Raw genomic sequence first — 209496 nt, forward strand, 5'->3', positions numbered from 1 at the left:
AGGTGTCGATGTGTCTGCCCACCTGGCCCAGCAACACCACCCAGTGGGGCGATGTCTGGGGCAGGGGGGGCATCGGTTCCAGGCCGGCAATGCGGGCTCCCACAGACGACACCGATTCTGTGCGTGGCCCTACGAAGTGGATGTCGAACCGGGGCGGCAAGCCCTTGCGTTCAAGCGCCTGGTTGGCAATTCGCAAGGCTTCTGCCGGGCCGGCCCAGTCCAGGATCAGGCTGCCGGGCAGCAGCACAAAGTCCACCCGGATCGGCGCGTCGGTGTTTGTCGTCTTGCGCTCAGTCATGTGCTCAGTCATGTGCTCAGTTTTCTTGCCAGGCGAAGTCCATCTGGCGCGCTGTGCCTTCCGCCAGGCGCCGCCCGGCCAGGCGCTCCACCAGATGCAGGCTCATGTCGATGCCTGCGCTGATGCCGGCCGACGTCACCACCCGGCCTTCATCGACCCAGCGTGGGCCGTCGACCACCTGCAAGGCCGGCCATTGGTGGCGCAAATCTGCCAGATCTTCCCAGTGGGTGGTGACCCGCTCCGTGCGGACCACTCCCGCAGCTGCCAGCACGAAGGCGCCGGTGCATACGGATGCAGTGATGCGGGTGTGGGCGTGTTGATGGCTGACCCAGCGGAGCACGTCCGGTCGAGCCAATACGGGCTCCATCACGCCGCCGGGCACCACCAGCAGGTCGCAATGCGTCACCTCGGCCAGCGTGACATCGGGAAGCAGCCTCAGCCCGGCCCGCGCAGCAACGGGAGACGACGACTCCGCCACACAGCGCACCCGCCAATGAGCAGCCATCGCGAGGGCCGCCACTTCATCAGAGGGCGTGTCAGCTGCTGCGCCGAGCAGCTTCCTGGCCACGCGGGACGCCGTGGTGAAGACCTCATAGGGCCCGCCCAGGTCAAGCGCTTCCACCTGGTCGAATGCCAGGATGGCGATGTCGAATGGTTCGGCAAGCCGTTCAGCGGTGGCGGTCATGCGGGTTCCTTGAGGGCGGTCAGCAGATCCTGCGTCGAGCATACCGTACAGAAACGGCCATGCAGCACGGTGGCGGTGCGTTGCGCAATGGCTTCAGCAGACAGGGGCTGGCCGTCCGGTTGCGTCATGTCAAACGTGAGGGTGGCATCCAAGGGGTAGTGCACCGTCCAGCCCAGGTCGGAGGCGTGGCGCGTGGTGGTCTCGCAGCATTGTTCGGTACGGATGCCCGAGACGATGATGTTCTGGATGCCGTGTCGGGTCAGCCACACGTCCAGGCCAGTGCCTACCAAAGCGCTGTGGCGGTGCTTGATGAAAGTTTCTGCCGCGTCGAAGTCCCTCAGCCCTTCGAGTGGGCGTACCTGTCCAGATACGGCAGAGAAGGGATTGGCCGGTACTTCCGGTCCATCCTGGTGCAGGATGCGGACGATGGGCAGGCCCCCGGCCTGCGCCGCCTCGATCAGACTGTTCTGGGCCGCCAGATAGGCGGGCAGCTGGCGCTCGGTAAAGAAAGGGCGATGGCGGAACGACTCCTGCACGTCGATGACGAGCAAGGCGGTGTGCTGGAGGGGTACAGGCAAAGTGGTGGATGGCATGGCGGGCTCCTGAAACGTTGATTGGAGCCTCTATCGTGCCGATGGTGGTTTGCCCTGTCGCGCCACCATCAGACCAGAATCGAACAAATTCGGACATGGATGCGCCGGAGTTCGGGCAACAAAAAAGGCCCCGAAGGGCCTTTTCTTGTCAATGCGGGGGAGCGTGCTCAGCCCACCACCACCGCAGCGCCGTCGCCTTTGTCGGCAATCACGCCGATGTCGTACACCGTTTCACCCAGTTCACGCAGGGTAGCGGCGGTGGCCGCGGCTTCAGCGGCATCAATCACCACCACCATGCCAATGCCGTTGTTGAAGGTGCGGTTCATTTCGATGTCGTCAATGCCGGCTGTGGCCTGCAGCCAGCCGAACAGCTCGCTCTGGGGCCAGCTGCCCTTCTTGAGGTGAGCCGCCGTTCCCTCGGGCAGCACACGCGGAATGTTCTCCAGCAGGCCGCCGCCGGTGATGTGGGCCATGGCCTTGATCGGATGCTTGGCCAGTGCGGCCAGCGTGCTCTTGACGTACAGGCGCGTAGGAGCCATCACGGCTTCCTTGAACGGCTGGCCGTCCAGCGTGGCAGGCAGGTTGCCGGCCTGTTCGGCGCGCTCGATGCACTTGCGCACCAGGGAAAAACCGTTGGAATGCACGCCGTGCGAGGCCAGGCCCAGCACCACGTCGCCCGGCTTGACGCCCAGGCCAGTGAGGATCTTGCTCTTTTCCACCGCGCCCACACAGAACCCGGCCAGATCGTATTCGCCGTCGGGGTACATGCCGGGCATCTCGGCCGTTTCGCCGCCAATCAGGGCGCAGCCGGAGAGCTCGCAGCCCTTGGCGATGCCGCCCACCACGGCAGCCGCCGTGTCCACGTCCAGCTTGCCGCAGGCGAAATAGTCCAGGAAGAACAGAGGCTCGGCGCCCTGCACCAGCACGTCGTTGACACTCATGGCCACCAGGTCGATGCCCACTGTGTCGTGCATGTTCCACTCGAAGGCCAGGCGCAGCTTGGTGCCCACGCCATCGGTGCCAGAGACCAGCACCGGCTCCTGATAGCGCTTGGGCACCTCGAACAGCGCACCGAAGCCGCCAATGCCGGCCATCACGCCCTCGCGCATGGTCTTCTTGGCCAGGGGCTTGATCCGGTCAACCAGCGCGTCGCCGGCTTCAATGTCGACGCCAGCGTCTTTGTAGGAAAGAGGGGTGTTGGAGGAGTTGCTCATGATGGAAACAGCTGGCCAGGGCAGGCAGAAGAGGGCTTTTGTTGCGGAGATAGCGAAATCCCGGCAGTTGCAGACGCAAGCCAAGGGCCGGGACCGATAGAATTTGGCCTTGATTCTAAAGGCTGGCGCCCCTGAGGAAAGGGGCCAGGCCTCGTATTGGGACACCTAGCGCCCGCCAAACGACTGCCCATGACCTTCACACCGACCCAAATTCGCGCTGCAAGCTGGTTGGCCATTGCCGTGGCCATCTGGATTGTCCTGTCCATGCTGGCACCGGTGCTCATGCCCTTTATCCTGGCCGCCGTCATGGCATACGCCCTGCATCCGGCCGTGGAGCGGCTGGCGGCCCGCAAAGTGCCGCGCTGGCTGGGCGCCGGGCTGGCCATCTCCGTGCTGATGCTGCTCCTGCTGGCGGTGGTGCTGCTGATTGTGCCGGTGGTGACCAAGCAGGTGCCGCTGCTGCGCGAGCAAATTCCACTGCTGCTGGGGCGACTGAACACTGTGCTGGTGCCGCTGGCTGAGCGATTTGGCGTGGAACTCAGGGTTGACGTGAACCAGGTGCGCGCCTGGATGCAAGACCTGATCGCCGGCCATGAAGGCGATCTGTTCAAGGGCTTGCTCTCGTCGCTGCGCATTGGTGGCAGTGCCATCAGCGCCGTTTTCGGCAACCTCATCCTCACCCCCATCGTGGCGTACTACCTGCTGCTGGACTGGGCCCACATCGTGGACCGCACCAAGGTGCTGATCCCGCCCAGGATTCGTGGCAACGTCCAGAGCTTCCTGGACGAGACCGACGAAGTGCTCGGCCAGTACCTGCGAGGGCAGCTGCTGGTGATGGGCGTGTTGGCAGTGCTCTACACCATCGGTCTGGCCCTGGTGGGCCTCAAGCTGGCCTTGCCCATTGGCGTGTTCACCGGCCTGGCGGTGTTCATTCCCTACCTGGGCTTCGGTCTGGGACTGATTCTGGGGTTGCTGGCTGCGGTGCTGCAGTTCCAGTCGGTCATGGGCATTGCGATGGTCGCTGGTGTGTATGTGGTGGGGCAAGTCATTGAGAGCATGTACCTCACGCCGCGCTTGCTGGGCGACCGCATCGGTCTGCACCCCATTGCCGTCATTTTTGCCTTGATGGCCTTTGGCCATCTCTTTGGCTTTGTGGGCATTCTGGTGGCCTTGCCAGCCAGTGCCGTGCTGCTGGTGGCGATCCGCCGGATCAAGCGGGGCTACATGGAAAGCGAGCTGTACACCGACGGTGCCAAAGCCGTTGCCGGGCAGCCCGACTCGCCTCCGCCCGCTGACGAAGGGCAGCCTTCATGAGCGACGGCGGAGCGCCCATGAAACAGATGGCGCTGGACATCGGACTGGCGCCTGTCCCCTCGCTGGACAACTTTGTCGAGGCAGGCAATCTTGACGCCGTGGAGCATCTGCGGCTGTGGGCAGCCAACCCCAACCGATCGCCAGTGCCCACATACCTGTGGGGCGAGAGTGGCAGCGGCAAGACCCATCTGCTTTCTGCCGTGCGTGAAGCGCTGGCTGAATCGGGCGGCAAGGTGGGCTGGCTGGATGCGGGCAAGCTGCATCCACCCGAATTCGACGAAAACTGGGAGGCTGTCGTGCTCGACGATTGCCACCTGTACACCGCCGAGCAGCAGGCGGCGGCGTTCAACTGGTTTGTCAACGCGCAGAGCCCGGCCTCGGGCCAGGCCCGCTGGGTGCTGGCCGCCGCCGACCGGCCACCGGCCGATCTGCAGCTGCGCGAAGACCTTCGCACCCGCCTGGGCTGGGGACATGTGTTCCAATTGCACCTGCTGGCCGAAAGCGAGCGCCGCGCCGTCTTGCGCCGTGTGGCTGACGACCGCGGCGTGTTTCTCAGCGACGAAGTCATGGACTACATGCTCAAGCGCTTCTCGCGCGATCTGAGCAGCCTGACCAGCCTTCTCGAGCAGCTGGATGCCTACGCCTTGCGCACGCAGCGCGCCATCACCATCCCGCTGATCAAATCCATGCTGGAAGAAGAGTGAACCTTCGGGCCGGGTGCTGGCGTTCCCTGCCAGGTTGAGGTGGCTCAGCTTTCGTCCGCTCCGAACCCTCCTGTTCCAACCAATACCGACTGCCTTGTATGCGACTGGCCCTGTTCGATCTGGACCACACACTGATTCCCCTTGATTCCGACTATGCCTGGGGCCAGTTCACCGTGACACTGGGATGGCGCGATGCCGACAGCCATACCCGCGCCAATGACGCTTTCTACGAGCAGTACAAGCAGGGCGTGCTCGATATCCACGAGTACGTGCGGTTTGCTACCGAAGCCCTGCGCGAGAAGGGTCAGGCCGCTGCCGATGCAGCCCACCAGCGATTCATGGATGAGGTCATCCGCCCGGTCATGAAGCCTCAGGCGCTTGACCTGGTCAAGGCGCACCAGGCTGCAGGTGATCAGGTGGTCATCGTCACCGCCACCAACGAATTCGTCACCCGCCCGATTGCCACGGCGTTTGGCGTGGACGAGCTCATTGCCATCGAGCTCGAGCGCGATGCCGGAGGCGAACCCACCGGCGACATCAAGGGCACGCCATCTTTCCGTGAAGGAAAGATCGCCCGTGTGGAACAATGGCTGTCTGCGCGCGGTCAAAGCTGGGCCAGCGTGAGCCACAGCGTGTTCTACAGTGACTCCATCAACGACCTGCCTTTGCTGGAGCGGGTCAACGAACCCGTGGCGACCAATCCGGACGACACGCTCCAGGGTATTGCGCAGCAGCGTGGCTGGCGCATACTGCAACTCTTCGCATGATCAAGAAATTCATCAACAAGCTGCTCGGCAGCGCCACCGGGCAACGCAGCCGCAAGGACAACACCTTCGGCAAGCGCGAGGACGTGCCTGCGTCCGTCCATGGCATTGACCCCACCCTGGTCGACAAGCGCGCCCTGGATGTGGTGCACACCCTCAAGCAGGCCGGGTTTGAGGCCTACATCGTCGGCGGCGCCGTGCGCGACCTGCTGCTGGGCCTGCGCCCCAAGGACTTCGACGTGGCCACCAACGCCACGCCCGAGCAGGTCAAAGGCCTGTTTCGCCGTGCCTTCATCATTGGCCGGCGCTTCCGGATTGTTCACGTGGTCTATGGCCGGGGCCGTGACAGCGAGGTCATCGAGGTTTCCACCTTCCGCGCCTACCTGAACAATGCTGACGCCAAGCAGGTCAAGGGCAATGAAAAGTCCGCCAAGGGCGCACTGGCCAGCATGACCCATGCGGTGGACGCTAGTGGCCGTGTGTTGCGTGACAACGTCTGGGGCCCCATCGAGCAAGACGCTGCCCGCCGCGACTTCAGCATCAACGCCATGTACTACGACCCGGAAACCCAGACCGTGGTCGACTTCCACCATGGCATCCGCGACGCCAAGAAGCACCTGCTGCGCATGATTGGCGATGCGGCCACCCGCTACCGCGAAGACCCGGTCCGCATCATCCGTGCGGTTCGCTTTTCCGCCAAGCTCAAAGCCCTGGGCTTCAAGCTGGAGAAAAAGACCCTGGAGCCCATGGCGCCATCGCTGGGGCTGCTCTCGGACGTGCCGCAAAGCCGCCTGTTCGACGAAATGCTCAAGCTGCTGCAAACCGGCCATGCGCTGGCCAGCATCGAGCAGCTCAAGGCCACTGGCCTGGGCAAAGGCATTTACCCGCTGCTGGACGTGGTGGTGGACCGCGCAGACGGCGAGTTCGTGCGCGCTGCCCTGACCGACACCGACCGCCGTGTGGACGAAGGCAAGCCCGTGGCCCCCAGCTTTTTGCTGGCCTGCGTGTTGTGGTCCGACGTGCGCGACGGCTGGCACAAACGCATGAGTACGCCGCCCCGCCGCCAGGGCCAGCGTCCCATGCCGCCCGTGGCCGCACTGCAGGAATCGGTGGACGAAGTGTTCGACGCCCGCATTGGCGACGTGTCTGGCCGTGGCAAGCTCGGTGCCGACATGCGCGAGATCTGGCTCATGCAGCCCCGCTTTGAAAAGCGCACCGGCAATGGCTGCTTCAGCCTGGCCGACCAGCCCCGGTTCCGTGCCGGGTTCGATTTCCTGCGCCTGCGCGCCCAGGTGGGCGAGATCGACGAAGAACTGGCCCACTGGTGGGAAACCTTCAGCACCGCTGATGACGACCACCGCCGCGACATGGTCGACGCCCAGCGCAGGGCCAAGAGCCAGCAAGGGCCATCGTCTGGTTCCGCCAGGAAGACCTCTCGCAAAGCAGCAGGGGGTGACGCAGCACCCGGCGCAGCCGCAGCAGGCGAAGCCGACTTGTCAGACGATCCGCGCTTCCGGCCCATTGACGGTGATGACGATGACTCTGGCGAGGATACGCCGTCTTCCTCCGCGCCTCGCAAACGTCGCCGCCGCCGTCGCAAGCCGCGCACGGGCGGCACCGGTGGCGGTGGGTCGTCCACGCCACCAGCACCACCGTCCGGTGACTGAACCGCTTTCAGCAAGTAGAAGCCCAGTCAAAGCCTATGTTGGCCTGGGCGCCAACCTCGGTGACGCGGCAACAGCGCTGAAGGACGCGTTGGCCAAACTGGCTGCCACGCCCGGCGTGGACGGCGCCAGCGTCAAGGCGTCCAGCATCTACCGCACAGCACCCATTGATTCTTCCGGCCCGGACTACCTCAACGCCGTGGCTGAGCTGAGCACCACGCTCACCGCGCCTGCCTTGCTCAAAGCCTTGCAGTCCATCGAAAACGCGGCTGGCCGCGAACGCCCGTACCGCAACGCACCGCGCACGCTCGACCTGGATTTGTTGCTCTATGGTGATGGCCGCATCCAGGCACCACCCACCCTGGTCGTGCCGCACCCGCGCATGTGGGAGCGGGCGTTTGTGCTGGTGCCGCTGCACGAGCTGGCGCCAGGCAAGGTAAGCCAGGCCACCCTGGACGCCGTGGCGGAGCAGGCGAGAGGCGTGCATCGTATCGGCCCATAGCCAACAAGGTAGAGTCGTCGTTGCGGACTTGTTTGAGGTACCAAATATTGGTGCTATCTAAAAATGAAGCGGAAACACCAATGCACGCTCGAACTCATTTTCTCCAGGCCATCAAGCGCGAATATTCTGTGGCGCGACATTGAGAGCCTTTTTGATGGGTTGGGTGCCGAGGTGAGCGAGCGCGAAGGCAGCTGAGTTGCGGTGGTTCTGTTTGGTGAAGTGCGTGTATTTCACCGGCCGCATCCATCGCCTCATACCGACAAAGGCGCTGTCGCCAGTGTGCGCAAGTGGCAAGGGCCTGTTCACACTATTTTTCAAAGATGCGTTGCAGATCAAAAATGCCATGCGCAAGGCGCAAAACGCAGCCGGGGTCTTGCCCCGACAAGGCTTTGCAACGCCGCGCATGGCGTTTTTTGGTGGCAACCCGGAGGGAAAGGGGTGGAAGCAGCGCCACTTGTCGTTGCACTCCTAGGCCAGACACCCGGTCTGCCCGTCCTCGCACGCCTAAATTGGCGCTGCTTCCACCCCTTTCGCACTTGGAAAAATAGTGTGAACAGGCCCTAAAACAGCACGGAGTAGAACCATGAACGTGATGACAGTTGACGGCTACCACGCCAAGATTGAGTACGACGAGGAGCTTGACCTCTTTCGCGGCGAAATTCTTGGACTGAATGGTGGCGCAGACTTCTACGGAAAGAACCCCAAAGAGTTGCGCGCTGAGTTCAAGAAGTCCCTGCGAGTATTTCTTGAGGTGTGCGCGGAGAAAGGCATAGAGCCCAGAAAGCACTTCTCCGGAAAATTCAATCTCCGCATTTCGCCGGAGCTGCACGAGCAGCTTGCGATTGCTGCTCAGGCAGAAGGAAAGAGCATCAACTTGCTGGCCCAGGAGGCTTTGCGCCTCCGGGTCGCTTCTTGAGCAAACGTCCGTTTTCACGTCTCAAGGCCTTGGCCTTGGCCTTTGGCGCTGGTTGCCTCAACCTGAAAAGCCTGGCTCAGCCGGACAGGGCGCTTGGTGCGTTCAAAGCATCCAAAGGGCTAGAGGTTCCACCCGCCGCCACCTTGAGCACATGGGTGTAGATCATGGTGGTGGACACATCCGAATGGCCGAGCAACTCTTGCACCGTGCGAATGTCGGTGCCCGCTTGCAGCAAATGGGTGGCGAAGGAATGGCGCAGGGTGTGGACGGTCACGGGTTTGGCAATGCCGGCTTGCAGGACGGCCATTTTCAGCTTGCGTGACAACCGTTCTTCGAACTGGTGATGGCGACGTATGACACCAGTAACCGGGTCTGTCGAATGTTTGCTTGATGGAAATACCCAAAACCAAGCCCAACTCTCCCCGGCCCGGGGGTACTTCTTTTCCAGAGCGTGTGGCATGAAGACGCCCCCTCGACTGCTCGCTCTGTCCTGTGCCCAGAGCGCTCGGGCCGTCGCCAATTGTTCCTTCAGGCTGGCCACAATCGAAGCAGGCAACATCACCACTCTGTCTTTGCCGCCTTTCCCACTTCGAACAACGATAGCGTTACGGTCAAAGTCCACGTCCTTGACCCTCAAGCCCAAGCCTTCCTTCAGGCGCATTCCCGTCCCGTAGAGCAGGGAGGCCAGAAGCTTTTCAGTGCCACCCATCAGGTTGAGTACCGCCTGGATCTCGTTGGTGGTCATCACAGTCGGAATGCGTTTGCGTTCCGGAGGCCTGCCAATGTTCTGCAACCACGGTAAATCACAACCCAAGACCTGGCGATAAAGAAACAGGAGTGCGTTCAACGCCTGCCGATGAGTGGCCGGAGACACCCGCCGTTCATCCGCGAGCATCGTCAAAAAGGATTCAACTTCGGTTTGCCCCATTTGCTTGGGGTGCCTGAAGCCCTTTGCTCCGGTACCGTCCGGATTTCGCGCTGCCCACAACACGAACGACTTGGTCCAGTAGACGTAGGCTTTCTCCGTCTGTAAGCTGTAGTGCAAATATCTGACTCGCTCGCGCACCTGATCGAGCAGTCGGTTGGACCTGGGAGGGGTCCAGTCGGGTTTGTCGGATTTGTTATACCTGTACATTTATACAGCATAATGCGCTACAGGATTGATTTCAAACAAGTTTTAGGTATATCCCGGTCCGTGTTATCCGACTTCGATTGTGGGTATCCGACTTTTTGCCGGGTATATCAAAGTTGGGCCTCATGAAATCAGTAAACAAGCACGCCGACGGAACACTCTGCCCGGAAGGGACGAGAAGCGTTCCCCGCGGCTACGTTGCTTGTTGCGAAGACTTCGATCGGCACACCGCCAACTGTTATTACGATGTGCGATTTGAATGGTGGCCTCAAGACAAGTGCTGGGTCATCGTCATTGCGGAGTCCGCGGGTGGTGGCGGTATCGAAATTTCCTTTTGCCCCCACTGCGGGGCGAGGCTGAGCGGAACACAGATCGTCCCGGCGCGAAAGGCGAGGAGAACGAAAAGTGAATGAACCAGTCTTCACCGAGTCAGTTGTGCAAGTGCCACCGCTCTTCTTGCGCACTGCCGGGCTTATCTCGGTGGTCGGCGGCCGAGGTTGGTTGTCTGGCCACGGCTATTCCGTCAAGAGGCCCAACATTTCCATCAAGCGGACCTGCCTACGGCAGGCCGCTTATGTCAGGCGTTAGCTATTAGGGGTAAGTATGTTTAAATTTTCCGATGGGAAATACTTTGTCTTTTGTAGTTCAGATAAGAAAAATGGAAATCTCGCTGAAGGTGCAGCTGTTGTTGAGTATTTAGTGCGTGATGACGATTACTCCGAGTATATAATTTTCGGTGTTGGCGATCACTTTCTGTGCCCAGATTTAGTAATTCACGGCAATTATTCACCTGCTAGTGCCTCTGGCTTTAATCCGGGGATTTTGATTGTGCCTGATACGAATATTCTATTTTTTGGTGCGGGCGATTTGGTTCAGGTTTGGGATTTATCCAATCGTGAAAAGCAATTTGACTACACTGTAGATTGTGGGTTCTGGCATTGGAATCATCATAAAGATTTAGTTCTTATGTCCGGTGAGCTAGAGTTTGCGGTTTGGGGAGTTGATGGCAAAAGGCTTTGGTCCTGTTTCGTTGAGCCACCTTGGAGCTACACAGTTGACGGTGACATTGTTTTGCTTGATGTTATGGGTGGTGTCACTAAAAAGAAATTGTATAGTGGCACAAATAGCTAACAAAAACATGCAACAGGACGTTTTGTTCCGTGGTTCAATTTTGCGCTCGCTCCGCTCACTTTAGCAAAATTGCTCCACTCCACAAAACGCCTCTGATGTTGGCGTTAAAGCTCATGGAATTCAGTGCTCTTTCGGGCCAACGTCTACTTTCGCTGCGCTTGATGAGCGTGGGGACCCACCCAGCCTGGGTAGACAGTTCCACTCCGCAGATCGCAACCTACGCTGCTAATCTGGAATTCCCGGAGGAAGTTGGCTGTGTTCAGGTGTGTCCATGCGAGGTCGCGATTCCCGGAAGATACCCGGCGCTAGGGATTGAGTTACGCAGCTGGCCTGAGCCGCCTGGCATTCAGCGCTGGGACGGCGGCGAGTATGGTGTTACGACACCGGAAGAGCTTCAGCAGTATTTGCCTGCCACAGTCCAGGATGTGCGGCCTTGGGACTCGATGGGTGAAGGTCCCGTCTCGGCGCTTGATCTCGTTCTCAGTACCGGCGCGACCTTAACGCTTCGGCATGTCTTTCCGCCCATGATGCTCGGGGTTGATGTGCACATCGGGGGCCGCAATGAGCTTTAACAAATCGGCCCAGCACGGACGGCCTACGGCCTCCGCTGGCCTAAATCGTTGGGCGTCATGCCGTTGATCGAGCTTTTTCGCCACTCTCTACAACGGCTTGAAGCACGGCCACGCTGGCTGCGCTGGCTCGAGACCGCACCCCCAGCGGTCCGCTCGGCCGACGACCGCTTTCGCCGAACTTTTGTGCGCATCCAACTGCCGTGTGCCGCCTTGGTAGTGTGTGTCTTTGCGGCGGCAAAGAACTATGGTCTTCTTGCCCCGCCGTCTATCGCTAGCTTGTGGCTTCTGCTCGCGGGCATAGCGGCGCTCAGCTGGCCGGTCCCAATCCTTCGTCTTGCCGTCGCCGCACATCGGGGCGCGAATGCAGCGGACGGGCTGGCCGCCCGACTGCGGGCCCTTTCGGCAGGCGCGTCCATTCTTGGCGCTCTCATCGTTGTATGCCTTGTAGCTCTTGTCGCACTCACTGCACGTGTCACGCTCAACGCGGGGCTGCCATGGTTTTGATGACGCCCAACCCGTCGGTCGAGCGGTCGGCCTCCGGCGGGCTTCGCCCGCCTGCAGCTGCCGCTCACCGTCAAAGTTGGGTGTCATGAGCCAGCGCATATCTACTTCAAGAGCCACTTGGCTGGGCCTTCTGGTTGTAAACGCCCCCGTGCTGTTTCTACTGTGCGGACCACTCTTTATCTTTAGCCAATTTGTTGATGACGGCGCTATTTCTCGCTCCTACAATTGGCTGGGTTTACTGGTCTTCGGCGCCGGGTTTTTGCTGGCATGGATCTGGTGGTCTGTCTCGGCTCCCAAGTGGCGCCTGTGGGCCTACCAGCGCGTCGAAGATATTGCCGAACTCAAAGCTCGATCCGTTAGCGTGGGCCTTACATGGCCTGACGGTCATTTCTTCGAGCGTACCGAGGTAAAGTCCCGCTCACATGCGCGTCGTGAAAAGGAATTGGACACAACTGCAAGGAAGTAACCTGACGAGGTTGAACGACAACCTGCCAATGTCCCACTACATGACGCCTAACCCATCATGTCAGACGTCAGAGACCTTCATGCACCTCAATGCCACCGTGTCAGCATCGGCCTTTGACGAGCATTACCAAATGGCGCTGGTCTATTGCTTTGACAGGGAAAGGAACTACTGCTTCTCACTATCCAGATTCCCCGAGGAAGACGAGATTGAAGTGATGGTTCTTGACCAAATCAACCATAAGGTTGGAGACCTGTCGGTAGAACTGCGAGGCTCCACACTGAATGTCACCCTAGACAAGTCGCTTGCGGCCCACCTTGACGGCCACACGACTTACGCCATAGGTCTCCTCGGCATTGAAGGGCCAGAACGAGATGATCTTTGTGATGCACTTCGTAAAATCTTCGAGGGAAAGCAGGGGCTCAAACTTGAAGACTAGTGGCGGTCGGATTGTCAACCTTCGTGGTTGCCGACCAATTGACTCTAACCCGCCGCTCCAGGGGACGCCCGACAAGCTGCGCTTCACGGTCCCCTCCGGCCTTCGGCCTTCGGTCGCCCCTGCGCTAGCACCTTAGACCCCATGCAGAGCAACCAGGAACCCACATCGATTCCCGCTTTCGTTTCAGTCTTCGCATTTGGTGCTCTGTCACTTCTCGGGGGCTGGATCGTTGTTCATGGCGACGGCTTCTATGCGGCAAACAGCAAGTACTCCTCAAGCGCCACGTTCGTGGCGGGGATGCCGGCCGTCTTCATGGCACTTCTTCAGTTCTTGGCCGCCGCACTCGCGTTCACATGGGTGTTGCGCCGCTACCTTTCTCCTGTTCCCTCTTTTCTCGCGGGGTTCGGGCTTACCTTCATGCCGCCGCTACTCTTCTTGCTTCGATAATTGCGCGTCGGCCCCTTACCTACAACTACAACTTCAACTTCAACGACAAGGGCTTCCCCCCGTCAGGCCACTCACATGGCAGCAATCCACCGATCAGTTGCAGCGCTCCGCATCATTGGCGATGAACTGGACCCAAGCGAAATCACGAAGCTGCTTGGTGCGGCCCCCACCTATTCACATTCAAAAGGTGAAGTGCTGAAACGCCCAAAAGGTCGAATCGCCAACTTCGGAATGTGGCGGTTAGATGCGCCTCCGTTCGAGCCGTCGGAGTTCAATGACCAGGTTGTGTTGCTGCTCGCTCAACTCACGCAGGATCTGGCCGTCTGGGAAGCGTTGAGTGCGAAGTACACCGTGGACTTCTTCTGTGGCTGGTTCATGGACGAAAGCAACGAAGGCGAAGACATATCGCCAGCAACGCTGGTAGCGCTTGGAACTCGCGGCATTACACTTGGTTTGGACATTTATGCCCCGGATGACGAGTAGCGCGAAAAGCGCCTACCGCACAAAGGCCACTTATGCAGAAACTTCCACACTACGAACAACAAGCCACCGTACCGACGGCCGCGGAGTTCCAAGAGCTGCGTGCTCTGTGTGGCATGTCCCCGAGATCTGTTGAAGCTGCACAGCGGGGCCTGCCGAACAGTTTGTTCGCTACCACTGTCCGTGACGGTGACAAACTGATAGCGATGGGAAGAGTTGTCGGCGATGGTGGGTGCAACTATGAAGTCGTGGACGTCGCCGTGCATCCTGCTTATCAGAAACAGGGTCTGGGCACCGCAGTCATGGACGCCATCATGTCTTTCATAGAGAAAAACGCACCAGACACGGCCTACGTCTCATTGATCGCTGACCACCATTCGCCAGCCTTGTATTCGAAGTACGGGTTTGAGCCAACAGCACCCGTCTCGATTGGCATGGCTTACAGGGTAAAGCCAAAGCCAAGGCGATGATGCGCCGGTTGCCTGTGCGCCAGATGCCATGAATAAGAAGCGCTCCCAGTGTGACAACTGTGCTCCGCGAACGCTTGCTGTCCCCGCGGTGGTGTTGACAGGTGCAGTGGCTGCTGTGGCGGCCGGGTTTCGCGCTGACTCCTATCTGGAGCATGTCCACAACGTCCCGCCGCCGCACCCTTACCCTTTCGGTGCAGTGCTGTGGGTGCTTGCGTTCATGGCAGTTGAAGGAATGGCCGTTTTCGCCATTCTTCGGCCTTGCTCCTACAGCTACTCTTGGGGCAGATCTCTGACGGCACTTCTGCTTTCGGCTGGCTGTTTTGTGATCGGCCTTTTGGGGTCGATGCATGCGCCGCCACCATGGAGCATCTTTGTGCTTTGGCAAATCGCCACGCTGGTGGCCATGCTGCTGCTGTTTCTGTCTTCAGCCGCCGGAGCGGTGGCCAGGTCCTGGCGTCAGGGAGCATGATGCATTCACTTCGTCAAATTCTTCTGGGTGTACTGTGGCTGTGGGCCGGTCAATTCAGTGCGAAGACCCTGAGCCCTGACACCAGACGCGCAACCGTGAGCACCAAGAATCGGGGGTATCGCCCCGCATGATTGAAGGCGAGTGCTTCTGCGGAGCCGTGCGTGTCGAAAACTGGTGAAGCGAATCGTCGGCAATGACAATGAAGACACCTGGGTTTTGCGTGCGGACTGCGAAGAGGCGGCGGCGCTCAGGGTAGGCCGACACCAACGTGGTGGATCCTGGCGGCTGCAAGTCGTAGCCATGCGCCGGGTGAGGCCAGTCGTGGCATAGTGGCAAAGCAGCAGTGTTTTGACGGTATCACCATGGAGTTGAAGTCCTCATGAAGCGAGTCACAGGCATTGGAGGCGTTTTCATCCAGGCGAAAGATCCGCAGGCTTTGCAGGCTTGGTACAAGCGGCATCTTGGCATCGATGTACAGGCCTGGGGAGGGACGGCCTTTTCCTGGGCCGACGAAGTCGGGCAACCCATCGGCGGATCGACCATCTGGTCAGTGGGCGCCGTGGAGGACGCCGCCTCGTCCGGCAGTAGTGCGCCGTTCATGGTGAACTACCGGGTGGACGACCTGCACGCAGTGGTCAGGGCGCTCAGGAAAGAAGGCTGCAACGTGCTCGACAAGGTGGAAGAGTCCGAGTTCGGGAAATTTGCCTGGGTCATCGACCCCGAGGGAAACAAGGCTGAACTTTGGCAACCCCCAGCGGGGCAATGAAAGGTGCGCCACGCCGTTGTTTTCTTCTTCAACATCTTCTTCATCATCATGTTCTTCTTCGGCTGCGCTGCCCGGAGCATTGCGCGGTATCGTTGAACAAGAAAAAAGGGAGAGACGCTCATGGCACACGAGTCACAAGAGGCTTACTTCGAGACTTTGCCCGCTGAGGCAAAGACACGACTTCAGCGCCTTCAGGCCAGCGTTCTGAGGCTCGTGCCGGGTGCGACGAAGTGCATCAGCTACAACATGCCGGCCTTCAGGGACAAGCGCGTTTTCTTCTACTTTGCGGCTTTCAAAAAGCACATCGGCATCTATCCGCCGGTTACCCGTGACGCAGCGTTGATACAAGAGCTTGCGCCGTTTCGTGGGCCGAAGGGAAACCTGTCGTTTCCTCTCGATCAGCCCCTGCCGGTGGAGTTGATCGAACGTGTCATCCTTGCACTTCACAGGGAGTACGAGAACCAATGACAACGTCTCTTCCTGCGCCACACTGCGCCTGGATGGAAAATACCAGACCATGAATCAACATTGTGATTTGAGTGGACTCGGCTGGGACGACTGGTTTGCTCAGCGGGCAGACTGCAAGCTGCCGGACACTGTCGCCCGCGTTGTGGCGGTCGACCGGGATCAATGGTTGCTCTCGGATGAGAAAGGGAGTTTCCGGGCTGGGCTGGCTGGACGCTATTGGCACCATCACCACCTGAATCAGGAGCTGCCGTGCGTGGGCGACTGGGTTTGTGTGGAGAAGCAGCCCGGCGATGACTTCGGCGTGATCCATGCACTTCTGGAACGCAAGACTTCTCTGCGCCGGAAGGCGGCGGGCGGCACGGTGGCCTATCAGATGATCGCGGCGAATGTGGATGTCGTGCTCATCGTGCAGTCTTGCCATTTCGATTTCAACCCGAAACGCCTGGAGCGCTACCTCGTCATGGTGACGGAAGGTGGGGCCGAGCCCTGCGTTCTGCTGACCAAGACAGACCTGGTGAGCACTGAAGTACTGGCCGCTCAGATATCGGAGATCCAGTCCATCGGTATCGACGCGCCCATCTTGCCCTTGAGCAACGTCACCGGGGACGGCGTGGGAGACATCAGACGCATGCTGCAGCCAGGAAAGACCTATTGCTTTGTCGGTTCGTCAGGTGTCGGGAAGAGTACCCTGATCAATCAGTTGCTGGGTCATGAGCGGGCAGAAACGAGGGCAGTCAGCGGGACGGGCGAAGGGCGTCATACGACTGTTCGCCGTGAGCTGATATGCCTCGACGGCGGCGCGTTGGTGATCGACAACCCAGGCATGCGCGAGTTCGGCATTGTCGGCGCGGAAAGCGGCATGGAGAGCAGCTACTCAGGCATCTCTGCTCTCGCATCCCGTTGCCGTTATCAGGATTGCAGCCACACTGCAGAGCCTGGTTGCGCCGTCAGGGCAGCGATAGAAGCCGGAGAGATCAGCCAGGAATCTCTTGAGAGCTTTCTCAAGCTCAGAGACGAGATGGCATTCAACGACCTGTCCTATGCCGAGAAGCGGAGAAAGGATCGGGATTTTGGTCGTTACATCAAGTCTGCAAAGAAGGATTTGCGCAAGCAGTAGACAGGCAGCTGTGAATCGGACGGCAGCTGTGATTCGAAGAGGCGCTCAACCCTGTCTTGCACGCCCGCCGGCACAGCCGCTTGCCGGCGCTGTTTGATGTACAAAGACTCTTCTGGCGACGCACTGGCATTCGGAGGCCATCACGTCAATGCGTGAGATATGCAAACAAACTGATAGGAGGTTTTCTCTATGGCGATGAAGTACGGTCGAGCGCTGTCTGCGCTGGTTCTGGTCCAGTTTGCGTTGACGGTGATTCACCATCTGTATGGAGAGTTCTTTCTCTATCAAGATGGAACGAGGTTGCACATCGCGATCTTTGCCCCGCTGGCGCTGCTTCTGACGTTCGCGCCGTTGTGGCTGCACAAGAGCAAAACTGGGACGGTGATGTTCACGGTCTGGTCAGTTCTTCTTTGGGTGCTGCTGGTTGGTGTCTACGAAGGGTTCTGGAATCATGCTGCTTTGAATGTGGTGAGCCTCCTTGGCCTGGACAATGGCATGAGCTGGGCTTTTGTTCGGCTGACCCCTGGGGACGCGATATTTGAATCGACTGGTGCTGCCCAGTTTGTCGTGGCCTGTGCGCTGCTGGGTGTGCTTTTCGCAGGGCATTCCAGACGTTCGGCGAGGCATGCCGCAGCGCCGGCGAAGCAGTGAATCCTGCCGACGCCGGTGCGGTTCCGGGCTCTTGCCCGTGGTCTTGCCTTTGCTGGCTTTGAGGAGCGGTTCGACGGCGTGAAGAAGGACGGACAACCCATTCAACATCCGGGTGTTCAGGCCCGGTTTGACGCGTATCCACCAGCCGCTCGTGAGCGCATGATGGCCTTGCGTGAGCTGGTTCTTCGCACGGCGGCGTCGACGCCTGGTGTGGGAGAGATGGAAGAAACGCTGAAGTGGGGCGAGCCAGCCTATGTCACGGTGTGTGGTAGCGGCAGCACGGTGAGGATGGACTGGAAGGCCAGCCAGCCGAACGAGTACGCGCTGTATTTCCACTGCCAGACGACGCTGGTGGATACATTCAGGTCGCTGTTTCCCGGTACGTTTCGCTTTGATGGCCATCGGGCTGTGGTGCTGGCGCTGGACACGGACTTGCCGGTGGATGAGTTGACCGTGTGCATCGAGGCGGCGCTGACCTATCACCTCAAGAAGAAGAGCAGGACGTAGTGGGCAGTGGGTTCAGCGCGAGCCCCATCCCTGATTCTGGGGACGCTGTCTGTGCATGCGGTTCCCCTGCCGCTCTGTCTGACTCAGAATGGAGACATGCGCGGCGCGGCCGGCAACCGGGAGCTGGCTGACAGGGCCGAGGTTCATTCCTCCGGGAGAGCAAGAGAGGCGTTTCCCCGTGGCGACATCGACACAATGGCAACTCGACCAGGGAGCGGCGCAGCGCTACGAGCGCATTCTGGTCGCTTCCATTCTCGGGCCGGCTGCACGTGCCCTGGTGGATTGTGCAGCCCTGGGTGATGGCGAATCTGTGCTGGACGTCGGCTGTGGCACAGGAGCTGCCACACGCATGGCGGCAGGCCTCGTGGGTGCACAAGCCAGAGTGGTGGGGGTGGACATCAATGCCGGCATGCTGGCGGTGGCGCAGTCGCTGCAGCCGGACGGCGCATCCGCGGCCAGCATTGGCTGGGTGGAGCGCAATGCGGTGGATCTTGCCTCGCTCGGTGAGACGTTCGACGTGGTGCTGTGCGCGCAGACATTGCAGTTTCTGCCTGAGCGCGAGGAAGCCCTGACTGCCATGTATGGCGCACTCAAGCCCGGTGGGCGTGCCGTCCTGAGCTTCTGGGGTGGGCTGGAGAGCAACCCCTACTTTGACGCGCTGGTTCGCGCCATGGACCGGCATGTCGGCGCTGAAGCGGCAGACGGTTTGCGGGCAGCGTTTCGGCTGCCGGATGCGTCGGCGGTGACGGCGCCGATGAAGGCCATCGGGTTCCGCCATGTGCTGACGGTCTCGCGAAGGCTCGATCTGGCCCTGCCCCCGCCAGACAGCTTTGTTCCCCTGCATGTGAGTGCCACACCCATGGCCGCTGCTTTTTCCCGAGCGGACGAGAGTGCGCGGCAAGCTGTGGTGCGCGATGTGCAGGAGCAGCTCGCCTCATGCAAGTCGCGGGATGGCCTGAAGGTGCCGTTTCGTACGCACGTGGTCACCGGATTTCGGTAGGCCGGCTGTCAGTGCGCGGGCGGGTGCGGGTGAAGGCGCACGCAAAGGTTGAAGGTGGGGGTGTGGGTGTCTTTATCTCCCCCCCTATGCGTGGCATTTTCTCCCGCAAACCGGACCCAAGGCACGCAGGGCTTTGTACCCAGCTGTGCTTAAGTTATTCATAGCATGCTGGCCAGGCTGGCGGTGTACCGCTTGGGGGTACAAAGGTATTGCTGCAAGCCCCGGAAGTGGTCTGAAAAGAGGGCAAAGGATCACGGAAAGCATCTGAAAGGCCTCGTTTTTGGCCTGTTATTCAAGTCATTGCCTTGTCGTGACGAATGAATACTTTGGAGGTGCGGAACTGGATCGTACCGCTACAAATTCATTCCAACGAGGCAAGCATGAGAACGAATCTGCCGGTGACTCAACGGGAGCATTTGCTCCACCCTGATACCACGCTGGTGTCTGTGACCGACCCCAAAGGACGCATCGTCTACTGCAACCCGGCATTTGCCGAGGCCAGCGGGTTTGACGAGACGGAGCTGCTGGGGCAACCGCACAACCTGGTGCGCCACCCGGACATGCCTGAAGAGGCCTTCAGGGACCTGTGGCACACCATTGGCTCCGGAAAGCCCTGGTCTGGTCTGGTGAAAAACCGGCGCAAGAACGGCGATTACTATTGGGTACTGGCCAACGCCACACCCATGCGTTCCGACGGCGAAGTGGTGGGCTACCTCTCGGTGCGAACCACGCCGGCGCGCGAGCAGGTGGAGGCGTCGGAAGCCCTGTATGCCACGATGCGCGAGCAGGAAGCGGAGGGCAAACTGTCCATTGGACTGCTGGCCGGAGAAGTGGTGGGCAAAGGGCCAGTGGCCCGCGTGTTGCGCTTTCTGAAAAGAGCCCCCGCGAGGCTGGGTTGGGGTGGTGCCTTGTGGATGCTCACCGTTGCAAGTCTGATTGCCCTGGCGCGGGTGGCAGAAGAGCCACTGGTGCTGTGGGCGGCGGCGGCCATGGCCGGCGTGGCGTTGGCGGTGTTCCGGCATCTGGAGGCGCGTCCCTATCGGCGCGTGCTCGAAGACACATTGCAGCTGGCTGCCGGTGATCTGGTGCACAACGTTCGCAAGGATGGCACGGGCCTGTCTGCGGACATTGGTGTGGCGCTGTCGCAGCTGGCAGTGAACCTGCGCTCGGTCACAGGCGATATCCGTACCGAGGCCATGAGTGTGCAAGGCGGAGCGGAAGAAATTGCGGCTGGCAATGAAGACCTGTCAGCCCGCACGGAGGCGCAGGCGGCCAACCTGCAGCAGACGGCTGCCTCCATGGAAGAGATCAACGGCACGATCAAGCACAGCGCCGCGTCTGCCAGCGAAGGCGCACGTCTTGCCACGCAGGCGGTGGATGCGGCAAAACGATGCAGTGAAGGCGTGGAAGGCGTGGTGGACGCGATGTCCGGCATCAATGAATCATCGCGTCGCATCGGCGAGATCATTGGTGTGATCGAGGGCATTGCGTTTCAGACCAACATCCTGGCGCTCAATGCTGCGGTGGAGGCTGCCCGCGCAGGCGAGCAGGGCCGGGGCTTTGCGGTGGTGGCCGGAGAGGTTCGCACGCTGGCGCAGCGCACGACAGCGGCTGCGCGTGAAGTCAAGTCGCTGGTGGAGGACTCGGTCGGGCGTGCAGCGGCGGGGCAGGACCAGACCCAGCTGGCCAAGGAGCGTATGTCCGAGGCGGTGGGGGTGGTCTCGCAGGTGAGCCAGTTGCTCAGTCAGATTGATGTGGCGGCCAACGAGCAACGCATGGGGGTCTCGCAAGTCAACACAGCGGTGGCTGAGCTTGACTCCATCACGCAGCAGAATGCAGCCATGGTCGAGCAGCTGGCAGCCGCAGCACGAACGCTGCGTCAGCAGGTGGAGGTGGTGGACAAGAGCACCAGTGTGTTCCGCCTGAAGCAGGGGGGCAGGACGGTGGCTGAAGTGGATGCGGTGAAGCTGCGACGCGACGCCAGGGATGCGGGCGCGCGCGCAGAGAAACCCTTTGAGCTGAGCGACGCCATCGAGTCCCATGTTCAGTGGAAAGCCAGGCTGCGCAACGCGGCTGCGCATGGTTCGGAGCTGGACCCGAAGACGATCTCGCGCGACGACTGCTGTGCACTGGGCAAGTGGCTCCATGGCGATGGCCGTGCGCGCTGGGGAGGCTTGCCCCAGTTCACGGCACTGGTGGAGCAACACGCCAGCTTTCACAAGGAGGCGGGCCGGGTGGCTGGCCTGGTGATGAGCGGCGACAAAGATGGCGCCATGCAGGCACTGGCCAATGGCTCGGTGTACGCCAAGGCGACGCAGAGCACACTGCTGGCCATCACGGCTTTGCAGAATGCGCAAGGCGCAGTCAGCAGCAGCGCCACGGCGCGGCCGGCGGCGGAGACCAAAGCGACGCGCGAGTCGGCAGAGGACGACTGGGTCGCTATCTGAGCACGTCGTTTGCCTGCAACAGCCAGTCCGTAAAATGACTGGCTGTTCGCGCTCGTCCTGAGCGCACACGCGCCCACCCAAAACACAAACGGAGGAATGCCGATGTCGGCAGAGATGGAGGAGCTGTACCGCGCTGCGGTCGGCGAGAAAAAGGCCGAGTACTACGTGCCGAGGTTCCTGGCCTTTGACGATGCCGGCAAGGGCTCGATCGGCTGGCACTGGCCAGCGTTTTTTGTGACGTTCGGGTGGCTGCTGTGGCGGCGCATGTGGGCTGTTGCCGGTCTGTATTTCGTTGTGCCCAGCATCATCATGTTCGGCATGCAGATGGCTGCACCGTTTTTCATCGTCGACAACCCCGAGTCGGCCTTGATATCGCTTGGCATTTTCTTCCTGCTTTTCATGCTGGTGATGTGGCTGGTGCCGCCGCTGTTCGCGGTGAGGGTGTACCACGGGCACACCAAAGAGCGCATCAAGGAGCTCAAGGCCAAGCGTCACCGCAAGGGGCTGGACACCAGCCATTCGGCACTGGTGGCAGCCCTGGAAGAACAGCCACACGTATCCAAGCTGGCTCTGTGGCTTTATCTGATCTTGTTCGTCGGCGTGGCTGGTCTGGGCGTGCTGGCTGCCGTCGCTGTTCCTGCCTATCAGCAATACGCCTTGCGGGCAAAAGTCACCACGGGCTACATGGAGGCGCAAATGAGGCTTATCCCGCATTCGGGCCAGCACATGGACGAGGTGCCCTGGGATACGCTGGACGATACGCCTTCGTCGAATGCCACCGCAAAGCCCGCAGGTCGCCTGAGGGTGGACCACAAGGTACACAGCGTTTACCTCACGTTTGACAAGAGTGAGGCGAGCCAGGTGAGCGAAGCGCAGCTCAAGTTCGAGCCGGTGGTGGGTGACGACGGCATCATCCTGGGCTGGACTTGCAGCAGTCCTGACATCGAGGACCGATATCTGCCCAAGCAGTGCCGGTCCGATGAGTACGAAGACTGATCACCACAGTGCCTGAAAGGAAGGAGGCGAGCGTGAGCATCGAGCTGAGCAAGGAGGCACGCAAGGAAGCCATTGCGTCCATTGAGCGCTACTTCCGCGAGAACATGGATGAGCCGATCGGCAACATTGCCGCTGGCGGGTTGCTGGGCTTTTTTCTGGAGGAGGTGGGCCCAGCTGTCTACAACCAGGCCGTCGCCGACGTTCAGGAGCGCATGCAGGCGCGCGTAGCCGATCTGGATATCGAACTCCACGAGGATGAGTTCCGGTACTGGCGCAAGTTCGACGCAGGACGCAGGTGATGTGATCCATCACCTGTTGTATGCGCAGCAGCAGTCCTTGTCGTTGTCCCTGCTGAGCGATTGAGTCAGGCTCAGGGCGCCAGCCGCTCCCGCACCCAGATCATGGCTTCGCCGGAATCAGCCGTGGTCTCCTGCCGGTAACGCAGCCGGTCGTGCAGGCGGCTCTTGCGGCCTTGCCAGAACTCCCAGGCTTGCGGCTTGAGCCGGTAGCCGCCCCAGTGCGGGGGGCGTGGCGGCTTGAGCATGAACTGGGCGCCGTATTTGGCGGCGTTGGTCACGAGAACGGTCCGGCTTTCGATGACCTGGCTTTGCGGACTGGCCCAGGCGCCGATGCGGCTGTCGAGCGGGCGGCTGTGAAAGTACTCGTCGCTCTCGGCATCGCTGACTTTCTCCACCACACCTTCGATGCGAACCACGCGCTCGAGCTCCACCCAGTGAAACTGCAGCGCTGCATACGGGTTGCCAGCGAGCTCACGGCCTTTGCGACTGTCGTAATTGGTGAACCAGACAATGCCGCGAGGGTCGTAGCCCTTGATCAGGACAACGCGGGTGCTGGGGCGCAGGTCGCTGCCAACCGTGGCCACGGTCATGGCGTTGGGTTCAGGTACTTCGGCCTTGAGCGCTTCCTTGATCCATTGGTCGAACTGCGTGAGCGGGTCGGCGTGGGAGGCGGTTTCGTTGAGCTCGGCTTTTTCGTAGCTCTTGCGGAGTTGGGCAATGTCCATGATGCGATCAGTATAGGCAGCGGTGTGGTCAGTCGGGTTTGAGCTGGGTCACAGGTGGTGCACCAGCCTGAGCAGCCGGGCCAGTGCACGGTCTTCAATGCCGTGACGGCGCAAGCCGTGCAGGGTCTGGCGTGCATAGTCGAGCGTGGTGCCGTAGCGGCCCTGCGCTTTGGCGAATATCTCGCGGTATTGCTCTTCGCTGAGCTCACCTGTGTAGCTCGGGCTTTTGCGCGAGAGGGTGAAGGCCAGTGCCACCACCGGCCCTTTGGCGGTTTCGGCCACCACCCACTTGGGGTCGTAGACAGGGTTGGGCATTTCGCGTTCCCACAGGGCCGGCATATGGGCTTCAACCTGATGATGGGGCAATCGCATCACCACGCCGGTGCAGCTGCCCCCAGGCATGAGGGCAAAGACCAGGCCAGGCCGTTCGTGGGTGCCGCGGTTGATTCGGCTCCACATGCTGAGTTTGCGGTGATAGCCGCGCACTTTGGCAGGGCGGTGTTCTGCTGCTTCGAACTCGGGGCGCCAGACGAGTGATGCATACCCAAACACCCAGAGATCGGGTTTGCGGCCCAGCGAGCGCCACTGGTCGAGGACGTCCTGCATCATCTGGCGACCATTGCGCCGGGCCGGATCCCAGGTGAGCGGGCGCTTGCCGGCTGGCGGAATGGGCATGTTGGGCGGAAACGGGGCTGTCATCGATCTACAATGCGGGTTGTTGCCGCCAAATTAAGCCAAATGATTGCCATTGAGGCGCCATGACTTGAAAGGACCTCGAGTCAGGGGTGGCGGACATATTGCCAAAGAACACCATTCAAACACAGGAGAGTTAGCGAATGTCTTCTTCATCAGATGACAATCAGGATACGCGCGTCGTCGCGGTTGTGCTCATCGCCGTCATTTTGCTGGCGGTCGGCTTGGCCGTGGGCATGGGTATCCACAAGTCCCGTTCGGGCGGCGCAGCGATGGCTGGCGAAGGTTCCGGCGATGCCGTGGCTGCGGTGGGCGCAGAGGGCTCCTCTGATGAGGCTGCCGATGCTTCAGAAGATTCCGCAGACGCTTCTTCCGAAGGTACCGCCGGCGGGGAAGAGTCGGGCCATGATGACGCCGGCCAGGCGACGCCCGAAGGCGATGGGGCTTCTGCCGGTGGCGACACGGCTGCAACCGCTGCAACCGCTGCCGCAGATGACGCGTCGGTGGTAGTGGAAGATGGTGTGGTGAAGTTCTACTTTGCCTCCGGCAAGGCGGATCTCGCCGCAGGCGCTTCCACTGTACTGGCCGACGCGGTGGCTGCAGCCAAGGCTGGCAAGAAGCTGGTGATCTCCGGCTTCCACGATCCGACTGGCAACAAGGCGTTCAACGAGCAGCTGGCCAAGAAGCGGGCCATGGCGGTTCGCGACGCGCTGGTGGCAGACGGTGTGGCCGAGTCCAGCATCGAGCTGAAGAAACCGGAAGAGACCGCGGGCAGCGGCAACAATGCCGAGGCGCGTCGCGTCGAGGTGATGATTGCCCAGTGACCGTTCGGTTCACTCAGCGACTCTGACAACAAAAAAGCCCGGCGATGCCGGGCTTTTTTGTGTCGCATGCCCTGGTGCATGGTGCACGGGGGCGCGGAACCAGTTGGTTCAGGCGTTGCGCTGGATCAGTTCGATCTTGTAGCCGTCGGGGTCGGTGACGAACGCGATGACGGTCTTGCCGCCCTTGACCGGCCCGGCTTCGCGGGTGACGTTGCCGCCAGCGGCCTTGATGCGATCACAGGCGGCGTATACGTCAGGGACGCCAATGGCGATGTGTCCGTAGGCGGTGCCGATGTCATAGCTGTCCTGCCCCCAGTTGTAGGTCAACTCCAGCTCGGCCTGGCCCGGGTTGCCGCCGTCGAAGCCAAGAAAGGCCAGTGAGTATTTGTAGTCCGGATTCTCGGAGGTGCGCAGCAGTTGCATGCCGAGCACCTGGGTGTAGAAATCGATGGAGCGCTGGAGGTCGCCAACGCGCAGCATGGTGTGTAGGAAACGCACGGATGGTCCTTTGGGCTTTGGATTATGGGGCTGGCGTGGGAAAGCGCATGCCCCAGGGTTGTCCAATGGTGCCGCCCATTGGACGGTGGCGTCAAACGCCGGCGAGGTGACCGTAGCCGTCGCGGGTTTTTTGGGAGACCCTGCCCAGCACGTCTTCGTATGGCGTCTGATGGCGCTGCAGCAGTCGTGCGGAGGCCATGCGGCGGTTGCGGCAGAACCAGTGGCAGGTGTGCTGCATGAGCAGTACCTCTGCCAGCATCTGGCGGGCGCGGGGCTTGGCGGCAATGCCTGTCGGGTTGTCTGCCAGCGCGGAGACGCCGTTGGCGTGAATGGTCATGACGCTGGCCAGGTCAAAACACGCGGCGGGGAGCCAGTGCCGGGCAAACGGCAGAGGGACTTTGCTGATCCGCACGTCGGCAGGCGGCTGCTGGCGCAAATCCTGGGAGAGCTTCTGCAGCTGCTCTGCCAGTTGCTGCTCGGTAGCGTGTTGCTGTTCAAACGCCAGCGCCTGGCGCTCTTCGTCTTCCAGCGTCAGCGCCCTCATGTAGCCGTTGTTCAGGCGCTCCATCAAGGCTTCGATCTGGTAGTGGGACAGCAGGCGGGACAACAGGACGATGCGTTTGGCCTGGTCATACCAGCCCAGGAAGGCATAGCCAAGGACGACGAGAACAACGAGGGCCAGAGGGTGCATGCGGAGGTAGTGAAGCTTGCAGGGGGGCGGGACGGGGGTATGGGACGGTGTGTGGGGCGGATGCGCAGGAGATGCGCGGGAGAGGGGCTTCAGTCCAGACCGAGGGTCTTGGCCAGCTCGGCCGGAGGCATGGCACCAGCGTGCATGACGGCTGCCTGTGTCTTGGCGTTGCGGGCAACAATGAAAGGAACGGATTCGGCTCCCAGCTGGTTCAGCAATGCGGTGTTGGCCTTGATCTGGCTGCTGATCTCGTCGGGAACACTGGCTGAGGCGTCCATGCCACCCTGGCGCGCCAGGATGGATGCTTCGTGGGCCTTCATCGCCTCGACCGGATTGTCGGACTGCAGCAGCGCCGCACCTTGCGGAAGGCTGGAACCGTTGATGAAGGCCACAGGCATCCAGACAAAGTGCACCTTGTCCATCAGGGTCTGGGCCGACTCCCACAGATGTGCGCAATGGGGGCACTGTGGATCGAAGAACACATAGACCTTGTGGGCGCTCATGACAGCGCCCGCATTGAATCCGTGACCCTTTGCAGCGACCAGATCAAAAGCCTTGTCCTGGGACACGGCTTCGGCGGGGGCAGCACCCTCGCTGGCTTCCTGGGAGCAGGCACTCAGGGCCGAGGCAAGAACGATGCTCAGGGCCAGGCCGGTGGCTCTTGCGCTGTGGCTCAAGAGGGCGAAACGGGACAGAGTGAGGGGCTTGATCATTCGGGAAATTGCCAGCGGTGAATCTGCAGGCGTAGCTGCTCATTGGAGCGCAACGCGCAGACCTTCGCGTGCTTTCTTTCGGGTGTGCGTGAAAACCCCAATCATCGCAGATGTGCGAGGGTGAGGTGCCGGAAGGCTTCTGAGGAAGGTTTCTTGTCTTGAGGACGCGGCGGAGGGTTATTCCCTCCGGCCGTGCGCCATTGCTCGGGACCAGCGCTCCGGTGCCGATCCCTGGTGCGCTTGCATCAGGCGCCGAACTGGATATGTGTGATCAGTCGACTGGCGATGTGGGTGAGGACGTAGTCTGGTCCGATCTGGACCCAGTGGTGGCTGCGGGGAGGGCGTGGCAGGCCGTGTGCTGCGTATTGCTTCACGATGTACTGGCGCTGGCGAAAGTGCTCGGGCAGCGGGCCACCCAGCTGAAACTGCGGGCCCCGGGCACTGTAGTAACGGCGCCATTGAGGTGGCGTATCGTCGTCGGCCTTGAGGTCGAGGGCATGCTGCGGCTCGTTGCGCGCATGGCGCACCTGCTCGGGTGGCTGAGCGTGCACGCCAGGGGCCCAGCCCATGCTGACGGCGGCGAGAGTGGATGCCAAAGCGCGAACTTTCATGCTTGCCTCCGCGGGGTAAAGCGTTGTGGGGGCGGGCTGGAACAAGGATGACCCGGAGCGGTCACCGCCATATCGGCGCCATTTGATGATCTCTTGAGTTTGTTTCCAGTTGATGACCAAGATTCAATGTAATTGCAAGTGATCGTTGCAAAACGTGGATGTATCCCCCATTGGCGGGACTGTTTGGCGTCTACGTGGCGTGAGCGCAAAATCGACAGGACATGTGCACCAACTACACCCCCGCCTCCGCGTCCGATCTCATGGCGTTCGACGCCTTGGGGGCGATCGATCTGCCTGACCAGGAATGGCCCGAAGAGACGTTTCCCGGTTACCTCGCTCCCATCCTGTCCCTGGACAGTGCCGGCTCGGTGCGTTGTGAACTGGCGCGGTTCGGGCTGCTTCCCCGGTGGTGCAGGTCACGCGAGGAAGCCAATCGGGTGGGGCGAGGCACGTACAACGCCAGAAGCGAGACAGTGGCGGAGAAGCCCAGCTTTCGGTCGGCTTGGCGGGAACGGCAGTTTGCCCTGGTGCCCATGCGCCACTATTACGAACCCTGCTGGGAGTCGGGGCGAGCCTTGCGCTGGCGCATTGCGCGGCCGGATGGCAGGCCGTTTGCCGTGGCGGGACTGTATGAGCACTGGCTGGATCGGACGACTGGCGAGACAGTGCGCAGCTTCACCATGCTGACTGTCAATGCCGACCAGCACCCGCTGATGCGCCGCATGCATCGGCCGGGTGACGAAAAGAGGATGCTGTCCATGGTGGGGGCCACCGACCATGAGAGGTGGCTGACAGCCTCGCCCGAGGAGGCAGCCCAGTTTCTGCAGCCGGCACCGGACGAACCACTGGTGGGGGCGCCTGCCGCTGTGGCGCCATCTGCTGCACCCGAAGCGCCGCAGCGTTCACTGGATTTCTGAACGCAGGCAGATGCCCGCATGGCCAGCGTGGCGGTCATGGCGTTCGGAGAGCAGAGTGCAGCTGCTTGCCGGGGATAATCCGGGGTGAGATGAACAACACTTTGGAACAACTTGAGCGCGGTGCCATGGCTGGCGCGCAGCGACTGGACTTGCAGGCGGCCGGTCTCTCAGTGTTGCCAGAGGCTGTCAAAGGGCTGGCGGGGTCGCTGGAGGTGCTCAACCTCACCGGCAACCAGCTGTCGGACCTGCCGGACTGGCTGGCGGACTTTGAAAAACTCAAGGTGGTGTTCGCCTCGCACAATGCCTTTACCCATTTGCCTGAAGTGCTGGGGACGCTGCCTCGGGTTGAGGTCGTGGGCTTGAGGGCTTGCTGCATAGAGCACGTGCCGGCGCAAGCCCTTGCGCCATCTTTGCGCTCGCTCATCCTGACCGAGAACCGCCTGACAACCCTGCCAGGGGCCATGGGCGACCTGCAAGTCCTGCAGAAGCTCATGCTCACCGGCAATGCTCTTCGCGACCTGCCCGAATCATTGGTCCGGGCCCCGCGCCTGGAGTTGCTGCGCATTGCCGCCAACCGAGTCGACCGGGTGCCGGGTTGGCTGCCCGAGATGCATGGGCTGGCCTGGCTGGCTGCATCAGGCAATCCGTTCAGTGACCTCGGGCCTGGCCGGCAAGCACCTGCCGGGCAGGGCGACGCACTGACTCTGACGGTGGACTGGACGGATCTTGAGGCCGGGGCACTGCTGGGGCAAGGAGCGTCTGGCAGGATTTTGAAGGTGTCACTGCGGAGAGACTTGCCTGGCATTGGCTCTAAAGGGAAGTCATTTGCGCTCAAGCAGTTCAAGGGAGAGGTGACCAGCGATGGCCTGCCCGGCGACGAAATGGCAGCGAGCCTGGCAGTGGGTGATCAGGACCTGCTGGTGGCAGGGTTGGCGAAGGTCTCAGGTGTGCCGGAGGGTGGGCAGGCCATGCTGATGCCGCTGGTGGCGGCCGATGCGCGCGCGCTGGCAGGCCCGCCGGATCTGGATGCCTGCACGCGCGACTTGTATGCCAGCGATTGGTGCCTGACGGATGTGACAGTGGCGCAGCGGCTGATGGCCGATGCTGCAGCCGCACTCGCATCGGTTCACAGCAAAGGCCTGTTGCACGGTGACTTCTATGCGCACAACCTCTTGTGGCACCCACCTACCGGGGCGGTTCGACTGAGCGATTTTGGAGCGGCCGTGGTGTTGCCAGACAGTGTGCCGGGCGGAATACCGCTTTGGCAGGCGATGGATACCTGTGCCTTTGGAATCTGGCTTGGCGAGGTGGCTGAGCGGCTGCAAGGCGCGGCGGCTGGGCACCTGCGCCAGGCGACACTGGCGGTGTCTGCTGCATGCCGGTTCGAACCTCCGGCGCGGCGCCCCTCCATGTCAGAAGTGGCGGGTCAGCTTCGCAGCTTGTCGCCGGTGAGGTGAAGGTGAAGCTGACGTCGAGGCACCGGATCAGCGCGAATCGCTGAGGAACAGCGCCGGATCGACCATGGCCTGATTGAGCATGACGCCAAAGTGCAGGTGAGGGCCGGTGACGCGCCCGGTCGCCCCGACCTCACCGATGCGCTGTCCGGCGACCACGGCTTCTCCGATCCGGACGCTTGTTGTGCTCAGGTGGCAGTACATGGTGAGCAAACCCTGCCCATGGTCGAGCCACACCGTGTTGCCATTGAAGAAATAGTCGCCCACGTCCAGCACCTGCCCATCCAGAGGCGCGATCACGGCTGTGCCGGTGGGTGCTGCGATGTCCATGCCGCTGTGGGGCTTGCGCGCTTCGCCATTGAAATACCGGCGCAGGCCAAAAGAGCTGGACCGCCTTCCTTCGACTGGGGGCACCATGAGGCCCAAGGGGCTGGACAGCGGCGCGTCGGGCCTGCTGTAAGTGCCGATGAACGCGTCCTGATGGGCTTTTTCCCTTTTGAACCGGTTCAGGTCTTCGGGGGAGAGCGATACCTTCGACCCGGCAACCTTGAGGTGTTGCTCGGCGTAGCGCTTGTCGATCACCCGCAAGCGCTTGCTGTCCAGAACGAATCCGTCCGGGGCGACCCTTTGCAATACCAGTTCACTTCCGGGCTTGGCGTCAAGCGACAGCCCGACCAGCGCCTGCCAGGCGCCATCTTCCTCGATGCGGGCGACCAGGGCGCGTCCCGGACTGGCAGTGCCGCCTTCCTCCAGCACGTGCCAGGTGACGGCAGGTCTTGAATCCAGGTCAGGAAGCGTCCACCGTGCCACTTCGCCGGGCGCGACAGTGTCGTCGGTGTCGGCTGCATGCGCGTGGTGCATGTTCAGCACCCACCCTGCGGGCATGCCCAGCCTGAGCAGTGGGCTCGTCAAGGTGTGAAGCAGCAGCTTGCGTCGGGTCAATGGTGTTTCCTCATGGCCAGCGCTATCATCTCATGCATGCTGCATGACGGCCAAGGAAAACAATGAACCCGCGGAGAGGGAGATGGCAGGTTTCAATCAAAAGAACAAGGCGCCGGACCGGCGCCTGCATTTGGCGCATCCGCTCTGGTGCGTATGCATGGCTGCGCTGCTGGCTTCAGGTTCTGCAGCTGCAGGTGACCTGGACACAAGCACGGGCCCCGATGGTCCGGTGGAAGAGTTCTCGGCGGACTATTTCGCTTGCCAGGATGAAGCGCGCGGCATGGCCCCTGCGATGCAGAAATGTGTCGACGCCGAGCTGGTCTTGCAGCAGCGGCACATGAACGACGCGTTGGGCAGGCTGCAGCAGCAGCTCGACCAGCGGTCCGTGTCCCTGCTCCAGGCATCCCAGGCCCACTGGGCGGACTACAAGAACAGCACCTGCAGCTTTCATCACCGGGTGAACAAGAGCGCCATGGCGCCGCTGGAGGTGGCGGCCTGCCACCTGGATGCGACCATGGAGCGCGCTGCCCTGCTGCGGCACTGGCAGCGTTGATCGCTGTCAGGGCCTGAGGCGGCCACTTGACCTTTCCGGCATCTGGTGGCTCCCCGGCGCATCCGGGTGGATGCGTATTCCCTGTGCGTCTGTCGCCGCTGACAATGAGGTTGGCGGTTCGCCTCTCCTTTGGAGTCAGGCGGTGCCCAAGCAAAGGAAGAGATACAAGATGAAGTGGTTGAACAGGGCACTGCTGAGCGTGGTGATGGTGTTGTTGCTGACAGGTGCCGTCCTGGCGGTGTATGGCCGCAAGACCTTGCCATTGATGAACGGGCAGCTGAGCCTGCCAGGGCTGAAACACCCGGTGCTGGTGACGCGAGACGCCAGCGATGTGACGCATGTGGAGGCGCAAGACCCGCGGGATGCCTGGATGGCACTGGGCTATGTGCATGCCCAGGAACGGCCATGGCAAATGGCCTTCAACCGGCGGCTGATGCGCGGGCGTTTGTCCGAGATTCTGGGGCCGGCCACGTTGCCGACAGACCAGACGCTGTTGACGCTCGGTGTTCGTCGCGCTGCGCTGGCCCAGCTCGAAGGTGCTTCGCCGGAAGTGGTCAGCGCTCTTGAGGCCTACAGCGCTGGCGTGAATGCTTTCTTTGCCGACAGCCGCCAGGCATTGCCGCCTGAGTTCCTGCTGACAGGTGATGACCCTCGGCCCCTGGCGCGAGAAGGCCTGTTCTGGGATGTGGGCGACTCTGCTGCATGGGTGCTGCTGATGTCACTGGATCTGGGCAAGAACTGGTCGGATGAGTTGATTCGATGGCGTGTGGCCCGCGACCTGGACACCAGTGCCGTGCACGAACTGCTGCCGCCCTATGACGATGAACAACCGGCGTCGAGTGCGGATCTGTCTGCCCTGTACCGGGAACTGGGGGTGTATCGGGCAGAGCGCGCCACGGCTGGCGCGGCTGTGCCCTCAACCCTGGCCGGCCTTTCCATGGAAGAGCTGATTGCCTCCGGTGGCAAGGGATCGAACAACTGGGTGGTGGACGGATCACGAAGTACGACCGGCAAGCCACTGCTGGCCAATGACCCGCACCTGAGCATCGGAGCTCCTGCCATCTGGTATTTCGCCCATTTGCGTGCGCCGGCCGTGGATGGATTCGATGCGCTCGACGTGGTAGGGGCCAGTCTGCCCGGCACTCCGTACGTCGTACTGGGCCACACGCAAGGAGCGGCCTGGGGTTATACGAACACGGGGCCGGATACGCAGGATTTGTATCTGGAGCAGCTGCACCCGGACGACCCGGACCGGTATCGGTTGCCTGATGCACCGGACGGCACACCCCGTTGGGCTTCCTTTGAGGTAGAGGAGGTGGGCATCCCGGTCAAAGGGCAGGGCGAGGTGCACTACCGTGTGCGGCGCTCGCGGCATGGCCCGGTGGTCAGCGATGTGGAAGGCAAGACGCGGGACCTGCTCGATACCGGACGCTATGCGCTTGCACTGCGATGGTCGGCTCTGGACGCCGACAACGGCACCATGCAGGCGTTCTCAGCCATCAACCGGGCGCAAAGCGTTCCGGCGCTGCAAGCTGCCTTCAGGGACTTTCATTCACCCATGCAAAACGTGGTGATGGCCGACATCCATGGGCGCATCGCGTACAAGGCGGCGGGTCGCGTGCCGGTGCGGGCAGACAACAACGACATCATGGGCAAGGCACCAGCGCCAGGGTGGCTGCCGCAGTACGACTGGGTTTCCTGGATACCTTACGAGGAAACGCCTCAGGACGACGGAGCCAACGGCTGGATCGCCACTGCCAACCAGCGAATCCACGAACTGGACTATCCCTATTTCATTGCACAGGACTGGCGACCCGACTATCGAAAAAAGCGGATCGACGCGCTGCTGGGAGAGACGGAGAAGCACAGTGTGGAGAGCTTTGCACGCATTCAGTCGGATCTGCTCTCGGCTGGCGCGCTCAAGCTGATGCCATTCCTCAGGAAGGCGGCCGGGCAGTCGACCCATCCCATGGCGCCTTCTGCGAGGGAAGTCATCGAGCGCTTCGATGGCGTGATGAATGCCGATGCGGCGGGTCCGCTGGTGTTTCATGCCTGGTATGACGCTTTTTTGAGGCAGACAGTCGGGCAGCGGCTGGGCCAGGACACGTTTGACGCGCTGTATGGAAAGCGTCTGTTCAGCGAGGCGGTAGAAGGCATCTTGCTGCGCGCTGATGACCGCTGGTGTGGTGCGGGCGGCTGCGATGCCGTCAGTGTGGCGGCATTTGATGAAGCCATGGAGCGGGTGGCGGCCTGGCAAGGTCGCGATGTGTCTCGCTGGCAGTGGGGGCGTGCACATCCCGCCATCTCGTCTCATCGACCCTTTAGCGTGGTGCCGGCGGTGGCCGGGCTGTTCGAAGTGGCTGTGCCTACCGGCGGCGATTCACATACTGTCAATGTCGGTGAGTACCGGGCTCACCATGACGCCATGCCGTTTGCTTCGCGTCTGGCGCCCAGTCTGCGCGCCATCTACGACCTGTCAGACCTGAACAATTCACGTTTCATCTACCAGACGGGCCAGAACGGCAGCGTGTTTTCGCCACGTTACGCTGACATGAAGCATGAATGGGCCGATGTGCGCTATCGCAAATTGAGCACGGACACAGCAGCACCCCGGTCGAAACTGATACTGACGCCATGAGACTGCTGGCAAGAGTGACACATGGATGACGCTGCGACTTTCGCGGCGTGGTTATAAGGGCTGAGTGCACCGGAAACGGCCCGGAAAAAGAACGGGGCCAATGGCAGAGGGAGCGCAGCGGACGCAAAGCCGTTCGCGCGCGGGAGTGTCTGACAACGATTGAGGAGACACATCATGAGCCCGAAGTATCTGCGCTGTATGGCAGCGCTGTCCGTGCTGGCCCTTTGCTGGCCTGCGACATCTGCCGCCGCCGGCGTGTCAGTGCAGGACGATGCGCTGGCACGGCCTTTCCCGAACGATCGGTACACGGTGCCAGACTTTGGCAACCTGACCTTCAAGCGGGTAAACCTGCCACTGCCGGATTGCAGTGTGCAGATCAGCGATTGCGCGGATCTCGCGCACATCAACCAGCTGGACGGTTTCTCGACCCAGCCCCGGATCACGCTGCCGTTCACCGGTGAAATTGACGTGTCCACAGTGGACAGCTCCAGTGTGTACTTGCTCAACCTCGGTGATACCCAGACGTTGCAGGGGCTGGGGCAGAAAGTCGGCATCAACCAGGTCGTGTGGGACCCGGAGACATTGACGCTGGCATTCGAGCCCGATGAGCTTCTGGCCGATCACACGCGATATCTCGTGGTGGTCACCGGCGGTGTGCGGGACATGGATGGGCGGCCCATTCGCAAGAAGCGTACTGCGCCATGGTTGGCCCGCGCCAAACGCCAGGGATGGAAAGCCCCGGTGCCCAGGGCATCCGAACACGACATGGACCTCAAGGCTGCGATGCGGGCGCTGCCGGCCAGGGGAAAGCGGGTGGTCTCTGCCACCTTGTTCACCACCCAAAGCAGCACAGTCGACCTGGTGAAAATCATGCGTCAGATCAAGCGCAGCACACCAACGCCGGCGAGCTTCGACCTGGGACGCGTGGGCGGAGCTGCAGCACCATCGGTGTTTCCGGTGGCCGATCTGGTACAGGCGAGCTTTCAGCGCCAGACGCAGGTGGCAGGCCCGCTGACCACGACATCCTTGCCGCTGGGCGCTTTGCAGGTGGTGCCAGGTGCCGTGGGCAAGCTCGCCTATGGCCGATTCCAGTCAACCCAGTACCTGAATGCGCAACGGTTCATGCCTTCGGTGCCGTCCTGGACGGGCACACCTGAGCCAACGGGAGGCGAAGAGCTGGTGTTTCAGGTGTTCCTCCCCGCCGGTCAAGCACCCCAGGGCGGTTGGCCGGTGGCCTTGTTCGGCCATGGATTCACCGACAGCATGTATGGCGCGCCATGGGTGGTGGCATCCGTTCTCGCTTCGCGCGGCATCGCCACGGCGTCTCTCAACGTGGTGGGGCACGCGGGGGGCAGCGATGGCTACCTGGAGCTGACGCGGCTGGATGGTCAGACGGTGAAGGTTCCAGCCGGCGGGCGTGGCATGGATCAGAACGGTGATGGCGTCATCGACAGCACAGAAGGCGTGGCCGCCGTGTTTCCGAACGACGTGCTGGGCAACCGTGACGGGCTGCGGCAGACCACGGTCGACCTGATGCAGCTGGTTCGACAGATCGAGCAAGGGCTGGATGTCGACGGCGATGGTGCGACTGATCTCAGCCAGCAACGCATCTACTACGCAGGCCAGTCTTTCGGGGGGATTTACGGGACCATGCTGCTTGGACTCGAGCCCTCCCTGCGTGCGGGCGTGGCCAACGTGCCTGGCGGCTCGCTATCGAACGTGGCACGATTGGGTGTATTCCGCGCACTAGTGGCGGGTGGTCTGGCAGTCAGACAACCCTCACTCATCAACTTGCCGCCGACGCCCGGGCTTCCGGTTCCGTACAACCTCAACTTCGACGAAAACGTACCACTGCGTGACCAGCCGCCAGTGACCAACGATGTGCCGGGCGCGATGGCCATCGCCAAGGTGCTGGACCGGCAGGAGTGGGCACAGCAGCCGGGGAACCCGGTCTCGTATGCGTCGCTGATTCGGCGCCATCCGCTCAGGGGCAGTGTGGCCAAGCCGGTGATCTACCAGTTTGCCAAAGGGGACCAGACCGTTCCCAACCCGACCACCACGGCCATCCTGCGAGCTGGTGACCTGGCTCCTCAGGCGACGTATTTCCGCAATGATCTGGCTTTCGCTGCCGATTCGGGGGTGCCAAAGAATCCACACACCTTCCTGACCAACATCTCATCTGCCTCAGGAGCGCCTTACGCGGTGATGGCACAGCAGCAAATGGCCGTGTTCTTCCAGTCGGACGGACAGCTTGTTGTGGATCCCGATGGACCGGCCCCCATGTTTGAAGTGCCGGCAGTGCTGCCTTTGCCAGAAGAGCTGAACTTCTTGCCGTGACCCAGAGGCAGGAACCACTTCGCCTCGTGCTCACGCCCGCCCAAAGCGGCGTCAGGGCACGGGTAGTGGTGGTTGATTCCATCACCGCAGTCACGACAGAAGATGCCGGCTCGGTGGTGGTGTCCGGCTCACACGGCGGTGTCAGCTCTGCGCATTTCGCGCTGCGCTACCCCATGCGTCTGGTGGTGTTCAATGATGCTGGTGGCGGCAAGGACGGTGCTGGCATGGCCGCACTGAACCTGCTGCAAGACGCTGGCGTGGCGGCGGCGACCGTCAGCCACACCAGTGCACGCATCGGGGACGGCATGGACGCCTGGGAGCACGGTGCAGTGAGTCATGGCAACGTCTTGGCAGCTGCCCTGGGGCTGGTGCAAGGGCGCCGTCTGCGAGAGCATCTTCAGCTCATCGATTTCGCACAGTTGCCGCTGCCAGAGTGAGCAGCCCACGCCAGTGCGCGTTGTCATCCTGCCGGAATGTCCGGCTCGACCAGATTGGCCAGTTGGAGCAGCGTGTCCTGCCAGCCGAGGTAGCAGGGGTCTTGCGGAATGTAAGAGGGAATGCCTGTTTGCGTGGCTGATACGGACGTGCCGCAAATCACCGGTTTCAGGTCGATGGTGGTGCGCATTTCGTCGGATATGTCGGCGCCATCAAAGACGCAGTTGTAGACAATTCGCTCGCCCGGCACCAGCTCCAGGTACTCGCCGCCGAAGGCCACGGGCTGCTGCTGGCTGAAGTTGGTGAACTGCATGCGGTAGCGCCCACCCACTTTGGCGTCCAGCTCCAGCACGCGGCAGGTGAAGCCGTGAGGTGGCAAGAACTTGGCAACGGCATCCGCGGTGAGGAAGGCGCGATAAATGCGTTCGGCGGGGGCGCGAAGCACCCGATGGAGATTGACGGTTCCGGTTGAACTCATGAAGGACTCCTGTGCATGTTGTCAGTTGTGGGGGCTGGGGAAGCAGCCATCAGAGCGACGACGAAGAGCCATGCCTCAGATCGACATGCCGTGGGAGCCTCGCAGAGCTCAGGTTCCGCAGAAGGTACGGAACCCTTGGGTCTGCTCAGGCGTGCCCGCCAAAGCCGCCAGGGCATCTGCCTCACGTTCGTCGAAGGGCCGCGTCACGATGGCCAGTAGCCGTTCAAACAACGCCATGTCGCCAGGGTCTGATGCTGCATCCAAAGCGTTTTCCACCAAATGGTTGCGCGGGATGTAGAGAGGATTGACGGCGTCCATGGCATCTGCGTGTTCAGACCGCGCAACCGTGCCATCACTCGGCAGGCGCGAGAGCCACCGCTGGGACCATGCCTGCAAATCCGGTTCGGCTTGGGCTGCGAACTGGCTGCTCCACTCGCTGCTTTGTCCGCGCAGCACACGGGAAAGCCGGCGAAAGCCGAGCGTGAAGTCCACGCCATGGCGGTGCAGCAGTTGCAGGTAGTCGTTGACGAGGTTTCGGTCTTGCTCGGCCTCGGTGTCTTGGCCCGGCGGGCCGTCCTCTTGCGTGGCTGGGATGCCCAACTTGCGTCGGTGGACGTTCAACCAATGCCCATCGAATTCGGCAGGAAACGCCTCAATCACTTCAGTGGCCAGCGCAACGGCTTTGTCACTGTCTTCTGCGTCAATCAGTGGCAACAGCGTTTCGGCCAGACGGGTCAGGTTCCATTGGGCGATGCCGGGCTGGTTGCCATAGGCATAGCGGCCGCCATGATCGATGGAGCTGAAGACGGTCTGCGGGTCGTAGGCTTCCATGAAGGCGCATGGGCCGTAGTCGATGGTCTCGCCAGACAGCGTCATGTTGTCGGTGTTCATCACGCCATGGATGAAGGCCACGCCCATCCATTGGGCGATGAGCTTCGCTTGGCGCGTTTGCACAGCACGCAGCAGCCCCAGTGCGCGCTCCGGCCCTTCTGCATCAGCCAACGCCGGGTAGTGGCGATTGACGACGAAGTTGACCAGCTTGCGCAAGCTGTCGATGTCACCCCGCGCAGCAAAGAACTGGAATGTGCCCACACGCACATGGCTGGACGCCACACGGGTGAGGATGGCGCCGGGCAGTGGGCGATCTCGTGCAATCGTCTCGCCCGTGGCCACGGCAGCCAGGGTGCGCGTGGTGGGAATGCCCAGTGCATACATGGCTTCGCTGATGAGGTATTCGCGCAGCACCGGCCCCACCGCCGCCTTGCCATCGCCACCGCGCGAGAAGGGTGTGCGCCCGGAGCCTTTGAAAGCGATGTCCAGGCGCTTGCCTTCCGGCGTGACCACTTCGCCCAGCAGCAACGCACGCCCGTCGCCCAGCTGGGGCGAGAAGCCACCAAACTGGTGGCCGGCATAGGCCTGGGCCAATGGCGTAGCGCCCTCAGGCACCACATTGCCTGCCAACACCTGCAAGCCTTCATCGCTGCCGAGCCGGTCGGCTTCCAGGCCCATGCTTTCGGCCAACGCATGGTTGAAGCGCAGCCAGCGCGGCGCGGGCACCTTGGCCGGCTCCCATGGCGCGAACATGCCTTGCATGTCGCGGGCGAACTGGTTGTCGAACGGGAAGAGGGGCGTGGTGTTGGCAGTGCTCATGCCGTGATTGTGGCGAGAAATGGTCAGAGGCGAGCGTGCTCCTCGCATGGCCTTGAGCGAGTCAGGGCCATGTCTTTTGCCATCCCTAAGAAGCAGGCTGAGGAGTGAGCCTTTCCGCTGGCGTGGGCCCAAGGCCAAACGGATCCATCAACGCCGAACACCTTGCCAAGAGCAAACAGCACGGAACAGGTACCAATGTCAGAAGGTCGGTAGCAAGGTGCTGCCTGACTCGTTGATCCTGAAGGCAGGACAACATGCAGAAGTACGGACACGGCCGGCGGAAAAATTGCAGGGAGATTTCGGGTAGATTTGAACCCGGGACAGGGAGGCGAACTTCTTGACTACCCACATTTCGCCGATTCGAAGAAATCCAAAAGCCCGTGGGAGACACAGCATGACCAAACCGAAAGCCAATCGACCCGGCAAGACCGTATCCCGCCTGCGGCGAGTGGGATCGGTTCTGCGCAAACTGACGCCCAAAGCTGCGCCGCCAGGCGTGGTGTTGACCAATGTGAAGGAGCGTCGAAAGGCGCGCCGCCAAAGCACGGGCTTGCAGTTGACGATGGCCGACCACATTGACGGGCTCAATCCGGTCCTGTGGGACGCGTTGGCGGAAAAGGAAACGGTGTTTCTCAGCCGTGCCTACCTTCGTACGCTGGAAGAGCATACGCCAGTGAACATGTCCTTGCGCTACGTGTTGGCCACAGATGCCGGCAGGCCGGTCGCCATCATGCTGTTCCAGCGGTTGGCGGTGGATGGTGGCCGGCTCCGCAAGCCGGGTGGCAAGAGCCTGTTGGCCAAGCCTATGTCTGGCTACAAGGAACACATGCTTGTCTGTGGCAACCTGTTGGTGTGGGGGCCGCGCGCTGTGGCCTTTGCATCAGACTGCGAAGACGAAGCCCAGCTCTGGCGTGCAGTTGGCGAGGCCTTGTACCGGGTGAGGCGGGCGGACCGATTGTTGGGGCAGTCGGACTTCGCCATGATCAAGGATTTTCCGGGTGACAACACCACCGCACCACAGGCGTTGCGCTTGTTGGGCTATCGAAGTGTCGAGACGGAGCCGGACATGGTGCTCGCCATTTCGCCGCAGTGGAAGAGCTTTGACGATTACCTGGCCAGCTTGACGAGCGGCTATCGCAGCAACTGCAAGAAGTTGACCAAGTCTTGTGCGGAGGCTGGCGTCGTCTTCAGAACCATGGGTGCCGACGAAATGACCACCCGCCAGGACGAGTTGCATGCGCTGTACAACCAGGTCCATCAGGCTCAGGGTTTGCGTCTGGCCAGCCTGGTGCCAGGCTATTTGCCCGCCATGGCGAAAGCCTTGGGGCCTGAGCACTTCGTTTGCCGGGTGGCCGAACGCAATGGCCAGCTGCTGGGCTTTGTGACCACGGTCAAGGATGGCGACACGGCTGTGGGCTACTACATCGGCTATGACCGTACCAGCAATGCCGACGCACCGCTGTACCTCTCACTGCTGCAAAGCACGATTGAGGATGCCATTGGCTTTGGCGCCGCGCAGTTGTCTCTGGGTAGAACAGCGTTGGAGCCCAAGGCAAAAATGGGGTGCAAACCTGTGCCATTGGCCTGCGGCATTCGACACCGTGTATCGGCCTTGAACTGGGTGATCAGTGCCTTGACCAAAACGGCTGTTCACGATGAGCCACCAGAGCGCAGCCCGTTCAAGGGCGACAAGCAGCTCAAGGATGGCGGGAAAGCGGCGCAGCCCACGCCAGCAAAGGACAAGGGCTGATGCACGCTGTCGCGCAGTTGAAGGCGGCGATGCTGGAAGCCAGCACCAAACCCTTCGTGGCCAGGGGAGGGCATTCCCGGCGTTGCCAGGCCTGCCGGTTGCCCGAAGCCTACTGCCTGTGCGCGCACAAGCCAACGATGGACGTGCGAGCGGGCTTTTGCTTGCTCATGGGGGACGGCGAAGCCTACAAGCCCAGCAACACGGGCTGGCTGGTGGCCGACGTGGTGCGCGATACCTTCGCGTTTCCGTGGGCCAGAACCACGGTGGAGCCGGCGCTGCTGGCTTTGCTGGCTGACCCGCAGTGGCAACCCTACGTGGTGTTCCCGGGCGAGTTCGCAAAAGGCCGGGCGGTGGTCGAGGCTGTGGCGGAAGAATGCCGGGCTGACTCAGGCAACAGTGCGCGAAGGCCATTGTTCATCTTGCTGGATGGCACCTGGACGCAGGGGCGCAAGATGTTCAACAAGAGCCCTTACCTGAACGCCTTCCCCGTGCTCAGTCTGGAGCCGGGAGATGCGTCGCGGTACGCACTGAGGCGCTCCAACCGCACGGATCATTTCTGTACGTCAGAGGTGGCCGCGATGTGCCTGGCGCTGGCCGGTGAGGTCCACGCTGCGCAGGTGCTGGACGCTTACCTGGATGTGTTCAGCGAGCACTACTTGCATGCCAAGCGCAACATGCGCATGCCAGAGGGCTTGGCCGTGCATGAGCACCTGAAGAAGACGCTCCTCGCCTTGCCGGCGACACCTTGACGACGAACAAAGACCAACGGCCGGCGCACGGCCGGACCGTTGGCCTTTCTTTCACTTTCAGGAAGTGAGGAGGGTTCAGTCTGCCTTCTTGGTCAGCACGCCACCGATCATTTCAGACACCCAGCCAAACGCCGCACCGACGATGATGGACAGGATGGTGGGAACGATGGCTGCCGTTGGCGTCATGTCCTTGCCCAGCAGAATCAAACCGGCCACGCAGGCGAAGCCGTAAACCGAAGACGGAATGGTGGACAGCAGCGGAATGTGTGCGGCCAGCACGATGACCGCAGCACCAATGCCCACGGCCACCGGCGCAGCCAGAGCGCCCAGGCCACCCAGATAGCCGATGAGCATGACAGAAGCCATGCCCACTGCTGCGCCAAAGCTCATGCACACGGCGGTTTTGACGAATCCGTCCTGCTTGCCGCCGTTGTGAAAGAAGCTGGCCCAGGCCACAAAGGCTTGCCAGATCTGCATCTGGAACGCTGCCAAGGGGCCCAGGAAAAGCCAGGTGGCCACGACCGCCAGCAAGCCGATCGAAATGGTCAGGGCAATCAACAAACTCATGAATGTCTCCTCATCGTTGGATGAATGTGTTTTGAACTTCTTTTGTGTTGCAACACCGGGTGGACTTCTCGAGGGACCACCGTGGTGCGGCGTTCATGAGTCGACAAGTTCCATGCCACGCAGGGGGTGGCCATGTCGCAAAGTGAGAGGCGCGAACCCCTGCCTATGTGTCTTGCTATGTGTTTGCGCTGCGAATCAGAACTTGCTGATGGAGCATGTGATGTGCCATGGCAAAGCAGTTGTCTGCGGATGGAGCAACTGTGCTTCCTGGCCGGTACATGCTGCGCTGCAAAGCAAGAGAGGCCGGTCGCGATGATGCAACCGGCCTCTCCAGGGTGCCGGCAGCCATGGCTGCCAGGCAAAGATCAGGCTGCCGTGGAGTGCAGCTTGACGCTGTAGGTGGCGTCTCCTGCGGCCCATTCGATCAGGCGATCGATATTGGGGTGCTTGCCGGGGTTGGCCCTGGCATCTTCGGTGTGCTCGGCAAACCACTCGATGCCTTCGGCTGCTGCAGCAGGCGTGATGAGCCCCCCGTGTTTGGCGGCCAGTCCGTTGTACAAGCGCAAGGAGCCGGCTTTGCCCGGCTTGTTCTCGATGGTGGCCACAACGTTCTTGTTGGGGTCGATCAGGTCGAGGGACACCAGGTGGTCGATGGAGGGCAGCGAGTTGAGTCGGTCAGCAAAGTTCATGGTCTGGTTGCGTGCAGTTTTGGAGTATTGGAGCGGGTCATGCTCGCCAGGGAGCAAATCGCCCTATTGTCCGGCATGGCGCAGAAGATGACTGGTGGCTGGTGGCTGGAGGGGAGTCACCTGTGCCTTCATCGGCTGGCGATCACAGGTCGTAGTGGGTTTGCGTGTGTGGCTCGTCGTTGAGGACGCCAAGGTCGAGCGGACGCACGGCACCCATCCAGAACGCACGGTCGCGATGGTCGCTCAAGTCGTGTCCGGTGATGGGGTGCACAAGGATGACCAGGCCATTGCGGTTGAGCATGAGCCATGGGATGACGTCGGCAAACAGCGCTGCCTTGAAGGCCAGCTGGCAGCTCCAGTCGGGGTGAGGGCCAACCGGCTTCTCGTGCACGCGCCCCATCTTCAGCGGAAAGTTCAGTGCGGCAGTCTCGCAAAGCGTTCGCGCCTGCTCCAGGGTGTTGGCATCAAAGTACACGTGAGCGTGGTAGCCGAAAATGGATGAGGTATCGGTTGGCATGGGTGGCATCTGGTGGCGAGAGGGTGTGTTTCCAATGGCAACATTTTGCTTGAGCTGGCCAGACCTTGTGCAGCAGTAGGGGACCTCCAGACAAGGTGGCGCGAAGTCCGCGGGCCAGTGTAGGATGGGGCACATCCTTGATCCAAATGAGCGTGCGTGCCATGAGAGAAGAATCTTCAGGTCTGTCAACCGTGGTGATTGCTGTGGCCGTGCTGGCTGGTGTTGGCCTGCTGGCGTGGGCGTATTTCGCCAAGACGGACCCGGGCCTGCTCGCCAGCCCGGAGTCGCAAGTCACCATCCCCGCTCCGCCCGAACCCGCGCCAGCGGATCCGGCCCCGGCTGGCTTGGCGCCAGAGACCGAAGACCCTGCCATCGCCAATCCGATCGAGCCCCTGGAGCCTGAGGAGGGCGAAGAGGAGGTGATCGAAGAACCCTTGCCCGCGTTGCAGGATTCGGATGCCCGCGTCAAGCAAGTCATTGGCACGATGCTGAGCAAGCGCGACATGCTGACGTTTCTTCAGCTCGACGGTTTTGTTCGCAAAGTGGTGGCCACCGTGGACAACATGGGGCGCAAACACGCTCCGCCCACTGTCTGGCCAGTGATTCCGACACCCAAGAAGTTCATGACGGCCAAGGGCGATGACGGAACCGAAGTCATCGCGCCAGCCAACAGCGACCGCTACACACCGTTTGTGGGCGTCGTGGAGTCGGTCGACACGGCGCAAGCGGCCGCCGCCTACCGAAGCCTGTATCCGCTGTTTCAGCAGGCATACGAAGATCTGGGCTATCCAGGCAAGTATTTCAATGACCGCCTGGTGACTGTGCTGGATCAGATGATCGCCACGCCCATACCTTCCGAGCCGCTGCAAGTGTCGCTGGTGGAGGTCAAAGGGTCTGTTCCTTCCTTGCGTCCGTGGGTCCGCTACGAATTTGTAGACCCGGCCTACGCCGACCTGTCTGCAGGCCAGAAAATGCTGCTTCGATCGGGGGCAGACAACCAGAAACGGCTTCAGGCCAAACTCAAGGCCTTCCGGCAACTGGTGGCCCGGCCGCGTTGAATATGTTCGCCATTGTCGGTTTGTGTGCAAGCGGTTGACAAAGCCAAGCGGTGACGTGAGTTCAGGTCAAAGCGCAGAAAAGAGGCCGGCGAGGCCTCTTTTTTCTGGCGAAAGTGGCAAAACGTCGTCCTAAGTCGGGAGATGCAGGACGATTCCCCCGCAAATGCGTAGCGTGAATTACGCACGTCAGCGCTGTGCCTACATTGCCTTGGAGATGTGCCGACACAAGAGATGGACGTTTGGCCAATGACACATGGGTCGAACAGGCGTAACTTCAGACTGTCGCGGTCGTCGCGTCGAACGGCATGGAGGAGAACCACCATGATGTTCCAGGATTCGGGAAATCAGGACGAGTTGTCACACTACGAGTTGTGGTATTCGTCGAAGTGTCGGCAGGAGCCAGATCTGCACTTTCCGTGCGACGATCATGGCGTTGTGGACCTTGACAGCTTGAGCGAGAAGGACAAGGCCGACTATCTTTTTGCACGTGCATTGGTGGGACGCGACTACGCGCCCCCAACCGTGGTTGATCTGGACAAGTTGCACTGAAACCGGTGCGTGTTTACAGGGCCACCAGGGATGCAGCGGGAGTTGTCGAGCCAGCGTGTCGACATCAGCTCGCCACAGTGTCAGGTGCCGCACCGAGCAGCCACGGCTCGCTTTGCGTTCGCAGCACCACTTCCAGCCGGTTGCGGCATGCGAGCTTGTCCAGAATCGACGAGACGTGGTTCTCCACCGTTCTTCTTGACCTGGAGAGCTGCTCGGCGATGGCCGGATTGCTCAACCCGTTGGCGATGAGTTGCAGGACAACCTGTTCTTGCCGGGTCAGACCATAGGGGTGTGCTTTGCTTCCCTTTGATTTTCCTCTGCTGCCCGACGTGGAGCGGGTGGCTTCAGGGGCTGAAAACGGTGCCACGCCAGCAGCGCCGACGGCTTCGATGAGCTGGTTGGCCTGGACGTTTTGCTGAATGTGATGCCAGGCCCATGCAGCCAGATAGCGGTGCCCGGTTTGCTCCAGATGTCTCGCCGCCTCGGTGGTTTTTCCTTGGGCGAAGAGCGCGAAGCCTGTCGGCATGTCGCCCTCCAGCGAAGCGGGCACGGGCTGTCCAGCCAGCATGGCCCAGAACACCAGTTCGCCTCGCTTGCGCGGACCGATCTGGGCGGCATCCAGGCCGGACGCCCAATGCATGACTTCGCCAGCCATGGACAGGTCTCCCCACAGCACGGACGCTTCGAGTCGAGCAGTCTGCGCAGGGATGATGTACTGGGGCTCGTCAATCTGAAGACTGCCCTCGACTGTTTCTTTGAGCCATTCACGGGCCTCCGGGATACCGAGCCGAAGCGCACTGCGTGCTCGGATGAGCATGGCGGGCATGCGCATGAGCAAAGTCTGGTCACCCGTTCGCAGCACATCTTGAGCAATCCACAAGGCCTCTTCAAATCGATCCTGCTCGAACCGAAGCTGAGCCTTGCGCCCGACCAGGTAATAGGTCCAGGCATCGAGGTCGTGTGCCGTGTCAAAGCGAATGCCTTCCTCGACCACGGCCTCGGCCTTGTCGAGTTCGTCCAGTTCGATCAGGCATTCAGAGAGGTTGGTGTAGACGCGCGCCGCCTGCTCATGGAAGCCGTGCTCCAGTGAGATGGCCAGGCTGCGCCTGAGCATGTCCTCTCCTTCGCGGTGGGCCCTGAACAGCAATGCGGTACCGGCAGAGTTGAGACTGTGTGCCTGGACTTCGGTTTCACCCGATTGCTCTGCAAGGTGCAGTGCTTTGCGGCCCCAGGCCACTGCTTCATCCATCCGGTCCTGAAGCATGAAGAACTGGGCGCGCAGGGAGTAGGCCTTGGCCAGCGCCGCACTGTTGCCCGGGATCTTTTCTTCCAGTGTGGCGATGGCCTCACGCACATAGCGTTGCGTCAGTGACGCTTCGCCCCGGTACCAGTGCAGCCGCGAAAGCCAGCGAAGATTCTCTGCCACCCGCTCGGGCTGCTCGAGGCCGGCCCACAGTTTCACGGCGCGCTCGCGGGCACGGATCACCGTGTCGTCGATGGCCCAGGCCAGACCCGCTTCGTATGCCCAGCGTTCATTGATGTCTGCCTGCAGTGCATCTGCCACATCACCTCGCCTGTCGATCGCCTCCAGTGCGTGCTGCAGGTAGCTCGCCGCTTCCTTGTGCGCGCCCATGGCGGCAGCTTCTGCGGCAGCCTCCGGTGCAAACCGGATGATGGCATCGTCGTCACCCGCCCCAAGTGCATGGTGAACGACATGGTCCAGGTGCACATGTCCCGGCGGGTGCGTGAGAGCCCGCAGAAAACGCTTGTGGTTGTCGCGACGGGCCTGCGGGTTGAGGGCGTTGAGTGTTGCCAGGCGGGCGAGCTCGTGGCGAAAGTGGTAGTCGTGTTCGCCGCCGACCAGCATGCCTGCCGAGACGCCATCGTCCAGCAAAGTGCTGGCGTCTTCCTGCTCGGACAGTTTGTCCATGGCATCGGGCGTGAGTGCGTACGGGCAGCAGGCAATGAGTGTCAGAAACGATTGCAGCTGCCCGGGAAGGCGGCTCAGTCGCAGCTGGACAGAGTCGGCTATGGTGCGCGGCACCTTGCCCTGAACAATGCCCTCTCCGTGCAGCATCAGCTCTGTCACAAAGAACGGATTGCCATGCGTGATGTCGTGCAAGGCGGCGGCAGCGTCGTGCCGGCCAATGCCCATCGACTCGATCGCCTGCACGCTCAGCGGGCGCAGGGGCAGGTGCAGGACGCGGCGTGTGGGCAGGCTGCCCGACGCAGCCTTGAGTGGGTGGGATGGACCAATCTCATCGTCCCGATAAGTGCCGATCAGCAAAAGTGGAAGCTGTGAGATGCGGCGGCCGATGAACACCAGCCAGTCCAGTGTGCGCTGATCCGCCCAGTGCAGGTCTTCCAGAATCCAGACCAGCGCCTGCTTGCTTCGCAGGGCGTGCTCGGTGAGTGCATCAAAACACTGCTTCTCTGGCGACTCGGTGGTGTCTGAGCCCAGCAGCATGCGGCTCATGTCCCGAACCGGACCCAGCGCCCTTGGCGTGCTCAACGGGTCGCAATAGCCGGTCACCACGCTGGCCGAGTGGCTGACCGATTGGGTGAAGGCATCCATCAGGCTGGACTTGCCGATGCCGGCCTCCCCGTGAACAAACGCAATCTGCCCCCCATGCGTGCGCACTTGCCCCAGGGCATTGCGCAACGCGTCCAGTTCCAGTTCTCGCTCCAGCAACAGCATGCAGAGGGCCTCCGCGCCCGGGTCAGGTGATCGAGGGTGGTTGATGTGATGTTAACGGGGTTCTGAGCTGGTCTCTGAGGGCTCATGCCTGCCAGACGCCAAAGCCCGCCGAACGGAGGTCAAGGCCGATCTCCACCTCCCGCTCCACAGCCTCGTCTCGTGTCATGGGGTTGAAGCCCTCATAAAGGTCAGGCAGGAGCCGGATGCCATAGCGAAAGACATAGGCGTTGGACTGGATGCCTGCCTTGTGCTTGTCAAACCGCACATCCGGATCGAGCCCCGTCATGCCCACATACACGCAGGGCCTGCCCTCGATGTAGTCAGGGTTGCAGCGTCGAAACCGGACCTCTTGCAATACGTCGGGCGCCAGCTCCACCACATACACGTGGTAGCGGGGGCGCCGGCGCTTTCGGGGCGTTTGAGGTTCCGTGGTGCGTGACATGGCGCAATCCAGGTGCGAGGTGACTGTCGGGGTTCCAGATGCGGTGAAGATGGATGATAGTGGGCTTGATACAGGCTTTCCTGGTCCACCTTGTCTCGCTGTGGCAACAAAACAGGTCGCCCAGGCTGCCGGGCACGTGCGAGTACTTTGGTTCTGTGTCCGGCAAGCGGTGGCCGGGTGACTTTCCCCTGAGACCATCAGTCGCCATCCGGACCTGGTCACCGCAACGACTGCCAAAGTAATCAGATTGGCCATTGGCCGGCGCCGACTGGCGAGCGCCGTTCATGTGCTTGCAGCTGCCATTGGTCGCTGTGATGCCGTACGCGAAATTGCGAATAGGCGCCCGCGAATCGTTCGCCTTAGACTGTTTTTGGGGGTCCCCGAGGCTCCCGGAGACACAAGAACATCATTCTGACGGAGACAACCCATGTGGAAGCAAGTGTTTGCAGGCGCATTGATTTGCGCGACCGTGTCCAGTGCGTGTGCTCAGCTGCTGATCGGTCAGACGGCGGGATTCACGGGGCCTGTGGCTGCAGGGGTTGAGGAGACGCATCAGGGTGCCAAGCTCTACATCGATGCCGTCAATGCCAAAGGTGGAGTCAATGGTCAGAAGGTTGAGCTGATCTCCCTGGATGACGAGTTTGATCCGAAGAAGTCGGGCGAGAACGCGCGCATACTCATTGAAGAGCGCAAAGTGCTGTCGATGTTTCTGACCCGTGGCACACCACACACACAAGCGATTCTTCCCCACCTGGAAAAGAACCGGACGCCACTGGTGGGGCCTTCGACCGGCGCCATGGTCCTGCACGAGCCGGTCAATCGCTGGGTATTCAACGTTCGCGCGCCCTATCAGCGTGAGTCCAAGAAGGCAGTGATCTTCCTGTCCACCATTGGCCTGACGCGCATTGGTGTCGTGCACGCCGCAGATTCGTTTGGTGCCGATGCCGCAGAGGGCGCCCGCAAGGGGTTCGCTGAGGTCAAGCTCGAGCCCGTAGTTGTCATCGCGGCGGACCGGTCGAACCCGGACTTCAGCGTCATTCTTCCGCAACTGCTCGAGGCCAAGGTCCAGGCTGTGGTGTGGGCGGGGTCCGGAACGGCTGTTTCAAACGGAGTCAAGGCGCTCAGGAAAGCGGGCTCTTCAGCCCAGATCGTGACGCTCTCGAACAACGCTTCGGCTGGTTTCATCGACAGCCTGGGCGATACACGGCATGGCGTGATCGTCAGCCAGGTGTATCCAAGTGAACGAGCCGTGGCGTTCAAGATGGTGGGCGAGGCGCAAGCGCTGGCCCAAAGTGCTGGCGTGGGCAACATCAGTCCGGCCATGCTCGAGGGCTTTGCAGCGGCCAAGGTTCTGGTCGAAGGCTTGCGTCGCGCCGGCCCCAAGCCCACCAGGGAGAGCCTGGCCAAGGCGCTGGAGACCATGAGTCCGTTCGACCTTGGTGGGCTCAGTGTCGACTACTCGGCTGAAGATCACACCGGCCTGGACTTTGCCGAGCTCTCCATCATTGGTTCAGGTGGGAAGTTCCGTCGCTGAGACGTGACCGTGTCGTTGCCTTCGCGCTGATCATTGCCGGGCAACCAGAGCGATCGACACGCGGCGCTGTCCTACACACTTTGGCGGCCAATCCGGGCATGCCAGACAAGGCCAGGGCGGCTACCATCGCAGCATGTCGATGCTTGCTGATTTTTCCAAATTCGCCCGCCGCGGAAACTTTGTGGACCTTGCGGTGGGTTTCACCGTTGGGGCGGCGTTCTCCACCATTGCCAAGAGCCTGGTCAACGATGTGCTGATGCCGCCGATCGGCCTCTTGATCGGGAGAACCGATTTCACCGATCTGTTCTGGGTACTGCGGTCCGGACCCAAGGCCGATGGCCCCTACGTGACGCTGGCCGATGCGCAGGCGGCCGGGGCTGTCACGCTCAACTATGGCGTGTTCGTCAACAGTCTGGTGGCGTTTTTCGTGGTTGCGCTGGCCATGTTTTTCATCATCCGCATGATTCAGCGCGCAGAGGAGCGACTGGACGGGATGCTCGATGATGGGGCGCCGCCGCCAGAGGAGCCCCTGGAGAAGAAGTGCCCCTATTGTCGAAGCACCATTGCGTTTCGCGCGACACGTTGCCCGCATTGCACGTCACAACTCGACACAGCGTGCGCGCCCAAATCGGATGAATGCGCACACAATGACCCTCAGGACCTGAAGAAAGGAGCACACACATGAGTTCGAGCCACCTTTTCCGGGGTGTCGCAGCGCAGTGCGTGAGGGCTGCTGGCTTGTCGCTGGCGCTTCTGGGTGCCTCGAGCCTGTTGTGGGCTGCCGAGCGTGAAGGAGCGCAGGAAGCTGGGCCTGACCGGGTTGCCATTGATGCACAGTATCACGCAGACCGGCTTCGTTGCAGCAAGATTGACGATGCAGCGTCACGGCAGGCCTGCCTGAAAGAGGCTGGTGCTGCGCGCCAGGAATCGATTCGGGGCAACTTCCCCGAGGCAACGGGAGACGCGCAATTGCACCGGCGCAATGCGCTGCAGCGATGTGCCGTGCACAAGGACCCGTTGCTGCGCCAGGCCTGCGAGCGCATGGTGCTGGGCGACGGCACTGCCAAAGGCAGCGTGGAATCGGGCGGTGTCTACAAGGAAATGACCATCACGCTCGACCCCGTGCCAATACCTGCAGGCTCGCCACCATCGCAGCGCTGAGCCATGCTGCTGCGACGTCGGCAGCAAGTTGCTGACCTGGCAGTGCTGTTAGTGCTGTTGCAGCCGCCTGTCTTGCCGCATTCAAGCTGTGGCAGGTTTCAACCGATGAAGCGAGAAAGTGCTGAACTTTGTATTCGCTTCCATGTCCACACTCCCGCATCCAGAACCATCGGAGACGCCGGCTGACTTGCAGGCCATTGTTCAGCGCGCGCTTGAGCAGACGGTCAACGGCGTGGTGGTGACCGATGCAACGCGGGCAAAGAACCCGATCGTCCATGTGAATGCCGGCTTCTCGCGCCTCACCGGCTACAGCGCCGACGAGGTGCTGGGACGCAACTGCGCGTTTCTGCAAGGGCCGGATCGTGATCAGCCTGGCGTGCAGCGCCTGCGCGACGCCATCAGCAAAGGGGAGAGCGCCAATGTGGTGGTGCGAAACTACCGGCGCGATGGCTCACGCTTCTGGAACCGGGTCGAGATGAGTCCGGTGCGGGACGCCGCAGGGGCGGTGACCCATTTTTTTGCCGTGCAGACCGACGTCACCCTGGAGCGCGAGCGCGAGGAGGCGAGTCTGGTGAAGTCGCTCGAGCTGGAGCGCACCATCAGCGCGCATCCGCTGGGCATGATCACACTGGACAACCAGGGCTGCGTACAACTCTTCAGCCCGGCCTGCGAAGCGCTGCTGGGTGTGACGTCACAGGACGTGCTTCAGTCAACCAGGAATGTCTGGTTGCACAAGGTGGCGGTCGCCACGGACACAGATCCGGCCAACCTCTCCTGGCCTGACGGGCCAGGAACAGTGCTGTGGCATCTGGGTCAGCATGCCTCACGCGTGCTGGAGGTCAGTGTGTCGGCCATTGGTGAGCTGACGGGAGAGCAGATGGTCTTGCTGCGGGATGTGACCCAGCAACAGGTCCGTCAGGCATCCCGGGATCATTTCCTGGCCACCGCTGCACATGAGCTTCGCACCCCGTTGGGCAGCATCCGGGGCTTCTCCGAACTCATGCTCATGCGCGACTATGGCGTGGAGCAGTCCAAGCCCCTGCTGCAGACCATTCTCAAGCAGTCATTGCGCCTGGGCGCCTTGCTGGACGATCTTCTCGATCTGGCACAACTCGACGAAAAAGGGCAGGAAGCGTTTGCGCTGGAGCCGGTGGAGCTCGCGAATGCAATGCGCCACGCCTGCGATGTCATTGAGCTGCCGGGTGGATTGCACAGCTTGAAGATGGGGGTCGAGCCGGCTGATACACCGGTTCGCGTGTTGGCCCATGGGGCCAGGCTCGAGCAGGTTCTGATCAACCTGTTGTCCAACGCAGTGAAATACTCGCCATCAGGCGGCGAGGTGACGTGCAGCGCTTCGCCAGCGGACGAGCCCGGCTGGTGGCAGGTGTCTGTGAAGGACGAAGGCCTGGGCCTGTCCGAGGAGCATCAGGCCCGATTGTTCACGCGCTTCTTTCGAGCCGATCCGACGGGGCCCATACCGGGCACAGGCCTCGGTCTGGCCATCGTCAAGGAGATGGTCGAGCGCATGGGTGGGCGCATCAGTGTCACCAGCACCTTGGGCAAGGGCTCGTGCTTCACAGTGAAGCTGCGTCAGGCTGACTGAGCGAGAAGGTGCTCTCGGCAACGCATATACAGGGCCAGTGCTTCCTCGATCTGCTCGCCGTCGAACAGGCCCAGCGGCAGAAGCCCGTCCCGGTAAGGGTCCGTCAGGCTTTGCAGCGGGCGGTGATGTTGTGAGCTTTGGTATTGCAAGCCCAGGAGTGGCGATGCGTGGGCGTCCATGTCGAGCTGAAAGCCATAGCACCGCATGTCGTTCGGCTCGTGTTCCAGGGTGTCGTGTCGTGGCAGGCAGATCCTGAGCAACACATCGGCGTCGGCCTCAGCGCCGGCAAGAGATGAGTCTGTGGACGTGATCAGGCTGTAGCGGCTCGCTCCATCCCAGAGGCCGGTCTTGTCTTTCTCCAGTACCTGCTTCATGGCCTGCACGTCTTCAGGGCGCACGGCTTCTTCCATCCGGGGCCACCAGTGCGTCCATTGGTCAGTGCGCGCCAGTGCTTCCGCCCAGATGTCTTGCAGCAGGCTCATGGCCGTGGCGTTTGGCCAAATGGGGCGGAATGCAGCAATGGCCGACTTCCTGTCACGAAAGCCGGCTTCAAGCTGCGGTCTCCCGCCAGTCCAGCGGCCCCACCAGCCCGGGGATTGCCGGCGCACGCCGACTTCCAGGCCATCATCGGTCAGGGCGCGAATGGATGCGGCTGTGGCTTGCCCACTGCCGGTGGCCAACAGGTGGCGAGAGACCACCACGTCGGCGTTTCGGATTCGGCTTCGGAATGTCTGAACGGGACGATCGGCTGGAACCAGTTCAGTGACGGCATCAAACGCTGTTTCCAGCGCTGCAAGATCCGACCTGCTCTGGAGCCGAATGCCCGCGCTGCCTGGCGGCGTGTCTATCGGCAAAACGTCTCCCTGTGCTTGTTCTGCCCAGGTGCGTGACGCAGGCGTGACAGCGACTGCCGCGCATTGTCTTAACCCGTCGGTGGTCCGGCTTGAACAAACACGCCAAATCGGGCTGGGCCCACGAGAGCCTCAGCCGCTTCAGTCCTGGGTACTGCCGTGAACCAGTGCGCCCATTGCAATCCCTGCCACCGCCCACATCAGGTCCAGGTTGCCTGCGCCCAGGCCAGCAATGGCCGGACCGGGGCAAACGCCGCAGATACCCCAGCCAATGCCGAATGTGGCTGCGCCGGTCAGGGTATCCCGGTTCCAGCTGGATGGGTGGTGATGAAAATGGTCGTCGAGCAACGGTCTTTGCACCAGCCGGGGCAAGACCTTGTAAGCCAGCATGGCGACGCAGACGGCGCCACCCATGACCAGCATCAGGCCCCAGTCTTCAAAGCGCAGAAAGCTCAACACCACCTCGGGGCGGATCATGGTGGCATAGGACAGCCCAAAGCCGAACAGCATGCCGGCGAAGAGGGTGAAGAGCTCGCGGGAGGCGAGCTGGGCGCCCGTGAATCTGAGTGCAGGGGTAGCGGTTGTCATGCAGTGATCCAGGCCATCAGATTGGCGGTGATAAAGGCAGTGGCCATGAAGGTCAGGACTGCCAGGGCAGAAGGCCACTGCAGTGCGCCCATTCCACAGATGCCATGCCCGGAGGTGCAGCCATTGCCGCGCCGTGCACCATAGCCAACCAGGAATCCGCCCACCAGGAGTTGCCACACAGGCACCTGGGTAGAGGACGCAGTGCCGTCAGAAAAGAACAGCCACCACACCAGCGCACCGAGCATCAGGCCGGCCGCGTAGACCAGGCGCCATTGGCGCGAGCCGGTGAATCGGGCTTGTTGAAAGAACGGACGCCTGATCACGAATGACCAGGTGCTGCTGTACACGGAGCTCATGCCGCCAATGCGGCCCGTTGCCCAGAACAGGAGTGCTACGCCCAGGCCGATGCAGAGGCCACCCACCAGGTAGTGCGTCCAGCCCAGAGGAAACAGCATTTCCAGCCAGCCTGGCGAAGAAGAAACAGTCGATGCATTCATGGGCGGCCATTATCGGCCCTGCCCATGGCTTGCGTTGTTGTGCAAAGGATGGGCGTGGCGCCATGCGGGTCTATTGCGCATGGTGCGCTCGGGGAGCATGGGGCTAGCTGCCTTCTCGCATACGGCTGATCGCTACAGAGAAAGACCGAGTGTCCTGTCCACAGCCTTCCCGATTTCCCCTGGAGGACATGGACCTAGAATGGTCTGTGCAAGTTAGGGAGGGAGGTTTGCATGTTCAAAGGCATCAAAGGGGTCGTGATCGGCCTTGTGCTCGCAGGTCTGGTCGTCTGGTGGTGGTCAGGCATGGCGCCATCTCAACCGTCAGGTCTTGAGACACCACATGAAGCGATGAAGACGGTCAATGAGGCAGCCATGAAGAAGGACTTGCCAACGGTAGTCTCAGGCATAGATCACGAGAAACTTGCCCAGAGCATCAGGCTGTTTCTGATAGACGACCTGAAGGCAGAGTTTCTGAATCGTCGGCACGGTAAGTCCCGTGAGCAGAAGCGGCGGCTGGATGAGTTGCGCGATCAGATTCTCGAGGACGAGCTCGAGGGCACCTGGCGAACCGCCATGGATGCGGGTTCGCTTCGGCTGATGGTCCGGACAGGCTACGTGCCAGTCAAACTGTCGCCTGATTCTGCCCACTTTGAGAAGCTGCTGGCTGAATCTGCTGATCGTGACTGGAGCTCCAACTTTCGCTGGATTGTTCGGCGCAGCGGGGAGGACCAGTTTTTCGCAACGCCTGACCCGATGGGCCCCTTGTTTCCATATGCGAGTTGGGCAATGGTGGGCTTTCAGCTGAATGAGTCAGAAGCGGGCGACTGGAAAATCTCCGGTGTTGTTCGGCTGCGCTAAGTGCGCCGCGTTGGCGGAGCGCCAATTTCCCCCAACTGGGCAGCCGCTCAAGGGGGTATGCACACTGCTCTAGAAATACAAGGCCACTACCTCTTCCAGCACATCGTCTACCAGCACCGGCATGGCCAGCACAGACGCTATGCCTGGCGCCGGGGCTTTGTCTTCGGTCAGGAACTGAGCCTGCGCCACTGCGGTGCGCCATGCCTCTGCAATGGGGCTGGGTGCCTCAATGCTGTGCGTGGTGCCGTCGGCCAGATGTCCTTGCTGTTCGCAGAAGCCGCCAGAAAGCGTCAGCTTGTTCTTGCTGGACGTGTGCTTGCGCCAGACCTCTGTTCGCAAGGCGACGGGCGTTTCCTCCGCCGACAGCAAGGAAAACACCCAGGTATCAGTGCCCTTGGGACTGCACGGCATGGCCATGGCGCGGCCGATGCCGATGGCTTGTGCCAGCTCCTTGCGAAGAAAATGCCTGGACTCCGCCACATCGCTGACGCAGATCGCCTGGCCCTTCTGCCATGCCAGCCCGGGTATGCCGGTCCCCCGAGGCAGCCATCCGTCGCGCGTCAGGGCTTCGAGTTCTGCGGCCTTGGGCGAAGAGCCGAAATAGCCTTCCGCCAGGGATAGATCGGGCCCAATGCGGGCGTCGTTGTGCCAGAGCTCCACGGTGCCAATGGAGGACAAGGCCCCGCCCATGAGCAGCACGACCACGCAGCGCAATTGACGGTCCTGGAAGACTGGCAAGGCCACCGCGCAGGTCAGGTCGATCGCCCGGGCGGCTGCCGCACGTTTGAAATAGGTGCCGCTGAGCTCCCGCATCATGATCGGGTGGCCCTGATCCCAGGATCGCCCTGGAAGTCCTTCACCACGGGCGAAGATCATCTGCCGGGTCATGACTTCAAACGCACGCGCATCGGGGAACAGCCCGCTGGAGAGTTCAAGCGAAGCACCGTCGGCCGTGGGGACCCAGACTTCGGCAATGCGGATAAAGGTCTTCATGGGGTAGCCATAGCAACTATCGAGCCAGTGCACAGGCTGGTCGTCTGCGCCATGCACTATGCTGCCCGGTGAACTGTTAGGCTTTGCGGGCTTGCTTCTGCACAGCGTCCGCCGCCCTGCATTGCCGTCTTGCATCAATACTCAGAAATCCCGATGTCCACAATTGCTCTTGTTCTCTCGTTGCTCGTTGGCGCCATCCATGTCTACATCCTGGTGCTGGAGATGTTTCTCTGGGACACGCCCACGGGCCACAAGGCCTTCGGGCTTGAACCCTCATTCGCGACGGCAACCAAGGTGCTGGCGGCGAACCAGGGTCTTTACAACGGGTTTCTCGCGGCGGGCATTGGCTGGGCACTCTGGTTCGGCGACAGGGGAGGTTTGCTGTTTGTGCTGGGTTGCGTGGCTGTAGCAGGTGTCTACGGTGCGGCCACGGCCAGCCGGCGCATTCTGTTCATCCAGACATTGCCAGCGCTGGCGGCCATCGCTGCTGTCCTGGCTGCGTAACCGGTGTGACACGTCATGCGGGCGGTCGGCTGAAGAATGGTCGGAGCGCTGAACCAGGCACTTCGATCCTTCCTTCCTTCACATTCACCACAACCGCTGCTGCATGACCGACACCATCTCCCAGCCCCGCAACCGATTCCTCGCACACTCCGGCGCACGCTACCCCATCATCCAGGCGCCCATGGGCTGGATCGCCCGTGCACCCCTGGCCTCAGCGGTGTCGCGCGCGGGCGGGCTGGGCATCATCGAAACGTCTTCGGGTGAAACGGCCAATTGTCAGGCTGAAATCACCAAAATGGCCGAAACCGGCCTGCCTTTTGGCGTGAACCTGCCCATCAGGTTCCTCAAGGACGACGCCATGCTGCGTTTTGTCTGTGAGTCGGGTGTGCGCTTCGTCACCACATCCGCTGGAAGCCCCGCCAAGTTCATTGCTCCACTCAAGTCGGCTGGCATCACGGTGTATCACGCAGTACCTACGCTGGACGCCGCGCTCAAGTGCGCGGACGCCGGCATTGATGGCCTGGTGGTCGAAGGTGCGGAGGGTGGCGGCTTCAAGAACCCGGAAGAAGTGTCCACCCTTGTGTTGCTCCAGGCCATCCGGGCGCGCGTGGATGTGCCGCTGGTGGCAGCGGGCGGCATTGTGGATGGCCGCGGCATGGCTGCTGCTTTTGCGCTGGGCGCAGAGGCGGTGCAAATGGGGACGCGCTTTGTGGCCTGCGCCGAGAGCCCTGTGCACCACAACTTCAAACAGGCCATTGTCGAGGCAGGGGACACGGGCACCTGGGTGCTCAATCGTCAGTCCAGCCCGTGCATTCGTGCACTCAAGTCTGAGCGGACTGCCGCCATCCATGCAGCCGGCACCATGCCGCCCGACACCTTTGCGGGCATCCAGCGGGTGTACTTTGAAGGTGACATGGAAGCCGCGCCTGCACTGGCCGGACAAAGCGCGGCGCTGATTCACGAAGTGAAGACGGCAGCACAAATCATCGACGGCATGGTCCGCGAATTTCACGAGGCCGGAAAGCGCATGGGTCAGATGGCGCAGCAGCAGAGCTTCGGCTGATTGGCGGGCCAGCAACACCTGTCTCCAGGTCCATGAATCGCCCGGTGCGTTTCTGCCGGCTTTGAATTACCATGGCGCCAATTGCCGCACATTGCGGTGTTCAAAGGAGCCATCATGGGCAAAGAGCAGCGTAGCCAGAAAATGGTGAAGAAACCGAAAAAGGACCTTGGTGCACCCAAAGGGCCGGTGGTCTCGGACCGTCCGGTCGCACCCGTCACCTCCGTCATGCCCAAGGGCAAGGAGCGATACAAGTAAGCCTTCGGGTCGGCTGGCCCGAAGCCAAGGAGTTCAGGCCATGAAAGCCACCTGGAACGGCGCCGTGATCGCCGAAAGCGACGACACCGTCTTGCTCGAAGGTAACCACTATTTCCCCGAAGATTCCCTCAACCGGGACGTGGTGACCTTCAGCAACCACCGGACCACCTGCCCCTGGAAGGGGCAGGCCCAGTACTATTCCCTGCTGGTCAACGGGGAGCTCAATCCGGACGCCGCCTGGTATTACCCGGACCCCAAGCCTGAGGCCGAAGAGATCCGTGGCCGCGTGGCTTTCTGGAAGGGCGTCAGGGTCGAGGCCTGACGTCGGGCCTCTCCTGACGGATCAGCTCAGGACATGAGGTTGGTCCATTTGCCGATGTTGAACACGTTGGCATAGCCGTTCTTCTTGAGCATCAAGCGCGCCATGCCGCTTCGCGTGCCACTGGCGCAGCACAGCACCACCGGCACGTTGGTCGGTATTTCACCGAGGCGCTGACCCAGCTCCTGCAGCGGAATGTTCATCGCATCCGGTGCACTGCCTGCGGCGAATTCTGCGGGCGAACGCACGTCCACCAGCACGGCGCCCTGAGCCTTCAGTGCGGGCAGTTGCCCTTTGACACGCTGTGCGCTCCACCACTTGTAGCCGAACCAGGTTGCCAGCGCCATGAGTGGCCAGTACTGGCGGAAAAAGCTCTCGATATCCATGTTTTCCTTCGGTGATGCAGACACGCTGGTCGAACGGGGGCGAAAGGCCCACTATACACCTAGGAGTATGTATGCGAACGAGCCGGCAGGCAGGCGGGCGTGCAGTGCCAGTCCGAGGGGTCACAGGTATGAAGCGTCAGAGCCTGAGGGCATCCGCTGCTGCCATGCTTCCAGCCTGCGCTCCAGTTCCGCACGGTAGTTGAAGCCAGGGTCGGCCTGTTCCTTCAACTGCTCAAGCACTTCGAATGCGAACCGGCTTTCACCCATTGCTTTCCAGTCGCTCATCAAGGCTGGATTGCGGTGGCTCCCAAAGCGAAGTTCGGTTCGGTGCCGGTTCAAGGAACCCGGGAGGTTGGTGCTCATGCCAATCAGCTGCCGCCCCGATTGCAGGTTCCGAACGGCGTATATGCCCATCTCCGGGAACGCCAGTTTGTAGGCCTGCACCCTGGCTTTGCGGTCAACCTTGTCCATGGAGGGGGTTCCACGCTTGCGCTGCCAAATCGGTGATCGGCTGCGCCACTTCTGGTGGCCAGCCATCTGCCAGCGAGCCCAGTCGGAAGAGGTCGCCGCCAAACAGCGCGCGACAGGCTTCTTCGAAGTGGGGCCGGTCGCCGGCAAGGTCGCGCATCAGGTAATAGCAGTCTTCCTTCAGGCGTTCGGCTCGGTGCCTTCCATGCACGTCACGTCGGGCGTTGTTCACCAATTGGCGCAAGCTGGCACCAGCGCTTCGCGGCTGCGCATCGAGCCATGCCCATTGTCGGGGCAGCAAGGCCACGCTGCGCGTTTCCAGCTGGGTCGCTGGTGGCCCTGCAGCAGTGGGAAGAGAGGGGTTTTTGATTTCAGACATGTGTATCTCCTTTGTTGAGAAAAGTTGGGTCTTAGGTGGCTGACGGCGAGGCGGGTGGCCTCGTCAAGCGGCAGGAATCTTCCTGGCGCCCGTCAGACAGCTAATTATTACCCGGGTAATAATGTTGCGTCAATATTACCCGGGTAAAAAACAACGGTTGCGGTCGACCAATGAGTGGCCTGGGTGGTGTGATGGGTGCGATGGGTGTGATGGGTGTGAGCCGTCCTCACCCTGACTTTTCAGCTGCCAATCGGGTTACACACGTTTGCTGAAGGGATTTGCTCCTGTGCCCTAGGATCGCAGCCATGAGCACCAAAACCACCCCCTACACCCCTCCTGCCGTCTGGACCTGGGATCAGGCCAGTGGCGGCAAATTCGCCAACATCAACCGCCCCATTGCCGGACCGACGCACGAGAAAGAACTGCCGGTGGGCAAGCACCCGCTGCAGCTCTATTCCATGGGCACGCCCAACGGCGTGAAGGTGACGGTGATGCTTGAAGAGTTGCTGGCCCAGGGCCACACTGGCGCCGAGTACGACGCATGGCTCATCAAGATCAGCGAGGGCGATCAGTTCTCCAGCGGCTTTGTCGAAGTCAACCCCAACTCCAAGATCCCGGCCCTGCTCGACCGCAGTACCGAAACACCCACCCGAGTGTTCGAGTCCGGCGCGATCCTGCTGTACCTGGCCGAAAAGTTCAGAGCCTTTTTGCCCAAGGACTTTGCCAAGCGCACCGAAACGCTGAACTGGCTGTTCTGGCAAATGGGCTCAGCCCCTTATGTGGGTGGTGGATTTGGCCACTTCTATGCCTATGCACCCGAGAAGTTCGAGTACCCAATCAACCGCTTTGCCATGGAAACCAAGCGCCAGCTCGACGTGCTCAACCGGCACCTGGCTGACAAGTCCTATATGGCGGGCGACGAATACTCCATCGCCGACATCGCCATCTACCCCTGGTACGGCAACATGGTCGAGGGCAAAGCCTACGAGGCAGGCGAGTTCCTCTCGGTGCACGAGTACAAGCACGTGCAGCGCTGGGCAGCGTCCATTGCCGAGCGTCCGGCTGTGCAGCGGGGTCGCCGCATCAATCGCACGTGGGGTGATGCGTCAGAGCAAGTGCCTGAGCGCCATTGATTCAGAGCGCTGACCAGCCCTCTACAGGCGTGTGTCATCATTCCCGCATGTCATACATGAAGAGCGGGAGTGAGTATGGAACGAATTTGCGGGGCGGCCGGCGAAAGGCCATGCACTGGAGCCACCAGCACCCCGTGGATGGCGGTTTTGGTAGGCACGGCGCTGAGTCTGGCACTTTGCGTGACGCCGGCTCTCTCGCAAGGCAGTTCGGGCGCGCCTGAAGTGGTGAAGCCTGGTGGGGCACTGGCGGCCCTCAAGCACCGCTCTGAGCTGCGTGACTATGCCCGGAAGATGGTGCAAGGCGAACTGTCCGCGCCTGAAGTGGCCGACTACATCACCAAAGGTGGTAGCTACCAAGCAGCCAGGTCGTACGACAGCACCCGGGACTTCCTGGTGGGTGCAGCAGGCGGGTCTGTTTTGCGCTTCTTCATCGACGGACCCCACGTGTCCGGCACGCGGCTCCCACCGGACCGGCTCGAGAGTCTTGCGCTGCTTCTCGAAGCAGGGGCTGATCCCAACCTGCTCTCGGAAGACAGTGGCCTGCTTGGTGCAGCCCAGTTGTCCCCCACACTGTTCGCAGCGGCGGGAAATGATCTGCCGGCGCTCAGGCTTCTGGTCGCCAAGGGCGGCAAGCTCGATCAGCGCGAGCAGAAGTACGCCGCGACCTATGGGCCGGCACTGGCACTTGCCACCCGCTCAGACGTGCTCGATTTTTTGTTGGCCAGTGGCGCAAACCTGGGCTTCAAGGACGACAGTGGCGCCAACCTCATGCTGATGACCGTTGAGCAGGCCTACGGCTCGTCAGTACTGGACCGCGTACGCTGGCTGCTTGCCCAAGGCGTTTCGCCGCTGGCACAGGATCAGCATGGCACCCATGCTGTGAAGCGTGCGGGCGAACTGCTCAAGCTGGCACAGTCACAGTCTGCCCTGGCGCATCAGGAGCATGAGCAGCACCTGAAAGAAGCGCGGGAGGCGATCTGGCCGGGCATGGGTCTGGATGAAAAGCGTCTGGCAGAGCGCCGCCAGGCACTGGAAGCGGATCGCGTAGCCGAGTGGGAGCCCATCTCCCGCATGCACACTGAGAGGCTTTCACGCCTCGATGCCGTCCGCCAGGCGCTGTTGAATGCTGCCCAGGAACGAAAACCTATGAATTAAGGGGATTTCCCCTCATTCATGGGCCATTTCGTGCCGATATAGAAGGCTTAATCTGCGTGGATTGTCCACCGGAACCCACTGGAGCCTACCGGAGCCATCTATGTCAGCCAGCATGATCAACACCCTGCACGACGTCAACGAGCGTACCAATCTCACGTCCAACAATCAGTTCGAACTGATGCTGTTTCGCCTGGGCGAGGCGCCGGGAAGTGACCGCCGCGAGCTCTTTGGTATCAACGTGTTCAAGGTGCGGGAGCTGCTGGTCATGCCCAAGATCACCAAGGTGGCCAACTCGTCACCTCAAGTGCTGGGGGTGGCCGACATCCGGGGGCAGGTGATTCCCGTCATTGACCTCCCAGCCATGGTGGGCTGCAACCCCAAGCGCGGCCACAACATCCTGCTGGTGACAGAGTACGCCCGCTCCACCCAGGCCTTTGCGGTGGAAGAGGTCGCTGAGATCGTGCGGCTCGAATGGAGCAACGTGCTGGCCGCCGAAGGCAATGGTGGCGATCTGGTCACCAGCATCGCCAAGATCAAGGGCGAAGACGAACAGGTCAGCCTGGTTCAGGTGCTCGACGTCGAGCAGATTCTCCGCAACGTCTTCCCGGGCAATGTGCAAGAGACCATCGATGAGGACATGAAGGACAGCGTCAAGCTGCCCGACGGAACCTTTGTGCTGGCCGCAGATGACTCCCCCGTGGCCCGCATGATGATCGAGCAAGGCCTGACCGCGATGGGCGTTCCGTTTGTCATGACCAAGACAGGGCAGGAAGCCTGGGAACGCATCCAGGCCATTGAAGCCGAGGCACATGCGGCCGGCGGCACCGCCAGGGACAAGGTTGCACTGGTGCTGACCGATCTGGAAATGCCTGTGATGGATGGATTCACGCTCACGCGCAACATCAAGCAGGATGCACGCTTCAAGAACATTCCGGTGGTGATCCACTCTTCGCTCACCGGCACCACCAACGAAGGGCATGTGGCCTCGGTGGGAGCAGACGCCTATGTGGCCAAATTCATGGCGTCCGAACTGGCGGCGGCGCTCAAGCAGGTGATGCACCACTGACCTGCAAGGCGCGAAAGGCGTCTGATGGAACGGTCGCACCCCAAACCAAAGGCCCCGCTTGCGGGGCCTTTGTCTTGCGTCTGTGCCTCGCGCTGTATCCTGTGTGTGAAATGGGCTCGGTCGGACGCACAGTCGTGCGCACAGGGGAACCAACCAGGCCTCACGCGAATCCGTCAAAGGCCATTGGAGACCGTTTCACACGATCGTCTCGTATCGCCCATACGGTCTCCGCCCCACACCGATTGATAGACCCCGACCTGAACAGAAGCCCAAGAACACCGCCATGCTCCGAACCCTGAAAGAACTGCTCGACAATGCGCTCTCGCCACAAGTGGCACCCACGGCAGAGGAGCAGGCCAGGGCCTTGCACCTCGCTACGGCAGTGCTGCTGGTTGAAGTGATGCGGGCAGACCACGACATCGGCCGTGAAGAGAAGCAGGCTGTGCTCGGTGCGCTCAGGTCGCGCTTCGACCTGCCTGCGCAAGCGCTGGAAGAACTCATGGCCCATGCCCAGGAGACGGCCCGGACCGCCAACGACTTTCATGCTTTCACCAGCCAGATCAACGAGCGTTTCACGCACCCCAAGAAGGTCGAGCTCGTGGAGAGCCTGTGGCACGTGGCCTATGCCGATGCGCACCTCGATGCGCACGAGAACCACGTCATCAGCAAGGTGGCAGGCCTGCTGCACGTGACGCACGGCGAGTACATCGCAGCCAAGATGCGGGCGAAGACGGCGGCAGACAGCGGCACCGGCCGCCAGCAGTAGCCCTCGCCCTGGTACCGGCTCCAGTACCAGCAACCCCATCCCCATCCCCAGGAACATCATCCGGATGGATTCCCACGCCTTGAGGAGGCGCTCCGAACCCATGGGGCGCTGAGGCCGCGTTACGCGGGGGCTGTGGCGTGCGTGCCCGTGTGTCTCTCCTTCTTTGGCTCATCTTGCAAGGGGATGCCACCCACAGGCATCCGGCATAGATTTGCCCTCGTCAGCCGGAGCAGGGCCGGCCTGGCACGACGTGCGAAGCACGTGCGCAACCCACCAAAGAAGAAGACATCGCGAACGAAGACGGCTGCGTGCTGAAGGCTGACTGCCTGTTTGAAGTTGCCCGGTTCGGCCACTGTGCAGCGCGCACGCTCCTCACCCACACCATCTTTTCCTGGCAGCTTCGATTCATGGAGACCCTGATATGCCTTTGGATACCGATGCCCGGCGCCCGGCGCTGGCCAATGCCTCTTTCTTATCCTCCTCCGCTCTTTCGGGCGCGAGCCTGGCCACGCGCGAACTCATCGAGGCCAACCGCCTGAGGCGGCTCGAGTTCAAGCGAAACCCTGAAACGTTCTACCCCTGGTGGCGCCGCTGTACCGTCAAGGTTCTGCTCGTCACGGACGGTGGCCTCGACTTCGGTGAAGGCGATTTCGGCCTGTCCACCTTTGTGCGCAGCCTCAAGGACCATGCGCCGAGCCGCATTCGTTTTGAGCTCACGCTCGCGCACATCAAGCCGGTCACAGATGCGCAGATGCTCGACGGCGAGGCCGGTATCGCCCGGCGCATCAAGCAGTTCCGCTTCGACAACGCCAGCCACTTCACCGCGGACATGTATGACGAGGTCTGGCTTTTTGGTGTCGATCCAAGCTACTCCAACAGCAATGGTCGGGGGCCGCACCTCGCGCCGGCCGAGCTGGCCGCCATTCACGAACACATGCAGCGTGGCGGCGGTGTCTTCGCCACGGGCGACCACGGCAAGCTGGGCAACGCCTTGTGCGGTGCGATCCCCCGTGTGCGCAACATGCGCTACTGGAACGACTTTCCCAGCTCCGAAGACGATCAAAACCAGGTCAGCATGAAAGGGCCGAAGCGCAACGACTCCAACCAGGAAGGTCACGATACCGGACTGTCATTCAGCGACCAAAGCGACGATGTGCCGCAGCCGCTTGACCTGAAGCTTTATTCCTCCTGGGTGGGTGTCTTCCGCAAGGCGCGCTACCCGCACCCTGTGATGTGCGGCCGCACGGGGCGCATCAATGTATTTCCCGATCACCCTCACGAAGGTGAGGTGCGCGTGCCACCCGATCTGAACCTGTCTTTCGGGGGCGCACCGGAATATCCGGACGACGGCAACGGTGTGCAAGTGGTGCCCGAGGTGGTGGCCACGGGCCACGTCAATGCGGGCAATACGACCCGGTCTACAGGCCCCAACCCCAACAAGACACCCACCTACCCCCACAATTTCGATGTGGTCAGTACCTATGACGGCCACCGGGCTGGTGGGGTCGGTCGCGTGGCGTGCGACTCCACCTGGCACCACTTCGTCAACGTCAACCTCATTGGCGTGGTCGAGGGTGGCCTGTTCGACGAGTTTGAAGACGCCCCCGACCACCCCAGCAAGCACGATGGCTTCCTTAGCTCACCCGCAGGGCAGGCTGTGCTCGCCAAAATTCGCAACTACTACACCAACGTCGGTGTCTGGATCGCACCGCCAGAACGCCACCAGTGCTTCAATCAAAACGTATGGTGGGAAGTCCTGTTTACCGAGCATCTGGTGGAATCCACGCTCACCACGCTGGAGGTTGAACTGGAGCGAATTTCTCCCTCGACGCTCATGCACATCGGCACGCATGCCCGCGACGTTTTCGGCCGCCGCGCCAGCCAGTGCCAGTCGCTCCAGTGGGTACTCTCCTGGGCGCGCGAGTTCATCGAAATCGATTTGCTAGACCCGTGGGACCCGGTGGTGCGAAAGCTGCTGGAGAAGGGTGATCCACCACTGCCAGTATTCGACGCCATGCCCATTGTGGACGTCGCGCTCGGCGCCGCCCTGGTGTCCATGCGCCAGGCCTTCATGGACCCGCCCGAGAAAATTACCGCGCGCCACGACAAAGCGGCCATCAAGGCCATCAGGAAAGGTTCGCAGTACGGATTCGAGCTGGCCAGCAAGCTGGGCGTGAAGCAGTGCAAGAGCATGTCGGCCATGTTGAAGGCATAGGTGGCGTAGCTGGCCGTCAAGGGCCCAGTCCCTGACGGCCAGCCCGGCAAACGGGGCGAGCAGATCCGCGTGCCCCGTGTCTGCCGCTCATCGGTTCATGTGAGGGAAAACGCGGTCAAAACTAGGGGAAACCCGGCAGAAATCCCCCGTGCCCGTTTGATCAATTCCGCCCCCGGGTCTAGGCTGGTGTTGTCTGGCGGCCGGATGACTGGCGTGTCTTCGCCGGGCCGTTGACCTGCTGCCTGCCAGACTCTGTTGGCTTCACCTGAAAGGAGAACGACATGGGACTGCTGAACAAGATCTTTGGACACAAGGACGACTTTCCGCCACTGCCCGCTGGCAGCGAAGCGGGAGACACCATCACCGAGCTTCGAGAGCCGCTGGAAGAGCTGGTGCACAAAGTGAGCGGCCATCTGGAAGTGGTGCCCGCCGAACACGAAGCCTTCGTGTTTCTCGGCCACCCACCGAAACGCTTTGGCATCGCCTGGATTCACGACGGGCAGGTTACCGGGCTCCGGGAGTTTGCGCAGGAGCACGGCCTCTCTGACATCGAGATGGGCAAAGTGCTGGTCAAGCTCGGCGAAGCCTATCAGCATGCCAGCGAAATGCCGCGCTACACCGCCGAGGTGGCCGGCAAACAAATGGTGGTGATTCCTTCCAAGGGCCTGGAGCAGGAGATGCACCAGATTCTGGAAGAGACCTACCACTGACGCAAAAGAGCAAGGCCTGAAAGAACACCAAGATCGCCAAGAAGAACAAGAAACAGAAGAAGAACAACAACAACGAAACAAGGACAACAACAGCTCCCACTTCGGGGGAGACTTCTTCGCGCCCGGGGCCAGCAGCGCCCCGGGAGCAGCCACCTCTGGGCCCTGGCTCACGCACTCACTTGCTCACTTGCTCTCTCCGCCGCCTACCGGTTCTCGCCAAGCAGCCTCAGCCTCACTTCAAAGCGCCCTGCGCAGGAACTGTTCGCCTGAGACCTGATGGCGCGGTCGTAGGGCTCGATGGTCAGACGAAGTCTGAACGTGTCACCCGTGATGCTCGCCAGCATCTCGGAGGTCACGTTGATTGGTCTGACGCCTGACAGTGGTATCTGAAACTGGCTGCTGTTGCCGGCAATGGCCAAATCGGTGGAGTTCTGCCAGGGTAGCTCGGCACCTGACTCGGCCGGGCGCCAGCCCCGTGCGTTGAAGGTGCGAACCACGAAGCCGCAATGCGCGCGGGTCTCTCCGCTCCAGCCTCCGGAAACGGCAGGCCCCCATTGCTTGGCCTCGGTGACCGATATCGGAAACACGGGGTCGAACGACACCACTTCCAGAAATGCGGTGGCGATGTTGCCGCGAAGCGCCGGGTCAATCGTTCCGGAGAACTCGAACTGACCCTGCGCACGCACGATGGCCAGGCGGTTACAGGGGATGGGTTGCCTGCCAGGGTTGAAAAATGTCAGGAACCCCGCCATGACCCTGCCGGGTACATCGGGTCTCCGCTCGATGGATGGATACACAGGCTCCCATAGACGGCCACAGAACGCCGTGGACTCATATGTCTCTAGCGTCTCTGCGACGCCAACAGCTGGGTCTGTGAAAACCTGCTCGACACACCCTGCAAGCAGCACACACCCGATCAGCAGCCAGTGCTTGCACCCAGCAAAAGTGAATGACGTTTTCATGGCTGGCATCTCCTTTGGAGAAAGAACGCGTTGCAGTGCGAACGCTCAGCGATTCTGATCCTGAGCCAGCCACTTGCCATCCCAAGCTTTGTTGATGTGGGCATGGCCTTGGCGAATCAGGGGAGTCTTCCTCCCCTGATTGCCGGAAACAGCCATCTCGGGAGCAGCCCAAACTCCCGATCAAACAGTGTCAAGGCTGCTTACTGCGGGGCACAGGCTGCAAAAGGGCTGCTGCCTTGAAAGTCTCGCGCCATTCCTGTCTGCCATGAGCCAAGACAGGCTTCATCGATTCTGACCGCAGCGAAATCCTTGTTTGCACTTCCGCTGGGAATGCGTGACGCTTGCGCGGTGACATCCAGCCACGACTGGATGCGTGCGGCCGCCCTGGCGTCGATGTCCTGAACGCACGGAATCACCTGCGATGCAACGGTTTTGAGCAAGGCGTTGCACGCCGGGCCATCCGACAGTTCGCCCGACAACTCACCCGACGATGGGCTGGTCTCACTGGATTGGCTGGTTTGGCTGTTGTTGTCGGCCATGGCGTGTGGTGCATCCGTTGGAGCAGCAGCCCCCTTCACAGGCTGGTTGAGCCTCAGCTCCCAAAACGGCTGGGAGTCGCCGGTATTGGTTCTGACCGCCGCCCCAAACTGTGCCTCATACGTGACCCGCCGAGGTTCCAGGGCGCCTGCGGGTGTGCAGGCTGCGTCGTAAACCACCTTGGCGTCGTCATAGCTGGCCGGCGTTCGATAGCTATCGTCTGGCCAGTTCGTGCTTTGAATGCCCATCAGCTCACAGCCATTGGCCTGGGCAGCACTGCGCACCTCTGCCTCCCCGGGTGGCTGGTCCAACAGTCTTTGCTGGCCCATGCTTGCGTTGGCCACGCTGCCTGGATTCAGTGGCGCCTGATCCGGCGATGCCGGAGAACGCGAATCACAAGCGCTGAGTAGGGCGGCCAAACCGACGACGAACATAACTTTCGAGGTCGAGGTCAAAGTCAACGTGGCAATGCGGTGTTTCATCTGAGCTTCCAAAAGTCCCGAGTTTGAGTCGGCGGGATTGTGGCACGAGCCCGCCAGTGTGGCGAAGGGTTCTGAAGAGTCCATAAATCGAAACCCACCAGTACCTTCATCTGTTTTGTGTAGGTGCTGACAGGGCGCTCTGATGAATCATCCCCTAAGCGGGGTAGGCTTGTTTCCAATTGTGGTGAGGAAGCAAAAGAGGAGGTCGCCGTTGGTGCGAGTTGGCTGGGTTTCTTGAAGCCAGCTCAGCCAGAGGCGAATCAGAAGATCACGATGGCATTGTTGAAACAGAAGTCAGCGTCTCATCAACAGCGGCGACCAAATTCAGAATTTGGGCAACATCATTGGAACTTGCCACTGCGCTTGAACGCTCGGTGTTTGCTTGCCAGTGTTGTGTTGATCTTAGCCGGTCTGTTCTTCGGTCAAGCATGGGCGCAGTCAGCAGATCAAGCGCCTCGCGTCACTGCCATTGGCACTCAGCCTTCCAGAGCCGAGGAGGACGATCGCGTTTGGTTGTATTCGCGTGCCGTCAGTGTGCCGTTTCCGCCAGAGTGGACCTACGAGCTCGACGATGGAAGTGCACAGCTGAAGAATGGCAAAGGTGGGCAGATCATTCTTCGCCTGGCCGACTTTGTGGCTGAGAAAGGCGGTGCCAGCGAGGATGCCGTCATCCATCCGATGAGAAATGAGATGGGAAGAGAGTACGTGCTCAACAACCTGCGCATGTACCTCCACATGCGCCCCATCATCTATCCAGACACGGCCGTGTATCTGGTGCCCTACCGGCACAAAACGCTATCGAAGGGCGTGTCCGTCGAATCTGCCGTCACCCTGATGGTTGACGAGAGCACGAAACCTGGCGGCAAGGCGTTCGCTGTGCCCACTGTCATGGGTCACAAGGGCAACCACTTCTTCCTGATGTCTTCCATTGTCGAAGTGACGCTCTCCAAGAGCGCTGTGTGGCTGGGCAAGAAAAGAACGCAGGGGCCAGTCGACAGCAAAGAAGCAAGCCCCATGGGCAAGAACGAAGTGGATGCAGCCTTTGCCAAGGCCATCAGCACCGAATGGAAGCCGATGTTTGAGCTGCTGATGACAGCGGCGGAAACGGCGGAATGGGAGCAATGAACGTCACGCAGGGCTGCTGGGGGCAAAAGGCAAGACCCGACCCCAGAACCACGCATGGACCCGCCCGAGAAAATCACCGCGCGCCACGACAAAGCAGCCATCAAGGCCATCAAGAAAGGCTCCAAGTACGGCTTCGAGCTGGCCAGCAAACTGGGCGTGAAGCAGTGCAAGAGCATGTCGGCTTTGCTCAAGGGCTGAAGCAGGCTTTGGTTTGCCATTGAAGGAAAGGGACAGGCCAACACCTGTCCTTTTTTTGCGTCATGCTTCGCTCCTCTTCGAACCGGTCGTGCCATAAGTCACGAGTGCGATGGCAGATGCGCCCGCCCGATGCGGGGCCACTCGGTACCAGCCTTACTCTGGCCAAGTGTGTGTGCTGAACGCAAAGGGAGCCGGGAAAATGAAGACCAAGTGGAGGCGTCGGAGTATCCGCGCGACGGGTGTGCTGGCGGTGTCGATCGCGATGGCCTTGAGTGGCTGTGCCGTCAGCCGCGCACAGTTCAATCGAGAAAAGCACAGCTTGCGCGATGACGAAGTGTGCAGAGCGTCCTTGGCGGCCCGGAAAGCGACGGATTTCGACTACCAGGATGAGATCGGCGAGGAGCTCATGCGCAGGGGCATCCCGTTCGAATCCTGTTCGTCGATCGTGGCCACGGCCGATCGGCGCGCTGCCGCTGCTTTTGTTGGGGTACTCGCTGCCGCCACCGTCGTCGCTGCTGCCCGGCATCAAGGCAGTGGCGGAGGCGCCTACTATGGTGGCGCGCCGCATGACTACGACTGGGCCTGGGATCAGTTTTACGACCAGCACGGCAACCTGGTCTGGGCGTGCCGCGGTCGGCAAAGCGGTCAGTTCTCCCATCTGGACCAGTGCCGGTTCAAGCTCAAGGCCGACAACACCTGGCCTTCCAAGCGCGCCTGGGGCCGTTGAGCATTTCTCGCCTCAGCTCCGTGCGTAAGCAGGGTGTGGTTCCCGCTCTTGTCTACAATGCGCAGATACACAAAAACACATTTGGGAGGATCTGAATGAACAGCAAGCACAAGCTTGGCGCTGCGCGCGGGCGCGCCAAATCTGTCGCCACCACCACCACAACAACAAGAACAAAAGCCATCGCTCTGGCCGCTGCGTGTCTTTTCGCCCTTGGCCTGTCGGCTGCCCATGCCGATCAAGAGGTGTCGGTGGGCCGTGTCGATGTGCAGTTGCCTGGTGAAGGGTGGCGCGTCGTCTCCATCGATGACCGCGGAAACCGACTCGTTGGGCCGGGCCTTGATTACCGCCAGACAGCTGAATCCAAAGTCATGGTGCACCTAGGCGAGGACAAGGTTTTGAACGCCTTGGTGGTGGTTCGGGCCAACGTCTCAGGCCGGGGGCGGTCTTCCGGGGTGCGCTACCCCGGCGCCAAGTGCGTTGGCCCATCCGAGATGTTCTCTGAAGGCGACCCCACCACGCCGGCGCCCACCTCTTTCCGTTGCCTCCAAGTCACTGCCGAGCACGACCTTGCTTCCTCGCCGGCCCTGGATGACGCCACCAAGGCTGCGATCGCAAAAGAAGGGTGGGTGCTTCCACCATCCGTCTTCTTCGCGACGGCCAGCCAGTATGCCAACACGGCAGCCTTTGCACATGTCGTGGCCGTGGTTCGCCCCCTGGCACCCATGGGCGCTCCCGGCACGGGCGATTCAGAGACGGCACTGCCTCCAGGTGTTTCAGCATCCAGCGTTCAGTGGGCGCGGCAACTGCAGGAAGCGGTGACCGACAGCGTGTACAGCTTCGGTGGCGACCTGGAAGTGCCGCCGCTGAAATATGCAGAAGCCGTTGCGCAGGCAACCGAGACGCCAGCGCCGGCATCAGAACCAGCGCCCGAAGCAGCCGAAAAGCCGGCTGAGTGAGCTTGGCTGGCGTGGCGAAGGCTGCACATGCTGCAACCATCGCCACAGCCCGTGACCGTCGAGACTATGGGAGGGAAGCAATGACCACAAACAATGCCAAGGGCGAGAAGGTCGTCGCTGATAAGACCAGCGACGATAACGCCGGCGCTGATTCTGCTTCCGGTTTCGGCACCGAACGAATGTTGGGCTCGTTTTACCGTGCCGGGCAAACCGCGTTGCGCAGCCTGAAAGAGCTGCCACTGGCACCGATTGGCGTGGGCGCCACCAGCCTTGGCCTGCTGCTGCTCTACTGGTACTTCTGGAGCATTGGGTATGTCCCGGCGGAGTTTGGCGCGGTGGCTACGCTGGCAGGCATTGCCTTTGCCATGGTGGTTGTCTATGTAGCCTGGGTCGGCTTGGCCCTGGTCGGGCCGTATGTCTTGTACCAACGGAGTCTGTCGCCGTTTGCATCGGTGGAAACGGCTGAAGATTGCCCTCAATCTGTGCGGGCTTTCGACTGGCACCTGCTAGGGCTTCAAGTCGGTGGCGTTGGGTTCTCTATCTGTGCGATGGCTGCGGTGCAAACAGCCCGATGCAGTCCTCATGCGAGCTTTTGGTGGAAGGTTGGATTGCCGTTGTTCGCGGCATTGCTTCTTGCCTGCGTGAGTCTGATGAAGCAACCGCACAACCGCCGTTCGCGTTGGAGCACTTTAAGCAACTGCTTGATAACGGCTGGCTTCTCGACGATAGCAGTGAGCGTTTTCTTCGACCTGTTCTTGTCTCCGCCAGGAGCAGGGTCGTGGTTGCAGGTCACTGCAATGGCGGTGGTTCCACTGGTACTGTTTGTGGCGAATGCTTGGGCAGTCTCCCGAATCCCTGCGCTTGTCTGGGGCGTTGCGCTTTCCTTCATGTTGCCCGCACTGCTGTACTTCTTGCCCGACCTTGCGGGACATAAGAATTACCTCCCGCGAAAGATCGCAAACCTCGCCGGTATCAGCGATGCCAAACCATCCTTGCTTCTCGTCGATGCCTCCACCTGCCAGCTGGTCGCTTCTGCAGTCAATCTGAATCCTGATGCCTCAGGCACCTACGCGTGCGAGGAAGGCAAGCCATGGCAACCTATCCATGTCCATGTGCTCTCTACCGTCGGTTCCAAATGGTTGCTCGACGTGTTGCCTCCCGTTGGCAACTCAGCCATGGCTTCGACACCGAGCAACGCGAACAGTCAACAGCCTTTGGCGCGTGTGTCCGTGAGTGCATCGTCCGTGCAGCGCATCGAGGTGCATGAAGCGCCTGTGAGCCATTGCCCGATTTCGCAGTGAGACGCTTCGCGGAATGCCTGCCGCTGGAACCCTTGAGTACCTTCCTCCCTTTTGTGTAGGTCCTGACAGGCCCGCACTTCGCACCATCCCCAAAGCGGGGTAGGCTTGTTTCCAATTGTTATTGGGCGAGTTCGATTCGCCCTTCGCCCGGCCGAGGAGACCAGGAGCTATGAACAAAACCATTCGCGTTTCGCTGATGTTGGGGGCGATGCTTGCACTGGCGGGGTGCGCGAGCAAGAACACGTCATATGTGAACAAGGCGACGGGAGAGACGCGCTACTGCACCGCCTCCGGAATCGGCTTCGTGGGTGCACCAATGGCACTGCACATGCATGACGTCTGCGCGCAAAACATGCAGGCAGCTGGCTTCGAAGCGGTGGGGCCATCGAAGCTCACCATTTCAACCGACGAGCCTGAAGCTGAGATATATGCCGGTCCAAATGAGTATTCACTGAATACGCGCATTGGCACATCACCGTTCGAGCTGGTCCACCCGCAGAACGGTCGGTTATGGACTTACGAGTGCTATCAAGCGCGCAAAGCTGGCAAAAACACCAAACCTGTCTGCGTGCCACCCACCGAGGGCGACAGGTCGGTTTCGCTGACATTCGCAGACTGAGCCAGCATGGGAGCCAAACAAGACAACACACGGCTGGCTGTGATGATCGATGCGGACAATGCGCAGGCATCACTCGTGAGCGAGCTTATGTCGGAGGTTTCGCGCTATGGGTCAGCCACCATCAAGCGTGCCTACGGTGACTGGACGACGCCCAACCTCGCCAAATGGAAAAGTGTGCTGCACGCGCATGCCATCCAGCCGGTGCAGCAGTTTCGGTACACCACCGGAAAGAACGCCACGGACTCCGCGCTCATCATCGACGCCATGGACGTGCTGCACGCAGGGGCAGTGGATGGGTTTTGTCTCGTGTCGTCCGACAGTGACTTCACACGTCTGGCCACTCGCATCCGGGAAGATGGCTTGGTGGTGTATGGGTTTGGAGAACGCAAGACCCCCGACCAGTTTGTGGCAGCGTGCGACAAGTTCATCTACACGGAAATTCTGAAGCCACAAGCCGTGGCTGAGGAGGAAGAGTTGCCGCAACCGAAACCCAAGGCCAAGAAGGTCGGGGCGACAGCGGCAGCTGCGATCCCCGCAAAGGAAAACGACCAAGCCGACGTGGCCGCCGCTCCAGCGGCTGAAAAAGAAAAGCCAGCTCAGCCTGAGGACGCCAAGCCCGCAGCAGCCGTGGCTGACATCCCCAAGCTCAAACCCATGGTCGTGCAGGCGCTGGAAGTGGTGGCCCGAGACGACGGCTGGGCCACCCTGTCATCTCTGGGCAGTCAGCTCAACAGAACCCATCCGTCTTTTGACCCGCGCAACTATGCAGTCAGCAAGCTGGGCGATCTGATGCGCAAGCAGAACTACCTGGAAATGAAAGAAGTGCCTGTGGGAGACAACGGCCAGCACGTGCAGTTGTATGTGAGGCGAAAGGCGTGAGTGAGGCACGAAACGCAAAAAGACAGACCCGGCGCCATTGGCGCTATCCAGTCTGGGTGGGGCAAAAGGCAAGACCCGACCCCTAAGTCCACAGTCTGGGTGGGGCAAAAGGGAAGACCTTGCTCCGAATTTTCCTATTTGTGCACTAGTTTGAAGTGAAGTAAACCGTTCTATGGCAGAAACTGTAAATATCGGAGAAATATCGAATAGGCTTTCCGAGGATATATTTAAACACTTCGGATGGGTCGTGCACCCAAAAAGGGATGATAACTTTCCATGCGTTAATCCCAACCATACCGTTAAGTCCAAGAAGGCTGATGCCTCAGGGAAAAAAATACAGCAGAAGAAAACTCATCCAGGGGATGTTGTTTTCCATTATCAGGATCCGTATATTGGTAGGAGGGTCTATTTGCATACAGACTTGAAGAGCTATGCAAAAGACTCTGTCTCGTCGGTGAAGTTGCGATCGGCAATCGAGTCGTTGGCAATGACTGTCGAGTGTGGTCGCTCGTCGGAAGTCTGGCGAACCAAGTATTCCGTTCCAGAAGGCGAAGCCTTTGATTTACGAGGGCTACTCTTTGTCCATAATCACGATGGCCTGTACATGGACGATTTCGATGAGACCGTTAGAAAGACTAAGCTAGGCACAATACCTATTGCACCAGGCGTGTATATCCATCTGATTGGACCTCATGATATTTCTCGATTGTATACAATTGCAAACGACATAATTCGGCTGAAGTACGAGAAATTGTTGCCTGAGAAGTATTCATTTTACTATCCTGATTTGGTGATGTGGCATAGAAAAGGTGATGTGTATTCACAGTCAGCTACGATAGAGGCGTTGACTGCACCTTACTTTATAATTAATTACGAAGGAAATAATAAGCTTTCTTCGGGATATGTTATTTACTATAATAGAAGTGGATCATCAGTCGCTGAATTTCAGTACTTCTTGGATAGTTTGTCTCGGTATCAAATGTTAGAGCCCGATAAATTTATCCGAATCAGAATGGTTTCTAAAGCTCCAAGCGAAGAGTATCTTAGCCATTTTGACGCGGCGAAGGAGCAGTACGCACGTGCATGGGGGTTTGACGAGTCTAGGATGGAAGTGATGAATGCAATACAGTTGTCGCCTGTGACCGCTGTAGCGTCAACATATTCAGCGCCAATAATTGGCTGGAGAGCTGGGAATGATTAAAGGATCATCGATCTATTACGCTACGGATAAGAATATCTATGATGCCTTAAATCAGTCTAAGGTCGATGCGGAAACCATTCAAACTATGTTTCGACGAAGAAATATCGTTTGCTCAAAGCTCACAAAGCGTGAAGAGCTCGCCAGGTTCTTTAGTAGGTTGCCGCATGATTACCTGGATCATCAAGATTTATCCAATCGACTCGGGATAAATCCTCGTCGTGAACGCGTCACAGCTGTGGATCTGCTGGGAAAACTGGTTCCAATGGATGCGACGCAGCGAGCAATTGACACCGTCAAGTCTAAGCTCGAGTCGGAGGGTGACACTGTTAGGGTGAACCAAGATGGCTGTAAGTTCTATGTCTCAGTTTCATATTCGATCGTGGATTACAAGAGGTCAGAATTCAGTCAGCTACAACATCGGACCGGTGTCGTAGAACTTATTCCAGAGAGCGATCGCTATGTGATTAGAAGCCCAAAATCAGATTATCTTGAAATTGTGCGGGATAAGTTAGTTCAAGAAATTCTGGTCGAGGTTGGGGGTGGGCTGATTCGAAAGGAAATATCTCTATATGAGTATCCTTTGGCCTCAGTACGGAGTAAGTTTTTTTATGATCTGATGTCAGATCTTCCTGGCTTCTATAGAAGAGATGTGACCGATGTGTATGTTTATAAGCCTCTTCCGGACGAAGATGAGGATGGGACCACTCAGGAGGAGATAGACCCTCATGTTGAGCGAGTCATGCTGAAGGGCGTCGGTGTTTCTCAGTCCGATCTGCTGAATAACCTTACCAGGGACAAGGAGTATTACATTGTCAAGGTGGGGTGGATTGCCCAATCTGTGTTGGCGAAGGGGGCCGGCTTTGATATCGAAGCAGCGTTTTCCAACCCAAGAGATTGCACAGGTTTTTCCTATATTTTGCGGGGAGTTTACGATCTTGGGGAAGGTAATCGCCTGTCGAAGACTCGGCGATCTCCTAGTGCAAGTGAGGCAGATGTTATTGCGAAAGTTATTGAGCAGAAGGCACGAGAACTACTGATTTTATTGGCGAACGAAGATGCTGTAGAGGCCTCGAATGAAACGGTATAAATGGTTTCGTATTAGCCTTCCAATCGATCTCCAGTTGCTGTTGGATAGATTGAATTCAAATCCCTTTTTGGGCGATGTGGATTTTGGATTCGGTTTTGTGGCGGGTAGTGGAGGTCGTATTAGATTTCGGTATTATAGAAGGGTGAAGCTCGTAGTTGGTTTTGTTGATGAGCGTGGTGATCCTGCTAATAGACTGATTGACTCGATTGAGTCTTTTGAGTTTGAGTTCATTTCCTCAAATGGGCTTTTGATTATTAGGATAGATGATCCGCCGCGTTCGATAAAATCGCTTCTCGATAGATTGGAGCGTGCTTGTGGCGAAGGATTTTCAGTGGAGTTGATGACGTTCCCATTTGATTGTCATCAGATAATTCTCTCTGGACCTAAGTCTACTCGACTGATTGCACTTAAAGGGGCTGGCGCGGATCGTCGGCGGAACTATGTCGCAAGGGTTGAAGTCGCGTCGAGAGAAGGCATTGTCCTTGAGCATTTGACAGTGCTTCGCGGCTTAGATTTTTCCATCGAAAACTCTACGTATGAGGTGATCACAAATGAAGGAAAAGGGCAAGTGGCCTTTTTGGCTTCAGGGGTAGTGCGTTTTAGCGATCAAATTGCCGATAGCCTATTGGTGGCTTTCGAGGGCTACTTGCTAGATGGCAATGAACATGGACGTCTCTAGGTGGACCTCGCGGAGGCCTAGGGGCCAGCTCTTGCGATTTGCGTCAAGCCCTTTTCAACCAGCCCGCAAGCTCACCTTAAAGACGACCCAGACAACCAAGTCGCAGCAAGGAACATGGGTAGCACTGCGGCTTCGATGACCATGTGAATCATGAGCCAGTCGGCGTTGCTCTCTGGCGTTGTTTGGCCGCTGTAGAAGAGGAAGGCAGACTCCCCTCGTGCCAGCGCCTTGTAGGCATTCGAGACGATCGCTTGCACGACGAGTGGGAAGGCAGACCAAAAGATGGATATCCCATCGCCAAGCAGGATGGCGAGCAAGGTGTTGGTAACCACGATCGCCCAGACGACCTTGTCGTAGCGCACCCTGAAGTTGAGCCAGCTGCAGTCTTTGACTTTCTCAAAGTCTTCCTCTCTTTCCGCTGGCGGCTGGTTCTCGCCTGGCCCATCTGGCTTGGGCGGCAGGGGATGGGGTGAGTCGGAGTCGTCGGTTGACATGGCGCTTTCGCGTTCCGCAGGTGGCAAGTCAGAGGTTGTTCGACTTGTCGATGAAGGACGTTAGCGACTCGATGTTGCCGCTGCTGTCGAGCTTGATTTCAACGCGGATATCGCGGCGGTTGGCTTTGTAGCCTTCGCCCTTGTGCGTTGCGTAGGTGATGGTGTTGCCCGATTCGTTGGCCTCACCTTCACCCAAACCACCGAGAAACGCCAGGGCTGTTTCTTTACTGGTCCCGATGGGCAGGTACTTCAAGACAATGCCATTGATCTCGTTGCGCTGTGTACGGTCGTAGATGATCTTGGCGTCGTAGATCTCATCGAGCATGGCGTGCCGCTCGCTGGCTGTGTGGGTTGTCTGGGCACAGGCAGCCATGGCCGCCGTCATGAAAACGGGAAGAATGATTCTTCGCATTTGTGGGTTTCCTCGCCTGGGTAGTTGGCGGCACAGGTAAAGCCCGCGAGATGCGAGTCCCGAGGCACCTGTGGCCAGTTTGGTCATGCTCGCTTGAGTTTATTGCTAGATGGCTCAATGTGCGAAGACGGCCCCTGCAGTGATCCCCCATATATGTTCCGTGAGGGCTCGCACATCCAGAGGCTTATGCCGGGCAACTGCTTGAGGAGGGAAGCCCGGGACGAGCGGGCAGAGACAGCGAAGCCGCAAGAGCCAGAGACGCTTGCGGCTTCATCCTGTCATTGGCCTCTGCTTTGTGGGTCAGCGGCCGGTCGGAACCATTGTCGTTACTTCCCCCAACTGTCCTTCAACCCCGATGATCGGGCTCAGAGCTTGAGGCTCGCGTCAACCACATCCTTTTTCGCCGCCTGCGCCATGCGAACGAACTGCGAGCATTGTTCTACCCACTGAAGCCTTTGCAAATAGCTCAGCTGGCCGAAGGCTGCCAGCCGCTCATCGCTGACGTAATACGTCCGCTGGTCGCGGGTGGATAGTCGGTGGCCTGCTTCAGCCTCGTTCACTTTTCGCTTCCTCATTGTCGTTGTGGTTCTGTCGGGCCATGCAGGGTGGCGTTGCGCTCGACCCCATGCAACGCAACGGCCAAACCGCCGATCAAGGCGTATTGCACTTGATGGCGGTCCAGTGCGGCGAAAAGGTCAAGGTAAAACACGGCGACTCATTTCCCCCAAGAATCCTTCAACCCCGTCACCCGGTTGAACACCACTTTCCCTTTTTCAGGATCATGGTCCACCCGGTCCGCCACAAAGTAACCAAAGCGCTCAAACTGGAACCTGTCGTCCGGCTGGGCGTTGGCGAGTGATGGCTCTACAAACCCTTGCACCACTTGCAGGCTATCAGCGTTCAGCGCTTCCAGAAAATTCTTGCCGCCGGCATCGGGCTGCGGGTCGGCAAACAGGCGGTCGTACAAGCGGATTTCGGCTGGCACGCCGTCGGCTGCGCCCACCCAGGTGATGGCAGCTTTGGCTTTGACGCTGTCGGCGCCGGGGGTGCCGCTCTTGGTGTCGGGAATGACCTTGGCGTGGACTTCCGTCACCTTGCCTGTGGCAGCGTCTTTGGCGCCCACGCCAGTGCACTCGATGACGTAGCCGCCTTTGAGGCGCACCACGTTGCCTGGGAACAGGCGCTTGTAGCCTTTGGGTGGCACTTCTTCAAAGTCTTCGCGCTCGATCCAGACTTCTTTGCCGATTTTGAACACGCGCTTGGCCGGGGCGGGTGTGCCTTCGGGCAGGTTCTTCAGCACGGCCGGGGGCAGGGCGGGGGCTTCGCAGTCTTCGGTGTAGTCGTCTGAGCCAAACACTTCGCCCCAGTTGGTCAGCACGAGCTTCACCGGGTCCAGCACGGCCATGCCACGGTGGGCTTTGTTTTCCAGGTCTTCGCGCAGGCAGCCTTCAAGCGTGCTGTAGTCGATCCAGGAGTCGCTCTTGGTCACGCCAATGCGGTCGGCAAAGAGCTGGATGGCTTCGGGCGTGTAGCCGCGGCGGCGCAGGCCGACGATGGTGGGCATGCGCGGGTCGTCCCAGCCGGACACGCGCTTTTCGTTCACCAGTTGCATGAGTTTGCGCTTGCTGGTGATCACATACGTGAGGTTCAGGCGTGCGAATTCGTGCTGGCGTGGCGGCGGGGCTTTGAGCAGGCCGGCTTCAATCAGGCGCTCCATCAGCCAGTCGTAAAACGGGCGCTGGTCTTCAAACTCCAGCGTGCAGATGGAGTGGGTGATCTGCTCCAGCGCGTCTTCAATCGGGTGCGCAAAGGTGTACATCGGGTAGATGCACCAGGCGTCGCCGGTGTTGTGGTGGGTGGCACGGCGGATGCGGTAGATGGCCGGGTCCCGCATGTTGATGTTGGGGCTGGCCATGTCGATCTTGGCGCGCAGCACTGCAGCGCCGTCGGCCAGTTCGCCTGCCCGCATGGCCCGAAAACGCGCCAGGTTTTCTTCGGGGCTGCGGGAGCGGAAAGGGCTGTCCACGCCGGGCTTGCCAAAGTCGCCGCGGTTGGCGCGGATTTCTTCGGCGGTTTGCTCGTCCACATACGCATGGCCATGCTCGATGAGCGCCTCGGCCGCGCGGTACATGAAATCAAAATAGTTCGACGCGTAGTACAGGTGCTCTTCGGTCACGGGGCCGTTGGGGCCGTTGAAGTTCGATTCCCACGAAAAGCCCAGCCACTTCACCGAGTCGAGGATGGAATCGACGTATTCCTTCTCTTCTTTCTCGGGGTTGGTGTCGTCAAAGCGCATGTGGCACACGCCACCGTAGTCGCGCGCCAGGCCGAAGTTCAGGCAAATGCTTTTGGCGTGGCCCACGTGCAGGTAGCCGTTGGGCTCGGGCGGGAAGCGCATGCGCACCTTGGCGGGGTCGGGCTGGCCGGCCTCGTGGTGGGCGCCGTCGCCCGGGCTGCCGCCCCATTTGCGGGTGGCATAGGTGCCCTGGGCCAGGTCTTTTTCTATGATCTGGCGCAGGAAGTTGCTGGCCTTGGCATCAGCGGCTTCGGCGGCATGGACCCCGGCAGGCGAAGCGTTGCCGGATGTTGTTTTTTTGGCGTTGGGCGAGTTCATCCCAGCATTCTAGATTTGTTGCAGCGCATTTGCCTGCAGGCCCGCATCCGGCCAAGCTTGCCGAGGTGTTGTGTGGTGTTGCTGCGTCGCAGCACACCTGCCGCCTGGGGGGCGTGCAGCGCCAGTTGGCGGGCGCCCGTGTAACTGAGGGTTTCACGGGGAGCGGCTTTCGGGTAAGGTCTCACCATTGCATTTTTGTGCGACAAAAGACTACAGTTCGGATAGCGGCCAGGGGCACAGGCGACGTCTGGCCGATCAGCTGTCCCGACCGGGCCTGAGAAGGCTTTCTTGTTGTCGCAGGACACAAAGCACAGAACAACTGACAGATTGACAACCATGACCAACGGCGAAGAGCTCAACGCTGACACGGTGGCGATGGAAGGCGACTCGGAATGGCAGCCAACGCTGGCCGAGGACGTGTTCCAGCCCGACATCAAGGTGCAGGTCACCTGGCGCGACATCGAGAACGCAGTGGTGCGTGGTGCCATCGTGCCCGCCGAGGCGTATTCGCTCTGGGCGCAGTGGGCCGCTCCGGGCAGCCCCAACCGGATCGAAGAAGGCACCGGCAGAGGCGCCGCCGAGCCAGCCGCGCCACAGGCACCCATGATGCAGGCGCCACAACAGCAGTCGGCAACGTCTGGCCGCACCCCCATGCCGCCGGTGCGGCGCCTGCAAGGCGAGATGCCCGAAGTGGCCTGGGCGCGCCATGGCAGCCAGGGTGCCGATGATCTGGATGCGCCTCTGGCCTCCAGCGGTGGCACCGGCTCCATGCTGGCGCTGATTCTGGGTGTGATTCTGCTGGTGGGCGCACTGGCCCTGTTCATGCTGGCGGGCTGGGAAGGCTTTGGGCACTATGGCCTGGGTGGCCTGGCCGGTGCTTATGCGGTGGGCGCATTCCTGCTGGCCTTCAGCCTGTTCAGGCGCGGGCATCGCGCCACGGGTGGCTTCGTGACCGGCCTGGCGGTGCTGCTGGTGCCTGTGGCCCTGTGGGCGCTGCGCACGGGTGTGGTGACGCTTTAAGCCTGAGTGGGCCAGCGCAGCTGAAATGTCACTGCCCGAAGCGCGGGCCGTCCTTGATGAACACCGCCTCCTCGGCGGTGTTTTCACGTCCGAGGGCCGCATTGCGATACGGGAAACGGCCAAAGCGGCGAATGATGTCCTCATGCAGGCGCGCAAAGTGCACATTTTTGCTCAGCGTGGTCGCCAGCGGCTCGGGCGCACCGGCCACCAGCGCCTCAAACAGCGCCACGCACTGCGCCTGCAGTGCGGCGTCTTCTGCGTGCATGAGCGGCAGGTAGAGAAACACCCGCCCCACACGGGGCAGCTGCTCGTGCTCGCCGCTGTCGATGGTGCGCAGTGACAGGCGCCGTGCGCGCTCGTCACCGGCAAATGCCTGCCCTTCTCCGCGGTACACATTGCGGGTGAACTGGTCGAGCAAGATGATGAGTGCCATGCGGTGGCGCAAGTCGTTTTCCCAGTGTTGCAGGCCGCCGTCCACGGCCTGCGCCACCAGATCGCCGAATCGCTCGCGAATATGGGCGTCCACGGCATCGCCACCTTCAAACCAGTGGTGGGTCTGATCATCGGGCGGGTAGTCGGCCTCGAGCGTGTCGCCGAACCAGTACAGCAGCACTTGCCTGGCTTGCGGTTCAAGTGGGGTGTGGTTTTCTGCGGAGGTCATGTCAGCAGGATGTGTGATCTGTGAGCGTTTGGGCTGAACTTGCGGCCCATGTTACATGGTGATACGAGTTTGACCGTGCATACGAAACTCATTTCAGGGCTTCTGGGTGTAATTCAATCACCGGGCCGCCAAACCACCCACGAGGAGTGGCCTCACAACCAGGAGCCAATCTGATGAACAAGATGACCCAAACTTCCCAAGCCGGCCGCAAGGCCTCGATCTGGACCCGCGTGCTGGCCGCGACGGTGGTCGTGGTGGGTGCATGGGGCGCTTCGGCCGCCGGCACCGAAGCCCATGCCCGCGGTGGCGAGCACCACGGCAAGGACCTTTACTTCTCCATCGGCGTCACCGGCCCCGGCGTGGCCATCGGTGCCAGCAACATGCCACCTGCCGTGGTGTATCCGGCGCCGCCTGTGGTCTACCCCGCACCGGCCGTGGTGTATCCCGCGCCTCAGGTGGTGTACCAGCCGCCACGCGTGGTCTACGAGCCAGCGCCGTACTATCGCGTTCACCGGCCTCAGCGTGCGCACCGCCACCATGGCCACCGTCATCATGGACACCGCCACCATCGCGGCCATCGTGACTGGTCGGACGGGCGTGGACATGACCACGATCGCTGGGACGACGACCGTGGCCACCGAGGCCACCGCCGCTGAGACAGGCAGGGTTGACGATTGAGTCCGCTTTGAGGCGAACCCCGCTCACATCGCTTTGAAGCGTGAGGCGTGCAACCGGGAAACCGGCCACGCCTCTTTTCTTTGGCGCAGGCGCAGCCTGAGCTTTCCGGCTTCGTCGCGCTCCACTGTCTCGATGGCGGTGCAGCGCACGACAGTGCCGCGGTGGATCTGCCAGAAGGTGTCGGGGTCGAGCTGGGGCAGGAGTTCCTTGAGTGGTGTGCGGATCAGCCACTCTTTCTCTTCGGTGAGCACGCGCACATATTTGTCTGCCGCTTCGAAGACCAGCACCTCGTCCACAGGCACCATGTGAATCTGCTGCCCATGGCTGGCCTGGATGACTTGCAGCCGGGCAGGGGGCGCGGCGGCAGGCGAGGCGCTCTGGCCGATGCCTTGCCCCAGCAAGGCGCGCAACTGGCCGAGCGCGGCCTCGTCCAGTGCCGGGGACTGGGCCGCTTGCTGCCGGGCAGACAGCCGCTCCTGCAGGCGTTTGACGGTCTGGGCCAGGCGGTCGGCCTGCACGGGCTTGAGCAAATAGTCGGTGGCCTGGGCTTCAAACGCTGCCATGGCGTATTCGTCGTAGGCGGTGACGAACACGATGGCGGGCAGTGGCGGCGCATCCTCCTCTTGTGGCCATTCATCGGCCATCTCGGCTGCGGCGTCCAGCCCGGTCTGGCCTGGCATGCGGATGTCGAAAAACACCACATCGGGCTGCAGCTCCAGCGCTGCACTCACGGCGGAGAGGCCATCGCCCACTTGCCGGGCGATCTGCAGCTCGGGCCATGCTTTGGCCAGTTCGGCCTGCAAGGCGGCGGCGAGCAGGGGCTCGTCTTCGGCGATGAGGGCGGTGGGGGCGTTGACGGTGGGTGATGCAGACGTCATGCGGATGTGTAGGTGTGGCAGGGCAGGGAAATGCGGATGCTCGTGCCCTGGTCGGGGGCACTGTCCCATTCGATGCTGGCCTCGCCGGGGTAGGCCGTCTCCAGCCTTTCACGCACTTGTGCCAGACCGAAGTGGCTGCCTCCGTCTTCGGGCGGTGGGGCATCGAACGGGTTGAGCGAACAGCCGGTACCGGTGTCGCTCACGGTCAGCACCATGCGGCCCTTCGCCTCCGGCTCGGCGGACACGCGAAGCTCGCCTCCCTGCACGGCCGGCTCCAGGCCATGGCGGATGGCGTTTTCCACCAGCGGCTGCAGCAGCAGGGGCGGCACCGGGCAGTCGCGCAGGGCGTCGGGCAGCGTCAGCGTGTGGCGCAGGCGCGGGCCCATGCGCACCGCCATGATGGCAAGGTAGTCGTCCAGGCGCTGAAACTCCAGGCTCAGGGTGTGTTGCGTCTGCCCCTGGCTGGTATCCACGCGCGATGCGGCCAGTGTGGCTCGCAGATAGGCATTGAGCCGGTCCACCATGTCGATCGCCCGGGGCGGGTCCACCGCAATGAGTGCACGCAGGTTCGACAAGGTGTTGAACAACATGTGCGGCTCCAGCTGTGTCTCCAGCAGCTTGAGTCGGGCTTCGGAGGCCTGGCGCTGCAGGGAGAGACTGCGCTCGCGCACATAGAACGAACTGAGGATGGCCACGCTGATGGCGATGGAGCCTCCCAGAAAACCCATGAAGCGCCAGGGCGAATCGGTGAGCAGGGCGAAGGTGTCGTGGCCGCTGTACTGGTCGCCGACCAGTGTGCCCAGGGCATAGCCCACGAGGATGGCACCACCCATGTAGATCCAGGTCGCCGTCATGTTGGACCAGTAGCTGGGCGCTGGCAGGTTCAGCGGCCCGCGCAGGGCAATGCGCAATGGGTCTGACAGCGTCCAGATGCACATCGAGATCGCATAGCTGTAAACCATGGACACGCCCAGGGCCGCCCCCTTGTTGCCGGTGCCCCACTGAAAGGTGCCGATCAGCGGCGCCAGCAAGAGGATCACGGCCAGTCGCCTCAGCAGGCCGGGCCGGCTCTCGGGGGGCAGCCAGAAGAACAGGGTGTTGGCCACCCGGAGTCGCAGGGGCTTGTCGCTCATGAAACCTTGTTTGCATTGGCAGCGAGATGCTGCACATGGAATGCCACGATTCTGGCATGAGCGGCGGACCGGTCTGTCGGGTCGAACTTGGGGTTGGGCTCGCCGCCGCGCACCTGGCTGGCCGCCACTTCCCTGGCCACAGACGCGGGCCATGGAGAGAGGATGTCGAAATGGCCGGCATTGGGCAGCGGTGCCATCATCTCTGCGGTGCGGCAGTGGGCCACCACATGCTGGGCGTGAAAGCGGGGCACCAGCACTGTGTCGTCTTGTGCGGTGACCACGAACACAGGAATGCGGATGCGCGCCAGGCTCTCAGGGGTGAAGATCGCGGCCACGGGCACGGCCAGCGAGATGGCGGCCACGCGCGGATCGGGCCGTGGGTCCTGCTGGGCTTGCACACTGCGTCCACCGTGCAGGGCCTTGACATGGCCAGGCAACATGAAGCCAGGCACCCAGCGCGCCTGGTTGAAGCGTGCTTCGCGTTCTTTGCGCGCGGGCCCGCTGGGCGCGCCCTGGAAGCAAAAGCCTTCGTCCGCTTCGCGATGGCGGTTGCAATGGCGCACCATGGTCTGCAGGCTCCACTGGCCTCCTGCCAGCGAGAGGGCGGTGACGCCGCCGGCCGACATGCCATGCACACCCACCGAGCGGAGGTCCAGCCTCTGCGACCAGTCCGGGTGTTCGGCCAGCGCATCGATCAGTTCCCTGACTTCCAGGGGGCGGCGCTTGAAGGATTCGGGGCCTGTGAGGCGGCGATCCCGGTAGTTGTCTCCCTCGTGAAGCGGCTGCGCCACCACAAAACCTGCCCGGACAAACGCGGCAGCGAGGTCATGGTCGGCGACGGCACTTCCACCGCTGCCATGGGAGATGACGATGAGCGGATGGCGGCCGGGCAGTGGCGCGGCATCCACGGCTACCTGGATGCGGAAGTCTCCGCGCTGCAGGGGCTGCTCCGCTGCCTGGGTGGGGTAGACGAGCGTGACCGGGGTGGTGCCGGCCATCCACTCGGTCAGGCCGATGCGCACGGGTGATGCGTCTGCGGATGTGTCCTGCCCGGCAAGCGAAGGTGTGGCGAATGGCATGGTCATGGCGGTGGCTGCAACGGTGGCGGTGGTCTGGAGAATGAACTGGCGGCGGTTGGTCATGGCGTTGGCTTTCCCGGCATCAGCCACGGCGACGGCGAATGGCTTCGCGCTCTCGCTCGATCAGGCTTTCGCGGAGCACCAGGCCAGTGGGCTGCATCCACACCACCAGGGTGTGTACCGCCAGGCCGATGATCCAGCCACCGGTGGGCAGGCCGAGCCAGCCACTGTCACTGCCCTTGAACCACAGCACGGCATTGACGACGGCAAACACGGCCAGATGGATGGCCCAGGACAGCTTCATGCTGGCAGCGCGACGGGCGGCCTTCTCTTCGGTTTCGGTGAGGGCGCGGGTGTCGGGGGTGGCGTTGGTGTTGGATTGGTTGAATGCGGCGTTCATGATGTTGTCCTTTCGGGGGTGAATTGAGTCTGGATCTGGATTTGTGTCGGAGCGGGCAACTCAGCCGAAGACCAGGTTGCCGAAGTAGCGGCCGGGCAGGAGGGTGAGTGCCCCGGTGATGAGGCAGGCGCTCACATAGAGGCTGATCATGGTGATGCGGTGGGTGCGGATGCGCTTTCTGGCCAGGGCCCAGAAAGCCAGGATGAGGCTGCCGAACACCACCGGGACGAGGAGATGGATAGGCGTGTATCCGGCGATGTTGGGCAGACGGAAATCGCGAATGAACAGGGCCGTGATGGCGGCGACCACCATGAGGCTCACCCAAAGGTAGCCGGCCATGCGGTGAAGACGGGGCCTGGGGCCGGTGGTGCCTTGACGGCGGGCCATCAAGGCGACGGGACCCACAAGAATGGCTGCAATGGCGGCGCCAGCGTGGACGGCGATCAAAGGGGTCATTTGCATGGTGGGCTCCGTGTGTTGGTTTGTTTGTTTGCTGTTTGTCTGTCGATGGGTGAACTTTGCCGGGCCATGCCGCCCGGCGCAGCAGGCTTGCGACGGAACGCCCACTGGTGTCGTGAAATGCCGCTGACAGGGAGTGAATGGCGGCGCCTTTCGGCCTGAAATGCCAAAATCGGGCGTGAAATGCAGGCCATCCAAGGCCATACACAGGCTGTTGACGCCTGGAAACACCTGCGTCTGTGCCGGGGCGGCCGCAGGGCCGGGGAGTCCCTACAATGGCTTCATGAACCCCATTTCTCGAACGACACGCCGGCAATGGCTGGCCTTGCCACTGGCGGCTGCCGCATGGTCCGGCCTCGGCGTTTTGGGCCGAACAGCCGCTGCGCAGTCGATGCCCACCTCGTTCGATGTGCCGACATCGCTGGTGGCGCAACTGCTGGCCAAGCAGTTCCCCAAGCGGCTGGAGTTCATGGAGTTTTTCACTGTGCTGCTCTCCAACCCCAAGGTGCGGATGCTGCCGGCCCAGAACCGGCTGTCCACACTGCTCGATGGGCGGCTGTCATCACCCCTGTACGGCAATCAGGTGCTCAACCTCAAGGCGCTGGAGATCAGCTACGGCCTGCGGTTTGACCCGCCCACCCGGGCCGTGCGCCTTGTCCTGCCGCGACTGGAGCAGTTCGAGCTGCCCGGTGTGCTCGACCCGGTGCACAAGGAGTCCATGCGCAACCTTGGCTCCCTGATCGCCACCAACGCCTTGCACGACGCAGCGGTGCACCGTTTCAGCGAGCACGAAATGCTCATGGCCCAGGGTCTGGGGCTGATGCCGGGTGAGGTGCAGGTGCTCGACAAAGGGCTTCGCCTCAATTTGCAGTCTTCGTCCCGTTAGCCCGCCAGCCTGGCTGCCTACCCGATAGCGCAATGGCCGGGCAGCCGGGCCTGCAAAGACGACCCCGGCCAGCCGTTACGATACGGCCGTGCACCGGACTTCACCGCGTCACATTCACACCACCCAATTGCTTCCTGTATGGACATACTTTTGCTGATCAAGGCCGCCGTCATGGGCGTGGTCGAGGGACTGACCGAGTTCCTGCCGATATCGTCGACCGGGCACCTGATCCTCGCGGCTTCGCTGATGGACATGCCGGGCGAGCGCACCAAGCTGTTCGAAGTGGTGATCCAGACAGGCGCCATCATGGCCATCGTCTCGCTCTACGTTGAGCGTCTGTGGAAGACGGTGCTGGGCCTGCCCAGGGACCGCACAGCTCAGCGATTTGCGGTGAATGTGGTGGTGGGCTTCCTGCCGGCCGCGGTGGCAGGCGTGCTGTTCATCGACATCATCAAGAATGTGTTGTTCAATCCGCTGGTGGTGGCCCTGGGGTTCATCGTGGGTGGGCTGGTCATACTGTGGGCCGAGCGTCTGCAGGCGCGCGGCGCATCGTCGCGTGTGACCGATGTGGACGCCGTCAGCTGGATCGATGCGCTGAAGGTGGGGCTGATCCAGTGCGTGGCGCTGGTGCCGGGCGTGAGCCGTTCGGGCGCCACCATCGTGGGCGCCATGCTGGTGGGGTTCGAGCGCAAGACAGCGACCGAATTCAGCTTCTTTCTGGCCATCCCGATGCTGTTCGGTGCCGCCACCTACGATATCTACAAGCACCATGAGCTGCTGAGCAGCGCGGATGTACCGATGTATGCAATCGGTCTGCTGGTGTCCTGGGCCTCGGCCTGGGTGTGTGTGCGCTGGCTGTTGCGGTTCGTGGAAAGCCATAACCTGGTGCCGTTCGCTTGGTACCGCATTGGCTTTGGGCTGCTGATTCTTCTCACGGCACAAATGGGCTGGGTAGACTGGTCGAGTTCCTGACAGGCAGGGGTCCTGTTTTTTTTTGCGGTAGTTTCAGGTCGGTTATGCGTTTTCTTTTGTGGCGGCTTTCCAGTTTGCTCGGCGGTGTGGCCATGCTCATCGTCGGCGTGGGCCTGCTGTTTTCGGTACTGGGCCTGCGGGCGGGTGAGGCGGATTTCTCCGGTGTGGCCCTGGGCCTGATCACGTCGGCCTACTTTGTCGGGTTTGTGGCCGGCACATACCTGTGCCCCAAAATCATCCGCAAGGTCGGACACATCCGGGCCTTTGCGGCCATGGCGTCGCTGGCGTCCACCATGCCCATCCTGCACGCCTTGTGGATGGACCCATGGTTCTGGGGTGCTTTGCGCTTCATCACGGGAACCTGCCTGGTGGGCCTGTACATCGTGGTGGAGAGCTGGCTGAACACACTGGCGCCCAACGAGCACCGCGGCCGCCTGTTTTCCGTTTACATGGCGGTGAACTTCGTGGCGCTGGCGCTGGGCCAGTGGCTGATTCTGGTGGACAGCAGTGGCGGCTTTGTGCCGTTTGCACTGGTTTCTGTGATGTTCTCCTTCGCCCTGTTGCCCATCACCATGACGCCAGTGGATCAGCCCCAGCCGGTGGATGCGCCACGCCTGAGCATGCGAACCCTGTACAAGGCATCGCCCGTGGGTGTGGCAGCTGCCATGGCCTCCGGTCTGATCTCGGGTGCGTTCTACGGAATGGGAGCACTGTTTGCACAAGGCGTGGGCTTGCAGGACCAGTCGGTTGCGGCCTTTCTGGCCGCAGCCATTCTCGGTGGTGCCTTGTTCCAGTGGCCGGTGGGCCACTATTCCGACCGGCACGATCGGCGCTGGGTGCTGTTTTTCGTGTGTGCGATGGGCGTGGTGGTGTGCCTGGCCGTGCAGGCGTTGGCCCGCGTGTCGGTGGCTTCGCTGTTTCCGCTGGCGGTGGTGTTTGGCGGCATGATCTTCGCCGTGTACGGGCTGGGTGTGGCCCACACGAACGACGTGGTCGACTCCACCCGGCTGGTGGAATTCACGGGCGGCCTGTTGCTGGTGCACGGCACAGGGGCCGCGCTCGGTCCGACGGTGGCAGGTGTGGTCATGGACTACTTTGGTCCGTCGACGCTGATGTTCTATTTTGCAGTGGTGCTGGCCGGGATGGCCGCCTACGCCCTCAAGCGCATCACCACGGTGGCGCCGGTGCCCGAAGAGGCAAAGGGCGATTTCGTGGTGATGGGTGCCGGCTCACAGGCGGTGCTGCACATGGACCCCAGGAGTCTGGCCGAAGAGCTGCCGTCCGAAGGACCGGAGCCCGAGCTGGCCGCCATGGGCGGCGAAGAGGCTGAGCGGCCTGCGCCTCAGCACGAGTAGCCGCTGCATGGGCAGCCGGCACTACTGTCCCGAGTCTGCGAAGGCGTGCCCCATGGTGAAGGCAAAGTTCGCGCCTTCGCCTCTCTGGCCTCTGGCGCGGATGTGCCCGTCGTGCCGCTCGACGATTCGGCGCACTGTGGCCAGCCCGATGCCAAGCCCCGGAAACTCTTTTGCAGTGTGCAGACGCTGGAACGGTCTGAACAGATTGCTGGCCTTGTCCATGTCGAAGCCTGCGCCGTTGTCGGCCACGTGAAACCATGTGTCCGGCCCTTCCTGGGTGGAGCTCACGGTGATTCTGGGCGACGGAGTTTGCGCGGTGTACTTCCAGGCGTTGCCCAGCAGGTTGCTCAACACCGCATGCATCAGCGCTTCGTCGGCCTGGGCAGACATGCCCGGCTCGACCTGCCACTGCACCAGGCGCTCTGGTGAAGCGCTGCTGTAGTCCTGCAGCAGTTTGGTGGCCATGGAAGACACATCCACCGGCGTGCGCCGGATGCCGCCTCTGGCGTACTGGGCCAGGCGCAGCAACCCATCGATGAGCTGCCCCATGTTTCGGCTCGCATCCTTGATGCGCTGCAAGTGGTAGTGGCCGGCTTCTGACAGCGTTTTCTCGTCTTCTTCGATCGACTGTGCAAAGCCGTTGATGATGCGCAGTGGTGAACGCAGATCGTGGGCGACCGCGTAGGAGTAGCGCTCCAGTTCATCGTAGGCTGTGGACAGTTCGCGGGTGCGTGTCTTGATGCGTCGCTCGAGCGAGCTGTGCAGGCGGCGCAGCTCGGTCTCGACCAGCTTGCGCGGGGTGATGTCCTGAAAGACGGCAATGAAATAGCTGGCGCCGGCATGCACAGCGGTGCGGCTGCGCGTGTGTGGGTGACGCACGATCGCAAACGTGAGCAAGACCCATTCGGTGCGGCCTCCTTTGGGCCGCAGCTTGCATTCGATCTGTGCCTGCTGATGCTCGCCGGCGGCGAGCGCATGCAGCCTTGGCAGCAGTGCGGGAGATAGCTTGTCCTCCAGGTGCTCTTCCACGGAGGTAGAGATGATCTCGGCCCGGATCAGCCCCAGCATGTCGCACAGCATCTTGTTGGCCAGCAGGATGTTGCCTGCGGGCGAGACGTGGGCAATGCCGATGGCCGCATGCTCGAAGGTGTCGATGAAGTGCTGGTGCTCGAACTCTGCCTGGCTGATGGATTCGCGCAGGCGGTGGTTCCGGCTTTGCAGCAATGCCGTGCTCACGACGGCAAGCCCCATGGCAATGAAATGGCTGGCGTTGAGCAGCAAGGCTTGCTGCCAGGAAAAGAAGGCCAGGCCGGGCTGCCAGTTGGTCAGGGCCAGGTCGATGAAGACCAGGCTGAGAAACATGCTGAAGACGCCCGCCTGCCAGCCACCGAGCAGTGCGGAGATGATGGTGGCCACGCTGTAAGTGGCAAAGCGGCCGCCTTCCCATTGGTCGGGGAACAGGGCAGTCGCCAATGCCGCTGCTGCAGTCGTCACCAGGCCCAGCACTAGCCTGGGGGCGAGAGGGGATTGCTGTGGGGATGTATTGAACAGGGCAGCAAACACCCTGCGATACAGGTGCAGCTGCACCTGCAGAAAATTGTCCAAGATACGCACCCGACAGTTGTGTCAGGGCCGAAGTTGCGATGAGTTGGTTATATTCCTATTTGTAACGGCCAGCTAGAGCGCCGGATCACCGCCTGTCATGCAGTTTGATTTGCGTCAGCCATTTGACGGATTCGGCAGGGTTTCGCAAGGTTTCGCAAGGTTTTGCAGGGCTTGTGTTGCCGGGAACATGAAGGAACCTTGAGGTACCGCTTCATTGCCGCTTTCAGTGCGCGGGCGCCTGGCTCCTGGCATCGTGCTGGGTGTTTTGGCTGACATGGCTGCCATCCTGCGCTGCCAGCGTGAAGCAGAAGGTCGCGCCTTCCCCCGGTGCCGACTCAGCCCACAGGTCTCCGCCATGGCGATCGACAATGCGCCGCACCGTGGCCAGCCCGATGCCCAGCCCTTCAAACTCGCGTTCCATGTGCAGGCGCTGAAACGGCTGAAACAGCTTTTCGGCTTTGCCCATGTCAAAGCCGGGCCCATTGTCCTGCACGCAGATGTAGGTTTTGCCATCCACGTCGCGCTCGTAGATCCGGATGTGGGCATCTTCGGTGTTGGACGTGTACTTCCAGGCGTTCCCGATCAGGTTTTGCAGCAGCGCATCGAGCAGGCCCGGATCGGCCTGGGTGGCCATGTGCGGGGCAACCGTCCAGCGAACGCGCCTGCCCTGAGCGCCGGCAGACATCTCTTCCAGCACGCGGGTGGCGGCGCCGCTGACATCGATGTCGGAACGGTGCACTTCCCCTCTGGAGTACTGCGAGAGCTTGAGCAGGCCGTCGATGAGCACGCCCATCTTGGCGCTGGCATTCATGATGCGTTTGAGGTGTGTTTGCCCCAGCGGGCCGAGGTCCTGCACGTCTTCCACAATGGCTTGCGCGAAACCGTTGATCACGCGCAGTGGCGAGCGCAGATCGTGCGCCACCGCGTAGGAGTAGCTCTCCAACTGGTCGTAAGCCAGCCGTAGCTCATGGGTGCGTTCGCGGATGCGGCGCTCCAGTGTGTCATTGAGGTCCCGGATTTCCTTCTCGGCCAGGATCTGTTTGGTCACGTCGCGCGTCACGCCATAGGCACGTGTGGCTTTCCCGTCGTCGTCGCGTTCGAACTCGGCACGCACCGCGAGCCAGTGGTCTTCGCCATTGATCACGGCGCGGTAGGTGGCGTCGTATTGCACGTCGCCATCGATGGCGCGACGCCAGTCGGTGACCAGGCGCTCGCGGTCATCCGGGTGGGCGATGGCGAGCAAATCGTCGTTGCTGAAATCGTTGGTTTGCATGCCGATCCACACATGCGAGTTGTTGTGGGCCTTGTAGCGCCCGGTGGCGATGTCGCCCTCCCAGGTCGTCATCTGGATCAGGGCGTGGGCCTGGCGAATGAGCCGGCGGCTGGCCTGCAGCGCTTCCTCGGTGCGCTTGTAAGGCGTGATGTCCTGCACCACGGAGATCAGGTAGTCTGGCCTCCCCTGGTCGTCCCGGATGAGCGCTGTGGTCAGCTGTGCCCAAATGATCTCGCCTGACCGATGCAGGTAACGCTTTTGTCTTGCAAACTTGTCGCGGGTACCGGCTCGCAGTTCCTTGAGCAGCTTTTCGTCCAGCTCGATGTCGTCGGGGTGGGTCAAGTCCTGAAAACGCAGGTGGGAGAGTTCGGCCTCGGTGTAGCCCAGCAGATCACAGTATTGCTGGTTGACCCTGATGAGGTGGCCGTCCAGGGCAATGTGTGCAATGCCGGCGGCCGCGTGCTGGAACGTCTGCTGCAGCCTTTTGCGGCTGGTGCGCAAGGCGCTGCCCGTGTCTTCGAGCTTGCGCTGCTTCTGCTGCAGCAGCCAGATGCTGCCGACCACGATGACCTGTGTGGTCAGGTGCCAGAAATTGAGAATGAGCGCGTTCTGAACGTCATCGAAGGCGAGCTCGCCGTACGGCTTGACGAGGAAAAAGTTCACCAGCAGGGTACCCAGAGCGGTACTGACCAGCCCGGGGCCCAGGCCGCCAATGTAGGCTGCCACGGCACCGGCCAGGGTGAAGGTGAGAAAGCGTCCGCCTTCTTCGGCTGGCGCAAGCAGGATGCGCAGCCAGGCTGCCAGCACGGTCAGTGCGATGGCCGCGCCGTAACGCAACCAGGCATTGTGCGCCGATGGCTGCCAGTTCTGCAGTGTGTTCCACGCCCACTCCCATACGGGTCTGGAGCGCTGAGGGGTGGAGGACATTCAGGCGATGTGTGGGTGAAGGTTCCGGGCGGGGGCATTTCCCGCTTCCTCTCTTCTTATAGCCGACACACAGGCCAAAGGGTAGAGACTTTTGTCAAGACCGCTGAACGGGTTCGTGACTTAGGTCCTTGTTCATGGATTTGATGGCTGCATCGACAAGCGCGGCCGTCTCCAGCGGCTTCTCCATCGGAAACAGATGGCTGCCGGGCGTGATGGTCAGGCGAGGTGGCGCATCGGTACCGATGACCTTGCGGGTCATGCGCAGACCCACATGCCGCAGCTCGGTAGATTCCTGTCCGCCGATGAATGCCAGTGGGCATTGCAATGGGTGGCGGCGCAGAAGACTGTCCACGTTGTGCGGCAGGGTGTTGTAGATCAGGGTTTCGACATCGCGGTCGAAAGAGAGGACGCGCTGTGTGGAGCCGTCCGGTAGCACGTGGTCGTGCGTGCCATGGTCGACATAGTCTTGCAGCACTTGGGGGTCCCAGCGGGCAAAGGCGCGCTTGTGCTGAAAATGACTGAGCACATCGTCCCGGCTGGGCCAGCTGTTGCGGCGCTTGCGGCTGACGCGCCCGGGGGACAGCGAGCCGGCCAGCTGCGTGTGCTTGGCCAGGCCCAGCACATTGGCTTTCCAGCCACTGATGAGGGGCGAGTCCAGCATGACCACGCCGGCGATTGGCTTGCCCGCCAGCACAGGGTGCACGGCCGCGCACATGCAGCTGAGAAAGCCGCCCAGAGAGTGGCCGACCAGCCAGAGCTCGCCTTCGTGACCGGCGGCTTCGGCGTTGATGTAGTCAGCCAGCTGCTGGATCAGGTGGGGCCAGTTGTTGGTGACCGGGTAGCCGGGATCATGACCGATCTTCTCCAACCCCCTGACCGTGTAGCCCCTGGCCCGCAAGGACTTGAACATCACCGAGTAGGTGCTCAGCGGAAAACTGTTGGCGTGGGAAAAAACGATCAGGGACATTCGTCGTGATGGCAGCGCGCAGGTAGCGCTACCGGGCGGGAAAAAGGTGCAACCCGCTCAGTCGGTGAAGCGCTGGCGCGGGTCGGAAATCTTGCGCAGTTCCGAGAGGTGCTCGCCCCGGTGGAGGATGGGCGTGTCGGTGGGGAAGCGCCCCCAGCTGGGATCGTCAATGCTGACAAACGCGTCGTGCAGTTTCTGGCCCCAGGTCGAGCGAAGCATCTGGAAATACGGATTCTGCTCATCAATGCAGGCAAGGCGGTCACATTCGAGACGGTTGGCCTCGTAGACCGCCATGTCCAGCGGAAGACCGACCGACAGGTTGGATTTGAGTGTGGAGTCCATGGAAACCAGCAGGCATTTGGCGGCTTCGTCCAGTGGCGTGTCCATGTTGATGACGCGGTCGAGCACGGGTTTGCCGTACTTGGATTCGCCAATCTGGAAAAACGCGGTTTCGGCCGTGGCCTCGATGAAGTTGCCCGCCGAGTAGATCTGGAACAGGCGCATGCCTTCGCCGGCAATCTGGCCGCCAAAAATCATGGATACGTTGAATTCCACACCAGAGTTTTTCAGGGCTTCTCCGTCGCGCCGGTAGACGTGGCGCACGGCCGAGCCGAGGACGCGAGCTGCGTCGAACATGCTGGCGGCGTTCCAGATGGTGATGGGTTCTTCGCTGTCAGGGTCGTGCAGGTGCTCGGTCTGCAGGATCTCGCGAATGGATTGTGAAATGCTCAGGTTGCCAGCTGAGAGCAGGCACATGAAGCGGTCGCCCGGCTTCTCGTACACCATCATTTTTCGGAAGGTGCTGATCTGGTCGAGGCCGGCGTTGGTGCGGGAGTCGGAGAGGAAGACCATGCCGGCCTTGAGGCGGGCAGCGACGCAGTAGGTCATGATGGGTGTTTCAAAGAGAGTTTCTTCAGCAAATATAGCTGTTCCAGCGCTTCCCGGGGGGACAGCGCGTCGGGGTCAATGTGCGCCATGGCCGCGTCCAGGGGAGAGGGCTCCGGGTCGTCGGCCACAGGTGGTGGCGCAAACAGGTCCACCTGCTCGCGGCTGTTCTCGCTTTGCGCTTCCAGCGAGGTCAGCGTGTGTCGGGCCTGCTGCACCACGGCCGTGGGAACGCCGGCCAGGCGGGCGACCTGAATGCCGTAGCTGCGGCTGGCCGGGCCGGGTTCGATCTGGTGCAGGAAGACAATGCCGGACTTGCCGTTGCCTTCAACCGCACTCACGTGCACGTTGACCGCCTGGTGCTGGCGGGCGGGCAGCTCGGTGAGCTCGAAATAGTGGGTGGCAAACAGGGTGAAGCACTTGACCTTGTCATGCAGGTAGGTGGCGATGCCACTGGCCAGTGCCAGACCGTCAAAGGTAGAGGTGCCGCGCCCGATCTCATCCATGAGGACGAGGCTGTTGGGCGTGGCCGCGTGAAGAATTTGTGCAGCCTCGGTCATCTCGACCATGAAGGTCGATTGCGCATTGGCCAGGTCGTCGGCGGCCCCGATGCGGGTGTGAATGGCATCGATCGGGCCGAGGCGGCAGGTGTCTGCCGGCACGCGGCTGCCCATGCTGGCCAGCAACACAATCACGGCCACCTGGCGCATGTAGGTGCTTTTGCCGCCCATGTTCGGGCCGGTGATGACCTGCATGCGCTGCTTGGGGCCAAGTGCTGTGTCGTTGGCGATGAAGCTGCCGCCCGAGGTTTCGTTCAGGCGCGCTTCCACCACCGGGTGGCGCCCGCCCCGGATCTCGATGCAAGGCTCGTTGGCAAACGTGGGCGTGGTCCAGCCGAGTGTCAGGGCACGCTCGGTCAGGGCACACAAGGCGTCCACCGAAGCCATGGCGCGGGCCAGGCGAGTCAGCGGTGTGATGAAGGCCTGCAGCTGGTCGAGCAGTTGTTCGTAGAGAAACTTCTCCCGGGCCAGCGCACGCTCTTGTGCAGAGAGGGCCTTGTCTTCAAAGGCCTTGAGTTCGGGCGTGATGAAACGCTCGGCGTTCTTGAGCGTTTGGCGACGGCGATAGTCTTCTGGCACGCGGCTGGCCTGACCGGCCGTGACTTCGATGTAGAAGCCGTGCACCTTGTTGTATTGCACCTTCAGGTTGGCAATGCCAGTGCGCTCGCGCTCCTTGGTTTCCAGTTCGATGAGGAAGCTGTCGCAGTTGTTCTGGATGCCGCGCAGTTCGTCGAGCTCGGCGTCGTGACCGTCGGCGATGACGCCGCCATCGCGCACCAGCACCGAGGGCTCTGGCGCAATGGCGCGTGCGAGCATCTGGGCGGCATCTGTCGGGGGCGAGAGGTCGTGGCCCAGTTTGGCCAGCAGTTCGTCTTCGTTTTCGCAGGTGGCAGCCAGGCGTTGGGAAAGGGCGTCAGCCCGTTCCAGCGATTGCAGCAAACCCACCAGTTCACGCGGTTTGACTTGCCTCAGTGCAATGCGGGCGGTGACCCGCTCCACGTCGTTGGCACCCTTGAGCGTGTCGCGCAGGCCGGACCACAGCTGTGAGTCGGCGAGCTGGCCGATGGCATCGAGCCGGGCGGAGGCCACGCTGCGATCGCGCGGGGGCTCCAGCAACCATTGCTTGAGGCAACGGCTGCCCATGCCGGTGCGGCAGGTATCGAGCAGGGAGAACAGGGTAGGGCTGGTTTCACCGCGCAGGGTGTGGGTCAGCTCGAGGTTGCGCCGTGTGTTGATGGGAAGGTCTATCAGCTCATCGTCGCGTGCGACCTTGAGGCTGCGCACGTGGGGCAGCTGGCCGCCCTGCGTATGCTCGGCATAGTTGAGCAGGGCAGCGGCTGCGGCATGGGCATCGTGCAGGCTTTGGGCATCCCATGCCGCCAGGCTGGCGGCCTGCAGTTGCTCCAGCAGCTTGCGCTCGCCCAGGCCGCTGTCAAATGCCCAGGCCGGCCGTAGCACGGCCACCGTGCGCTGGCCATTGGGCAGAGGCTGGGCTGTCAAAGTGAGCAGGCGTTGCTCGAACGTGTTGCTGGCGTCCGCGCTGTACACCACCTCGCTTGGCCCAATGCGGGCGATCCAGTCACCCAGCGCGTCAGATTCGCATTGGGCCAGATACACGGTGCCCTGCGTCACGGCCATCCAGGCCAGGCCACAGCCTGTGCGCGCACCCGGGTGGACGCTGAGCAACATGGCTTCTGACTTGTCGGACAGCAACTCGCTGTCGGTCAGCGTGCCCGGGGTCACGACGCGAACCACTTTGCGTTCCACCGGGCCTTTGGACGTGGCCACGTCTCCCACCTGTTCACAAATGGCCACGGATTCGCCCATCTTGATCAGACGCCCCAGATAGCCATCCACCGAATGAAAAGGTACCCCTGCCATGACCACCGGTTTGCCACCCGACTGTCCACGCTGTGTGAGCGTGATGTCCAGCAATCGCGCGGCTTTCTCGGCGTCTTCAAAGAAGAGCTCGTAAAAATCGCCCATTCGGTAGAAAACGAGGGTGCGCGGGTACTCTGCCTTGATGGTCAGGTACTGCTGCATCATGGGGGTGTGCTTGACCGTGTCGGAACTCACGATATGCCTGGGTACGCTAGGGTATTTGAAGGATCGGATACTTTATCAGTTCGAACCCTGATAGTTTCAGGGCTTGATGTACTGGAAAATGCGCCGAAGGGAGGCGTGGGTTTTGATCCGTCGGGAGTTTTTTCGCGCTGACGTCATCCATGGATGCTGTTGGTGCCTGGCCGCCACGGCCAGCCCTGTGACAGGGAATAGATACGCGTCCAATGGAACATAAGGACTTCACCGATCTGCCTTTTCTCGAGCTGTTCATGGCCAGTCCGATTGCGACGGCGGTCAGCGAGTTGGAGAACGGGCGCATACTGGCCGTCAACAGTGCTTTTGCGAACATGCTGGGCCTGTCGGCGGATGCCATTGTTGGCAAAACCGGTGTGGACGTGGGCGTGTGGAAGTCACCAGAGAGTCGGCAGGCGTTTCTGGAGGGCGGCAAGGATCACACGGATTTGCTCCAGATCCGGCATGCCGACGGCAAATGGCACTGGGTTCGCCTGCACCTGGCCCGTCTTGCGGACCGGGAGGTGCCACTGCTGCTGACGCAGATGATGCAGGAGGACCAGGAGCACCGGGCGCGCATCGAGCACCACCAGACCGCACATGAGCTGATCCAGCAGCTGGAGCTCTACCAGGAAACCGAATCCATGGCCCGTGTGGGCTACTGGATCACCAGCATCGAGTCAAAGGAGGTGCACTGGTCGCCCGGCTTGTACCAGATTGCCGGCTTGCCGCTCACAGAAGACACGCTCGACCTGGCGTCGGCGCGGGCCGGCATTCACCCGGACGATTTTGCCGTCTGGATGGAGGCCAGGGAGGCCATGGATGGCCGTGAAGTCGAGTACCGGTGGAACCGCTCCGATGGCGACATGCGCTGGCTGCGCACCCGCATGCGCCGCCTGACGGCCGGGGTCGATGGCGGGGATGCTGTCATTGGTGTGGTCCAGGACATTTCGTCAGAGCGCGCAGCCATGAACGCGCTGAGCGACCAGCTTCGCTTCATGCACAACCTGGCGGCCCGGGTGCCCGGCATGATGTTCCAGTCGCAGGTGGAGCGCAGCGGAGCCGCCCGGTTCACCTACCTGAGCAGCTCGGCGCGCGAAATGATCGAGGTCGCACCCGAAGAGCTGTACCGCGACGCCTACGCACTGTTCAAGCATGTGCACCCTGATGACCAGACCGTGATCTCGAACGGCCTGGTCAACGCCGTCAAGACCAAGGTGAATTTCCGCCAGACCGTCCGGATGGTGCTGCCGCGCCAGGGTCTGCGCTGGTTCAGCATCGAAGCGTCTCACCAGCGCCTGGGAGATGACGTGGTCGAGTGGCACGGCTTTGCACTGGACGTGACCGAATCCCGCCTCTCTGCGCAGGCGCTCGATCGGCAGCACCGCATGCTCGAGGCGGTGAGGCAGGCGCAATCGACCTTCATCGCATCGGACGACCGCGGTCTGGCCTTCAACCGCCTGCTGGATGCGCTGCAATTGCTCACCCGAAGCTCCTTCGGTTTCATTGGCGAGGTCTTGCATGAGTCCGATGGGCGCCCGTACCTCAAGACCCACGCGCTGACGCAAGTCAAACCGCGCGCCGAAGGGGCAACAGCGCCGAGCATGGTGTTGCACGACCCGGAAACCCTGATCGGGCGGGTATGGGTCACTGGCGCACCCGTGATCTCCAATGATCCGGCCAACGACTGGCGAGCGGGCAGTGCGCAATTGCCTGCCGACCACCCACAGCTGAGCGCCTTTATTGGCGTCCCGGTGTTCGCGGGCAAGCAGCTGGTGGCCATGGTGGGTCTGGCCAATGCCCCCAGTGGGTATTCGATGAGCGATGTGCGCATGCTCGAGCCGGTGCTGGGCACGGTCACGCAGCTGATTCTGGCCTGGCGCAATGACGCCGAACGCCAACGCGCCAACGAGGTCTTGCAGGCCACTTCGGCCGAGCTGGCCGAGCGCACCAGCGTGCTGCAGGCCACACTGGACAGCGTGATCCAGGGGATCATGTTCGTGGACGGGCAGTACCGTATCCGCTTTTACAACCAGCGCCTGCTGGAGCTGCTGGACTTTGACGACGCTGTGCTGGCATCCCAGCCGCTGCTGCACGATGTGGTGCAGTTCCAGAAAGACCGGGGAGACTTCGGCCCCGACTGCGAGCTGGTGGACCAGACCACGCGGCCGTACGTGCAGGGCAACCGTTACCAGCATTCACCCGAGCGCTACATGCGGCGCACCAAGGACAACCGGATTCTGGAGATCTACACCCACAGCCTGCCGCACGGCGGCATGGTGCGTACCTTCACCGATGTGACGTCACACGTGGAAGCCCGTGACGCAGTGCAGGCGCTCAATGCCTCGCTGGAGTTGCGGGTGGCCGAGCGCACGGCAGAGCTGGAACAGTCGCTCAAAGACCTGGAGGTCATCTCGTATTCAATGGCGCACGACTTGCGCGCGCCCCTGCGGGCCGTCAATGGTTTTGCGTCCTTGATCGAGGAGGACGAGAAGGAAAACCTCAGCCCGGGCGCGCTGGACATGTTCGAGCGCATCCAGAAGTCGTCGTCCAACATGGGGCAGATGATCACGGACATGCTCGAACTCATGCGCGTGGTACAGGCTGAGATGATGCCGGTGCCGGTCGACATGGAAGCGCTGGCACGGCTCGCGCAGGACACTTTGCAGTCGTCCAGCCCCAAGGCCTCGATCAGCATTGACTCGCTTCCGGAGGCCATGGGCGACCCGACCTTCCTGCGCACCGTGGTCTACAACCTGGTCGACAACTCGCTGAAGTATTCGCGGGATGTGGAAAAGCCCATTGTGGAGGTGGGCTTCGACAAGAAGCGCAAGGCCTATTTCGTCAAGGACAATGGGATCGGCTTTGACATGGCCAGGGCGCAAAAGCTCTTCGGCCTGTTCCAGCGCCTGCACGCTGGCAGCAAGGTGCCGGGCACCGGCGTGGGCCTGGCCATCGTGGCCAGGATCATTGAGCGCCACGGTGGCCGCATCTGGGCCGAGAGCCGCCCGAACCAGGGGGCCACCTTCTGGTGGACGCTGCCGATGGCCTGAGCCGCTGCGGGGCTCAGCTCAGGCGGGGGTGTCGTCAGTTGTTGGAGCCGTCTTCTTCAGCGGTGTCGTCTTGGGCGGACGGGTCGTTATCTGGCTCAGAGACATTGCCCTCGCGCAGCGACTCGCGCACGGCCGCCTTGTCGCCAGCGGTGGCAAATTTGCTGTACTTGCCCAGAACGCCGACGAGCTGGCCGTAGATCTTGGGGTTGGCGGCCAGACACTCTTTTTGCTCCAGGAAGTTGGCCTCACCTGTGAGGTTGCCGATGAGGCCACCTGCCTCGGTCACCAGCAGTGAGCCGGCAGCCACATCCCAGGGCGAGAGGCCCAGTTCGAAGAAACCGTCGGAGAAACCAGCGGCCAGATAAGCCAGATCCAGTGCGGCCGAGCCGGGGCGACGCACGCCAGCGCAGCGGGGCATGATCTCGGCGAACATCTTCAGGTAAGGCGCGAAGGCATCGCCCGGGCGGAACGGAAAGCCGGTGGAAATCAGGCAGTCGCGCAGCGCGTTGCGCTTGGCCACTCGGATACGACGGTCATTGAGGTATGCGCCACGGCCACGGGTGGCGTAGAACAGGTCGTTGCGGGTGGGGTCGTAAATCACGGCCTGCTCGATCCGGCCCTTGACCATGAGCGCAATGCTCACGCAATAGACCGGGAAGCCGTGAATGAAGTTGGTGGTGCCGTCCAGTGGGTCGATGATCCACACATGATCCTTGTCGCGCCCCTTGCCTTCCTGCCTGCCCGATTCTTCGGCCCAGATGCCGTGGTCGGGGTAGGCCATGAGCAGTGTTTCGATGATGGCCTGCTCGGCGGCGTGATCCACCTCGGTGACGAAATCGTTGGTCTGCTTGGCCGAGACGCGGATCGCGTCGACGTCAAAGGACGCGCGGTTGATGATGTTGCCAGCAGCACGGGCGGCCTTGATGGCCACATTGAGCATGGGGTGGGAAGAGGACGACATGAATTGTGATTCCTGGCCCCGCCAGCCTGGGCTGCGAGGCAGAAAGGATGAGCAAATGGGAAGCTCCGACCCTGGCGATGCAGGGCGGCGACAATAGGGTGATTTTACGGGCAGACTGGCTTTTGCGGTGGATTTCAGCGGATCTCCGGGCAATTGGGCTTTTTTCAGGCTGCCCGGGTGTGACTTTTGAACCGCCGCCCGACGATGGTTCGACCTATTTCGAGATTTTTTCATGCTGACCCGATTCATCCTCATCGAAACCAGCCATGCCGGCAATGTGGGTGGGGCTGCCCGCGCCCTGAAAGTGATGGGCTTCGATGATCTGGTCCTGGTGAAGCCACGCTGGGCCAACGTGTTGCGGCGGGAAGAGACCATTCAGCGGGCCAGTGGCGCCAACGATGTGCTGGACAAGGCACGCATCGTGGAGACGCTGGATGAGGCGCTGGACGGCATCTCGCACCTGTGCGCCACGGCCATGACGCCACGAGACTTCGGTCCGCCCACGCTGGCGCCCCGTGCACACTTCTCTCAGTTGCTCGGTGGCGGAGCTGCCAGCGAAGAGCAGGGTGCCCGGCCACAAGGCGTGGGATTTCTGTTCGGATCGGAACGCTTTGGCATGAAAAACGAGGACGTGTACCGCTGTCATGCATGCTTGAGCATCCCGACCAACCCCGGTTTTGGCTCGCTGAATCTGGCGGCGGCGGTGCAGCTCATTGCCTACGACTGGCGCGAGGCGCTGGGCAGCTTCCCGCTGGCGCCGGCCACTGATGAGCAGGCACCCGCCGACGCCAGGTCGGTCTCCGGCATGCTCGATCACCTGGAACAGGCACTGGTGGCGGTGGATTTTCTGGACCCGGCGGCTCCCAAGAAGCTGATGCCGCGTCTGAACCAGTTGTTCAACCGTGCCGACCCCACCGATGAGGAAATCCACATTCTTCGTGGTGTTGCCAAAGCCATGCTTCGCACCGCAGACAAGGCAAAGCGCTAGACTGTGCTGACGCGCCATGGCAGTTGCCGGTGGTGCGAGGCAGGGTTGACAGCCCCCTGCATTCGCCAGTTCACTTTAGGGAAGCCCATCTTTCGTCATGTTTGACCGACTCCGTTCCGACATCCAGTGTGTTCTTGAGCGCGACCCGGCTGCTCGCAGTACATGGGAAGTCGTCACCTGTTACCCGGGCCTGCACGCTGTCTGGCTGCACCGGCCTGCGCACTGGTGCTGGAACAACGGCCTGAAGTGGCTGGGGCGGTTCATTTCGCACATGACGCGCTGGCTCACAGGCATCGAGATCCATCCGGGCGCCACCATCGGCGAACGCGTGTTCTTCGACCACGCCATGGGCACCGTGGTGGGCGAAACGGCCGAGATCGGTGACGGCTGCACGATCTACCAAGGCGTGACCCTGGGCGGTACCTCGCTCTACAAAGGCACCAAGCGCCACCCCACGCTCGGCAAGGACGTGGTGGTCTCGGCCGGTGCCAAGGTGCTGGGCGGGTTTGAAGTGGGCGACGGCGCCAAGATCGGCAGCAATGCCGTGGTGATCAAACCTGTGCCAGCCGGTGCCACAGCGGTAGGCATTCCTGCCCGCATCATCCCTTCCAAGCAGGGTGAGAGCGCCGACGTCACCAGCGACGAAAAACCCAAGTTCCAGGCCTACGGCATCACGCAGGAAGACGACCCGCTTTCGCAGGCCATGCGCGGCCTGATCGACAGCACCGCCAGCCAGGAGCACCAGATTGCGCTGCTGTGGAGCGCGATCGAGAAGCTCGCTTGCGCGCAAAAAGGTGACTGTGTGCCGGACGACGCCGCGAAGGAAGAGCATTTCGAGGCTGAGAAGCTCAATCAGCTGGTAGGGAAGTAGGACGCCCCCTGCGCCGAAGGATCTGACGCCCCCTGCGCCGCTGCGCGGCTTCCCCCACTGGGGGACGTTACCTACCGGCCGGGAAACCCGGACTGGTGGCAACCTGGCGCGGTTTGGTTGCTTAAGGCTCGTAGTTTCTTCCTGCCGTTCTGCTTTCTCTTCTTCTCTTCTTTCCCCCCTATCCCCCCAGCCCCCTTTCCACCCCGCCGGGCGGAAAGGGGGAGCTCTCATTTGGCTTCTGGTCTCCGACTCGGCTTCTACGGCTCGAACCGTCGCCACTGTGGCTTGGGGTACAGAGGTTTCTCCAAAGCTGTCGTAGAGGCATCGACCTTGGCCTTCGCTCCCACGGCGCCCAGCTGACGTTGCCGCTGCGCGGCTTGTCAGTTGGGCGCTTGCTTCGCGCGTGCCAGACTCGTTGGCCAGAAGTGTCTCGCCAGCAGCGTGCCAACGAGCCGCGAAGCTGAAAGGTTGGCAGGCTGCCTTGGGCACACCTAGGGCAGGCGAAGTCTCTACGACTGCACCTCGTACCCAAAGCCGCCTCGAGTGGGGCGGCGCGGTCAAGCCAAGGGCGCGGCGGATCCGGGTTTCCCGGTCCGCATCGCGCCGCCCCCTTGAGGGGGACGCGCGCAGCGCGGCGGGGGTGAGCTGATTTCAGTGATGATGCCCGTGCTCACCATGCGCATGCCCATGCGCCACTTCCTCGTCACTGGCCGCCCGCACTTCCAGCACCTTGAGCTGAAACATCAGCGACTGGCCGGCCAGGGGGTGGTTGCCATCGAGGTGCACGGTGTCGCCCTTGATCTTCATCACGGTGAAGACTTGCTCGTTGCCGTCGTTGTCGCGGCCCTGGAGCTGGCCGCCTTTTTTGACGCCGGGCGGGAACTGGCTTTTGGGGATGGTGGTCACCAGCTCTTCGTCACGCTCGCCGAAGGCGTCGGCCGGGGCCAGCGTCACCGTGGTCTGGTAGCCCGCTTCCTGGCCTTCGAGGGCGTTCTCGATGCCCACCAGCGTGTTGCCATAGCCGCCATGCAAATAGCTGCGCGGGGTCTTGCCGTCTTCCAGCAATTTGCCTTGGGCATCGCTGGCGCGGAAGGTGAGGGTGACAACGGTGTTCTTTTCGATTTTCATGATTGGTCTTGTCAGTGAATGGCTGCCATGTTGTGGGCTTGTTGAGTGCCCATCACTTCTTCTTCGGACGGAATGCCTTGCAGACTTCGTCGCGGGTGGCGATGTACGGGCCGCCGATCAAGTCCACGCAATAGGGCACGGCGGCGAAGATGCCTTTGACTTTCTGGTTGCCTTCGGCGTCCTTCAGCCCTTCGAGCGTCTCGGCGATGGCCTTGGGCTGGCCGGGCAGGTTGATGATCAGGCTTTCGTCACGGATCACGGCCACCTGGCGCGAGAGGATGGCGGTGGGCACAAAGGCCAGGCTGATCTGGCGCATCTGTTCGCCGAAGCCCGGCATCTCCTTGTGGGCAACCGCCAGCGTGGCTTCCGGGGTGACGTCTCGCTTGGCCGGGCCGGTGCCGCCGGTGGTGAGCACCAGAGAGCAGCCAGCGTTCACCAGCTCGATCAGGGTTTGGCTGATGCCGTCCTGCTCGTCCGGAATCAGGCGCTCCTCAAAGGTGATGGGGTTGTGCAGGGCCTTGCCCAGCCATTCCTTCAACGCAGGCAGGCCCTTGTCTTCATAGACGCCGGTGCTGGCGCGGTCAGAGACGGAGACGATGCCAATGCGGATGTTGTCGTAGGTGGTGGACGTGTTGTTGTTGCTGCTGTTGTTGCTCTCGGTCTTGGATGCTTCGCTCATGTCAGGCTTTCGTTCGCTTCAGTCTCGGTTGTCCATGTCGGCAGCGTCGTCGCCGCTCTCTGCTTCGTTATCGTCACCATCCACATCTGCCGCTTGTTGTTTGAACGCTGCTTTGACCAGCTGGAAAATCTCGCGGTAGGCCTTGGCGTGACGGACGGCTTCGCCCGGGCGTTCCTGACTGGCCGTGGCTTTGGCGTCCTTGCGGGCCTGGCGAACCAGTGCGCGCAGGTGCTGCACCTCGGTCTCGGGGAAGCGCTCCAGCCAGGCGGTCATGGCGTCGTCGCTGTCAATCAGCTTGTCGCGCCACTGCTCGGCCTGGTGCAGTGCCATGGTTTCCTTGGCGGAGGGCTTGCGCTGCTCTTCGAGAGCTGCTTCGGCCGCTTCGATGATGGCAGGGTCGAGCCGGCGCATGAGCTTGCCGATGTACTGCATCTGGCGGCGCTTGCCCTCGAAGTTGGTGATGCGCTTGGCTTCGGTCAGCGCATCGATCAGCTTTTCGGGAATGTCGTGCTGCTCGCGCAGCCGCTTCATCAGGTCACTGCGCAGGGTGAGCAAGTCCTCACCCAGGGCCTGCAGGCGGTCGCTGAGCTTCTTCAGATCCGTTTTGCTCAGGCCATCTGTGCCTTTGAGTTCCTGTTTGAGCTCCTGGTCGAGCTCACTTCCCGCGGCCACGAAATGACCCCGAACGAAATAACCTTTTGTGGATTTACGCGCCATGAATAACCTTTTGAAGGGCGGCCATTATCATAGCCCTCACCATGAATAAACCTGCCAAATCCTCCCGCAAACCCCTCGAAGGGTTCCAGTACTCGCGCCACCAGTTCGAAGAAGTGGTCGATCGAGCGCTCAAACACGCCAAAAAACTGGGTGCTGCCGACGCTGGGGCGGAGGTCTCGGAAGGGGCCGGTCTGAGCGTTTCGGTACGCAAGGGCGAGCTGGAGAACGTGGAGCGCAACCGCGACAAATCTCTGGGTGTGACGGTTTACCTGGGCTCGCGCCGGGGCAATGCCTCCACGTCTGACTTCTCGCGGCAGGCGATCGAGCGCACGGTGCAGGCTGCATACGACATCGCCCGCTTCACCGCAGAAGATCCGGTCGCCGGTCTGCCCGACCCGGCAGACGTGGCCAACACCTACAAGGATCTGGACCTGTTTCATCCCTGGAGCATTTCGTCTGACGAGGCGCTGCAGCTGGCCCTGGAGTGCGAGGCGGCAGCGTTTGCCACCTGCCCGTTGATCTCCAACAGCGAGGGCGCCGGCGTTTCGGCCCAGCAGTCGCACTTCTTTGCCGCCCACATGCGCGGTGGCGAGCGGGGCAAGAGAGGCATCTTCAGCGGCGGCTACGCCAGCTCGCGCCACAGCCTGTCCGTGGCGCCGATTGCCGGCGAAGGCGAGCACATGCAGCGCGACTACTGGTACACCTCGCAGCGTTCCCCGCGCGACATGGCCAGCCCGGCTGTGGTGGGCCGCTATGCAGCAGAGCGGACCCTGGCCCGCCTGGGCGGCCGCAAGATTGCCACGACCGAATGCCCGGTGCTGTTTGATGCGCCTCTCGCGGCCGGCCTGCTGGGTGCCTATGTGCAGGCCACCAGCGGCGGTGCGCTCTACCGCAAGACCTCCTTTCTGAACGAAAGCCTGGGCCAGACCGTGATGGCGGGGCATCTGGACATTGTGGAAGACCCGTTCATCAAAGGCGGCAAAGGCAGCTCGCCATTTGACGATGAAGGTGTCAAGACCCAGAAGCGCAAGGTGCTGGACGCCGGGGTGGTGCAGGGGTATTTCCTGTCTACCTACTCGGCCCGCAAGCTGGGCATGCGCACCACGGGCAACGCCGGTGGCTCACACAACCTGACCCTGACCAGCCGATTGACTGACAAACGTGACGATCTGGCGGGTATGTTCCGCAAAATGGGCCGGGGCCTGTTCGTGACCGAACTGATGGGGCAGGGCGTCAACTACGTCACTGGCGACTACTCACGCGGCGCTTCCGGTTTCTGGGTCGAGAACGGCGAAATTGCGTATCCCGTGCATGAAATCACCATTGCCGGCAATCTGAAAGACATGTTCATGGGCATTGCCGCTGTGGGCGCGGATGCGTACAACTTTGGCGCCAAGACGACGGGGTCGATTTTGGTGGAGAAGATGAAGGTTGCTGGGAGCTGATAGGACGCCCCCTGCGGCGCTGCGCGCCGTCCCCCACTGGGGGACGTTGCCTACCGGCCGGGGAACCCGGACCGGTGGCAACCTGGGTTTGGATTGAAATGGATGCCTACGGCTCTTGGTTTCTTCCAGCCATTCTGCTTTCTCTTCTTCTCTTCTTTCCCCCCCTATCCCCCCAACCCCCTTTCCACCCCGCCGGGCGGTGATGGAGCACACCCCCGCCGCGCTTCGCGCGACCCCCTCAAGGGGGCGGCGCGATGCGGACCGGGAAACCCGGATCCGCCGCGCCCTTGGTTTGACCGCGCCGCCCCACTTGAGGCGGCTTTGGGCGAATCCACTGTTGAAAGTACTTCGCCTGACCTTGCTGTGCCCACGACAGCCAATCAGCATTGCCGCTGCGCGGCTCGCCGGTTGCCTGCGGGCGAGACAACTCAGGCCAACGAGATTGGCAACGCGTGAAGCAAGCGCACAACTGACAAGCCGCAAAGCGGCAAAGTCAGCTGGGCGCCGTGGGCGTGAAGACCACGCCCGAGGCTCCTACGACAGCCTCAGAGATATGCATGTTCCACCAACCACAGTGGCGACGCATCGAGCCGTAGAAGCGCAGCCAGAAACCAGAAGCCAAATGTGAGCTCCCCCTTTCCGCCCAGCGGGGTGGAAAGGGGGTTGGGGGGATAGGGGGGAAGGGCGAGGTCGTCGCCAGACAACGCCGCAGGCGCAGAAGAAACAACGTCCTGTTTGAGGCAATAAGAGCGAATGCCTCCAGCGCTGCTGGCGCAGCTTCCTCCACTGAGGGACCGCACGTCGCCGTCCGGGCAAGTCGGTTATGCCGCACCCTCCGCCTTGCATGTACGCCTTAGAAGCACCATGCTTTGTCCCAAACCGTCCGCTTGAGGGGGGCACGTTCAGCACTGCGATGCGGAAAGCGGGTTAAGGGGGCAAGGGAAAAAGTCGGAATGAAGAGCCAGATGAAGAAGCGAGACGAAGGAAGATGGACTCCTCCAGCATCAGCGAAAATCCCTCTCACTCCTTCCAAAGAAATCTCTATCTACCTTTTCAGCGAGAACACTTCATCATGAGCCTGAAGAACCAAATCACCGAAGACTTGAAATCCGCCATGCGTGCCAAAGAGATGGAGCGTCTGGCGACGATTCGTTTGTTGCTGGCCGCTATCAAGCAAAAGGAAGTGGATGAGCAGATCGAGCTGGACGATGCCGCCGTGGTGGGTGTGCTGGACAAGCTGGTCAAGCAACGCAAGGACTCGATTGAGGCGTTTGAGAAGGCTGACCGGCAAGATCTGGCGGACAAGGAGAAAGGGGAGCTGGCAGTGCTGTCGGCCTACCTGCCCGAGCGCATGACGGCTGACGAGGTGATCGCTGCCGTCTCAGCCATCGTGGTGGAAGTGGGTGCCAGTGGCATGGGCGACATGGGCAAGGTCATGGGGGCTGCCAAGGCGCGCCTGGCGGGCAAGGCCGACATGGCGCAGGTTTCGGCTGCAGTCAAGGCAGCACTGGCTGGTTGATCCAGCGCAGGCCAGACAGACGGGCCAAGCCACAGAAGAATCGAGAAGCAGAAGGCAGTGAAGGAAAAAACCCGATAGCAAAAGCGTGCAGGATCTGACGTTTGACTGACGTTTGCCGGCTTCCCGAGGGGAAACCGCAAGATACGCGAAAGGTGTCGCCGCCTAGACTCTGTTTGTCACAAATGGAAACAAGGTCTGGAGCGACAACATGCCGTCTGCCTTCTCAACAAAGGTCATCAAACCACTGGTCTCTTCCCTGGCAATGCTGGGGGCTGCTCTGTTGCCCTCGATCGGGCTGGCTCAGGGCAGCAGCGCCATGGAGCCGGTCAAGATCGGCGTCATTGGCCCTTTCACCGGGCCATCGTCTGACTTCGGCCAACCCATGCTCAAGGGCGTGGAGCTGGCATTTGGCGAGATCAACTCGGTCGGCGGCTTTCTGGGGCGTCCGTTCGAGCTGGTGAAGATGGATGACCAGGGCAAGCCGGATGTTGCCCTGGCCGCATCTGAAGAGCTGGTCAAGCAAGGGGTGGTGGCCACCATCGGGTTTTGCAATACCGGCAATGCGCTCAAGTCGATCAAGACGTTTCAGGACGCGCAGATCCCCCTGATCGTTCCCTGCGCCACGGGCACACCCATCACCGCCACTTTCCCGGCACAGGAAAGCTACATCTTCAGAACCTCGGCACGCGATGCCATCCAGGCCCCCTTCGTGGTGGGGCACCTGGTCAAGCAGGGCTGGACCAAAGTGGCCATCTTTGCAGACGAGACCGGCTATGGTGATGCCGGCTTGCGTGATGTGGTGGCTGCACTGGAAGCGCGCAAGCTCAAACCGGTGCATGTGGCCCGCTTTCCGTTGGGCGTGAAGGACCTGACGGCCGAGCTGCAGGCAGCACGAGCGGCAGGCGCCAACGCCATCTTCAGCTACACGGTGGGCCCGGAAAACGCCACCATTGCCAAAGGGCGCGAAGCGCTGAACTGGAAAGTGCCACAAGTGGGCGCATGGCCGTTGTCGTTTCCGTTCTTCATCAAGGGGGCCGGTGCTGCCGCAGAGGGCGCTCTCATGGCGCAGACATTCATTGCCGAGCCCAGCAACGAGCGCCGGGCTGCCTTTCTGACGGCCTATTCACGCGCCTACCAGGAGAAGATCCCGGTGCCCATGGCCGCAGCACAAGCCTATGACGCGGCCTACCTGCTGACCTATGCGCTGTTCACCATCAGAAGCGGAAAATTCACCGGCCCGTCCGTCAAGCAGGCGCTGGAGAACATTCCACGTACCTACTACGGCGTTGTCGCCACTTACGAGCGCCCCTTCTCAGAGGAAGACAAGGACGCCCTGACCGAAGACATGCTGGTGCTGGGTAAGGTCAGAGACGGCGTCATTACATTTGCCATTGCGGGCGATGCGAGGCGGAACCTGATTGTGAAGAGGAAGAAGACAAAGTAAGGGACGCACCCCCGCCGCGCTTTGCGCGTCCCCCTCAATGGGGCGGCGCGATGCGGACCGGGAAACCCGGATCCGCCGCGCCCTTGGTTTGGCGGCGCCAGCTTGCTGGAGGCTGCTTTGGGCGAAGCACCAAGTCTCTCAGCTCAAACGCTCTTTCCTCCCCCCCCTATCCCCCCAACCCCCTTTCCACCCCGCCGGGGCGATAGAGAAATGCACCCCCGCCGCGCTTTGCGCGTCCCCCTCAATGGGGCGGCGCGATGCGGACCGGGAAACCCGGATCCGCCGCACCCTTGGCTTGACCGCGCCGCCCCACTCGAGGCGGCTTTGGGTACGAGGTGTAGTTGTAGAGACTTCGCCTGTCCTTGGTGCGCCCACGGCAGTTAACCGGCATTGCCGCTGCGCGGCTCGCCGGTTGCCTGCGAACGAGACATTGCAGGCCAACGAGATTGGCAACGCGTGAAGCAAGCGCCCATCTGACAAGCCGCGCAGCGGCAAATTCAGCTGGGCGCCGTGGGAGCGAGGACAAACGCCGAGGCATCTACGACAGCCTCAGCGAAATGCAGGTACCCCAACCACGGTGGCGACGCATCGAGCCGTAGAAGCCGGGTCGGAGACCAGAAGCCAAATGAGAGCTCCCCCTTTCCGCCCGGCGGGGTGGAAAGGGGGCTGGGGGGATAGGGGGGAGGGCGAGGTCGTCGCGAGACAGCGCCGCAGGCACGGAAGAAGCAACGTCCAGTTTGAGGCAACAAGAGCGAATGCCTCAAGCGCTGCTGGCGCAGCTTCCCCCACTGGGGGACGGCGCGTTGCCACCCGGGAAACCCGGACCCGCCGCGCCCCCGGCATTGCATATCAGCCTTCGTGGCGCCGCAGGCTACAAACAATCTTCACAGATCGCGCCTGAGGTGCAACGAAGAATCATCAAACTTCTTCCAACCTCAGCAACTCTTCCACCGTCTGCCGCCGACGAATCAGGCGATGAGAGTCCCCATCCACCAGCACCTCCGCCGCCAGCGGCCGCGAGTTGTAGTTGCTAGACATGGAAGCGCCGTACGCGCCGGCGTCGTGAATCACCAGCAGGTCGCCCACTTGCGCTTCGGGAAGTTCACGCGTGAACACCACGCCGCCTTCGCCCTGGGTGAACACGTCGCCTGATTCGCACAATGGCCCGGCCACCACGGTGGGCACGGTTGTGCTGGGGCGCTTGCCTGCATCGGTACCAGCGGGCAACACGCTCATGGCGTGGTAGGCGCCGTACATGGAGGGGCGCATCAGCTCGTTGAAGCCAGCGTCCACCAGCGTGAAGCGGTTGCTGCCCATTTGCTTGGTGGCGCGCACTTCCGTCACCAGCACGCCGGCTTCGGCTACCAGGTAGCGGCCAGGTTCCAGTTCCAGGTGCACATCGCGGCCGAGGTGGCTGGCGATCTCGCGGCGTGCCGCGTCCCACAGGCCGAAGTAGTGTTCGGTGTCAATGCGCGGGTCGTCGTCGCGGTAAGGAATGGACAAGCCGCCGCCAGCGGAAATGGCTTCGAGCGTGATGCCGGCGTTCTTCACCAGGTCCACCATGGCGCTGCACACCTGCTGCAGGTGACCGTAGTCCACGCCAGAGCCAATGTGCATGTGCAGGCCCACCAGGTGCAGCTTGTGCGCGTGCACGGCAGCCAGCGCTTCTGGCAGGTCGGTATGCCAGATGCCGTGCTTGCTGTGTTCGCCACCGGTGTTGGTCTTGTTGCTGTGGCCGTGGCCAAAGCCGGGGTTGATGCGCAACCACACGCGGTGGCCAGGAGAGGCGTTGCCCAACTGATGCAGCATGTCCACCGAGCCAACGTTCACCGGCACCTCGTGCTCCACCACCGTGGCCAGGGTGGCGTGGTCGAACACGTCCGCCGTGAACACGATGCCGGAAGCCCCGCAGGCCGCAGGCGCCGCGGTGTAGCCCGCTTTGAGCGCTCGCAGGATCTCGCCGCGAGAGACGGCATCCACCACCACGCCTTGCTCGCGCATCAGGCGCAGCAAGTGGATATTGGAGTTGGCTTTTTGCGCATAGCGCACCGTGTCAAAAGCCTTGAGGTTGGCCACCCGCTCACGAATGGTGGGAGCGTCATACACCCACAGTGGGGTGCCGTGTTGCTGGGCGAGGCTGCGAAGCAGCTCAGGAGAAAAGCGCAGATCTTGTGTCATGACGCCCATGGTCGGCGACTCAGTCCATATTTGCAAATGCTTTGATTTGTTGAGATCATTCAAATTCGATATGAATATGAATGATCCAGGACAACCATGAATACCCAGGGCCCACGGCTGACGCACCGCCAGATAGAGCTGTTTCGCGCCGTCATGCAGACGGGCCAGGTCACGCGTGCGGCAGAGCTGCTGCACACCTCCCAGCCCACTGTCAGCCGCGAGCTCGCACGCCTGGAGCAGGTGTTGGGCATGGTGTTGTTCGAACGGGTCAAAGGCCGGCTCAAACCCACCGTCCGCGCACTGGCGCTGATGGACGAAGTGGAGCGCTCATTCGTGGGGCTGGAGCGCATTGCCGCGACGGCCGAATCCCTGCGCTCCTATGCACAAGGGCGTTTGCAAGTGGGGTGTTTGCCAGCGCTGGCGCAGGCGTTGCTGCCCACCGCCTTGCAGCGCTTCGCGCAGTCGCAACCCATGGCGTCGGTGAGCATTGACCCGCTGGAGTCACCTCTGCTGGAGTCCCAGCTGTCCGAGCAGCGCTTTGACCTTGGCCTGACGGAGCGGCGCGAGGCACCCGCTGCCTGCACGCTGGAAACCCTGGTGCTGGCCGACGAAGTGTGTGTCCTGCCGGCGGGTCATGCATTGGCGCGCAAACCGGTGCTGGCACCTGAAGATTTTGCCGGCGAGGCCTTCATCAGCCTGGCACCGGGCGACCCCTATCGCCAGCAGATCGACTCGGTGTTTGCCTCAGCAGGCGTGGCCCGCCAGCTTCGGGTGGAAACGCCCAGCGCCGTCTCGGTGTGTGCCATGGCTCGGTATGGCGTGGGGGTGGGCATCGTCAACCCGCTCACCGCTGCCGATCAGGCCTCGGTAGCGCTGGTGGTGCGCCCGCTGACAGTGAGCATCCCTTTTCACGTGGCGCTGGTCACACCGGTGTACAGGGCAGAGCATCCGCTGCGGGCAGTGCTGGCCAAGGCACTGCGCGACGCCGCGAAGGCGCAGTGACGAGGGAGCGAGCGTTTGCTGTTGCGGGGTTGGGGTGAACAAAAAGAAAAGCCCGCCGCGGCGTCCCGGGCGGGCTTTTCTTGTTCTTCGGTGCGACACCGAAGCGCAGACTACCGATTAATCAATCAATCGATCAACCAATCAGTACATGCGCTTGGGCAGCTGCATCGAACGCACGCGCTTGTAGTGGCGCTTGACGGCGGCAGCCTTCTTGCGCTTGCGCTCAGCCGTTGGCTTCTCGTAGAACTCGCGTGCGCGCAGTTCGGTCAGAAGGCCCAGCTTTTCGATGGTTCGCTTGAAACGACGCAGAGCCACGTCAAACGGCTCGTTGTCTTTAACTCGGATGGTGGTCATGAGTAAAGATTTTCCAAATGTGCGGTGAGAGGAGGCTCGGGAAGATCAAGTCCGGCTTCGTCATCGCGGTATCTCCGTCACTGTGAACTAGTATTGGCAGACGGAGTATTGCCAGCAAAGCCCACGATTATAGCGGGTTTTGGCGCACTAGCAAGCGCTTCGCGGGGTGTTGGGAACTCGCTCGTACCGCACGGTGACTGCCCGGCGTGTCAGAAGGGCACGGGTTGTGGCGCTGGCTGCACAAGTGGCCAGGGCGTGCGGGCCCGATGCTGGACACGGCGGGCTGTCGCCGATAGGCTTGAGTCCAGACAATCGTTCGAACCATCGAACATATAAACAAGGACAAAGACGCTTTCGTGCGCGCTCAAGCTCCACAAGCTTGCGCTGCGCCGCGAAGCCACCGCCACCGACACAGGCACAGGCAAAAAGGAGGAGCCGGTCGGTCGTCGGGTTTGTCGATTTTGTTATACCTGTACAAATGCACATGAATATGCGCTACAGGATTGATTTAAAAAGACTTTTCTAGATCTCGCATGACTTTGTTTAACGGCAAGCATTGTGGGTATCCGACGTTTTGCCGTTTAAATCAAAGTAAGACGGCACTGAAACGTAGCGCGAGGAGTTTCGGCCGAGTGGAGAAAAAGATCCGTGACTGCTAAGCATATCGTTCCAATAATCCGCGTCTCAGATATCGAGTTGGCCCTCGACTTCTACTGCAAAGGATTGGGTTTCGCTAAAGACTTCGGTTACTCAGCGAGCGCAAGTGGGCCGCACTATGCTGGACTGTCACTCGACAGCAATCTGTTGCACCTGTCCACATTCGCCGGTGACGGGGTGGTGGGGACCGCAACCTATTGCTACGTCGACGACATCGATGCCATGTACGCAGGTTTCAAGGCTCGTGGCCTGGTGACCGAAATGAAACCAACGAACCAGGGCTGGGGCATGCGCGAAGTCTATGTGCGCGACCCGGACGGAAACAGTTTGCGTTTCGGTAGTCCGATGCCTGGGCCGGTCAACTAATGGCTCGGTCCATCAAGTGCACCACGAAACACGCAGCGCAGGTGCCGCCTAACATGACGCTGCAACGGCCCTGTCGCCTTTTCACGCGGTTTTTTTGCGCAAGCCCCGCGCCAATGCGCCAGGCAGCTGAGCTTGGCCGTTGGGCATCACAAAGACATGACTGAGCTAATCGCTCTTCTCAAAACTGACGCGAACGCAGTTAACGCGTTCGGGGCGCTCGCCAGCGCCATAGCTGCATTCTTGGCGCTTGTTGTTTCAGGCATTTCTGTCTGGATTGCGCTCCGGGCCATGAGCGCGCAGCAAAAGCACAACGAGCTATCTGTCAGGCCTTTGGCGGAAGTTACCGTTGCCGACTACGAAAATAGCTTGCGGGTCAAAGTACGGAACAACGGTACTGGCCCAATGATCATCACCGCCGTGCAAGTATCAGATGGAACAGACCTCAAGGCGTGCGTAGTCGAGTGGATGCCTCCATTACCGGCAGGGCGGCCATGGAACACTTTTTCACATGAACTCAAAGACAGAACGCTACAGCCGGGCAGCGAGATAGTGCTTCTCGAGCTAACGGAATATGACGGGGAGCGGAACTACGCCGCTTGTAGAGAAGCGGTTCGGGCAGCCCTCGCACCTTTGACGATTTCTGTGAGCTACACAGATGTGTACAACAAGGCAATGCCCGTCAGGGTTAAGCAGTTATCGTGGTTTGGGCGCCATAAGTGATGCCCAACAATCGTATCCAGTCGACGTATTTGCCTCCGCTTCGCTACGGCAAAGCCGCGGCTGATGCGTGGCGTTATACCTAGTAGGCGATAGGAGAGATAAAGGTGGCCGGAGGAATCGCAAAGAACGCACATGAAGGAACGCGATCAGAGTACTTAGCGCAATACGCTCTCTCTACGTTCGGCACGTCAATTCCTGCTCCCCACCCTGAAGATTCCGGAATTGACTTGTACTGCACTCTTGGCAGAAGGGTCGGACGTCGGTTTCTGGTTGAGAATCAATATTTGGTTCAGGTCAAGAGCACTAAAGATCCGATAACATACACGGGAGAAGATGACGTCAAGTGGCTTCTTTCTCACAACTACCCATTCCTCGTGTGTGTGGTAAATAAGAAATCGCTTCAGATCGACCTTTATCAGACGCTTGCGCTTTCAATGCTTAGAACAAAAGGGGTAATAAAAAATATTTCGTTGGTGTTCGAGATGTCTCCTGCTAACGAATATTTTCCACAATTGATTGAAGCCGAAAGTGTTACTATTAATCTCGGTGAACCAATTGCAAGCTTTTCGGTGGCATCCCTCGTTGAAGAGAAAACTAAATCAACCATCGCAGAAACAATAAGGTCTTGGGTTGAACTGGATCAGGAGAATCTTGGACTAAAGGAAACTGGGTTCACTATGTATCGCGTACCGACATCCTGGAATGCGAATCAACCCATACTACCACTAACATTTGTAGGCAACTTCAAGGATAGTCTTGCAAGCAAGGAAGTCCAGCAAAAATTTGATAATCTATTTTTGAAACAACTCTCCCAACTTGTAAACCAATGGGCATCCACAAAGAACATGGCCAACTACACACGGCTCACAGATTTTATTCGTTTCTATACCACAGTCTCGCCGCTGAGAAGTTGCTTTGGAGCCCGAATTCTCCAGTTTTCGATTAACGCTGGAAATGAATACCTTGGATTGCCGGATAGGATTTCTATTGCCGAGGTTCCTGACAAGAAGGATGCATAGTACGTTGCTTCACCTGACCAAAAACCGCGATGCGATTTTCGTCAGGTAAGCTAGGCGTCATGCATCGAAGGAAAGCTCGTGACTCACAGGAAGAATCTGCATCACGTCAAAACAGTCGCTGAGTTTGAGGCTGGCTATTGGTATGCTTCAGAGTTAAAGCAATTTGCAAAAGAAATTGGTGTGTCTGGCGGCAATAAGCTAAGAAAAGACCAGCTGGAAAGTATTGTAAAAAGCCATATTCAAGGTGGCGTGCCATTTGAGAATTCGAAATCAAAGGGTTTAAAATCTCAAGGGACTGATACTCTGGCGCTTGATCAGGCAATAGAAAACTACGTTAGCAACAAGAAGACAAAGTCATTCATTGTGAGTGAGGCTCAAAAGATTGCCCCTGATTTGCCCAAGAAATCCGGGGTATGGTACTGGACCAATCGTTGGCGTGAAGAGCAGCTAGAGAAGAGTAAGAGAATTACGTATCGAGATCTAATACAGCACTTTGTTAAGTTAAGCACTCAGGAAGGCAGGCTTCCACAAATTCCGTCTGCACGCTTTAACAATTTCATTACTGATTTTCTCGCGGCCAATGAGGGTGGCAGAGAGGAAGCAAGAATCGCATGGGAAAAGTTGAAGACTTTGGATATTCCCAAAACTTATACTGCGTGGAAAAGTCATAATGCATGACAAGGCCAACCACAATTGCTCGCAAAAGAAAGTGCTGGCTGGACTCGCTAACGCACGAGCGTTCGCAGATCGGATCAGCATGGGCTGCCTATGATCTTGCCAGCCGTTGATTGAAGATACCCATGAAGCGCGCGCACCTGTTGGCTCACCTGCTCGTCCCGGCGTTGATTGCGCTGTTGGCGCTTCTCATGTCTCTGCGCTATGAGCCATTCTCAGGCGAGCTTCTTGTTCCACATCTGGTCTGGGGCTATCTGTTCTACGCGGTTCCGCATTTGCTTTGGGCTGGCCTGTCGGCTGCATTGAGGCCATCGCTCGTTGTTTGGCATTCCGGTTTCGTTACTTCGTCGGCTTCGCTGGTTTTCGTTGGAGCGATGTCTGTCTGGGGGGCTGGCGACCCTTCCGGTCTCCCGTATCAGTGGCTCGTTTATTTGCCGCTGTGTGGGTTCCTGGCGATGGCAGTTCTCGGTGCCTGGTTTCTGGCGGGACGGCCACGCGCCAGTACCTGAACCTGCCTCCAACCCTTGAGGCCTCCTGACATATCGTCGTTACATGCCTGTTGTCTCAATCGTGATCATTGTGCTGGCGCTGGCGGCCCTGCCTGGCGTCGCCTGGCTGAGGCGCCGGCTGGCCCATCCGGCTGACAGGCATGGGCTTCAATCTGCCATGGATGATGAGGTGGCCAAGTTTGCGAAGCGAATGCCTGATCTTGGCTTGGTGATTGGCGTCCTCAAGGATGGCGAGGCATACACAAAGGGTTATGGACGAGTGCGCGCAGATGGCTCAGGTGGCGCCGAAGCGCCGGACGAGACGACAGTGTTTCAGATTGGGTCGGTGAGCAAGGTATTTACCGCCGCATTGCTCCAGATCCTGTGCGATGAAGGCCGTCTCAGCATGGACGCCACGCTGCGGGAGCTGCTTGGCGACTCGATGCCTTTGTCTCCAGCCGTGCAGCAGGTGACGCTCAGGCAGCTCGTGACGCATACGTCTGGCTTTCCGAGCATTCCGCCTTCGCTCCTTGCCTGGATGACTGCTGCCGCCAAAGGCAATGATCTGATGCTGGACCCCTATGGCCCACTGGGGGCGGATCAGATCTTCGAGCATTTGTCTGTTGCTGACGGAAAGAAGAAGCCAGGCCGTTTCGAATACTCCAATTACGGCATGGGCTTGCTGGGGCATTTGCTCGAGAAACTCACTGACCAAAACTACGAGTCGTTGCTTCGGGAGAAGATGCTGGCGCCGCTGGGCATGGACCACACTGGCGTCCAGATGTCCGAGTCCATGCAGGCAGCATTGGCGCAGGGTCACACGGGCAAAGGGTCACCAACGCCGATCTGGCGCTTTGGTGCGCTCTCTGGTGCGGGCGCGCTGAGTTCCAATGTGCACGACATGTTGAAGTTCATGCAGGCCAACCTGAACGAAGGAGATCTGCTGTGGAAGCCATTCGCGAAGATGCGGGAGCCGCAATTCAATGGGGACTCCGGCATCGGCTGGATACAGCCATCGTTGTTGGACAGGCTGTTGGGCAACCAGACAATGGTCTGGCACAACGGCATGGTCGGTGGTTATGCTTCCTATCTGGCCATTGATGCAAAAACGAAATCCGGCGTCGTCATTCTGGCCAACACAGCCGTCTCTCTTGACATGCTGGGGATGATGCTCATGCGGCAGGTGCGCACACAGTCCTGGTCTGCGGGTTTGCTTGCTGAGCGTATGCCCGTGCATTCATCTGGCGGAACTGCATGAGCCGCCGCCGTCTTCGCTGAATCTGAGTCAGGGCGCCTGGCGGGCCGTGTGTCTGGTGATCGGTGAGGCCGAAATTCTGCAGGGGCAATGAACGATATGGATGACAGGATGCAAGTGAAACCGGTGGTGTTTTTCCTCTGCGGAAAAATGGGGGCAGGAAAGTCCACCACGGCGTTACGGCTGGCCAAAGACACTGGGGCGGTGCGGATATCGGAAGATGAGTGGTTGACGCAGCTGTACCCGGAGGAGATCCGCTCGTTTGACGACTACCTGCGCTGCTCGGCCCGGCTCAAGCCGCTGGTGAAGTCGATGGTGCAGTCGTTGCTCCCCAAAGGCGTTGCGGTTGTTCTGGATTTTCCCGCCAATACCCGGCGCCAGAGAACGTGGCTGAAGTCTGTGTGCGAAGAGGTGGGTTTTGGGCACAGGCTGATTTATCTTGAAGCAGATGACGAGGTGTGCCTGGCGCGCCTTCGGCGGCGCCGTGAAGAGCAACCGCACCGGGCTGATTTCGACAATGAGGCGGTGTTCAGGTCGGTGACCAGTCATTTCGAGCCTCCTGCCAGCGATGAGGGCCTGACTCTCGAGGTGCAGCGTCAGGCCTCGTGACAGCGTTTGCTTGATGACACAAATGGAGACGAGGCATCGGTCGCCTCTTGCCTAAGATGAGGCGTATCGACTGAAACACCGACACTGCACCAGGTGTGGTGGCGGTGCGTGAGGGAGGAACCCGATGCCCTTGTTTACAGGGCCAGCATGGCGCGTGGTGCGCCGTGCGTGGCTCTTGCTGCTGTGTGTGACGATCCCTTTGGTGGGCGTGGGCACGGTGTATTTTGTGCTTGTGGTTCGGCAGGCGCATCAGGACACCCCATCCATCGTCCACAAGGCGTGGCTGCGTCATGGCCATGCGGTCAAGCTTGATGCCCTGTCCGAGGAACGCTTGCAGTGGTTGCTTGCGGTGGAGGATCCGTCGTTTTTTCAGCACCGTGGTGTCGATGTCTCCACCCCGGGTGCTGGCATGACCACCATCAGCCAGGGGCTGGTCAAGCTGCTGTACTTTCCTGAGGGGTTTCAGCCAGGCTTTGCGAAGCTCAGGCAAACCCTGATTGCCCGCTACGCCTTTGATGCGCAGGTTTCCAAGCGTGAGCAACTGGCGCTGCTGCTGAACATGGCCTACCTGGGCGAGCATGAGGGCAAGCCTGTGCGAGGTTTTGCAAAGGCGGCGCGGGTCTACTTTGCCAAACCCTTCACTGCACTGAGTGACGAGGAGTACCTTTCGCTGGTGGCGATGCTGATGGCGCCCAATCGGCTCAAGCCCGGTTCGTCAGCCCTGGCTGACCGGTTGACCCGTGTGCACGCATTGCTCAATGGCAAGTACCGGCCGAGCAAGGTATCGGATGTAGATTACGACGGTGGTCATGATATGACCTGGGAGCAAGCCTTGTTCACCACCTTCGTTCAGTGGCTGGCACTGAACGAGCGCGCTGAGAGCCTTGAGAGCCTTGGGGCCAACGAAGGGGAGGTGGGCCGTGAGCAGGGTGGCTACTGGGGCAATGCCATCGCGCATGCGTGTGCGCTTGACCATGCCCACTGGAAGTTGTAGCCACCGAGCCAGCCCGTCACGTCTACCACCTCGCCAATGAAGTACAGCCCTGCCTGCGCTTTGACCTCCATGGTCTGAGCGGAAAGCGCTGCGGTATCGACACCGCCCACGGTCACCTCCGCCTTGGCGTAGCCTTCGCTGCCATTGGGCGTGAGCTGCCAGTGTTTGACATGTTCGGCCAGACGGTTGAGCGCTTTGTCGCTGCACTCCATCACCGGGCGCAGCCACTGATCATCCTGCTGTACCCATGCATCTGCCAGCCTTGATGGCAGCCATTGGCCCAGGACATTGCCCAGCTGTTTGCGCGAATGGGTCTTGGCGCTGGAGAGTTCGGCCGCCAGTTCGACCTGGGGCAACAGATCGATATCGATGCTGGCGCCAGCCTGCCAGTAGCTGGATATTTGCAGAATGCCAGGGCCCGAGAGACCGCGGTGCGTGAACAGCAGGTCTTCGTCAAATCCGGTGCGTTTTTTCTTGCTGCCAGTGCTGATGCGCACGGGCATGGCAATGCCGGCCAGGTCGGCATAGGGCTTCCAGGCGTCTCCATCAAAGGTCAGCGGTACCAGGCCTGGCCGGGTATCGACCACGTTGATGCCGAACTGCCGGGCGAGCTCAAAGCCAAAGCCGGTGGCACCGATCTTGGGGATGGAGTATCCGCCTGTGGCCACCACCAGGCTGCGTGCTTTCACCGTTCCTTTGTGCTCGGTATCGACCTCGTAGCCACCTTCGCTGCCATCGGTTCGCCGCACCGCTTTCACGCCACAAGGCTGCCAGCGCTGTACGCCACCGGCATCGCATTCGCGCAGCAGCATGTCGATCAGGTCGCCGGCGGAATGGTCGCAAAAAAGCTGGCCTTTGTGTTTTTCGTGGAAGGGAATGTGATGGCGCTGCATGAGCGCAATGAAATCGGCCGGCGTGTAGCGAGACAGTGCAGAGCGGCAGAAGTTCTGGCTGCTGCCAAGGTAGTGCTGCTGAGGGGCTCGGGTGTCGATGTCGCGGTTCGTGAAGTTGGCACGCCCACCGCCGGAGATGCGGACCTTCTCTGCCACCTTGGCACTGTGATCGACAAGCAGCACGCGCAAGCCTCGTTGCCCTGCTACGCCGGCACAGAAGAGACCTGCGGCACCTGCGCCGATGATGATGACGTCGAAGACTTGCATGCAGGTGAGTTTAGCTCTGACCTCGGTGTCGGTGTGACAGGTCGTTGGTCTCCGCCTGCGTTTGAATGAGCTCGATCAAGGCGGACATGGCTGGGGTCATCTGACGGCGGCTGGGGTGGTAGAGGTAGAGTCTTTCTGCCGGGGGCATCCAGGCTTGCAGCACTGGCACCAATCGATTCTGCTCGATGAGGGCTTGGCAGTCGTGTTCAAACACGTATGCCAGGCCCACACCTTCGCAGGCGCTGTTGATCGCCAGGTTTGTGGCGTCAACCTGCAATGGGCCCTTGATGTTGACGCTGAAGGGGCGGCCTTGATCGCTGAACTCCCACGCATAGGCTTTTCCATTGGGGAAGCGCAGGCCGATACAGGCGTGTTCGAGCAACTGCCCGGGGTGCTCAGGCGTGCCGAAACGTTCCAGATATGCAGGGGACGCCACTACGTTGAAGCGAATGGCTCGCCTCACCGGCACAGCCAGCATGTCCTGCTCAAGGGACTCGCCAAACCTGAACCCTGCATCGAAGCCTTGCTCGACGATGTTGACCAGGCTGTCATCGGTCACGAGGGTGATTTGCAGATCGGGGTGCTGTTTGGTCAAGGCGTTGATCAGAGGGCTGACGACGTGCACTGCCAAAGACCGGGGGGCATTGAGGCGCAAGTGACCAGTGACCTTCGTTGAGTGCGCTCGAAGATCCGCCAAGGCTTGCCTGATGTCCTGGAAGGCGGGTGCGAGGGTGGTGAGAAGTTCGCTCCCTGCGTCTGTGGGGGTGACGCTGCGCGTGGTGCGATTCAGGAGCCGAACGCCCAGGCTGGCTTCCAGGCGTCGCAGGCTGTGGCTCAAGGCCGAGGGTGAGCTGTCGCGCTTTTCTGCAGCCAGGCGAAAGCTCCTGTATTGCGCGACCGCGCAGAAGTTCTCCAGATCGGCGAAGTTGAGCGGATCTTGTTGTTCATTCATGAATGCGGTTCAACAGGTCATTGAAGAAAAGGGCGCTTGTCATTCACTGGTTGAGTGGCATCTGGATCGGGTGTAGCCACGGGTGTGTATCGGGCAGGGATGCCACTTTGCACGGGCTGGGTACATGTTCATCAACGCTGTGTCGATCGGATTGGCGCAGTCCCTTATTGAATATCGGACATTGAATATTGGAGTATCGGAAAAATGGAAATACCAGTTGCATCAACAGAGTTTCAGGGGCGGACGTTTTGGGTCAGCGGTGCATCTTCAGGCATTGGTGCCGCCACTGCCTTGGCTCTGGGGCAGGCAGGGGCCAACGTGGCCTTGGTGGCGCGCCGTCGCCAGGCCCTGGAGGCGGTGGCCGCGAAAATTGACGAAGGGCCGGGGCGAGCCCTGGTGATTGCAGCAGACCTTAGCCAGGAGGCTCAGGTCAAGGCTGCCGTTGAGGCTGCCGTGGCCCGGTTTGGTGGCCTTGACGGAGCATTCAACAACGCCGGGATGCTGGGTGACGCACAGAGCCTGCATCTGACGGGTGATGCGGAGATGCATGCAGTGCTTCAGGCCAACGTGATGTCGGTGTTCTGGAGCATGAAGCACCAGATTGCGTCCATGCTGAGTTCGGGTGGCGGTTCCATTGTGAACACCAGTTCCATTGCCGGGGAGCTGGGATTTGCGAACCTTGGCCCCTACGTGGCCAGCAAGCATGCGGTCAATGGACTGACGCGTGCGGCAGCCTTGGAGTATTTTCAGTCGGGTCTGCGTTGCAATGCCGTAGCGCCAGGCCCGATCAGAACGCCGATGGCTGAGCAAGGCTTTGGCGGTCTGGAGGAAATGGATACCAGTATGAAGGCGTCCCCGGCCGGTCGTGCAGGTGAGCCTGTCGAGGTGGCTGCCATGGTGCTGTTCCTGCTGTCAAAAGCTGCAAGCTACGTCAACGGGCATGTGCTGACAGTGGACGGCGGATTCTCGATTGCATAGGTCACATGGCTTGAGAGGGTCTGGTTGAAAGTACTTCAGCCTTTCCACACAAACGGAAACTTCAGCTGTTTGAGAAAACCATCCGGCACATAGTCACCCAGCACGCCGTAGTGGTCTGGCCATTTGCGGTCGCTTTTCACGGCGGTGCCAAAGAGGTGATCCAGGAAGGCGTAGTGGGCCGCATAGTTGCGGTCCAGCGCCTCCTGATCCTGGCTGTGGTGCCAGTGGTGGAAGTTGGGGGTGACGATGAGGTAGCTCAATGGACCCAGACGCACGCTCACGTTGGCGTGGTTGAACACGGCCTGGAAACCGACCACGATGATGTAGGCGTCGATGACTTCCTTGGAAAAGCCCAGTACGAAGATGGGGGCGAGCACCAGAACCCGGGTCAGCAGAATTTCGATGACGTGCTGGCGCGAGCCGGCGAGCCAGTCCATGTGCTTGGCACTGTGATGCACGGCATGCAGGCGCCACAGCAGCGGCACTTCGTGATAGGCGCGGTGCGTCCAGTACTGCACCAGATCAGCCACCAGAATGATGAGCGGCAAGGCGGCCCAGAAGGGCAGGTTGGCGATCCAGTGGCGAATGCCATCGTTGGCAGCCCAGCCGAACAGCTTGTGCACCAGCAGGTTGGTCGCCAGCAGCATGAAGCCGATGAGCATGTGGTTGACAATGAAGTGGTTGAGGTCGGTCTGCCACTCAGGGCGAAACACAGGCTGATCCTTGCGGTGTGCGAACAGCTTCTCGATGAAGATGAAGATCAGCGCTGAGCCGAGCAAGTCGAGGATGAACCAGTCCAGGCCGATGTAAGGCGTGCCGTCAGCGAAATCGTTGACGGGGACCTTGTGACCACCCAGGAAGGCGGTGAGCACGACAAAACCAAATGCCACAAACGACAGCCAGGGCGTGCGACGCAGCAGAATGTTCACCAGGCTGAGTCCGCCCGAGACCACCATGGCGACGAACATGATCAGCCGGATGGTGTCGACGTCGTAGCTTTGCCGAAGCTCGGGTGTGGTCAGGTACTGCGGAAAGTGAAAGGCCAGCACGCCCAGAAAACACAGCATGGCCAGCGAAAGCGCAATGACGCCTGAGACGAAGCCCTTGCCGGTGCGAAGCTCGCCGTGGCTTTCCGAGAGCTGGTTGATTTTGCTGAACACGGGGTGTCTCCTGCAGGGTTTTTGTTGTTCGCGGGGCGGCGTCATCCGTCGCCAATGGCGTTTGCAGGAGTGTACCCATTGAACCGGGGTGCCAGTCCCCTGGCACGGCAGGCAAGGGCTTCAGGCTGCCCGGAGTGCGTCGAGCTGATCGGGCCGGGAGGCGGCGGCGATGCCGCTGACCACGTCACCGACGACGATGATGGCAGGGCTGCCCAGGCCCTCCTGTGCGAGCGTTGTGGTGAGTTCACCCAGCGTACTCACCGCATGGCGCTGCTCGGGCAAGGTGGCATGCTGGATGATGGCCAGCGGTGTGGATGCGGGCAGGCCCTTGAGCAGACCGGCTTCGATCTGGCTGGCGCTGGACACGCCCATGTAGATCACGAGCGTGAGCTTGGCCTTGTGGGCTGTATTGGACAAGCCCTCCCAGTCTGTGCCCTGGTCACCAGGCTTGGCATGGCCGGTGACAAACACAACGCCATGGGCATGGTCACGGTGGGTGAGCGGCACGCCAAGCGAAGTCAGGCCGGCCAGACCGGACGTGATGCCATTGACCACCTGGACCGGGATGCCTGCGTGCTGGAGGTGCTCCACTTCTTCTCCGCCGCGACCGAAGATGAACGGGTCGCCGCCCTTGAGGCGAACCACGACCTCGCCTTCGCGTGCTGCCATGAGCATGAGCTTTTCGATGAATGCCTGGGGAGTGCTTTTGCACCCGCCGCGCTTGCCCACGTGCACCACGCGCACATCTGGCCGCGCGTGCTCGAGGACGGCCTCGTTGACCAGATCGTCGATCAGAAGCACCGTGGCCGCGCTGATGGCTTTGACGGCCTTGATGGTGAGCAGGTCCGGGTCGCCGGGGCCGGCGCCCACAAGCGTCACAGTGCCTGGGGCGAACACCAACCCCGTTCGGGAATCATCGTGTTGCGGGACGGTCATGTCGTGGCTCCTCATGATTTTCCGATCTCTCGCAAGATGTGGGCCACCTGAATGGCTACTGGGGAGGGTACAGGTAAGGAGTTGTTCATGACTGCACGAATATAGGCAGCCGTGGCATGCGCGCTGCACTCGGACGGCAGCTCGGGCAGCTTTTGTAGCGAACCTTCTTGCTGTGGTTCCAACAGGTGGCGTTGCCCCTGGCGAAACGCTTCCATTTGAGGGGTGCGGCGGGCATCGGCCACGGGTTCGCCTTCCGTGCCTCGCAGCAGCATGGCGTGTGTGCCGGTCAAGGCAAAGGTGTCTGCCATGGACACGGCGTACTCCGGATGGGTGTAGCTGGCCACGATGAAAGCCGAACCCTGGCAGGGGTTCATCAGCTTGACGACGCTGTGCGCCGGATTGCGCAAGCCCACCACGCGACGCACATCGAGCAGATTCTTAAGGCCTGGGGACATGACCTCTGTGGGCACGTAGGCCAGCTCACCTGGTGCAATGGAGGGCACAGTGGTGGCAATGTCCTGATCCAGTGCCCGAAGCACCGATTCGGTGCTCACACGGCGCTCCTCTGTGGCGGTGCCGTGAATGATCACCGCAGCCCCCTCTCTGGCGAGCAAAAGCCCGAGCAGGGGGGTGAGCACCGGTAGCTTGCGCGCGCCGTTGTAGCTGGGCAGCACCACGGTGGTGGTGCCATTGTCGGGAATACGTTGCAGGCGAGCGTGGGTGGCATCCAGAAAGCCAGCCATCTCTTCCGGGGTTTCACCCTTGATTCGCATGGACAGGCAAAAAGCACCCACTTCAAGCTCGGTCACGCTGCGGTCGATGACCTGGCCGAACAGGTCTGTGGCCTGCTCGCGCGTGAGTGCGCGGGCCCCGTCTTTTCCGCGACCGATTTCCTTGATGTACTGACTGATTCCCATGGGTGGCAATTGTCAGTGAATTTTGATGACTTTGGGTAATAAGGACATGCCGGGAGGCGCGGGGTACACCCTTGGGGACGGGTGTAGGACGGGTGTACTGGGACTTCAGGCGGTCTGGCTGGCCGGGTGGATGGCGATGATTTTTCGCAGTTCGGGCAGGCAGGAGCCACAGTTGGTGCCGCAGCTGAGCTTTTTCTGCACCTTGGCCAGACGCTCTTCGGGAGTGCCTTGAGCTTCTTGCAGCTCGTCCACAATCGCGTCTTCACTGACCCCAAAGCAGGTGCAGACCTCCTTGCCTTTGGTGGCCAGCGCCACCGGGGGCGTACCGCCAGGCATCAGGACCAGGCGCCCGTATTGCCTGGCCGGCAGCTCGTCCTTGATCAGGTTCTTGATCCAGGCTTCTGAAGAGGCATCGCCTGCCAGCATGACGGCGCGCAGCTGCACTTCCTCTCCGTCGGGGGTGAAATGCGCACTGCGGCGCTGGTGCTGCCGCTTGTCGGCATAGCGCAGGGCGTCTGCTGCGTCCAGGCCGAGCAGTTCCTCGATGCGCTCGAGGACGGCATCATCCACAGGTGCCGTGGCGGCGGCCCGGAGCAAAACACCTGTGCGCTCACGGCCGAAAGGAACACATGCCGCGTGGTCAAACGAAGGCATGAGGGAGCGCAGTTCGCTGAGGACGGCATGTGCGCGGCTGGCGGGAAGCCAGGCCATGGCCAGCAGACGCCAGGGCAGTTTGGCCCGGCTCACACGGATGGCAGTGTGCTTGAGTTCGGGTTGCTTGGATGTGGGGCAGTAGGCGGGCGTCGTCAGGGCGTTGATGCCGCCGATGGCCTTGCCGTCAATGTCGCGGCCGCTGAGGTACTCGCTGCCCCAATGCATGGCCACGAAAGCCTGGGAAGCCTGAATGGCATCGCTGGCCTGGGCGGGCAGCACCAGTGTGCCGCGTTGGCTGGCCAGCTCCACGAGGTCACCCTCAGCGATGCCGCGGCGCTCCATGTCGTGGGCATTGAGCTCCACCACGGGTTCCGGTACATGGCCAAAGAGCCGACCCAGCGTGCCGGTGCGCGTCATGCCGTGCCACTGGTCACGCAGGCGGCCGGTGGTCAGCGAGAACGGGTAGCGGGCTTCGCGCCGCTCAGCGACGGGCTTCCATGGCGTGGCGTTGAACCTGGCCTTGCCGCTGGCAGTCGGGAATACGCCGTCGGCATACAGGCGATCTTTGCCCTGGCTGGCGCCTTCCGGCATGGGCCATTGCTGCGGGCCTTGCTTTTCCAGGATGTCAAAGCTCAGCCCCGTGATGTCGAGGTCACGGCCTCGGGTGCTTTCGCGGTGCTCCAGCCAGATGCTTTCGGTGTCCTGGTAGGGGAAGAGGTCGGTCAGCTCGGGGTGGATGCGCCTTTGCAGGCTTTGCGCCACGTCGACGGCAATGCGCCAGTCGGAACGGGCTTCGCCAGCGGGCGGCACGGCAGCGAGGGTCCGAGAAATGCGGCGCTCGCTGTTGGTGACGGTGCCTTCCTTTTCGCCCCAGGTAGCTGCGGGCAACAGCAGGTCTGCATAGTCGCAGGTGGCAGCGGTGGAAAAAGCTTCCTGCACGATGACGAACTCGGCCCGTTCCAGCGCACGGCGTACGGTGGCCTGATCGGGCAGGGATTGCGCCGGGTTGGTGCAGACAATCCAAAGCGCCTTGATCTCGCCATCGGCTGCCGCCTGAAACATGTCCACGGCCGTCTTGCCGGGCTTTTCTGGCACAGAAGGTACGCCCCACAGCGCTGCCACTTCAGCACGGTGCGCAGGGTTGGCCATGTCGCGGTGGGCGGAGAGCAGGTTGGCCAGGCCGCCGACTTCCCGGCCGCCCATGGCGTTGGGCTGCCCGGTGAGCGAGAACGGGCCTGCACCGGGCTTGCCGATCTGGCCGGTGGCCAGGTGCAGGTTGATGAGCGAAGCGTTCTTGGCCGTGCCACTGCTGCTCTGGTTCAGGCCCTGGCAGTACAGACTGAGTGTGGCGCCCGAGGTGGCAAACCATTGGGTGGCCTGCTGCAACTGTTCGGTGCTGATGCCGCAGATTTCAGCCACATGGGCCGGGGTGTATTCACGGACCAGTGCTTTGAGTTCTGAAAAACCTTCGGTGTGCGCGTCGATATAGGCCTGGTCAACCCAGCCTTCCCACAGCATGAGGTGCAACATGCCATGAAAGAGGGCGACGTCGCTGCCGGGCTGAACCGGCAGGTACAGGTCGGCCAGGCCCGCAGTGTCGGTGCGACGCGGGTCGGCCACGATGACCTTCATGTCGGGGTTCTTGCGCTTGGCATCCTCGATGCGGCGGAAGAGGATGGGGTGCGCAAACGCCGTGTTGCTGCCCACGATGAACAGGCAGTCGGCATGGTTGACATCGTCGTAGCAGGCAGGCGGTGCGTCGGCGCCGAGCGTGGCCTTGTAGCCGGCCACGGCACTGCTCATGCACAGGCGAGAGTTGGTGTCGACGTTATTGGTGCCGATGAGGCCTTTGGCCAGCTTGTTGAAGACGTAATAGTCCTCGGTGAGCAACTGGCCGCTGAGATAGAGGCCAACAGCGTCCGGGCCGTGGCGGGTCACCACATCAGCCAGCCGGTTGGCGGCCAGCGCAATGGCTTCGTCCCATTCGATGGCCTGTGGCGCAGCGCCCCGCTGGGCGCGTTGCATGGGTTGCAACAGGCGCGTTTGCAAGGTGATGGGCTGTGCAGCCGTCAGGTGCAGTGTGCTGCCCTTGGTGCACAGCTTGCCGAAATTGGCAGGGTGGTCCGGGTCGCCCCGAACGCCCGTGATCTGCTGGCCATCCGACTCGATGAGCACACCGCAGCCAACGCCGCAGTAAGGACAGGTGGACCGGGTGGTGGTTTTGCTCATCGTGTCTCAGGCGTTCAGTTGGGTGAGCTTCAGGCGGGCTGCCTGCGGCGTGCCGGGCCCGCGATGGGGCGCTCCAGATCGGTGGCGTGAGTGCTCAGCTCATGGGCATCCAGGAACACTTCTCCGTCTTCCACCTTGAGTGCGAATTTCGGCGTGCAGCCTTCATCGGGTGCCATGGCCTGGCCGTCGCACATGCCGATGGTCCAGTTGTGCAGCGGGCAAGTGACGTGCACGCCGAACACGATGCCTTGCGACAGCGGTCCGCCCTTGTGGGGGCAGCGATCGAGCAGGGCAAAGACCTCGTCCTTGTCGTTGCGGAAGATGGCCACGTCCAGCCCCTGCTCGCGCGACACGCGGCGCGAGCCCAGGACAGGGATGTCTTCAACTTTGCAGATGGCGATCCATTGGCTCATGGTTTGGCTTTCTCATGCTTCGAGGGAAGCGAACAGGTGGGTGACTTTGTCCATCACCTGCAAGAGGTTCTCGCTGGTGACGAAGACGTCGGACAGGTAGGTCTTGTTGGGCGTGCCAGGGTCTAGGCGCTTGAGCGCGTGCTGGAAGAACACCCATTGGGTCTCACCCAGCTGCAGTTCGGCCAGGATGCGCGGCGTGGCTTCAGGGGCAGCCTTGAGCCTGGCGAGGGCGGCCTCGAATTCACCTCGGGCCTTTTGCAGCTCGGCCATTGAGGCGTCTGTGTCTACTCCCATGGCCGATGTGAAATAGAACTTGGCCATGCGCTGGGTCAGCATGCGTTGCCGTCCTGCCAGATTGACCAGAGCTCCGGTCGCCTGGTTTTGCACAGCTTCATATTGCTGCGTGCCCTGGTGCGCAAGTGACAGCACGCGTGCGTCGGCACGGATGAGCGTGCGAACGGCATCCGGGGTGCTGGTGGTGCTTCCTAGCAGGCTTTGCAAGTCGTTCCACGAAGCCGCGAGGCTGAGGTAAGTGGAGCGGATTTCTTGCGACGGGGCCTTGGCAGAGAGGTCCGTCAGCTGCTTTTCAAACAGGGATTTCGAGCTTTCCAGGACCTTCAGGGCAGCGGCATGGCCCGGGAGCATGGTCGATGCCAGCCAGGCCTTGATCACGCGCTGGGACAACATGCGTTGTCGACCCGCCATGTTGATGGCGAGGTTGAGTTCGGCTGGTGTCCATGGCGCAGCGCCTGTTCCCTGGGCCCATGCAGAAGGCAGGGCCGCGCAGGCAAGCGCCACGAAAGAGCGACGCTGTAGTTTCATCATGCCGTCTCCTGAGCCTTGGCCGAGAGCGTCTCGAACTGACGCGTGTCGACGCCGGCTTTGTCGAACTCGAACCAGGGGTCGGGCTCACCGTCGAGAGCGAACAGCAATTCTTCGTTCAGTGCCTTGCGGCCTTCGGCATCATCCAGGATGCGCTTCTTGATGTAGTCCAGGCCCACCCGGTTGACGTAGTGCACGGTGCGCTCCAGGTACCAGCCCTCCTTGCGATAGAGCTGGATGAAGGCGCCGGTGTACTCCAGCACTTCCTCCGCAGTTTTGAGCTTGACCAGGAAGTGCGCAACCTCGGTCTTGATGCCTCCGTTGCCGGCGATGTACATCTCCCAGCCGCTGTCCACACCAATGATGCCGACGTCCTTGATGCCTGCCTCGGCACAGTTGCGCGGGCAGCCCGAGACGGCGTACTTGACCTTGTGCGGCGCGTACATGCGCCAGTGGGCGCGTTCCAGATCTTTGCCCATCTGGGTCGAATCCTGTGTACCCATGCGGCACCATTCGCTGCCAACGCAAGTCTTTACCGTGCGCAGTGCTTTGGCATAGGCGTGTCCACTGGGCATGCCGATGTCCTTCCAGACATGAACCAGGTCTTCCTTCTTCACGCCGAGCAAGTCGATTCGCTGGCCGCCGGTGACCTTGACGGTCGGGATCTTGTACTTGTCGACTGCATCCGCAATGCGACGTAGTTCGTCTGCCGATGTTTCTCCACCCCACATGCGCGGAATGACCGAGTAGGTGCCGTCTTTCTGAATGTTGGCGTGAGTGCGCTCGTTGATGAAGCGGCTTTGTGGGTCGTCTTTGGCTTCCTTGGGCCAGGTGCTGATCAGGTAGTAGTTGACCGCTGGGCGGCAGGTGGCGCAGCCATTGGGCGTTTTCCACTCCAGGAACTTGAACGTATCGGCGATGGTGAGCAGCTTGTTTTGTGCAATGGCCTCGCGAACTTCCTGGTGACTGCGATCGGTGCAACCGCACACGGCCTTCTTCTTGGGCGTGGCGGAGTAGTCGCCGCCAGCGGTGAACATCAGAATCTGCTCGACCAGGCCTGTGCAGGAGCCGCAGGAGGCGCTGGCCTTTGTGTGCTTCTTGACTTCATCAAGCGTGAACAGGCCCTTTTCCTTGATGGCCTTGCAGATGGCGCCCTTGGTCACACCGTTGCATCCGCAGACTTCGTCGGTGTCGGCCATGGCCGCTGCTTTGCTCTGGCTCTGATGGCCGGTATCGCCCAGGTGGTTTTCGCCGAACATCAGCTTGTCTCGGATGTCCTGGACGGTGCGGCCTTCGCGCAGCAGTTTGAAGTAGTAGCTGCCGTCCACCGTGTCGCCATACAGACAGGCGCCGACCAGCTTGTCGTCCTTGATGACCAGCTTTTTGTAGACACCGCCGAACGGATCGCTCATCACGATCTCTTCGGTGCCATCGCCACCCATGAAGTCGCCAGCAGAGAAGAGATCGATGCCGGTGACCTTGAGTTTGGTGGAGGTGAGCGATCCGGTGTAGCGGCCAATGCCGAATTCAGCCAGATGGTTGGCCAGCACTTTTCCCTGTTCAAACAGCGGAGCCACCAGGCCGTAGGCGATGCCACGGTGAGCAGCACATTCGCCCACTGCATAGATACGGGGGTCGGTCACAGTCTGCATGGTGTCGCTGACCACGATGCCACGGTCAACGTGCAAGTGCATTTTCTGGGCGAGTTCGGTGTTGGGGCGGATACCGACCGCCATGACCACCAGGTCAGCCTCGACTTCCGAGCCATCCTTGAACCTGATGGCCTTGACGCGACCTTTGTCGTCGCCCACCAGCTCTTGTGTCTGCGCGCCGATCAGGAAGTTCATGCCGCGGTCTTCCAGCGACTTTTGCAGCATCTTGCCTGCGACATCGTCGAGCTGGCGCTCCATCAGCCATGGAGCCACGTGCACCACAGAGACGTTCATGCCGCGCTTCATCAAGCCGTTGGCAGCTTCCAGTCCCAGCAGGCCGCCGCCGATGACCACAGCGCTCTTGTACCGGGTGGCTGCGTCGATCATGGCTTCGGTGTCCGCGATGTCACGGTAGGCCAGAACGCCGTCCAGATCCTTGCCAGGGATGGGCAGGATGAACGGGTTTGAACCGGTGGCCATGATGAGCCTGTCGTAAGGCACTTCCAGCGTCTGACCTTCGCCGTTCACCGCAGTCACGATGCGCTTGGTGCGGTGCACGTCGGTGACTTTATAGCCCGCGTGCAGGGTGACGTTGTTTTCCTTGTACCAGTCCCAATCGTTGAGAACGATTTCTTCCAGCGTCTGCTCTCCAGCCAGCACAGGCGAGAGCATGATGCGGTTGTAGTTGGGGTGCGGCTCGGCGCCAAAGACAGTGATGTCGTACAGGTCAGTGGTGAGCTTGAGCAGCTCTTCCAGGGCACGCACGCCTGCCATGCCATTGCCAATCATCACCAAGTTCATCTTTTTCATTGCGACCACTCCTGACAAAAGCTCGCGGGTTGCCGGCCACCATGGCCTGCGTAGGGAAGGAAGGGTGTCAGGTGTCTGCTGCTGAAACCAGGTGCAGGCAGACGTCAGACATTTCCGAAATGTGGGGGTACGGGATTGCTCTGCTGGAGAGCACACTCTGACCAGGCGCCGTTGCCGGGGGACAGGTGTTGGGTGCGCGCCGTTGCACACCGGGCTCCAGACCAGGGTGTCTGGATAGCGCTTCTTTGCGCTTGTTCTGTTAATGCAAGAGGTGTGCCAGTGTGGCGAGCTGTGGCGCAAGACAGGCCATGGTGCCAAGGTCGTTCGCCGCTGACATGGCGGGCGAGAATGGCAGATGCGCTAAGTTATTGATTTTTGTAGCGCCGGATCGCTGGGCTCATGCCAATCAGGACCAAGGGCGAGCCTGGTGGCGCGATCTGAAGCAGGCTGCGCGGTTGCCGTATTGACAGCGTTGTGGTGCGTGCCTGTTGGCGGTGTGCACCAAATGTTGTTGCCCAGAAACTTCGCACCGTTTTGGTGTGCGCGTACTGCTGCTGTCGGCAGGGAGCTCAGCGCAGGCGACCGTTGTAGGTGCGTGCGCCGCTGCTGCGTGGGGTGTCAGAGGCAGAAGAAGGAGCTGGTGATGGCGAAGTTGACGATGTCAGCGGCTCGCCCGTCCTGGTTCTGACTTCCTGCGTTTCGGGGCGTGAAGGAATGGACGTCAAGGCCTGTTGCAGTGAGAGCCCTGTGACCAGCACATCTTCGTCGTCCGTGTCCATCAGGCCCGTCAGGGTCGATTGGGCGTACTCGCTGTCCTCGGAGAACTTCAGCACGTCAAAGGGCTTGCCTTGCCTGCCGGCGAGTCGGCGGAGCTTGGCGATCAATTGCAGTGTTTTCTGCTCCATGTCGTGTTTCCCTGAAGGTCAGTGATGCTGATTCTTGTACTGGTTTCATCGCGACAGGCGCATCCAGCTGAGATGAGATGATCATCTGGCGGCTGTCTGTCGTCTGCGCCGGATGAACGCAATCAATCCGATATTGTTAGTGCTCTTGTCGCCATCGGTGCTCCCGGCACAGAACTTCCGGGCGCATCTGTGATGGCTGTCACGATCTTCGCGAATGGCACTGAGCGAAGGCAGAAACAGCACAGCGCACCGGGCGACATGGCCACGGTGACGCTGGCTGCGCCGCTCTTGGCGCGAGGATGATTCTCTGTCGTTCTCTTGCCGGGCGCCTTCCCCCTCGTCCCTCTTTCCCGATACGTCTTCTGTTGCTCTGCCCGCGAATCAGTGCTGGCTGCCGCAATCTTCCAGGAAGCCGATCAGCTCTTCGCGCAACTCGTAGTAGCGTGGGTGCTTGAGCAGCGCTTCGCGGCTGCGCGGGTGGGGCAGCGGCACGTCCATGATCTTGCCGACCTTGGCACGTGGCCCGTTGGTCATCATGACGACGCGGTCAGCCAGCAAGATGGCTTCGTCGACGTCGTGGGTGACCATCATGGCGGTGACCTGGCTGCGCGACCACACCTCCATCAGCACCTCTTGCAGGTCCCAGCGGGTCAAGGAGTCCAGCATGCCGAACGGTTCATCGAGCAGGAGCATTTTGGGCTGGAGTGCAAACGCCCGGGCAATGCCCACGCGCTGCTTCATGCCGTTGGACAGGTCCATGGCTTTCTTTTGCATGGAGCTGCCCAGACCGACGCGGTTGAGGTAATACTCCACGGTGTCTTTGCGCTCGGCTTGGGAAGCATGAGGAAACACGCGCTGCACGCCCAGCATGACGTTCTCGAAGGCTGTCAGCCAGGGCACCAGGCTGGGCGCCTGAAACACGATGCCCCGGTCGGGGCCGGCATCGTTGACTTCGCGCCCGTCGAGCACGATGGCGCCATCGCTCACGTCGGTCAGCCCGGCCATCATGGACAGTACCGTGGACTTGCCGCAGCCAGAGTGCCCGATGAGGGAGATGAACTCGCCCTTGCGAATCTTCAGGTCGAAGCCGTCGACCACCGCCTGCGGCCCCTTGGGCGTCGGATAGATCTTGACGATGTTGGAGAACTCGACAAAGCGGTCGTCGGCCGTGGTGGGCTCGCGGTCATTCACGTTGCCAGGGATCTGGCGCTCTGCCTCGAGGGCTTCTGCTTCGATGCGTTCCGCCAGGGCGGCATGACGCATGCCGAGCAGCCTCGCAGCTGTGGCACCAACACCCTGGCTCTTGCTTTCGTTGGGTGCTCGCGGGGTCAGGCTTGGCAGCTGGACAACATTGTTGCCTTGCTGTGCAGCGTTCTGGTGTGACAGCGCAATCAGATGGGCGGTGATTTCCTGGCGCAGTTCCTTGAAGCGCTGGTCGTGGTTCATGGCGCGGCGATCGCGGGGGCGGTCGATGTCCACGCTGAACGACGGGCCGAGTGCAGCGCCAGGTCCGATCTGAAGGGGAATGATGCGGTCGGCCACCATGAGGGCTTCGTCCACATCGTTGGTGATCAGCACCACGGTCTTCTTGTTTTCGCTCCAGATCTTGACGATCTCGTCCTGCAGGTTGGCGCGGGTAAGAGCGTCCAGGGCGGAGAGTGGCTCGTCCAGCAGAAGCACGTCAGGGTCGGTGGCGAGCGCACGGGCAACGGAGACGCGCTGGCGCATGCCGCCGGAGAGCTGGGCTGGCTTCTTGTCGATGGCGGGCGTGAGGCCCACCATGGACACATAGTGCTTGACCAGATCTCCGCGCTCGGAGGCACTCATCGAACCATTGACCCGGTCGACCGCCAGCGATACGTTCTCACGAACGCTCAGCCATGGCATGAGGGAGTAGCTCTGAAACACAATGCCTCGGTCAGGCCCCGGGCCGGTGATGGCATCGCCATTCTTGAGCACTTCGCCCGAATCAGCCTGGGTCAGGCCTGCGAGCAGGTTGATAAGCGTGGTCTTGCCGGTTCCGGAGAAGCCGACGATGGCCACGAACTCGCCGGGCTCCACCCGCAAGCTGAGGTCTTTGAGTACCTCGGTGCGGCTGGATCCGCTGCCGTAGCCCTTGCACACGTTGCGCAGTTCCAGCGCAGCAGTGCCAGGGACCGCCTCAAGCTGAGGCGTGTCATGTGAGGCAGCGGTATCGAGAATGGCTTGGGGCATGGCAATGGCGTTCATGTCGGCTCCTGAGGCCTGTTCACACTTCTTGTGCGTGCGAATGGGGTGAAGCGGGAATCAGCGGTGAGAGACGAGGTTTTGCAGGGTTTGCATCAGGCGGTCCAGGGCAAAGCCGATGGCACCGATGGTGAAAACGGCAACCATGATCCGGCTGAGCGAGTCCGAACTGCCGTTCTGGAACTCGTCCCAGACAAACTTGCCCAGACCCGGGTTTTGCGCCAGCATTTCGGCAGCGATCAGAACCATCCAGCCCACACCCAGCGAGAGGCGCATGCCGGTGAAGATATAGGGCAGGGCAGAGGGCAGAATGACTTTGCGGATGCGGGTGCCCAGAGGAAGCTGCAACACCTTGCCCACGTTGACCAGGTCCTTGTCAACGGAGGACACACCAATGGCAGTGTTGATCAGTGTGGTCCACAGGGAGCACAGCGTCACGGTGATGGCCGAGATCAGGAAGGACTTCTCGAACATGGGTTCGCCGGTGGTGACGTAGACCGCAGAGACGATCAGGGTCACGATGGGCAGCCAGGCCAGCGGAGAGACGGGGCGGAACAATTGCACCAGCGGATTGATGGCGGCCTGCACCACCTTGGAGGTACCGGCCAGAATGCCCAGCGGCACAGCCACCAGTGTGGCAAGCATGAAGCCCACGAACACCGTCTTCAGGCTGGTGATGATCTGATCGAAATAGGTGGCCTTGCCTGTCCAGGGGAAGATGCGAGGCTCGTAGTTGGGATCGTCAGCCAAACGCTCGGCGTTGCGCTCTTCCTGGCGCTCGTAGAAGGCGGCTTCCCGCTTTCTCTCCGAGAAATGCTCCTTGACAAGAACCATGGCCTGCTCTGAGACTTTGACCGGTCCCGGGACGGCGCCCAGGCTGGTCTGAATCCGGGCCGCCGTGAAAGACCACAAGGCCATGAAGAGAACCAGAGCGATCAGGGGTACGCCCAGGTTCATCACCAGGGCGCGGGCCAGTTCCTTGGGATCGCGCAGGGCGGCAGCACCGCCGAAGAGTTTGGCTGCGATTTCCATGATTTACACCTTGTCGTTGGCCTTCAGGCCGATCTTGAACTGGGAGAGGTAGTCGTTGGGCTTCTTGCCGTCATAGGCCACGCCGTCAATGAAACCGTTGTCCACCGGCTTGTAGCCATCGGTCTTGGGCAGGTCGCTCGCCTTGATCTTTCCGTCGGCAACCAGTGCGTTGGCGGCTTCCATGTACACATCCGGGCGGTACACCTTCTTGGCCACGTCGTGGTACCAGCTGTCTGGCTTGGATTCGGTGATCTGACCCCAGCGGCGCATCTGCGTGAGGTACCACACCGCGTCGCTGTAGAACGGGTAGGTCGCGTACTTGCGGAAGAAGATGTTGAAGTCCGGCGCAGGGCGCTTGTCACCCTTCTCGTATTCGAAGGTGCCGGTCATGCTGTTGGCAATGACCTTGGCGTCTGCACCGACGTATTGCGACTTGGACAGGATCTTGACGGCTTCCTCGCGGTTTTCAGGCGAAGCGTCGAGCCACTGGCCAGCGCGGATCAGGGCCTTGACCACGGCAACGTGAGAATTGGGGTACTTCTTGGCCCAGTCGGCGGTGACACCGAAGACCTTCTCGGGGTTGTTCTTCCAGATTTCGTGGTCGGTGATCACCGGCACACCAATGCCCTTGAACACGGCTTGCTGGTTCCAGGGCTCGCCCACGCAGTAGCCGTGAATGGTGCCGGCTTCCATGGTGGCGGGCATTTGCGGTGGTGGCGTGACGGACAGCAGCACATCGGCCTTGGACGTGCCGGAGATATCCGATGCGGTGTAGTAGCCAGGGTTGAGGCCGCCAGCAGCCAGCCAGTAGCGCAGTTCGTAGTTGTGGGTCGAGACGGGAAAGACCATGCCCATCTTGAACTGCTTGCCTTCCTTCTTCCAGGCATCGACGACCTTCTTGAGTGCGTCGGCCTTGATGGGATGCTCGACCTTGCCGTCTTTCACGGGCAGGTGCTTCTTCATTTCCGCCCACACCTCGTTGGAGACGGTGATGCCGTTGCCGTTGAGGTCCATGCTGAAGGCGGTCACGATGTCGGCCTTGGTGCCGAAACCGATGGTGGCGCCCAGAGGCTGGCCGGCAAGCATGTGCGCGCCGTCGAGCTGGCCGTCGATCACGCGGTCAAGCAGAACCTTCCAGTTGGCCTGTGCTTCAAGGGTGACGAAAAGGCCTTCTTCTTCAAAGAAGCCTTTCTCATAGGCGATCACCAGAGGGGCGCAGTCGGTCAGCTTGATGAAGCCAAACTTCAAGGCTTCTTTTTCGGGGTACTTGCCTTTGGCCATGGCCAGCGGGCTGATGCCGGCAGCGCCCGCAAGGGCAAGAGCGCTTGCAGTGAACTGGCGGCGGCTGAAACGGCTGGAAGCGTCGGACATGTGGAACTCCTTGGTGCGTGAGACAGAGGATGAAATGAATCGGAAAACAGATTTCGGAAGTCCGGCCGGACAGGTCGCCAACGAAAACGGCGCCCACCTCGCTCCTCCCTGACGGGGGGAAGGTGGACGCCGTTGTCCTGGTGGCCCTGGCAGGCCGGGTGCGGAATCACCGCCTTTGGTGTTTCCGCTTGTCCTGTTCAGAGCACAGACCGTGCCAGATTAGGGTTTTCACGGGCGAAATACCTCTAAGTGTCTGATTTGTATCGATAAAAAAACCCAGACCATCGCCGGAAAGTGCTCTCATGGTGCGTTCAAGAGCGTGCGCGACTGGTGGTCAGCTACGCTTTTTGGTGCTGATTTCCCTGTCACTGACGGCGTGGCGCTGCACCGCAACAGTGCAGGCTGCACATTTCACCGGCTTGGGGCAGGTGTCGGCAGCACGTCGGCCATGGCGAGCACGGCGTTAGCAACGTCAATCAGTCGCCGGTTCTGGTTCATCGCCATCTGGCGCATGGTTTTGTGCGCCTCATCTTCGGTCAGCCGTCGGTGCGCCATCAGCAGGCCCTTGGCTCGCTCGATGACTTTGCGTTCGTTCAGGCTTGCCCGGGCTGCCTCGAGCTCTTCGTTCATGGTCTGGAGCTGCCGTGCCTGGTCGCGAACCATGTCCAGGATGCTCTTCTCCAATTCAGTGCCACCGGCGCTGGCGCCGGCTTCGGGGTCGGAGGAGATTCTGTTGGCGGGCAGCGTTGCGGTTGAAGCGCTGGTCTGGGCGAAAAAGTGACGCGCTGCCTGCTCCTGAGCGGCGGGGGAGGCCAGTGGCGCCTTGGCGACCAGCTCGAAGCGGGCAAGTTCGTTCTTGCTGATCTGAATGCGCTTTTCACACAGGATCTTGAGTTCAGACGCCAGTGCATCCTCGACCAGCTTCATGGCTTCGATCCGATCGGTGCAGGCGTCAAACCAGCGCTGGCTGCAGTCTGTGCTCAGTGGTCCGCCGTCTGCGCTTTCGAGCAAGGCTTTGCGAAGACGTTGCAGTTCCTGGGGCATCACGGCCAGCGAGGCAGACCGGGCCCAGACATTCAGGACCGCTTCGTCAGCGAAATTCAGAAAGACAGTGAAGTTGCGCTCCTGGGACTCGATCAGGTGAATCAGGTGCTCTTGCTGGTTCCGGTCCGCCTTGCCGGAGGCAAACAACGCAGCACCAGCGGCCCGTTCCTGGCCGGCGAGCTCCTTGCCTTGCATGAGGTTGAACATGGCCACCAGGCAGTTGGAAATGTCCGGCTCGGCCGACGCGTCGGCTGCTTCGAAGACCATGGAAAGCAGTGCATCCACCAGGCGAATGAAGGCGACAGTCGCGCCGGCTGGCTTCAGTCCCTTGCGGGAGACGTCCTGGCGAAGAAAAGGCAGGGCATCCAGGCCTTGCAAGGCCAGGGCAATGCGGTTGAGCACCCGGGGACGATGGAGTACGGGTTCGTCGGCTTCCACCATTTCCGCCAGGCAGATGCGCAGGCGTGCCTCGCTGCGCACGCTGTCTTCAGTCTGTTTCTCGAGGGCGGTGGCCCATTGGTCATCACCCGAAGCCAGAAAAAGGTTGGAGAGTCCACGCTCGCGTTGAAGCGAGTGCACCAGCTGAGCGCTTGCGCTGACCAGCGCGCTGGTCTGGGCCAGCTGCTCCAGGTGGGCGATTTCGCTTTGTTTGGCAGCGACGAGAAAGTGAAGGCCGGAGGGCATATGCGTCAAGATGGGTACCGGGGGCTGAAGGCAAAGCCCCGTATTGTGCCGAATCAGGCACGCTTCATCTGAACGCTTGCAACTTGTATGCCGGCCTGTCGGCCGTCGGGCAGCCGGACGGTGGTACCCGGCCTGTCAGGCCGGCTCCATCCCGTGGTTGCGCTTGATGTCCGCCGTTTCAGGGGAGGTCACGTATGCCAGCCACAGTCGCGCCGCGTCGCCATTGCGGCACTTGGCCCCTCTGGCGGCGCTGAAGATGGTGGTGATCTGGGCTCTGGGGGGCAACGGGCCCAGCACGTCGATGCCTTCGACATTCTTGAGCTCGCTGTATTGCTGGAATCCCAGGGCGACCTTGCCTTCGGCCACCAGAGAGCCGACAGCGATGCCAGGTGGCGGGGTGACGAGCTTGGCATTGACCTGATCGGCGATCTCCCAGCGTTCGAACAGCTCTGCGAGCGCCGTTCCGCTAGGGCCGGTGGAATACCCGATCGTCTTGGCCGCCAGCACCGCCTGCTTGAGGGCTTCCTCATCGGCAATGGAAGGGTGAGGCTCGCCTGACCGGACCGCCACGGCCACGCCCGAGCGCACCATGGGCACCACGCTGGAGGCCACCACCTGATTGTTGTTGGCCAGCTTCTTCAGTGCGCCGCTGGCCAGCATGACCACGTCGTAGGGTTCGCCTGCGGCGACGCGCTTGGCCGCATCGATGCCGCCGACAGATTCCACGTCGATGAGGATGCCTGGATTGGCCGATTCAAAGGCGTTGGCCAGTTCGTTGAGAAGGGCCTTGGTGGCCATGGAGGATATGACAGTGACGGTGGTGGTCATATTGTCGATTATGAGGAGTCAGCAGAGTCAATCGGTTCTTGGCGGAAAGTAGCCCGCCTCGAATTTTCATTTTCTGCGCATTCTCTCTCAAACCGAAAGACTCTCTGACGTCCGGTAGATCATCCCGGAGGCGATCATTCACGACGTGCGAGCACGAAAGCCGGTACTCAAGCCGCCAGGAATCACGTGTCGGCGGGGGTCAGGCCGCTGCGTGCACTGCCGCAGCAGGTTTGGATACTGCATCTCCTGCATGCTCAAGCTGTTGTCTGACAGTGACAACCTCACCGATCATCACAAGCGCGGGCGGGCGAATCTGATGACGCAGCGCCAAACCAGGCAATTCGCCGAGGGTACCGGTGATGCAGCGCTCCCTGGCGGTGGTGGCATTCTCGATCAGGGCGGCGGGCGTGCCGGCGCCCCTGCCATGCGCTTGCAACTGGCGGCAAATCTCAGGCAGGTTGTTGACGCCCATGTAGAGCACCACGGTTTGCCTGGGCCGGGCCAGCATGTCCCAGTCCATGTCCAGACCCTTGTTGTCGCGGAGATGGCCTGTGGCCAGGACCAGGGCGCACGCGTGATCCCGGTGGGTCAGGGGGATGCCCACCGACGCGGCTGCGCCCTGTGCTGCCGTCAGGCCGGGAATGACCTTGAAGGGAATCCCTGCCTGGGCCAATGCCTGGGCCTCTTCACCACCCCTGCCAAAGATGTAGCCGTCGCCCCCCTTGAGCCGAAGGACCGATTTGCCCGCGCGTGCCAGGCAGATCATCAAATCGATGATCTCACCTTGAGGCAATGTGTGTCGGGAGGACTCCTTCCCGACGTAAATGCGCTCGGCATGGTGAGGCAGGTAGGCCAACACCTCCGGTGCAACCAGGTGGTCGTACAACACCACGCGCGCGGCCTCCAGCGCCTTGACTGCCTTGACGGTGAGCAACTCAGGGTCGCCTGGTCCGGCGCCAACGAGTGTGACAGTCCCTGGAGGTACTTGTTTTTCGGTATCCGATCGGTGGTGGGCGGCCAATCGGCTCAGGCATTGTGACGTGCTCATGAAACTTCTCCGTGGGGCTGGACTGCTTGTCTGCTTGTTGTCTTGGAACCAATGCTGAAGCATGTAACCGCGAGCGTCCTTGAACCAGTTCAAGGACACGGCAGGCCAGTCGGGAGACGATCACTCCCAACTCGTCAGATGTCATGGACAGCGGCTCGGCGAGCACAGGCCTGGAGGGCACAGCCAGGAAGGCCTTATCCAAGAAGCTGTTCCGCGATGGAGATAGAACCCATGAAATCCAGAATGTTCGTTCGCCTGACCACCCTGGCCATGGCTGCCATGATTGGAGCGGGCGCATATGCGCAGACCGGCGACAAGAAGGTGACCCAACCCGAGGCCAACTACCAGGCGGGTGGCTCGCCATTGGCTGCTGAGCAGATGTATCAGTCATCCAACCCCAAGGCGCCGCCGATGACCCAGGCCGAGTTCGATGTGGCCCGCAAGATCTATTTCGAGCGCTGCGCCGGTTGTCACGGCGTCTTGCGCAAAGGCGCAACGGGCAAGCCGTTGACGCCCGATATCACGCAGACCAAAGGCACCGACTACCTCAAGGTATTCATCGCCTACGGTTCGCCTGCCGGCATGCCCAACTGGCAGACCAGCGGCGAGATGAGCGAGAAGGAAGTCGACATCATGGCGCGCTACATCCAGCATGATGCGCCCACACCTCCTGAGTACAGCCTGGAGGACATGAAGAAGACCTGGAAGGTCATCGTGCCGCCAGAGAAGCGCCCGACCAAGAAGATGAACGGCTACAACATCGAGAACATTTTCTCGACGACGCTGCGCGATACGGGCGAAGTGGCGCTGATCGATGGTGACACCAAGAAGATCATCAACATCGTGAAAACCGGCTATGCGGTGCACATCTCACGCCTGTCTGCCTCTGGCCGCTACCTGTTCGTGATTGGCCGGGATGCCAAGGTCAACATGATTGACCTGTGGATGGAGAAGCCCGACAACGTCGCCGAAATCCGCGTGGGTCTCGAGGCGCGCTCGGTCGATACATCCAAGTACAAGGGCTTTGAAGACAAGTACGCCATCGCTGGCAGTTACTGGCCGCCACAGTACACCATCATGGACGGTGACACCCTGGAGCCGCTCAAGATTGTCTCGACCCGTGGCAACACTGTGGACAAACAGGAGTACCACCCCGAGCCACGCGTGGCATCCATTGTGGCCAGCCACTTCAAGCCTGAGTTCGTCGTGAACGTGAAAGAGACTGGCAAGACGCTGATGGTGGATTACTCCGACATCGATGCACTCAAGGTCACCGAAATTGGCACGGCCCGCTTCCTGCACGATGGTGGCTGGGACTCGTCCAAGCGCTACTTCATGGTGGCAGCCAACCAAAGCAACAAGATTGCAGCGGTGGATGCCAAGGAAGGCAAGCTCAAGGCGCTGATCGATGTGGGCAAGATTCCGCACCCTGGCCGTGGTGCCAACTTCATCCATCCGAAGTTTGGTCCGGTCTGGGCCACTGGCCACCTGGGTGATGAAACCATCTCCCTGATCGGTACAGATCCTGAGAAGCACCCGCAATACGCCTTCAAAGAGGTCGCGAAACTCCAGGGTCAAGGTGGCGGAGCATTGTTCATCAAGAGCCATCCGAAGAGCACACACCTGTACTCTGATACCCCGCTCAACCCCGATCCGAAGCTGTCTCAGTCGGTCGCGGTGTACGACATCAACAACCTGGACAAAGGGTTCACGGTATTGCCGATTGCCGAATGGGCAGGCCTCAAGGATGACGGCGCCAAGCGCGTGGTCCAGCCTGAGTTCAATAAGGCAGGCGATGAAGTCTGGTTCTCTGTCTGGAGTGCCAAAGACAAGGAGAGTGCCGTGGTCGTTGTCGACGACAAGACACTCAAGCTCAAAGCGGTGATCAAGGATCCCAAGTTGATCACCCCAACGGGCCACTTCAACGTCTACAACACGCAGCACGACGTCTACTGATGCAGGCGAGACCGGGCCGAGTGACACCTTGGCCCGGTTCAAGTGCAGTGAACATCCCCTTTCAGGAGAGAACACGATGAAAAAAGCAGGAATTGTTGTGGCAGCTGTGGCTGCCTTGGCATTGACCAGTGGCGCCGCGTGGGCAGATGCAGACGCTGCGTTGAACAAGGCTGGTTGCATGGCCTGCCACGCCAAGGACAAGAAGCTGGTGGGGCCTTCCTTCAAGGACATTGCCGCCAAGTACAAGGGGCAGGACGCCACAGCCAAGCTGATGGAGAAAGTTCGCAAGGGCGGATCCGGTGTCTACGGTCCTGTTCCCATGCCGCCCAATGGCGCAGACAAGATCAGCGACGGCGACCTCAAGGACGCCATCGCCCTGATTCTCAAAACGTCGTGAAACAGGAGCACAGCTGTCATGCGTTTCTTTGCACGATCACTGCTCACCAGCCTGGTGTTAGCGCTGCCAGCGGTGTTCGTGCATGCAGAGCCGAATGCTCATGAGCCAAGCGCCGGCAGGCAACAGCAACTGGTGCGCATGGTGCGTCAGGATTGCGGCTCCTGCCATGGCATGAAGCTCACGGGCGGGCTTGGACCTGCATTGACGCCAGAGGCCATTGGTCACTGGCCGGAGGAAAACCTGACAGCTGTCATTTACCAAGGACGGCCCGGCACGCCGATGCCAGGATGGCGCGGCATGTTGACAGAAAACGAGGCTGCCTGGATTGCTTCCCGCCTCAGAGCGGGATTTCCCCATGAGGAGTGAACGCCATGCAAGCAATGAATCGACGCGCCTGGTTGCAGGCCTCGATGATGGCGACGACGGGCCTGATGCTCGGCGGATGTGCCACATCGACGGGGCAACTGAGTGCAAGAGGAACGGGTGACCTGGGGGTCATCATTGGAAGAGCCGATGGCACACTGACGCTGGTTGAAACCAGCGAACGAACGGTGCTGGGCACAGTGGAGGGTCTGGGTGACCTCTCCCATGCCTCGGTTGTTTTCTCAAGAGACGGGCTCTATGCCTACGTTTTTGGCCGCGATGGCGGCCTAACAAAGGTCAATATTCTGACCGCGCGCATCGAGAAACGCGTGATGCAGGCCGGCAATTCAATAGGCGGCGCCATCAGTGCGGACGGCACTTTGGTGGCCGCGCAAAACTACAAGCCAGGCGGGGTGAAAGTGTTCAACGCACACACGCTGGAACTGGTGGCCGATATTCCCGCTACCTATGGTGATGGACAGCTCTCCCGCGTGGTGGGTCTGGTGGATTTGCCTGGCCAGCGCTTCGCGTACAGCCTGTTTGATGCAGACGCGATTTGGGTCGTCGATTGCTCGGATCTGAAGGCAGTGCAGACCCAGAAATTTGAGCAAGTGGGGCGTCAGCCCTACGATGCCCTGGTCACGCCCAACGGCCGCCACTACATCGCTGGACTTTTCGGCGAAGACGGCTTGGCCATGGTCGATTTGTGGCAGCCGCAGCCCAAGGTGCAGCGCATCCTGAGCGGCTATGGCAAAGGCGAAGCGCCATTGCCGGTCTACAAGATGCCGCATCTGCGTGGTTGGGCGGTGGCGGGGCGCCATGCCTACCTGCCTGCCATCGGGCGACACGAAGTGCTGGTCGTCGATACCGAAACCTGGCGCGAAGTGGGCCGTATTCCTGTCGCCGGTCAACCAGTGTTTGTGATGGCACGCCCCGACGGGCGCCAGGTGTGGGTGAACTTTGCGGTGCCCGACTACCACCGCGTGCAGGTCATCGACACGCAGACCCGGCAGATTGTCAAAACGCTGGAGCCCGGCAAAGCGGTGCTGCACATGGAATTCACCCCGCGCGGTGAAACGGTCTGGATCAGCAGCCGTGATGTGGACCGGGTCAGCGTGGTTGACACGGCGAGTTTCGAGACGCTGTCTGCGCTAAAGGTCAAAGCACCCAGCGGCATCTTCATGACATCGCGGGCCGCCCGCATGGGGTTTTGATCATGGCGGCGGAGCTCGCAGCATCGGGTTTGCCCGCCACGCACACCCGATGGATCAACGACTGGCAGCATGATTTCCCGGTGACGTCGCAGCCGTACCATGCGCTGGCGCTGGCTACCTCCGCGGTAGCCGACGACGTCATGGCGTTCTACCGTCAAGCGCTGGACGATGGCCGCATCAGCCGCATTGGCGGGGTGTTCGCTCATGGCGCTGGTGGTGATGCCATGTTGGTGGCATTGGCTGTTCCAGATGAGCGTCTGGAGGCTGTGGCCTTGCAAGTGTCATCACATGCCAGCGTGAACCACAACTATGAACGCGAAGCGGAGTTCAACCTCTGGTTTGTGGTGACCGGTCCTGATCGGGCGGCCGTTGAAGCCGAGATCGACAGCATTGAGCGTGAGTCAGGCTTGAAGGCTATTCGCTTGCCGATGGTGCGGCCCTATTGCATTGACCTCGGATTCGACCTGGCGGCCGATCGGCATGCGTCGCGCATGCGGCCGCAGCGCAAATCCTGCGATGCATTGCTGCCATCTGACTTCGCTCTGGCTGCCTTGGTCGAGCAGGGTCTACCCATCTGCGACTGCCCATTTGCACATTGGGCCGAGTGGCTCGGTACGGAAGAGCGGGAAGTCATTGACCGCTTGCGTGCCTGGATCAGACAAGGGCAACTCAAGCGTTTTGGGGTGGTGGTCAGGCATCACGAACTGGGCTTCGATGCCAACGCCATGACGGTGTTTGACGTGCCTGATGAAATGGCCGACGAGCTGGGTGCCAGACTGGCGTTGCAGCCGGGGGTGACGCTTGCCTACCGCCGCATGCGGCACGGCCAGTGGCACTACAACCTCTACGCGATGGTGCATGGCCGCCGGCGCGAGGATGTCGTTGCCTTGATCGACCTCATCACCGTGAGGTCGGGATTGAAAGGCTTTGAACGCCGCGTCCTGTTCTCCCGCCGCCGTTTCAAGCAGACCGGCGGGCGCCGCTTCGCTGCGGCGATTCCCCGCGCGGCCCAAACGGAGGAGATGTCAGATGTTGTCTCAGGATGATCGACGCCTCATTGCCATGCTGCATGGTGGCTTCCCCCTGTCGGATCGACCCTTTGCCGAGCTGGCGGCCAAGATTGGCGGTTCGGAAGACGTGTTGCTTGAGCGTTTGCAACGGTTGCTGGCGCGGGGCGACCTGACGCGGTTTGGCCCCCTTTTCCAGATCGAGCGGGCAGGCGGGCGCTTTGTGCTGGCTGCCATGGCAGTGCCGGAGGAGCGCTTTGCAGAGGTTGCTGCCCAGCTCGATGGTATGCCCGAAGTGGCGCACAACTACCGCCGTGAGTCGGCGTTTGGCCAGAACAGCAGCGCGGCCGCTCTGAACATGTGGTTTGTGGTGGCAGTCGAAGACGCCAGCCAGACCGATGCAGTCATGCAGCGCATCGAGGCGGCAACAGAACTGCCCGTATTCGCCTTTCCCAAAGAGCGTGAGTACTTCGTCGAACTCAAGCTGCCTTTGCTGGAGGAACGCCATGACCACGCTTGACGACCTGGATCGGCAAATCATCCGCGCAACGCAGGCAGGACTGCCCTTGGTCGTGCGTCCGTACGAAGCTGTAGGTGCCTCGTTGGGCATCACCGGCGAAGTGGTGCGGCAACGCCTGCAGGCCATGCTCGATCAGGGCCTCGTTCGGCGCATTGGCGCGGTGCCCAATCACTACCGCATGGGGTTCACAGCCAACGGCATGAGTGTGTGGGATGTGGACGACGACAAAGTGGACGAGCTGGGCGAACGCATCGGGCAACTGCCGGGCGTGAGCCACTGCTACCGTCGTCCCCGCCGTTTGCCGGTCTGGCGCTTCAACCTGTTCGCCATGCTGCATGGGCGCAGCAGGGAAGAGGTCGAGGCCCAGGCCAAAGAGATCGAAGCCATGCTGGGCAAGGCCTGTCATGCCCACGACATTTTGTATTCCACGGCCATCCTGAAAAAAACCGGGTTGCGCCTTTCCTGAAAGCTCAGACATCATGTTTCGAGTGACCCAATACATGCGTGAACTGGCCCAGGCCGTTCGCACTGGAACCTACCCTCAGCCAGCCCGGCGTGTGCGTCAGCAGCCTGGCCCTGCCAACACCGATGGCGCATCACCCGCGCCTGTGCCGTCGCAAGCCAAACCAGGGCCTGTGGTGATCTGGAACCTGATTCGCCGCTGCAACCTGACCTGCAAACACTGCTATGCGTTGTCGGCAGACCATGAATACGACGGCGAGCTGAGCTTTGACGAGGTCTGTTCCGTCATGGACGACCTCAAAGCCTACCGTGTGCCGGTTCTGATCCTCTCGGGAGGGGAACCTCTGATGCGCCCCGACATACTCGAGATTGCCGAGCGCTCGCGCGACATGGGCTTCTACACCGGGCTGTCCACCAATGGCACCCTCATCGATGAACCCATGGCAGACCGCATCGCGGCCACGGGTTTTGATTACGTCGGCATCAGTCTGGATGGCTTGCGCGAGACACATGACCGGTTCCGGCGGCTGGAGGGCGCTTTTGACAGCAGCCTGGCAGCCGTACGCTACCTGCGCGATCGGGGAGTGAAAGTGGGGCTGCGCTTCACCATGACCTCGCTCAACGGCCACGACTTCGCGCCTCTGCTCGACCTGATGCGGCAGGAGAAAGTCAACAAGTTCTACTTCTCGCACCTCAACTATGCGGGAAGGGGCAACATCCACCGCGGCAAGGACGCGCACTTCCAGGCCACCCGTGACGCACTCGACTTGCTGTTTGATCGCGCCTGGGAGGCGGCAGAGCAAGGGCTGGATGAGGAATACGTGACCGGGAACAACGACGCGGATGGACCCTACCTCTTGCAGTGGGTGCAAGACCGCTTTCCGCAATGGACGGCGTCCCTGCGCCAGCGGCTGGTCGCATGGGGCGGCAATTCCAGCGGCGTGTACGTGGCCAACATCGACAACCAGGGTCTGGTGCACCCGGACACCATGTGGTGGCATCACACGCTGGGCGATGTGCGTCAACGGCCGTTCTCTGCCATCTGGTCGGATGTGTCCGATCCGCTCATGGCTGGGCTCAAGCAGCGTCCTCGCCCGGTGCAGGGGCGCTGCGCCCAATGCCTGCATTTTTCGATCTGTGGTGGCAACACGCGGGTGAGGGCTCAGCAGCTCAGCGGCAACCCCTGGGCAGAAGACCCGGGCTGTTACCTGACAGATGATGAGATCGGTGCCCAGCAGCAGGCGTCGGTTGAGGCGGCTCGCCTCGCTGCTCCTGCTGATCGGGTCATTCCGATTGTGGAGGTTCACCATGCATGATTTGTCCAGTACTTTCCCGCCAGCCTGGAAGGAGCGCTTGGCCGATGTGGCCAAACTGGCGCTTGTGGCCGGCCTGTTTTGGATGGGCATGGATCTGGCGCCTGCTCAAACGGCGCATGCCGCGTCACCGGCAAAACCTGCTTCCGCGTCCCGCCCTGATTCTGGCGAGGGTCGCATCGATGCAGCGAGTCTTTATCAGTCCCATTGCGCTGCCTGCCATGGAGAGCAGCGCACGGGTGCCATGGGGCCCGCCTTGTTGCCGGAGAGCCTGAGCCGCTTGCGCACGCCAGAGGCCGTGAAGGTCATCCGTGAAGGCCGCCCTGCGACGCAGATGCCCGCGTTTGCCGACCAGCTGAGTGCCGACGACATCACGGCGCTGGAAGCGTTTGTGCGCACACCAGTGGTTCCTGCGCCCCGTTGGGACGACACCCATATCAGGGCTTCACACACCGTCAACCCTCAGTACGACGCTGTTGCATTGGATAAGCCCGTCTGGACTGCCGACCCCATGAACGTCTTCCTGGTTGTGGAAGGTGGGGACCACCATGTCAGCGTCCTCGATGGTGACCGCTTCGATGTGATGCATCGTTTTCAGAGCCGATTTGCCTTGCACGGAGGCCCCAAATTCACGCCGGATGGCCGCTTCGTGTACTTCGGTTCCCGTGATGGCTGGATCACCAAGTACGACTTGTGGGCGCTCGAAGTGGTGGCAGAAGTGCGTGCCGGGCTGAACATGCGCAACGTGGCGGTCAGTGGCGACGGAGAGTGGATCATGGCGGCCAACTACCTGCCGCACTCGCTTGCGTTGTTCGACAAAGACCTCAATCTGGTGCGCACGTACGAGGCAGCCACGCTCGACGGCAAACAAAGCTCTCGTGTCTCGGCCGTCTACGATGCGACGCCCCGGCAAAGCTTCGTCGTGGCGCTCAAGGACATTCCAGAGCTGTGGGAGATCTCCTATGACCCCAAGGCTGAACCCATCTTTGATGGCTACGTGCACGACTACAAGATGGGAGAGGGCATTGCCAAGTCAGGTTTCCATGGTGTGCGTCGCACGCCGCTGGACGAACCCCTGGATGACTTCTTCTTTGATCAAAGCTATCGCCATGTGCTGGGCGCCACACGGCCCAAGCGCGGGCAAGGGGCTGCCACTGCCCAGGTGGTGAACCTGGACGTTCGCCGCAAGATTGCTGACCTGCCCATCGCCGGTATGCCTCACCTGGGGTCGGGTATCACGTTCGCATGGGGCGATACCACGGTCATGGCATCCCCCAATCTCAAGGACGGTGCCATTGACGTGATTGACATGAACAGTTGGAAACCTGTGGCCACCATTCCAACGCCTGGGCCTGGGTTCTTCATGCGCAGCCACGAGAACACGCCCTATGCGTGGACCGATTCAATGATGAGCCCAAAAGACAAAGACCGGTTGAGCATCATCGACAAACGGACCCTGAAGGTGGTGGCTGAAGTGCGCGAACCTGGCAAAACGTTGGCCCACATCGAGTTCACCAAGGACGGCAAGTACGCGCTGGCCAGCGTCTGGGAAATGGACGGGGCTCTCGTCGTCTACGACGCGTCCACCTTCAAGGAAGTCAAGCGCCTGCCCATGAGCAAGCCAGTGGGCAAGTACAACGTCTGGAACAAGATCACCCGTTCAGAGGGCACCTCGCATTGAAAGGCAGTGCGCCTGAACAGCGACTGCCGGGCGATCTGGTCGTCTGGCTTCTGGTCCTGGCGGAATTGCTCACTTTTGCGCTGCTGTTTGTCTCTTTCGCAGTGGCCAGGCGGGTTCAGCCCGAGGTGTTCGCTGCGGGCCAGGCAACGCTCGATATTGGCCATGGTCTGGCCAACACACTGGCGCTGGTGGCAGCCAGTGCCTTTGCCGCCGCGGCGGTGCGTGCGCACCGCTTTCACAGGCATGGCGCTTGGCAATGGTGGGCGTGTGCACTCCTGGCGGCCCTGGCTTTTCTCGGCATGAAATCGCTTGAATTTGCCGGTCGGTTCCGCGCAGGTTTCGACTGGGCCGATTCAACTTTCAACATGCTGTACTTCATGCTCACGGGCTTTCACTACCTCCATGTGGTCGTGGGATGCCTTGTCTTTGTGGCGATGATTCGGGGAGCGCGCAGCGGTCGCTACAGCGCACAGTTCATTCGCACTCCAGAATCGGCGGCTGTGTTCTGGCACATGGTCGATTTGCTGTGGATGGTGTTGTTTCCGCTCGTCTACATCATCCGTTAGGAACACGCGCGCCATGAATTCCGAGCAAAGAGTGCACCAGACTCAGCAGACGCGAGTCGGCCGCTCGCAGGTGTCCTTGTGGCGGCGGTTGGATTGGGTCTGGCTCACGCTCGCCGGTGGCAGTCTCCTCACAGCCTGGCTGGGCGAGCACCCTTCGCCGGCAGGCTTGGGGCGAATGGTCGTGGTGGCGGTGCTGATGCTCTCGGCCGTCAAAGGGCTTCTGATTGCGCTTTCCTACATGGAACTTCGTCACGCACCGCCACTTTGGCGGCGTTTGGTGGTGGGGTGGCTGGTGTTGGTGCTGTCGGCCATTGCCGTCATCAGTCTTTGGCCCTGATCTGGCGCTGATCCCTGCGTGACGGGTGGCGCACAAACGTGCGTGGCGCCTTCTTCGCTGTTCCTTGAACTGGTTCAAGGCCGATACCCGACCAAAAAGGGAGGATTCACCCCATCGACAACCGTTGGAGGAATTCCACCATGAACCAGAACCAGAGCGGGTTCACCAAGCAGATGGCCCGCAACATCTTCTACGGCGGCAGCATGTTTTTTGCATTGCTGTTTGCCGTCATCGTCTTTGACACGGAGAGTCGAATACCCGAGCGATCCAATGCGCAGGCCATCACGCCTGGCGTCATTGCGGGCAAGAAGATCTGGGAGACGCGCAATTGCATCGGCTGTCACACCTTGCTGGGGGAGGGGGCGTACTTCGCGCCCGAGCTGGGCAACGTCTACAAGCGTCGCGGCGGTGAATTCATCAAGGCCTGGATGCAGGCGCAGCCCACTGGCGCGCCACATCGGCGCCAGATGCCCCAGTTCAACCTGGATGACCAGCAGCTCAACGATCTGGTCGAGTTCCTCAAGTGGACCGGTGAGATCAACACCGAACAATGGCCACCCAACATCGAAGGTTGATCGACACCGAAGGCTGACAGGAGAAAACCACCATGACCATAACCACTCTCAAGTACCAGAGCCAGTCGGTGTCGAAGTTGTACTTCATCGCCGCCATGCTGCTCTTTGCCGGCCAGGTGATCTTTGGCATCACGCTGGGCCTGCAATACGTCGTTGGGGATCTGTTCTTTCCCTACATTCCATTCAACGTGGCCCGCATGGTCCACACCAATCTGCTCATCGTCTGGCTGCTCTTTGGCTTCATGGGCGCGGCCTACTACCTTGTTCCGGAAGAATCCGAAACCGAGCTCTATAGCCCACTGCTTGCCAAAGTCCTGTTCTGGGTCTTCTTGGTGGCCGGCGCGCTGACCATCGTGGGCTACCTCACGGTGCCCTACGCCAAGCTCGCCGAGCTCACCGGCAATGATCTGCTGCAGACCATGGGACGCGAGTTTCTCGAACAGCCACTGCCGACGAAGATCGGTATCGTGATCGTTGCGCTGGGCTTCCTGTTCAACATCAGCATGACCGTGCTCAAAGGCCGCAAGACCGCCATCTCGGTGGTGCTTCTGATGGGTCTGTGGGGGCTGGCTCTGTTCTTCCTGTTCAGCTTCGTCAACCCGCACAACCTGGTGCGCGACAAGATGTATTGGTGGTTCGTCGTCCACCTCTGGGTGGAAGGCGTGTGGGAGCTGATCCTGGGCGCGCTGCTGGCCTACGTTCTGGTCAAGGTCACCGGGGTTGACCGTGAGGTCATCGACAAGTGGCTGTACGTGATCATCGCGTTTGCGTTGATGACCGGCATCCTGGGCACGGGCCACCACTTCTTCTTCATTGGCCTGCCCGGCTACTGGCAGTGGATCGGCTCGATCTTCTCGGCCATGGAACCCATCCCCTTCTTCATGATGACCGTGTTCGCCTTCAACATGGTGCAGCGCCGTCGACGTGATCACCCCAATCAGGCAGCAGTCCTCTGGGCCGTCGGCACTGCAGTGCTGGGCTTCCTGGGCGCCGGCTTGTGGGGCTTCATCCACACGCTGAGTCCGGTCAACTACTACACGCATGGCTCACAAATCACGGCAGCCCACGGCCACCTGGCTTTCTACGGCGCATATGTGCTGGTGGTGATCACCCTGATCAGCTATGCCATGCCCACGCTGCGGGGACGCATCGCCAACAGCCGCAAAGCGCAATCTGCGGAGATGTGGAGCTTCTGGATCATGACGGTTGGCATGGCTGTGATGGTGCTGGCCCTGACCGGTGCCGGCATCCTTCAGGTGTGGCTGCAGCGCATGCCCACAGAAGGCGCCATGAGCTTCATGGCGACACAAGACCAATTGGCTTTCTTCTACTGGACGCGTATCGCTGGTGGCGTGATCTTCCTGATCGGCCAGTTGCTGTACTTTGCAAGCTTCTTCATCGGGGGTGACCCGGTGACGGTTGAGGACACGCCTCGCGTCGTCAACGGGGGTGGTGGCGGTGGCGGCATACTCGGCGCCAGCCCAGCGCAACGCGCCTGATGGAGAGCACACGCCATGGACCACAGTGAACTCACCCGGCTGGCTGCAACGCCTCCCTTCTACGCCCCACAAGGGCAAGAAGAGTCGATCTTCGAACACGCGCATGCGCAGAGTCTGCCGGTGCTGATCAAAGGGCCAACCGGTTGCGGAAAAACCCGCTTCGTGGAGCACATGGCGGCTCGCCTGGGGCGGCCTCTCATCACCATCAGTTGCCATGATGACCTCAGTGCAGCTGACCTGGTTGGTCGCCATCTGCTGGGCACGCAAGGGACTGTGTGGGTGGACGGACCACTCACACGGGCTGTTCGGCAAGGGGCCATCTGCTACCTCGACGAAGTGGTGGAGGCCCGCAAGGACACCACGGTCGTGCTGCATCCGCTGGCCGATGACCGCCGTGTGCTTCCTATCGAGCGCACCGGTGAGCAGGTGGCCGCCGCGCCTGGCTTCATGCTGGTGGTCAGCTACAACCCCGGCTACCAGAACCTGCTCAAGAGCCTCAAACCCAGTACGCGCCAGCGCTTCGTGGCCATGACGTTCTCCTACCCTGAGGCGGCTGTCGAACAGCGCATCGTGGAGCAGGAAGCCGGCGTTGATTTCCAGGTGGCCGCGCAACTGGTGCAGTTGGCAGTGGCGCTGCGGCGCCTGACCGATCATGACCTGGAGGAGACAGCCAGCACTCGATTGCTGGTGATGGCCGGCCGCCTGCACCGAAGCGGATTGCCGCTGCTGCAGGCGTGCCAGGCGGCCATCGTGGACGCCCTGACCGATGATGGAGATACCGCCGAAGCCCTGGGCGAAGTGGTGCGGGCCGTCATTGGCATTACGGCCTGAGCACGAAGGTTTCAGCGGTGGTGCTGTTGGACTCCTCTGCGGTCACCCGCTTGCAGCGCCGCCGCCTTTTCTTTCAACTGGGCTTCTTTGCCTTGTTTCTGCTGGCGCCGGCGCTTAACCTGCTTCGGTTCGACCTCAATGAAACCCAGTTGTGGTTTCTGGGGCAGCGGTGGAGTCTTGGCATAGATGCATTCCGTGCAGGCGAGATATCTGCCACGGAGGCAGCCCTGCATATCGTGACCCGGGCATTTCTCCCGGCCATGGCTGTTGTCGGCACATTTCTGGCTGTGGCCTGGCGCTATGGGCGTCTGTATTGCGGCTGGCTTTGCCCTCACTTCACGCTGGTAGAGATGCTCAATCAGGTGCTGTACCGCGCCAGTGGCCGTTTCAGTGTCTGGGAAAAACGCGGTCCAGTGGATGCGAAGGTTGAACCCTCGGCCAAGTGGTGGCCAGTGTTTTTCATGCTTTGCCTGATGTTTGGATTCGCTTGGGCCATCACCTTGCTGACCTATCTTTTGCCGCCTGCCGAGGTCTGGGGCAACCTCATGCGAGGGACGGCCACCCCTAACCAGGCGCGATTTCTCCTTGCTGGCACGCTGGTGTTCACATTGGAGTTCGCGTTTGCGCGCCATCTCTTCTGTCGCTTTGGGTGTGCCGTGGGTTTTTTCCAGAGTCTGGTATGGATGGCCAACCCCAAGGGCATGGTGGTGGCGTTCGATCGTGCCCGTGCCCGTGATTGTCGAAGCTGCCACACCGACCGGTTTTCGCATGGCGCTGCATGTGACAACGGATGCCCCATGCGCCTGCACCCACGCAACATCAAACGCATGATGTTTTCCTGCGTCCAGTGTGGGCAGTGTCTGGATGCCTGCGATGAATCACAGCAGGTCGAACAGGGAAGAGCGCCACTGCTGACATGGAAAATCGATGCTGACGCTGTGCGCGAGACCTTGCGCCAGCGCCGATCGGATCAGCAAGCGCGTGAACAACAGAAAGAGGTAGGCTGATGGAAGAGTGGGTAGGCTTTCAATGGCATCGTTTCATCGACAAAGTCGCGCGGCGTGACCATCCTGAAGCCGAAGTGTGTCTTGGCGATGTTCAGCGCAGCATCGGCATGCTGTTCCGGGCCGGCGGTGGCGCCCATGGCGTGCGTGTGGCGCCAGGCAGCGAACGGACGCACCGGTCGCATCGCCGTTGGCTCGAACGTGTTGCCGGTCGGGTCGATCGGGCCGCCACCGCACGGTTGGAGCCCGACGTGCTCTCACTGCCGGCCCAGTTATCGGTTTTCACCGAGCGTTCGCTCAATCGCTCGCTCTATCTCTGGCTGGCAGCCATGGCTGCGGTTCATGACAACTCCGGTGACTGGGTGGCAGACAATGTTCGGGCTACGCAGTCCGTGCTCGCCATGTTTCCCGGGCTTCGAGGGCAGTACCAGGAGCTGCGGCAAGCCCATCTGGCACTCCGGCCTGACCCTTCCAAGCTTTCGCGCCAGCAAGCGTCGGCAGAACTGACTGTGCAAGAGGCATTGCGAACAGGTGTGGCACCTGTTGGCGCTGGCAGCGTGAATGCAGAAGACGTCGCGCCGGTTTGGCTTTGGCTGGAATCGAGCGAAGCAGCACATCCTGGTATGGCCTTCGGCCAACCCCGAGGGGGAGAGGGCGAGCAAGGGACAAGCGAGACCAACCCAAGTCAGGGTGATGGGAAACGCAGACGCGCTCGTCGCGTGAAGGATGAGCGCGACAAGGCTCCATTGATGATGTTCTTTCGCGCTGAATCCATCCTGTCATGGGGTGAATTCGTCAAAGTCAATCGCGCCAGTGACGAAGACCCGAATGACAATGCGTCACAGGTCGCCAATGACATGGATGAACTCTCTGTTGCCAGCGGCGACGCCACCACCGCCGGGTCAGTGCGATTCGATCTGGACTTGCCCAGTGCCGCAGCAGACGACCTGCCATTGGGGCCTGGGCAGCGCTTTCCGGAGTGGAACTGGAAGCAAGGCCGCCTGCTGCCCGATCACTGCGCCATTCAGGAGCTGCGAAGCCTGCCATCTGAGCCCTTCAACCCCAGCCTTGCTCTTCGTACCACGGCCCGACGTGTGCGCCGGCGGATGGAGGTACTCAGGGCGGCTCCTCAATGGCTGAGACACCAGGCAGACGGCGATGAGCTGGATCTGGACGCAGTGGTTCACCACGAGGTGGCTCGCATGGGCGGTGAAGTGGTCACCGCCAGCCCATCCGTCTACAGGAGGCAGTCGAAGGAGCAACGTGACCTGGCGACGCTGCTTCTGGCCGACCTTTCCCTGTCCACGGACGCATATGCCTCGCAAACCCAGCGTGTCATCGATGTGATCCGTGACGGTCTCTATGTCTTTGGTGAATCACTGCACGCTGCGGGTGATCCCTTTTCGGTGCTCGGCTTCTCGTCGGTTCGCCGCCAGAATGTGCGGGTCCATCGAATCAAGGGCTTCGACGATCGGTGGGATAGCGCTACACGTGACAGAGTCGGGGCCATCAAGCCCGGCTACTACACACGCATGGGTGCCGCCATCCGCTTTGCGTCGGCACAATTGAGCAAACGTCCGGAGCGGCAAAAGCTGTTGCTGGTGCTCACCGATGGCAAACCCAATGATCTGGATGTCTACGAAGGGCGCTATGGTCTTGAAGACACGCGCCATGCGATTTTGGAAGCGCGCACACAAGGGTTGACGCCGTTCTGCATCACCATTGATGAGACGGCCAACGACTACTTGCCCATGCTGTTCGGCCACAACGGCTACGCGCTGGTGCGCCAGCCGCAAGATCTGGCTCAGCGCTTGACGCAGGCTTATCTTCAACTGCGCCGTCAGACCTGATCGTCTGGGCATGAGGCAAACGTCAGGGAAGTGACTCCTTTCTGTCACCCCCAGGGGTTACAGTTCAAGCCTGTTCTTTGCAGCGGATCGTCGAGCGCTTATGAACCTCTCCAACTTCGATCTCCCACGGTACCTGTCGATGCTTCCACTCTTTCAGGAAATGGGAGCGCCGGAACTTCAGCGCCTGGCGCAAGGGTGTCGGCTGCGCCAGATTGGTCGTGGCGATGACGTCTTCCGCACGGGAGAGCCATGCAGTGAATTTCACGTGACGGTCTCGGGGCAGATCAAGCTGTTTGCCATTTCTCCTGCAGGGCAGGAGAAGATCATCGAAATCGTCGGTCCGGGCAATACGTTTGCAGAAGCGCTCATGTTCATGGAGCGTCCCTACATCATCAACGCCCAGGCCCTTACAGAGACACTGCTGCTCAGCGTCAGTCGCGACGCTGTGTTGCAGGAAATTGCCAACGACAAGAATTTCTGCATGCGCATGCTCGCAGGGCTTTCTCGCCGCTTGCATGGCCTGGTCAACGACGTCCAGGCTTATTCGCTGCACAGTGGGGTCGAACGTGTCATCGGTTTTCTGCTGCGCGACGTACCCGACGATCTGCTGGCGGGCGAAGCGCCCGACGCGGCGCCCGTTCGCGTGGTCCTTCCCGTGAGCAAGGCGTCCATTGCCTCCAGGCTGTCCATGACCCCGGAGTATTTTTCGCGCGTTTTGCATGAGCTGGAGTCGAAAGGGCTCATCGAGATTGACAAACGCGACATACGAATCCCTGACCTCAAGAAGCTATCAGCACTCACGCCGGCGCTGACCTGATCAAGCATTGCCCTGTGTTGACGCAGGCTTGGCCGCAGCCCCGTACACTTGCGCACATGCTCATTCTCGGATTCGAATCTTCCTGCGATGAAACCGGCGTGGCCCTGGTCGATGCCGGTGTCGACGGCACGCCGCGCTTGCTCGGCCATGCCTTGCACAGCCAGATCGAGATGCACCAGGCCTACGGCGGCGTGGTGCCTGAACTGGCCAGCCGCGACCACATTCGCCGGGTGCTACCACTGACCGAATCCGTTCTGTCCCAGGCTGGTGTGGGGCTGGGCGCTGTCGATGCCATCGCCTACACGCGCGGCCCTGGCTTGGCCGGTGCGTTGCTGGTGGGCTCTGGCGTGGCCTGTGCGCTGGCCATGGCCTTGGACAGACCCGCCCATGGCATCCACCACCTGGAAGGCCATTTGCTCTCGCCTTTTCTCAGCGCCGATCCGCCATCGTTCCCGTTTGTGGCGCTGCTCGTCTCGGGCGGTCACAGCCAGCTGATGCAGGTCACGGGTGTGGGACAGTATGAATTGCTGGGTGAAACGATTGACGACGCAGCAGGCGAAGCCTTCGACAAATCGGCCAAGCTGCTCGGTCTGGGCTACCCTGGCGGTCCCGCGCTCTCTCGCATGGCGCAGTTGGGCGACCCGGAGAAATACAAGTTCCCGCGACCGCTCATGCACAGTGGCGACCTCGATTTTTCCTTTGCTGGCCTCAAGACGGCGGTGCTGACCCAGGTCAAGCGTCTGGCCAAGGTCAAGCTCGACGGGCCGGCCACCATGCATCTGGCCGACCCGCTGACCGAGCAGGAAAAGGCCGACGTGGCTGCCGGTGTTCAGGCGGCCATTGTGGAAGTGCTGGTGCGCAAGTCCATGAAAGCGCTCAAAGAGACGGGGCTGGACAGGCTGGTGGTCGCCGGTGGGGTAGGGGCCAATGCCCATTTGCGCGAGCAGCTCAATACTGCTTGCCGTGCCAAGGGCGTGCGGGTGCACTACCCGGAACTGCACCTGTGCACCGACAACGGAGCCATGATCGCTCTCGCGGCAGGGCTTCGAGCCCAGGCGGGTCTCCTCTCAGACGATGAAGACGCCACCCGCTACGCGTTTGATGTCAGGCCGCGCTGGCCACTGGCAGATTTGGCGCCGCCGGTATCTGGCTGAGCCCGCTTGCCGGCACTGGACAGGCCGGCCTGATCCGGGCCCGGTGCCACGCTGGCGTGGCACCAATGCGGTGTTTCGATAGCAGGAAACGCTGCACCCGCCATGTTTGGCAAAGCCATACGAAGTTTCAGGCTTCTGTAATTATGAATTACGAGGCTTGATACAATCCCGGCCCGAGTCCCTCTGTTGCAATGCAGCAGTTTCGCACAAACTTCTTCAAGGAGATGACCCAGGCCATGACTTTGCTCCGACCTGTCCGCCGACGCCTCTTCGCAGCCATCGCTGCTTCCATCAGTGCAGCCGCCCTGGCAAACGCCAGCTGGGCAGCAGAGGACCCAAAGCCAGAACCGATCCGCCTCGCCATGATCGAAGGGCTGTCCGGACCGTTCGCCAATACAGGGAAGGCTGTGTTCCGTAACCTCGTCTGGGCGGCGGAGCGCGTCAACGCCCGAGGCGGTGTCAAGTTGCCAGATGGCGCCCGGCCATTGCAGATTGATCGCTTCGACAGCAAAGGCAAGACGGAGGAGGCGATCGCTGCACTTCAGTCTGCCGTCGATCAGGGTGCCCGCATCATCATGCAGGGCAACTCCTCGGCAACGGCAGCGGGCCTGATCGAAACGATCGAGCGTCACAACCAGCGCATGCCTGAGAAGCAACTGGTTTTTCTCAACTACTCCGCTGTCGACCCGTCTCTGACCAATGAACGCTGCAGCTTCTGGCACTTTCGCTTCGACGCCCATGCGGACATGCGCATGACGGCTCTGATGAGCGTGCTGGCCAAAGACAAGGACTTGAAAAAGGTCTATCTCATCGGGCAGGACTACAGCTTCGGCCGCTCGGTGGTCAAGGAAGCCATGCGCCAACTGGCCGAAAAGCGCCCCGACATCGAAGTCGTCGGTGAAGAGTTGCACCCCATGGCCCGCATCAAGGACTTCGCTCCGTATGCCGCCAAGATTCGCGCCAGTGGTGCGCAGGCCGTCATCACCGGCAACTGGGGCAACGACCTCACACTGCTGGTCAAGGCAGCCAAGGAAAGCGGATTCGACGGCAGCTTCTATACCTTCTACGGCAATGCCCTGGGTGCACCTGCTGCGATGGGCAGTGCCGGAATCGGCAAAGTGGTGGCCGTGGCTGACTGGTTCCCCAACCAGCCCCAGGCCGAATCCCGGACCTTTTATGAGTCGTTCCGCCAGCGCTTCCCCGACCCGGCCGACGACTATGTCCACATGCGCATGAACCTCATGATCGAGGCGCTCGCCAAAGCCATCGAGAAAGCCGGCAAGGTAGATGCCAAAGCCATTGCCTATGCGCTGGAAGACAGCAGCACAAGCCTGGCCGGGCAGACTGCCACGGTTCGAGCTGCCGACCACCAGGTGCAGCAGCCCTTGGCCGTCGCCGTCATGGAGCGCCAGGGGGCGGAAGGCACACTTTTCGATGTGGAAGGCTCTGGCTACGGATTCAAAGTTGTCCGTCAGCTGACGGCAGAGCAGGCAGCCATGCCACACACCTGTAATATGGTCAGACCGTGAACTGAAACGCCATTGACCCGGCCGCGTTCGAGTGGCTTGCCGGTCAGCTCAGGGCATGGGTCTTGTGTCCCGGGAAAGGCATTGCCATGCGGTCAGTGGTAGAACAATTGCAGGAATCGCGTATCCGGGAGGTGGCCAACGAAGGCCTGGGCCTCCCGGATGTTCTGCGCTTCTGGTTTGGCGAGAGTGACGAGGTCACCCCTGCAGTCATTCGTGATGCAGCGGCAGCTTCCTTGCAGGCTGGCGAAACGTTTTATGCGCAGAATCTGGGTCTGCCAGAGTTGCGGCATGCGATTGCCGGCTATACCCACGTGCTGCATCCACGGCATGACACCGGCCACTGGTTCGATCGCATTGCGGTCACGGCTGGTGGCGTCAACGGTCTGATGCTGGCCTGTCAGACCCTGGTCGACGCTGGCGACCGCGTGGTCGGGGTCACACCGGTGTGGCCCAATCTGATTGCACAGCCCAGAATCATGGGCGCCGACATGGTCACAGTGCCCTTGCAACCTGTGCAGGGCGGTCCGAATGCCGGTGCCTGGCAGCTCGACATGGACCGCCTGCTCGATGCCATCACACCGCAGACGCGACTGCTCATCCTCAACGCACCCAACAACCCCACCGGCTGGACGCTGACCCCCGCAGAACAGCAAACCATCCTCGACCATTGCCGCCGCACCGGCACCTGGGTTCTGGCTGACGAGGTTTATGAGCGCTTGTATTACCCGGATCATCATTCATCGGTGCCGGTGAACCGCGCCGGCGGCGCAGGGCAGGGGGCATCATCACCCAGTTTTCTCGATATCGCCGAACCCGACGAGCGCCTCATCGTCATCCACAGTTTCTCCAAGAGCTTTCTGATGACAGGTTGGCGTCTGGGCTGGATGGTCCTGCCGGCCAGTCTCACTGCGCAGGTGGCCAAGCTCATCGAATTCAACACCTCGTGCTCGCCCGTGTTCGTTCAGCGGGGCGCCATGGTTGCCCTGCAACATGAAGAGAGCATCACGCCACCTTTGGTGCGTCATCTCCGCCATTGCAGGGACACGCTCCTGCCGCTGCTGCAAGAGGTCCCTGGCGTTCAGGTGGCGTCACCATTGGGCGGGATGTACGCCTTCTTCCGACTGGACGCGCACCCCGACTGCCTCACCACCGCCAAGCGGCTGGTCAGAGAGGCGGGGCTTGGACTGGCACCCGGCAGTGCATTCGGTGACGAAGCCAAGGGCTGGTTGCGCTGGTGCTTCGCCAGCCACGATGTGGCGCGGCTGGCGCAAGGCGTTGATCGCCTGTCAGCGTGGCTCAGCCGCCAGTGATGTGGAAAACTGCTCGACTCGGCCTATGTCTCGGCTGGTGTGCTCAGTCCTTCGGCCAGCCAGTCAAACACAAGACGAATGCGACGTGAGGTGCGCAACTCCCGGTGCGTGACCAGCCAGACCGGAAATTTCACCGCCGGCACATCGTCCAGCACCCTGACGACGTCAGGGGTCGCCCTGGCCATCTCATCCATCATGACCGCGATGCCCAGGCCTTGTTGCATCAGCGCCCAATTGGCCACTGAGTGATCTGCATAACAACTGAAACTCGCTTCGGTGATGGGCAACCCATGCTGCTGCATGTAGGCGAGGTAGTTCCCTGTCCGGTCCGAACCGATGAAGTCATGCTGTGCTGCGTCCGCTGCGGTGCGTGGGTGCCCGTTCATGGCGACCCAGGCCTTTGACGCATAGAAACTGGCCGTCGCTTCGCGCAACAGGCGCCCGATCAGATCCGGCTCCTCTGGCCGCACGTGCCTGACCGCGATGTCGGCCTCGCGACGCCGCAAGTCACTGAGCGTGTTGGACGAGACCAGATCAATCGATATTCCTGGCGCGCTTTCTCGAAGTGAGCGAATCAATGGTGGCAGAAGGTAGGCTGCAACAGCATCGGTGGCGGACACTGACACCGTTCCTTCCACCATCTGCGACCGACCGGTGGCGGCCAGGCCGAGTTCATTGGCAGCGATGCCCATGGCTTTGGCGTGCTCCAGCAGGTCAAGACCAGTGTCCGTCAGCACCATGGACTTGCCCACGCGTTCGAACAGGGTGACCCCAAGGTCTTGCTCGATGCACGCCACCTGCCGGCTCAGAGTCGGCTGGGAGAGCCCGAGCTTGCGGGCTGCCGCCGAAAGCGATCCGGTCTGGGCAGTCTCCAGAAAGGCGCGCAAGTGATTCCAGTCCAAGGTCTTTTCCTTCGCGTTTTCAGGTGCTTATGCGTTATTGCATAACAAATCTGCAATTTATCGCAATTCCATCAAATCTGATGCATGGATACGATGACAGGCATTGAATGTCATTGCCGCTGAAGACTTCAGCGCCGGTGGCCTGACTGAGCCGGAGGTCAATCGAGATGATCTGTGGCCTGCCTTCACCACTCTCGAACCGGATTGAAACGAACATGCCGACGAACCCTGCCATCTCCTCACCGCCTAAAGCCCCCATGGGTCCGGGGAGCTTTGAAAAAGCTGTGTTCTGGGATCGAATTGCTCGCAAATACGCAGCAAGTGCGATCGCGGACGAAGCTGGCTATGAGCGGTCCCTCAAGCGAGTACTGGCACTGCTTTCGCCTTCGCAGCAAGTGCTGGAAATCGGATGCGGCACTGGCTCCACAGCGCTCCGGCTGGCGCCCGGTGTCGGTCAGATGCTGTCCACGGATGTCTCTGACGAGATGATCGCCATCGCCCGGGAAAAGCTGGCAGCCCGCCCCCTGGCCAATTTGCGTTTTGCGGTGGCAGATGCGGACGCCCCCTGTCATGCAGAAGAGGCATTCGATGCGGTGCTGGCGTTCAACCTGCTTCATCTTGTAGACGACCTCGCCGGCGCCCTGTCGTCCATGTCGAGCGCCCTGAAGCCGGGAGGCCTCTTTATCTCCAAGACACCTTGTCTCGGCCTGATGAACCCCTTGCTCCACTGGATCGCCCTGCCTGTGATGAAGGCATTGGGCAAGGCGCCACCCGTCCAGGTGTTCGACGCCAGCGAACTCGAGAGTGCCATCCGTCAGGCAGGGTTCGAGGTTCTGTCGGTCGAATGGCATGCCTCCAAAGGCAAGGATGTGCGCCCATTCATCGTGGCGCGCAAGCCCTTGAAGACCAGCGCTCCTGGCGTTCCCTGACCAGCACTGCATCTGGTCCGGCTTCTTCGGCTCCTTCGTCCTGTTTTCTGACGCCCAGGTTTGTGCCCAATGGCCGGGCAGGGCGGTGCTTTGCCTGTGTCCGCCAGTTTCGCCTGTTCCTGTTCTCTACTTTGCCCATTAACTTTGCCCATTGAGGGGGTTCGCCATGTCATCTCGTTCCATTTCCCGACGCTCGCCCAGCCCATGGCGAGTCGGCGCAGAGTTGCTCGCCGCGCTGGTGCTGGCTGCAGGCCTGCTCGCCGCCTGTGGCGGGGGCGCTAGCGATGACGGTGGAGGTAGCGGCTCCGGGGATTTGTTCATGCGGGCCAATATCAACGGCAGGACGGTGGAATACCGCCAGTTCGCTGTGGCAGCCCTTTACCCGTACCAGGGCAAGGCAGACGGCTTGCTGACGGCCGGCGCCGTGCAGGGCAGCCAGACCTACCCGTCCATAGGCATACAGCTCATCGACGCCAGCGGCGTCAAAGGCAAGACCTATCAGGAAAGCGAGCTGGGCCCCAGCTTTCGCTACAGCCCCAAGGAAAACGAGCACTATATTTCGGGTGTTGGGCCCGAGATGGACTTCAAGGTGACGGTCACAGGTGTGTCAGACGGCATCATGCGGGGCACCTTCAGTGGCACCATCCATGATGAAGCGTCAGAAGGGCGCCAGACCACGTGGGCGGTGACCAATGGGGCATTTGCACTGGAAATTCGCCGTCCCTGAGCTTCTCCTGAGCGCCCGTCAGTCGCACTGTGGCGGAATTTTGCTCGTTTGTAAGGGCTGGGCTATAATCAAAGGCTGCCGCGTCTATCTGGCCGGCAATATCACGCCTGAAGCGGCGCCCCCAATCGGAGGGGAATGGCTGCCTCAGGACGCAAGTCCATTGAAGGAATCATCATGATCGACCAAACCGTCAAGGCCGGTGTCATCAAAGACAACGCCCGTAGCGCCAACGACACTGGCAGCCCAGAAGTTCAAGTGGCCATCCTGACCGCTCGCATCAACGAGTTGACCCCGCACTTCCAGCAGAACAAGAAAGACCACCACGGTCGTCGCGGCCTGCTGCGCATGGTCAGCCGCCGTCGCAAGCTGCTGGACTACCTCAAGTCCAAGGATGCCAACCGTTACCTTGCTCTGATCCAGAAGCTGGGCCTGCGCAAGTAATCCACACGGAGCACCTGCACACAGTCAAAACGCCTGAGTTGGTTCGCTGGCTCGGGCGCTTTTGTTTGTTGGCAGGCTCCATGTATCGCCGGAGAGCCTGACTGCAGATCGAAGCTGTGTCATTCCAGAGCGACTTTCCCCCTCCAGCGGCGGGGGAGCCCCTCTGGAATGGCATCGTTTTCTGAGCCGACTCTCCACCATCAGTTGTGTGGCATAGCCGCACGCGACATCTGATGCTCTCGCGCGCCAAGCGATGGCGCCGGGACACTCAGACCCAAAGGAGATAACCATGACGATGTTCAACAAAGTCACCAAGACCTTCCAGTGGGGCCAGCATTCGGTCACCATGGAAACCGGCGAAATCGCTCGCCAGTCCAGCGGCGCCGTGCTGGTGGACATGGAAGGCACCGTGGTGCTGGCCACCGTGGTCGCCAAGAAGGAAGCCAAGCCCGGCCAGGATTTCTTTCCCCTGACCGTCGACTACATCGAGAAGACCTACGCCGCCGGTAAGATCCCTGGCAGCTTCTTCAAGCGCGAAGGCCGCCCCAGCGAACTCGAAACGCTGACCAGCCGCCTGATCGACCGCCCCATTCGCCCACTGTTCCCTGAAGGCTTCTTCAACGAAGTCCAGGTGGTCATCCACACCGTCTCGCTCAACCCTGAAGTTGATGCCGACATCGCCGCCATGATCGGCACCAGCGCTGCGCTGGCCGTCAGCGGCATCCCGTTCAACGGCCCGATTGGCGCCGCTCGCGTGGGTTACGTCAATGGTGAGTACGTGCTCAACCCTGGCCAGACCGAGCGCAAGAACTCCAAGCTGGACCTGATCGTGGCTGGCACCGAAGCTGCCGTGCTGATGGTGGAATCCGAAGCCGATCAGTTGCCTGAAGATGTGATGCTCAGCGCCGTCGTGTTCGGCCACGAGCAGGGCAACATCGCCATCAACGCCATCAACGACCTGGTGCGCGAGGCTGGCAAGCCCGAGTGGACCTGGGAAGCCCCGGTCCGCGACGAAGATCTCATCGCCAAGGTCGAAGGCCTGGGCAAAGAGAAGCTGGTCGCTGCCTACCAGATCCGCAACAAGCAAGCCCGCACCCAGGCTTGCCGCGAAGCCTACGCCGCCGTCATGGCTGGCCTGACCGAAGCCGGTGTCGAGTTCGACAGCGTCAAGGTCGAAGGTCTGTTGCACGACGTTGAAGCTGAAATCGTTCGTGGCCAGATTCTGGCCGGCGAGCCACGCATCGACGGTCGCGACACCCGCACCGTTCGCCCCATCGAAATCCGCAACGGCGTGCTGCCACGCACCCATGGCTCGGCCCTGTTCACCCGTGGTGAAACCCAGGCCCTCGTGGTGGCCACGCTCGGTACCGACCGCGATGCCCAGCGTATCGACGCCCTGGCTGGCGAATTCGAAGACCGCTTCATGCTCCACTACAACATGCCTCCGTTCGCCACCGGCGAAACCGGTCGCGTGGGCAGCCCCAAGCGTCGCGAAATCGGCCACGGCCGTCTGGCCAAGCGCGCACTGATCGCCGCACTGCCGAGCAAGGACGATTTCCCGTACACCATCCGTGTGGTCTCCGAGATCACCGAGTCCAACGGTTCTTCTTCCATGGCTTCCGTCTGCGGCGGCTGCCTGGCCCTGATGGACGCCGGCGTGCCGATGAAAGCCCACGTGGCGGGTATCGCCATGGGCCTGATCAAGGACGGCAACCGATTCGCGGTGCTGACCGACATCCTGGGTGACGAGGACCACCTCGGCGACATGGACTTCAAGGTGGCTGGTACCACCAATGGCGTGACCGCTTTGCAAATGGACATCAAGATCCAGGGCATCACCAAGGAAATCATGCAGGTGGCACTGGCTCAGGCCAAGGAAGCTCGCATGCACATCCTGGGCAAGATGCAGGAAGCCATGAGCGAAGCCAACACCGAGATCTCCAGCTTCGCGCCTCGTCTGTACACCATGAAGATCAATCCGGAGCGCATCCGCGACGTGATCGGCAAGGGCGGCGCCACCATCCGTGCCCTGACGGAAGAGACCGGTACCCAGATCGACATCGCCGAAGACGGCACCATCACCATCGCCTCGACTGACGGCGACAAGGCGGAAGAGGCCAAGCGCCGCATCGAAGAGCTCACCGCCGAAGTGGAAGTGGGCAAGGTCTACGAAGGCCCGATCACCAAGATTCTGGACTTCGGCGCACTGGTCAACCTGCTGCCCGGCAAGGATGGTCTGCTGCACATCAGCCAGATCGCCCACGAGCGCGTTGAGAAGGTCACCGACTACCTCAAGGAAGGTCAGGTGATCAAGGTCAAAGTCCTCGAGACCGACGACAAGGGCCGCGTCAAGCTGTCCATGAAGGCGCTGATCGACCGCAATGCTGCCCCTGCTGCCGAGCAGCAGCAGCAACAGCAGCAGCAGTAATCGGTGCAGGCCGGAGAGGTGGCAGCCGCTGCCTTTCCGTGCTTCAGCCATTGGAAGCTCGAGAGACCTGTCGCCACATGTCCATGAAAGCCATTGAAATCAGCAGCTTCGGTGCGCCAGAGGTGCTCCGCGTTGCCGAGCGCCCGGTGCCTGTCGCAGGCGAGGGTGAGGCACTGATCCGCGTCAGTGCCTTTGGCATCAACCGGCCAGACGTCCTGCAGCGCGCCGGGTTCTATCCGCCGCCACCTGGCGCCTCTGATCTTCCCGGCCTCGAAGTGGCTGGCGTGATCGAAGCGGGTGATGCACAGGCGCTGGCCGAGGCCGGCCTGGCTGTCGGCGATCGTGTCTGTGCACTGGTCGCTGGTGGTGGCTACGCCCAGTTGTGCGTCGCCCCGGTGGCGCAGTGTCTGCCTGTTCCGGAAGGACTGGATGACGTCGCGGCGGCTTCGCTGCCCGAAACCTACTTCACCGTCTGGAGCAATGTGTTCGATCGCGCCAGGCTTCAGCCGGGCGAGACCTTGCTGATCCAGGGTGGCAGCAGCGGCATCGGCGTCACGGCCATTCAGCTGGGCAAGGCCTTTGGTGCCCGCGTCATCGTCACGGCAGGCTCTGAAGAGAAGTGCCAGGCATGCCTGGCACTCGGCGCCGACCACGCCATCAACTACAAGTCGCAGGACTTCGTGGAAGAGGCCAAGGCACTGACGGACGGCCAGGGTGTGAACGTCATTCTGGACATGGTCGCCGGGGACTACGTCGCTCGAGAAGTGGAGTGCCTGGCCGAAGATGGCCGGCTGGTGATCATCGCCGTGCAAGGTGGTGTCAACGCGGGCTTCAATGCCGGCCTCGTGCTGCGGCGGCGCCTTGTCATCACTGGCGCAACGCTGCGGCCGCGGCCCGTTGCCTTCAAGGCGCAGATTGCCAGTGCATTGCGCGAGAAGGTGTGGCCCATGTTTGCCGACGGAAAGATCAAACCGGTCATTCACTCGGTCATGCCGGCAGCGGATGCCGACAAGGCGCATGCGCTCATGGAGTCGAACAAGCACATCGGCAAGATTGTGCTCACCTGGTGAATGCCAGGCGTCGAGGAGAAAAAAGAGATGAAGAAACTGATCGCAGGCAACTGGAAAATGAATGGTGACCTCGCTTCCAACGAAGCACTGGTCAAAGCCATGCTCGCCGATATCGGCACTCCTTCTTGCAATGTGGCCTTGTGCTCGCCGGCGCTGTACCTGGGACAACTGCAGTCCTTGCTCAAGGGCAGCCCGATCGCCTGGGGTTCTCAAGATGTGTCCGCCCAGGAAAAGGGTGCATTCACCGGCGAGATCAGCGCCACCATGCTGCGCGACTTTGAATGCCGTTACGCCATTGTTGGGCATTCCGAGCGTCGCCAATACCATGGCGAGACCGATGAGGCCGTGGCGACCAAGGCTCAGCGCGCATTGAACGCCGGCATCACGCCCATTGTCTGTGTCGGCGAAACCCTGGCGCAACGTGAAGCCAACGAAACCGAAGCTGTGGTCAAGCGTCAGCTGGCAGCCGTGATTCACGCGGTCGGCCATTGCATCAGCGAGATCGTAGTGGCCTACGAGCCAGTCTGGGCCATCGGGACGGGCAAGACCGCCACGCCGGAGCAGGCGCAGCAGGTTCACGCTGTTCTTCGTGCCCAGATCGCAGCGGCATCCGAGCACCCGGAGCGTGTCCAGATTCTCTACGGCGGCAGCATGAACGCAGCCAATGCTGCCAGCCTGCTTTCGCAGCCTGATATCGACGGTGGCCTGATTGGCGGCGCCTCTCTCAAGGCTGCAGATTTTCTGCAAATTGTTCGGGCGGCCGGCTGAAGTCTGCCGTCCACCTCTTCCAACGGAGCAAACATGAACGCATTTCTGTCCATTCTTCAGGTTGTCCAGTTGCTGGCAGCCATTGGCATGATCGGCCTTATCCTGATGCAACACGGTAAAGGTGCTGATGCCGGAGCAGCCTTTGGCGGCGGTGCCGGTTCTGCCAGCCTGTTCGGTGCCACGGGTGGTGCTAACTTTCTTTCACGCACCACGGCTGTTCTGGCAACCGTGTTTCTGGTCGCCACGCTGGCGCTGGCCTATCTGGGCAACCAGTCTGCACCTGCGGCGTCCACGGGGTCGGTCCTGGAAGGCGCAGCGCCATCGGCACCTGCAGAGACGGCGCAGCCAGCTGAAACCGGCGCCGTTACTGCGCCTGCGGCCGTGACAGACGAGCCTGCGGCCCAGAAGGAATCCACTGAAGCGCCATCCGGAGCCGCTCAGATCCCTGGCCAGTGAACACTTTCGCTTGCGTTTTGGCGATCATCCGATCGCCAGAACCAAGACGAAAAAAAATTACTGTTCAAAATGAGAGTTTGCTCGAAATTTTGCTCTGTTTCAGGGTAAACTCCTAGGTTGTCAGCAAGACCTGCATTGAACCTCGCAGGTCGCTCAAAGCAGACCCTAAGCCGACGTGGTGAAATTGGTAGACACGCTATCTTGAGGGGGTAGTGGCGAAAGCTGTGCGAGTTCGAGTCTCGCCGTCGGCACCAGATTTAGCCAACGTGGCCCGCTTCGCGGGCCATGCCAGCGGAATACACACGATGAGTCTTGAGCAATACCTTCCCGTCCTCCTGTTCATTCTGGTCGGGGTTGCCGTAGGCATCATTCCGCAAGTACTGGGCTTCATCCTGGGCCCCAATCGCCCGGACCCAGAAAAGAATTCTCCCTACGAATGCGGCTTCGAAGCTTTCGAAGACGCTCGCATGAAGTTCGATGTCCGCTACTACCTGGTGGCCATCCTCTTCATTCTTTTCGACCTCGAGATCGCTTTTCTGGTTCCCTGGGCCGTCGCATTGACCGACATTGGCTCTCACGGTTTCTGGTCAGGCGTGATCTTCCTTTTTGATCTGCTCGTAGGTTTCATCTACGCGTGGAAAAAAGGCGCGCTGGACTGGGAGTAACTCCCGCCGTCCTGCCCGACCTCGGGCTTCGCGTGGCTGCAGGCTGCGCGTGCACAGGAGCTGTTCATGATTGAAGGTGTTTTCAAGGAAGGCTTCGTTACCACGAGCTACGACTCCGTGGTTAACTGGGCCAAGACGGGTTCGCTGTGGCCCATGACTTTCGGCCTCGCCTGCTGCGCGGTCGAGATGATGCATGCGGCGGCAGCTCGCTATGACATCGCGCGCTTCGGCGCCGAGGTGTTCCGTGCCAGTCCCCGTCAGTCGGATCTGATGATTGTTGCCGGCACGCTGTGCAACAAGATGGCGCCCGCATTGCGCAAGGTCTACGACCAGATGGCAGAGCCACGCTGGGTGATCTCCATGGGCTCCTGTGCCAATGGCGGTGGTTACTACCACTACAGCTATTCGGTGGTGCGAGGCTGTGACCGCATTGTTCCAGTGGATGTCTATGTGCCAGGCTGTCCCCCCACTGCCGAGGCGCTGATCTACGGGATCATCCAGCTGCAGCAGAAGATCCGTCGCACCAACACCATCGCCCGCGCCTGAGGGCGGGACCGGGATTCAAGCGAAAGACTCCACTGGTATGAGCGAAAACGCAAGCAAAACGGCTGTCACGGCTGAGCAGATCCAGCAAGCGGTTCAAGCTGCGCTGGGAGACAAAGCCCAGTCGATCGACATTCAGCACGAAGAAGTCACGGTCACCATCAAGGCTGCGGACTATTTCGAAGCCATGCAGACGCTGCGTGACCATGAGGCCACCCGGTTCGAGCAGTTGATCGACTTGTGCGGTATCGACTATTCGGCCTATGGTGATGGCCGATGGGATGGGTTGCGCTTTGCTGCCATCAGTCACTTGCTGTCGGTCAGCCTCAACCAGCGTCTGCGCGTTCGCGTGTTTGCCGCTGATGACGATTTCCCGGTGGTCCCTTCGGTGACGACCATCTGGAATTCGGCCAACTGGTATGAGCGCGAGGCGTTCGATCTCTATGGTGTGGTCTTTGAAGGTCACAACGACCTGCGCCGCATCCTGACCGACTACGGCTTCATCGGGCACCCCTTCCGCAAGGACTTCCCGCTCTCCGGCAATGTCGAGATGCGCTACGACGCCGAACGCGCGCGCGTGGTCTACGAGCCGGTCACGATCGAGCCGCGCGAAATCACGCCGCGAGTCATCCGTGAAGACAACTACGGAGGCCTGCACTGAAGGCTGGCGCCTGAGGCGGACAAGACATGGCAGAAATCAAGAACTACACCCTGAACTTCGGTCCTCAACACCCGGCCGCGCACGGCGTGCTGCGCCTGGTGCTGGAGCTGGACGGTGAAGTGGTCGAGCGGGCTGACCCGCACATCGGCCTGCTGCACCGCGCGACCGAAAAGCTGGCAGAGCACAAGACCTTCATCCAGTCGCTTCCCTACATGGATCGTCTGGACTATGTGTCCATGATGTGCAACGAGCACGCCTACTGCCTGGCCATCGAAAAGCTGCTCGGCATTGAGGTGCCCATCCGCGCGCAGTACATCCGAGTGATGTTCAGCGAGATCACCCGCCTGCTCAACCACCTGATGTGGCTGGGTTCGCACGGTAACGACTGCGGCAGCTCGACCATCCTGATCTACGCGTTCCGCGAGCGTGAAGACCTGTTCGACATGTACGAGGCCGTCTCCGGCGCCCGCATGCACGCAGCGTACTTCCGTCCAGGCGGCGTGTACCGCGACCTGCCTGACTCCATGCCGCAGTACACCGCCAGCAAGGTGCGCAATGCGGCCGGTGTGGCAGCCCTCAACGAAAACCGCAAGGGTTCGTTGCTGGACTTCATCGACGACTTCACGCAGCGCTTCCCCAAGTACCTGGAGGAATACCACACGCTGCTGACCGACAACCGCATCTGGAAGCAGCGCACGGTGGGCATTGGTGTGGTCACGCCTGAGCGTGCCTTGAACCTGGGCATGACCGGCCCCATGCTGCGTGGCTCGGGCATCGCCTGGGACCTGCGCAAGAAGCAGCCCTACGATGTCTACGATCAGGTGGATTTCGACGTCCCGGTCGGCAAGACGGGCGATACCTACGACCGCTATCTCGTCCGCATGGAAGAGATGAAGCAGTCCAACCGCATCATCAAGCAGTGCGTGAACTGGTTGCGTGCCAACCCCGGCCCGGTGATCACCGACAACCACAAGGTGGCGCCGCCATCGCGCGAGTCGATGAAGTCGAGCATGGAAGAGCTGATCCACCACTTCAAGCTCTTCACCGAAGGCTTCCACGTACCGGAAGGTCAGGCGTACGCTGCTGTCGAACACCCGAAAGGCGAGTTCGGCATCTACATGGTCAGCGACGGTGCGAACAAGCCTTACCGCCTGAAGATCCGGGCCCCCGGCTTCGCCCACCTGGCCACGATGGATGAAATGGCCAAAGGCCACATGCTGGCCGACGCGGTGGCGATCATCGGCACCATGGACATTGTTTTCGGAGAGATTGACCGATGAGCGCCAGTCATTCTTCAGCACCGCAAGCGGTCACGGCGATGACCCTGAGCGATGCCACCCGTGCTCGCTTCGATCGCGAAGTGGCCAAGTACCCAGCAGAGCACAAGCAGTCGGCCGTGATGGCTTGCCTGTCGATCGTGCAGCAGGAGCAGGGCTTTGTGAGCCGCGAGGCAGAGCAGGCCATTGCCGAGTATCTCGAGATCGCTCCGATGGCGGTGCACGAAGTCACTACCTTCTACAACATGTACAACCAGCAGCCGGTGGGCAAGTACAAGCTCAACGTCTGTACCAACCTGCCTTGCCAGCTGCGCGGTGGCAATGAGGCGCTGGCACATCTGGCCAAACGCCTGGGCATCAACATGGGCGAGACCACGGCCGATGGCATGTTCACACTGCAGCAATGCGAGTGCCTGGGGGCCTGCGCGGACGCACCGACCATGCTGGTCAACGACCGCAAGATGTGCAGCTTCATGAGCACCGACAAGCTCGACCAGCTCATTGACGGCCTCAAGGCCGCGGAGGGCAAGTGATGAACGCCCAGCAAGTACTCGACCAATTCAGCTCCACCGGCGTGGAGACCTGCTTTCACGAGCGCAACATCGAACCCCAGATCTATGCCGGCCTGAACGGCAGCAACTGGTCAATCAAGGACTACGAAGCCCGCGGTGGCTACCAGGCCTTGCGCAAGATCCTGGGCAAGGACGGTGGCGCAGGCATGACCCAGGATGAGGTCATCGCCGAGGTCAAGGAATCGGCACTGCGCGGTCGTGGTGGTGCAGGCTTCCCGACCGGCCTGAAGTGGAGCTTCATGCCTCGCCAGTTTCCGGGCCAGAAGTATCTGGTCTGCAACTCGGATGAGGGCGAGCCAGGCACTTGCAAAGACCGTGACATCCTGATGTTCAACCCGCACATCGTCATCGAAGGCATGGCGATCGCGGCATACGCGATGGGCATCAGCGTGGGTTACAACTACATCCACGGCGAGATCTTCGAGGTGTACGAGCGCTTCGAAGCCGCGCTGGAAGAGGCGCGCGCAGCGGGCTATCTCGGCGACAACCTCTTTGGCAGCAACTTCAGCTTCCAGTTGCATGCGCACCATGGCTTCGGTGCCTACATCTGCGGCGAGGAAACGGCGCTGCTCGAATCGCTGGAGGGCAAGAAAGGCCAGCCGCGCTTCAAGCCGCCATTCCCGGCCAGCTTTGGCCTGTACGGCAAGCCCACCACCATCAACAACACCGAGACCTTTGCGGCCGTTCCATGGATCATCCGCAACGGTGGCGCTGCCTACCTGGCCTGCGGCAAGCCCAACAATGGCGGCACCAAGATCTTCTCGGTCAGTGGCGACGTCAACAACCCGGGCAACTTTGAGGTGCCCATGGGCACCCCGTTCTCCAAGTTGCTCGAGCTCGCAGGTGGTGTGCGCACCGGCCGCCAGCTCAAGGCCGTGATTCCAGGCGGATCGTCTTCGCCTGTGCTGCCTGCGGACATCATCATGGAGTGCACGATGGATTACGACTCCATCGCCAAGGCTGGCTCCATGCTGGGTTCGGGCGCCGTGATCGTCATGGACGATTCGCGCGACATGGTCGACTCCCTGCAGCGACTGTCCTATTTCTACATGCACGAGTCCTGCGGCCAGTGCACCCCCTGCCGGGAAGGTACCGGCTGGCTGTGGCGCCTGGTGGACCGTATCAACCGTGGCGAAGGCCGTCCGGAAGACATGGACCTGCTCGATAACGTGGCCGAGAACATCATGGGCCGCACGATTTGTGCGCTTGGTGACGCCGCCGCCATGCCGGTGCGCGCCATGCTCAAACATTTCCGGCATGAGTTTGCGGCCAGGATCCGCACAGAAGAACCGGCATCTGCACAGGTGTGAATTCGGGAAACAACATGGTTGAAATCGAACTCGACGGACAGAAGGTAGAAGTGCCGCCAGGCAGCATGGTGATGCATGCGGCCGAGAAGGCTGGCACCTACATCCCGCACTTCTGCTACCACAAGAAACTCTCCATCGCCGCCAACTGCCGCATGTGCCTGGTGGACGTGGAAAAGGCCCCCAAGGCCATGCCGGCCTGCGCCACGCCTGTGACGCAGGGCATGATCGTTCGCACCAAGTCCGAGAAGGCCATCAAGGCCCAGCAATCGGTCATGGAGTTCCTGCTGATCAACCACCCGCTGGATTGCCCCATCTGCGACCAGGGCGGTGAGTGTCAGCTGCAGGATCTGGCTGTGGGCTACGGCGGCGGCAGCTCGCGCTACGAAGAAGAGAAGCGCGTGGTGTTCCACAAGAACGTGGGTCCACTGATCTCCATGGAAGAGATGAGCCGTTGCATCCACTGCACGCGCTGCGTCCGTTTCGGTCAGGAAATCGCTGGCGACATGGAGCTGGGCATGTCTCACCGTGGTGAGCACGCCGAGATCGAAACTTTTGTCGGCCGCACGGTGGACTCCGAGCTGTCCGGCAACATGATCGACATCTGCCCTGTGGGCGCCTTGACCAGTAAGCCATTCCGCTACAGCGCCCGCACCTGGGAACTGTCGCGCCGCAAGACGGTCAGCCCGCACGACTCCACCGGTGCCAACCTCGTGGTGCAGGTCAAGAACCATCAGGCCATGCGCGTGGTGCCCTTCGAGAACGAAGCTGTGAACGAGTGCTGGATCGCCGACCGCGATCGTTTCTCTTACGAAGCGCTCAACGGCGAAGATCGCCTGACGCAACCCATGCTCAAGCAGGGCGGCGAATGGAAAGAAGTCGACTGGCAGACGGCTCTGGAATACGTGGCCAACGGCCTGCGCCAGATCAAGAACGACCACGGCTCCAACGCGCTGGGTGTTCTGGCCAGTCCGCACAGCACGGTGGAAGAACTGGCACTGGCCGGCGCACTGGTGCGCGGCCTGGGCAGCGACAACATCGATGCCCGCTTGCGCCACGCCGATTTCAAGAACGCCGTTGCCGCAGGCAAAGCTCGTTGGCTGGGCCTGGCGATTGAAGACCTTTCGCACCTGTCCGCTGCGCTGATCCTGGGTTCCAACCTGCGCAAGGATCACCCGCTGTTTGCACAGCGCATCCGTCAGTCAGCCCGCAGGGGCGGCAAGATCCACGCATTGACGAACGGTGCTGTGGACTGGGCCATGCCGCTGGCGTCGGTCAGCCAGGTGCCTGCGGGCGACTGGGGCAAAGCATTGGCTGGCATTGCGGTGGCTGTGGCGCAGGAGAAAGGTGTTCCGGCACCAGTGGCCGTTGAAACAACGGATGCTGCCAAGGCCGTGGCCAAGTCTCTGCTCAAGGGCGAGAACAAGGCAGTGCTGCTGGGCAATGCCGCTGCTCATCACGAAAAGGCTTCCAGCCTGCTGGCTCTGGCCAACTGGATCGCCCAGGAAACTGGCGCCAAGGTGGGTTACCTCACCGAAGCGGCGAACACGGTGGGCGCGCAGCTGGTGGGTGCACAGCCACAAGCTGCCGGCCTCAATGCCAGCCAGATGCTCGCACCCGGTGCGCTCAAGGCAGCTTTGCTGCTGGGCGTTGAGCCCGGTGCAGACACGGCAGTGGCAGGCGATGCGCTGGCCGCCGCCGAGATGGTGGTCACGCTCAGCCCGTTCAAGACCAACCTGGACATCAGCGACGTGCTGCTGCCGGTGGCACCTTTCACGGAGACGTCTGGCAGTTTCGTCAACGCAGAAGGGCGCCTGCAGAGTTTCAATGCTGTGGTCCGGCCGCTGGGTGAGACCCGTCCCGCCTGGAAGGTGTTGCGCGTACTGGGCAACCTGCTGGAGTTGTCTGGCTTTGATGCCGACTCCTCGCAGGCGGTTCTGGCTTCTGCTCTGCCTGGCGTTGTCAACGGTGAGCAAGTGCCAGCAGCCCGGCTGTCCAACGGCGACAGCGGCGCGGCAGCTGCGGCCGCCGATCTGACGCCGGCAAGCGCAGCCCCCTGCGTGGCAACGATCTACCAGCTGGATTCGCTGGTGCGTCGTGCGCCATCCCTGCAAAAGACGAAAGACGCTCGAGGAGCCCAGGCATGATCGAAGCGATGTACAACGCCGGCCTCGGCCTGATCGACGCCTCCTGGTGGACGGCAGCGGCCTGGCCCGTGATCTGGAGCCTGATCAAGATCGTGGCTGTGCTGGCCCCGCTCATGGGCGCCGTGGCTTACCTCACGCTGTGGGAGCGACGCTACCTGGGCTTCATGCAGGTTCGTCTCGGTCCCAACCGTGTGGGTCCGTTCGGCTTGTTGCAGCCAATTGCTGACGCCTTCAAGCTGCTGACCAAAGAGCTGATTCGCCCGTCAGCGGCCTCCAACGGTCTGTTCCGTCTGGGGCCGGTGATGGCCATCATGCCGGCGCTGGCTGCATGGGTGGTGATTCCGTTTGGTCCAGAGGCCGTCATTGCGGACGTGAATGCGGGCCTGCTGGTCATTCTGGCCATCACCTCCATCGAAGTCTATGGCGTGATCATCGCTGGCTGGGCGTCCAACTCCAAGTACCCTTTCCTGGGTGCGCTTCGCGCGTCGGCCCAGATGGTGAGCTACGAGATTGCGATCGGGTTCTGTTTCCTGATCGTGGTCATGACCGCCGGCAGCCTGAACCTTGGTGAAATCGTGGCGGTGCAGGAGAACGGCGCCTGGGCGCAGTTCTGGCGCAGCCTGGGTCTGGATTTCATGGGCTGGAACTGGGTGCCGCTGCTGCCCATCTTCGTCGTCTACCTGATCTCCGGCGTGGCCGAGACCAACCGTCACCCGTTTGACGTGGTCGAGGGTGAGGCGGAAATCGTGGCCGGTCACATGGTCGAGTACTCGGGCATGGGCTTTGCCATCTTCTTCCTGGCGGAATACGCCAGCATGTGGCTGGTCTCCATTCTGGCCGTGCTGATGTTCCTGGGCGGCTGGCAGGCACCTTTCTCCCTGCCTGTCGGTCTGTTGCCAGACTGGATGACGATTCCAGGCTGGATCTGGCTGGGCATCAAGACTTTCGTGGTGGTGTCCCTGTTCATCTGGATCCGTGCCACGTTCCCGCGCTTCCGTTACGACCAGATCATGCGTCTGGGCTGGAAGATTTTCATTCCCGTCACGCTGGTCTGGCTGCTCCTCGTGGGCTTTCTGATTCAGTCGGATTCCTGGAATCCTTGGAAATAAATCGGGGAGAAAGCATCCATCATGTCCACTGCAGCTGTTGCACCTTTTTCCCTGCGCGACTTCTTCAAGAGCTTCATGCTCTGGGAGTTGGGCAAGGGCATGGCCCTGACCGGCCGCTACCTGTTCCGCAAGAAGGTCACGATTCAGTTTCCTGAAGAGAAGACGCCGCTCTCGCCGCGCTTCCGTGGCCTGCACGCCCAGCGCCGTTACGAAAACGGTGAAGAGCGCTGCATCGCCTGCAAATTGTGCGAGGCGGTTTGCCCAGCGATGGCCATCACCATCGAAGCGGCCGAGCGCGAAGACGGTACGCGTCGGACGACCCGATACGACATCGACCTGACCAAATGCATCTTCTGCGGCTTCTGCGAAGAGGCTTGCCCGGTCGATGCCATCGTTGAAACGCAGATTCTCGAGTACCACGGTGAAAAACGTGGTGACCTGTACTTCACCAAGGATATGTTGCTGGCCGTTGGTGACAAGTACGAACCCGAAATCGCGGCTGCCAAGGCAGCTGATGCCAAGTACCGCTGATACCGGCGAAAGATCACACCCATGGATTTCCAGACCGGATTTTTCTACCTGTTCTCGGCCGTGATGCTGTTTGCGGCGTTCCGTGTCATCACGGCCCGCAATCCTGTGCACGCGGTGCTGTACCTGATGCTGGCCTTCTCGCAGGCAGCGGGCCTGTGGCTGCTGCTCAAGGCCGAATTCCTTGGCCTGACCCTGGTGCTGGTGTACCTGGGGGCGGTGATGGTGCTTTTCCTGTTTGTCGTGATGATGCTGGACATCCGGCTGGACGATGACCGGTGGGCGTTCTGGCAGAACTTCCCGCTGGCTGCTGCGCTGGGACTTCTGGTCGCAGCCGAACTGGCCGCTGTGCAATGGGCGGGTTTCCCGGCACTGCAAGGCGTGGTGCCAGGTGAGCTGGCTGCAGCCACGACCGACGAGGTTTCCAACACCCACGCACTGGGCAAGTTGCTGTACTCCGAGTACATCTACGCCGTCGAGGCAGCTGCGGTCATCCTGCTGGTGGCCATGATCATTGCCATCGTCCTGACCTTGCGCGACCGCAAGGACTCCAAAGCCATCGACGCCGGCTTGCAGGTTCGCGTGCGTGCCAAGGATCGCCTTGATGTGGTCAAGGTCGAGCCGACACGGCGCGCAGCTCCAGCGGCAGATGCCGCGGATGAGGGAGGTCAAGCATGAACTTCGCACATTTGTCCCTGAGCCATTTCCTCACCGTCAGTGCGCTGCTGTTCGCGCTGTCGGTGGTGGGTATCTTCCTCAACCGCAAGAACCTCATTGTTCTGCTCATGGCCATCGAATTGATGCTGCTGGCTGTGAACATGAACTTCGTGGCCTTCTCGCAATACCTGGGTGACCTGCACGGCCAAGTGTTCGTGTTCTTCATCCTGACCGTCGCTGCGGCCGAGTCCGCCATCGGTCTGGCCATTCTTGTGCTGCTGTTCCGGGCCCGCTCGTCGATCAGCGTCGAGGAACTCAACGAGCTCAAGGGCTAAGGCCGAGCGCTTTGGCACACCGTACTCAGGCAACAACACCATGAGCACCACACTTTCTGCAACCACGCTTCTGGCAGTGCCGCTGGCCCCTCTGGTCGGCTCGGCGCTTGCCGGTATTCTGGGAACATCCTTTGCTGGCAACGTGCTCGGGCGCCGCGCCGCGCACACCCTGACCATCCTGGGTGTTTTCATCGCGTTCGTTCTCTCCGCCCTGACACTCAAAGACGTCGCCGGCGGTGCACGCTTCAACGACACCATTTACGAATGGATGGTCATTGGCGGCCTGAAGATGGAAATCGGCTTCATGGTCGATGGTCTGACCGCCATGATGATGTGTGTGGTGACCTTCGTCTCCCTGATGGTGCACATCTACACCATCGGCTACATGGAAGAGGACGCAGGCTACAACCGCTTCTTCGCCTACATCTCGCTCTTCACCTTCTCCATGCTGATGCTGGTGATGAGCAACAACCTGCTGCAGCTGTTTTTCGGCTGGGAGGCCGTGGGCCTGGTGTCCTACCTGCTGATCGGTTTCTGGTTCAACAAGCCTACCGCCATCTTTGCCAACATGAAGGCTTTTCTGGTCAACCGTGTGGGTGACTTCGGCTTCATTCTGGGCATTGGTCTGATCGTGGCCTACACCGGCTCGCTCAACTACAACGACGTCTTCGCCAAAGCGAACGAGCTGGGCACGCTGGGCTTCCCCGGCACAGACTGGATGCTCATCACCGTGATCTGCATCTGCCTGTTCATCGGCGCCATGGGCAAGTCGGCACAGTTCCCGCTGCACGTCTGGCTGCCTGACTCCATGGAAGGCCCGACCCCGATCTCCGCGCTAATCCACGCCGCCACCATGGTGACTGCTGGCATCTTCATGGTCTCGCGCATGTCGCCGCTGTTCGAACTGTCGGACACGGCTCTGAACTTCATTCTGGTGATCGGCGCCATCACGGCACTGTTCATGGGTTTCCTGGGCATCATCCAGAACGACATCAAGCGGGTGGTGGCTTACTCCACCTTGTCGCAGCTGGGCTACATGACGGTGGCGCTGGGTGTGTCTGCCTATAACGTGGCGGTGTTCCACCTGATGACGCACGCCTTCTTCAAGGCACTGCTGTTCCTGGGCGCAGGCTCGGTCATCATTGGCATGCACCACGATCAGGACATGCGCAACATGGGTGGGCTGTGGAAGCGCATGCCTTTCACGTGGATCACCTCGCTCATCGGTTCCCTGGCGCTGATCGGAACGCCATTCTTTGCCGGTTTCTACTCCAAGGATTCCATCATTGAAGCGGTGCATTTCAGCAAGCTGCCGGCCGCGCACTGGGCCTACTATGCCGTCATCATCGGCGTGTTCGTGACGGCCTTCTACAGCTTCCGGATGTACTTCCTGGTCTTCCATGGCAAGGAAAATTTCCATCACAAGCCATTCCCGGGCGAGCACGACCATCATGACGATGACCATGGTCACGCGCACGTGCCGCATGAGTCACCCTGGGTCGTGACCGTGCCCCTGATCCTGCTGGCCATTCCGTCCATCATCATTGGTTTCATCACCATCGAGCCTTTGCTGTTTGGCGAATTCCTCAAGGACGCCATCACAGTGAATACCGAGGCGCATCCTGCCATGCAAGAGCTGCGTGACTTCTTCTACGGCGGTGGTGAGATCGTGGGTGGTCTTACCGGTGCCATGCACATGGCCTTGCACGCCTTCAAGACCATTCCTTTCTATCTGGCGCTCGCTGGTGTGGTCGTGGCCTACCTGTTCTACATGGTGGCGCCGTCGATTCCGGCTGCACTGTCGAAGATCCTGCGTCCGCTGGTCATCATTGGCGAGAACAAGTACTTCCTCGACTGGTTCAACGAAAACGTCCTGGCGCGTGGCGCCCGTCTGCTGGGAACCGGCCTTTGGAAAGGTGGTGACCGCGGCGTGATCGAAGGTGGCGTGGTGAACGCTTCCTGGAAGATCGTGGGCATCGTTTCTGCCGCTGTCCGTCATGCCCAGAGTGGTTACCTCTACCACTATGCGCTGGTCATGATCCTCGGCGTGATCGGATTTGTTTCCTACTTCGTGTGGCTCGCCAAATAAGGAGAACTAGAAAATGGGTTTGCTGAGCCTTGCGATCTGGACGCCGATTTTCTTCGGCGCCGTCTTGCTGGCCTTTGGTCGGGACGAGCACGCCAATGCAGTGCGTTGGGTTGCCCTGATAGGGTCATTGGTTTCCCTGGCAGTCACATTGCCGCTGTATGCCAATTTCGAGATTGGCAGTGCAGCCATGCAGTTCGTGGAACTCGCCCCATGGATTGACCAGTTCAATGTCAACTACCACCTGGGTGTGGACGGTATTTCCCTGTGGCTGGTATTGCTGACCGCCTTCATCACCGTGATCGTTGTGATCGCGGGCTGGGAAGTCATCACGCAGCGCGTGAATCAGTACATGGGCGCGTTCCTGATCCTCTCGGGCCTGATGATTGGCGTGTTCGCTTCGCTGGACGCGATGCTGTTCTATGTGTTCTTTGAAGCCACGCTGATCCCGATGTACCTGATCATCGGTATCTGGGGTGGCCCGAACAAGATCTACGCGGCGTTCAAGTTCTTCCTCTACACCTTGCTCGGCTCGCTGCTGATGCTGGTGGCCCTGATCTACCTCTACACCCAGTCGGGTGGCAGCTTCGATCTGGCGACCTGGCACAAGCTGCCGCTGGGGGCCTCGGCACAAACACTGCTGTTCTTTGCCTTCTTCGCAGCTTTCGCGGTGAAAGTGCCGATGTGGCCAGTGCACACATGGTTGCCCGACGTGCACGTGGAAGCACCGACTGGTGGTTCGGCAGTGCTGGCCGCCATCATGCTCAAGCTCGGCGCCTACGGTTTCCTGCGTTTCTCGCTGCCGATTGCGCCTGACGCATCACACGAGTGGTCTGGCCTGATGATCGGACTGTCCCTGGTGGCCGTGATTTACGTGGGCCTGGTGGCCATGGTCCAGCAGGACATGAAGAAACTGGTGGCGTACTCTTCTGTGGCGCACATGGGCTTTGTGTCACTGGGCTTCTTCGTCTTCAACGACCTGGGCGTCTCCGGCGCCATCGTTCAGATGATTGCGCACGGTTTCGTGTCTGCCGCCATGTTCCTCTCGATTGGCGTGCTCTATGACCGCGTGCATTCGCGCGAGATCGCCGCCTACGGTGGCGTGGTCAACACCATGCCCAAGTTCGCCGCCTTTGCGCTGCTGTTCACCATGGCCAATTGCGGTTTGCCTGCGACGGCCGGTTTTGTCGGTGAGTGGATGGTGATCCTGGCGGCTGTGAAGTACAACTTCTGGATTGGCGCGTTGGCCGCATCGGCACTGATCTTCGGTGCAGCCTATTCGCTGTGGATGTTCAAACGTGTCTATCTTGGCGCTCCCGCCAATGACGATGTCAAGGCACTCAAGGACATCAATGGCCGTGAATTCCTGGTGATGGGCCTTCTGGCCGTGATGGTGCTCTACATGGGTATCCATCCCAAGCCTTTCACTGACGTGATGGACGCATCGGTGGCTGAATTGCTTCGCCATGTGGCCATCTCCAAGTTGAACTGAGCGTATCCGGTACACGAGACACAAGAGAGACTGTTCAAATGATTGACAACCTCAGCTGGGTATCGGTCTACCCTGAGATTCTGTTGCTGGTGATGACGTGTGTGATCGCCCTGGTGGATATTGGCGTGAAGTCGCCTTTGCGTGGTGTGACCTACGCACTGACGCTGCTCACGCTGGCTGGTCTGACGGTGCTCAATGGGGTGTATGCCGCAGACGGAAAAACGGTGGTCGCCCTGGGTGGCCTGGTGATCAGTGACCCCATGGGCCATTGGCTCAAGGCCTTTGCATCGCTGGCCATGCTGGTGACGCTGGTGTACGGCCGACGTTATGCCGGCTCACGCGACATGCTGCGCGGTGGCGAGTTCTTCACCATGGCGCTGTACGCCTTGCTGGGCATTTACGTCATGATTGGCGGCTACAACTTCCTGGTCATCTACCTGGGTCTTGAGTTGCTGACGCTGACCAGCTACGGCCTGGTGGCGCTGCGTCGTGATGATCTCAAGGCGACCGAAGCGGCGATGAAGTATTTTGTGCTCGGCGCGCTGGCCAGCGGCTTCCTGCTCTATGGCCTGTCCATGCTCTACGGCGCCACCGGCTCCCTGGACCTCGCAGAAGTGGTCAAAGCCATTGCCGGCGGCGAAGCGACCCTCAAGGGCTCACAGCAAGTGCTGGTGCTGGGTGTGGTGTTTGTCGTTGCTGGCCTGGCGTTCAAGCTGGGTGTGGTGCCGTTCCACATGTGGGTGCCTGATGTCTACCACGGTTCCCCGACTGCCGTCACGCTGATGGTCGGTGGTGCGCCGAAGCTGGCCGCATTCGCGATCGTGGTCCGTTTGTTGGCAGAAGGCCTGCAACCCATGGCGGTTCACTGGCAGCAGATGCTGGCCGTGCTGGCCGTGGTGTCCTTGCTGGTGGGTAACCTGGCCGCTATCGCGCAGACAAACGTCAAGCGCATGCTCGCGTTTTCCACGGTGGCGCAAATGGGCTTCATGCTGCTGGCCATGGTGGCCGGCGTGAACGGTACCGACACCAGCAACCTGGGCAATGCGTTCGGATCTGGCATGTTCTACGTGGTGACCTATGTGCTCACCACGCTGGCCTCGTTCGGCGTGATCCTGTTGCTGTCTCGCGAAGGGTTTGAGTCCGAGGAACTGACCGATCTGGCCGGTTTGAATCAGCGTAGCCCGCTGTATGCCGCCATCATGGCCATGTGCATGTTCTCCCTGGCTGGCGTGCCGCCGCTGGTGGGCTTCTATGCCAAGCTGTCGGTGCTGCAGTCGCTGCTGGCTTCTCCTGACAGCTTCCACGTCGGGCTGGCCGTCTTTGCTGTGCTGATGTCGCTGGTGGGTGCGTTCTATTACCTGCGCGTGGTCAAGGTCATGTACTTTGATGCGCCAACACAGACCGCTGAAATCGAAGGCTCGATGGGCGCGCGTTCTTTGCTGACCATCAATGGCGCTCTGGTTCTGATCCTGGGCATCGTGCCTGGCGGTCTCATGGCACTGTGTGCGCAAGCGGTGAGCCAGATTTTCGCGGGCGCTTGAGCCCTTTCGCTCTGAAGATCCGCAGATGTCGAGTGCATCTTCTGTCTGGATTGTGTTGTTGGCCGCCATCGTGGCGGCCAATCTTCCTTTCCTGAGCAATCGCTGGATGCTGGTGGTTCCTGCCAGGCCGTCCAAGCCGCTGTGGGGTCGCTTGCTGGAGCTCGTGGTCTGGTATTTCCTGGTCGGCGGCATCGGCCTGTTCCTGGAGCAGACGTCTGGTCAGATCTACCCACAAGGCTGGGAGTTTTACGCCACCACGGTGGCGCTGTTTGTGACGCTGGCATTTCCCGGATTCGTGATGCGCTATCTGTTCAAGCGTCACCATTGAACAGGCTGGGGCTGACGTGTCTGAACACACCACTGGCCAGGCGCCAGCTGACGCGCACTTGCGGGAAGACAGACTGAGCCGGGAAGAACTGCTAAGGGGCAAATTCCTCCATGTGGCCCGGGACACGGTCAGACTCCCGTCCGGCGCCGAAGCATCGAGAGAGTTTGTGCTTCACCCGGGAGCGGTGATGATTGTGCCCATGTTGCCGAACGGGCGAGTCGTCCTGGAGCGGCAGTATCGCTACCCGATGGGTGAAGTGATGGTCGAGTTTCCTGCCGGGAAGCTTGACGCTGGCGAAGGCAGCCTCAACTGTGCCAGGCGCGAGCTCCGTGAAGAGACTGGCTATGACGCAGGGCAATGGGCATATGCCGGCCGGCTAGCACCCACCATCGCCTACTCGGATGAGATCATCGACATCTGGTTTGCGCGGAACCTGACGCTGGGTGAGCGGCAGCTCGATGACGGCGAGTTTCTGGACGTCATTGACATGGCGCATGAAGAACTGATGGCGGCTTGTCGCACTGGCGCAGTGTATGACTCCAAAACTCTGGTGGCTGCACTGTGGCTGGAGCAGGTCAGGACGGGTGCGTGGTCTCTTGATTGGTCCGGACAGGTCACTCCCGGGCACGAGCGGAGCCGCTGAGCACTGCTGCCGGCCATGCTGCGCCGGTCGTTGATGCATTGAGTTACGGCCGCAGGATTTCCCGGATAATTGTCGACATGAAGGTTCTTGATCTCCAATGCGCCCATGGCCACAGCTTCGAAGGCTGGTTCTCGTCTGAGGACGACTATCTCCAGCAAAAGGAGCGTGGCATTCTGACCTGCCCCATGTGTGGTGAGGCGGAAGTGCGCAAGATGCTCTCTGCACCACGCCTCAACCTTCAGAAGGGCGATGCTCGGGAGACTGACAGCAAGGGCAATGCGCCTGCTGCTGGCCGTGAAGGGCAGGAGGTTGCGCTCGCAGTGGGTGGTGATCAGAAGGCCTTGCAGGCGCGCATGCTCCAGGCACTGCGCGAGGTGATGGCCAATACCGAGGATGTGGGTGAGCGCTTTGCCGAGGAAGCCAGAGCCATGCACAACGGCGAAGTGGAGCAGCGCAGCATTCGCGGGCAAGCCACACCAGAGGAGACCATGGAACTCATCGAGGATGGAATCGACGTGGTGCCTTTGCCTGGTCTGTCTTCGACCAAAGAGACGCTGCAGTAGACTTGTACCCCCCACGCTAGGACATTAGCCCCCACGCTCCGCCGTTTCACGGGTCGCTGCCCCCCGAGGGGGCACGTTTCACCTTGGGGCGGCCCGGCGGTGAAACCTTGTCACCCACGCCGGTGATGTAGCCCCCGCGCTCCGCCGTTTCACATGAACCCGCGCCTTGCAGGCCGCGTCATGGCCGGAGGCCATGCCTCTTCGGTCTGTCCAAGCCTGCGCAGGCAGACTCGGAGCCGCAGCCCTCAGCCCCCCCGAGGGGGCGCGTTTCACCTTGGGGCGGCCCGGCGGCGAGTCGGTTTCGCTCCGAGTGGCTAGGGGGCGAGTTGCGCGGATTCGAAGGTGGCGTTTGCCCTCAGGGGTACAGGCCACGCAGGTCGTGGGCGTGGAGGATGCGTTGGCAGGCGATGATGAAGGTCGCAGTGCGCAGGCTGACTTTGTGCTCCTCGGCGGTGGTCCAGATGGCGTCGAGTGCCTTTTTCAGGATCTGCACCAGCCGCTGGTTGATTTCATCTTCGCTCCAGAAGAAGCTGGAGAAGTCCTGCACCCATTCGAAGTAGGACACCGTGACGCCGCCGGCGTTGGCGATGACGTCGGGCAGGACGAGGATGCCGCGATCGTTGAGGATGTCGTCGGCCAGCGGTGTGGTGGGACCGTTGGCGCCCTCGATGATCATCTTGGCCTGAATACGTGGTGCGTTGGACGTGGTGATCTGCTGCTCAAGCGCTGCAGGGATCATGATGTCGCAGGGGACGTCCCAGAACGCATCTTGCGTCAGCGTTTCGGCCTGGTCGTATCCGGCCACGGAGCCGGATTTGTCGTGGTGTGCCTTGAGCCTCTGGACGTCGAGGCCCGACTCCTTGTAGACCGTGCCGTGTGCGTCCTGAACGGCCACTACCCGCGCGCCAGCGCCTTCGAAGAGGTGGGCTGCGACGGCGCCCACATTGCCGAAGCCCTGCACGGCGACGGCCGCTCCCTTGACTTCCAGGCCCATGCGGCTGGCTGCTTCCATGCCTACAGTGAACACACCGCGGCCGGTGGCTTCGCGTCGGCCGAGTGAACCACCGATGTCCACGGGCTTGCCCGTGACGACGCCGGTTGCTGTGGCGCCGATGTTCTGGGAGTAGGTGTCCATCATCCAGGCCATGATCCGTTCATTGGTGTTGACGTCTGGCGCGGGGATGTCTTTGCTGGGTCCGATGATGACGCCTATCTCGCTGGTGTAGCGTCGGGTGACTCTTTGAAGCTCGGCTTGCGACAGCACTTTCGGGTCGACGCGCACGCCGCCTTTGGCCCCTCCGAAAGGCACGTTCACGGCGGCATTCTTGATGGACATCCAGGCGGCAAGCGCCATGACTTCCGAGAGGGTAACTTCAGGGTGAAACCGGACCCCGCCTTTCCCAGGCCCCCGTGTGGTGTTGTGCTGTACCCGGTAGCCTTCAAAGTGGGCGTGCGTGCCGTCGTCGAGCTGGATGGGTACGTCGACAATCATGGTGCGCTTGGGACGCTTGAGCGTCTCGACCCAGCGCGACATGCTGCCCAGATAGGGGGTGACGCGGTCGACCTGTTGCAGGTAGATGCCCCAGGGGCCAAGGTGATCTGCTGCGAGGTAGGACGGAAGCGACGGGTTCAGCGAGGCTGCGGGAATGGGGGCGATCTGGGGGTTTTTCATGGTGAGGAAAGCATAGTGGGGCGCAATGGCCTCGTCCATGGCTGGCTTTGCCTGATGTTATGCAATTTTTTCATAACAGGCATTCCGCTGCCTGAAGCGCTATCCGGATTCAGGCATTGAACTGGAGGGCGGCGAGGCCGGCGTAGATGCCCGCGTGGCCCATCAACTCCTCATGAGAACCTTGCTCCGCCAGCCGGCCATGGTCGAGCACCAGGATGCGATCAGCCTTCTGGATCGTGGCCAGGCGGTGGGCGATGACAAGTGTGGTGCGTCCTTCCATAGCACTGGCCAGAGCCGCCTGCACCATGCGTTCACTCTGTGCATCCAGTGCACTGGTGGCTTCATCGAGAAGAAGCAGCGGCGGATTCTTGAGCATGGCGCGGGCAATGGCAATGCGCTGGCGCTGGCCGCCTGAGAGGCGGACACCGCGTTCGCCGAGAAACGTCTGGTAGCCTTCGGGGAGGCGTTGAATGAACTCATCGGCGAAGGCGGCTCGGGCTGCTGCCAGTACCTCGTCGTCAGATGCATCCGGCTTGCCGTAGCGGATGTTTTCCATGGCGTTGGCAGAAAAGATGACCGGGTCTTGGGGAACAATGCCAACCCTTTCCCGCAGAGCCGCCAGTGCCATCTGGTTGATGGGGGTGCCGTCCACCAGGATCTGGCCCTCGGCCGGATCGTAGTAGCGCAGGAGCAGGGCGAACACCGTGGTTTTGCCAGCGCCGCTGGGTCCTACCAGTGCAATGGTCTGACCTGCCTTCGCTTCGAATGCCAGAGAGGCGATGGCAAGCTCGTCGGGGCGAGAAGGGTAGCGAAAGGACACACCCTGAAACGCCACGGTGCTGCCCCCCTGCGGCTTGGGGACTTGAATCGGGCTGGTGGGTGATTGAACTGGGGACTCGGTGGCCAGCAGCTCCATCAGGCGCTCGCTGGCGCCAGCGGCGCGAAGCAGGTCGCCGTAGACCTCTCCCAGAATGGCGACGGCGCTGGCAAAAATGCCCACCAGCAGAACGGCCTGACCCAGTTCGCCAGCGGAGATGTCACCTGCCAGAACCGACTGCGTGCCCTGGAACAGGCCGAAGAGGATCAGTGCTGCGTTGGCAATGATGATGAAGGCCACCAGGCCAGCGCGGGCGCGCGAGCGGCGCATGGCGGTCTTGAAGGCACCTTCGGTGGCGGTGGCGAAGCGAGCCGACTCTCGGGTTTCGGCGGTGTAGCTCTGCACCACGGGAATGGCGTTGAGGATTTCTGCAGCAACGGCACTGGCGTCAGCCACCCTGTCCTGGCTGGCGCGGGAGAGGCGCCGTACTCTGCGCCCGAACCACATGGCCGGCAGTACCACCAGCACGATCACCAGCAGAACCTGAAACATGACGGCCGGGTGTGCCCACACCAGCATCGCCAGCGCACCGAGTCCGGTCACCGAGCTGCGCAAACCCATGGAGAACGATGAGCCGACAACGGTCTGGACCAGCGTGGTATCGGTGGTCAGGCGTGAGATGACCTCGCCGGTCTGGGTGGTTTCGAAGAACGCAGGGCTTTGGCGCAGCACGTGTGCATAGACCGCATTGCGAACGTCAGCCGTGACCCGCTCGCCCAGCCAGCTCATCAGGTAAAAGCGCGTGGCGGACGCCAGGCCGAGCACCACGGCCACCCCAAACAAGGTCAGAAAATGGCCACGCAGTGCGAGCGCCTTTGCACCGGCATCTGCTTGTCCGAGGCCGCCATCGACCAGGTGGCGCAAGGCCACCGGGAACAGCAAGGTGGCACCCGCTGCAATGACGAGAAACGCTAACGCCAGGATCACCTGCAAGCGGTACGGGCGGACGTAGGGCCACAGGCCGGTGAGCGCCTTGGGGGCGGTGCCTTTGGGACGCTCGGCTGCAGAGGTTTCGGGAAGGGCCATGGATGGGGAGCTGAAATGGCTGAAAAGCGACAGTTGCTATCCACCACTGTACCGGTTGTCCCACGATCTGGCCTCCGACGCCATCAGACGAGCCATGAAGGTGTAGTCAAATGTTAGTATCCTGCACTCATCGCTGGGCTACAGCGGGTTTGAAACCAATGCCTGTCAGGGGCGGGAGGAACAGCTGGTCATGGCCGAATCCAATGACTTCGCACCCACGGAGATTCACGACAACAGCAGTGCGACCACCGTACCGCTGCAACCGAAGCGACTGGACATCAAGTTCACCGGTTCGGGAAGCGAGTATTTCCGGATCTGGATCGTCAATCTGCTGCTGACACTGATCACCCTGACGCTGTACATCCCGTTCGCGCGGGCGCGGCGCATGACCTACTTCCAGGCCAACACGCTCATCGACGGCGATTCGCTCGGATTTCATGCCAATCCCTGGCGCATGTTCTGGGGCTATCTGATTGTGCTGGTGCTGGGTGTGACGTACTCGGTCGTCAGCAACTTCTATCCGGAGTTCAACCTGGCTGCCATTGCAGTGTTTGCCATCGTCTGGCCGGCGCTGTGGCGCGCTTCGCTGCGTTTTCGCTTGCGCAACACCAGCTGGCGAGGGGTTCGCCTGGCGTTCCTCGGAGACGTCAAGAGTGCCTATATCGCCATGCTGCCGTTTTTCGTTCCCGCTCTTGTGATTGTGCTGGTCATGCCGACCAATCCGGAGACAGCCGATCCGAAGAAGGTGATGCAAGGCATGGGCATTTTCGGGCTGGTCATGATTGCCTTCGTTTTCATGCTGCCCTGGATCATGACGCGGCTCAAGCGTTATCAGCATGGTGGCTACAGCTTTGCGCAGGAGCGAACCGAACTGACCGCAACGACGGGCAGCTTCTACTTGCTGTGGGGCAAGCTGTTCTTGCTTTCGATGGGTGTGTCCATCGTGGTCGCCATCATTGCGGCCGTCATCATGCTGGCGGTGGGCGTCTTGGGGGTGGCTTCCGGCGGCATCGAAGACTCGATGGGGGCGGCCATGGGCGCCATCATTGGCCTGGTGTCATTGGTGTACATCGTCATTCCGTTGATCACTGGCACCTACTTTCAGTCACGCATGCAGAACCTGTTGTGGAACAACACGCGCAGCCCGAGGCTGACGTTTCTCAGCGATCTGGAATTCAAGCCGCTGTTCAAGGTCACACTCAAGAACTGGCTGCTCACCGCCATCACGCTGGGCCTGTACTGGCCATGGGCGCGCGTGAACCTGACCAAGGTCAAGCTCGAGGCCATGGCCATCGAGGTGGAAGGCAACGTGGACCAGTGGGTGGCACGGGCTCAGTCCGAGGCAGGTCCTGTGGGGGATGCCGCTGGAGATTTCTTCGACATCGACATCGGCTTCTGAGTCACTGCCGGACCAAGCCACAATGGAAGGCGCCTTTTCCACGCTCACCAGCGTCTGGTACGACGGCCAGACACCGAAGCCGCGCACGGTCTGGTTGCGGCTGGAAGAGGGGGAGCTTCGCTTTCGCAGCGAAGACGGGCAATCGCGCGCCTATCCGGTTCGCCAGGTGCGCTGGCCTGAACGCACTCGCCATGGTCAGCGGCAGGTGTACCTGCCCGACGGCGGGATGATCGTGCACGCAGACGGCCCGGAATGGGACATGTGGCGCGAGTCGCACGGGCATGAGGACAGTGCGGTCGTCCAGATGATGCAATCCTGGCGGGGTGCCTTCATGTCGGCGGCAGGCACCGTGGCTTTTCTGGTGGGGGCGTGGCTGTGGGGCGTACCGATCGCGGCATCCGTCATGGCGGACATGGTGCCAGCCGCGGTGGAAGAGTCCATTGGCGACTACAGCATGAAGCAGCTGGACAAAATGTTCCTCGACGACAGCGAGCTTCCCGAGGCGCAACAGACCGCCTTGCGGCAACGCTTTGAAGCGGTTGTTCAGGAAGCTTACCGCCACCGGGACGCTCCCCCCGAATGGCAGCTGTCTTTTCACAAGGCCAAACTGCTGGGGCCGAATGCGTTTGCATTGCCCGGTGGCCACATGGTGGTGACAGATGAGCTGGTCAGGCTGCTTGAGGATGAGCCCGATGCCATTGTGGGCGTGCTGGCGCATGAGCTGGGCCATGTCGAACACAAGCACGGACTGAACATGCTGTTCCGATCGAGCATGCTCAGTGCGCTGGCAGGCTTGGTTCTGGGTGATGCCAGCACCTTCCTGACCACCATACCGTTGACCCTGACCACGCAGGGCTACTCGCGTGATGTCGAGCGGGAAGCGGACGCGCATTCGGCGCAGATGTTGCACGACGCGGGCATTTCGCCGGCAGTCATGGCCTTGTTTTTCGAGCGCATGGGCTCATCGGGGCGTGGACGCAAGGCCGACGAGCATTCCGGGCATGAAGAAGATGGTGGTCATGATGATGAGGGCGGCGATGGCCTGGGCATTGCGATTTCCTCACACCCTGGCGATCAGGAACGGATAAGGTATTTCCGTACCTGGCGCCCGGACGCGGTTCAGGAGTAGCGCTTGGCTTCGTCGTTCTCAGCCCGGTTCAACAGCCCGGCTCAGAGACGCACGCGCCCGGCGTAGCCGGTCATCTCCAGATACCCCATACCGAGCGGTTCCCCTGCGCCGGACGAATCGTACAAGGCGGATAGCCCTTCCCAATACACCGTGCCCGTGCTCTGACGGCTGTCGAGCTCCTGGTCGTTGACCAGTGCTTTCACGACGAATGTGCCGGCAGGTGTGTCCACTCGCCATCGAACAGGATAGCTCGCTTGTGTCCGGTCGCTTCGCCAGTGGCTCAGTGGCGTCCAGTTGACCTCGGTGGCGGCAAAGCTCGTTGCGGTGGATGAGCCATTTGCTCGCCATGAGCCTCCCGCCCAAACGGTGCTCCCGTCTGTGCGGCGCAGGCGGAATGCAGTGAGGGCCGCGCCGTTGTGCAGGTTGATGCCGATCCAGTCCCAGCCCACTGCCTCGGTGGGCAGCAGTGAAGCGCTCCATTCGTGATCAAGCCAGGCTTTGCCTTGCTCGATGTCCATCTCTTCGCCATTGGACCGAAGTTGGCCCTGAACGTTCAGTTGCGGGTGGGTGACGTAGTAGCTGGCGTTCTCATCTGAGGGCCCTTTTCGCGAAAAGCCTTCTGTGCCCTGAAGCAGGAGGGCTTGTGTGGGCATGCACCGGAGCCTGAGAGCGAAGTCCCGGGTGCTGATGTGCGCAGTGCAGGTGCCGTCCGTTTCCCGTCGCAGAAAGGCGTCCGCACCAATGTGAACCGCCATGTCCTCGGTAGACGCTTGGGCGTACCTGGGCGCTTCTGGCGGGCGGGTTGTGATGCCGTTCCAGCGGGCGATGCGCTGGTCGTGCCATTGGCGGCTGGCAGCGACGTCGGTCAGGGCGGCGTGAGAAAAGAGCAACTGGCGCGGAGCGAGCCGTCCATTCGATGCTGTGCTGAGAGGGACGCGGCTCCGAAAGAAGGTCAACTGAAAGCCGAAGAGCTGGCCGCGCCCGGTCTTTGCATGGCCGGTGAGGTACCACCACTCCGTTTGCGCGTCGTTGTGGCTGCCGTGGTCGCGAGGGAACTGCAAGGCCCTGCGGGCCATTGGTGAGGCGAATGCCGGCAGGCCGTTCGAGCCAGCGATCCAGGCGGCGCCTGCCCAGGCCAGCCATTGCCGACGACTTGAAAAATGCATCACCAATCCTCCTTGACCGCCTGTACGGCGTCGCGGCTGGCAGCGCTGCGTCCTGCCAGCCAGGCGGTGACAGTGCCCGAGACCACGACAGCCATGCACAGCAGCCACAGGCGTGGCCAGGAAATCTGCAGGTCCATGGTCCAGTGAAAACTCTGAGGGTTGACCACGTGCACCAGAATCACGCTCACCGCCAAGCCCAGCAGCAGGCCGGCGATCGACCCCAGCGAGGTCCATGCCAGGCCTTCGCAGGCCACCACACCCAGGATGTCGCGCCGGGTGAGACCCAGGTGTGCGAGCAAGCCGAACTCCCTTCTGCGCGCCAGCACCTGCGCGCTGAAACTGGCGGCCACGCCAAACAGGCCGATGCCGATGGCCACCGCCTGAAGCCAGTAGGTGACCGCAAAGCTGCGGTCGAAGATGCGCAGCGAGGTGGTCCGGATGGTGTCGGCCGATGCCAGTTCATACTGACGCTTGTCCAGCCCGAGGTCCGCGGCGGCCCCTTCGATGGCGATGGTCGTCTCCCCTACTGTGGCATCCGGGTGCAGGTGAATGGAGATGTCGTTGATGGATTCGTCGCCCGTCATGTGGCGGTACGCGTCCAGGTCCATCAGCACACTGCCGTTCTGTCGCGCATAGTCGCGCCAGACACCGGCGACATACAGTCGCAGCCGGCCAGCGTCTTTTCCGCGCCCGATGGCTGTCTCCACCTGAGAGAGCCATTGACCTGGCTTGATGCCATGGAGGTCGCGCATGGACTCACTGATGAACACCGCCGTGACGGGCGCACCATCCTCTCCGGATTCGGGCCGTGGCAGTGCCGGGGCGACCAGTGTGCCAGGTGGCTTGTCTGGCGACAGAGGGCGCGCGATCAGGGTCACGGGGGGTAAATCGGGGGTGAGTTGCAACTGCAGGGCGCGCAAGCCATCTACGCGGTCAACCTGCGGCAGGCGGGCAATGGCGTCGATGAAGGCGGGCGGCAGGACTTGCCCGTCTCCCAGGCCTCGCCCACCGGAACGAGCGTAGAGCTGTGCGGGAAGAACCTCTTCCAGCCACTGCATGACCGAGGTGCGGAAACTGCCAACCATGACAGTGAGTGCCACGGAAAGCGCCAGACTGGCCACCACACCACTGGTGGCCACTGCGGCCACTGCACGCAGGCGTCGCGATCGTTCGACGGCGAGCATCAGGAGTGGCCGTTGTTGAACCATGGGTGCCAGCTGGCGCAGCAAGGCGCCTGCCAGCGCGGGCAAGGCGGCGATGCCGCCGAGCAGCAGCAAGGCGATCGCCACGTAGGCGCCCAGGGACATGCCGGCGATGGGGGGCAGAAGGGTCAGTGCGACTGCCGCGATCATGGCCGCCAGGGCCAGCTTCAGACCACCCGATCCGCTGGAGCCGCCCGTGAGCCCAAGGCCTTTGAGCGCCGGGGCAGGCGCCATCTGACCCATGCTTCGGGCAGGCCACCAGCCACCCGCAAGTGCAGCCAGGGTACCGAGGGCGGCATAGACCAGCGCGGCATCCCAGTGCCATTGAAGAGGTGGCGCAGCGCCGGCAAAGTAGCCTCCCCCCAGGTCGCCGCCCAGCCATTGCAGCGCCATCCAAGAGAGCGCAGCGCCCAGGGCAATGCCCAGTGCACTGCCGGCCAAACCCAGCAATGCAGATTCCCACAGCACCACCTTCATGCGTTCGCTCGCCGACAGGCCGAGCACGCCCAGAAGCGCAAACTGCTGTTGGCGTCGGGCCACCGACAGGGAAAGTACCGAGAACACCAGGAACGCGCCGGTGAACAAGGCCACCAGTGCGAGCACTGTGAGGTTGACCCGGTAGGCCCTGGACAAGGCCTGTGCTCTGTCGTCGGCCTGCGCTGGACGTTCGAGCCAGGCGTTGCCGGGCAAGCCGAGCGCATTCTCATCCAGCGACTGGTGCAGGAGCAAGTCGACGCGGCTGAGGTAACCCTGACGGGTTGTGATCACTTGTGCCGCGGCCACATCCATCACGATCAGGGGAGGTCCGCTCGCCGACACTGTCCCGGCCACTCGCAAACGGTGTGTCTGGCCGCCGGTGTCGATGGTGATGTGTTGAGCATTGCCCCACAGGCGCCGCGCCGCCGGGTTGAGGAACACTGCGTCCGGCTCGAACCAGACCAGGCGGCTGGACTCGGTGTCGTCGGGGCGGGGCATCAGCTGGGGCGCTACCTGTCCGATGGTCAGCACGTCGACACCAGCCAGTACGACGGTGGCGGACGAGGTCTCGCCTGCCACCCCGCGAACCTTTTGCTCCAGGACCGGGCTTGCCAGCTTGACGCCTTCGTTCAGGGCCAGATGGTCGTACCAGGCTTCGGGCATGAGGCCATTGCGCCAGCGCACTTGAACGTCGGGCTCGCCGTTGATGGTTCGCACTGCGCTGGAGAACTCGCTGAGCGCAGAGGCGTTGATGAGGTGTACCGCCAACCCGAGCGCAACCCCCAGCATCACGGCGAGCACGGCGGCACCGGTGCGCCAGGGGTGGTGGCGCCAGTCCTGCCAGGAAAACTGGCGCAACAACGGCGAGATCTGCATGGGGGGAGCTTACCTCGATGCGACCTTGCCCGTTGTGCGTACGGAGGGCAGGGCAATCACGCGAGAGAGGCCAGACACCCCGGCAACCGATAGAATCAGGGCAGTCACCGGGGGTGCCGCCAGCGCGGCTGAGAAAGACCCCTGGGAGTGTTGTCGCTGTCCTGGTACGACCGAGCGACGCCTCCCTGTCCCTGATCTGGTTAGTACCAGCGTAGGGAGTGTGCGATGGCCAACCCTGGCCGGCCGGCATTCCCTCCACCGTTTTGTCCTTGAAAGGTTTGCCGCATGTCCCGTCGCCAGTTTGTCATCACCTCTTTGATCGCTGCTGCCGCAGTTTGTGGCGCGCCTGCCTCGGCTGTGGCTGCAACAGACGCTTCGGTGGTGTTGCGCGTCATGACCCATGATTCATTTGATCTGCCGAAGGAATTGCTGGAGGGGTTCGAGAATCAGAACGGGGTCAAACTCGAACTGATCAAAGGGGGCGATGCCGGTGAAATGGTCAACAAACTGGTGCTGACCAAGGCCAATCCGGTGGCTGACGTGGCCTACGGTATTGACAACACCTTGATGCCACGCGCCATGGCCGCCGGTATCGTCGAGCCTTATGCCGGGCCAGCAGCGCTGCGCAAGCCAGCCGCCACCATGGCCGATGCAGCCAACGACACCAAAGCACCTGCAGCGCCGGCTGCAGTGGTTCCGGTGGACTATGGCTATGTCACCCTCAACGTCGACAAGGCATGGTTTGCCAAGCAGGGCCTGGCCTTGCCCGGGTCGCTGCAGGAGCTGACCACGCCGAAGTACGCCAAGCTGCTCGTGGTGGAGCACCCCGCCACGTCCAGCCCGGGGCAGGCATTTGTCATGGCCACCATTGCCGGCATGGGTGAGCAGGCCGCTTTTGACTGGTGGGCCAAGATGCGTGCCAACGGCGTCAAGGTGGTCAAAGGCTGGAGCGAGGCGTATTACACCGAGTTCAGCCGCAATGGTGGCGCTTACCCGATCGTTGTGAGCTATGCCAGCAGCCCGGCTGCAGAGGTGTTCTACAGCAAGGAGAAAATTGAGGTATCGCCTACCGCGAACCTGTTTCTGCAGGGCGGCGTGTTCCGGCAAGTCGAAGGCGTTGCCTTGATCAAGGGAGGCAACCCTCAGGCAAGAGAGGCGGGTGGTGCGTTCATCGAATTCATGCGATCCGCCCCAGTGCAGGAAGCCTTGCAGACGACCATGTGGATGTTCCCTGCCGAATCGGGCGCGAAGCGCGTGGAAGTGATGCGCCAACATGCGTCGGAGCCAGAGCGCTTTGACAACCCCACGTCCGCAGACATGAACGCGAAAGCCAAGACCTGGGTCCAGCGCTGGGTGAAGACGGTCCTCAAATAATCCATCGCGCGACGCTTCTGTCCACACCTGTTGTTCCGGATGTGTTCCAGATGAAACGTGTGCTGGCAAGCCCCTGGCTGATCGCTGCGCTGCCACTCGCGTTCCTGCTGGCCGTGGCGATCGCACCGGCGGGGCGCCTGCTGTGGGAAGCAGTCGCCAGTGAAGGTTCATTTGGCAGCATCTTCTGGTGGCAGGACGACTACCTTCGCTGGCGGTTTCTCTGGTCGCTCGCTCAGGCGGGGCTGACATGCGTGCTGTCGTTTGTACTTGGCCTGCCCATCGCCTGGGTCCTGGCGCGCATGGATTTCCCCGGCCGGTCTGCAGCATTGCGTTTGCTCATGCTGCCCTTTGTCATGCCGACCCTGGTCGCTGCCATGGGAGTTCTGGCGATATGGGGTGCTCGCGGGACGCCAGGCCAGTGGCTTGCCGAGCACGGCATGGGACTGGGTGAGTCGCCCTGGCTGCTCATCTACGGCAACCTGTTTTTCAATCTCTGTCTGGTGATTCGTGCAGGCGTCGATGGGCTCGAGCATGTCAGTGCGACGCGCGTTGCCGCCGCCCGCAGTCTGGGAGCTTCGCCATGGCGGGCGTTCTGGCGGGTCGATTGGCCGGCCATCGCCCCCTGGCTTTCATCTGCGCTGTGCCTAGTGTTTCTGTATTGCTTCTCGGGCCTGGGGCTGGCACTGGTGCTTGGTGGTCACCAGTATGCGACGGTCGAGGTGGAAATCTACACACTGGTGGCGCATGAGCTCGAGCTCCGGCAAGCTGGCATTCTGGCCGTGAGCATGTTGTTTGTGACGGGTGCCGTCGCGCTAGTTTATGCGGCCATTGAGCGCCGTCTGGCGGCACCAGGCAAGGCAAGGCCGTTGATCAGGTTGCGCCCGGAGAGTCTGGCGCAGAAGCTGGCCGTCGTGGGCGCCATGCTCTCGCTGTTTCTGGTGTGCGGTGCGCCGCTGCTGGTCATTGCATGGCGAGCCGTGCTGGCGATGGCAACGGGTGCGGGGCTGGGTGTTCTCGCTGAGCCGCAGACTTGGCATGCACTGGGCAACACGCTGCGCTTCACATTCGCTGCGGTGGTCTTGGCGACCTTGCTGGGCTTGCTGCATGCAGCAGCGGGCCATGCCATCGATCAGCGACGTTCAGGAAGCGATGCTGCTGTGTTGGGTGTGGTGTGGCGCGCAGCGGGTTACCTGCCATTTGTGGTGTCGTCGGTGACAGTGGCGTTTGGACTTCTGTTGCTGTACCCCCAATGGTCGGCTTCATTGCTGGTGCTGCTCGCTGCCTATGCCTTGTTGGCCTATCCGTTTGTGGCACGCAGCATCACTGCAGGCCTGGACAGCATGCCGAGGCAATATGTGCAGGCGGCGCGCAGCCTCGGCGCTTCCCCGTGGAGAGCCTGGCGCAGAGTGACCCTGCCATTGATGCTGCCGGCACTTCGTCGTGGCGTGGCTTTTGCAGCGGCGACCGCATTGGGTGAGTTCGCAGTGACGCTGTTTCTCTCTCGTCCCGAATGGACCACGTTGACGACCCTGATCTATCAGCGCCTGGGGCGGCCTGGCGAGGCCAACCTGGATGCCGCCCTGGTGTTGGCATTTGTGTTGATGCTGCTGGCCCTGACGGCCTTCTTGGCCATTGAAGGCACTGGACGGAGCAACAAGCGGGCGGACCATGCTCCGGCTTCCACTGGAGAGGGGCGCCATGCTTGAACTCAAGAGCATTGCCAAGCAATGGAATGATCGCGCGCTGCTGGCGGGCATCGATCTGTCTGTTGACGAAGGCCAGACGGTTGCCTTGCTGGGACCGTCGGGAAGTGGCAAGAGCACGCTGCTGAACATTGTGGCGGGGCTTGAGGCGCCGGACGCCGGTACCGTCTGGATGGACGGCCAGGACATCACTGGCATGCCGCCCGAGAAAAGGCGCATGGCCATGATGTTCCAGGATTTCGCGCTGTTTCCTCATCTCAATGTGGAAGACAACGTGGCGTTCGGCCTGATTGAGCAGGGCATGGCCAAAGGCGCAGCACGCGTTCGATCGCGTGAACTTCTCGACCGATTCAACCTGTCCCATGCACACAAGTCGAGGGTGTGGACGCTCTCGGGCGGCGAGCAGCAGCGCGTGGCACTGGCCCGGGCGCTGGTCACCGCTCCCAGGGGCTTGTTGCTCGACGAGCCGTTTTCCGCACTGGATGCACAGCTTCGCTTGCAGCTTCGCGACGAGTTTCGTCAGCGCATCGAAGCTTCAGGCATGCTTGCCCTGCTGGTCACGCATGACGAAGTCGAGGCACGGGCCATGGCATGCCGTGCGTGGAAGCTGGAAGCGGGCAGACTGGTCCGGCTCTGGTAAGCGGTCCTCGTCGCTGGCAGAATGAGTCCGTCGACGGTGCTCAGGCAATTGCACCCTCTGGATCAAGGACAGGAGGAGAACGATGGGTTGGTTTTCTAGACGTCAGGACGACTTCTTCCTGAGTACGGTGGCACCCGCTTCGATTGAGCTGGACCGTTACGTTGGCGTGGTCAACGGTGAAGCCATCATCGGCGCCAACATTTTTCGGGACCTGTTTTCTTCCATTCGGGATGTCGTGGGTGGACGAGCTGGCGGCTATGAGCGTGCGCTCAGCGGAGCCCGAGAGTCCGCCATGGACGACATGATCGAGGCAGCCAGGGAGTTGGGCGCCACAGGCGTGATCGGTATCGACTTCGACTACGAAGTGCTGGGCGAGGCCAATGGCATGATGATGGTGACCGTCAGCGGGACGGCGGTTCGCTTATGACTGTGCAGCGAATGCTCTCGCTCCTGTGTCTGGTAGCGGCGTTGTCGCTGTCTCTTTTTCCTGTGGGGGCAGTGGCCCAGCAGAGTTCGCCATCACCATCGGCACAAGATGATTCTCCGCCCGCATCACCCAAGATGTACCGATGGAAGGACGCCAATGGTCGCGTGCACTTCAGCGACAAGCGGCCGGAGCAGCCTGGCTTGACCGTGCAAGAGATCGAGCCTAGGTCGACCAATTCGCTTCAGCCCTTTGTTTCCAGGCCCTCCAGCATGCCCGTGGACGTGCGGCGCAATTCATCAGCGGAGGTCAAGCCTGCACCAGAGCAGCCGCCTGAAGAAGTGCGCCGCCGACCTCTGTCGGTGGAGGCTTCCCAGGAGAGCTGCGAAGCACAAAAGCGAGCCTATGAAGCGTCGGCAGCCTGCTATGCCGAATGTGGCAGGAGCACCTTCAGCGGCAGAACCGGTTTTCAGAATGGCAGAAACAACTCCCAATGTGGTCATTGCACTGACGCGACCATGCCCGACTGTTGACGTTGGCAGGCTGCCCAGCCTGCCAGACTGAAGCCTATTCGGATCGCAGGGTTCTCAGTATCTTCTGTCCGCCTCGACCATTGGCTTCAAGCCCCAGCCGCCGCTGTTCCGCCTCGATGGCGGCACGGCTGCGTTGTCCCAGCATACCGTCAACTTCTCCGATGTCGTGTCCGCGCAGTATGAGCAGACCCTGCAGTTCCCGGCGTTCGGCTCGGGAGAGCCCCGGGTCGTCTGTGGGCCATGGGGTCGCGATCGGCCCCCGACCTCTGAGCCTGTCCGACAGGTGTGCGATGGCGAGTCCGTAGCTTTCCGCGGCGTTGTAGCTGTATATGGCGTTGAAATTTCGGAAGACGAGGAATGCAGGGCCGTTGGGTCCGGCTGGCGCCAGCAGGCCTGCGGTGCCGTGATCGCTCAATGGCGAACCGTCGGCCTTGACCAGTCCTCGCGCTGTCCATTGGGCAATGGAGCGTCGCTGGCGGCGTCCTTCGCCCGAGGTGTCGAATCCATCGGGCAACCGCACTTCGTAACCCCAGGGTTGGCCGCTGCGCCAGCCTGCCTTCTTCAGGAAGTTGGCCGTAGAGGCCAGCGCGTCGGTTGCATTGTCCATCAGGTCGCGGCGACCATCGTTGTCAAAGTCCACCGCTAGCCGCTCGAATGTGGTTGGCATGAACTGAGTGTGGCCGAAGGCACCAGCCCAGGAGCCTACGAGACGTTCGGCGGCGATGTGCCCGCCCTGAATGATGCGCATCGTGGCGTAGAACTCCTTGCGGAAGAAGGTCTGACGCCTGCCATTGCACGACAGTGTGCCCAGCGCCTGCAGCAGGGGGTAGGAGCCAAAGCTCTGTCCGAAATTGCTTTCCACCCCCCAGACCGCGACCACTGTCTCTGGGTCGACACCGTATTCCTGCTCCACTTTTCGCAAGGTATCACGGTGTTGTGCCAACATGCGCTGACCATCTTCCACGCGTTCGGCATCCACCAGACCGGCGAGGTAGTCCCAGATGGGGGTAGTGAACTCGGGCTGGTAGTCCAGTTTCTGGACCACGCTGAGATCGGGCGCCAGGTTTTGCGTGAGCTTTTCGTAGATGGAGGGCCGCACGCCAGCCTGGGCAGCAGGGCTGGCCAGTTCGGCAAGGCAGCGTTCAAACGCCTGCTGGTCGGAGGGGCTGACGGTGTTCGCCGTCTGTCCATGCACCTGACTGGAGAGTACCAGGGCACCAATGGTGACGCTGCGTGAAAAATGCCGAGGAAATAGCGGAGGATGTGACATGTGTGGATATGAGCGCATGGTCAATGGACGCAGGCGGGGCAAGGAGGTTCCCCTCCAGGTGATCAGACGGCCCACTCGCTGCCGTGCTCGGGCACCAGAGCCGGCCAACCGAGTTCGTCCTTGATGCGTAGGCGCATCCTGTCTGATGCCTCCATGTCGCCATGGGTGACAAACACCTTGTGGGGAGGGGCAGGGATCTGGCGCAGCCATTCGAGGAGCTGGCTGGCATCGGCATGGGCAGAGGCCGCGGTGAGCTGGACCACTTCGGCACGAACGGTCAGGTCCTGACCATGCACACGAAGGCGATCATTGCCTTTGGCGAGGGTGGCGCCTCGCGTGCCCGGCGACTGGTAGCCGGTCAGGATCACCATGTTGCGGTGGTCTTCCAGATACTGGACCAGATGATGGAGCACACGGCCGCCAGTGGCCATGCCGGAAGCCGCGAGCACAATCTTGGGTCCATGCTGGAAAGCGATGGCCTTGGACTGGTCGGGTGTCATGGTCATCTGGGCTGCATGCTCCATGGCCTGGCACTGGGCTTTGGTGAGGCGATGCTCACCAATGTGGTGGTCATAGAGATCAGTCGTGTGAATGGCCATCGGGCTGTCCAGGTAGACGGGAACACCTTTGGGCAGGGTTCCGTCGGCCTTGAGTTGCGCAATGGCGTAGAGGAGTGCCTGAGCGCGGCCCACGGCGAATACCGGAACGACGGCAGCGCCTCCGCGTGCGCAGGCGCGCTGAAGTGCTGGCCCCAGCTCTGCCAGGAGATTCTCTTCCGGGTGCTCCCGGTCGCCATAGGTGGACTCGATGATGACGACATCAGCCTCGACGGGTGGCTCGGGAGGCAGCATCAGGCTGTCATCGGGGCGGCCGAGGTCTCCGGAGAACAGCAGCCGTCGTCCGCCCACTTCTATCAGCACACTGCAGGCGCCCAGGATGTGTCCGGCACCGCGCAATTGCACTGACCAGCCAGGAATCGGTTCGAAGGGTTCACCCAGGGCCTGAGGGTGAAGCTGCTTGAGGGCGATGCGCGCGTCTTCCTCCGTGTACAGGGGCAATGCCGGCTTGTGTTTGGAGAAGCCGTGCCGGTTGGCATAGGCCGCGTCTTCTTCCTGAATATGGCCGCTGTCAGGCAGCAGGATGGAGGCGAGTTCGCATGAGCCGGCTGAAGCCCAGACCTTTCCGGTGAATCCGTTCTTGATGAGCAGGGGTAGATAGCCACTGTGGTCAAGATGGGCGTGTGTGAGCACAACGGCACCGATGTCTGCCGGGTTGACGGGCAGTGGCTCCCTGTTGCGCAGCCGAAGCTGCTTGTAGCCCTGAAACAGGCCGCAATCAACTAGAAGCGAGGCCCCGTTGTGGGTAACCAGGTACTTGGAGCCGGTCACAGTGCCGGTGGCACCCAGAAAGCGGATATGGACGGTCATGATCAATCCATCTTACTCTTGTGCGGCTGACGCGTTCTCAACCCGCAGGCAGGGCGGCACGTGGGCTGCCCATTGCCCGGAATGTCAGAACGCGGCGTCCAACATGAGCATGAAGATGAAGCCCCCCATCAAGGTGGCAGAGGACAACCCTTCGAATCCGTGCCTGTGTGTCTCTGGGATGATCTCATGACTGACCACGAAGATCATGGCGCCGGCAGCCAGCGCCAGGCCGACAGGGTAGAGTGCCGGCGTGCCGCCCAACACTTGCAGTCCGACCAGGGCACCCAGGGGCTCAGCCAGGCCCGTCAGGGCGGCCACTGACCATGCGGTGGCCTTCGATTGCCCGAGCGTGTGCAAGGCCATGGCCACGAGAAGGCCTTCAGGCATGTTCTGCAACCCGATGGCGATGGCAACGGCCGCGCCCGCCTGTGTGGTCGTGCTGTCGCCGGGGATGACGCCAGCATAGGCGGCGCCGACAGCCAGACCTTCGGGAATGTTGTGGATCATGAGTGCCAGCACCATGAGCCACCCGCGTTGGCGCGTGACCTCGCGTGCGTCGCCGGCAGCTTCCCATCGTCCGGTATGCCCCTGAGCCGCTGGCGGCAACACAGCGTGCTCGTGGGGCAGCAGGCGGTCAATACCCATCATCAGCCCGACGCCCAGGGCCAGCCCGGTCGCCGTCAGCATGGCTGCACCCATGCCCCCTTGCGGGACGAGCCGTTGCGATGCCTCCAGTGACGGCATGAGAAGGGCCAGGATGGCGGCCGTCAGCATGACACCGGCTGAGAAGGCCATCAGCGCGGCCTCCTGTCGCTTCGAGATACGCCCGACGAAGAACACAGGTGTGGCGCCCAACGCTGTGGCGGCCGCTGCGAGCATCGAGGCTTGCAGCCCGGAGAGCAAGGCGTTGCCGTTGGGAAGCGCCTCCCACCAATGCCGTGTCGGCGCCAGAAACGTGCTGGCTGCGGCCAGCCCTGCCATCACCAGCACCGACGCTGCAAGGCCCAGCAGTGCCTTTCTGGCCGCGTTGGGCGGCAGCTGGGCGTCCATTTCCGCCTGGAAGCGTTGCAAGGTGGGCTCAACGCGTCGAATCAGTTCAGTCATGCAAAAGGAATCGCTTGTGTCAGAAGAATGGTGTCACCCGACCAAGCCGGGATCGCGGTGGCATCAGCCCATATCCACAGTTTGCCTGTTGAGCAACACAGCGTCATCAAATCTGCTCATGGCCGTGATAGCAGCAGGGCGGGACGATGCGGGGGTTTCGTGATCTGGTACGGGTCGGTTCTTGATTTGGAGGTGATTTGGCAGGCTTTTCTCTCCTTAACCGAAAGGGAGAACCAGTAACACTCATTTCTAGGTCAGTGAGGGAAAACCCACTTTGGTCTGTGCGGTGCATGGGGCATCGAAGGGCCGGGTTCAAATGCCATGAACAGAACTTACAAATCCGTCTGGAACGCATCGTTGGGAAGCTATGTCGCCGTGGCCGAGCATGAGTCGGCACGGGGCAAGCCAAGCCGCTCGGGTCGAGCGAGAAAAAGCGTGGCGCCTCGCGCGGTGTCCGCTGCTTTGGTGCTCGAACCCCGCATCGTCTTTGACGCAGCGCTGGTGGCAACGGCCGACGCAGCAGCAGTTGCGGAGCCAATGCCCTCCGCAGACGACCTGACGGCCGGCATGGGCCAGCCGGATGATGGGGCGGAACCAGCGGGCTTTGCCGAGACGCCAGTGGCTGCTCAGGCGGATGTCGCCGCCGGCCATGCAGAGGACGAAACGGAAGCTGCCGCAGATCTGTCTGCGGACAACGGTCTGACCCATGCCGGTGCCGACGCTGCTACCACAAATGCCGAAGCCGGAGCCCAAGCCGACACCGGACTTGGCGACGCCGAAACCGAGCCGGTGGCCGACACCACAGAGCTCGTCGGTGATGAAGAACTGCCCGCCCTCGGCGACGTTGATGCCACCGGTGCCGCGACCGAGATTGTCTTCATTGACTGGGTGGCGGCGGACGTTGGCAACTACATCAACAACCCGGCGCTGGAAATTGTCTATCTGGACAGTGGCTCCGATGGCGTCGAGCAGATGGCCGAGGCGCTGGCCGGGCGCGAAGGTATCACCGCGATTCACATCGTGAGCCACGGTGTGGAGGGGCAATTGATGCTGGGCAACACGGTGCTCACGAGTGCGACCATGCAGGCACAGCACGGTGAAGCACTGGAGCAGATCAGTGGCGCCTTGAGCGATGATGCGGACATTCTGATTTATGGCTGCAACTTCACTGAAGGCGAGGAAGGACTTGGTGCTGCCAACATGCTGGCAGACCTGACCGGCGCAGACGTGGCGGCATCGACAGATACCACGGGCAGTGCAGACCGTGGAGGCGACTGGCAACTGGAGACCCATATCGGCCATGTCGAGGCAGTGTCTCTGGCGCCAAGCGCCTGGATAGGCAATCTGGATCTGGTGATCAACAACGTGGGCTCGGCCGGCGCGCCGGCGCTGGCCAACGCCATCATGGGTGCCGGTGTGGTGGTCAACAGTGCGACCTACTCGGGTGGCCCTGACCAGGCGGGCATCTTCCAGACTGGCGCAGGCCTTTCGTTTGGCTCCAATGTCATCGACTTCACTGATGGCGCGATTTTCACGACTGCCACCAACACGTCGACGGTGGGAGGCACGGATACCGGCAACGTCAGCCAGGACGCGCCTGGCATTGACGGAGATGCGCAATTCAACGCAGTCAGTGGCGGGGTGGCCACCTTTGATGCCTCGTACATCGATATCCAGTTCACGCCGGACATCTTGCCGGGCACCAATGCGGGCGACACCGTCCGCATGACGGCGTCCATCGTCTTCGGGTCCGAGGAGTACAACGAGTACGTCTATGCCGGCTTCAACGATTCCATCGGTATCTGGGTGAACGGAACCAACGTCGCGCTTGCACCCAATGGGCTGCCCATCGGCATTGACACCATCAACGATGCGGCAACGATCAATCCGTCGAACGGCAACGCGACAAACGACCCCAACCCGGGACACAGCACCACCGTGTTCACCAGCGCCAACCCGAGTCTGTACGTGAACAACGAGGGCGGTACCTACAACACCCGCATGGACGGGTTCACCGTGACCCTTTCTTTGTCTTTCGATGTGATCGTGGGGCAAAGCAACGACATCAGAATCGGCATTGCCGACACGGGTGACGCTGCGTACGACTCCTGGATGTTCATCCGCGCGGACTCGTTGCAGACGGCGTTTGTGGCCGAGAACGACAATGTGACCACGCCGGCCAATGTCCCTGCAACCGTGGACATCACGGCCAACGACTTCAACCTCAATGGAGGACCGTTGCAGATTGTGGCCATCAATGGCAGCCCGGTGTCGACCGGCTCCACCGTCACGCTGGCCTCTGGTGTGGATCTGACCATCGGCAGCGGAGGGCAGGTGACCGTGACGGGTGACGGCATCAATGCAGCAACAGACTCGTTCACGTACACGGTCCAGAACTCGGACGGAGACACGACCCATGCCACGGTGACGGTCAACATCACCGAGGCCAACGTGGGGCCGGTGGCCGCGAATGATGCCTTCAGCGCCAGCGAGGACGGCGGGGCCACAGTCGTGGGCAATGCCGTGACCAATGACAGTGACGCCAATGGCGACACGCTGACAGCAGTCATCCAGAGTGGCACGGCCGGCTCGGGCGGAGGCCTGTTCGACCTGGCGTCGGACGGGTCCGTCACTTTTGATGCCAATGGCGAGTTCGAGAGCCTTGCCGCAGGAGAGACAGCGGTGACGTCGATCTCCTATGTGGTGCAAGATCCCCACGGAGAGTCGGCCACGGCGACGATCAGCGTGACGGTCAACGGCGCCAACGATGCACCGACGCTGGTTGGTGGTGGGCAGCCATCAGACCAGACCGGTCAAGATGGTCAGAGCATCACACCGCTGGATGTCAGCGGAGCATTCGATGACCCCGATGGTGACACCCTGACCTACAGCGTCAGCGGTCTGCCTGCGGGA

General features: G+C 61.3%; 205 protein-coding genes and 1 tRNA gene (1 of these 206 cut by a window edge). 132 read left to right on the forward strand and 74 right to left on the reverse strand.

Going from position 1 to position 209496, the window contains the following annotated elements:
- From ABWV89_RS08595 to purM, 4 genes are all read right to left on the reverse strand, one after another.
- A protein-coding gene (locus tag ABWV89_RS08595) for a GlxA family transcriptional regulator (RefSeq protein WP_353395833.1) crosses the window boundary here: on the reverse strand, positions 1-310 show its 5' portion. Its footprint begins 710 nt before the window's first position; the window shows 310 of its 1020 coding nt (coding positions 1-310); the start codon lies at positions 308-310; its stop codon lies off the left edge, out of view.
- Positions 311-314: 4 nt separating this feature from the next.
- The gene (locus ABWV89_RS08600) at positions 315-983 is read right to left on the reverse strand and encodes a DJ-1/PfpI family protein (protein WP_353395834.1); all 669 of its coding nucleotides are present in this window, start codon (positions 981-983) and stop codon (positions 315-317) included.
- On the reverse strand, positions 980-1576 hold the full coding sequence (locus ABWV89_RS08605; RefSeq protein ID WP_353395835.1) for an isochorismatase family protein: 597 nt from the start codon (positions 1574-1576) through the stop codon (positions 980-982). Before ABWV89_RS08605 ends, ABWV89_RS08600 begins: the two co-directional genes overlap by 4 nt.
- A gap of 167 nt (positions 1577-1743) precedes the next feature.
- The gene (purM, locus tag ABWV89_RS08610) at positions 1744-2790 is read right to left on the reverse strand and encodes a phosphoribosylformylglycinamidine cyclo-ligase (RefSeq protein WP_353395836.1); all 1047 of its coding nucleotides are present in this window, start codon (positions 2788-2790) and stop codon (positions 1744-1746) included.
- Positions 2791-2979: 189 nt separating this feature from the next.
- Between purM and ABWV89_RS08615 the strand changes: the two genes are divergently transcribed.
- The 5 genes from ABWV89_RS08615 to folK all read left to right on the forward strand — a co-directional run bounded on the left by ABWV89_RS08615 (position 2980) and on the right by folK (position 7738).
- The gene (locus ABWV89_RS08615; protein ID WP_353395837.1) at positions 2980-4104 is read left to right on the forward strand and encodes an AI-2E family transporter; all 1125 of its coding nucleotides are present in this window, start codon (positions 2980-2982) and stop codon (positions 4102-4104) included.
- A 17-nt stretch (positions 4105-4121) separates the two neighbouring features.
- Positions 4122-4808 carry a DnaA regulatory inactivator Hda gene (hda, locus tag ABWV89_RS08620; protein ID WP_353395838.1) on the forward strand — a complete coding sequence of 229 codons (687 nt, stop codon included), beginning with the start codon at positions 4122-4124 and terminating at the stop codon, positions 4806-4808.
- A 98-nt stretch (positions 4809-4906) separates the two neighbouring features.
- Entirely contained in the window at positions 4907-5575 is a 669-nt protein-coding gene (locus ABWV89_RS08625; protein ID WP_353395839.1) for a histidinol-phosphatase, read from the forward strand.
- The gene (pcnB, locus tag ABWV89_RS08630; RefSeq protein WP_353395840.1) at positions 5572-7239 is read left to right on the forward strand and encodes a polynucleotide adenylyltransferase PcnB; all 1668 of its coding nucleotides are present in this window, start codon (positions 5572-5574) and stop codon (positions 7237-7239) included. Before ABWV89_RS08625 ends, pcnB begins: the two co-directional genes overlap by 4 nt.
- Complete coding sequence (folK, locus tag ABWV89_RS08635; protein ID WP_353395842.1) at positions 7232-7738, forward strand: 2-amino-4-hydroxy-6-hydroxymethyldihydropteridine diphosphokinase; 507 nt, start codon at positions 7232-7234, stop codon at positions 7736-7738. Before pcnB ends, folK begins: the two co-directional genes overlap by 8 nt.
- Before the next feature lie 111 nt (positions 7739-7849).
- On the opposite strand, the gene ABWV89_RS08640 is transcribed toward folK, so the two are convergent.
- Positions 7850-8143, reverse strand: coding sequence for a hypothetical protein (locus tag ABWV89_RS08640; RefSeq protein WP_353395843.1), 294 nt, complete (start codon positions 8141-8143; stop codon positions 7850-7852).
- A 178-nt stretch (positions 8144-8321) separates the two neighbouring features.
- Between ABWV89_RS08640 and ABWV89_RS08645 the strand changes: the two genes are divergently transcribed.
- On the forward strand, positions 8322-8654 hold the full coding sequence (locus tag ABWV89_RS08645) for a type II toxin-antitoxin system HicB family antitoxin (protein ID WP_353395844.1): 333 nt from the start codon (positions 8322-8324) through the stop codon (positions 8652-8654).
- A 76-nt stretch (positions 8655-8730) separates the two neighbouring features.
- Here the strand turns inward: ABWV89_RS08645 and ABWV89_RS08650 are convergent, their stop codons facing one another.
- Positions 8731-9789: an integron integrase gene (locus ABWV89_RS08650; RefSeq protein WP_353395845.1), complete on the reverse strand. Its 1059-nt coding sequence runs from the start codon at positions 9787-9789 to the stop codon at positions 8731-8733.
- Positions 9790-10389: 600 nt separating this feature from the next.
- Here ABWV89_RS08650 and ABWV89_RS08655 point away from each other — a divergent pair.
- The 16 genes from ABWV89_RS08655 to ABWV89_RS08730 all read left to right on the forward strand — a co-directional run bounded on the left by ABWV89_RS08655 (position 10390) and on the right by ABWV89_RS08730 (position 23012).
- Entirely contained in the window at positions 10390-10917 is a 528-nt protein-coding gene (locus tag ABWV89_RS08655) for a hypothetical protein (RefSeq protein ID WP_353395846.1), read from the forward strand.
- A 1161-nt stretch (positions 10918-12078) separates the two neighbouring features.
- A complete protein-coding gene (locus ABWV89_RS08660) occupies positions 12079-12459 on the forward strand; it encodes a hypothetical protein (RefSeq protein WP_353395847.1) in 381 nt (126 codons plus the stop codon).
- 79 nt (positions 12460-12538) lie between these two features.
- A complete protein-coding gene (locus ABWV89_RS08665; RefSeq protein WP_353395848.1) occupies positions 12539-12895 on the forward strand; it encodes a transcriptional repressor in 357 nt (118 codons plus the stop codon).
- Between the two features lie 141 nt (positions 12896-13036).
- Positions 13037-13342: a hypothetical protein gene (locus ABWV89_RS08670; protein ID WP_353395849.1), complete on the forward strand. Its 306-nt coding sequence runs from the start codon at positions 13037-13039 to the stop codon at positions 13340-13342.
- Positions 13343-13417: 75 nt separating this feature from the next.
- Positions 13418-13825 (forward strand): DUF4279 domain-containing protein, encoded by a 408-nt coding sequence (locus tag ABWV89_RS08675; RefSeq protein WP_353395850.1) that lies wholly within the window; start codon positions 13418-13420, stop codon positions 13823-13825.
- 113 nt (positions 13826-13938) lie between these two features.
- Positions 13939-14292, forward strand: a complete 354-nt coding sequence (locus ABWV89_RS08680; RefSeq protein ID WP_353395851.1) for a GNAT family N-acetyltransferase — start codon at positions 13939-13941, stop codon at positions 14290-14292.
- A gap of 28 nt (positions 14293-14320) precedes the next feature.
- Positions 14321-14761 carry a hypothetical protein gene (locus ABWV89_RS08685; protein WP_353395852.1) on the forward strand — a complete coding sequence of 147 codons (441 nt, stop codon included), beginning with the start codon at positions 14321-14323 and terminating at the stop codon, positions 14759-14761.
- A gap of 379 nt (positions 14762-15140) precedes the next feature.
- Complete coding sequence (locus tag ABWV89_RS08690) at positions 15141-15527, forward strand: VOC family protein (protein WP_353395853.1); 387 nt, start codon at positions 15141-15143, stop codon at positions 15525-15527.
- Positions 15528-15647: 120 nt separating this feature from the next.
- Positions 15648-15995 (forward strand): iron chaperone, encoded by a 348-nt coding sequence (locus tag ABWV89_RS08695; RefSeq protein ID WP_353395854.1) that lies wholly within the window; start codon positions 15648-15650, stop codon positions 15993-15995.
- A gap of 49 nt (positions 15996-16044) precedes the next feature.
- Positions 16045-17112, forward strand: a complete 1068-nt coding sequence (gene rsgA / locus ABWV89_RS08700) for a ribosome small subunit-dependent GTPase A (RefSeq protein ID WP_353395855.1) — start codon at positions 16045-16047, stop codon at positions 17110-17112.
- Positions 17113-17301: 189 nt separating this feature from the next.
- Positions 17302-17763, forward strand: a complete 462-nt coding sequence (locus tag ABWV89_RS08705; protein WP_353395856.1) for a hypothetical protein — start codon at positions 17302-17304, stop codon at positions 17761-17763.
- A 78-nt stretch (positions 17764-17841) separates the two neighbouring features.
- Complete coding sequence (locus ABWV89_RS08710; RefSeq protein WP_353395857.1) at positions 17842-18270, forward strand: DUF1801 domain-containing protein; 429 nt, start codon at positions 17842-17844, stop codon at positions 18268-18270.
- A 178-nt stretch (positions 18271-18448) separates the two neighbouring features.
- Positions 18449-19270: a class I SAM-dependent methyltransferase gene (locus ABWV89_RS08715; protein ID WP_353395858.1), complete on the forward strand. Its 822-nt coding sequence runs from the start codon at positions 18449-18451 to the stop codon at positions 19268-19270.
- A gap of 380 nt (positions 19271-19650) precedes the next feature.
- The gene (locus ABWV89_RS08720) at positions 19651-21717 is read left to right on the forward strand and encodes a methyl-accepting chemotaxis protein (RefSeq protein ID WP_353395859.1); all 2067 of its coding nucleotides are present in this window, start codon (positions 19651-19653) and stop codon (positions 21715-21717) included.
- 102 nt (positions 21718-21819) lie between these two features.
- Positions 21820-22713 (forward strand): pilin, encoded by an 894-nt coding sequence (locus ABWV89_RS08725; protein WP_353395860.1) that lies wholly within the window; start codon positions 21820-21822, stop codon positions 22711-22713.
- Positions 22714-22745: 32 nt separating this feature from the next.
- Positions 22746-23012: a DUF2164 domain-containing protein gene (locus ABWV89_RS08730; protein ID WP_353395861.1), complete on the forward strand. Its 267-nt coding sequence runs from the start codon at positions 22746-22748 to the stop codon at positions 23010-23012.
- A 71-nt stretch (positions 23013-23083) separates the two neighbouring features.
- On the opposite strand, the gene pdxH is transcribed toward ABWV89_RS08730, so the two are convergent.
- Positions 23084-23737 (reverse strand): pyridoxamine 5'-phosphate oxidase, encoded by a 654-nt coding sequence (gene pdxH / locus ABWV89_RS08735; protein WP_353395862.1) that lies wholly within the window; start codon positions 23735-23737, stop codon positions 23084-23086.
- A gap of 48 nt (positions 23738-23785) precedes the next feature.
- Positions 23786-24436: a gamma-glutamylcyclotransferase gene (locus ABWV89_RS08740; RefSeq protein WP_353395863.1), complete on the reverse strand. Its 651-nt coding sequence runs from the start codon at positions 24434-24436 to the stop codon at positions 23786-23788.
- Positions 24437-24573: 137 nt separating this feature from the next.
- On the opposite strand from ABWV89_RS08740, the gene ABWV89_RS08745 reads away from it, so the two are divergent.
- Positions 24574-25254, forward strand: coding sequence for an OmpA family protein (locus tag ABWV89_RS08745; protein ID WP_353395865.1), 681 nt, complete (start codon positions 24574-24576; stop codon positions 25252-25254).
- A gap of 108 nt (positions 25255-25362) precedes the next feature.
- Here ABWV89_RS08745 and gloA read toward each other — a convergent pair whose 3' ends face one another.
- The 4 genes from gloA to ABWV89_RS08765 form a co-directional block, all read right to left on the reverse strand.
- On the reverse strand, positions 25363-25752 hold the full coding sequence (gene gloA, locus ABWV89_RS08750; RefSeq protein WP_353395867.1) for a lactoylglutathione lyase: 390 nt from the start codon (positions 25750-25752) through the stop codon (positions 25363-25365).
- Positions 25753-25843: 91 nt separating this feature from the next.
- Complete coding sequence (locus ABWV89_RS08755; RefSeq protein ID WP_353395868.1) at positions 25844-26443, reverse strand: hypothetical protein; 600 nt, start codon at positions 26441-26443, stop codon at positions 25844-25846.
- A gap of 89 nt (positions 26444-26532) precedes the next feature.
- The gene (locus tag ABWV89_RS08760) at positions 26533-27156 is read right to left on the reverse strand and encodes a thioredoxin fold domain-containing protein (protein WP_353395870.1); all 624 of its coding nucleotides are present in this window, start codon (positions 27154-27156) and stop codon (positions 26533-26535) included.
- Between the two features lie 245 nt (positions 27157-27401).
- A complete protein-coding gene (locus ABWV89_RS08765) occupies positions 27402-27767 on the reverse strand; it encodes an RcnB family protein (RefSeq protein ID WP_353395871.1) in 366 nt (121 codons plus the stop codon).
- A 221-nt stretch (positions 27768-27988) separates the two neighbouring features.
- On the opposite strand from ABWV89_RS08765, the gene ABWV89_RS08770 reads away from it, so the two are divergent.
- Positions 27989-28684, forward strand: a complete 696-nt coding sequence (locus ABWV89_RS08770) for an SOS response-associated peptidase (RefSeq protein ID WP_353395872.1) — start codon at positions 27989-27991, stop codon at positions 28682-28684.
- Positions 28685-28773: 89 nt separating this feature from the next.
- A complete protein-coding gene (locus ABWV89_RS08775; protein WP_353395873.1) occupies positions 28774-30141 on the forward strand; it encodes a leucine-rich repeat-containing protein kinase family protein in 1368 nt (455 codons plus the stop codon).
- Between the two features lie 27 nt (positions 30142-30168).
- On the opposite strand, the gene ABWV89_RS08780 is transcribed toward ABWV89_RS08775, so the two are convergent.
- The gene (locus tag ABWV89_RS08780; protein WP_353395874.1) at positions 30169-31080 is read right to left on the reverse strand and encodes a M23 family metallopeptidase; all 912 of its coding nucleotides are present in this window, start codon (positions 31078-31080) and stop codon (positions 30169-30171) included.
- Positions 31081-31162: 82 nt separating this feature from the next.
- Between ABWV89_RS08780 and ABWV89_RS08785 the strand changes: the two genes are divergently transcribed.
- The 4 genes from ABWV89_RS08785 (at position 31163) to ABWV89_RS08800 (ending at position 37045) form a co-directional block, all read left to right on the forward strand.
- Entirely contained in the window at positions 31163-31633 is a 471-nt protein-coding gene (locus ABWV89_RS08785) for a lysozyme inhibitor LprI family protein (RefSeq protein WP_353395875.1), read from the forward strand.
- A gap of 169 nt (positions 31634-31802) precedes the next feature.
- Positions 31803-34271 carry a penicillin acylase family protein gene (locus tag ABWV89_RS08790; protein ID WP_353395876.1) on the forward strand — a complete coding sequence of 823 codons (2469 nt, stop codon included), beginning with the start codon at positions 31803-31805 and terminating at the stop codon, positions 34269-34271.
- A gap of 174 nt (positions 34272-34445) precedes the next feature.
- The gene (locus tag ABWV89_RS08795) at positions 34446-36608 is read left to right on the forward strand and encodes an Ig-like domain-containing protein (protein ID WP_353395878.1); all 2163 of its coding nucleotides are present in this window, start codon (positions 34446-34448) and stop codon (positions 36606-36608) included.
- Positions 36609-36634: 26 nt separating this feature from the next.
- Entirely contained in the window at positions 36635-37045 is a 411-nt protein-coding gene (locus ABWV89_RS08800) for a hypothetical protein (RefSeq protein ID WP_353395880.1), read from the forward strand.
- A 23-nt stretch (positions 37046-37068) separates the two neighbouring features.
- Here the strand turns inward: ABWV89_RS08800 and ABWV89_RS08805 are convergent, their stop codons facing one another.
- Positions 37069-37521, reverse strand: a complete 453-nt coding sequence (locus tag ABWV89_RS08805; protein ID WP_353395882.1) for an SRPBCC family protein — start codon at positions 37519-37521, stop codon at positions 37069-37071.
- A 108-nt stretch (positions 37522-37629) separates the two neighbouring features.
- Positions 37630-39171 (reverse strand): protein adenylyltransferase SelO, encoded by a 1542-nt coding sequence (locus tag ABWV89_RS08810; protein WP_353395884.1) that lies wholly within the window; start codon positions 39169-39171, stop codon positions 37630-37632.
- Positions 39172-39565: 394 nt separating this feature from the next.
- On the opposite strand from ABWV89_RS08810, the gene ABWV89_RS08815 reads away from it, so the two are divergent.
- Together ABWV89_RS08815 and ABWV89_RS08820 are read left to right on the forward strand one after the other, a co-directional pair.
- The gene (locus ABWV89_RS08815) at positions 39566-40921 is read left to right on the forward strand and encodes a GNAT family N-acetyltransferase (protein WP_353395886.1); all 1356 of its coding nucleotides are present in this window, start codon (positions 39566-39568) and stop codon (positions 40919-40921) included.
- Positions 40921-41670 (forward strand): tRNA-uridine aminocarboxypropyltransferase, encoded by a 750-nt coding sequence (locus tag ABWV89_RS08820; RefSeq protein ID WP_353395888.1) that lies wholly within the window; start codon positions 40921-40923, stop codon positions 41668-41670. Before ABWV89_RS08815 ends, ABWV89_RS08820 begins: the two co-directional genes overlap by 1 nt.
- A gap of 75 nt (positions 41671-41745) precedes the next feature.
- On the opposite strand, the gene ABWV89_RS08825 is transcribed toward ABWV89_RS08820, so the two are convergent.
- The 3 genes from ABWV89_RS08825 to ABWV89_RS08835 all read right to left on the reverse strand — a co-directional run bounded on the left by ABWV89_RS08825 (position 41746) and on the right by ABWV89_RS08835 (position 43443).
- Positions 41746-42237 carry a DUF1097 domain-containing protein gene (locus ABWV89_RS08825; protein WP_353395889.1) on the reverse strand — a complete coding sequence of 164 codons (492 nt, stop codon included), beginning with the start codon at positions 42235-42237 and terminating at the stop codon, positions 41746-41748.
- 365 nt (positions 42238-42602) lie between these two features.
- Positions 42603-42926: a DUF2322 family protein gene (locus ABWV89_RS08830; RefSeq protein WP_353395890.1), complete on the reverse strand. Its 324-nt coding sequence runs from the start codon at positions 42924-42926 to the stop codon at positions 42603-42605.
- Between the two features lie 142 nt (positions 42927-43068).
- Positions 43069-43443 (reverse strand): DOPA 4,5-dioxygenase family protein, encoded by a 375-nt coding sequence (locus tag ABWV89_RS08835; protein ID WP_353395891.1) that lies wholly within the window; start codon positions 43441-43443, stop codon positions 43069-43071.
- Between the two features lie 161 nt (positions 43444-43604).
- Between ABWV89_RS08835 and ABWV89_RS08840 the strand changes: the two genes are divergently transcribed.
- Together ABWV89_RS08840 and ABWV89_RS08845 are read left to right on the forward strand one after the other, a co-directional pair.
- Positions 43605-44501: a DUF3014 domain-containing protein gene (locus ABWV89_RS08840; RefSeq protein WP_353395893.1), complete on the forward strand. Its 897-nt coding sequence runs from the start codon at positions 43605-43607 to the stop codon at positions 44499-44501.
- Between the two features lie 321 nt (positions 44502-44822).
- Positions 44823-45050: a hypothetical protein gene (locus tag ABWV89_RS08845; RefSeq protein ID WP_353395895.1), complete on the forward strand. Its 228-nt coding sequence runs from the start codon at positions 44823-44825 to the stop codon at positions 45048-45050.
- Positions 45051-45114: 64 nt separating this feature from the next.
- Here the strand turns inward: ABWV89_RS08845 and ABWV89_RS08850 are convergent, their stop codons facing one another.
- On the reverse strand, positions 45115-47748 hold the full coding sequence (locus tag ABWV89_RS08850) for an ATP-binding protein (RefSeq protein ID WP_353395896.1): 2634 nt from the start codon (positions 47746-47748) through the stop codon (positions 45115-45117).
- Positions 47749-47830: 82 nt separating this feature from the next.
- Positions 47831-48190, reverse strand: a complete 360-nt coding sequence (locus tag ABWV89_RS08855; protein ID WP_353395897.1) for a hypothetical protein — start codon at positions 48188-48190, stop codon at positions 47831-47833.
- 427 nt (positions 48191-48617) lie between these two features.
- Between ABWV89_RS08855 and ABWV89_RS08860 the strand changes: the two genes are divergently transcribed.
- From ABWV89_RS08860 to ABWV89_RS08875, 4 genes are all read left to right on the forward strand, one after another.
- Positions 48618-49724 (forward strand): ABC transporter substrate-binding protein, encoded by a 1107-nt coding sequence (locus ABWV89_RS08860; RefSeq protein WP_353395898.1) that lies wholly within the window; start codon positions 48618-48620, stop codon positions 49722-49724.
- Positions 49725-49857: 133 nt separating this feature from the next.
- Positions 49858-50409 carry a large conductance mechanosensitive channel protein MscL gene (mscL, locus tag ABWV89_RS08865; protein WP_353395899.1) on the forward strand — a complete coding sequence of 184 codons (552 nt, stop codon included), beginning with the start codon at positions 49858-49860 and terminating at the stop codon, positions 50407-50409.
- Positions 50406-50885 (forward strand): hypothetical protein, encoded by a 480-nt coding sequence (locus tag ABWV89_RS08870; protein WP_353395900.1) that lies wholly within the window; start codon positions 50406-50408, stop codon positions 50883-50885. The genes mscL and ABWV89_RS08870 overlap by 4 nt, the downstream gene beginning before the upstream one ends.
- A 142-nt stretch (positions 50886-51027) precedes the next feature.
- Entirely contained in the window at positions 51028-52488 is a 1461-nt protein-coding gene (locus tag ABWV89_RS08875; RefSeq protein WP_353395901.1) for a PAS domain-containing sensor histidine kinase, read from the forward strand.
- Here ABWV89_RS08875 and ABWV89_RS08880 read toward each other — a convergent pair.
- The 3 genes from ABWV89_RS08880 to ABWV89_RS08890 form a co-directional block, all read right to left on the reverse strand.
- Positions 52476-53342, reverse strand: coding sequence for a hypothetical protein (locus ABWV89_RS08880; protein ID WP_353395902.1), 867 nt, complete (start codon positions 53340-53342; stop codon positions 52476-52478). The genes ABWV89_RS08875 and ABWV89_RS08880 overlap by 13 nt on opposite strands.
- A 138-nt stretch (positions 53343-53480) precedes the next feature.
- On the reverse strand, positions 53481-53927 hold the full coding sequence (locus tag ABWV89_RS08885) for a DUF6691 family protein (protein WP_353395903.1): 447 nt from the start codon (positions 53925-53927) through the stop codon (positions 53481-53483).
- The gene (locus ABWV89_RS08890; protein WP_353395904.1) at positions 53924-54424 is read right to left on the reverse strand and encodes a YeeE/YedE family protein; all 501 of its coding nucleotides are present in this window, start codon (positions 54422-54424) and stop codon (positions 53924-53926) included. The genes ABWV89_RS08885 and ABWV89_RS08890 overlap by 4 nt, the downstream gene beginning before the upstream one ends.
- A gap of 231 nt (positions 54425-54655) precedes the next feature.
- On the opposite strand from ABWV89_RS08890, the gene ABWV89_RS08895 reads away from it, so the two are divergent.
- Positions 54656-55282: a hypothetical protein gene (locus tag ABWV89_RS08895; protein WP_353395905.1), complete on the forward strand. Its 627-nt coding sequence runs from the start codon at positions 54656-54658 to the stop codon at positions 55280-55282.
- Between the two features lie 69 nt (positions 55283-55351).
- Here the strand turns inward: ABWV89_RS08895 and ABWV89_RS08900 are convergent, their stop codons facing one another.
- Entirely contained in the window at positions 55352-56275 is a 924-nt protein-coding gene (locus ABWV89_RS08900; protein ID WP_353395906.1) for a hypothetical protein, read from the reverse strand.
- Between the two features lie 153 nt (positions 56276-56428).
- On the opposite strand from ABWV89_RS08900, the gene ABWV89_RS08905 reads away from it, so the two are divergent.
- The 4 genes from ABWV89_RS08905 to ABWV89_RS08920 all read left to right on the forward strand — a co-directional run bounded on the left by ABWV89_RS08905 (position 56429) and on the right by ABWV89_RS08920 (position 58419).
- Positions 56429-56779: a DUF1304 domain-containing protein gene (locus ABWV89_RS08905; RefSeq protein ID WP_353395907.1), complete on the forward strand. Its 351-nt coding sequence runs from the start codon at positions 56429-56431 to the stop codon at positions 56777-56779.
- 103 nt (positions 56780-56882) lie between these two features.
- Positions 56883-57842, forward strand: coding sequence for an NAD(P)H-dependent flavin oxidoreductase (locus tag ABWV89_RS08910; RefSeq protein ID WP_353395908.1), 960 nt, complete (start codon positions 56883-56885; stop codon positions 57840-57842).
- Positions 57843-57956: 114 nt separating this feature from the next.
- On the forward strand, positions 57957-58097 hold the full coding sequence (locus tag ABWV89_RS08915; protein WP_353395909.1) for a hypothetical protein: 141 nt from the start codon (positions 57957-57959) through the stop codon (positions 58095-58097).
- A 40-nt stretch (positions 58098-58137) separates the two neighbouring features.
- Complete coding sequence (locus ABWV89_RS08920) at positions 58138-58419, forward strand: DUF427 domain-containing protein (RefSeq protein ID WP_353395910.1); 282 nt, start codon at positions 58138-58140, stop codon at positions 58417-58419.
- A 26-nt stretch (positions 58420-58445) separates the two neighbouring features.
- Here the strand turns inward: ABWV89_RS08920 and ABWV89_RS08925 are convergent, their stop codons facing one another.
- The 3 genes from ABWV89_RS08925 to ABWV89_RS08935 form a co-directional block, all read right to left on the reverse strand.
- Entirely contained in the window at positions 58446-58802 is a 357-nt protein-coding gene (locus ABWV89_RS08925; protein WP_353395912.1) for a rhodanese-like domain-containing protein, read from the reverse strand.
- 120 nt (positions 58803-58922) lie between these two features.
- On the reverse strand, positions 58923-59273 hold the full coding sequence (locus ABWV89_RS08930) for a GIY-YIG nuclease family protein (protein ID WP_353395913.1): 351 nt from the start codon (positions 59271-59273) through the stop codon (positions 58923-58925).
- Entirely contained in the window at positions 59260-59649 is a 390-nt protein-coding gene (locus ABWV89_RS08935) for a DUF2239 family protein (RefSeq protein ID WP_353395914.1), read from the reverse strand. The genes ABWV89_RS08930 and ABWV89_RS08935 overlap by 14 nt, the downstream gene beginning before the upstream one ends.
- Before the next feature lie 305 nt (positions 59650-59954).
- Between ABWV89_RS08935 and yghU the strand changes: the two genes are divergently transcribed.
- The 6 genes from yghU to ABWV89_RS08965 all read left to right on the forward strand — a co-directional run bounded on the left by yghU (position 59955) and on the right by ABWV89_RS08965 (position 66694).
- Positions 59955-60782: a glutathione-dependent disulfide-bond oxidoreductase gene (gene yghU, locus ABWV89_RS08940; protein ID WP_353395915.1), complete on the forward strand. Its 828-nt coding sequence runs from the start codon at positions 59955-59957 to the stop codon at positions 60780-60782.
- Between the two features lie 138 nt (positions 60783-60920).
- Positions 60921-61937: an ankyrin repeat domain-containing protein gene (locus tag ABWV89_RS08945; protein ID WP_353395916.1), complete on the forward strand. Its 1017-nt coding sequence runs from the start codon at positions 60921-60923 to the stop codon at positions 61935-61937.
- A 100-nt stretch (positions 61938-62037) separates the two neighbouring features.
- A complete protein-coding gene (locus ABWV89_RS08950; RefSeq protein ID WP_353395917.1) occupies positions 62038-63003 on the forward strand; it encodes a chemotaxis protein in 966 nt (321 codons plus the stop codon).
- Between the two features lie 283 nt (positions 63004-63286).
- Positions 63287-63769 (forward strand): tellurite resistance TerB family protein, encoded by a 483-nt coding sequence (locus ABWV89_RS08955; RefSeq protein WP_353395918.1) that lies wholly within the window; start codon positions 63287-63289, stop codon positions 63767-63769.
- A 421-nt stretch (positions 63770-64190) separates the two neighbouring features.
- Complete coding sequence (locus ABWV89_RS08960) at positions 64191-65984, forward strand: hypothetical protein (protein WP_353395919.1); 1794 nt, start codon at positions 64191-64193, stop codon at positions 65982-65984.
- 281 nt (positions 65985-66265) lie between these two features.
- Positions 66266-66694, forward strand: a complete 429-nt coding sequence (locus tag ABWV89_RS08965; RefSeq protein ID WP_353395920.1) for a hypothetical protein — start codon at positions 66266-66268, stop codon at positions 66692-66694.
- A gap of 203 nt (positions 66695-66897) precedes the next feature.
- On the opposite strand, the gene ABWV89_RS08970 is transcribed toward ABWV89_RS08965, so the two are convergent.
- Both ABWV89_RS08970 and ABWV89_RS08975 read right to left on the reverse strand, forming a co-directional pair.
- The gene (locus ABWV89_RS08970; protein ID WP_353395921.1) at positions 66898-67656 is read right to left on the reverse strand and encodes a hypothetical protein; all 759 of its coding nucleotides are present in this window, start codon (positions 67654-67656) and stop codon (positions 66898-66900) included.
- 200 nt (positions 67657-67856) lie between these two features.
- Complete coding sequence (locus ABWV89_RS08975) at positions 67857-68522, reverse strand: hypothetical protein (protein ID WP_353395922.1); 666 nt, start codon at positions 68520-68522, stop codon at positions 67857-67859.
- A gap of 546 nt (positions 68523-69068) precedes the next feature.
- Here ABWV89_RS08975 and ABWV89_RS08980 point away from each other — a divergent pair.
- The 10 genes from ABWV89_RS08980 (at position 69069) to ABWV89_RS09025 (ending at position 77447) form a co-directional block, all read left to right on the forward strand.
- Positions 69069-69800 (forward strand): hypothetical protein, encoded by a 732-nt coding sequence (locus tag ABWV89_RS08980; protein WP_353395923.1) that lies wholly within the window; start codon positions 69069-69071, stop codon positions 69798-69800.
- A gap of 54 nt (positions 69801-69854) precedes the next feature.
- Positions 69855-69998, forward strand: a complete 144-nt coding sequence (locus tag ABWV89_RS08985) for a hypothetical protein (RefSeq protein ID WP_353395924.1) — start codon at positions 69855-69857, stop codon at positions 69996-69998.
- A gap of 199 nt (positions 69999-70197) precedes the next feature.
- Positions 70198-70725, forward strand: coding sequence for a hypothetical protein (locus tag ABWV89_RS08990; RefSeq protein WP_353395925.1), 528 nt, complete (start codon positions 70198-70200; stop codon positions 70723-70725).
- Between the two features lie 95 nt (positions 70726-70820).
- Positions 70821-71681, forward strand: a complete 861-nt coding sequence (locus ABWV89_RS08995; RefSeq protein WP_353395927.1) for a hypothetical protein — start codon at positions 70821-70823, stop codon at positions 71679-71681.
- Positions 71682-71761: 80 nt separating this feature from the next.
- Positions 71762-72982: a hypothetical protein gene (locus tag ABWV89_RS09000; RefSeq protein WP_353395928.1), complete on the forward strand. Its 1221-nt coding sequence runs from the start codon at positions 71762-71764 to the stop codon at positions 72980-72982.
- 169 nt (positions 72983-73151) lie between these two features.
- Entirely contained in the window at positions 73152-73601 is a 450-nt protein-coding gene (locus tag ABWV89_RS09005; RefSeq protein WP_353395929.1) for a hypothetical protein, read from the forward strand.
- Positions 73602-73607: 6 nt separating this feature from the next.
- Positions 73608-74480: an NYN domain-containing protein gene (locus ABWV89_RS09010; protein WP_353395930.1), complete on the forward strand. Its 873-nt coding sequence runs from the start codon at positions 73608-73610 to the stop codon at positions 74478-74480.
- A 172-nt stretch (positions 74481-74652) separates the two neighbouring features.
- Positions 74653-75681, forward strand: coding sequence for a PD-(D/E)XK nuclease domain-containing protein (locus ABWV89_RS09015; protein WP_353395931.1), 1029 nt, complete (start codon positions 74653-74655; stop codon positions 75679-75681).
- On the forward strand, positions 75674-76768 hold the full coding sequence (locus ABWV89_RS09020) for a hypothetical protein (protein ID WP_353395932.1): 1095 nt from the start codon (positions 75674-75676) through the stop codon (positions 76766-76768). Before ABWV89_RS09015 ends, ABWV89_RS09020 begins: the two co-directional genes overlap by 8 nt.
- On the forward strand, positions 76755-77447 hold the full coding sequence (locus ABWV89_RS09025; RefSeq protein ID WP_353395933.1) for a hypothetical protein: 693 nt from the start codon (positions 76755-76757) through the stop codon (positions 77445-77447). Before ABWV89_RS09020 ends, ABWV89_RS09025 begins: the two co-directional genes overlap by 14 nt.
- 71 nt (positions 77448-77518) lie before the next feature.
- Here ABWV89_RS09025 and ABWV89_RS09030 read toward each other — a convergent pair whose 3' ends face one another.
- The 4 genes from ABWV89_RS09030 to ABWV89_RS09045 form a co-directional block, all read right to left on the reverse strand.
- On the reverse strand, positions 77519-77941 hold the full coding sequence (locus ABWV89_RS09030; RefSeq protein ID WP_353395934.1) for a hypothetical protein: 423 nt from the start codon (positions 77939-77941) through the stop codon (positions 77519-77521).
- Between the two features lie 28 nt (positions 77942-77969).
- On the reverse strand, positions 77970-78353 hold the full coding sequence (locus ABWV89_RS09035) for a hypothetical protein (protein ID WP_353395935.1): 384 nt from the start codon (positions 78351-78353) through the stop codon (positions 77970-77972).
- 365 nt (positions 78354-78718) lie between these two features.
- Positions 78719-78913, reverse strand: coding sequence for a hypothetical protein (locus ABWV89_RS09040; protein ID WP_353395936.1), 195 nt, complete (start codon positions 78911-78913; stop codon positions 78719-78721).
- Positions 78914-79068: 155 nt separating this feature from the next.
- Positions 79069-80967 carry a glutamine--tRNA ligase/YqeY domain fusion protein gene (locus ABWV89_RS09045; RefSeq protein ID WP_353395937.1) on the reverse strand — a complete coding sequence of 633 codons (1899 nt, stop codon included), beginning with the start codon at positions 80965-80967 and terminating at the stop codon, positions 79069-79071.
- A gap of 336 nt (positions 80968-81303) precedes the next feature.
- Between ABWV89_RS09045 and ABWV89_RS09050 the strand changes: the two genes are divergently transcribed.
- Positions 81304-81987, forward strand: a complete 684-nt coding sequence (locus ABWV89_RS09050) for a hypothetical protein (RefSeq protein ID WP_353395938.1) — start codon at positions 81304-81306, stop codon at positions 81985-81987.
- A 28-nt stretch (positions 81988-82015) separates the two neighbouring features.
- On the opposite strand, the gene ABWV89_RS09055 is transcribed toward ABWV89_RS09050, so the two are convergent.
- Positions 82016-82648, reverse strand: a complete 633-nt coding sequence (locus tag ABWV89_RS09055) for a DUF924 family protein (protein ID WP_353395939.1) — start codon at positions 82646-82648, stop codon at positions 82016-82018.
- Positions 82649-82821: 173 nt separating this feature from the next.
- On the opposite strand from ABWV89_RS09055, the gene ABWV89_RS09060 reads away from it, so the two are divergent.
- A complete protein-coding gene (locus ABWV89_RS09060) occupies positions 82822-83304 on the forward strand; it encodes a hypothetical protein (protein ID WP_353395940.1) in 483 nt (160 codons plus the stop codon).
- 45 nt (positions 83305-83349) lie between these two features.
- Here ABWV89_RS09060 and ABWV89_RS09065 read toward each other — a convergent pair whose 3' ends face one another.
- Genes ABWV89_RS09065 through ABWV89_RS09085 form a run of 5 tightly spaced genes read right to left on the reverse strand, consistent with a single transcriptional unit; the run spans position 83350 to position 87278 of the window.
- Positions 83350-84204: a LytR/AlgR family response regulator transcription factor gene (locus tag ABWV89_RS09065; RefSeq protein ID WP_353395941.1), complete on the reverse strand. Its 855-nt coding sequence runs from the start codon at positions 84202-84204 to the stop codon at positions 83350-83352.
- Entirely contained in the window at positions 84201-85337 is a 1137-nt protein-coding gene (locus tag ABWV89_RS09070) for a sensor histidine kinase (protein ID WP_353395942.1), read from the reverse strand. The genes ABWV89_RS09065 and ABWV89_RS09070 overlap by 4 nt, the downstream gene beginning before the upstream one ends.
- Complete coding sequence (locus ABWV89_RS09075) at positions 85334-86479, reverse strand: alpha/beta hydrolase family protein (RefSeq protein ID WP_353395943.1); 1146 nt, start codon at positions 86477-86479, stop codon at positions 85334-85336. The genes ABWV89_RS09070 and ABWV89_RS09075 overlap by 4 nt, the downstream gene beginning before the upstream one ends.
- Before the next feature lie 19 nt (positions 86480-86498).
- Positions 86499-86816 carry a 2TM domain-containing protein gene (locus tag ABWV89_RS09080; RefSeq protein WP_353395944.1) on the reverse strand — a complete coding sequence of 106 codons (318 nt, stop codon included), beginning with the start codon at positions 86814-86816 and terminating at the stop codon, positions 86499-86501.
- A gap of 60 nt (positions 86817-86876) precedes the next feature.
- Positions 86877-87278 (reverse strand): DUF2306 domain-containing protein, encoded by a 402-nt coding sequence (locus ABWV89_RS09085; protein ID WP_353395945.1) that lies wholly within the window; start codon positions 87276-87278, stop codon positions 86877-86879.
- A 280-nt stretch (positions 87279-87558) separates the two neighbouring features.
- Here ABWV89_RS09085 and ABWV89_RS09090 point away from each other — a divergent pair, with 280 nt between their 5' ends.
- The 3 genes from ABWV89_RS09090 to ABWV89_RS09100 all read left to right on the forward strand — a co-directional run bounded on the left by ABWV89_RS09090 (position 87559) and on the right by ABWV89_RS09100 (position 90488).
- Positions 87559-88161, forward strand: a complete 603-nt coding sequence (locus ABWV89_RS09090) for a hypothetical protein (protein ID WP_353395946.1) — start codon at positions 87559-87561, stop codon at positions 88159-88161.
- A gap of 138 nt (positions 88162-88299) precedes the next feature.
- On the forward strand, positions 88300-89133 hold the full coding sequence (locus tag ABWV89_RS09095; RefSeq protein ID WP_353395947.1) for an undecaprenyl-diphosphate phosphatase: 834 nt from the start codon (positions 88300-88302) through the stop codon (positions 89131-89133).
- 44 nt (positions 89134-89177) lie between these two features.
- Positions 89178-90488 (forward strand): MFS transporter, encoded by a 1311-nt coding sequence (locus ABWV89_RS09100; RefSeq protein ID WP_353395948.1) that lies wholly within the window; start codon positions 89178-89180, stop codon positions 90486-90488.
- 21 nt (positions 90489-90509) lie between these two features.
- Here the strand turns inward: ABWV89_RS09100 and ABWV89_RS09105 are convergent, their stop codons facing one another.
- The 5 genes from ABWV89_RS09105 to mutS form a co-directional block, all read right to left on the reverse strand.
- Positions 90510-92093, reverse strand: coding sequence for a sensor histidine kinase (locus tag ABWV89_RS09105; protein WP_353395949.1), 1584 nt, complete (start codon positions 92091-92093; stop codon positions 90510-90512).
- Between the two features lie 223 nt (positions 92094-92316).
- Positions 92317-94293, reverse strand: coding sequence for a PAS domain S-box protein (locus ABWV89_RS09110; protein ID WP_353395950.1), 1977 nt, complete (start codon positions 94291-94293; stop codon positions 92317-92319).
- Positions 94294-94387: 94 nt separating this feature from the next.
- On the reverse strand, positions 94388-95260 hold the full coding sequence (locus ABWV89_RS09115) for an alpha/beta fold hydrolase (RefSeq protein ID WP_353395951.1): 873 nt from the start codon (positions 95258-95260) through the stop codon (positions 94388-94390).
- Between the two features lie 57 nt (positions 95261-95317).
- Positions 95318-96148: a proteasome-type protease gene (locus tag ABWV89_RS09120; RefSeq protein ID WP_353395952.1), complete on the reverse strand. Its 831-nt coding sequence runs from the start codon at positions 96146-96148 to the stop codon at positions 95318-95320.
- Positions 96145-98751 (reverse strand): DNA mismatch repair protein MutS, encoded by a 2607-nt coding sequence (mutS, locus tag ABWV89_RS09125; protein ID WP_353396076.1) that lies wholly within the window; start codon positions 98749-98751, stop codon positions 96145-96147. Before mutS ends, ABWV89_RS09120 begins: the two co-directional genes overlap by 4 nt.
- A gap of 242 nt (positions 98752-98993) precedes the next feature.
- Here mutS and ABWV89_RS09130 point away from each other — a divergent pair, with 242 nt between their 5' ends.
- Positions 98994-101834 (forward strand): ATP-binding protein, encoded by a 2841-nt coding sequence (locus ABWV89_RS09130; protein ID WP_353395953.1) that lies wholly within the window; start codon positions 98994-98996, stop codon positions 101832-101834.
- 34 nt (positions 101835-101868) lie between these two features.
- Here the strand turns inward: ABWV89_RS09130 and ABWV89_RS09135 are convergent, their stop codons facing one another.
- On the reverse strand, positions 101869-102795 hold the full coding sequence (locus tag ABWV89_RS09135) for an inositol monophosphatase family protein (protein WP_353395954.1): 927 nt from the start codon (positions 102793-102795) through the stop codon (positions 101869-101871).
- 232 nt (positions 102796-103027) lie between these two features.
- Here ABWV89_RS09135 and ABWV89_RS09140 point away from each other — a divergent pair, with 232 nt between their 5' ends.
- Complete coding sequence (locus tag ABWV89_RS09140) at positions 103028-103783, forward strand: RNA methyltransferase (protein ID WP_353395955.1); 756 nt, start codon at positions 103028-103030, stop codon at positions 103781-103783.
- A 97-nt stretch (positions 103784-103880) separates the two neighbouring features.
- Positions 103881-104654 carry a serine O-acetyltransferase gene (gene cysE, locus ABWV89_RS09145; RefSeq protein ID WP_353395956.1) on the forward strand — a complete coding sequence of 258 codons (774 nt, stop codon included), beginning with the start codon at positions 103881-103883 and terminating at the stop codon, positions 104652-104654.
- Between the two features lie 651 nt (positions 104655-105305).
- Here the strand turns inward: cysE and ABWV89_RS09150 are convergent.
- Genes ABWV89_RS09150 through yjgA form a run of 3 tightly spaced genes read right to left on the reverse strand, consistent with a single transcriptional unit; the run spans position 105306 to position 107178 of the window.
- Positions 105306-105782, reverse strand: a complete 477-nt coding sequence (locus ABWV89_RS09150) for an FKBP-type peptidyl-prolyl cis-trans isomerase (RefSeq protein ID WP_353395957.1) — start codon at positions 105780-105782, stop codon at positions 105306-105308.
- Positions 105783-105834: 52 nt separating this feature from the next.
- Positions 105835-106461 (reverse strand): molybdopterin adenylyltransferase, encoded by a 627-nt coding sequence (gene mog, locus ABWV89_RS09155; protein ID WP_353395958.1) that lies wholly within the window; start codon positions 106459-106461, stop codon positions 105835-105837.
- A gap of 18 nt (positions 106462-106479) precedes the next feature.
- Entirely contained in the window at positions 106480-107178 is a 699-nt protein-coding gene (yjgA, locus tag ABWV89_RS09160; protein WP_353395959.1) for a ribosome biogenesis factor YjgA, read from the reverse strand.
- 41 nt (positions 107179-107219) lie between these two features.
- Here yjgA and pmbA point away from each other — a divergent pair, with 41 nt between their 5' ends.
- The 3 genes from pmbA (at position 107220) to ABWV89_RS09175 (ending at position 111586) form a co-directional block, all read left to right on the forward strand.
- Positions 107220-108623, forward strand: coding sequence for a metalloprotease PmbA (pmbA, locus tag ABWV89_RS09165; protein WP_353395960.1), 1404 nt, complete (start codon positions 107220-107222; stop codon positions 108621-108623).
- A gap of 1072 nt (positions 108624-109695) precedes the next feature.
- Positions 109696-110142: a GatB/YqeY domain-containing protein gene (locus ABWV89_RS09170; RefSeq protein WP_353395961.1), complete on the forward strand. Its 447-nt coding sequence runs from the start codon at positions 109696-109698 to the stop codon at positions 110140-110142.
- Between the two features lie 208 nt (positions 110143-110350).
- On the forward strand, positions 110351-111586 hold the full coding sequence (locus ABWV89_RS09175; RefSeq protein WP_502903181.1) for an ABC transporter substrate-binding protein: 1236 nt from the start codon (positions 110351-110353) through the stop codon (positions 111584-111586).
- A 918-nt stretch (positions 111587-112504) separates the two neighbouring features.
- Here ABWV89_RS09175 and lysA read toward each other — a convergent pair.
- Positions 112505-113764 (reverse strand): diaminopimelate decarboxylase, encoded by a 1260-nt coding sequence (gene lysA, locus ABWV89_RS09180; RefSeq protein WP_353395962.1) that lies wholly within the window; start codon positions 113762-113764, stop codon positions 112505-112507.
- A 96-nt stretch (positions 113765-113860) separates the two neighbouring features.
- Between lysA and ABWV89_RS09185 the strand changes: the two genes are divergently transcribed.
- The gene (locus ABWV89_RS09185) at positions 113861-114766 is read left to right on the forward strand and encodes a LysR family transcriptional regulator (protein ID WP_353395963.1); all 906 of its coding nucleotides are present in this window, start codon (positions 113861-113863) and stop codon (positions 114764-114766) included.
- Between the two features lie 141 nt (positions 114767-114907).
- Here ABWV89_RS09185 and rpsU read toward each other — a convergent pair whose 3' ends face one another.
- Positions 114908-115120 carry a 30S ribosomal protein S21 gene (rpsU, locus tag ABWV89_RS09190; protein WP_353395964.1) on the reverse strand — a complete coding sequence of 71 codons (213 nt, stop codon included), beginning with the start codon at positions 115118-115120 and terminating at the stop codon, positions 114908-114910.
- 648 nt (positions 115121-115768) lie between these two features.
- Here rpsU and ABWV89_RS09195 point away from each other — a divergent pair.
- From ABWV89_RS09195 to ABWV89_RS09230, 8 genes are all read left to right on the forward strand, one after another.
- On the forward strand, positions 115769-116143 hold the full coding sequence (locus ABWV89_RS09195) for a bleomycin resistance protein (RefSeq protein ID WP_353395965.1): 375 nt from the start codon (positions 115769-115771) through the stop codon (positions 116141-116143).
- A 156-nt stretch (positions 116144-116299) separates the two neighbouring features.
- The gene (locus ABWV89_RS09200) at positions 116300-116863 is read left to right on the forward strand and encodes a DUF8453 domain-containing protein (protein ID WP_353395966.1); all 564 of its coding nucleotides are present in this window, start codon (positions 116300-116302) and stop codon (positions 116861-116863) included.
- A gap of 104 nt (positions 116864-116967) precedes the next feature.
- Positions 116968-117882, forward strand: coding sequence for a DUF4365 domain-containing protein (locus ABWV89_RS09205; protein ID WP_353395967.1), 915 nt, complete (start codon positions 116968-116970; stop codon positions 117880-117882).
- Positions 117883-117960: 78 nt separating this feature from the next.
- Positions 117961-118560 carry a hypothetical protein gene (locus ABWV89_RS09210; RefSeq protein ID WP_353395968.1) on the forward strand — a complete coding sequence of 200 codons (600 nt, stop codon included), beginning with the start codon at positions 117961-117963 and terminating at the stop codon, positions 118558-118560.
- Positions 118561-118682: 122 nt separating this feature from the next.
- The gene (locus ABWV89_RS09215) at positions 118683-119066 is read left to right on the forward strand and encodes a hypothetical protein (protein ID WP_353395969.1); all 384 of its coding nucleotides are present in this window, start codon (positions 118683-118685) and stop codon (positions 119064-119066) included.
- 43 nt (positions 119067-119109) lie between these two features.
- Positions 119110-120303 (forward strand): serine hydrolase domain-containing protein, encoded by a 1194-nt coding sequence (locus tag ABWV89_RS09220; RefSeq protein WP_353395970.1) that lies wholly within the window; start codon positions 119110-119112, stop codon positions 120301-120303.
- A gap of 87 nt (positions 120304-120390) precedes the next feature.
- On the forward strand, positions 120391-120909 hold the full coding sequence (locus ABWV89_RS09225; protein WP_353395971.1) for a P-loop nucleotide/nucleoside kinase family protein: 519 nt from the start codon (positions 120391-120393) through the stop codon (positions 120907-120909).
- A gap of 124 nt (positions 120910-121033) precedes the next feature.
- Positions 121034-121903, forward strand: a complete 870-nt coding sequence (locus ABWV89_RS09230) for a transglycosylase domain-containing protein (RefSeq protein ID WP_353395972.1) — start codon at positions 121034-121036, stop codon at positions 121901-121903.
- Here ABWV89_RS09230 and ABWV89_RS09235 read toward each other — a convergent pair.
- Positions 121843-123063, reverse strand: a complete 1221-nt coding sequence (locus ABWV89_RS09235; RefSeq protein ID WP_353395973.1) for a BaiN/RdsA family NAD(P)/FAD-dependent oxidoreductase — start codon at positions 123061-123063, stop codon at positions 121843-121845. The genes ABWV89_RS09230 and ABWV89_RS09235 overlap by 61 nt on opposite strands.
- A 10-nt stretch (positions 123064-123073) precedes the next feature.
- A complete protein-coding gene (locus ABWV89_RS09240; RefSeq protein WP_353395974.1) occupies positions 123074-124015 on the reverse strand; it encodes a LysR family transcriptional regulator in 942 nt (313 codons plus the stop codon).
- Between the two features lie 204 nt (positions 124016-124219).
- Between ABWV89_RS09240 and ABWV89_RS09245 the strand changes: the two genes are divergently transcribed.
- Positions 124220-124993, forward strand: coding sequence for an SDR family NAD(P)-dependent oxidoreductase (locus ABWV89_RS09245; RefSeq protein ID WP_353395975.1), 774 nt, complete (start codon positions 124220-124222; stop codon positions 124991-124993).
- 35 nt (positions 124994-125028) lie between these two features.
- Here ABWV89_RS09245 and ABWV89_RS09250 read toward each other — a convergent pair whose 3' ends face one another.
- The 14 genes from ABWV89_RS09250 to cobA (ABWV89_RS09315) all read right to left on the reverse strand — a co-directional run bounded on the left by ABWV89_RS09250 (position 125029) and on the right by cobA (ABWV89_RS09315) (position 143724).
- A complete protein-coding gene (locus ABWV89_RS09250; protein WP_353395976.1) occupies positions 125029-126153 on the reverse strand; it encodes a sterol desaturase family protein in 1125 nt (374 codons plus the stop codon).
- 120 nt (positions 126154-126273) lie between these two features.
- The gene (gene cobA, locus ABWV89_RS09255; RefSeq protein ID WP_353395977.1) at positions 126274-127089 is read right to left on the reverse strand and encodes a uroporphyrinogen-III C-methyltransferase; all 816 of its coding nucleotides are present in this window, start codon (positions 127087-127089) and stop codon (positions 126274-126276) included.
- Between the two features lie 11 nt (positions 127090-127100).
- The gene (gene ybiB / locus ABWV89_RS09260; protein ID WP_353395978.1) at positions 127101-128006 is read right to left on the reverse strand and encodes a DNA-binding protein YbiB; all 906 of its coding nucleotides are present in this window, start codon (positions 128004-128006) and stop codon (positions 127101-127103) included.
- A gap of 105 nt (positions 128007-128111) precedes the next feature.
- Positions 128112-130889, reverse strand: a complete 2778-nt coding sequence (locus ABWV89_RS09265) for a nitrate reductase (protein WP_353395979.1) — start codon at positions 130887-130889, stop codon at positions 128112-128114.
- 29 nt (positions 130890-130918) lie between these two features.
- Positions 130919-131302 carry a nitrite reductase small subunit NirD gene (nirD, locus tag ABWV89_RS09270; RefSeq protein ID WP_353395980.1) on the reverse strand — a complete coding sequence of 128 codons (384 nt, stop codon included), beginning with the start codon at positions 131300-131302 and terminating at the stop codon, positions 130919-130921.
- 12 nt (positions 131303-131314) lie between these two features.
- Positions 131315-132127, reverse strand: coding sequence for a type IV pili methyl-accepting chemotaxis transducer N-terminal domain-containing protein (locus tag ABWV89_RS09275; RefSeq protein ID WP_353395981.1), 813 nt, complete (start codon positions 132125-132127; stop codon positions 131315-131317).
- Positions 132124-134586, reverse strand: coding sequence for a nitrite reductase large subunit NirB (nirB, locus tag ABWV89_RS09280; protein ID WP_353395982.1), 2463 nt, complete (start codon positions 134584-134586; stop codon positions 132124-132126). The genes ABWV89_RS09275 and nirB overlap by 4 nt, the downstream gene beginning before the upstream one ends.
- Positions 134587-135155: 569 nt before the next feature.
- Positions 135156-135491, reverse strand: coding sequence for a hypothetical protein (locus tag ABWV89_RS09285; RefSeq protein ID WP_353395983.1), 336 nt, complete (start codon positions 135489-135491; stop codon positions 135156-135158).
- A 381-nt stretch (positions 135492-135872) separates the two neighbouring features.
- Entirely contained in the window at positions 135873-137720 is a 1848-nt protein-coding gene (locus ABWV89_RS09290; protein WP_353395984.1) for an ABC transporter ATP-binding protein, read from the reverse strand.
- 57 nt (positions 137721-137777) lie between these two features.
- The gene (locus tag ABWV89_RS09295) at positions 137778-138749 is read right to left on the reverse strand and encodes an ABC transporter permease (RefSeq protein ID WP_353395985.1); all 972 of its coding nucleotides are present in this window, start codon (positions 138747-138749) and stop codon (positions 137778-137780) included.
- 3 nt (positions 138750-138752) lie between these two features.
- Positions 138753-140120, reverse strand: a complete 1368-nt coding sequence (locus tag ABWV89_RS09300; protein ID WP_353395986.1) for a CmpA/NrtA family ABC transporter substrate-binding protein — start codon at positions 140118-140120, stop codon at positions 138753-138755.
- A gap of 411 nt (positions 140121-140531) precedes the next feature.
- On the reverse strand, positions 140532-141848 hold the full coding sequence (locus ABWV89_RS09305; protein WP_353396078.1) for a nitrate- and nitrite sensing domain-containing protein: 1317 nt from the start codon (positions 141846-141848) through the stop codon (positions 140532-140534).
- Between the two features lie 135 nt (positions 141849-141983).
- Complete coding sequence (locus ABWV89_RS09310) at positions 141984-142676, reverse strand: substrate-binding domain-containing protein (RefSeq protein WP_353395987.1); 693 nt, start codon at positions 142674-142676, stop codon at positions 141984-141986.
- Positions 142677-142875: 199 nt separating this feature from the next.
- Positions 142876-143724 carry a uroporphyrinogen-III C-methyltransferase gene (cobA, locus tag ABWV89_RS09315; protein WP_353395988.1) on the reverse strand — a complete coding sequence of 283 codons (849 nt, stop codon included), beginning with the start codon at positions 143722-143724 and terminating at the stop codon, positions 142876-142878.
- A gap of 231 nt (positions 143725-143955) precedes the next feature.
- Here cobA (ABWV89_RS09315) and ABWV89_RS09320 point away from each other — a divergent pair, with 231 nt between their 5' ends.
- From ABWV89_RS09320 to ABWV89_RS09415, 20 genes are all read left to right on the forward strand, one after another.
- Positions 143956-145680: a cytochrome D1 domain-containing protein gene (locus ABWV89_RS09320; RefSeq protein ID WP_353395989.1), complete on the forward strand. Its 1725-nt coding sequence runs from the start codon at positions 143956-143958 to the stop codon at positions 145678-145680.
- Positions 145681-145756: 76 nt separating this feature from the next.
- Entirely contained in the window at positions 145757-146077 is a 321-nt protein-coding gene (locus ABWV89_RS09325) for a c-type cytochrome (RefSeq protein WP_353395990.1), read from the forward strand.
- An 18-nt stretch (positions 146078-146095) separates the two neighbouring features.
- Positions 146096-146443 (forward strand): c-type cytochrome, encoded by a 348-nt coding sequence (locus tag ABWV89_RS09330; protein WP_353395991.1) that lies wholly within the window; start codon positions 146096-146098, stop codon positions 146441-146443.
- 14 nt (positions 146444-146457) lie between these two features.
- A complete protein-coding gene (locus ABWV89_RS09335; protein ID WP_353396079.1) occupies positions 146458-147654 on the forward strand; it encodes a cytochrome D1 domain-containing protein in 1197 nt (398 codons plus the stop codon).
- A 2-nt stretch (positions 147655-147656) separates the two neighbouring features.
- Positions 147657-148700, forward strand: coding sequence for a siroheme decarboxylase subunit beta (gene ahbB / locus ABWV89_RS09340; RefSeq protein WP_353395992.1), 1044 nt, complete (start codon positions 147657-147659; stop codon positions 148698-148700).
- Entirely contained in the window at positions 148684-149181 is a 498-nt protein-coding gene (locus tag ABWV89_RS09345) for an Lrp/AsnC family transcriptional regulator (RefSeq protein ID WP_353395993.1), read from the forward strand. The genes ahbB (ABWV89_RS09340) and ABWV89_RS09345 overlap by 17 nt, the downstream gene beginning before the upstream one ends.
- Complete coding sequence (gene ahbB, locus ABWV89_RS09350) at positions 149168-149647, forward strand: siroheme decarboxylase subunit beta (RefSeq protein ID WP_353395994.1); 480 nt, start codon at positions 149168-149170, stop codon at positions 149645-149647. Before ABWV89_RS09345 ends, ahbB (ABWV89_RS09350) begins: the two co-directional genes overlap by 14 nt.
- A gap of 13 nt (positions 149648-149660) precedes the next feature.
- The gene (gene nirJ, locus ABWV89_RS09355) at positions 149661-150959 is read left to right on the forward strand and encodes a heme d1 biosynthesis radical SAM protein NirJ (protein WP_353395995.1); all 1299 of its coding nucleotides are present in this window, start codon (positions 149661-149663) and stop codon (positions 150957-150959) included.
- Positions 150952-152637 carry a cytochrome D1 domain-containing protein gene (locus ABWV89_RS09360; protein WP_353395996.1) on the forward strand — a complete coding sequence of 562 codons (1686 nt, stop codon included), beginning with the start codon at positions 150952-150954 and terminating at the stop codon, positions 152635-152637. Before nirJ ends, ABWV89_RS09360 begins: the two co-directional genes overlap by 8 nt.
- Positions 152634-153203, forward strand: a complete 570-nt coding sequence (locus ABWV89_RS09365; RefSeq protein WP_353395997.1) for a cytochrome c oxidase subunit 3 — start codon at positions 152634-152636, stop codon at positions 153201-153203. Before ABWV89_RS09360 ends, ABWV89_RS09365 begins: the two co-directional genes overlap by 4 nt.
- A gap of 13 nt (positions 153204-153216) precedes the next feature.
- Positions 153217-153540: a cytochrome C oxidase subunit IV family protein gene (locus tag ABWV89_RS09370; protein ID WP_353395998.1), complete on the forward strand. Its 324-nt coding sequence runs from the start codon at positions 153217-153219 to the stop codon at positions 153538-153540.
- A 140-nt stretch (positions 153541-153680) separates the two neighbouring features.
- Positions 153681-154115 carry a c-type cytochrome gene (locus tag ABWV89_RS09375; RefSeq protein ID WP_353395999.1) on the forward strand — a complete coding sequence of 145 codons (435 nt, stop codon included), beginning with the start codon at positions 153681-153683 and terminating at the stop codon, positions 154113-154115.
- A 32-nt stretch (positions 154116-154147) separates the two neighbouring features.
- The gene (locus ABWV89_RS09380) at positions 154148-155614 is read left to right on the forward strand and encodes a cbb3-type cytochrome c oxidase subunit I (RefSeq protein WP_353396000.1); all 1467 of its coding nucleotides are present in this window, start codon (positions 154148-154150) and stop codon (positions 155612-155614) included.
- 15 nt (positions 155615-155629) lie between these two features.
- Entirely contained in the window at positions 155630-156445 is an 816-nt protein-coding gene (locus ABWV89_RS09385; RefSeq protein ID WP_353396001.1) for a CbbQ/NirQ/NorQ/GpvN family protein, read from the forward strand.
- 20 nt (positions 156446-156465) lie between these two features.
- Positions 156466-157452 (forward strand): 4Fe-4S binding protein, encoded by a 987-nt coding sequence (locus ABWV89_RS09390; protein ID WP_353396002.1) that lies wholly within the window; start codon positions 156466-156468, stop codon positions 157450-157452.
- A complete protein-coding gene (locus ABWV89_RS09395) occupies positions 157452-159299 on the forward strand; it encodes a nitric oxide reductase activation protein NorD (RefSeq protein ID WP_353396003.1) in 1848 nt (615 codons plus the stop codon). The genes ABWV89_RS09390 and ABWV89_RS09395 overlap by 1 nt, the downstream gene beginning before the upstream one ends.
- A gap of 100 nt (positions 159300-159399) precedes the next feature.
- Positions 159400-160116: a Crp/Fnr family transcriptional regulator gene (locus ABWV89_RS09400; RefSeq protein WP_353396004.1), complete on the forward strand. Its 717-nt coding sequence runs from the start codon at positions 159400-159402 to the stop codon at positions 160114-160116.
- A gap of 56 nt (positions 160117-160172) precedes the next feature.
- A complete protein-coding gene (tsaD, locus tag ABWV89_RS09405; protein WP_353396005.1) occupies positions 160173-161270 on the forward strand; it encodes a tRNA (adenosine(37)-N6)-threonylcarbamoyltransferase complex transferase subunit TsaD in 1098 nt (365 codons plus the stop codon).
- Positions 161271-161506: 236 nt separating this feature from the next.
- Positions 161507-162799 carry a branched-chain amino acid ABC transporter substrate-binding protein gene (locus tag ABWV89_RS09410; protein ID WP_353396006.1) on the forward strand — a complete coding sequence of 431 codons (1293 nt, stop codon included), beginning with the start codon at positions 161507-161509 and terminating at the stop codon, positions 162797-162799.
- Positions 162800-162885: 86 nt separating this feature from the next.
- Complete coding sequence (locus tag ABWV89_RS09415; RefSeq protein ID WP_353396007.1) at positions 162886-164109, forward strand: pyridoxal phosphate-dependent aminotransferase; 1224 nt, start codon at positions 162886-162888, stop codon at positions 164107-164109.
- A 23-nt stretch (positions 164110-164132) separates the two neighbouring features.
- On the opposite strand, the gene ABWV89_RS09420 is transcribed toward ABWV89_RS09415, so the two are convergent.
- Positions 164133-165011, reverse strand: a complete 879-nt coding sequence (locus ABWV89_RS09420; protein ID WP_353396008.1) for a LysR family transcriptional regulator — start codon at positions 165009-165011, stop codon at positions 164133-164135.
- 215 nt (positions 165012-165226) lie between these two features.
- Here ABWV89_RS09420 and ABWV89_RS09425 point away from each other — a divergent pair, with 215 nt between their 5' ends.
- The 25 genes from ABWV89_RS09425 to ABWV89_RS09545 all read left to right on the forward strand — a co-directional run bounded on the left by ABWV89_RS09425 (position 165227) and on the right by ABWV89_RS09545 (position 188284).
- Positions 165227-165940 carry a class I SAM-dependent methyltransferase gene (locus ABWV89_RS09425; protein WP_353396009.1) on the forward strand — a complete coding sequence of 238 codons (714 nt, stop codon included), beginning with the start codon at positions 165227-165229 and terminating at the stop codon, positions 165938-165940.
- Positions 165941-166106: 166 nt separating this feature from the next.
- The gene (locus ABWV89_RS09430) at positions 166107-166667 is read left to right on the forward strand and encodes a hypothetical protein (protein ID WP_353396010.1); all 561 of its coding nucleotides are present in this window, start codon (positions 166107-166109) and stop codon (positions 166665-166667) included.
- 174 nt (positions 166668-166841) lie between these two features.
- Positions 166842-167108 (forward strand): 30S ribosomal protein S15, encoded by a 267-nt coding sequence (rpsO, locus tag ABWV89_RS09435; RefSeq protein ID WP_353396011.1) that lies wholly within the window; start codon positions 166842-166844, stop codon positions 167106-167108.
- Positions 167109-167397: 289 nt separating this feature from the next.
- Positions 167398-169536, forward strand: coding sequence for a polyribonucleotide nucleotidyltransferase (pnp, locus tag ABWV89_RS09440; RefSeq protein ID WP_353396012.1), 2139 nt, complete (start codon positions 167398-167400; stop codon positions 169534-169536).
- An 83-nt stretch (positions 169537-169619) separates the two neighbouring features.
- Positions 169620-170606 (forward strand): NAD(P)H-quinone oxidoreductase, encoded by a 987-nt coding sequence (locus ABWV89_RS09445; RefSeq protein ID WP_353396080.1) that lies wholly within the window; start codon positions 169620-169622, stop codon positions 170604-170606.
- Between the two features lie 27 nt (positions 170607-170633).
- A complete protein-coding gene (gene tpiA, locus ABWV89_RS09450; RefSeq protein ID WP_353396013.1) occupies positions 170634-171374 on the forward strand; it encodes a triose-phosphate isomerase in 741 nt (246 codons plus the stop codon).
- 33 nt (positions 171375-171407) lie between these two features.
- Complete coding sequence (gene secG, locus ABWV89_RS09455; RefSeq protein ID WP_353396014.1) at positions 171408-171830, forward strand: preprotein translocase subunit SecG; 423 nt, start codon at positions 171408-171410, stop codon at positions 171828-171830.
- Between the two features lie 169 nt (positions 171831-171999).
- Positions 172000-172084, forward strand: a tRNA-Leu gene (locus tag ABWV89_RS09460).
- 51 nt (positions 172085-172135) lie between these two features.
- Complete coding sequence (locus tag ABWV89_RS09465; protein WP_353396015.1) at positions 172136-172495, forward strand: NADH-quinone oxidoreductase subunit A; 360 nt, start codon at positions 172136-172138, stop codon at positions 172493-172495.
- Between the two features lie 66 nt (positions 172496-172561).
- Positions 172562-173041 (forward strand): NuoB/complex I 20 kDa subunit family protein, encoded by a 480-nt coding sequence (locus ABWV89_RS09470; RefSeq protein ID WP_353396016.1) that lies wholly within the window; start codon positions 172562-172564, stop codon positions 173039-173041.
- A gap of 37 nt (positions 173042-173078) precedes the next feature.
- A complete protein-coding gene (locus ABWV89_RS09475; protein ID WP_353396017.1) occupies positions 173079-173699 on the forward strand; it encodes an NADH-quinone oxidoreductase subunit C in 621 nt (206 codons plus the stop codon).
- Positions 173700-173725: 26 nt separating this feature from the next.
- Complete coding sequence (locus ABWV89_RS09480) at positions 173726-174979, forward strand: NADH-quinone oxidoreductase subunit D (RefSeq protein WP_353396018.1); 1254 nt, start codon at positions 173726-173728, stop codon at positions 174977-174979.
- Positions 174976-175509, forward strand: a complete 534-nt coding sequence (nuoE, locus tag ABWV89_RS09485; RefSeq protein WP_353396019.1) for an NADH-quinone oxidoreductase subunit NuoE — start codon at positions 174976-174978, stop codon at positions 175507-175509. Before ABWV89_RS09480 ends, nuoE begins: the two co-directional genes overlap by 4 nt.
- Complete coding sequence (gene nuoF / locus ABWV89_RS09490; RefSeq protein WP_353396020.1) at positions 175509-176858, forward strand: NADH-quinone oxidoreductase subunit NuoF; 1350 nt, start codon at positions 175509-175511, stop codon at positions 176856-176858. Before nuoE ends, nuoF begins: the two co-directional genes overlap by 1 nt.
- A 14-nt stretch (positions 176859-176872) precedes the next feature.
- The gene (gene nuoG / locus ABWV89_RS09495; RefSeq protein ID WP_353396021.1) at positions 176873-179002 is read left to right on the forward strand and encodes an NADH-quinone oxidoreductase subunit NuoG; all 2130 of its coding nucleotides are present in this window, start codon (positions 176873-176875) and stop codon (positions 179000-179002) included.
- On the forward strand, positions 178999-180111 hold the full coding sequence (nuoH, locus tag ABWV89_RS09500) for an NADH-quinone oxidoreductase subunit NuoH (protein ID WP_353396022.1): 1113 nt from the start codon (positions 178999-179001) through the stop codon (positions 180109-180111). Before nuoG ends, nuoH begins: the two co-directional genes overlap by 4 nt.
- 21 nt (positions 180112-180132) lie before the next feature.
- Positions 180133-180642 (forward strand): NADH-quinone oxidoreductase subunit NuoI, encoded by a 510-nt coding sequence (gene nuoI / locus ABWV89_RS09505; protein ID WP_353396023.1) that lies wholly within the window; start codon positions 180133-180135, stop codon positions 180640-180642.
- 21 nt (positions 180643-180663) lie between these two features.
- Positions 180664-181317 (forward strand): NADH-quinone oxidoreductase subunit J, encoded by a 654-nt coding sequence (locus ABWV89_RS09510; RefSeq protein WP_353396024.1) that lies wholly within the window; start codon positions 180664-180666, stop codon positions 181315-181317.
- Positions 181314-181631, forward strand: a complete 318-nt coding sequence (gene nuoK / locus ABWV89_RS09515; protein WP_353396025.1) for an NADH-quinone oxidoreductase subunit NuoK — start codon at positions 181314-181316, stop codon at positions 181629-181631. Before ABWV89_RS09510 ends, nuoK begins: the two co-directional genes overlap by 4 nt.
- A gap of 40 nt (positions 181632-181671) precedes the next feature.
- A complete protein-coding gene (nuoL, locus tag ABWV89_RS09520) occupies positions 181672-183720 on the forward strand; it encodes an NADH-quinone oxidoreductase subunit L (RefSeq protein WP_353396026.1) in 2049 nt (682 codons plus the stop codon).
- 13 nt (positions 183721-183733) lie between these two features.
- Positions 183734-185209, forward strand: a complete 1476-nt coding sequence (locus ABWV89_RS09525; protein WP_353396027.1) for an NADH-quinone oxidoreductase subunit M — start codon at positions 183734-183736, stop codon at positions 185207-185209.
- Between the two features lie 38 nt (positions 185210-185247).
- The gene (gene nuoN, locus ABWV89_RS09530) at positions 185248-186750 is read left to right on the forward strand and encodes an NADH-quinone oxidoreductase subunit NuoN (protein WP_353396028.1); all 1503 of its coding nucleotides are present in this window, start codon (positions 185248-185250) and stop codon (positions 186748-186750) included.
- Positions 186751-186775: 25 nt separating this feature from the next.
- The gene (locus ABWV89_RS09535; RefSeq protein ID WP_353396029.1) at positions 186776-187078 is read left to right on the forward strand and encodes a DUF2818 family protein; all 303 of its coding nucleotides are present in this window, start codon (positions 186776-186778) and stop codon (positions 187076-187078) included.
- 16 nt (positions 187079-187094) lie between these two features.
- Positions 187095-187721 carry an NUDIX domain-containing protein gene (locus ABWV89_RS09540; RefSeq protein ID WP_353396030.1) on the forward strand — a complete coding sequence of 209 codons (627 nt, stop codon included), beginning with the start codon at positions 187095-187097 and terminating at the stop codon, positions 187719-187721.
- Positions 187722-187798: 77 nt separating this feature from the next.
- Positions 187799-188284, forward strand: coding sequence for a DUF1178 family protein (locus ABWV89_RS09545; RefSeq protein ID WP_353396031.1), 486 nt, complete (start codon positions 187799-187801; stop codon positions 188282-188284).
- A 355-nt stretch (positions 188285-188639) separates the two neighbouring features.
- On the opposite strand, the gene ABWV89_RS09550 is transcribed toward ABWV89_RS09545, so the two are convergent.
- Entirely contained in the window at positions 188640-189956 is a 1317-nt protein-coding gene (locus ABWV89_RS09550; protein WP_353396081.1) for a Glu/Leu/Phe/Val family dehydrogenase, read from the reverse strand.
- 109 nt (positions 189957-190065) lie between these two features.
- Positions 190066-191859 (reverse strand): ABC transporter transmembrane domain-containing protein, encoded by a 1794-nt coding sequence (locus tag ABWV89_RS09555; RefSeq protein WP_353396032.1) that lies wholly within the window; start codon positions 191857-191859, stop codon positions 190066-190068.
- 190 nt (positions 191860-192049) lie between these two features.
- On the opposite strand from ABWV89_RS09555, the gene ABWV89_RS09560 reads away from it, so the two are divergent.
- Together ABWV89_RS09560 and ABWV89_RS09565 are read left to right on the forward strand one after the other, a co-directional pair.
- The gene (locus ABWV89_RS09560) at positions 192050-193258 is read left to right on the forward strand and encodes a YjgN family protein (protein ID WP_353396033.1); all 1209 of its coding nucleotides are present in this window, start codon (positions 192050-192052) and stop codon (positions 193256-193258) included.
- 22 nt (positions 193259-193280) lie between these two features.
- Entirely contained in the window at positions 193281-194387 is a 1107-nt protein-coding gene (locus tag ABWV89_RS09565) for a M48 family metallopeptidase (protein WP_353396034.1), read from the forward strand.
- A 41-nt stretch (positions 194388-194428) separates the two neighbouring features.
- On the opposite strand, the gene ABWV89_RS09570 is transcribed toward ABWV89_RS09565, so the two are convergent.
- Both ABWV89_RS09570 and ABWV89_RS09575 read right to left on the reverse strand, forming a co-directional pair.
- Positions 194429-195553, reverse strand: a complete 1125-nt coding sequence (locus ABWV89_RS09570; RefSeq protein WP_353396035.1) for a lipocalin-like domain-containing protein — start codon at positions 195551-195553, stop codon at positions 194429-194431.
- Positions 195553-198108, reverse strand: a complete 2556-nt coding sequence (locus ABWV89_RS09575; protein ID WP_353396036.1) for an FtsX-like permease family protein — start codon at positions 198106-198108, stop codon at positions 195553-195555. The genes ABWV89_RS09570 and ABWV89_RS09575 overlap by 1 nt, the downstream gene beginning before the upstream one ends.
- Before the next feature lie 285 nt (positions 198109-198393).
- Between ABWV89_RS09575 and ABWV89_RS09580 the strand changes: the two genes are divergently transcribed.
- The 5 genes from ABWV89_RS09580 (at position 198394) to ABWV89_RS09600 (ending at position 202782) form a co-directional block, all read left to right on the forward strand.
- Positions 198394-199482: a thiamine ABC transporter substrate-binding protein gene (locus tag ABWV89_RS09580; RefSeq protein WP_353396037.1), complete on the forward strand. Its 1089-nt coding sequence runs from the start codon at positions 198394-198396 to the stop codon at positions 199480-199482.
- Positions 199483-199532: 50 nt separating this feature from the next.
- The gene (locus tag ABWV89_RS09585; protein ID WP_353396038.1) at positions 199533-201188 is read left to right on the forward strand and encodes an ABC transporter permease; all 1656 of its coding nucleotides are present in this window, start codon (positions 199533-199535) and stop codon (positions 201186-201188) included.
- A complete protein-coding gene (locus ABWV89_RS09590; RefSeq protein WP_353396039.1) occupies positions 201181-201825 on the forward strand; it encodes an ABC transporter ATP-binding protein in 645 nt (214 codons plus the stop codon). The genes ABWV89_RS09585 and ABWV89_RS09590 overlap by 8 nt, the downstream gene beginning before the upstream one ends.
- 82 nt (positions 201826-201907) lie before the next feature.
- A complete protein-coding gene (locus ABWV89_RS09595; RefSeq protein WP_353396040.1) occupies positions 201908-202252 on the forward strand; it encodes a heavy metal-binding domain-containing protein in 345 nt (114 codons plus the stop codon).
- 11 nt (positions 202253-202263) lie between these two features.
- Positions 202264-202782, forward strand: coding sequence for a DUF4124 domain-containing protein (locus tag ABWV89_RS09600; protein ID WP_353396082.1), 519 nt, complete (start codon positions 202264-202266; stop codon positions 202780-202782).
- A 34-nt stretch (positions 202783-202816) separates the two neighbouring features.
- Here the strand turns inward: ABWV89_RS09600 and ABWV89_RS09605 are convergent, their stop codons facing one another.
- From ABWV89_RS09605 to ABWV89_RS09615, 3 genes are all read right to left on the reverse strand, one after another.
- On the reverse strand, positions 202817-204052 hold the full coding sequence (locus tag ABWV89_RS09605) for a lytic murein transglycosylase (RefSeq protein ID WP_353396041.1): 1236 nt from the start codon (positions 204050-204052) through the stop codon (positions 202817-202819).
- Positions 204053-204114: 62 nt separating this feature from the next.
- Positions 204115-205479: an MBL fold metallo-hydrolase gene (locus ABWV89_RS09610; protein WP_353396042.1), complete on the reverse strand. Its 1365-nt coding sequence runs from the start codon at positions 205477-205479 to the stop codon at positions 204115-204117.
- An 84-nt stretch (positions 205480-205563) separates the two neighbouring features.
- A complete protein-coding gene (locus ABWV89_RS09615; protein ID WP_353396043.1) occupies positions 205564-206583 on the reverse strand; it encodes a ZIP family metal transporter in 1020 nt (339 codons plus the stop codon).
- A 321-nt stretch (positions 206584-206904) separates the two neighbouring features.
- Between ABWV89_RS09615 and ABWV89_RS09620 the strand changes: the two genes are divergently transcribed.
- A partial coding sequence (locus ABWV89_RS09620) for a DUF4347 domain-containing protein (RefSeq protein ID WP_353396044.1) occupies positions 206905-209496 on the forward strand: 2592 nt, incomplete at its 3' end.

This window comes from Hydrogenophaga sp. 5NK40-0174 (assembly GCF_040372165.1).
In the GTDB taxonomy this organism is placed as follows: domain Bacteria; phylum Pseudomonadota; class Gammaproteobacteria; order Burkholderiales; family Burkholderiaceae_C; genus Hydrogenophaga.

Coding starts and splice junctions, on each gene's coding strand:
- ABWV89_RS08600 (WP_353395834.1), bottom strand. CDS start 983: ATGACCGCCACCGCTGAACGGCTTGCCGAACCATTCGACATCGCCATC.
- ABWV89_RS08605 (WP_353395835.1), bottom strand. CDS start 1,576: ATGCCATCCACCACTTTGCCTGTACCCCTCCAGCACACCGCCTTGCTC.
- purM (WP_353395836.1), bottom strand. CDS start 2,790: ATGAGCAACTCCTCCAACACCCCTCTTTCCTACAAAGACGCTGGCGTC.
- ABWV89_RS08615 (WP_353395837.1), top strand. CDS start 2,980: ATGACCTTCACACCGACCCAAATTCGCGCTGCAAGCTGGTTGGCCATT.
- hda (WP_353395838.1), top strand. CDS start 4,122: ATGAAACAGATGGCGCTGGACATCGGACTGGCGCCTGTCCCCTCGCTG.
- ABWV89_RS08625 (WP_353395839.1), top strand. CDS start 4,907: ATGCGACTGGCCCTGTTCGATCTGGACCACACACTGATTCCCCTTGAT.
- pcnB (WP_353395840.1), top strand. CDS start 5,572: ATGATCAAGAAATTCATCAACAAGCTGCTCGGCAGCGCCACCGGGCAA.
- ABWV89_RS08640 (WP_353395843.1), bottom strand. CDS start 8,143: ATGCGCGGCGTTGCAAAGCCTTGTCGGGGCAAGACCCCGGCTGCGTTT.
- ABWV89_RS08645 (WP_353395844.1), top strand. CDS start 8,322: ATGAACGTGATGACAGTTGACGGCTACCACGCCAAGATTGAGTACGAC.
- ABWV89_RS08650 (WP_353395845.1), bottom strand. CDS start 9,789: ATGTACAGGTATAACAAATCCGACAAACCCGACTGGACCCCTCCCAGG.
- ABWV89_RS08655 (WP_353395846.1), top strand. CDS start 10,390: ATGTTTAAATTTTCCGATGGGAAATACTTTGTCTTTTGTAGTTCAGAT.
- ABWV89_RS08660 (WP_353395847.1), top strand. CDS start 12,079: ATGAGCCAGCGCATATCTACTTCAAGAGCCACTTGGCTGGGCCTTCTG.
- ABWV89_RS08665 (WP_353395848.1), top strand. CDS start 12,539: ATGCACCTCAATGCCACCGTGTCAGCATCGGCCTTTGACGAGCATTAC.
- ABWV89_RS08670 (WP_353395849.1), top strand. CDS start 13,037: ATGCAGAGCAACCAGGAACCCACATCGATTCCCGCTTTCGTTTCAGTC.
- ABWV89_RS08675 (WP_353395850.1), top strand. CDS start 13,418: ATGGCAGCAATCCACCGATCAGTTGCAGCGCTCCGCATCATTGGCGAT.
- ABWV89_RS08680 (WP_353395851.1), top strand. CDS start 13,939: ATGTCCCCGAGATCTGTTGAAGCTGCACAGCGGGGCCTGCCGAACAGT.
- ABWV89_RS08685 (WP_353395852.1), top strand. CDS start 14,321: ATGAATAAGAAGCGCTCCCAGTGTGACAACTGTGCTCCGCGAACGCTT.
- ABWV89_RS08690 (WP_353395853.1), top strand. CDS start 15,141: ATGAAGCGAGTCACAGGCATTGGAGGCGTTTTCATCCAGGCGAAAGAT.
- ABWV89_RS08695 (WP_353395854.1), top strand. CDS start 15,648: ATGGCACACGAGTCACAAGAGGCTTACTTCGAGACTTTGCCCGCTGAG.
- rsgA (WP_353395855.1), top strand. CDS start 16,045: ATGAATCAACATTGTGATTTGAGTGGACTCGGCTGGGACGACTGGTTT.
- ABWV89_RS08705 (WP_353395856.1), top strand. CDS start 17,302: ATGGCGATGAAGTACGGTCGAGCGCTGTCTGCGCTGGTTCTGGTCCAG.
- ABWV89_RS08720 (WP_353395859.1), top strand. CDS start 19,651: ATGAGAACGAATCTGCCGGTGACTCAACGGGAGCATTTGCTCCACCCT.
- ABWV89_RS08725 (WP_353395860.1), top strand. CDS start 21,820: ATGTCGGCAGAGATGGAGGAGCTGTACCGCGCTGCGGTCGGCGAGAAA.
- pdxH (WP_353395862.1), bottom strand. CDS start 23,737: ATGGACATTGCCCAACTCCGCAAGAGCTACGAAAAAGCCGAGCTCAAC.
- ABWV89_RS08740 (WP_353395863.1), bottom strand. CDS start 24,436: ATGACAGCCCCGTTTCCGCCCAACATGCCCATTCCGCCAGCCGGCAAG.
- ABWV89_RS08745 (WP_353395865.1), top strand. CDS start 24,574: ATGTCTTCTTCATCAGATGACAATCAGGATACGCGCGTCGTCGCGGTT.
- ABWV89_RS08755 (WP_353395868.1), bottom strand. CDS start 26,443: ATGCACCCTCTGGCCCTCGTTGTTCTCGTCGTCCTTGGCTATGCCTTC.
- ABWV89_RS08760 (WP_353395870.1), bottom strand. CDS start 27,156: ATGATCAAGCCCCTCACTCTGTCCCGTTTCGCCCTCTTGAGCCACAGC.
- ABWV89_RS08765 (WP_353395871.1), bottom strand. CDS start 27,767: ATGAAAGTTCGCGCTTTGGCATCCACTCTCGCCGCCGTCAGCATGGGC.
- ABWV89_RS08770 (WP_353395872.1), top strand. CDS start 27,989: ATGTGCACCAACTACACCCCCGCCTCCGCGTCCGATCTCATGGCGTTC.
- ABWV89_RS08775 (WP_353395873.1), top strand. CDS start 28,774: ATGAACAACACTTTGGAACAACTTGAGCGCGGTGCCATGGCTGGCGCG.
- ABWV89_RS08785 (WP_353395875.1), top strand. CDS start 31,163: ATGGCAGGTTTCAATCAAAAGAACAAGGCGCCGGACCGGCGCCTGCAT.
- ABWV89_RS08790 (WP_353395876.1), top strand. CDS start 31,803: ATGAAGTGGTTGAACAGGGCACTGCTGAGCGTGGTGATGGTGTTGTTG.
- ABWV89_RS08795 (WP_353395878.1), top strand. CDS start 34,446: ATGAGCCCGAAGTATCTGCGCTGTATGGCAGCGCTGTCCGTGCTGGCC.
- ABWV89_RS08805 (WP_353395882.1), bottom strand. CDS start 37,521: ATGAGTTCAACCGGAACCGTCAATCTCCATCGGGTGCTTCGCGCCCCC.
- ABWV89_RS08810 (WP_353395884.1), bottom strand. CDS start 39,171: ATGAGCACTGCCAACACCACGCCCCTCTTCCCGTTCGACAACCAGTTC.
- ABWV89_RS08815 (WP_353395886.1), top strand. CDS start 39,566: ATGACCAAACCGAAAGCCAATCGACCCGGCAAGACCGTATCCCGCCTG.
- ABWV89_RS08820 (WP_353395888.1), top strand. CDS start 40,921: ATGCACGCTGTCGCGCAGTTGAAGGCGGCGATGCTGGAAGCCAGCACC.
- ABWV89_RS08825 (WP_353395889.1), bottom strand. CDS start 42,237: ATGAGTTTGTTGATTGCCCTGACCATTTCGATCGGCTTGCTGGCGGTC.
- ABWV89_RS08830 (WP_353395890.1), bottom strand. CDS start 42,926: ATGAACTTTGCTGACCGACTCAACTCGCTGCCCTCCATCGACCACCTG.
- ABWV89_RS08835 (WP_353395891.1), bottom strand. CDS start 43,443: ATGCCAACCGATACCTCATCCATTTTCGGCTACCACGCTCACGTGTAC.
- ABWV89_RS08840 (WP_353395893.1), top strand. CDS start 43,605: ATGAGAGAAGAATCTTCAGGTCTGTCAACCGTGGTGATTGCTGTGGCC.
- ABWV89_RS08845 (WP_353395895.1), top strand. CDS start 44,823: ATGATGTTCCAGGATTCGGGAAATCAGGACGAGTTGTCACACTACGAG.
- ABWV89_RS08850 (WP_353395896.1), bottom strand. CDS start 47,748: ATGCTGTTGCTGGAGCGAGAACTGGAACTGGACGCGTTGCGCAATGCC.
- ABWV89_RS08855 (WP_353395897.1), bottom strand. CDS start 48,190: ATGTCACGCACCACGGAACCTCAAACGCCCCGAAAGCGCCGGCGCCCC.
- ABWV89_RS08860 (WP_353395898.1), top strand. CDS start 48,618: ATGTGGAAGCAAGTGTTTGCAGGCGCATTGATTTGCGCGACCGTGTCC.
- mscL (WP_353395899.1), top strand. CDS start 49,858: ATGTCGATGCTTGCTGATTTTTCCAAATTCGCCCGCCGCGGAAACTTT.
- ABWV89_RS08870 (WP_353395900.1), top strand. CDS start 50,406: ATGAGTTCGAGCCACCTTTTCCGGGGTGTCGCAGCGCAGTGCGTGAGG.
- ABWV89_RS08875 (WP_353395901.1), top strand. CDS start 51,028: ATGTCCACACTCCCGCATCCAGAACCATCGGAGACGCCGGCTGACTTG.
- ABWV89_RS08885 (WP_353395903.1), bottom strand. CDS start 53,927: ATGACAACCGCTACCCCTGCACTCAGATTCACGGGCGCCCAGCTCGCC.
- ABWV89_RS08890 (WP_353395904.1), bottom strand. CDS start 54,424: ATGAATGCATCGACTGTTTCTTCTTCGCCAGGCTGGCTGGAAATGCTG.
- ABWV89_RS08895 (WP_353395905.1), top strand. CDS start 54,656: ATGTTCAAAGGCATCAAAGGGGTCGTGATCGGCCTTGTGCTCGCAGGT.
- ABWV89_RS08900 (WP_353395906.1), bottom strand. CDS start 56,275: ATGAAGACCTTTATCCGCATTGCCGAAGTCTGGGTCCCCACGGCCGAC.
- ABWV89_RS08905 (WP_353395907.1), top strand. CDS start 56,429: ATGTCCACAATTGCTCTTGTTCTCTCGTTGCTCGTTGGCGCCATCCAT.
- ABWV89_RS08910 (WP_353395908.1), top strand. CDS start 56,883: ATGACCGACACCATCTCCCAGCCCCGCAACCGATTCCTCGCACACTCC.
- ABWV89_RS08915 (WP_353395909.1), top strand. CDS start 57,957: ATGGGCAAAGAGCAGCGTAGCCAGAAAATGGTGAAGAAACCGAAAAAG.
- ABWV89_RS08920 (WP_353395910.1), top strand. CDS start 58,138: ATGAAAGCCACCTGGAACGGCGCCGTGATCGCCGAAAGCGACGACACC.
- ABWV89_RS08925 (WP_353395912.1), bottom strand. CDS start 58,802: ATGGATATCGAGAGCTTTTTCCGCCAGTACTGGCCACTCATGGCGCTG.
- ABWV89_RS08930 (WP_353395913.1), bottom strand. CDS start 59,273: ATGGACAAGGTTGACCGCAAAGCCAGGGTGCAGGCCTACAAACTGGCG.
- ABWV89_RS08935 (WP_353395914.1), bottom strand. CDS start 59,649: ATGTCTGAAATCAAAAACCCCTCTCTTCCCACTGCTGCAGGGCCACCA.
- yghU (WP_353395915.1), top strand. CDS start 59,955: ATGAGCACCAAAACCACCCCCTACACCCCTCCTGCCGTCTGGACCTGG.
- ABWV89_RS08945 (WP_353395916.1), top strand. CDS start 60,921: ATGGCGGTTTTGGTAGGCACGGCGCTGAGTCTGGCACTTTGCGTGACG.
- ABWV89_RS08950 (WP_353395917.1), top strand. CDS start 62,038: ATGTCAGCCAGCATGATCAACACCCTGCACGACGTCAACGAGCGTACC.
- ABWV89_RS08955 (WP_353395918.1), top strand. CDS start 63,287: ATGCTCCGAACCCTGAAAGAACTGCTCGACAATGCGCTCTCGCCACAA.
- ABWV89_RS08960 (WP_353395919.1), top strand. CDS start 64,191: ATGCCTTTGGATACCGATGCCCGGCGCCCGGCGCTGGCCAATGCCTCT.
- ABWV89_RS08965 (WP_353395920.1), top strand. CDS start 66,266: ATGGGACTGCTGAACAAGATCTTTGGACACAAGGACGACTTTCCGCCA.
- ABWV89_RS08970 (WP_353395921.1), bottom strand. CDS start 67,656: ATGAAAACGTCATTCACTTTTGCTGGGTGCAAGCACTGGCTGCTGATC.
- ABWV89_RS08975 (WP_353395922.1), bottom strand. CDS start 68,522: ATGGGCCAGCAAAGACTGTTGGACCAGCCACCCGGGGAGGCAGAGGTG.
- ABWV89_RS08985 (WP_353395924.1), top strand. CDS start 69,855: ATGGACCCGCCCGAGAAAATCACCGCGCGCCACGACAAAGCAGCCATC.
- ABWV89_RS08990 (WP_353395925.1), top strand. CDS start 70,198: ATGAAGACCAAGTGGAGGCGTCGGAGTATCCGCGCGACGGGTGTGCTG.
- ABWV89_RS08995 (WP_353395927.1), top strand. CDS start 70,821: ATGAACAGCAAGCACAAGCTTGGCGCTGCGCGCGGGCGCGCCAAATCT.
- ABWV89_RS09000 (WP_353395928.1), top strand. CDS start 71,762: ATGACCACAAACAATGCCAAGGGCGAGAAGGTCGTCGCTGATAAGACC.
- ABWV89_RS09005 (WP_353395929.1), top strand. CDS start 73,152: ATGAACAAAACCATTCGCGTTTCGCTGATGTTGGGGGCGATGCTTGCA.
- ABWV89_RS09010 (WP_353395930.1), top strand. CDS start 73,608: ATGGGAGCCAAACAAGACAACACACGGCTGGCTGTGATGATCGATGCG.
- ABWV89_RS09015 (WP_353395931.1), top strand. CDS start 74,653: ATGGCAGAAACTGTAAATATCGGAGAAATATCGAATAGGCTTTCCGAG.
- ABWV89_RS09020 (WP_353395932.1), top strand. CDS start 75,674: ATGATTAAAGGATCATCGATCTATTACGCTACGGATAAGAATATCTAT.
- ABWV89_RS09025 (WP_353395933.1), top strand. CDS start 76,755: ATGAAACGGTATAAATGGTTTCGTATTAGCCTTCCAATCGATCTCCAG.
- ABWV89_RS09030 (WP_353395934.1), bottom strand. CDS start 77,941: ATGTCAACCGACGACTCCGACTCACCCCATCCCCTGCCGCCCAAGCCA.
- ABWV89_RS09035 (WP_353395935.1), bottom strand. CDS start 78,353: ATGCGAAGAATCATTCTTCCCGTTTTCATGACGGCGGCCATGGCTGCC.
- ABWV89_RS09045 (WP_353395937.1), bottom strand. CDS start 80,967: ATGAACTCGCCCAACGCCAAAAAAACAACATCCGGCAACGCTTCGCCT.
- ABWV89_RS09050 (WP_353395938.1), top strand. CDS start 81,304: ATGACCAACGGCGAAGAGCTCAACGCTGACACGGTGGCGATGGAAGGC.
- ABWV89_RS09055 (WP_353395939.1), bottom strand. CDS start 82,648: ATGACCTCCGCAGAAAACCACACCCCACTTGAACCGCAAGCCAGGCAA.
- ABWV89_RS09060 (WP_353395940.1), top strand. CDS start 82,822: ATGAACAAGATGACCCAAACTTCCCAAGCCGGCCGCAAGGCCTCGATC.
- ABWV89_RS09065 (WP_353395941.1), bottom strand. CDS start 84,204: ATGACGTCTGCATCACCCACCGTCAACGCCCCCACCGCCCTCATCGCC.
- ABWV89_RS09070 (WP_353395942.1), bottom strand. CDS start 85,337: ATGAGCGACAAGCCCCTGCGACTCCGGGTGGCCAACACCCTGTTCTTC.
- ABWV89_RS09075 (WP_353395943.1), bottom strand. CDS start 86,479: ATGACCAACCGCCGCCAGTTCATTCTCCAGACCACCGCCACCGTTGCA.
- ABWV89_RS09080 (WP_353395944.1), bottom strand. CDS start 86,816: ATGAACGCCGCATTCAACCAATCCAACACCAACGCCACCCCCGACACC.
- ABWV89_RS09085 (WP_353395945.1), bottom strand. CDS start 87,278: ATGCAAATGACCCCTTTGATCGCCGTCCACGCTGGCGCCGCCATTGCA.
- ABWV89_RS09090 (WP_353395946.1), top strand. CDS start 87,559: ATGAACCCCATTTCTCGAACGACACGCCGGCAATGGCTGGCCTTGCCA.
- ABWV89_RS09095 (WP_353395947.1), top strand. CDS start 88,300: ATGGACATACTTTTGCTGATCAAGGCCGCCGTCATGGGCGTGGTCGAG.
- ABWV89_RS09100 (WP_353395948.1), top strand. CDS start 89,178: ATGCGTTTTCTTTTGTGGCGGCTTTCCAGTTTGCTCGGCGGTGTGGCC.
- ABWV89_RS09110 (WP_353395950.1), bottom strand. CDS start 94,293: ATGTCCTCCACCCCTCAGCGCTCCAGACCCGTATGGGAGTGGGCGTGG.
- ABWV89_RS09115 (WP_353395951.1), bottom strand. CDS start 95,260: ATGTCCCTGATCGTTTTTTCCCACGCCAACAGTTTTCCGCTGAGCACC.
- ABWV89_RS09120 (WP_353395952.1), bottom strand. CDS start 96,148: ATGACCTACTGCGTCGCTGCCCGCCTCAAGGCCGGCATGGTCTTCCTC.
- mutS (WP_353396076.1), bottom strand. CDS start 98,751: ATGATGCAGCAGTACCTGACCATCAAGGCAGAGTACCCGCGCACCCTC.
- ABWV89_RS09130 (WP_353395953.1), top strand. CDS start 98,994: ATGGAACATAAGGACTTCACCGATCTGCCTTTTCTCGAGCTGTTCATG.
- ABWV89_RS09135 (WP_353395954.1), bottom strand. CDS start 102,795: ATGTCGTCCTCTTCCCACCCCATGCTCAATGTGGCCATCAAGGCCGCC.
- ABWV89_RS09140 (WP_353395955.1), top strand. CDS start 103,028: ATGCTGACCCGATTCATCCTCATCGAAACCAGCCATGCCGGCAATGTG.
- cysE (WP_353395956.1), top strand. CDS start 103,881: ATGTTTGACCGACTCCGTTCCGACATCCAGTGTGTTCTTGAGCGCGAC.
- ABWV89_RS09150 (WP_353395957.1), bottom strand. CDS start 105,782: ATGAAAATCGAAAAGAACACCGTTGTCACCCTCACCTTCCGCGCCAGC.
- mog (WP_353395958.1), bottom strand. CDS start 106,461: ATGAGCGAAGCATCCAAGACCGAGAGCAACAACAGCAGCAACAACAAC.
- yjgA (WP_353395959.1), bottom strand. CDS start 107,178: ATGGCGCGTAAATCCACAAAAGGTTATTTCGTTCGGGGTCATTTCGTG.
- pmbA (WP_353395960.1), top strand. CDS start 107,220: ATGAATAAACCTGCCAAATCCTCCCGCAAACCCCTCGAAGGGTTCCAG.
- ABWV89_RS09170 (WP_353395961.1), top strand. CDS start 109,696: ATGAGCCTGAAGAACCAAATCACCGAAGACTTGAAATCCGCCATGCGT.
- ABWV89_RS09175 (WP_502903181.1), top strand. CDS start 110,351: ATGCCGTCTGCCTTCTCAACAAAGGTCATCAAACCACTGGTCTCTTCC.
- lysA (WP_353395962.1), bottom strand. CDS start 113,764: ATGACACAAGATCTGCGCTTTTCTCCTGAGCTGCTTCGCAGCCTCGCC.
- ABWV89_RS09185 (WP_353395963.1), top strand. CDS start 113,861: ATGAATACCCAGGGCCCACGGCTGACGCACCGCCAGATAGAGCTGTTT.
- rpsU (WP_353395964.1), bottom strand. CDS start 115,120: ATGACCACCATCCGAGTTAAAGACAACGAGCCGTTTGACGTGGCTCTG.
- ABWV89_RS09200 (WP_353395966.1), top strand. CDS start 116,300: ATGACTGAGCTAATCGCTCTTCTCAAAACTGACGCGAACGCAGTTAAC.
- ABWV89_RS09215 (WP_353395969.1), top strand. CDS start 118,683: ATGAAGCGCGCGCACCTGTTGGCTCACCTGCTCGTCCCGGCGTTGATT.
- ABWV89_RS09220 (WP_353395970.1), top strand. CDS start 119,110: ATGCCTGTTGTCTCAATCGTGATCATTGTGCTGGCGCTGGCGGCCCTG.
- ABWV89_RS09225 (WP_353395971.1), top strand. CDS start 120,391: ATGAACGATATGGATGACAGGATGCAAGTGAAACCGGTGGTGTTTTTC.
- ABWV89_RS09230 (WP_353395972.1), top strand. CDS start 121,034: ATGCCCTTGTTTACAGGGCCAGCATGGCGCGTGGTGCGCCGTGCGTGG.
- ABWV89_RS09235 (WP_353395973.1), bottom strand. CDS start 123,063: ATGCAAGTCTTCGACGTCATCATCATCGGCGCAGGTGCCGCAGGTCTC.
- ABWV89_RS09240 (WP_353395974.1), bottom strand. CDS start 124,015: ATGAATGAACAACAAGATCCGCTCAACTTCGCCGATCTGGAGAACTTC.
- ABWV89_RS09245 (WP_353395975.1), top strand. CDS start 124,220: ATGGAAATACCAGTTGCATCAACAGAGTTTCAGGGGCGGACGTTTTGG.
- cobA (WP_353395977.1), bottom strand. CDS start 127,089: ATGACCGTCCCGCAACACGATGATTCCCGAACGGGGTTGGTGTTCGCC.
- ybiB (WP_353395978.1), bottom strand. CDS start 128,006: ATGGGAATCAGTCAGTACATCAAGGAAATCGGTCGCGGAAAAGACGGG.
- ABWV89_RS09265 (WP_353395979.1), bottom strand. CDS start 130,889: ATGAGCAAAACCACCACCCGGTCCACCTGTCCTTACTGCGGCGTTGGC.
- nirD (WP_353395980.1), bottom strand. CDS start 131,302: ATGAGCCAATGGATCGCCATCTGCAAAGTTGAAGACATCCCTGTCCTG.
- ABWV89_RS09275 (WP_353395981.1), bottom strand. CDS start 132,127: ATGATGAAACTACAGCGTCGCTCTTTCGTGGCGCTTGCCTGCGCGGCC.
- nirB (WP_353395982.1), bottom strand. CDS start 134,586: ATGAAAAAGATGAACTTGGTGATGATTGGCAATGGCATGGCAGGCGTG.
- ABWV89_RS09285 (WP_353395983.1), bottom strand. CDS start 135,491: ATGGAGCAGAAAACACTGCAATTGATCGCCAAGCTCCGCCGACTCGCC.
- ABWV89_RS09290 (WP_353395984.1), bottom strand. CDS start 137,720: ATGAACGCCATTGCCATGCCCCAAGCCATTCTCGATACCGCTGCCTCA.
- ABWV89_RS09295 (WP_353395985.1), bottom strand. CDS start 138,749: ATGGAAATCGCAGCCAAACTCTTCGGCGGTGCTGCCGCCCTGCGCGAT.
- ABWV89_RS09300 (WP_353395986.1), bottom strand. CDS start 140,120: ATGTCCGACGCTTCCAGCCGTTTCAGCCGCCGCCAGTTCACTGCAAGC.
- ABWV89_RS09305 (WP_353396078.1), bottom strand. CDS start 141,848: ATGCCCTCCGGCCTTCACTTTCTCGTCGCTGCCAAACAAAGCGAAATC.
- ABWV89_RS09310 (WP_353395987.1), bottom strand. CDS start 142,676: ATGACCACCACCGTCACTGTCATATCCTCCATGGCCACCAAGGCCCTT.
- cobA (WP_353395988.1), bottom strand. CDS start 143,724: ATGAGCACGTCACAATGCCTGAGCCGATTGGCCGCCCACCACCGATCG.
- ABWV89_RS09320 (WP_353395989.1), top strand. CDS start 143,956: ATGAAATCCAGAATGTTCGTTCGCCTGACCACCCTGGCCATGGCTGCC.
- ABWV89_RS09325 (WP_353395990.1), top strand. CDS start 145,757: ATGAAAAAAGCAGGAATTGTTGTGGCAGCTGTGGCTGCCTTGGCATTG.
- ABWV89_RS09330 (WP_353395991.1), top strand. CDS start 146,096: ATGCGTTTCTTTGCACGATCACTGCTCACCAGCCTGGTGTTAGCGCTG.
- ABWV89_RS09335 (WP_353396079.1), top strand. CDS start 146,458: ATGAATCGACGCGCCTGGTTGCAGGCCTCGATGATGGCGACGACGGGC.
- ahbB (WP_353395992.1), top strand. CDS start 147,657: ATGGCGGCGGAGCTCGCAGCATCGGGTTTGCCCGCCACGCACACCCGA.
- ABWV89_RS09345 (WP_353395993.1), top strand. CDS start 148,684: ATGTTGTCTCAGGATGATCGACGCCTCATTGCCATGCTGCATGGTGGC.
- ahbB (WP_353395994.1), top strand. CDS start 149,168: ATGACCACGCTTGACGACCTGGATCGGCAAATCATCCGCGCAACGCAG.
- nirJ (WP_353395995.1), top strand. CDS start 149,661: ATGTTTCGAGTGACCCAATACATGCGTGAACTGGCCCAGGCCGTTCGC.
- ABWV89_RS09360 (WP_353395996.1), top strand. CDS start 150,952: ATGCATGATTTGTCCAGTACTTTCCCGCCAGCCTGGAAGGAGCGCTTG.
- ABWV89_RS09370 (WP_353395998.1), top strand. CDS start 153,217: ATGAATTCCGAGCAAAGAGTGCACCAGACTCAGCAGACGCGAGTCGGC.
- ABWV89_RS09375 (WP_353395999.1), top strand. CDS start 153,681: ATGAACCAGAACCAGAGCGGGTTCACCAAGCAGATGGCCCGCAACATC.
- ABWV89_RS09380 (WP_353396000.1), top strand. CDS start 154,148: ATGACCATAACCACTCTCAAGTACCAGAGCCAGTCGGTGTCGAAGTTG.
- ABWV89_RS09385 (WP_353396001.1), top strand. CDS start 155,630: ATGGACCACAGTGAACTCACCCGGCTGGCTGCAACGCCTCCCTTCTAC.
- ABWV89_RS09395 (WP_353396003.1), top strand. CDS start 157,452: ATGGAAGAGTGGGTAGGCTTTCAATGGCATCGTTTCATCGACAAAGTC.
- ABWV89_RS09400 (WP_353396004.1), top strand. CDS start 159,400: ATGAACCTCTCCAACTTCGATCTCCCACGGTACCTGTCGATGCTTCCA.
- tsaD (WP_353396005.1), top strand. CDS start 160,173: ATGCTCATTCTCGGATTCGAATCTTCCTGCGATGAAACCGGCGTGGCC.
- ABWV89_RS09410 (WP_353396006.1), top strand. CDS start 161,507: ATGACTTTGCTCCGACCTGTCCGCCGACGCCTCTTCGCAGCCATCGCT.
- ABWV89_RS09415 (WP_353396007.1), top strand. CDS start 162,886: ATGCGGTCAGTGGTAGAACAATTGCAGGAATCGCGTATCCGGGAGGTG.
- ABWV89_RS09425 (WP_353396009.1), top strand. CDS start 165,227: ATGCCGACGAACCCTGCCATCTCCTCACCGCCTAAAGCCCCCATGGGT.
- ABWV89_RS09430 (WP_353396010.1), top strand. CDS start 166,107: ATGTCATCTCGTTCCATTTCCCGACGCTCGCCCAGCCCATGGCGAGTC.
- rpsO (WP_353396011.1), top strand. CDS start 166,842: ATGATCGACCAAACCGTCAAGGCCGGTGTCATCAAAGACAACGCCCGT.
- pnp (WP_353396012.1), top strand. CDS start 167,398: ATGACGATGTTCAACAAAGTCACCAAGACCTTCCAGTGGGGCCAGCAT.
- ABWV89_RS09445 (WP_353396080.1), top strand. CDS start 169,620: ATGAAAGCCATTGAAATCAGCAGCTTCGGTGCGCCAGAGGTGCTCCGC.
- tpiA (WP_353396013.1), top strand. CDS start 170,634: ATGAAGAAACTGATCGCAGGCAACTGGAAAATGAATGGTGACCTCGCT.
- secG (WP_353396014.1), top strand. CDS start 171,408: ATGAACGCATTTCTGTCCATTCTTCAGGTTGTCCAGTTGCTGGCAGCC.
- ABWV89_RS09465 (WP_353396015.1), top strand. CDS start 172,136: ATGAGTCTTGAGCAATACCTTCCCGTCCTCCTGTTCATTCTGGTCGGG.
- ABWV89_RS09470 (WP_353396016.1), top strand. CDS start 172,562: ATGATTGAAGGTGTTTTCAAGGAAGGCTTCGTTACCACGAGCTACGAC.
- ABWV89_RS09475 (WP_353396017.1), top strand. CDS start 173,079: ATGAGCGAAAACGCAAGCAAAACGGCTGTCACGGCTGAGCAGATCCAG.
- ABWV89_RS09480 (WP_353396018.1), top strand. CDS start 173,726: ATGGCAGAAATCAAGAACTACACCCTGAACTTCGGTCCTCAACACCCG.
- nuoE (WP_353396019.1), top strand. CDS start 174,976: ATGAGCGCCAGTCATTCTTCAGCACCGCAAGCGGTCACGGCGATGACC.
- nuoF (WP_353396020.1), top strand. CDS start 175,509: ATGAACGCCCAGCAAGTACTCGACCAATTCAGCTCCACCGGCGTGGAG.
- nuoG (WP_353396021.1), top strand. CDS start 176,873: ATGGTTGAAATCGAACTCGACGGACAGAAGGTAGAAGTGCCGCCAGGC.
- nuoH (WP_353396022.1), top strand. CDS start 178,999: ATGATCGAAGCGATGTACAACGCCGGCCTCGGCCTGATCGACGCCTCC.
- nuoI (WP_353396023.1), top strand. CDS start 180,133: ATGTCCACTGCAGCTGTTGCACCTTTTTCCCTGCGCGACTTCTTCAAG.
- ABWV89_RS09510 (WP_353396024.1), top strand. CDS start 180,664: ATGGATTTCCAGACCGGATTTTTCTACCTGTTCTCGGCCGTGATGCTG.
- nuoK (WP_353396025.1), top strand. CDS start 181,314: ATGAACTTCGCACATTTGTCCCTGAGCCATTTCCTCACCGTCAGTGCG.
- nuoL (WP_353396026.1), top strand. CDS start 181,672: ATGAGCACCACACTTTCTGCAACCACGCTTCTGGCAGTGCCGCTGGCC.
- ABWV89_RS09525 (WP_353396027.1), top strand. CDS start 183,734: ATGGGTTTGCTGAGCCTTGCGATCTGGACGCCGATTTTCTTCGGCGCC.
- nuoN (WP_353396028.1), top strand. CDS start 185,248: ATGATTGACAACCTCAGCTGGGTATCGGTCTACCCTGAGATTCTGTTG.
- ABWV89_RS09535 (WP_353396029.1), top strand. CDS start 186,776: ATGTCGAGTGCATCTTCTGTCTGGATTGTGTTGTTGGCCGCCATCGTG.
- ABWV89_RS09545 (WP_353396031.1), top strand. CDS start 187,799: ATGAAGGTTCTTGATCTCCAATGCGCCCATGGCCACAGCTTCGAAGGC.
- ABWV89_RS09550 (WP_353396081.1), bottom strand. CDS start 189,956: ATGAAAAACCCCCAGATCGCCCCCATTCCCGCAGCCTCGCTGAACCCG.
- ABWV89_RS09555 (WP_353396032.1), bottom strand. CDS start 191,859: ATGGCCCTTCCCGAAACCTCTGCAGCCGAGCGTCCCAAAGGCACCGCC.
- ABWV89_RS09560 (WP_353396033.1), top strand. CDS start 192,050: ATGGCCGAATCCAATGACTTCGCACCCACGGAGATTCACGACAACAGC.
- ABWV89_RS09565 (WP_353396034.1), top strand. CDS start 193,281: ATGGAAGGCGCCTTTTCCACGCTCACCAGCGTCTGGTACGACGGCCAG.
- ABWV89_RS09570 (WP_353396035.1), bottom strand. CDS start 195,553: ATGCATTTTTCAAGTCGTCGGCAATGGCTGGCCTGGGCAGGCGCCGCC.
- ABWV89_RS09575 (WP_353396036.1), bottom strand. CDS start 198,108: ATGCAGATCTCGCCGTTGTTGCGCCAGTTTTCCTGGCAGGACTGGCGC.
- ABWV89_RS09580 (WP_353396037.1), top strand. CDS start 198,394: ATGTCCCGTCGCCAGTTTGTCATCACCTCTTTGATCGCTGCTGCCGCA.
- ABWV89_RS09585 (WP_353396038.1), top strand. CDS start 199,533: ATGAAACGTGTGCTGGCAAGCCCCTGGCTGATCGCTGCGCTGCCACTC.
- ABWV89_RS09590 (WP_353396039.1), top strand. CDS start 201,181: ATGCTTGAACTCAAGAGCATTGCCAAGCAATGGAATGATCGCGCGCTG.
- ABWV89_RS09595 (WP_353396040.1), top strand. CDS start 201,908: ATGGGTTGGTTTTCTAGACGTCAGGACGACTTCTTCCTGAGTACGGTG.
- ABWV89_RS09600 (WP_353396082.1), top strand. CDS start 202,264: ATGCTCTCGCTCCTGTGTCTGGTAGCGGCGTTGTCGCTGTCTCTTTTT.
- ABWV89_RS09605 (WP_353396041.1), bottom strand. CDS start 204,052: ATGTCACATCCTCCGCTATTTCCTCGGCATTTTTCACGCAGCGTCACC.
- ABWV89_RS09610 (WP_353396042.1), bottom strand. CDS start 205,479: ATGACCGTCCATATCCGCTTTCTGGGTGCCACCGGCACTGTGACCGGC.
- ABWV89_RS09615 (WP_353396043.1), bottom strand. CDS start 206,583: ATGACTGAACTGATTCGACGCGTTGAGCCCACCTTGCAACGCTTCCAG.